The organism is Prauserella cavernicola (assembly GCF_016595675.1).
Classification (GTDB): Bacteria; Actinomycetota; Actinomycetes; order Mycobacteriales; family Pseudonocardiaceae; genus Prauserella_A; species Prauserella_A cavernicola.
In genome coordinates, this window is the sequence record NZ_JAENJH010000007.1 from 1 (window position 1) to 226911 (window position 226911).

Consider the following 226911-nt stretch of genomic DNA (forward strand, 5'->3'; position numbering starts at 1 on the left):
CACGATCGGGTCCGTGCGTGAGGCCGGGGCCACCGTCGCCGTCGCGGGCGGAGCCATCTACAACGCCACCGACCCCGGCGCCGCGGCCAAGGAACTCAAACACCGCGCCACCCGCTAACACCACACAACACACAGAGCACACAGGATCAGCGTCCTCAGCGCGCTGACCACAGCGGCGCCGGGTGCGTGGCGTCCGCGACGCCAGGCCGGATCTCCGCTCGGCGGGAACTCGCGAAAACCGACATCATCAGGAGTGCGCGTACATGGCAGCAAACGAATCGAACTCCCGTCACAGCACGATCGAGTCAGCTGACGAGGTTGTTCGCTTGACGACCAAGCGGCTCCCGGACGACTGGACCGAGCTGGACGAGCGAGCGGTGGACACCGCCCGCGTGCTGGCCGCGGACGCGGTCGAGCACTGCGGGAGCGGGCACCCTGGCACGGCCATGAGTCTCGCGCCCGTCGCCTACGCGTTGTTCCAGCGGGTCATGCGGCACGACCCCAACGATGCGCAGTGGATCGGACGGGACCGGTTCGTGCTCTCCGCCGGGCATTCCAGCCTCACGCTGTACATCCAGCTGTTCCTGTCCGGCTACGGCCTGGAACTCGACGACCTGAAGGCCCTGCGCACGTGGGACTCGCTGACTCCGGGCCATCCCGAGTACGGGCACACCACGGGCGTGGAGACCACCACGGGTCCGCTTGGCCAGGGCCTGGCCAACGCGGTCGGGATGGCCATGGCCGCCCGCCGGGAGCGAGGCCTGTTCGACCCGGAGGCCGAGCAGGGCGGGAGCGTGTTCGATCACCAGGTCTACGTGATCGCCTCGGACGGCGACATCGAGGAGGGCGTCACGTCCGAGGCGTCGTCGCTGGCCGGAACCCAGCAGCTCGGCAACCTCACGGTGATCTACGACAGCAACGAGATCTCGATCGAGGACGACACCCGCATCGCGTTGTCCGAGGACACCGCCAAGCGCTATGAATCGTATGGCTGGCACGTCCTCACAGTCCACGGCGGTGAGGACGTGTCGGGGTTCCTGGACGCGATCGAGCAGGCCAAGGCAGAGACCTCGCGCCCGACGCTGATCGTGCTGCGCACCGTGATCGGCTACCCCGCACCGACCAAGATGAACACCGGCACGGTGCACGGCGCCGCGCTGGGAGCCGAGGAGCTGGCCGGGGTCAAGCGCGCCCTCACCTTCGACCCCGAGCAGAGTTTCCAGGTGGACGAGGAGGTTCTGCGCCATGCCCGCGAGGTGGCCGCGCGCGGCAGGGCCGACCACGAGAAGTGGCAGGTCGAGTTCGACGCGTGGGCGCAGCGCAACCCGGAGCGCAAGGCGCTGCTGGACCGGCTCGCCAGCCGCGCGCTGCCTGCCGGCTGGGCCGACGATCTGCCCACCTGGGAGGCCGACGGCCAGGGAGTCGCCACGCGCAAGGCGTCGGCCGCGGTACTGGCCAAGCTCGGCGAGGTGCTGCCCGAGCTCTGGGGCGGGTCGGCGGACCTGGCCGAGAGCAACAACACCACGATCAAGGGTGCGGACTCCTTCGGCCCTGCCGAGATCTCCACGAACGCCTGGACGGCCCAGCCCTACGGTCGCACGCTGCACTTCGGTATCCGCGAGCACGCGATGGGCTCGATCCTCAACGGCATCGCGCTGCACGGCGGAACCCGTCCGTACGGCGGCACGTTCCTCATCTTCAGCGACTACATGCGCCCGGCGGTACGACTGGCCGCGCTGATGCGGCTGCCGGTCGTCTACGTGTGGACGCACGACTCGATCGGACTCGGTGAGGACGGCCCGACCCACCAGCCCGTCGAGCAACTGGCCTCGCTGCGCGCCATTCCCGGAATGTCGGTGGTACGCCCGGCCGACGCGAACGAGACCGCGCACGCGTGGAAGGCGGTGCTGGAGGACACCGGCGGCCCGGCGGGGCTGGCGCTCACCCGGCAGAACGTGCCGTCTCTCGAGGGCACTTCGGCCGAGGGAGTGGCCCGCGGCGGCTACGTACTCGCCGAGGCGTCCTCGGGCAGCCCCGAGGTGGTGCTCGTCGGTACCGGTTCCGAGGTCCAGCTGGCAGTGGAGGCCAGGAAGGTTCTCGAGGCCGACGGGATCGCCACGCGGGTGGTGTCGATGCCGTGTGTGGAGTGGTTCGACCGGCAGGAGCGGTCCTACCGGGAACGGGTGCTGCCACCGTCGGTGCGCGCCAGGGTCGCCGTCGAGGCGGGTACGGCGCTGACGTGGCACCGCTTCGTCGGCGACGCGGGCGAGATCGTGTCGCTGGAGCATTTCGGTGCCTCTGCGGACTTCAAGACCCTGTTCACCCAGTTCGGCATCACCACCGAGGCCGTGGTCGACGCGGCACGCCGGAGCCTGAGCAGGTCGAAACCCGTCGACGAGGACTGACGGGAATATCCCGAACTACTGTGTACAGAGGCGGCCCCGGCGACGAGCCGGGGCCGCGTCGCGTGAATACCATTTTTTTCGCCGACACGTAAGATCGAATACCCACACCGATGTCGATCATTATTCGTAATCCTGATTACGGGATAGCGATTCCCAATGTCGAAAGTCTTGCTGGTCAGGGCACGGGTGAACAATCATCTTGGTCTAAGTAGTTGTCCGTGCTCCAGTTCCCGGATCCCTGTGGAAGCAAGGAATCCGGGCACGGCGAAGGTGCTCGGTGTGGGCTACGACGACCGGCGCGATGGCTGTCCTGGCCGCTACGGGTTGAAGGTTTCTGACCGAGGAACGGTCCCGTAGCGGCGCAAGTCCGGCGAACGCCATCCGCCCCGTGAGTGGAGGAAGATCTCGTTGACGCAGTCGACTTCGAACAAGCTTGATCCCGGTCACTTCCTGGATGCGACGCGTGCTGTTGTCGGAGAGGTGGACAAGGTGCGCGCGGGGGTGCATTCGCCGGCCTGGATTCGTGCAGGCGCGTTGTTGCTCAAGGCGCCGAAGGTGTTCACCATCGGCACCGGGCGCAGCGGGCTCGCCTTGCAGATGGCCGCGATGCGGTTCATGCACCTCGGGCTCCCCACCCACGTTGTCGGTGAGACGACCGCTCCGGCGATCGGCTCGCGCGACGTACTGGTGGCGGCATCGGGCTCGGGGTCGACGGCCCGGGTGGTGCGGGCGGCGCAGACCGCTCGTGACCAGGGCGCGGATGTGATCGCGCTGACCACGGCGGCCGACTCGGCACTGGCCAAGATCGCGACCGAGGTACTCATCGTCCCGGCCGCGGACAAGCAGGACTTCGACGGGAACGCGTCCGTCCAGTACGCCGGCAGCCTGTTCGAACAGTCCGTCCTGCTGATCACCGACGCGCTGTTTCACACGCTGTGGAAGACCGGCGGGACCAAGGCTCGCGAGCTCTGGCGCCTGCACGCCAATCTCGAGTAGCCGCTACGCACCCATCGCGCCTGTGCCGCGATCTCTGTCCTGATGCTACAGACCAGATAGGAGCTCGTGATGGAGCGCCAGAGTGAGGTCGCACCGCGAACGTGCGCCGATATCCATACTTTGGAGGCGGTGGCACTGGCCGCCACCCGCACCGCCGCGGTGGCCAGCTACGCCTGGGTGGGCCGGCACGACCAGAAATCCGCCGACGCGGCGGCGACCACGGCCATGCGTGCGGCCTTGGCCGACGCGCCGGGGCGAGGAACCGTGGTCATCGGGGAGGGAGAAAAGGACGACGCCCCGATGTTGTTCAACGGTGAGATCGTGGGCAACGGTCACGGACCGGACTTCGACATCGCCGTCGATCCCCTCGAGGGAACGTCGTTCTGTGCGAAGGATCTGCCCGGGTCCCTGGCTACGATCGCTTTCGGCGAACCAGGAACCTTCTGGTCACCCGGACCCGGGTTCTACATGGACAAGATCGTGGTTCCCCCGCAGGCGAAGGACGTCATCGATCTCGACGACCCTCCCGAGCGCACCCTGGCCAAGGTCGCCCAGGCGCTGGGCAAGCAGGTCAGCGAGCTCCGTGTCGTCATCATGGACAAGCCACGGCACCAGGAGCTGATCGCGCGGGTGGTGCGGGCGGGCGCGGCCGTGCAGACACCGGCGGGAGGCGATGTCGGGGGGAGCCTGGCGGTGCTCCTGCCGACACTGGACGTCGATCTGCTCATCGGCGTCGGCGGTACGCCGGAGGGAGTGATGACCGCCGCGGCGGTCCGTGCCCTGGGCGGCGGCATGCTGGGCCGCCTGGCTCCTCAGCGGAGCGAGGAGGCGGACGCCATCCGTGCGGCCGGCATGTCCCTCGACCGCGTCTACGACTGTGACGCGCTCGTGGCGGGAGATGCCTTCTTCGTCGCCACCGGCGTGAGTGGAGGGCCGCTCGTCGGGCGGCCACGGGAACTTGACGGCAGGACGATGTCCGAGTCGCTCCTGATCTCCAGCGGTCAGGTTCGCCACATCACGCACACCACGTTCGAGAAAACCACCGGCTAGCGGAATTCCTCCCCGAGCGGGCAAGGCACACCATCACGATCAAGGAGATTCGGTGACGTTGCACCTGGACAACCTACGCGTTCGCCGCCTCGGCGAGTGTCGTTACGACTCGCCGTTCTCTGAGATGCTCTCGACCAAGCAGACGTCTCCGCACTACGTCGCGGAAGGCGACCGCGTCCTGCTCGAGGACACCGTTTCCATGCTCGCCGAGCACAGCCTCCCCTCCGGTGAGGCCCCGAGCTTCGAGGCCGCCGGACCCCGTCGGAAGATCTATTTCGACCCGGCACAGGTGACCGCCGGTATCGTCACGTGTGGCGGGTTGTGCCCCGGGCTCAACAACGTCATTCGCGGTCTCGTCAAAGAACTCTCCGTCCACTACAAGGTCAAGCGGGTTCTGGGTTTCCGGAATGGTCTCCAGGGGCTGACGGCCGAACACCGCCACGACACGATCGAACTGACACCTGAGCGTGTCCGCGACATCCACAGCGCGGGCGGCACCATTCTGGGCAGCTCGCGTGGCGGCCAGGACGCCGACGAGATGGTCGACAGCCTGGTCCTGCGAGGCGTCGACGTCATGTTCGTCATCGGTGGCGACGGCGGGATGCGCGCCGCGACGTTGCTCAGCGAGGCGATCAGGGCGCGCGGCCTCGACATCGCCGTCATCGGGGTGCCGAAGACGATCGACAACGATTTGCCCTTCACCGACCAGTCGTTCGGGTTTCAGAGCGCGTTCGCGCGCGCCACCGACTTCATCTCGGCGGTCTCGGTCGAAGCCGCGGCCAGCCCGAACGGCGTCGGGATCGTGAAGCTGATGGGGCGGCACTCCGGGTTCATCGCCAGCTACGCCACGTTGGCCGCCAACTCCGCGGACATCGTGCTGATCCCCGAGATCCCCTTCGCGCTCGGGGGAGCGGACGGCCTGTTGGCCCACGTCGAGCAGCACGTGCGAGCCAAGGGCTTCGTGGTGATCGTCCTCGCCGAGGGGGCAGGCCAGGACCTGCTCGACGAACGGGGCCTGCCTCAGCAGAACGGTCGCGGCACCGATGCCTCGGGCAACATCAAACTCGGCAACATCGGAGAGTTGCTGAAGGAGCGCATCACCGCCCATCTGACCGCGGTCGGCCTTGCCCCCACGATGCGCTACATCGACCCGAGTTACGCGGTCCGCAGCATCGCCGCCAACGCCTATGACAGCGTCTACTGCCTGCGCCTGGCCCATGCCGCGGTGCACGCCGCGATGGCGGGTCGTACTGAGGCCGCTGTCGCACGGTGGCGGCGACGCTTCGTGCACGTCCCGCTGCCGCTGATGACCAGCCGCCGCAATCAGGTCGACCCCGACGGCGACCTGTGGATGTCGGTGCTGGAAACCACCTGCCAACCGGCTGAATTCGGTTCGGCGCCTGCTCGAGAGAGGGTTCGTACGGGTTTTTGCTGATACTTTGGGTCGGTCACGGTGACGACCGAACTCCGGGTTCAGGGGATCGCGGCAGCGATGTCGACCAAAGGAGGGCGACATGGACGGCACCTGTGGTGAGCCGCTCGGCTCGGCGCTGGGCGGATGACGTGCGCGTGCGACGCGAGCGGGACGTCGGCGACCCGGATCTTCCCGGGTTCCGGCGGCTGACCGTGCGCGAATGGGTACTCGGGCGGCTGGTGGACCTCCGGCGTTCGAGTGCCGCCCGCAACGCCCTCTGCGAACACGACGAGCGGACCGCGCCGTGCTCGCGATGCTGGGTGCGTTACTGGTAGGAATCAGCCGCTCGCCGCACTGATGTCCACTATCCATAGTGGACATCAGTGTCCTTGCCGGTCGACGTGTCGTCACCGGGAGCGGTTGCGCACGCTACCCGTGCTCGCGGGTTCGAGGCCGCTGCCGATCGTTCGCGGTCGCCGCGTGGGGTGGTCAGTGAAGTAGGGTGAGCAGTCCCTCGACGCCGCGGCGGAACGCGTCGCCGACGCTGTCGACGCCGTCGAGGTGGGCGCCGCTCATGGCACCGTCGCGCATCATGACGAAGTGCCGGGCGGCGTGTTCTGGCTTGCCGCGCCGCGGTGAGTTCCCGAAGACCTGCGCGAAGAGTTCGGTGAGTGTGGTCGTGTACCAGGCTCGGTGGTCGAGGATCACCCGGCGCACCTGGTCGTCGGGATCGGGGTACTCGGCGGCGGCCTTGAGAAACGCGCAGCCGCGGAACTCCGGCGAGGTCAGGCTGTCGGCGACGGCGGCGCCGATCGCGCGCAGCGCGTCTTCGGGTGCTGGTGCGGTCTCGATGGCGGCCCGCACACCGGCCCGCATGTCGGCGTCGACGCCGTGCAGATAGGCGACCACGAGGTCTTCCTTCGAGGGGAAGTGCCGGTAGAACGTCGCCCGTGTGGCCGGTGCCTCGGCGAGGATCCGCTCGACCCCGACCGCCCGGATGCCCTCGCGGTAGAACAGCCGACTGGCCGTGGAGAGCAGCCGCTCTCGCGCTTCGGAACGGCCCTGCTTTCCCGATGAGCCGTTGTTCGGGCTGTCGGGTGCGGGTCGTGTCCGGGGGGCCATGACCTCACCGTAGCAGAAAGAACGATCGGTCTTGCACTTGGCGAGGAATCGTGCCAGGCTGCCTGCAGCAAGAGAGAACGGTCTTTCTGCTTGGCGGTCTGCTGGCGGCGATTCGCGCACGCCGCGCGGAGCCTTTCCTTCGCGAGCACGCTCCACGTCAGCAGGCACCAGGCTCTACGGCTTTGTCTGGAAAGGAACTGTCATGACCGCGACTACTGCCCCTGTCGCTGCCACCGTCGCGCCCGCGCTTCGCCGGCTCTACGTCGTTCGCTTCGGGTTCGCGCTGATCTGGGCCGTCGTGCTCTTCGCGACCGCGTCGAGCATCGGGCCGGTGAGCGCGACCCTGCTCGTGATCTACCCGTTGTTCGACGTGGGCGCCGCCATCGTCGATGCTCGCTCCTCTCGAACGAGCCGGTCCGTTCCGGGTCTCTACGTCAACATCGTGATCAGTGTGATCGCCGCAGCCGGACTGGTCTTCGCGGTCACCTCCGGCATTCCGGCGGTCCTGGGGGTGTGGGGGGTCTGGGCCATCGCGGCGGGTCTCGTCCAGCTCGTCGTCGCGGTGCGGCGACGCGACCTCGGAGGTCAGTGGGCGATGATCGCCAGCGGTGCCATCTCCACGCTCGCGGGGATCTCGTTCCTCCTGCAGGCGACTGTCGCTGACGCGTCGCTTCGCAATCTGGCCGGCTACGCCGTGCTCGGCGGCATCTTCTTCCTCGTCTCCGCGCTGCGCCTCGGCCGGGGCGCAGCGCGGAGCAACTGAGCTGACCGACCGCGCCGCTGGCAGCGTGCTCCACGCTCTCGCCAGCGGCGCCGGTCCGAGCGGGTGCACGCCGCTCGATCAGCCGTACGGCAGGCCGCGTGCTTCGGAAACGGCGCTCAGGGCACGGACCGCGGTCACGGGCCTCTGGCTCCGTTCGGTGGCTGATCGTGGCTGAGGGGCGTGCGATCGTGATCTCCGTGCCCAATCGCACGTGGTCGAAGCATGTCTTCTGGGGTCTGTTCACGCCGTGCGTGGCGGCGGCAACCGCCGTGGTGTGGTTGATCCCGCGCGGAGAAGACGACAACTTTCCGGTTGTACTGTGGGTGTTCACCGCCGCGATCTGGGTGGGTGTGTCGGTGGTCCACCTGCGGAGGTGGTTGCGAGATCGACGTGACTCGGAGGAGCAACATGACCAGCCTCCGGGTGGCTAGGCGATCCGCCTCGGCCGGTTGGCCCCGGCTCGCAGACCAGAGGTGATGGTGAGGGCGATGTGCGACGCCAGCAGCACTCCGGCCTCGGTGAACGCCTTCCTGACCGCGATGCCGGCGTGCGAGTGGTGGTAGGTCCGGCGTTCGCGACCTCCCCAGGTGTACTCCTGGTCAGGCTCGGTCCGATGGGCCGTCCGGCACAACGTCCGTGAGTCGTTCGAAAGCTGGTAGCGCCTCTCGGATCAGGTCCTGATCGGCTTGGCTGAGCAGTTCCAGTCGCTCGGAGAGCCACAGGTTCCGGTGGTGCCGGATGCGTGCGCCCATCTCGTATCCGGCTTTGGTGAGTTCGACCCAGGTGAGCCGCCGGTCGGACGGTTCCCGTTCGCGAACGATCAGTCCCTTGGCTTGCAGGGTGTCCAGTGAGCGGGTCAAGGTCGACGGTTTGACGCCTTCGCCTGTCGCGAGCTCACCGGGACTGGCGCGCCCGAGACGCTCGATGCGGAACAGCAGTGAGATCACCGGGAAGGTCAGATCCTCGAACGGCTGCTGGCGGATCACACGCCCGAGCCAGCCCATCATCATCTGAAGCCGGGTGAGGTAGGCGGGCGTGGTCACGCCCGCCGTGGCCATCCGGTTCTCGACGTCGCCCGGCCAGTCGCCCCGATATCGCCCCATGCCCGCAGTCTACCGACGCGGGAGCGGCACGATGAAGCTGTTCGCCTTGCGAACATGGTCGCCACCAGTAAACAGTTCGTCTTGCGAAACAAGATAACAGTTCGCCTTGCGAAAGGCTTGTTTTCTCGAAGTCTCGCGTCTAGCCTTCTCGGCGAGGCTTTCGAAGCATCCAGGCGCCCGATAAGGCGCGGGTGGGTCCTGGTAGACGATGCATCGAGGCTTTTGAACAGCACGTTTCGTGCATCGCGCAATGAGTGGAGTGGTGTCAATGGCGACCGAGAACAAACCTGTCGTTGTCATGAACGGTCCGAACCTGAATCTTCTCGGTCTGCGGGAGCCTGCGATTTACGGTTCGTCAACAATGGCGGATGTCGAGGATCTCTGCCGTAAGAAGGCCGCTGAGCACGGCCTTTCCGTCGAGTTCTTCCAGAGCAACAGCGAGGGTGCTCTCGTCGACCGGATCCATGTCGCCCGGGAGGCGGCCTCGGCCATAGTCATCAACGCCGGGGCCTACGGGCACACCTCGGTCGCCCTGCACGACGCTCTCCGCGCCTCGGAGTTGCCGGTCATCGAAGTGCACATCTCCAACGGGACCCGGCGAGAGAGCTTCCGCCACCACTCCTACGTCACCTCGGTGGCGGTCGGCTTGATCAAGGGGCTGGGCATTTTCGGGTACGGCGCTGCCCTTGACTTCCTTGCCCAGCGCGACTGACCGGCCTTCGCAGGAGACGACCATGGAGCACACGTTGCGCGCAGGGATCATCGGCTGCGGCAAGATCGCTATCAACCACGCGGACACGCTGCGGGACTTCCCGGGAGCCTCGCTCGTGGCGGTCTGCGACAGCGATGTCGACCGCGCGAAGGAGTTCGCCCGCGAGTACGGAACCGAGCGGGTGTTCTCGGACGCGGAGCGGATGCTCGCCGAGTGCGGACTCGACGTCGTGCATATCTGCACACCCCATCCCAGTCATGAGGGGCTGGTGCTCGCCGCCGCCCGGGCGGGTGTGCATGCGCTGTGCGAGAAGCCCTTGGCCGTGGACGTCGCCGCCGCCGATCGCATGATCGCGGCGGCGGAGGACGCGGGAATCAAGCTGGGCACCGTGTTCCAGCGTCGCTACTGGCCCGCCGCCCGCCGGATCCGGGCCGCGATCGACGACGGCACGCTCGGCACCCCCATCCTCGGCGACTGCACGGTCCTGATCACCAAGGACCGCGCGTACTTCGAGGAGGACGAGTGGCGCGGCCGGTGGAGCACCGATGGCGGCGGGGTCCTGATGAACCAGGCCATCCACTACCTCGATCTGCTGCAGTGGTACCTCGGGACCGCCGTGAGGGTGAGCGGTCGCATCGCGACTCTCCGGCACGCCGGGTACATCGAGGTGGAGGACACCGCGGTGGCCACTGTGGAGTTCGAAGGCGGTGCCCTGGCGACGATCCGGGCGAGCACGGCTGCAGTGCCGAGCCTCGGCTACCGGGTCTCCGTGACCGGTGACGCGGGCGGGACCGTCAGCCTGATCGAGTCCCCGATCGGCGGGCCGGGAGTCGCGGACGTGTGGGCTGTCGCGGGTGCCGAGGAGTACCACATGCCCTGGGGCGCGGAGATCGAGTCGCACCCGCCTCAGCCCGAGGTGCACCGCTCGCTGAAGCCGTATCACGCACTCCAGGTGCGGGACTTCCTCGACGCTGTGGTCGAGGACCGGCGCCCGGAGATCGACGGCATCGAGGGCCGCAAGTCACTCGCCCTCGTCCAGGCCGTCTACGAGTCCTCGCGCACCGGCCGCACGGTGACGCTCTAGCCCCTTGTCCCGAGGAAGGACCTGCAGTGTTGCTGGCACCTCCGCACAAGCGCCCGACCGGAGCGCGACGCACGTTGCGGTCGTACATCCGGATCAACGATCCCTGGGTCTTCGTCCTGCCCTATCTCGCCGGGGCGGCCTTCTTGATCGTCTACCCGGTCGGGTACGGCTTCTGGATCGGCCGGGACCCGCTGAACTACCTGCAACTGTTCGGTGATCCGACCTACTGGGCGGCGGCGGTGAACACGCTGCTGTTCCTCGGCGTCGGGGTCAACGCCACCCTGCTGCTGGCCCTGGTGTTGTCCGGCTTTTTCGCGCTGCGCCGGTGGTGGGTCAAGGCATTGCTGCCGGTGTTCATCCTGCCCTGGGCCGTTCCGGTGGTCTCGGCGTATCTGTCCATCCACTGGATGCTGAACTCCGAGATCGGAATGATCAACACGATCCTGCGCGGGATCGGCGTGTCGAGCCCGCCGGAGTGGCTCAACTCCTACGGGTGGGCGATCGTCGCGGCGCTCGTCTCCTACATCTGGCACTGGCTTCCGTTCTGGACGCTGATCCTGCTCGCCGCCCGGATGGCGATCCCGAACGACGTCTACGAGGCGGCCGACGTCGACGGGGCCACTGGCATCCGGCGGCTCGTGCACATCACGTTCCCGTTGTTGCGGGGCACGTATCTGACCAGCACGCTGCTCGCCGCGATCTGGACTCTCAGTGACTACAACACGGTCCACTTCATCACCGGCGGGGCGCCGGGGGACACGACCCACGTGCTGGCCACGCTGGGCGTGGACTACGCGTTCGACATCGGGTTCATCGAACTCGGTGTCAGCGTGGGACTCACCGCACTGCCGCTCATCATCATCCTGATCGTGTTGCTCGTGCGCAGGCTCAAGGCCGACGACGGGGGGCTCGCGTGAAGACCCGACGTTCCGCACTGAGTACCACGGCCCTGGTCGCCGTCGGCGTCCTGCTCGCCGTCTGGACCCTGCTTCCCGTCTACCACATGCTGGTCGTCAGCCTGAGTCCTTCCGATGAGCTCTTCGCGGGCAGGCTCTGGCCCGAGGACCCGACTCTCACCGCCTTCTCGACGGTACTGACCGAGGGTGACTTCACCGTCGAGCGTTTCTGGCTCCAGCTCTGGAACAGCCTGTTCGTCGCCGTCGTATCCGCGGTCGGCGTGCTGGCCATCGCCACCCTGGCCGCCTTCGCGGTCGCGCGGTTGCGCCCCCGCTGGGCTGGGCTGCTCACCACCTCGGCGCTGGCGACCTACGTGATCCCGCTGTCGTTCCTCGCCATCCCGCTGTACAAGGCGATGGCGAACTACAACCTGCTCGGCAGCCAGTGGGCACTGATTCTCGCGACGATCACCTTCGGCTCGCCGTACGCGCTCTGGGTGCTCTCGCAGTACGCGCGGGCCAGCATCCCCTCCGAGCTCGATGAGGCAGCCACGATCGACGGCGCCGGAGCGTGGCGGATCTACTTCCAGATCTTCCTGCCGCTCATGCGTCCACCCATGGTCGTGGTCGGGATCTACGCCTTCCTCTTGGCCTGGAACGAGTACCTGATGGCCTTCCTGTTCCTTAGCGAGGAGGATTCGATGACGCTGCCGGTCACCCTGGGCAACTTCCTGAACTCCGATCAGATCCAGTGGAACGTCATGATGGCGACCGCGTTGTTCTACGCGCTGCCCCCGGTCCTCATCTACTACGCCTTCCAGCGCAACGTCTCGAGTGGATCGACCGCGGGCGGGGTGAAGAACTGATGCGCCCGGCGAACAATGACCAGGTATCTGCCTTCGCCCGACGCGAGTTCCTGCGCCGGGGTGGCCTCGTGGCCGCGGGACTGGCGCTGGGGCCCGCGCTGCTCACCGCCTGCGGTGGCCCTGGCCGTGCGGGGGAGTCGCTCACCGTGTGGTGGTCCAAGGGCTACTACGAGGAGGAGGACGCGGCGGCGGCTCGGATCATCGGCGCCTGGTCGCGGGCGACCGGTCGGGCCGTGAACCTGCAGTTCTATTCGACGCCTGCGATGGGCAGCAAGCTGACCAGCGCGGTCGAGGCCGGTCGGCCGCCGGACATCGCCTACCACCAGAACGCGCGGGCCTCGCTCTTCGCCCACCAGGGCCAGCTGGCCGACGTCTCCGACGTGGTCGACACCCTCGCGCTGACCCCGATCGCCCGTTCGGCGTCCCGGTTCTACGACAACCAACGTCAGGTGACCAGCACCTTCGCCACGCCACTGCTCACGTGGACCATCCCGATCTTCCACTGGAAGAGCATGCTCACCGAGATCGGTCTCGACCTGCGGGAGGCGCCCCGGAACTGGGACGGCTACTGGGAGTTCTGGCGCGAGGCGCAGCGGAGAGCGGACCGCGCGGGGGCGGAGCGTCCGCCGACCGCCGTCGGGTGGTCGCTCAGCTCGGCGATGGAGGACACTCCGGAGCACTTCCAGTACGTCCTGCGCGCGGCGGGAACCGCGCTGCTGGACGAGAACAACGCCATTGACGTCTCGGGTCCCGGCGTCCGGGACGGCCTCGAATACACGCTGCGGTGGATCAGCGACCTTTACAGCGAGGGCTACACACCGCGGGACTCGATCAGCTGGCAGAGCGGGGGCAACAACCAGGTCTTCCTCAATCAGCAGGTTTTCATGACCCCGAACGGCACGCTGTCGATACCGGGCTCGGTGAAGGAGAACGATCCCGCGGCCTGGGCCGACATCGGCACGTCCGGCTGGCCCGAGGCGGTCGGGGGCGGAGCGCCGACCGCACTGGCCAAGTTCGGCCGCATCATGCTCTTCGAGGATGCCGGACGGGTCTCGGAGGCCAAAGACCTGCTGCGTCACCTCATGGACCCGGCGAACGTGCAGCAGTACCTCGAGGACGGCCGGGGTCGCTGGTACCCGACATTGACCCCGCTCACCGAGCAGCCCTACTGGACCGACAACCCCGACCCGAACGTGCGCGCCGTCCACGAGATATTCGGCAGTGAGGGGCTCGCCCCGGACTGGCGTGAGCTCAGCCTCGCCTACTCCCGGGTCGAAGACCTCAACATCTGGGCGAAGTCGCTGACCCGGATTCTGATCGATGGGCAGGACGTCGCCAAGGCCACGGACGATGCGCTGCGTCAGGTCGAGCTGCTCGGTCGTCAGTTCGGAGCGCAGGCGTGAACCGGCCCTTGTCCCTCCATCACCTGACGATGAGCGCCGCGCACCCGCTCGAGCTGGTCGAGGCGGCCGCGGCCGCGGGGTTCGAACACTGCGGCATCCGTGTCGCCGCGCCGACGGCCGCCGAATTGGTGGCCGAGATCGCCGGGGACGAGCGGTTGCTGCGGGAGCTGCGGCGGCGGCTGGCCGACACCGGGGTCGAGGTCCTGGACGTCGAGACGTTTCGGCTGATCTCCAGCCCCGACCTCGATGCGATGGCCGCGTCGCTGGAGGCCGGACGCAGGCTGGGTGCCCGGTACGCGGTCGCGTCCGGGCCCGACCCGGAGCCGGAACGCCTGTCGGACCACCTCGCGCAGCTGTGCGAACGGGCTGCGGAGCTGGAGATGATGGTCGCCTTCGAGTTCCACTCCTGCTACGCCGTCGACACCTTGGATCGCGCTCTCGTGCTGATCGGCCGATGTGGCGCGCCGAACCTGGTTCTGCTGGTGGATCTGCTGCACCTCGTGCGCACCGGCGGCGGGCCCCCTGACCTCGCTCGCGTCGATCCGCGACTGATCCCGTACGTCCAGGTCTGCGACGCGGTCCGGGATGGCCCGGTCGGCATCGAGGCACGCCGGGTGGAGGCCCGGACCGACCGGCGGCTGCTCGGCGAAGGGGAGCTCGACCTGGCGGGGTTGCTGGGCGCCCTCCCCGTGGGGATCCCGTTCAGTGTCGAGACCCCGACCATGCGGCTGCGCGATCTCCCGTTCATCGACCAGGCCCGGGTCGTGGCCGAGACGACACGCGCGTTCCTCGACAGCCTGCCGACCGACTCGCGGACAGGAGACCGATGACCACGCCACCCGACGACCGCCCGCTGGTGCTCGTGACCGGCCCGGTGACTGTCGACCAGGTCCACCAGATCGCCCGTGCCGCACCCTCACGACAGATCCGGAGGGTCACCACGCGTGCGGAACTCGCCGAGCACCTCGCCGCCGCAGAGGTGCTGGCGACGCCGGCCGAGGAGGTGCCGACCGCACTGCTGCGGCACGCACGGCGGCTTCGCTGGGTCCACTTGTGGGCGGCGGGTGCCGACGCCGCGCTGTCCCCGGAGTTGGTCGAGCATTCCGCCACGCTCACGTCGTCCAAGGGACACGGTGCCGTGCCGCTGGCCGAACATGCGCTGATGTTGATGCTGATGCTCAGCCGGGACGCTCCACGGTGGCTGCGGGCCCAGCGGCTCCGTCGGTGGGAGCCGTTCGCGCACGGGGAGCTCAACGGCCTCACCGTCGGGATCATCGGACTGGGTAACTCGGGAAGCGATCTGGCTCGCAAGGCGAAGGCCTTCCACATGACCGTGCTCGGGATGCGCCGGGGGACCGTCCGCCCCGACGGCGTGGACGAGCTCTTCCCTGTGTCCCGCCTCGGCGAGATGCTCAGCCTGTCCGATTTCGTCGTTGTCACGGCGCCGCGCACCCCGGAGACGGTCGGCCTGCTCGGCGAGCCGGAGTTCCGCCGGATGCGCCGCACGGCGCATTTCGTGTGCATCTCCCGCGGCGGGGTCGCGGACGACGCGGCGCTGCTGAGGGCGCTGCGCGAGGGCTGGATCGCCGGGGCGGGCATCGATGCCCACGGCGTGGAACCTCTCCCGCCCGACAGTCCTTTTTGGGACCTGCCCAACGTCATTCTCACTCCGCACAACGGCACCAGCAGGTCCGAGACCCGTCAGCGCGGCGTCGACGTCTTCTGCCAGAACCTGGGCAGGCACGTCGAAGGCCATCCTCTCGTGAACCTGATCGACAAGCAGACCGGCTACTGACCCGGTCGACAGACGTTCCTCGACAGCCGGCACGTCACCCGATGCCGGTGACGGCACCGACCACAGGAGGTCGAAAGCATGGCCGAAGTCCAGTACGACAGTGCGTCCCGCATCTTCTCCGGGGGAAGCGAAGTCAGGGCGGTCGACGCACTCGACCTGCGGGTCGCCGACGGCGAGTTCCTCGTCCTGGTGGGCCCGTCGGGGTCGGGCAAGTCCACCGCGCTGCGCATGCTCGCGGGCCTGGAGGGTTGCGACGAGGGCCGGATCCTGATCGGCGGTGACGACGTCACCGCCGTACACCCCAAGGACCGCGACATCGCGATGGTGTTCCAGAACTACGCTCTCTACCCGCACATGACCGTCGGGGAGAACATGGGCTTCGCCCTGCGACTGCGGCGGACCGGCAAGGACGAGATCCAGCGACGGGTCGCCGACGCGGCCGCCATGCTCGACCTGACCACATATCTCGACCGCAAGCCGAAGGCCCTTTCCGGCGGACAGCGTCAAAGGGTGGCGATGGGGCGGGCGATCGTCCGTGAGCCGTCGGTGTTCCTCATGGACGAGCCGTTGTCCAATTTGGATGCCAAGCTCAGGGTGGAGACCCGTGCGAACATCGCGGCGCTGCAGCGCAGGCTCGCGACCACGACCGTGTACGTCACTCACGACCAGGTCGAGGCCATGACGATGGGCGACCGGGTTGCGGTGCTGCGCGATGGCATCCTGCAACAGTGCGCGGCGCCCCGTGAGCTCTACGACCGGCCGGTGAACTCCTTCGTCGCCGGTTTCATCGGCTCGCCCGCGATGAACCTCGTCGCGGCGACGGTGACCGACGGCATCGAGATCGCCGGGACGACCCTCCGGATTCCCGCGTCGGCACTGGGGTCCGTCACCCAGGCCGGGACCCCGGTACTGGCCGGGATCCGTCCCGAGGCGCTGCGACTGGTCGGCGACGCGGACGAGGGCATCGACATGAGGGTCGTCCTGTGCGAGGAACTCGGGTCCGACACCTACGTGATCGGTGATGTCGGTGCGGACGGCGCATCCCACCGAATCACCGCACGTGTTCCAGCGGGCGTTCGGGCTGAGCCTGGCCGAACCCTCCGGTTGGGACTCTCCGAGTCTGCCGCGGTGCACCTGTTCGACCCGGACACCGGAGATCGTCTGAACTGACGAGTGCGACCACGTGGCCGGACGCGCGACGAGGATCTTCAGTCCGGCAGGGAGATTCCCTTGGTCTCGGGACCGACGAGGAACGTGACCACCACGCCGAGCAGGTAGATCGAGCCGATGGTCAGCGCGGCGACCTGGATCCCGCCGAACGCGCCGACCAGGTACCCCGACAGCAGTGCGCCCGCCGCGGCGAGGAAGCGGGTGGAGTTGAAGACGATGGTGATCGCCGTGCCGCGGACGTGGGTCGGGAACAGCTCCATCGGGTAGGTCGCCATCCAGCCCATCTGCCCGAGCGTGAAGAAGCCGTTGACGAACACGAACGCCGCGAGCATCCCGATCGTGCCGTAGGGCACCGCGAACAGCAGCCACACCGCCGCGAGCGCGAAGACGTAGTAACCCCAGATCGTCCACCGCCTGCCGATGCGATCGGCGAGCGCACCGAACGCGAGCCAGCCGAGCACGCCCGCGAAGTTGTAGCCCAGCACGATCCAGGTGATCGCCGACTCCGCCGCGCCCTCCGCGGCGGTGGCCTCGCCGACGAACCGGGGGATCCACGTGGACACGGCCCACCAGCCCACAAGGCTCGCGGCCGACATCACCAACAGGCCCGCCGTCCTGCGCCGCAGCGTCCGGTCGGTGACGATGCTCGCCACCGTGAACCGGGTCAATGAGGTGTCGGCCGCGTCGAGCTGCTCACCCGCGCTGGCCCGCTGCCGGGCGCGGCGCCTGCGCCGGTCGGTGCGCTCCCACTGGTCGGATTCCTTGACGTAGCGTCGGATGAACAGCGCGAGCAGCGCGGGCAGAGCGCCGACCACCAGCATCCACCGCCACTGGTCGTCGCCGGTGCCGGACAACAGCCAGAACGTGCCGGTGGCGAGTAGGAACCCCACACCGAAGCCGGACTGCAGCAGCGCGATTCCCTTGCCCCTGCTGCGGTTGGGCCAGATCTCCGACACCAGAGCACTGCCCGGTCCCCATTCGGCGCCCATGCCGAGCCCGGTGATGATGCGCAGCCCCAGAAAGACCCAGTAGTCCGTGGCGAGCGCGCTCAGCCCCGTGAAGAGGCCGTACACGAGCACGGAGTACATGAGCACGCGTTTGCGCCCGAAGTAGTCGGTGAGCACCCCGGCGAGCAGGCCACCGATAGCCCACGCGACGAGCTGCGCGGCGAGCAGGCCGCTGAAGTAGAGCGGGGAGGCGCCGGGGCCGATCAGCTCGGCGATCAGCTGGCTGCCGATCAGCACCAGTGCGTAGGTCTCGTAACCGTCCAGTACCCAGCCCAGGTAGGCCGCGGAGAAGGCGAGCCCGCGTCCCTGGGCTCGTGGTGTGGACGTGCTGCCGGGCAGTGCCTGCGTTCCGGCCATGACTGCTCCTTGATGGTCGGGGTGCGACCGGCGACGCTGTCGGCACGCGGGGGAGTGGGGTCAGCGGTTCTCGAGCCAGCCGGCCAGCCGGTCGACGGCGCGTTCGCCGAGTCCGGGCGGTTCGTCGCGGATCTCGGTGTGGAAGTCCTTGATCAGCCGCAGAACTCCAGGGTCGTGCTCACCGAGCTGGTCGAGTAGAGCCTGCGTGGCGTCGGCCAGGGTTCCCTTGGGCACCACGCGGTTGACGATGCCGAGCGCCGCGGCTTCGGTGGCGCCGACCCTGCGGCCGGTGAGCACCAGCTCGCGGGCGATCTTGGCTGGTACGAACCGGGACAGGTACGCGACGACCACCAGGGGCGCGAGCCCGTGTTCGATCTCGTCGAAGCCGAACACGGCGTCGTCCTCGACGACGGTGAGATCGGTGTGCAGGGCCAGCCCCGTTCCGAAACCGAGGGCATGTCCGGAGATTGCACTGATCGTCACCGCGGGCGAGGTCGAGAGCAGCTCGTTGGCGACGAGGATCTTGCGCAGGTTGTCCCGCCGCGACAGCCCGGGCACGCGCTCCCGCTGGTCCCTGCCGAGGGTGAAGTCGGGGCCGGAGGACTCCAGCACGAGCACCGCGACGTTCGCGCTCTCGACCCGGCGCAGCGCGTCGGCGAGACCGTCCATCATGGCCGCGGTGAACCGGTTTCCGTTGCGGGGGTTGTGGATTCTCAGGCGGGCGAGGTGCTCGTCGAGTAGCAGCCTGATGGCTGGTTCGGCGCTCATGGGTTCTCCGGGGTGTCTGGGGGCGGCCGCAGGCCGAGGTTCTCGCGCAGCGTGCGGCCGGTGTAGTCGTGCTGGAACAGGCCGCGTTCGCGCAGCAGCGGGACGACGCCGTCGGTGAACCGGCACAGCCCCGACGGCAGTTCGTCGATCATCAGGTTGAAGCCGTCGGCCGCACCCGAGGTGAACCACGTGGCCAGCTCGTCGGCCACGTCCTCGGCGGTGCCGACCACCTGCAGGTGCCCGCCGCCGTTGCGGTACAGCAGCTCGCGCACGGTCAGCCCCTCCTCCTCGGTGAGCCGTACCGCGGCGTCGCGGAAGCCGTGCGAGGCGTTGAACTCCGTGTTGGCTCTGATCAGCTCCACTGGCAGGGGCTTGTCCAGGTCGAGCGCGGAGACGGGCACGCCCACCCTGACCGCCAGTTTCACCAGCTCGGCGTCGCCGGCGAACCGGTCGAGCTCGGCCTTGCGGTGCTGGGCCTCGGCGCGGGTGGACCCGACGATCGGCACGATCCCTGGCAGGACTTTGAGGTCGTCCGGATCGCGGCCCAGCGCCTGAGCCCTGGCCTTGAGATCGCGGGAGAACTCCCACGCGGCGGCGAGGGTGTTCTGTGCGGTGAACACGATCTCGGCGCTGCGAGCCGCGAGCGCGCGTCCTCGCTCCGAGGATCCCGCCTGAACGAGCACCGGATGACCCTGCGGCGAGCGCGGCAGGGTCAGCGGCCCACGTACGGTGAACCGGTCTCCGGCGTGGTTGATCGGATGTACCCGAGCGGGGTCGGCGAAGACACCGCCCGCCTTGTCGCCGACCAGCGCGCCGTCCAGCCAGCTCCGCCACAGCGCCACCACGACGTCGACGAACTCCTCCGCCTGCTCGTAGCGCCGGTCGTGCTCGGCGAGAGCGGCCGTCCCGAAGTTGGCCGCGACGTCGGGCACGAACGTCGTCACCGCGTTCCAGCCCGCGCGTCCCCGGCTCAGCTGGTCGAGGCTCGCCAGCCTGCGTGCCAGGTTGTAGGGCTCGTTGAACGTGGTCGACGACGTCGCGATCAGTCCGATGCGGCTGGTGGAGGCGGCCAGTGCCGAGAGCACGACGACCGGGTCGAGCGCGCCGAGGTTCGGCCGCTGCAGGTTCTCCTCGCTCAGCGCGAGCGTGTCGGAGAGGAAGACGGCGTGCAGCTTGGCGTCCTCGGCGACCTTGGCGATCTCGGTGTAGTAGTCCAGGTCGAGGTAGTCGGTGGCGGCGCCCTCGCGGTGCCGCCACGCCCCGAGGTGCATCCCGAGCCCCATGACGGTGACGTTGAGGACGAGCCCGGTCACGGCGCCGCTCCGGTCGGCAGCCGCAGGCCGGCTTCGGCCAGCAGCGGCATCACGCGTTCGCCGAAGTAATGCAACTCGGGGAGGTAGTCGTAGAAGCCGATCTGGATGCCGTCGAGCCCCGCGTCGTGCAGGCGCCTGATCTGCTCGGCGACCTCCTCGGCCGAACCGACGAGCTGGAGGTGACCGCCGAGGATCCGGTCGGCCGTCACGTGGTTGCGCCAGCCCTGCGCGTCACCGCCCGCGTGCCTCGCGGCGTAGGCCTCCAGCGACGGCGTGTCGGGCGCGGCCACGATGGCGTCCCGGTAGGCGAGCGCGTCGGCCCGCGTGTCCTTCGCGATCACCAGCGGGAAGATGATCACCTTGACGTCGCGTCCCTGTGCTCGTGCCGTGGCCTTGATCCGATCGACGTGTGCGGGCAGGGCCTCGATCGCCGCGTCGAAGTCCGCGCCGGCCGGGCTGGAGGTGAACACGATGTCGGAATGCCTTGCGGCGTAGTCGAAACCTGCCTGCGAACCACTCGCCGACACCAGGATCGGTCTGCTGTGGACGGGGCGGGGCGAGACGTAGGCGTCGCGCAGCCGGTAGTGCTCGCCCTCGTGGGTGAGGTTGTCGTCGCCCAGCCAGAGGTCCTCCATGATCGCGGTGAACTCGTCGGCGATCTCGTACCTGCGGTCGTGGTCGACGCGGTCCATGCCGAACATCGGCGGCTCGTTGGCGGCGTACCCGGTGACGATGTTGAGCCCGAACCGGCCGTGCGCGATGTGATCGGCGGTGGCGGCGAAGCGGGCCAGGTGCAGCGGGTGCCAGTTGCCGTAGAGGATGTGCACCGTCGAGATCGTGAGGATCCGCGATGTCGTGGCCGAGAGCGCGACGGTGGTGATGAACGGGTCGAGGAAGTTCTCGCGATAGCGCGTCTCGCCGCCGAACCCACCCTTGGGGACCCATTGCTGCAGGCCGAAGACGAACTCGAACCCGTAGGACTCGGCGACCTCGGTGAGGTGCCGGTTGTAGGCGAAGTCCCAGCGGGTTCCGCGCGGGTGTGTCGACTGCGAGAACGCGCCGGTCTGCGACGGCAGGAAGAGCCCCAGCATCATCGGCTGCCGGGCGGCCTCGCTCAGCGGGCTGGCCGGCAGGTCCAGCGGAGACGGCGCCCGCCGCAGCGACCGTGCGGCCGAGGTGCCGGTGTCATCGGGAAGTGCCATGGGAACTCGCTTTCCGGTGCTGGTCAGACGTCGGCGACGATGCGGGAGGGACCCGCGTCGCCGCGGTGCACGGCGAGCGGCAGTGCGTGGACGTGGACCCGTCGGCCCGCCACCGCACCGAGGTTGCGCAGGTTCTCGCCGATCAGGACGTCGTTGCCGAGCAGCGTGCGGTGGACGGGAAAGGTGAAGCCGGTGTCGCGGCGGGAGACCGGGAGGTCGGGCGTCAGCGTGTCGGAGCCGACCAGGCTCACCCCCTCGCGCACGGCCCAGTCGGCCGCGTCCGGGCTGAGGCTGGGGAAGTCGTCGTAGCCGGCGGAGCCGAACTTCTCGCCCCAGCCCGTGTGCAGCAACAGGAAGTCACCGGGTTGTGGCGCGGGGCCGCCGTCGAGGATGTCGGCGACCGTGATCTCCTCGCCGGGTCCTCGACGCACCGACGTCACCACGGCGTGCCGGTCGAAGCGGTCCAGTGGCAGCTCGTCGATGGACGCGCCGCCGTCGACGACGTGGGACGGCGCGTCGATGTGGGTCCCGACGTGCAAGGCCAGGCGCAGCGCGGAGATGTTCATGGGAGCTCCCGCGCTGATGCGGCTGACGGCGTCGAGCTCGACATCGGGCAGGACCGGGATCTTGGGCATGCCCGGCCAGATGGGGTGGGAGAGGTCGACGAGAGTCACGATGCGCTCCTCGAATCGATCGGCTGGGTGCTGAAGACATCGAGCAGGCCCCACGCGTTCAGGTACTCGCGGAGTTCGGCGAGTGCGGTGCCCTCGATCGCGTGGTGCGGCCAGAGCGGGTCGCCCACCGGGAGCCCCATGAGCACCGACGCGGCCTTGACGGCGGGCAGGAAGCCCAGCGCGCTCCAGCGGCCCGGGAAGTCGGCGAAGAAACCGCTGAGGCGGGCCAGTTCGGTGCGCTTGCCGCCACGGGCGGCGCGCAGCACGCGGTTGGCGACGGGCAGGCCCGAGGGCGGCAGCATCGCCCCGTGCCCGCCGAGCAGCAGCGTCGGTGCGAGCAGTTCCATGTTGGTGAAGACGGCCAGCTCCGGCGCGGCGTGGGTGAGCAGGCCCAGTAGCTTGCCGCCGTCGCGGGAGGTCTCCTTCATCGCGACGACGTTCGGGTGGCGGCCGATCTCGGCGATGGTGCGCACGGCGAGGTCGACGCCGAGCCGCGGGTTGTTGTAGAGCACCACTGGCAGTGGGCTGCCTTCGGCGAGCGTGTGGAACCACTCGACCGCCTCGTCGTGCGTTGGGGCCGATCCCCACGGCTTGCCGTTCGCGACGGCGAGCACCGCCGTGGCTCCTCGCTGTCCGGCCTCGGTGGCCAGCGCGATCGACTCGCGCAGGGACGCGTGCGAGACACCCGCGATCACCGGCACGCCCGCCGCCTCCTCGACGGCGAGCTCCACCAGCTTCAGCCGGGCGCCGCGGCCGAGTACCTGGAACTCCTGGCTCTCCACGCCGGCCACACCGATCGCGGCGGGAGCGTGCACGGCGATCGCGGCGACCTGCTCGCTGAACCGGCGGTGGTCGACCCGGGTCGACTGGCGCACGAAGGGCGTCAACGCCGCCACGATGACGCCTCGCTCCACTACGGGATCACTCATCGATACCCCTGACATCCCTGCTCGAGGTGCTGAGTCGGTCAGAGCGCAACGATAGGGACCGTGTCGACACGTGTCGACACGCGTCATCGCGTGTGTCACGATGTGGGAGTACACCGTGAAATTAAGTCGGTACGGTTTGACGAGTACTACGATTCACCGGTTGCTCCGCGCCGTACTCGCGCGCTGACATCCGGTTACGGAGGTTGATGTGCCACGAACGCGCGCGGGGTCCGGCGCGGAGCCGACGGGGGCGAGCTCGGCGCAGCAGCAGTACCGCACGCTTCGCGAGGAGATCCTCGCCGGCAGGCTCGTGCCGGGCACGGTGTTGCTGGAGACCGCCGTCAGCGCGCGGCTCGGCGCGGGCAGAGCGCCCGTGCGCGAGGCGATCCTGCGGCTGGAGGCCGAGGGACTGCTGAGCCGCGGTCCGCAGGGTGTGCAGGTGCGGGTGCGCTCCACCGACGAGATCTTCGACATCTACCAGGCACGCATCGCGCTCGAGGCCGAGGCGGCGGCCACCGCGGCCCGGCGCGCCTCGGAGCTGGACCTGACGCGCCTGCGCCATGTGCAGCAGCAGTCGCGGGACGCGGCCGATCCGGCTCAGGCCAGGGCTCTGCACGCGCGCTGGCACTCGGTGCTCGCGGCGGCGAGCCACAACGCCACCGTCACGGAACTGCTGGAGCGACTGGCTTTCCAGCTCGCTCCCTACGAGACCGGCTCACTCGCCGATCCCGGCAACCTGACCACCAGCCACGACGAGCACGACCAGCTCATCGAGGCGATCGCGGCGGGTGATCACCAGATCGCGAGGGAACTGATCGCGACACACCTGCGCCGCACCAGGGACGTCAGGGTGGCCGCATTGGTGAGCGCGGAGACCATCTGACTCGCGCCTGTGCGCGGACACTGATTCTTTCTTTCTGATATTCGCAAACCCGTTCTTCGTTTCTCTTGGAACAGAAGAACGGGAGGTGTCCCAGTATCTGGAGTTGCTGGATCAGGCTGTGCTCCGGCGCGATGCTTTCGCGCATGACACGGCACTTCTCCCCGCGGAGCGGGGTATGAACGCGGGCACCCGCGTGGTCGGCGCTCTCATTGGAATCACCGCATTCGTCGTCTCCGGCTGCGGCGGTGGCGCCTCGTCGGCGGATTCCGCTCAGGGCGGGGAATTCACGCTGAGAATCGGCGCGACATCGGTGACCGGAACTCCTGCGGGCTCGCTCGGCTGGGGGGACAAGGAGGAGATCCTCGCGGACGAGCTCGCTTCCGCCGGGGTCACCGACATCGAGTACTCGTTCTTCCAGTCCGGAAAGGACGTGGTCGCCGCACTGCTCAGCGGTGCCGTGGACGTGGCGGCCGTCGGCGACAACCCCGCGCTGACCGCGAAGGGTAACGGCGCCGACCTCACCTTGCTGGCACTCGACAGCGTCAACGGCGACACCTGGCTCATCGGAGCCAAGGCCGGGCCCACGACCATCGAGGGGCTGGCAGGCAAGGACGTCACCGCGCCGCAGGGCACGATCCGCGACCGCGCGGCCAGGCAGCTGATCGACCTCGCCGGGCTCACCGGGCGGATCGAGGTCAAGGACGTGCCGACGCCCGAGTCGATCGCGGGACTGAGCTCCGGTTCCGTCGACGCCACGCTCGTCGGCGACACCGGCGCGGTCGACCTGGCCAACCGAGGGTTCCCCGTGATCGACAAGACGTCGAACCACCGCGGGATCGGCAGCACCGGTGCCACCGTGGCGCTCACCGAGTTCGTCGACGCGCACCCGGGCTTCACCGAGGCCTGGCAGGACGCCGTCACCGCGACCAACAGTGACATCGCCGCGAACCTCGGCGCCTACACGGAGTGGGTCGCCCAGATCGACGGCGTGGAGGTCGAGCTGGTGCGCGAGGCCACGAAGGCCGACACGTTCAACACCGAGCCGTTCCCGGACGTTGGCGTGGAACAGCTGCAGTCGGCGCACGACTTCCTCCATGACAGCGGCGCGTTCGAGACCCCGTTCGACGTGCGGCAGTGGATCGGGCTGTCATGACCGCGGTGACGTCGCACCATCGGCCGGTCACCGCCGCGGAGCCGGGCCCGCTGGTCGACGTGGTGGCCGAGCCGCTGACGCGAGGTGCACGCCGTTCCCGCGTTCCGCGCTGGCTGCGGCGGCTGTCGGGCCCGTTCGTGTTGTTGCTGGCATGGGCGGTCTCCGCGGAGGCGGGCTGGCTCAACAGGGATCTGTTCCCGCCGCCGGGCGAGGTCTTCGGCGCGGCCTGGGACCTGCTCGCCAGCGGGCAACTGCAGGCGCACGTGGGCCAGTCGATGCTGCGGGTGCTCACCGGCACCGTGCTGGGCGTGCTCGCAGGAGTGGTGATCGCCGTCGTCGCGGGGCTCACCCGGATCGGCGAGGACCTGCTCGACTCCACGATGCAGGTGTTCAAGGCGGTGCCGAACTTCGCGCTCACCCCGCTGCTGGTGATCTGGATGGGCATCGGTGAGGGCCCGAAGATCCTGCTCATCACGTTGGGCGTCGCGATCGCGATCTACATCAACACCTACAGCGGCATCCGTTCGGTGGACGCCCAGCTCGTCGAGGTGGCGCAGACGGTCGGCGCGAAGCGTTCGACGCTCATCCGCCACATCGTGCTTCCTGGTGCCACGCCCGGATTCCTCGTCGGGCTGCGGCTGGGCCTGAGCAGCGCGTGGCTGAGCCTCATCTTCGCCGAGACGATCAACACCACGGAGGGGATCGGGTTCCTGATGTCGCGGGCGCAGACTCTGCTCCAGTTCGACGTCTCGGTGCTGATCATCCTCATCTACGCCGTCGCAGGGCTGGCCAGCTACGCGCTGGTCCGGTTACTCGAGCGCAGGCTTCTGGCCTGGCGTAACGGTTTCCAGGGAGTGTGAGGCGATGACGACCGATGCGGCGGTGCGAATCCGCTCGGCGCGACGGGCTTTCGGGACCCAGCAGGTGTTGTCGGGGCTCGACCTGGACATCGTGGAGGGCGAGTTCGTCGCGATGCTCGGCCACAGCGGCTCCGGCAAGAGCACGCTGCTGCGTGCGATGGCGGGGCTCGATCCGGAGGTGACCGGATCTGTACTGGTGCCCCGCGAGCGCGCGGTGGTGTTCCAGAACCCCCGGTTGCTGCCGTGGCGGCGGGTGCTGCCCAACGTTACGTTCGCGCTCGCCGCCGGAGACGCGCGGCAGCGGGGACGCGCGGCACTCGCCGAGGTGGGGCTCGCGGCGAAGGAACAGGCATGGCCCGCGACGCTCTCCGGTGGAGAGGCACAGCGCGTGTCACTGGCCAGGGCTCTGGTGCGGGAGCCGAAACTGCTGTTGCTGGACGAGCCGTTCGGCGCGCTCGACGCGCTGACCCGCCTGAAGATGTACGAGCTGCTGCGCGCGCTGTGCGACCGGCACCGGCCCGCCGTACTCCACGTGACGCACGACGTCGACGAGGCGATCCTGCTCGCCGACCGGGTCACCGTGCTGCGGGACGGCCTGGTGCGCCTGGATCTTCCGGTCGGCCTGCCCGCTCCGCGCTCGCGCACCAGTCCTGACTTCGCAGGCCTCCGGCAGCGGCTGCTCGGCGAGCTCGGCGTCACCGAGAGCATCGGAACAGGGAGCCACTCATGAGTACCGGCGACGCCCTCGAGGCCGATGTCCTGGTGCTCGGTGGCGGGCCCGCGGGTGCGTGGGCCGCGCTGTCCGCCGCCGAGTCCGGAGCCCGCGTGGTGCTGGCCGACAAGGGGTACTGCGGCACGAGTGGCGCCACCGCCTCGGGCGGCAACAACCTGTGGCACCTCCCGCCGGGGCCGCGCCGCGACGAGGCCATCCTCGCCAGGCAGCACAAGGGCGCTCACCTCACCGACGCCGGCTGGATGGACCGGGTCCTCGACACGACCTACCGGCGCGTCGGCGAGCTCGCCGACTGGGGCTATCCGTTTCCTCACCACGACGGAGTCCAGCGCAGGAGTAGCGTGCAGGGGCCCGAGTACATGCGCAGGATGCGTCGCCGGGTCCACCGCGCGGGGGTGCGGATCCTCGACCACCACCCGGCGCTCGAACTGCTCGCCGACTCCGACGGTGTGGTCTCCGGAGCCGCGGGCCTGGCCCGGCAGCGCGAGCACAGGCCCTGGCGGGTCAGTGCCCGCGCGGTCGTGATCGCCACCGGCGGCTGCGCGTTCCTGTCCGGTGGTTTCGGGACCAATGTGGACACTGGAGACGGCCTGCTGATCGCTGCCGAGGCGGGCGCGGAGCTCTCGGGCATGGAGTTCTCCACCGCCTACGCCCTGTCGCCGAAGTGGGGCGTCCACACCAAGGGCCTCATGCTCCAGTTCGCGTCGTACTACGACGAGCGCGGCACACTCCTCGACCTCCCGGCCGGCGTCCCGCCGAGGCAGGCCGCCGCGCTGCTGCTGGCGCGCGGGCAGCGGGTGTTCGCCAGGCTCGACCGAGCGCCGCGGCACCTGCGGGCCGCGATGCGCGAGGCCCAGCCGAACTACTTCCTGCCACTGGAGAAGGCGGGCGTCGACGTGTTCACCCAGACCTATCCGCTGCGGCTGGTCTACGAGGGAACCGTGCGCGGCAGCGGCGGACTTCGCGTGCTCACCGAGGACTGCGCCACCACGGTGCCCGGCCTGTTCGCCGCGGGCGACGCCGCGACGCGCGAGCTCGTCACCGGCGCGATCAGCGGGGGCGGCAGCCACAACGGGGCGTGGGCGATCTCGTCCGGAACGTTCGCGGGACGGGGCGCGGCCGGGTTCGCGCGGCGCCGCGGCCGGCCCGAGCGCGGTCTGGCACCGCTGGGCCGGGCGGGCCTGCGTCCCACCGGCCCCCACACGCTGACCCCGAAGGAGGTCGTCGCCGCCGCTCAGGAGCACATCCTGCCGCCGCACAGGAGCTACCTGCGCGCCGGTGTCGCGCTGCGTGCGTCGCGGGTGAGTCTGGAAGGGCTGTGGCGGGAGACGACCACGGGCCTGTCGGGCACCGGCCGCGACCGGCTGCGCGCTCGCCAGGCCGCCTCGCTGGTCGCGCACGCGCGCTGGATCACCGCCGCGGCGCTCGCACGAGCCGAGTCGCGCGGCATGCACCGGAGAACCGATCTGCCGCAGCGCAATCCCGCGCTGGACCACCGGATTCTCACCGGCGGCCTCGACGAGGTCTGGACCCGGCCCGACCCGGTGCTGCCCGTGCTTCTGCCCGCCCGTGACGAGGAGCGTGCCTCGTGATCGAGATCGTCAGCTCCGCGCGGTGCGTCGCGTGCGACCTCTGCATCAAGGTCTGTCCCACCGACGTTTTCGAACGCGGTGCAGACGGGATTCCGGTGATCGCCCGTCAGGACGACTGTCAGACCTGTTTCATGTGCGAGGTGTACTGCCCGACGGACGCGCTCTACGTCGCCCCGTTGGGCGATCCCGCACCACCGGACTCGCCGCACACCGATGAGGACGCGCTCGTACAGCGGGGAGAGCTCGGGGCCTACCGGGCGGCGGTGGGCTGGGGCAGGGGCCGGGCTCCGGGCGCCAGCCTCGACAAGAACTATCTGTTCACCCAGGATGCTCCCGCGCGCGAGCAGCGGTGAACTCGCCTGTATCCGGCGAGGAACTTTTATTTTCAGGAATATCAAAAACAATCTGAAACAAATTGACGCGTTTCCGGATCGCGAGACGTTATTGACGGTCACGTTCGATGACGGAAGCATCGGTTCCCCTAACACGAACGGTTTCCTGTTCACGGTCGGTCGGGAGAATTCGTGACCATTTCCATTGCGGGCGATGTCGTGCGCGCGCCGGACGGGCAGGGCGAGTCACCGCCACCCGGCCGGGGCAGGCGCAGGCGGCGGCCTGACCTGCGTCGGTGGATCAGTCCACTGGCTCTCGTGGTGCTGTGGCAGGTCGTCAGCGCCACGGGGCTGCTTCCGCCGGACAAGCTGAGTTCGCCGTGGACGGTCCTGCAGGCAGGCGTCGACACGGCGCGCACGGGGGAGCTCGGTGACGCCTTCGCCGTCTCGGTGGGCCGCGTCGGCATCGGGTTCGTGCTCGGTGCCTCGGTCGCCCTGGTGCTCGGGGTCGTCGCAGGACTGTCCCGCTGGGGAAACTACCTGATCGATCCGCCGGTGCAGATGTTGCGCACGCTGCCTTTCCTCGGGCTGATCCCGTTGTTCATCCTCTGGTTCGGCATCGGGGAACAGCCCAAGGTTATGCTCGTGGCGCTCGGTGTCGCGTTCCCGCTGTACCTCAACATCCATTCCGGCATCCGCAACGTCGACGACCAGCTGATCGAGGCCACCACGGCGCTCGGCTACACCCGCTGGGAGCGGCTGGTGCACGTGGTGCTCCCGGCCGCGGTGCCGCAGACCCTCGTGGGGCTGCGCCAGTCGCTCGGCATCGCGTGGCTCGCGCTGATCGTGGGCGAGACCGTGAACGCCGACGCCGGCCTCGGCTACCTGATCAACAACGCGCGGGAGTTCCTGCGCACCGACGTGATCGTGGTGGGACTCGTGGTCTATGCGGTGCTGGGCCTGGCGACCGACGCCGTCGTCCGGCTCATCGAGAGGAGGGCCCTGCGATGGCGGGGGAACTGATCGTCCAGGTGGAGGGCCTCACGAAGCGGTTCGGGCAGCGGTCCGTGCTGTCGTCGCTCGACGTGCGGATCGGCCATGGCGAGTTCGTCGCGCTGCTCGGGCGCAGCGGTTCCGGCAAGTCGACCCTGCTGCGGGTCCTCGCCGGGCTCGACACCGAGGTGGAGGGTTCCGTGCGGGTGGAGGGCACCGTGTCGGTGGCGTTCCAGCAGCCGAGGATCCTGCCGTGGCGGCGGGTGTGGCGCAACGTCGTGCTCGGTCTCCGGGACCAGGGCCGTGACCGGTCACTGGCGGAGCGTGCGCTGGCCGAGGTGCGTCTTGACGGGCACGCCGACGCCTGGCCACGCACACTCTCCGGCGGCGAGGCTCAGCGCGTGTCGCTCGCCAGGGCGCTGGTGCGCGAGCCGGACCTGCTGCTGCTCGACGAGCCGTTCGGCGCACTCGACGCGCTCACGCGGCTCGCGATGCACCGGCTGGTCGAGCAGCTGTGGCGGGAGCACCGGCCGGGGGTGCTGCTCGTGACGCACGACGTGGACGAGGCGTTGCAGCTGGCCGACCGGGTGCTGGTACTCGGCCAGGAGGGCCGCATCGTCAGCGAGTACCCGCTCGCCCTGGCGCGGCCGAGGCGAATCGACGACCAGCTCGGCGTGCGTGCCGAGATCCTCAACGACCTGGGAGTGACCGAGTATGCGAGCACGTAGGGCTCTGTCCGCCGTCCTGCTCCTGATGGCGGGCGCGGGGCTGGCCGGCTGCGGTGGTGGAGAACAGGAACGCTCCGCGGAGGAACCCGCGCCGGTGAGCGAGTCCGAGCTGGCGAACGTGACCGTGCGGATCGGTGATCAGAAGGGCGGGTCGCAGGCGCTGCTGCGCGCAGCGGGCACGCTCGACGACCTGCCGTACAAGATCGAGTGGTCGACGTTCACCTCGGGCCCGCCCCTGCTGGAGGCGGCTTCGGCCGGTGCGGTGGACATCGGCAGGGTCGGCAACACGCCGCCGATCTTCTCGGCCGCGGCGAACGCGAACATCTCCGTCGTCTCGGCCGCCCAGCGCGATGTCGCGGGCGACGCGCTGCTCGTGCGCGAGGACTCGCCGCTGCGCGAGGTCGGTGAGCTGCGCGGCAAGAGGGTGGGCGTCGCCAAGGGCAGCTCCGCGCACGGCCAGCTGCTGTACCTGCTGCAGAAGGCCGGGTTATCCACACAGGACGTCGAACTGTCCTATTTGCAGCCTGCCGACGCCTACGGTGCCTTCACCCAGGGGCAGGTCGATGCATGGGCGGTGTGGGAACCGTACTCGTCGCAGGCGCGGCTCGAGGCCGGTGCGCGAGTGCTGGCCGATGGGGTGGGCACCGCGAACGGCTACACGTTCCAGGTCGCCGGCGTCGGCGCGCTCGCCGACGCGGGGACGAACTCCGCGATCCGGGACTACGTGGTGCGGCTCGCCGAGGCGCAGCAGTGGGCCGACACCCACCGCGACGAGTGGGCGCGGGCATGGTCGGCCGACACGGGGCTGGACCCCGAGGTGGCGCGCGCCGCGGCGCAGACCTTCCTCGACCTGCCCGTGCCTCTCGACGACGCGGTGGTGGAATCCGAGCAGAAGCTCGCCGATGCGTTCACCGAGGAGGGCGTACTGCCCGGTGCGGTCGCCTTCGGCGATTTCGTCGACCGCCGGTTCGCGGCCGACCTGGCCCCGCTCCTCGAGCCGTGATGAGTCGTGGGTTCTCTGTGTCGTGGCAGGAGAAAGGGCGGGTGACATGACCGATACGGATGCCGGTGCCGGTTCGGAGGACGACGGGCAGCGGTCTCGGCGCTGGCGGATCAACGAGGACTGGGCCGCCACCGTCGTGGGGCTGATGCTGCTGGCGCTGGTGCTGGCAGGCGTCGTCCCGGAAGGGCTGGTGCCGTGATGAGCACACCGGCGACTCCCGAGGGTTCCGCGCCCGCGGGCACGGAACCCTCCGACACCTCGCGCGCCACGGTGGCGTGGACGCTGGCCGGCCTGGTGGTGGTGCTCGGGCTGGCGGCATTGACCCGGTTCCTGGAACAGAACGTCCCCGACTGGTCGGAGGGCACGGCCCTGGGCGAGTTCGCGGCCGGGGTGGAATTCCCGGTGTACGCGATCATCCTGGGATTGCTCGGCAACCTGGTGCTGTCCCGCGCGGGGGTGCGTGACCGCCTGGCGGCGGCGTTTCGCACCGAGTTCTTCATCAAGACGGGTCTGGTGTTACTGGGCGCCTCGATCAATCTCGCGGTGCTGGTCGAGGCCGCGGGTCCGGCGATCGCGCAGGCGTTCTTGCTGATCGTGCTGGTGTTCGGCTTCACGTGGTGGCTCGGTGGCAGGCTCGGCCTCAACGACAAGCTCAGGGCGCTGCTCGCGTCCGCGGTGTCGATCTGTGGCGTCAGCGCTGCCATCGCGGCCGCGGGCGCGGTGCAGGCGAAGAAGGAACAGCTCGCGTACACGGCGAGCCTCGTCATCCTGTTCGCGTTGCCGTCGATCTTCCTGCTGCCCGCGCTGGCTGAAGGGTTCGGGCTCGCTCCGCAGGTGGCCGGTGCGTGGATCGGCGGCAACATCGACACGACGGCGGCCGTGACCGCCGCGGGGTCTCTCGTGGGGGAGGAGGCCCTGCAGGTTGCGGCGATCGTCAAGACGACCCAGAACGCGCTGATGGGCGTGGTGGCCGTCGCGTTGACGGCCTACTTCGCACTGCGCGTCGAGCGCGCTCCCTCGGCGAAGGGACACGCGTTGCGGTCGCTGTGGTCGCGCTTCCCGAAGTTCGTCCTGGGATTCATCGCCGCGTCGATCATCGCGTCGGTGTATCTGAACAGCGTCGGCGCGGACCAGGGTGAGGCGGCGATCGACGTGGTCAACGACCTCCGGACGTGGTTCCTCATCCTGGCGTTCGTCTCCATCGGACTGGAGTTCCGCGTGGCACCGTTGAAGGAGGCGGGCTGGCGGCCGATCGGACTGTTCGCCTCGGCCACCGTGTTCAACCTGCTGGCGGGCCTCGGCCTGGCGAGCTGGCTCTTCGCGAACGTCAGCATCACCTGACGAGGGCGCCCGCCCCACGCTCCCAGCGTGGCGCAGATCCAACATCGCACGGCCGGCTGCTACCGGCTGCCGCGAACGGAAGGAGCACCGGTATGAGCACCGAATTCCTCTGGTACGTCCCGAACCAGGCCGAGCACGGTCATCGCGGAGACGACGTCGTCGAGAACCACAACGCTCTCGCGACGCTCGCCGGTCACGCCAGGGCTCTCGAGGAGCACGGGTGGGGCGGCGCGCTCATCGGCACGGGCTGGGGGCGGCCGGACACTGTCACGATCGCCACCGCGCTGGCCGCCCAGACGACGACCTTCCAGCCGCTGATCGCCGTGCGGCCCGGCTACTGGCGGCCCGCCCATTTCGCCTCCGCTGCCGCGACCCTCGATCACCTCACCCAGGGCAGGGTTCTGGTGAACATCGTGTCCGGAAAGGACAATGCCGCGGCCTACGGCGACAGCGACGACGGCGACCAGGCCGACCGCTACGCCCGCACCAGGGATTTCCTGCGGATCGTACGGAAGCTGTGGACCGAGGAGGACGTCACCTACCGCGGTGAGCACTTCGCCGTCGCGGGATCCACCGTGACACCGAGGCCGGTCGTGCGGGGTGACCGCAGGCATCCACGCCTGTACTTCGGCGGCGCTTCGCCTGCCGCCGAAGAGGTCGCCGCGACCGATGCCGACGTCCAGCTCTTCTGGGGTGAGCCGCTCGACGGTATCGCCGAGCGGATCCAGCGGCTCACCGAGCTCAGCGGGAAGCTGGAGCGGGAGCACGCTCCGCTGGAGTTCGGCCTGCGCGTCACCACGGTGGTGCGCGACACGACCGACGCGGCGTGGGCGGCCGCCGAGGCGAAGGTGGCCGAGATGGCGAGGGGAAACGTGCCGCGCGATCCGCGCCGCCAGGCCGCCGCGGGCCAGCAGCGGTTGCTCGACCTCGCCGCGCGAGGTGACGTGCTCGACGACAACCTCTACACCGCGCCAGGCCGGTTCGGCGGTGGTGGAGCGGGCACCACCTGGCTCGTCGGCTCCGCGCAGGACGTGGCGACGTCGCTGCGCAAGTACCAGGCGCTCGGGATCACCCACTTCGTGCTGTCGGACACTCCGTATCTGCCGGAAATCGAACGCCAGGGCGAACAGCTCCTTCCGCTGCTGCGGAACTGAATTCGCCGCCGCGCCGAGGTGGTGACGGCGTTGCGGGCGGCGGGACAGCACGCGGCGCTCGGCTCCGCTGCCACGACGGAGGTGACCGGCCGGTGAGCGACGGGTCCGGCGACCTGTTCGGCGACCCGGCGGTCAGCGACCGGCTGCCCGAGGCGGTCGCCGAGACGCTGTTGATGGTGTGCGCGTCGGCGGTGCTGGCCGCTCGGTGAGGTACTTCCCGCGTTCTGATCTGTCGACAGCCGGTGCGGATCAACGGGTCCGGTAGCGCGCGTAGATCAGTCCGCTGGCGAACGCACGTTGTTCGACCAGGTCGAGGTCGAGGCGCACGCCGTCGGGGAAGAACCGCTTGCCGCCGCCGACCACGCTCGTGGTGATGAACAAGTGGTACTCGTCGACCAGGCCTGCCGCGATCGCCTGCGCCGCGAGGTTCGGGCCGTCGACGGTGAGGTCGTGCTCGGCCTCCTTCTTGAGCTTGCGTACCGCGTCCGGGTCGAAGGTTCGCTCGATCCTGGTCTTCTCGCTGGACACCGACTCCAGCGTCGTGGAGTACACGACCTTCTCCGCCGCCTGCCAGTCGCGGGCGTACTGCAGGATGTGCGGCGGCGCGTCGGGCAGGGTGTGCGCGGTTTCCCAGAAGACCATCGTCTCGTACATCCGCCGGCCGTAAAGGTACGTGCCGACGTGGCGGAAGACGTCGCCGACGAAGGTGTGCACCTCCTGGTCCTCGGCCCCGGCGCCGAGGTCGCCCTCCGCCGCCTCGGCGTAGCCGTCGAGCGAGGTGATCATCGAGTAGATGAGCTTGGCCATGAGTCTCCTTCGGTGGTCTTGCGGACTCTGACCTCCACCGGGCCCGAAACTCATCGGTCGGCCACGACGACGCCGCCGGCCCCTGCTGTCGTGCGGGGACCGGCGGCTCGTGAGGGTGTTCAGGGTGCGGGCGTGAGCGCCTTCAGTCGTTTGTTCGAGCGGCGCGCCGCCCAGAGGATCACCAGGAAGGCGAGGCCGAAGAGCGGGTAGCCCATCGCGATCTTGGCGAAGGCGAGCCACCCGGTGCTGTTCTCGTCGTAGAGCCACTGCTGCACCACGAACCGGGCTGCGAACACCGACGTCAACGCCAGGGTGGCGATGTCGTACGCGCGCAGCGACGGCTTGTCGGCGCGCCAGGTGTTGCCCTTGCCGGTGACCGCGTTGAGCACGAGACCCACCAGGGGCCAGCGCACCAGCACCGAGAGGAGCAGCACCACGCCGATGACCAGGCTCGTCCAGATCCCGATGAGGAAGAAGCCCTTGGCCGAGCCGGTCTGGTTGGCGACGAAGCCGGCGACGGCGACACCGAAGACCCCGGAGAAGGCCTGCGCGGCGGGCTCCTTGCGCGACAGCCGCCAGACGCCGAGCACCAGTGCGAAGCCGATGGCGGCGATGATGGCGGGCGTCAGCCCGACTATCGAGTTGGCCACCACGAAGACGATCACCGGCAGCCCGCCGTACACCAGGCCGGACGGGCCGCCCACCTGGTCGAGCAGGGCGGGCGCGGGTTTCCGCTGCTCGCCGGTGTTCCTCGGTTCGCGTGCCTCGTCGCCCAGGTCGCCCTGGATCCGACCGCCACCGCTCGTCATCATGCGCTCCTCTCGCGTGTTGATCCGTACGTGGGTGGTCATGACCGCTGCCTCGGGGAGCCGAGGTGCGTGGCGAGGAACCGCTCGGTCGCGCGCATCATCGTGACCAGGTTCTCCGGGTTCGCGAACAGGTGGCCCTCGTCCTCGAAGACGATGTACTCGACCTCGACACCGCGGTCACGCAGCGCCGCGACGAGGTTGTCCGACTCCGCCTGCACCACGCGGACGTCGTTGGCGCCCTGCAGCACCAGCAGCGGGGTGCGGATGTCGTCGACCCTGCTGATCGGGGAGCGCGCGACCATCTCCTCGCGCTGCTCGGGGATGCCGGGGTCGCCGACGTAGGCGTGAAAGTTGTTGACGAGCGAGTCCCGCACGAACGGCGGCAGCGACTCCATGAACGTCGCGAGGTTCGAGATGCCGACGTAGTCGACGGCCGCGGCGAACACGTCGGGAGTGAACGAGATGCCGACGAGCGACGCGTAGCCCCCGTAGGAGCCGCCGAAGATCGCCACCCGCTCGCGGTCCGCGTAGCCCTGTTGCCCGGCCCACTCCACGGCGTCCACGAGGTCGTCGTTCATCCGGCCCGCGAACTCGCCGATCGCCGCCTTCATGTGAGCCTTGCCGAAGCCCGTCGAACCGCGGAAGTTCACCTGAAGCACGGCGTAACCGAGGTTGGCCAGCGACTGGACGATCTTGTTGAAGCCCCACGCGTCACGGGTCCACGGGCCGCCGTGGGGCATGAGCACCATCGGCAGCCCCGACGGCTCGACGCCCACCGGCAGCGTCAGGTACGAGGGCAGCGGCAGCCCGTCGCGCGCCGTGATGGTCACCGGCGTCATCGGGGCCATGTCCTCGGGGTCCAGGTGCGGATACGGCCGGAACAGGATCCTGGCCTCGCCCGTGGCGTGGTCGTAGAACCACGTGACGTCGGGGTCGCGGTCGTGGGTGAAGCTGACGACCCACCGCCGCCCTGACTCGTCGGAGGAGACGCCGGCGAGGTCGCCGTCGGACAGTGTCTCCAGCTTCTCGAGCACCTCGGCGAACTGGGCGTCGAGCGGCCGGATCACCTGCCGCTCGCCGAGGTAGCGCACGCCCAGCAGCGCGCCCGTGCCCCCACGGCGGATGAGCGACGACGGGAGCGCGGGGAAGATCTGGGGGCGGGGGTCGATGTCGAGTACCGGGTGGCTGTCGACCTCGGTCTCCTCGCCGGTGGTCAGGTCGATCCTGGCCAGCCGGGTGCGGTCGGTGCCCGTGGTGGAGCCCACCCACACGCCGGTGCCGTCGTCGGTGAGCTCGAACGGATAGACGCCCGTCGGGTAGTCGTCGCCGTCCATTGTCGCGACCGTGCTCAGTTCGCCGCGTTCACTGTCCCAACGCGACAGTTCGAGAGTTCCGTCGGGTGTCATCCGCTGCGTGTACAACCGATTCTCGTCGACGTAGAGCCAGGCGTTCACGCGCCCGGGGTTCTCGGCCAGTAGCGTCAGCTCGCCCGTCGCGATGTCGAGCTCGAGGAGATCGATCTCGTCGAGCCTGCGGTTGTTGAAGTGGATGATCGCCGTGCCGGGTCTGGATGCGGGTAGCGTGACGTCGAAGACCCTGGCTCCCGCGACCGGCGTGAGGTCAACGATCTCCGCGTCCGGGTCCTCCAGGTCGACGCGGAACAGGTGCCAGTTCTCGTCGCCGTCGTTGTCCTGGATGTAGAGCAGCCACCGGGGGTCGTCGGTCCAGTGGTAGCCGCCGACGCCGCGGTGGTCGTCCGCGGTCACGCAGCGCGCGTCGGAGTCGGAGTCGACGCTGCGCACCCACACGTTGAGCCGGTTCTTCCACGGCGCCAGGTAGGCGATCGTGGTGCCGTCCGGCGAGATCGTCGCTCTGGTGCGCTGGGCCGGAGCGAAGAAGTCCTCGATGTCGATGGCCTTCGGCAGTGCCATGTCGGTCCTTTCGCTGGGGTCTGGTGGGACGTCGGCGACTTCGCTCGGGTCTGCGTCCAGGACACAGGTGGCCGCTACGGCATGCTCAACAGCTGTGTGACTCGGGTCACTTCTCTGTGGCATGGCGTCCACAGTGAAGTGGAGCGCGGTCAGTCTGCTGCCGGGATCGGCGGCGGGACCAGTGACACTGCGTCATGCATTCGCCTTAGAGATGTCACGGGCACGTCGTGACATGGCCGCACTGGGCGCTGTACCCGGTGGCCGGTGGAATCGGTGGCATGAGTGCGCGCGTCACCGGCGCCGAGTCGGGTCCGTTGTGGACAGACAGAATGTTCCGCGGACGTCCCGGCCGCCGAGCGCCGACCCGGACAAGCGCCGCGGGCTCGGCTTCCCCGTCAACCTGCGGGACGACTTCGAGGCGCCGCGGAGCCTGCTGCGCGATCCTGGTCGGCGATCTCCACGACGACCGCAACTTCCCGAAACCGGCGGAGATCCTGCGGGCGCTCGACACGGGCGACCCGGTGCCGGTGCGCGACACCGGCTTCCTCGACGGGACGATGCCGGAGCGGGACCTCGCCCGCGAGGCGCAACCGGCCTGACCCGGGCAGGCTGGGGGAGTCACCGCTCCGGGGACCCGCGCACGTCGCGGGCCCCGGGCCGATCGACGGTCAGCGAGGACGGCGTTTGAGCAGCACGCGCGCCAGTACCGCTGCCCCCGCCACGCCGCCCACGAGCAGCGCGGTCCCGCCGGCGATTCTCGGCATGGAGCTGTAGTCGGTGCTGTAGGCGGCGGGCCGTTCCGCGTCGTCGTGCAGGCGCACGTTGTCGATCCTCGCCGGCATGGGTGTGGTGCGACGGACGTCGTCGGACTGGTGCAACTCGACCCCGGTTCGGGTGATCGAGGCGTCCTCGCTGACGAAGTCGCCGATCCACCAGCAGTCCGACTTGCCGCACCCGCGCTCCGTCGGTGTGAGCGATCCGACGGGTCCGTCCGCCAGCGCGCCGCGACCGGCGAACCCCTCGGCCATCACGGCACCGCCACCAAGCAAGCCCACCAGGGCCATGAGCACGATCAGGAACCAGCCGAACACCTTGCCGCGCGTGGTCAGCGGTTTCTGCGGCTTTGCCGTGGTCATGCCGTGTGAAGCCCCGTCGGCACGCCAAGACGCTGGAGTTGCCGGGTGGCGTCCTCGTCGATGCTGATCCTGCGGAGCGAGCCGGCAACGCCCACCGCGCTGCCGAGTGCGACAACGGCGATCAGCAGCGGAAACAGGATCGTGCGCACGAGCATGGCCCACCAGGCCGTGAGGCCGATCCGGCTGCCGTCCTTCAGCCGGACGAGCCGGGTCCCGGTGAGCATCGCTGCGAGCACGCGACCGTTGCCGAAGAACACGCCGTACAGCGGTGGCACGACGACGAGCAGACCGAGCACGGTCAGCCCGATGGTCTCGCCGGACGCGTCAGGGCTGGCGACCACCAACGCGACCAGGCCGACGGCCACGAGCACGAGATAGACGACGATGTCCACGAACCAGGACAGCAGTCGCGCCCAGCTGCCCGCCGAGATGAAGTAGGTGCCGTCCTCGAAGGTGTCGAGTCGCTTCGCGATCTTCGGACCGAGGGCGCGTTCGACGTGTTCCCTGGTGGACCCCGTCCGGGGCAGCGGAGGGCCGGGAATGCCGACGGCGGTCATGCCGTGCTCCAGTTCTGCGGTGTCGCCGGGCTCAGTGACGCGTCTTCACCAGGAACTGGTAGCCGACGAACTGCCCCTTGCCATTGACGATCCGGAAGCACTGCTGCGGGGAGGTCCACGACGAGACGTAGGTCTTGCGGGCCTCCTTGCACTTCGCCAGCGTCGAGTAGATCGGGCTGTTGAAGTCCGCGTGGGCCGCCGGGGCCAGTCCCAGCATCAGGCCACCGGCCAGCGCTGTGGTGACCACGAGGCCACGGACGCGAGATCGGCGCAGGATGTTGACCATGTGAATCCGATTCCTTTCAGAGTTGCGGGTTTCGAGTCGGCCGTTCGGTCACTTCTCGAAGAGACGTGCGCCGAACCAGTCGCGAGGCGGGCGCCAGCCGTTGTCGCGCAGGACGGTGAACACCGGTGTCTTGGCGTCGGCGGGCTTGATCATGACGGCGCCCTCCCACGAGGTGCGGGTTCCGCCAGGGCCGGTCACGCTGACCTGACCGTCGGCGCCCTCGACGAACGTCGCCGACGTGCCGCCCGAGGTCTTGCCCCTCTTCCACGTCCAGTTGCCATAGGCCACGGCACCCGTGGGGCCGACCGCCGCGCGCACCGACGCCTGCCCGGAGTGCTCGACGAACTTGTACCGTGCGGTGGCCGGGTCGAGGTCGAGCTCCATGCGCCACGCATAGGCCGTCGACCCCCGCACGAAGAGTGTCTGCCAGCGCATCTCCTCGTCCTTCCACCGCACGTCGACGCGTACGCCGTCGGCGCCCCGCGAGGCGTCGATCCGGTAAGGCAGCCCGTCGCTGTTCATCGCCAGCAGCGCCGCGACCACCTCGTCCACCGGTGCCGGGGCGTCAGTGCCACGGACCGGCCCGCTGGGAACCTGGGCGCGCTCCCGGTCCGCGAGCGCGCGCCTGCCACGCTGGACCGTCATCAGACCGCGCCACCCCACCGCGAGGAAGACGATGACCATGAGCACGATGCCGAGCAGCACCTGGTCGGTGAGGAACGCGACGACGGCGCCGGCGAAGAGGATGCTTCCTCCGACGAAGATGATGCGACGGCTGATCACCGCGAATCGTTGAGCCTGGGAGGGACCGTGCTCCGCGTTCATCGGTGACCGACCTCGTTCTGTGTGTTCCCGGCGTCGTTCCGGGCTCCCGTGTCCGGCCGGGACCGTCCGATCAGGAACGCGCTCACCCGGACAGCCCGCTGTTCTGTCCGGTCGGTCCGCGCAGGACCTCGTCGTCGACCTGAATGTCGAGCTTGGCCTGGTCGCTGCCCGGTTCGCTCGACTCGACGGTGATGGTGAACCCGATCTCGCTGCCGTCGTCGGCGGTGAGGACGCAGCGAATGCTCTGGCCGATCTGTGCGGCGAGCGGTCCAGGGCACTCGACCTTGGCCGGCCGCTGACCAGCCGTCTGCGTCAGCGCCTCGGTGGATCGCTGCTCCAGCTCCGCTGCGGACAGCGACGGTCCGGAAGGTGCGGAGCTGGAGGCGGAGCCAGCGGTGGAGGCCGGGCTGGAGCTGGAGTCAGAGTCTCCGGTCGGCGTCACCGTGACGCTGCATCCGCCCGACAAGGCCAGGGCCGCGACGGCCATCGGGACGACGATGGCCGTCTTGCGCAGACGTGTGACCGAAACGTGCACTGCTCGTCCTAATTCTGTTGAGAATGAAACCACCGCGCGCGAATGCCCCTCGAAGGCAGGTTTCTGCTGGTGAATGTCCGACTCCATGTGGAGGCGAGGGCATCGTAGCCCTACGTGATCACCGCGTGTGCCGGTCGTTCGACCCACACATTCCAGCGGGGGTTCTTCGCGGCGGTCACTCGTCGACCGGGCCGGTGGGCTTGGTAGACATTCGCATCGACGACGAGTGGGCCGCGTGGGCGGCCCGGTGGATGGGGGCGGCATGAGCGGCTTGGGAAAGTGGAGTCTCGGCATCGGCCTGGGCCTGCTGGCGGTGGCCGTGGTGTGCAGGGCACTGGACCAGATCCCGGCAACGGTGATCGTCGGCATTTTCGGCCTGATCGGGATCGGCATGGCGGGCTACGACGCGCTCTACTACTGGTTGGAGCGGGTCCAGTTGCGCCGTCGGGCGGCCAGGGCCCAACGAGACGCCGAAGGACGGCGGGCGAGCTGACCGACCTCGGCGCGCCGATACGTCAGTCCTGAGATGTGAGCCTGTCCCGCTGCGGGCGATTCGTGAGCCACGCTGAGCAGCACACCTCGGCGGTACCCTGGCGACATGCGACCCCTGCGGTACTCGATCAACATCACCGTGGACGGGTGCTGCGACCACCGTGGTGTCCCCGCGGACGACGAGTTGCATCGTCACCACGCCGCGAACATCCAGCAGGCCGATGCCCTGCTCTTCGGCCGGGTGACGTACGAGATGATGGAAGCGGCGTGGCGGCCGCCGACGGCCGAGATGCCTGACTGGATGCGGCCCTTCGCCCAGACGATCGACGCGGCCAGGAAGTACGTCGTGTCGAGCACACTGGAGCAGGTCGACTGGAACTCGGAACTCGTGCGCGAGGATCTGGCCGGGACGGTTGCCCGGCTCAAGCGGGAGCCGGGCAACGGCCTGTTGACCGGAGGTGTGCGGCTTCCACTGGCGCTGGCGGAGCTGGACTTGATCGACGAGTACGAGTTCGTGGTGCAGCCCAGGATCGCGGGCCACGGGCCGACGTTGTTCGCGGGGCTGTCGAGGCATGTCGACCTGACGCTCGTGGGCCGGGTGGAGTTCGACTCGGGGGCAGTGGCGATGCGGTACGAGCCGAAGCGGTAGACAGGCGCTGCTCGCCGGTGAGCGCGGGTACGGAGTGTGATCGTTCGCTCCTTCGATCGACTTGCGAGATGACCGATTTGTCTGGAAACTGGCGGGCGAGGGGAGTACTTCCTAAAGGGCCTCGCCGGTCAGTACGAACACGACAGGGTGTTCTCGGTAGGCCGCCCGCGCGGGTGAAGGAGACCTCGAACGAAAGACGTTCGTGGAGGTCTGTGTGCTCGTTTCATCCGCAGGTTCCGGCGCGCTTCTCGCTGCCGAACCCGCCACCGAGTCGATGGGCTCGCCGTGGTTGTGGGGCATCAGCATCGCCGTGTTGCTGGGCTTGTTGATCACCGACTTCGTGATCACTCGCAAGCCGCACGAGGTCTCGATGAAGGAAGCCGTCGGCTGGTCGGTGTTCTATCTGGCGTTGCCGTTCGTGTTCGGTCTGTGGTTGTGGCTGGCGTTCAGCGGCACGCAGGCGACGGAGTTCGTCACGGGCTTCGTCGTGGAGAAGTCGCTGTCGGTGGACAACCTCTTCGTGTTCATGTTGATCCTGGCCGGCTTCGCCGTTCCACCCGCCGTGCAGCAACGTGTGCTGCTGTACGGGATCGTGGGCGCCCTGGTGTTGCGCGGCATCTTCATCGCGGCCGGTGCGGCGATGCTGCAGGCGGGAACGTGGGCGTTCCTCGTGTTCGGCCTGGTGCTGTTCGTCTCGGCGGTGAAGATCCTGCTCGAGGCCACCAAGGGTGATCATGGCGAGAAGGACGTCTCCGACATGCGGTCCGTGCGCCTGCTGCGCAAGGTGATGCCGGTGACCGACGACTACCACGGCACGAAGATGGTCGTCCGCCAAGCCGGACGGCGGGCCCTGACGCCCTTGACGGTCGTGGTGGTGGCGGTGTTCGCGACGGACATCGTGTTCGCCGTCGACTCCGTGCCCGCCGTGTACGGCATCACCGAGGATCCGTATCTGGTCTTCGCGACCAACGCCTTCGCTCTGCTCGGGCTGCGTGCGCTGTACTTCGTGCTGCGGGCGGTGCTGGCGAAACTCGTGTACCTCAACCACGGTCTGGCGATCATTCTCGCGTTCATCGGCGTGAAGCTGGTGCTGCACTGGGCGCACACCGTCTGGCCGTCCGTGCCCACGATCCCGACGCCGATCTCGCTGGCGACGATCATCGTCGTGCTCGCCGTGGTGACGGTCGCGAGCCTGCGGCGAGTCCGCAAGGACGCCGAAGCGGAGGAAAGGGCAGACCTGACGAGTTAGGAGCTGACGATGATGGACTCCCTCATCGAACTGTTGCTCACCATTCTGGTTCTCGTGGCGGCGGCGATCACCTGTGGTTCCCTGGTGAACTTCCGCGGTCCTCGCTGAGGCGACGAACCACGTTCACGACAAGGCCCGGCCGTCGTTCCCGGCGGCCGGGCCTTGTCCATGCCGGTCGGTGACCGTCACCGTCCGGTCTCCTCGGCGGAGATGTCCCACAGTGCTGCGGCCGCCTCGGGATCGAGAGCCCATTCCTTGACGCCGTGCGGGTGGTCGGCGAGGTCGGCGTCGTTGGGCACGGTGTAGGCCTCTCGCGCGTCGTCGAGGTAGTGCCCGCCGGTGTGGGCGAACTCGGGTGCCACCGCCGCCACCACGCTGGTGGCGGCTCCCTGGGCGAGTGTCTTGTACCTGAAGACGCCGGCGGCCTCGGCCGCGGCGAGCGAGTTCCGCTGCGCCGGAGTGAAGTGTCGTTGCAGTCCGGTGGCGACGCCGCCGGGGTTCACGGCGTTGGTGAAGAGTCCCTCGGATGCCCAGCGCCGGGTCGCCTCGACCGCGAACAGCGAGTTCGCGGTCTTCGACTGGGCGTAGGCGAGCTGGGGATCGTAGTCCCGGCGCAGGAAATGGAGATCGTCGAAGTCGACGTTCGAGCGCATGTGCGCGGTCGAACTGACCGAGACGATCCGCGCCTCACCGCGGCTCTCGGCTCCACGGGCGAGTGCGTTCTTCAGGCCGGCGGCCAGCGCGAAGTGGCCGAGGTGGTTTGTCGCGAATTGCAGTTCCCAGCCCTGCGACGTATGGGCAGGCCCTCCGGTGACCAGCCCCGCGTTGTTGACGAGCACGTGCAGTGGACCGTCCCAGACGTCGACGAAGCGACTGATGGTGGCAGGGGAGGCGAGGTCCAGCGGTCGCACGCGGGGGCGCCGCGCCGCCCCGCCTTCCGCGATGCCGGCGGCGACGGCCTCGCCCGCGCGAGTGTCCCTGACGGCCAGGGTCACCTCGGCACCGGCAGCGGCCAGCGCTCGGGCCGTGTCGGCCCCGATACCCGACGACGCGCCGGTCACGATCGCACGGACGCCGGAGAGATCGACGCCGTCCAGTACGTCGTCGGCTGTGCTGGAGGCATTGAAGGCCGTGGTGATGAGCTCGCGCCTGGTCATGCTTCGACTATACAAACTAGGCGAAACTTGTAAAGTCAGTTCGTGGCCGTAGGGTTGCCGGATGACCGACTCCGGAGGTGCTCGCGAGGAATCGAGCGTCGCTGGCACATCCCGCCGGGACGCGGTGCTCGAGTCCGCGCTCGGTGTGTTCGCCCGGTACGGCTACCGGCGGACCTCGATGGAGGAGGTCGCGCGCACAGCTCGGATCTCCCGGCCGGGCCTGTACTTCTTGTTCGAGTCCAAGGAATCGCTGTTCCGGGCCGCCGTCACCCAGGCCCTGGAGCGAGACCTGGCTGCGGCCGAGCGGCTCCTCGCCGACCAGGGCACGCCACTGCGCGAGCGCGTGCTCGGCGCGTTCGATCGCTGGGCGGGACGCTATGTCGGACCGTTGAGCAACGACGTCTCCGGAGTGATCGAGCAGAACCCGGACCTGCTCGGCGCGATCGTGGTCACCGCCCCCGACCGGTTCGAAGCGCTGGTGACGAAGGCGGTGGAGGACGGGCCCTTCCCGGAGACCGCGACCAGTGTCGTGCGGACTCTGATCAGCGTGTCCGTCGGGTTGAAGCATCAGGTCGAGACACGCCAGGAGTACCGCGACCGCCTCGCCGTCGCGATCGACCTGCTCGTCGGATGACGACGACGCCAGGGCCCGGCGATCGGCTCAGCCCGGCACCCGGCCCGCCGCACGGGCTTCCGCGGCCGGACGCTGCCCGGCGATCTCGGCCTCGAACCGCGTCGCCAGCGCACTGAGGTTTTCCAGGACGCCGGGATGACGGTCCTTCAGGTCGTAGGACTCGGCCGGGTCGAGTTCGAGATCGAACAGTTGGGGCAACTCCTTGCCCTGCGCCCGATTCGGGTCCCGTGGGTGCCGGTCGAGGTGCAGCTTCCACCGTCCCGAACGGACGGCGTTGAGCGTCCACCAGTGGAAGAAGTACAACGTTCGCTGTCGCGGCGCCGAACCTCCGAAGAGGACGGACGAGATGTCCATGCCGTCGACCGGCCGGTCCCGCGGCACCGCGCCGCCCGCCAGCGCGGCCAGTGTCGGCAGCAGGTCGAACAGGCACGCGGGCTCGTCGGAGACCGTGCCCGCCGGGATCCGCCCCGGCCAGCGCGCGACGAACGGAACCCGGATTCCCCCGTCGTAGGTGTGCAGCTTGTTGCCCCGCAACCCACCGGTACTGCCTTCGAACCACGGTCCGTTGTCACTCGTCACCAGCACGAGCGTGTCGTCGGCGAGGCCGAGGTCGGCGAGGGTGTCGAGCAGCCGGCCGACGTGGTGGTCGAGGCTCTCGACGACGTCGCCGTACCTGCCGCCGGCCGACCGGCCCGTGAACTCGTCCTCCACGTGCAGCGGAATGTGCGGCATCGTGTGCGCGAGGTAGACGAAGAACGGCTCGTCCGCGTGCCGCTGGATGAAGTCGATGGCGTGATCGGTGTACGCGGCGGTCAGTGTCGCCTGGTCGACGTCGGCGGTCGAGATCCCCTCTCCCTCGAACAGCTCGACCGGATGCATGTCGTTGCTGTAGAGCAGTCCCGCGTACTCGTCGAAACCGTGCCGCGTCGGGTAGTGCTCCGGCCTGCACCCGAGATGCCACTTGCCGAACATCGCCGTCCGGTACCCGACGTCGCGCAGCATCCGAGGCAGGGTGTACTCGAAGGACGACAGTCCGGTGCCGTGTTCGGGCGAGAGCACCTTCGGCAGCCCGACGCGTTGCGGGTACCGCCCGGTCAGCAACGCGGCACGCGACGGCGTGCACACCGCCGAGGTCGCGTACATGTGGCGCATCGTGATCCCGTCGCCGGCGAGTGCGTCGATGCGCGGGGTGCGCAGAATCGTGTTCCCCATGCAGCTCAGGTCGCCGTACCCGAGGTCGTCCATCACCACCAGGACGATGTTCGGCGTGGTGCGCTGCTCACTCATGCGATCAGCGTCCGAGTTCCAGCCAGACCGCGCCGTCCGCCGGGAGCTCACCCTCGACCGCGCCGGGGTCGCTGGACAGCAGCACGCTGCCGCGCAGCGGGAGCGGCGCGGGGGAGGAGCCGAAGTTGACGACGCAGGCGAAGCCGGGCTCGCGGGTGAACACCAGCACGTCGTCGCCCGGCGCGTCGCCCCAGTGCAGCTCGCCCGTACCGCCCAGCGCCGGGTGGGAACGCCGCAGCGCCAGCGCTGTCCGGTACAGCTCCAGAAACGACGAGTCGTCGCCGTCCTGGACCGACACCGCACGGGCGCCCCACCCCGCGGGCTGCGGGAGCCAGGAACCGTTGTCGCCGAACCCGAACGAGCTGCCGTCCTCGGTCCAGGGCAACGGAACCCGGGCGCCGTCCCGGCCGGGGCGGCGGCCCTCGGATCGGATCCAGATCGGGTCCTGCCGTGCGTGTTCCGGCACGTCGGCGTCGGTCAGGCCGAGTTCGTCGCCCTGGTAGAGGTACACGCTGCCGGGCAGCGCGAGCGTCAGCAGCGCCGCGGCCCTGGCGCGGCGGCGGCCGAGCCGTTCGTCCACCGGACCGAGTTCCGTGCCCGACACACCGGGCCTGCGGCGCGTGTCGGCGCGGCCGTAGCGCGTGGCGACGCGTTCGACGTCGTGGTTCGACAGGCCCCAGGTGGTGGGCGCCCCAACCGACGACGTGGCCGCGACCGACGCGTCGATGGCGCGGCGCATGCTCTGCGCCGTCCACGCCGACTTCAGGTAGTACAGGTTCAGCGCGGTGTGCAGTTCGTCGGGCCGGACGTAGCGCGACAGCCGCTCCGCGTCGTCGAGCCACGCCTCCGCCGCGAACGTCCGCGGCGGATCGTACGAATCAGCGAGCTTTCGCCAGCTGCGATAGATGTCGTGGACCTCGTCGCGATCCCGGTGCGGGTGGTTCGGACGGGTCAGGTCGGCGAGGAACGCGCCGTCGGGATAGCCGAGATCCGGCAGCCCCGGCGCCTTGACCAGTGCCGTCGCCACGTCGATGCGGAAGCCGTCGACGCCAAGGTCGAACCAGAACCGCAGGATGTCCTCGAACTCCGAGCGCACGACCTCGTTGTCCCAGTTGAGATCGGGCTGCGTGGAGTCGAACAGGTGCAGGTACCACTCGCCGTCCTCGACGCGGGTCCACGCCGGACCGCCGAACACACTGAGCCAGTCGTTGGGAGGGCTCTGCCCGTCGTCGCGACCCGGTTGGAAGTGGTACCGGGCCCGGGCAGCGGATCCGGGGGGCGAGCTCAGCGCCTCGACGAACCACGCGTGCTCCGACGAGGTGTGGTTGGGGACGATGTCGAGCACGACGCGGATCCCGGCCGCGTGACAGTCTCCGATCAGGTCCCTCGCCTCGGCCACGGACCCGTAGCGGGGATGGATGTCGCGGTAGTCGGCGACGTCGTAGCCCGCGTCGTGCAGTGGCGAACGGAACCACGGCGTGATCCAGATGGCGTCGATGCCGAGTGCCGACAGGTACGGGATCCTGTCGCGCAGCCCGGCGATGTCGCCGATGCCGTCGGCGTCGCCGTCGGCGAACGACTGGATGTAGAGCTGGTAGATCACGGCGTCCCGCCACCACGGCGTCGAGGTCACATCGTCACCCATTGTCTGAAAGATCCATCTCGTGTCGTCGGGTTCGGTGCCGGGGTGCGGACGAGCGCGACGGCTCGTCCGCACCCCGGACGGGGCTAGGAGATCGCGTCTCCCAGGGGCACGCGCCGCCACGCCGTGCCGTCGGACACGGCCAGGCAGGGCTGGCCGCCGTCACCGTCGGCGACGTGGATGAGCGCACCTGCCGCGTCGGCGGCGGGAGGCAGGTCCGCGGCGGAGTAGGGACGCAGCCGGGTGGCCCTGGTGAACACGGTCCGGATGTTCGCGCCCGCGCTGCCGATGTCCCTGGCGTTGTCCGTCGGCGGGACGAGGCCCGCGACGCTGGCCTGGAACGACACCACGTCGTTCGTGGAGTTGGTGGCACACAGGAGGTTGGTCGCCGCCGAGCCGGACGTGTTCACCGCGACCACCTCGACACCGCCCTTGATGCCGGGTCCCGATCCGGCATCGAACCGGCTCTCGACGAGGTAGCCGCCGTAGGTGTCGGCCGCGGCGATGTCGGCCGAGGCCGTGCTGCGGACGCGCATCGCCGCGTTCTTGGCCGCGGTCAGTTCGAGCCGGGTGAACCGGCCCGGTACGGACTCGACGAACGAGTCGGCGGCGATCGATCCGGCGGTGACCACACCGGACTGCGTGGTCGCGTTGCCGACCACGTTGGACGCGACCAGTTCGCCGGTCACGCGGACCGGTAGTGCGCCCGTCCTCGGGTTGGCCGAGAAGACGTTGCCGAGAATCGCGACGTTGGTGGCGTCGGCGTCCATGAGCACGGCGCCATGCACCGCCGAGTTGCTCAGGTTCCAGTTGTCGAACGAGTTGCCCGTGATGCTGACCTTCTCGGCGGGCTCGTCGAACCGGATGCCCGAGCCGTTGATCCAGTTGAACGAGTTCGCCGAGATCGTGACGTTCTTCGCCGCCACCCCGCCGCTGAAGTGGATCGCGTGGGTGGGCGGGTTCCACGCCCCCGGCGTCGTGTCGAACCCGCCGATCACGTTGCCGGTGATGGTGATGTTGTGGCCACCGTGGTCGACCTCGATGACCGCGTTGCCGGTGCCGTTCTCCACCACGTTGCCGCTGATGGTCGAGTTGGTGAGGCTGCCCTTGAACAGTCTGCGGCCGATGTCGAGCAGGTTGTTGCTGATCACCGCGCCCCGGAACTCGGCGTCAGGGGGACCGTTGAACACGATCGCGTCGAAGTTCGAGTGGAAGTGGTTGTCGGTGATCAGCCACTTGCGCAGACCGTAGGGCGGCAGGTGGACGACGCCGCCTTCGAGCTCCTCACCGGTCGGCCAGGAGATGTCGATGCCCGTCGTGCAGACGGCGATCTTGTTCGCCGTGAACAGGAAGCCACGTCCGACGCTCCTCACCGCGCAGTTGAAGCGCAGGAACGAGGTCTCGTCGATCGTCATGTCGGTGTCATCGATGTTCACCTTCCTGACGACGTGGATGCCGACGTTGGAGTCCGTCTTCACCGGGGCGTCGAAGGCCATGCCGTGGATGCCGCCGAGCGAGGCCTCCCAGCGAATGCCGATGCCGTCGTGGTGGAACCGGATCTTCGACGGTTCCTCGCCGAACATGCCGTAGCCGCGCATCACGAACCGGTTGAGGTTGTCGTCGGATTCCTCCTCGTGGTCACCGACCACGAGCGTCGACGTGACCTTGTACAGCCCCGGTGGGAAGACCAGGACCTTGGTCAGCTGCGAGCGGACCGCGTTGATGGCGGCCTGGATGGCGGCGGTGTCGTCGGCTTCCCCGTCCGCGACCGCGCCGAACTGCTGGGGGGTGAGCACCGGAGTGCCGTCGTCGTTGACCAGGCTCGGTGCGGCATGTGCTGTTCCGCCGAGGGCGAGCCCGCCGACGCCGGCGGCCCCGACGCCGGCGGCGGAACGGATCATCGCGCGTCTGTTGAGTCGATCGGTCATGTGTCCTTCTCCCTCTGGTGGTCTACTTCGGACGAGGACGTGCCGTGACGTGGCCGTGCGAAAGTCAGCCGCTCACATCGAGATCGACGGCCGCGTCGAGAAGTTCCCTGGTGTAGTCGTGCTGGGGTGCGGAGAACAGCGTCGTCACGTCGGCGCTCTCGACGAGCTCGCCGCGGCGCATGACCGCGACCCGGTCGGCCACCTGGCGGACGACCCCGAGGTCGTGCGTGATGAAGAGCATCGAGAGCGAACGCGCCTCGCGCACGCTCACCAGCAGCTGCAGCACCTGGGCCTGGACGGAGACGTCGAGCGCCGACACCGCCTCGTCGCAGATGAGCAACCGTGGGCGCAGCGCCAGCGCGCGGGCGATGCTCACTCGCTGGCACTGCCCGCCGGATAACGCCGTCGGACGTTTCTCCGCGACGTCGGGATCGAGGCCGACCTGGGCGAGCAGATCGACCACGGCCTCACGTCGTCGCCGGGCGTCCTTGCGCACACCGTCGGGTGCCGCGTCGGGATGTGCCTCCCAGGCCTCGCTGATCGACGCCGCCGCCGACATGCGCGGGTTCAACGCGGAGCGGGGGTCCTGGAAGATCATCGCGATGTTCCTGCGCGCCCGCCGGTCCCGCTGGTTCGTCAGCGACGTTGCGTCGAACTCGATGCCGCCCGCCGCCGGAGCGACGAGGCCCACGACCGCGCGGGCGATCGTGGACTTCCCGGATCCCGACTCGCCCACGAGCGCGACGGTCTCGTGCGGCGCGACGCCGAGGCTCACGGAGTCGACGGCCGTGATCGACGACCGTCGCCCGAAGCCACTGGCGCGCGGCCCGGGATAGGTCACCGTGAGATCGGTGATCCGCAGACCGGCCGACGCCGTCATGACAGTTCCTCCGCGAAGTGACAGGCACTGAGGCGTCCCGGCGCGATCTCCCGCAACGCGGGCACCTCCGTGCGGCAGCGGTCCTCCGCGCGCGGGCAGCGCGGGTTGAACGGGCAGCCGGGCGGCCGGTCGAACGGGTTGGCCGGGCTGCCCGGCAGCGGGTCGGCGATCGCCGAGCCGACCCGCACGGAGGGAACGCTGCGCACCAGCGCGCCGGTGTAGGGATGGAGCGGCGTGCGCAGCACCGTTCTCGCCGCACCGCGTTCGCAGACCCGGCCCGCGTACATCACGACGAGGTCGTCGGCGACGTGTGACATCACCCGCAGGTCGTGGCTGACCAGCAGCATGGACAGGTTGTCCTCGTCGCGCAGACGGCCGAGCAGGTCGAGGATCCTGGCCTGCACGGTGACGTCCAGTGCGGTCGTCGGTTCGTCGGCCAGGATGAACCTCGGCTCGCCCGCGAGCGCCAGTGCGATCATCGCGCGTTGCCGCATCCCGCCGGAGAACTCGTGCGGGTAGGCGCCGACGCGGTGCGCCGCATCGGGAATCCCGACGTGCTCGAGCAGTTCCACGGCGCGCTCCCGCGCCTGGGCGCGGGACACACCCCGGCCCCACAGGATCTCGCCGACCTGGTCACCGATGGTCATGGTGGGGTTGAGCGCGGTCGACGGATCCTGGAACACGACCGAGATCTCCGCGCCCCGGACCTGCCGGATCCGCGCCCGCCCGGCCGTGAGCAGGTTCTCCTCACCCAGGAGCACCTGCCCGCTCACCACCGCGGTGTCGGGGACCAGACCGACCAGCGCCATCGCCGTGAGCGACTTCCCGCTGCCGGACTCGCCGATCAGGCCGGTCGTGCGCCCCTCGGCCATGTCGAAGGAGACACCGTCGACGACCTCGGCCATGCCCCGCGGCCCGGGCAGTGCGATCGTCAGCTCTCTGACCCGGAGGGACCCGGCGGACGCCCGCCGGGACCCCTCCGGCGCCTGGTCCGAGATCACCGCCGTGCCGGCCGGTGCGGGGCGCTTGTCACTCATCGATCGACACCGTGTCGAAGCGCGGCAGTCCCTCACCATCGGGTTCGAAGCCGGACACCGCCGACGAGGTGGCGTACAGGTTCTTGACGAACATCGGGTACATGCCGACGGCCTCGTTCCAGATCAGCTCGGTCGCGTCGGCGTAGGCCGCCTCCCGCTCGGCGGGATCGACGGCGGTCCCGGCGCGCTGCAGCATCTCGTCCAGCTCCGGGTTGCAGTACCCGGTCCGCTCCGCCTCGCAGGTGTAGAGCCTGCCGAGGTTGTACGAGGCGTCCAGGCCCAGCGTGCCGACCTGCTGGATGTTGATGTCCCACTTCAGGGCCAGCAGGTCCTCGGTGTAGACGGCCTGTTCCTTCTCCAGCGCCTCGGCCTTGACCCCGATGGCGGCGAGATCGGACACGACCGAGTCCACCCACTGCCGGAACTGCGCCTGCGAGTAGTGGAAGCGCAACGTCGTGTCGAAGTCGAATCCCGCGTCCTCGAGCGCCTTCTTCGCCGCGTCGGGGTCGTAGGACACGGGTTCCTGCGGTGCGTAGCCGAACACCGTGGGCCCGACGACCGAGTCGGCGGGTTCACCGCTCTCCGGGAAGAGCGCCGTGATCTTCTTGTCGAAGTCGACCGCCTGCCACAGCGCCCGCCGCACCTCGGCCGTGCCCAGCGCGGGTGTCGAGGCGTTCATCCACATGGTGATGACCGCCGAACCGCTCGCGGACACGATCTGGACCTCGGGGTTGCTCGTCAACTGCGTCAGCTGGTCGTCGGAGATGCCCCACACCGCGTCGAGTTCGCCGGTCTCCAGTGCCGTGACCCGTGCGGCGACCTCGGGGATAGACCGGATGGTGAGCCGGTCGAGCTTCGGTTTGTCGCCCCAGTACCGGTCGTTGGGGACCATGACGAGGTCTCCGCCGGGCGTGAACGACTCCACCTTGAACGGCCCGGACGTGACCGGCGTGCCGAGGTAGCTGTCCTCGGCGGCGTCGGCCGGCGTGATCATGACCCCGGTCAGCTTGGCGGGCAGCGCCGGGTCGGGGGTCTCCGCGGTGAACGTCACCGAGTCGTCGGCCGCCTCGACGCCGATGCCGACGAAGTTCGCCGAGAACGGGCTGTCCGAGGCCACCGTGCGCTCGAACGACGCGGCCACGTCCTGGCCCGTGATCGGAGAGCCGTCGGAGAAGGTGATCCCCTCACGCAATGGGAACGTGAATTCCGTCGCGGAGTCGTTGATCTCCCAGTTCTGCGCGGCGTTGGGCTCGAACTCGCCGGGGCCGATCGTGTCCAGCAACGGGCTGTACAACTGCATCGCCGCGACGCGGGTGCCGCCGTCGATGGCCAGCGGCCCGTTCGGGTCGATGGACTCGGTGGGGAACGCACTGGCGACGGCCATCTCCCCTCCGCTGCCGTCCCCCGCGGAATCGGCGCCACATGCCGTGGTCGCCACCAGCCCCAGGACCATGGTCGCCGCGAACGCGGCGTGCCGTCGAGATCTCATTGCATCGCTCCTCACTGAGCCGTGCTCGGCTGATGTAGACGTGGTGCGGCGTGCCCGCGATCGGTCGGTTCGTCATTGCCTGCGACCGAAATGGCGGGTGAGCCGGTCCCCGGTGAAGCCGACGCAGATCACGAGCACCGCGAGGGCTATGCCGGGAATGGCGGAGATCCACCAGGCGCTGGCGAGATACTCCTTGCCGGAGGCGATCGTCTGTCCCCAGGACACGGACGCCGCCGGGAGGCCGAGTCCGAGGAAGCTCAGGGCGGCCTCGGCCAGAATGGCGCCCGCGAACTCGATGGTCGCCAGTGCCAGCGTCGGCCCGGCGATGAACGGCAGGATGTGCCGCGTGACGACGCGTCGGCGCCGGATCCCCATCACCGTCGCCGACTTGACCCACTCGCGTTCCCGCAGCGACATGGTCATCGAACGCGAGAGGCGGGCGAAGCCGATCCAGTTGGTGACGCTGAGCGCGATGACCACGATCGCCAGACTCCGGTCGAACACCCCGGCGATGACGATGGCGAGCAGGATGCCGGGAAACGCGAGCAACACGTCGATGACCCGCGACACCACCACATCGGTCGTGCCGCGCAGATAACCGGCCGCGGAGCCGACCGCGATGCCGACCAGGCCGCTGAAGAGCACGACGAGCGCACCGATGATCACCGATGTCCTTGCTCCATAGAGGACCTGGCCGAAGAGGTCCCTGCCGAGCGCGTCGGTGCCGAACAGGGCCGTGCTGCCGTCGGTGAGCACCGAGCCGGGGGAGAGGAGGCGGTCGTCGAGGTCGCCCTCCACCGGGGTGTAGTCGACGACCAGCGGACCGAACAACCCGGCCACGACGTACAGGCCGAACACCACGATCGGGATGGCCCCGAGGACTCGCCGCAGTGTGCCCCGTCCGGTCCGCACCGGCAGTGCGGTGTCGTGCACCAGCCCCATCGCCGTCATGACGTGACCCCCGCCCGAATTCGTGGATCCAGCCGGGCGTTGACGAGGTCCGCGAGCAGGTTCATCGTCACCACGATGATGGCGATCAGCACCGTGGCGCCCTGGACGATGGCGTAGTCGCGGTTGCCGACCGCGCTGACCAGCAACGACCCGACGCCTTCCCACGCGAAGACCTGCTCGACGATCACGGCGCCGCCCATCAGGGTGCCGATGTGCAGCGACACCATCGTCACGACCGGGATCACCGAGTTGCGCACGGCGTGGCGTGTCAGCACCGCGCGCTCGGACAGGCCTTTCGACCGTGCCGTCTGGATGTAGGGCTCGGACGTGACCTCGGCGACGCTGCTGCGGGTGATCCGCGCGACCAGTGCGGTGAACGGGATCGCGAGGGTGACCGCGGGCAGCACGAGGTGCTCCAGGTCGCCCGAGCCCGCACTCGGCAGCAGCCGCAGGGTCAGCGCCATGAGCAGGATCAGCATGATGCCCGACCAGAACGGCGGAATGGCCTGCATCACCAGCGTGCAGCCGGAGATCACGCGGTCGGTGAGCCGTCCCGGCGAGCGGCCGGCCAGCACGCCCAGGAGCAGGCCGACCGTCAGCGCCAGCACCGTCGCGCTCAGCGCGAGCACGACCGTGGCGGGGAACCGGTCGAGGATCACCGTCATCGCCGAGTCGTGGAACCGGTAGGACTCACCGAAGTCACCGGTGACCGCTGAGCCGAGGTAGTCCAGGTACTGCAGGAACACCGGCCGGTCGAGACCGAGCTCCGTGCGCAGCGCCGCCACGTCGGCGGCAGTGGCCTCCGGTCCCAGTTGGACGGTGGCCTGATCCCCCGGCGCGATACGGAGGATCACGAAGGTGAGACTGAGCGCGCCCCACACGGTGAACACCATGAGGCCGAGGCGACGCGCGAGTTGGGGCAGCACCAGGCCGTCCTCCTCTCGATCGCGGTGAACCCGAAGCGACGTCGCTTCCGGGTCAGCCCTTCAGGGCGAGGTGAACCAGGACGGTCGCGGGTTCCTGTTCGGTCGCACCGGTGATGGCCAGCCGCAGCCAGCCGCCGAAGTTCGCGAGGTCGATGGCGGTGATCTCCTCCTGCTCCAGCAACTTCCGGGGCTCTCCCCGGTCGACCCAGTGCAGTCCGTCCGGGGAGATCTGGGCCTGGATGGACAGTGCCGGGTGCGTTCCCTCGACCTGGACGAAGAAGACCGCCTCGCCGGCCCAGCCCGCTTCGAACGGGTGCGTGGAGTGCGCCGCTGTGATCGGGAGCCGGCGTTCGATTACCGAGGTAGCAAATGTGAGCACGGAAACGAGTCCCTCTCGGATGGCGTGGACAGTGGCGGACGGACTCACTCCGTCGAGTACACGACGGAGTCGAGGAAGAGGTTCACGCTTCGGTTCGTGTCCGTCTCGACGAAGAAGATGGGGTTGATCAGGTTGTTGATGCTCTTGTACGGCTCGGACATCGTCGGCGACAGGCCGCGCAGGTCGAAGGTCTTGTCCATGCTCTGCAACTCGACGTACTCGCGCCGCTGGTAGTCGATCAGCAGCCGGAAGTACAACCAGTTGATCTTGTCGGGGCTCTCGTTGTAGAGCAGGTCCTGGGCGCCGTCGGGCACCCACTGGAAGGCATCCGCGGAGCCGTCGGGAAAGCGGCGCCCGTACCAGAGGTTGTCGATCCCTGGCCGCTGCCAGCCGTCCTCGCGGCCGTAGCACCACTCCTTCTTCGTGACCCCGTCCGCGACCTTCCAGTACTGCCACTTCTTGGTGAGCTCGCCGTTGACCGAGTTCACGTAGCGCACACCCGGCATCCAGCGGTACTCGGGATCCTGCAGGTCGAAGTAGAACCCGAACGCGCGCATGTCCTCTTCGCCGAACCCCAGCCGGTCCTGTTGCGGCGTGTAGGCGTACCACGCCTCCATCTGCACGTAGCGCAGGTTGGGGTCGAAGTTGGAGAGCCGCTTGAGGACGACGCCCATGCTGCCGTTCGCCGGCTTCTCCTCGTAGCGGTTGGCGACCGGCTTGGTGTTGAGCTTGAGCGAGTACGTCCCTTCCATCGATCCGTGCGTGGCGGCGAACCGCATCGGCGCGGCACTGATCATGCTCGGCGCCCAGCTCGCCAGGTCCACTTCGGACGGATGGTGCCGGTAGTCGGCGTTCACGAAGTTCGGCGTCAGGTCCAGCCAGCCGTTGAATCCGAGATCGAAGTCGTCGTAGGTCACGACGTTGCGTAGTGGGTTGAACTTCTCCAGGCCGCGCTCATAGGAAATGACGCGTTGCATCGTGCCTCCGTCGGGGTGGTGATTGCCTGTTCGGACTAACCGGGAATCTCTGCCACGGAGTCGCCGGGTACCTGGGTGCAGTCCAGGTACACCTGTCGCGGACTCGTGTTGTCGTCGATCAGCTCGAGCAGAGTCCGCACGGCGTCGCGGCCCATCTGCTCGCGGGGGATGGTGAACCTGGTCCAGTCGCGGGCGCTCGCCTCGCGCAGCTCCGGGTCGCCGAGCACGGCGACCGAGAGGTCGTCCGGGATCCGCACCCCGGCCTCGGCGGCCGCGCGCTCCAGCGCGACGATCGCGCTGTCGTCGTCGGTGGGCTCCACCAGCACCGCGGTGGTCCCCGCCGCGAGCCACTCCCGAAGCTGAACCGCGGTGAGGGCGGCCCATTCCGTCATAGCGAGGACGCGGACCTGGTCCTCCGGGATCCCGGACTCCGCGAGGCCCTGCCAGAGACCGACTTCGCGATCGTGGGTCCACTCCCTGTCGTCGGTCACCTTCAGGTAGGCGATGCGCCGGTGCCCGAGCCGGATCAGGCGCCGCACCACGTCGCTCGTGGCCCCCACGTAGTCGGCCGCGACGTACGACAGCTCCACGCCCGGCACCTCGCGTCGCCCGACGAACACGAACGGGAAATCCTCTGTGGCCAGCTCGACCAGGTCGTCGCGATGCAGGTGCCTGCCGAGCAGTACGCATCCGTCGGCGACCTTCAACCTGTTGACCCCGCCGGCGTATATCCGCCGGTCGCCACCCGCGCCCGCCGAGCTGAACAGCAACAGGTCGTACGCGTACGCGGCGGTCGCCTCTTCCACTCCGAGCAGGAACGGAAAGTAGAAGTCACGCTGGTCGACCGGAAAGACGGGTTCGAATGTGTACAGCCCGAGCATGCGGTTGCGGCCGCTCTTGAGGCTGCGCGCCACGGCGTTGACCGTGTAGCCGAGCTCCTCGGCGGCGCGGAGCACCGCCTCCCGGGTGCTCTCCGCCACCTGGTCGCCCAAGGCGCCACCACTGACGACCAGCGAGACCGTCGCCTGGGACACGCCGGCGCGACGGGCTACGTCGACTTGCGTGGGTGATCGTCGTTGACCTGCCATCGGCGTCCTTAATACGTATCGATCGCTGGTGTGGCGGAAGATTACGGACACGCGTCACCTGCCGTCAAGAGCCTCTTGGCAGCCTCGCGGACGTCGAGCGGGGGGAGGTCGCGGGTGGGAACGCGGCGGCCGTTGTGCCCGCGCCCGCGGGCGAGGAAACAGCCGAACAGACTTGGTGACGGAGGTGTTCCCGTCACATCATCGCGATGTGCGCTCAAGCATTGTTCGCTACCATTCGACGGACGAAACGTTCCATTTCCTGGGTGGTCCGCTCGAAATACTCGTCGTCCGGGTTTCCGGGTTGACGAGGTTCGGTACTCCGCGGGTTGAAGAACCCGTGCCGCTGGTCGTCGTACAGAACGAGCTCGGCCTGCCCGCCGCTGCGATTGACCTTCTCGACGAATTCCACCGAGCTCTGGTGATGCACGGCGGAATCCGCTGTGCCATGTAGGACCAGCGTCGGCGGGGTGTTCTCGTCGACGTGCTGCAGCGGCGAGTAACGCAGGGCATGATCGTCGTCGTTGAAATGATTCCTGCCGAATCCCACGGGGAATTCTCCGGCGGTGTTGGTGACGGGATTCAACAGGACGAGCGCCGCGGGCCGATGGTCCGGATTCGTGTTCGGCAGCTTGAGCACGGCTGTCGCCAGCGCCAGCTGACCGCCCGCCGACCCACCGATGGCGACGATGCGCGACGGGTCGCACCCCAGCTCGGGAGATCGCTCGACGACCGCGTTCATGGCTGCCACCGCGTCCTCGTTCGCCGCCACGGGGCCCTCCGTGCGGTACTCGACCAAGACGGTGAGCACGCCCAGCGCGTTGAGGCGAGCGGCCTGCGGCTCGAACTGCGTCCAGTGCCCCTTCACCCAGCCGCCACCGTGGTAGAAGACGGCCGCCGGCGCCGGCGAGCCGGCCGCTTCCCACGGTGGCGATACGCGCAGGAGCAGCGTCCGGTTCCCGATGGTCCGGTAGGGGATCTCGCGCATGACCGATCATGCTCGACCTCGTCGCGCCGGTCGGTCAAGCGAGCCCCGATCGTCCACACTCACCTCGGGCTCCGAAGGACCGGCACCGTTCGCCCTGTGGTCCGCCGCGGGCCCCGGCGTGGATGATGGGCCGTATGAGCTTTGATCTCGTGGTGCTGGCGGCGGACGCGGTGGCCGACGACGCCGCGGTCCGGGAGATGGCCGGTCGATGCCGGGCCGCCGACCACATCGACGGCGAGCTGGACGAGCGGGTCGTCGGGTTCTACGAGCGGCTGCGTGGCCGCTTCCCCGACCACGGCGCGGGCGGCCCGGACTCGCCGTGGATGTCGACGCCGCTGGCGGTCGGGATCGACCACGTGTTCCTGACCATGAGCTTCTCCGAGCGCAGCTCGCCGGCGATCGAGACGGTGTTCGCACTGGCCACGGAGTTCGGTCTCGTGGTGTTCGACCCGCAGTCCGACGATGTGGTGCGGCCGTGAGCCGCCGACGACGGTCGATGTCTGAGGGAGCATGATGAGGTTCGGGATACTGGGCCCGCTGACGGTGTGGCGGGACGACGGGCAGCTGCTCGAGCTCGGCACTCCCAAGGCGCGCGTGCTGTTGGCGGTGCTGCTGTGCCGGGCGGGCCACCTCGCGTCGGAGGATCAGCTGGCTTCCGCGCTGTGGGGCGACACCCCGCCGAAGAGCGCCACCAAGAACGTCCAGACCTACGTGCACCGGCTCCGGCGGCAGCTGGGCGATCCGGCTCGCGTGGTGCGGCAGGGCACCGGCTATCTGGTGCCGGTGGAGCGGAACGAGCTCGACGCGGCCACCTTCGAACACCTGGCCGACGCGGGGCGGGCGGCCGAGACCGCTGGTGCGCCGGAGGAGGCATCCCGTCGCCTGCACGAGGCGCTGGCGCTCTGGCGCGGGCCCGCGTTCGGCGATCTGACCGACGTGCCGATGCTGGCCGCGGAGGCAGTGCGGCTGGACGAGGTCCGCCTGTCCGCTCTGCAGTCGCGGATCGCCGTGGATCTGGTGCTGGGCCGGCATACCGAGCTGCTGGGCGAGCTGACCGCGCTCACCCGCGAACATCCCCTGCGAGAGCGGCTTCGCGCACAGCTGATGCTGGCGCTGTACCGCTGCGGCCGCCGGGCGGACGCGCTCGCCGAGTACACGCGTGCCCGCGAGACCCTGATCGAGGAGACCGGTCTGGACCCTTCCGGCGAGCTGCACGACCTGCAGGAACGAATCCTCGCCCAGGACCCCTCCCTCGACCTCTCTTCCCGTGTCGCCACGACGCTCACGAACGCGCCCGCGGTTCCGGCTCCCGCTGAGCTGCCGCCGGACATCGCGGACTTCACGGGCAGGGACGACGAGGTGGACGGCCTCACCGAGGTCCTCACCACGCCGCGGCCAGGGGCCGTCGCGATGGCCGGCATCGCAGGTCTGGGCGGCCTGGGCAAGACCACGCTCGCCGTGCACGTCGCGCACCGGGTCGCGGGTCACTTCCAGGACGGGCAGCTCTACGCGGACCTGCGCGGCGCCTCCGCCGACCCGGCCCGCCCTGAGGACGTGCTCAGCCGGTTCCTGTTCGCGCTGGGTATCAGCGCCGCCGCGATTCCCGACCAGCTGGACGAACGCGTCGCGTTGTTCCGGAGCTGCCTCGCGAGCCGCAGGGTCCTCGTGCTGCTCGACAACGTGGCGGGGGAGGAGCAGGTGCGGCCGCTCCTGCCCGGAGGCCCCGGAACGGCCGTGCTGCTCACCGGACGGGTGCGACTGGTCGGCATCGAGGGCGCCAGCCTGCTGGAACTCGACGTCCTGCCGTCGGCCAAGGCGATCGAACTGCTGAGCGCCATCGTCGGCGAGGATCGCATCCAGGACGACCCGGATGCGGCGCGGGAGATCACCCGGCTGTGCGGCCGCGTCCCCCTGGCGGTGCGCATCTCGGCGGCGAGGCTCCTCAGCAGACGGCAGTGGACGCTGTCCCGTCTCGCCGAGGTCCTCGGGGAGGAACGGCACCGGCTGGACGAGCTCGTCGCGGGTGACCTCGACGTCCGCGCGGGATTCGAGCTGAGCTACCGGATGCTGCCGGGTGGCGCGCAGCGAGCCTTCCGGCTGGCCGGGCTGCTCGACGCACCGGACTTCGCGTCGTGGGCGGTGGCGGCCCTGCTGGACGTCCCGGTGCGGGAGGCCGAGCACGAGATCGAAACCCTGGTCGACGCGCATCTGCTGAACCTCACCCGGACCGACGAGACGGGAGCCCTCCGGTACCGGTTCCACGATCTGATCCGGTTGTACGCGCGCGAACGGTCGCGGCGTGAGGACGCCGACGCCGAGCGCCGGGCCGCGCTCGCGCGGGCACTGGGCGCGTGGCTGGCGCTGGCGGAGTCCGCGGCCGAGCACGTTCCCGGTCCCTGCTACGCGCCCATGCACAGCGGGGCGTCGCGCTGGCGGCTGCCCGCGGCGGCCTCCGGCCGGCTGCTGGCCGATCCGATGGCCTGGTTCGGCGCCGAACACGCCGCACTGATGGCGGGTGTCGCGCAGGCCTGCGAGGCGGGCATGACCCAGCTCGCGTGGGACCTCGCGGGATCCACCGAGACCTATCTCAACGTGCGCGGCCTGTACGACGGCTGGCAACGCATGCACGAGCAGGCGCTCGCGCTCTGCCGGGAGACCGGCGACACCCGCGGCGAGGCCGTGTTGATGCGAGGCCTGCTGGAGGTCACGACGTGGCGCTCGCCGGCGGGCCCCGGCCCGGCGATGGCCCAGTTGCGGGCGGGCGCGTCCCAGCTGCTCGACCTGTTCACCCAGCTCGACGACCCGGTCGGCAGGGCCGACGCACTGGCCACCGTGGCGTGGGGCATGACCGCCGACGGCGACGGTGCGGCCGCGCTCGCGCTGGCCGAGCGCGCCCTGCGCACGGCCGTGGACGCCGGCTACCTCGGCGGACAGGCGCGGGCCTATCACGTGATGGCGATCGTCCACGGCGAGGACGACCCTCACGGAGCGGTCGAGGTCCTGGAGCGGGCCACGCCGGTCGTCGAGGCGCTCGGCAATGCCCACTACACGGCGACGATCACCCAGTTCCTCGGTGCGGCGAAAACGTTCTGCGGCGATGTCGCGGCGGGCCAGGAACTGCTGGAACGGTCCCTGGCGATGGCACGGCGGTTGAACGACCGCTACCTGGAGACGTTCTCGCTGCTCTACCTCTCGAAGCTGTTCGTCGCGGTCGGGGACGAGCGCGCGAGGGCGACCGTCGAGCTGACGCTGACCCACAGCGAGAACGGCAACTTCGGCCATCACCTCGCCGACGCACTCGGTGTGCTCGGCCGGTTGCACCTGGCCGAGGGAGACGCGCGGGCCGCCGTCGCCGCTCTCGAACGGTCGGTGCGGATGTGGCGGACCCGCGGCTGGATTCCCTACCTCGCCCGCACGCTGCGCTCCCTCGGTGACGCCCTCGACGCCGCGGGCGACCCGCCGAGAGCTCGCGCCGTGTGGGACGAGTCCCGCGAGCTGTTCCGCGGGATCTCGGACGAGGACGGCACGAGAACCCTGGACGCCCGGCTGGCGTGAGTTCTCGCCGGACGGCACGGTCAGCGGTTCCGAGGAGAGGGCGGGCACTCCCGCGCGGTCTCGCGCACGCGGGTCGTCGCCAGCGCGAGCAGGCCCGTCCTCTCGTCGACGCGGACGACGAGATCCTCGGCCCGTGACCGGGTGTGCGCCGCCCTGAGGCGCACACCGGGCCTGTCGGGGATGGTCATACGACCGCCTCCTCGCCGGCGAGCTCGGCGAAGACCCTGTTGGAGAGGTCGCGCAGCCGCGACTCCCCGGTCAGGCTCACGCCGAGGCGATTGCAGGTCAGCCGGGCACACCGGTCGAGGACGTCCCGCGGGGCGTCGGGCGCCTCGATCCGGCCGGCCAGTGTCGTGGCGGACGCCGCGAGGGCACCGGCCAATTCGGACGGTTCCGATGGCGGATTCGCGGCCAGCGCTCGCATCCGTGCCGAGATGGCGAGCAGGGTGTCCCGCCGGTTTTCGTACCGGGCCGCAGCCGCGGCCTCTCCGCCGGGCGTCCACATCACCGACGCGGACTGCGGCCGGCCGGTGCCGTGCGAGGCGATCCACCGGTTCACGGCGAGCGCGGCGAACGCCGCCGCGCCGCGTTGCTCGTTCGAGGGCCGGGTCTCCAGGAACCGCCGCACCGCCGCGCTGCACCGGACGAAGTGGTCCTCGGCGGCGCGCAGGGACGCGCCCGTACCGTACTTGTGGGTCTCCGGCCGGTACGGGCTGAACGCGAAGGAGTTGTTGGGGCGGCGGCGAAGCTCGTAGGACCGCACCTGTTCGCGGGTCGCCTTCGAGGGCGCGTAGCGGTCGTAGTCCGCCTGGCTCCCGCGGGCCGGTGCGGGGGCGCGACGCAGGAAGTCCACGATGGCCCCGGACACGATCCGCCGGACGTCGTCCGTGTGGAGCCGAGTGGCGAGCACCCGGATGCGAACGTGTGGTCCGCCGTTCCAGTACCGCAGGAAGAACAGTTCCGCCCCGGCGGCCACCTCGTCGAGCCGGCTCTGCACCGTGGCCAGCAGATCGGTGATGACGAGGTCGAGCTCGCCGTCGTAGAAGACGTGGGCGCTGACCCACGATCGCGTAGCGGCCACCCGCACGGCCCCCTTCCGCACTCGCCCCGCCTCCGACCAGCGGGCCGACGAACACCGTAGGGACCGCCGGAATATCTCTGGTACACGCTTCGTGCACGCGCCCGGTGCGTGACCGCTGGAACCCCGCGATCTCGGCCAGCGGCCGTATTCCCGGCGAATACCAGGCGTGTAGTCGCTGTGGCTAACCTCCAGCGAGAACTGCCGCTGGGACGTCCGCCGGCCTCGCGTCGGCAAGGCCGGCGTCTTCTCTTTTCGACCACAGTGTCGGCGGTTGCGGGGGCAGCGTCGGATGCCTGTCCCTGTCGAAAGGACGGGTGACGGGGATGGCGACTGCTCCGCTCCGTCGCCGGTGGGCGGAACCCGGTCACGCCGAGTCGGACTTCCTGCTCGTGGTGCGCCGGTTCGCAGGACCCGTCCGCGGGGTCCTGCTCGTGCTGGTCAGTGTTTTCGGGACTCTGGCGGCTCCGGCGGCGCAGGTCCCGCTCGCGTTCGCGTTGCTGGGGCTCGCCGTCGTGTGCGGGGCGGCGGACGTCGTCGCCGGTTGGACGGATCGGGGCACGCGCGCGGCCCTGGTGCTGACGGTGGTGCGGGCGGCGGCGATCTGCCTGGCGCAGGACGCGACCGCACCCGTGCCCGGAGGTGTGAACCAGTGGGCGTTCAACACGCTGACGATCACCGCGATCACCATGCAGTGGCAGTGGCCGCCCCGGGTGACCGTGCCCGCGCTGGCGGCCGTGCTGGCGGTGTCTCTGCCCTCGTCCGGGGCCGACGACACGCTCATGACGGTGCTCAGAGTGCTGATCGAGAGCGTGCTCGCGCGACTGGCACTGATGCTGCTGCTCCGGTCGGCGCGGGAGGTCGACAGCGCGCGCGAGCGCCAGGTGGAGTCGGAGCGCGCGGAGTCCGTCGCACTGGCGCGGCGTCGCGAGGAGCGGGAGTACCTGGCGCTGCTGCACGACACCGCGTCGGCGACGTTCCTGATGGTCGCCTCGCGGGGCGCCGACTCCGATCCCGACGAAGTCGCGAGGTACGCGCGACGGGACCTCGACGTCCTGACCGGCTTCTCCGACGACTCGCAGGCCTACGACGGGCTCGTCGCCCTCGAGCCCTCGTTGCGGCCGGTTCTGGAGCACAGTCCGCTCGACGTGAACGACCGGTGGGACCAGTCGCCGATGGTCCCGGTGCCGGTCGCCCTCGCGCTGGTGCGCGCGTTGCGGGAAGCGCTGCTCAACGTCGAACGGCACGCGGGCGTGGCGGAGGTGGACGTGCACGTCGCGGCCGAGGGCGGTGGTGTGGCGGTGACGGTGACCGACACCGGCCGCGGGTTCGACCCCGCGGCGGTGCCCGCGGACCGGCACGGCGTGCGCGGCTCGCTGGTCGAGCGGATGCGGGCCGCGGGGGGCAGCGCGGTCGTCAGCTCGTCGCCGGGCTCGGGGACCACCGTGCGTTTGGCGTGGTCCGATGACTGAGCCGACGAGCGGCACGCGCTCGTACCTGTTCGCCGACCAGGTGTTCCCGGTGCTGCGGATCATCCTGCTGGCCATCGTGACGCTCGTGCAGACGGTGCTGTGCGGGGTGCCGTTGCTGGCCAACCACGACGTCTACGACCCCGCGTGGGTCGCCGACGCCGCGTTCGTGGTGCTGGCGCTGGTGGGTGCGGCGTGCGCGCCCTGGGTGCTGCGTGGCAGGCCACTGCCCGCCGCGGTGGCGTTGCCGGGAACCGCGGTGTCGCTGCTCGCCGCGGCAGCCGCCACCTGGACGGTGCCGCCCGATCTGCACTTCAGCGAGGTGGACTGGTCGTTCGGACTGGTCGGCTGGCACCTGTTCCTGTTGCTCGCCGAACGCGTGGCCGTGCTCATCGCGGCCCTGTGCCTGCACGTCGTGATCAGTCTCGGGCTGTTCGTCGTGCCCGGACCGCCGGATCGGGGCGCGGTCGGGTCCGGGATGATCTTCCTGGTCAGCATCATCGCGTTCCAGTTCGCCGTCGTCGTGGTCGTCTGGGTGTTGCACCGCAGGGCCGAGCGGGTCGGCGAGCTGGCCGCCGAACGCGACCGGCTCAGGACCGGTCAGGCTCTCGCCGAACAGCGCAGGCTCGATCACCGGCAGCGGTTCGCGGGGCAGCTCGGTGCCACGTTGCCGCTGCTCGCGGGCATGGCCGACGGAACACTGGATCTGCGCGCGCCCGGCACCCTGCAGCGCGTCACGCTCGCCGCCACCCAGTTGCGCAGACTGTTCGCCGAGAACGACGACGTGCCCGACCCGCTGGTGCACGAACTGTCGGCGTGCGTCGACGTCGCCGAGCGCCGGGGCCTGGACGTGTCACTCGGCGTCAGCGGCGAGACGGTACCGGTGCCGACGGCGATTCGCCGCGAGCTGACCGGTCCGGTGATCACCGCCCTGTCGCTGGCACGGTCGCGGGCCAAGGTCACGCTGCTGCGCGCCGCCGACGACGTTCGGGTCGCCGTCGTCGCCGACTCCGGGACAATCGACTCCGCCACGTCGGGCTCTCACGGAACCGTCGTGGCCTGGTATTCACACGGTCAGCACACTCGCATGGAGGCCAGATGGCGCCCAGAACCGATCCGGCTGACCTGACCGCCGTGGTGGTCGACGACCATCCGGCCGTGCGCGCGGGCGTCGCCTACTGGCTCTCCGCGGGAGTTCCGCCGGTCACGATGGTCGCCGAGGGAGAGGACGTGCGCGTGGCCTGGCTGGGCGAGGGTGCCGAGGCCGACGTGGTCGTCCTCGACCTGAATCTGGGCGGCCCGGTGCCGGCGCTCGGCGACCTGCGCAGGCTCGTGGAAGCGGGCAGGCGAGTTGTGGTCTATTCCATGCGGGCCGACGACGGTATCGCGTTGCAGTGCCTTGACCTCGGGGCGCTGTCGTACCTGACGAAGGCCGAGAGCGCGAGTCACCTCGTCGAGGCCGTGCACGCTGCGGCCTGGGACAAGCCCTACACGCCGCCGTCGCTGGCGGGTGCCCTCGCGGGGGACCGCTCCGAGCGGCGGCCGACGTTGTCCTCCCGCGAGACCGAGGTGCTCGTCGAGTGGTTCCAGTCGGAGTCGAAGGAGTTCGTCGCCCACCGGCTCGGAATCGCCGCGAGCACGGTCAACTCCCACCTCGAGCGCATCCGGATCAAGTACGCCCAGACCGGCAGGGAGGCGTCGACCAAGGCCGCCCTCGTCGCCAGGGCCATCCAGGACGGCCTCATCGGCGTCGACGACCTCTGACGAGGCGACCGGCGCTTACACGGCATCGGCATTCATGTCAATCGGTTGTTCGACCCACACCGCCGCGCCGCGAGGGCGGATACCGTCGGCTCGCCTGGCTGCGGACCCGGATGCGGCGGTCGTCTTCCTGTCGATTTCCGGTGATCGCGCTGTCGTCGGACCCTGCGCTGGGGGTGCAGGGTCCGTTGCGGCGCGCGTGCCGTCGACGTGGGCACGCCGGTACCGCGGATACCCTGACAGCGGCGCCGACCAGGCGGCCAGCCGGCGCACGCGTCCCGGTACGTCCGTCGGCTCCGAACTCACCGATGGGCCGCAGTGATCTCCGAAACCCCCGACACCTCTGAGCTCGACGACGAACGGTATCGGCTGGCCGCGCTCCGCAGGTTGTGCCGCATCCCGTCCGCGGTGCCACTCGGACCGGACACGCTCATCGGCCCCGACGACCCGATCATCACCGAGTACCTGCGCCGTGGGCCACGTCGTGAGTTCGCCGAGCTCGGCGTGACCGGTCTGGTCGAGCTGCCGATGAACCAGTTCGCCGTGCGCTTCGGCGACGGTGACGGGCCCGGCTTGGCCGTCATGGCGTACACGCCGACCCAGCACAACAACCTGATGGCCGATCCGTGGTCGGGTGACGTGCGGACTCCGCACGCGCACGGCGTGGACGAACCGTGCGTCTTCGGGCAGGGCGTGTCGCAGAACAAGGCTCCCCAGGTCGCGCTGCTCGACCTCGCCCGCTGGATCCTGGAACACCGGCCGCGGATTCGCGGCACCCTGTGGCTCATGATCAACAACGAGGGTCGCAGCAGCCACGCGTGCAGCACGGCGGCGCTCGAGGCGTTGCCCGAGCTCCCGGACAACGTCCTGCAGCTGTTCCCCACCGGTTTCCAGAGCTCGGTCGGCAACCGCGGGCGCGTGGATGTCACCGTCCACATCCGGGGCCGGGCCGTGCATTCCTCGCGCGCTCCCCGCGACGGCCGGGTGATCGACACCGCGGCCGAGTTCGTCACGCGCCTGCGGGCGCTCGACCTCGAACTGCGGACGAACGTGCACCACCGGCTCGGCGGCGAGCAGGCCGTGGTCTACCAGCAGACGTTCGACCCGGTCGCTCCGCACACCCTGCCCGCGTCGGCGACGCTCGTCGTGGACCGGCGGCTGCTTCCCGGCACGGCGGTCGACGCGGCGGTCGACCAGATCCGCCGCATCGCCGCCACCCTCGACGGTCCGGACTGCGAGCTGGTCGTGGAGCCAGGGGTGGTGATGGATCCGGTGCTGCTCGAGGGACGGCCTCCGGTGCTCGACGCGCTGCGCGAGGCGGGGGAGGAGCATCTGGGACAGGCGCCGCCCGAGACCGTGTACGGCGGCAGTTTCGACGCTGGGGGACCGGTGCGGCTGGGGATCCCCACGGTGATGTTCGGGCTCCCGGCGGAGGGCGATCTGCTCGGCGACGACTTCGTGCGCGTCTCGGCGGTGCACCGGCAGTCGCGGGTGCTGCGCTCGGCGGTCCGGCGGTACTTCGCATGAGCACGATCGCGCTGATCGGCTGCGGGAGCATGGGCGTGCGCCACGCGCGAGCCCTGCTCGCGGCCCGCGACCTCGCCCCGCGGCTGACCCACGTGTGCGACCGCGACCCCGTCCGGGCCGGGGACGTGGCCTCGCTGGTCGCCGAGGCGGGATTCGAACGTCCCCGGGTGTGCGCGGATGTCGAGGAGCTGTTCGCCGACCCCGGCCTGGACGCGGTGATCGTCGTCCTGCCGACCTCGGCCCACCACGATGTCTGCCTGAGCGCCCTGCGGTCCGGCAAGCACGTGCTCGTGGAGAAGCCACTGGCGCTGACACCCGCTCAGGCCATCGCACTGGCCGAGGCGGCCGACCGGCACCAGCGTGTGCTGTCGGTGGCCGAGAACTATCGCCGGCTGCCGGCCAATCGTGCGCTGCGCGGACTGCTCGACGACGCGGGCGGCGCGATCTCCATGACGACGGACATCGTGTGCTCTCCCCGCCTCGAGCGACAGCTCAACGGAGCCGACTGGTACGGCGACCCCGCCATCGCCGGGTCCTACCTCGCGCACGAGATGGGCGCCCACGAGATCGACCTCACCCGCTATCTGCTCGGCGAGATCGAGTCGGTGTCCTGCGTCGCGCGCTGCGCGGGCCCGGACGGCGACCCGAGACGGGCCGAGGAGCTCGTCGCCACCCTGCGCTGCGCGTCCGGAGCGGTCGCGCAGCTGAACCTGCGGTCCTCCGAGCACGAACAGCCCGGAGGTGACCGCCGGATCGTGCTGGAGAACGGATCCGTGGACAGTGCCGCGTGGGAGGTCTGGGACGGCAGGCACGTCGATCGCGCGGGGCGGCCGACCACGACCGATGAAGTGCTGCGCCACCGCTACGCGGAATCGGGCCTCGTGGAGCCGGTCCGGCCGTTGTTCGACCGCTCCGATGTCACGCGCAGCGGCACAGTGTCGGTCCTGCGGGAGTTCCTGGACTCTGTCGCGGGGCACGCCGAGCCCGAGATCGACGGCTGGGACGGCGCTCGCACACTGGCGGCCTGCGAGGCGCTGATCGCCTCCGCGAGCACCGGGCAGGCCGTGCGGCCCGCCGACCTCGTGACTGGCCTGCGATGACGCTCTGATCGTCCGGCCTCCGGCCCGGATGAGAGGGTGTAGCCGGTATCGGTGGTGATCACAGGGAAGAGGTGCGTGATGGGCGATCGGCGATCGTGGCTCCTGCGCGACGCGGACGTGCTGGACGTGCTCACCGGTGAGGTGGCGACGGGGCAGCGGATCCTGGTGGTCGGCGGGACGATCCGCGAGATCGGCGGTGCCGACGTCGGTTTCGCCGGTGCCGAGACCATCGACCTGGGCGGCCTCACGGTCATGCCCGGCATGATCGACGGACACGTCCACGTCACCGCGCCGACCCACGACCTGGCGTCGATGCGCACACTGTCGCCGTCCTACACCGCCATCTACGCGGCCAACCAGCTCAGGGCCATGCTCGGCCGGGGTTTCACGACGGTCCGCGACTGCGGTGGTGCCGACCACGGGCTCGCCAGAGCGCTCGACGACGGGATGATCGTCGGGTCGCGGCTGTACTACGGGGGCAAGGCGATCTCGCAGACCGGCGGCCACGGCGACATGCGCGCGGCCGGTGAGCACGTGCGGGACGACTCGTACTGCTGCCCGGACTGGGGCCGCGTCTGTGATGGCGTGCCCGAGATGCGCAGGGCGGTCCGCGACGAGATCCGCAAGGGCGCGCACCACGTGAAGCTCATGCTGTCGGGAGGAGTGGCCTCGCCCACCGACCGTGTCGACTCCACGCAGTTCGCGCTCGACGAGATCCGAGCCGCCGTCGAGGAGACGACCGCCGCCAACCGCTATGTCGCGGGGCACGCCTACACCGCCGAGGCGGTCCGGCGCGGTCTCGTCAACGGTGTCCGGACGATCGAGCACGGCAACTTCATCGACGAGCAGACCGCCGCACTGTTCCCTGAGCACGGCGCGTTTCTCGTTCCGACGCTGACGAACCTGCGGGCGGTCGCCAAGCGGGGCACGGAGATCGGCTCGGCCCCGGAGACGATGGCGAAGGTGTCCACTGCGCTCGAGGCCGGGCTGAGCGGCCTGGAGGTCGCCTACCGCGCCGGCGTCGACATCGTCTACGGAACGGACCTGTGCGGGCTCCCGCTGCAGGAGCTCCAGCCCCAGGAACTGCTCGCCCGCGCGGAGGTGCAGAAGCCGATCGACGTCATCCGGTCCTGCACGTCGGTCGCGGCGCGGATGCTCGGCGAGGAGGGCAGGCTCGGAATCGTCGCCCCGGGCGCGCACGCCGACCTGCTGGCGGTTCGCGGCAACCCCGTCGACGACCTCCACCGGCTGACGCGGGGCGAGCACTTGGGCCTGATCATGCGGGGTGGCGCGCTCATCCGGGACCCCCACTAGCGCGGCCACTCAGGCGTGGACGGCCACGCGGGCGCGTGCGTCGGCGCCGGGGTCCGCGGCGCGGCGGGGTGGTACTCCACCGGTCTCGGGCCGGTGTTCGAAGTGCCACCATTCGTTGTCGTAGGTGCGGTAGAGGTTGTGGCCTGCGCCGTGTTCCTCGAGCCACCGGGCGCCCTCGCGCGGGCGGACGTCGAGTGCGATTCCCTTGACGTGGCGCGATTGCTCGGGCGGCAGCACCAGCAGCCTCGCCGCGGCCTCCGATCCGGACCGGCGCACCTCCTCGTCGAAGAGGTGCCGCTGGGTCCCGGGGTCGCGGTGTCCCGACGTGAGCCCGATGAGCTGGCCGTGCTGCCAGAACGCCTCGGTGCGGGCGGCGGTGAACGCGGCGCGCGCACCGTCGGCCAGCCCGCCGAGGTCCTCCCTGGGGAACCGCAGGCCCAGCGCCCAGCCGCAGGCCAGCTCGCGAGCCCGACGGGGCCGCCAGGCCAGAGCGGGCAGCAGCAGGAGCACGGCGAGCAGCTTCGTGACGGCGGCGAAGACCCGGTCCCGGGCGGCGCGCGGGCCGTCCACGGTCGGAGTCGGCGCGGGCCTGTCGCCACGGGTGTCACCGGCGCTCATCTTGCCTCATCCCCTCTGGTGCACGATGCGTTGTTCCCTCAAGGGTGTCCCGGCCGCGAGTTCTGGACATCGGCTCTCCGGACGGGCCTGGAGGCGTCCGCATCGGCCGTCTGGCCGATGCCGGATGGCCGATCGCGAGCCCGCGCCTCGGGACAACCGCCTGATGGTCCACTGAGGACAGAGAAACGGGGCTCGCGGTGACCCGCGAGCCCCGTTCTCACGCTGTCATGGTGTGGTGATCAGGGCAGACCCAGGACGTAGGAGCCCGGGTGCGTGGCGCCGTCCTGGCGCAGGACCGGCAAGTCCTCGGGCCACGCGAAGGTCACCGGGGTGTCGAGGCCCGGAGGCGTGACGCTGATGGTCTCGGGCGTCCAGTCGTCCTCGGGCAGGCTCGGGGTCAGCGTCCGCAGCGTCGCCACCTCGCTGCCCTCACCGGGTGTGAGGGCGACGAAGTCCTTGTCGTGACCAGGTTCCTGCGGCAGGCGGAACGTGTCGCCGTAGGGCGCGTGCTCGGGGCCGGTGAGGTCCACAGTGGGCAGTCCTTCGACGCCGCAGGTGGTCTCGGAGATGTTCTTGAGGATGAGCGTGCGGTCGAATTGTCCCTGCACGCCCTCGGTGGGTTGCGGCTCACCCGCGATGACCTTCAGCTGCCCGGAGGCGCACGGCGGAACCTCGGCGCCCTCCGTGGCTCCCGGCGAGTCGGCCGTCGACGCCGAGGCGGTGGTCATTCCGACGATCCCGACGACGAGGGCGCCGCTCGCGGCGACGACACCGGTGGTCACACGCTTGGCAATGGACTTGGACATCGAACTTTCCTCCCTTGATCGGGTGATTGCTCGTCATTTCTGAATGACGACTACCCGTTCTCCGGTTCGCTCACTCTGTTCTTTCGGTCAGTGAATTCTGACTCCTCGACTCTTTCTCATGACCGGTAGACGCACGTCGAGAGCGCGAAGTTGACCGGAAGTGAACTCAGTCACAAAATTCTGAAATGGTGAACCCTGTGCAATTCGCGACGACGGTGAGCTTTATTAGCGGCGAATTAGCTGCCCGGATTTACGTGTTTATCGAGGTACGGCCACGCGGCGTCGTCCCGGGTGTGAGCGCGCCGCTGCTTCCGCGGACTGAGGCGACAGCGGGCGTTGTCGACCCCGCCGGCCTGTCCTCCGGTGACGCGTGGGCCAACAGCCGCCAGCCCCGCACGATGGCCGGAGCGGACGCCAGGGGCAGGCTCCTTCTGACCACAGTGGATGGTCGCTGATCCGGTGGCAGCGAGGGCTTCACGCTCGAGGAGGCCGCCCGCTTCATGCGCTCGATCGTGAACGCGATCAACCTCGACGGCGGCTCGACCACCAGGGCCGTCACCGGAGTTCTCGTCAACACACCCTCGGATGCCGCGGGGGAGCGGGCGGTCGGCGACACGATCCAGGTGCTGCCCGGCCGACTCGGCCGTGACGTGTCCAGAAGTTCACGGTTTGGTCGCATGGAGCTAGCCACGCCGCACCTTGTGGTTGGACTTCGCGGATAACCTCGGCGTCCCCCGAACCGACTTGCAAGGGACGACGATGGACGAGCGGGCCGACCTTTCCGCAGCACCCGAATCGACCGAGGCCGGCGTCGGCAGGCGCCAGTTCATGGCGCTGGGCGGACTCGGCGCCGCCACCGTTGCGCTCGGCGGCACCGCACCCGCGGCGTCGGCGGCGCCCGCGCCGGCCTCGCGAACGGCGAAGCTGCGCTTTCGCAAGGACGGCACGTACAAGATCGTGCAGTTCAACGACACGCAGGACGACGAGCGCATCGACCGGCGCACCCTCGAGCTGATGAACGCCGTGCTGGACGACGAGCGACCCGACCTGGTGATCCTCAACGGCGACAACATCACCGGCGGCTGCGACACCGAGCTGGAGATGCGGCAGGCGATGAACAACGTCGTGCAGCCGATGGAGGAACGGAAGATCCCGTGGGCCATCACCTACGGCAACCACGACGAGGACTCCACTGAGACGGCCGGTCTCGACGAGTCCGAGATGCTGGAGTTCTACCGGTCCTACGACCACAACGTGAACGAGCGCGGCCCGCGCGGCGTCACCGGCACCGGCAACATGAACCTGTTCGTCCGCGCCTCCCGCGGGAACAAGCCGAAGTTCAACCTCTGGCTGCTGGACAGCGGCCGTTACGCGCCGGAGACCCTCGCCGGCCAGGACTTCGAGGGCTACCCGACCTGGGACTGGCTGCGGATGGACCAGGTCGCCTGGTACTACCAGCGGTCGACGGAGATCGAGCGGCAGGCCGGCCGGAAGGTGCCGGGCCTGATGTTCATCCACATCCCGCTCTGGGAGTACCGCTTCATGTGGTTCGGCAGCGTCGACGGCCGCACCGACGCCGACCACGCGCGTGGCGTGGCCCGGCACGGCATCGTCGGTGAGCGCAACGAGGCCGAGTGCCCCGGGCCGTTCAACAGCGGCATGTTCAACGCGATCCAGACCCGCGGCGACGTCAAGGGCGTGTTCTGCGGGCACGACCACATCAACACCTACCACGGCGACTACTACGGCGTGCTGCTCGGCTACGCGGGCAACACCGGCTTCGGTACCTACGGGCTGTCCGGTGCCGAGCGCAACCGGCTGCGTGGCGCGCGGGTCTACACCCTCGACGAGAACACCGAGGACGTGCTGGAGAGCACCTACATGGTCTTCGCCAAGGACTACGGCATCGACCTGACCGCGAACGACCAGAGCATCGACCCGGGGCCGTTGCCGTCCTGATCGGACACTCCGGGCCGCCGGACGTCGTGTCCGGCGGGCCGGGATCACGCCAGCCAGGGTGCGCGCACGAACGAGCGGTCCAGATCGCCGATCCTGGCCGCGCCCATGAGCTGCATACCGACGCGGACCTCGTTGGTGAGCAGGTCGAGAGCCCTGGTCACGCCCTGCCGTCCGCCCGCCATCAGCCCGTACAGGTAGGCCCGTCCCAGCAGGACGAAGTCGGCGCCACAGCACAGGGCGGCGATGACGTCCGCCCCGCTCATGACACCCGAGTCGAGCACGATCGGGATGTCAGGGCCGAGCTCACGGCGCACTTCGGGCAGTGCCGTGAGCGACGCGGGCACGTGGTCGAGCTGGCGTCCACCGTGGTTCGAGACCACCACGCCGTCGGCGCCCGTGTCGACGGACCTGCGGGCGTCCTTGCCGGTGAGCACTCCCTTGACGAAGAGCTGCCCCGGCCACACCGAGCGGATCCACGCCAGGTCCGAGAAGTCCAGGGACGGGTCGAACATCGAGTTGATCAGTGTCGGCAGGTCGGTGCTCGACGGCGAGAGCGAGGCGAAACTCAAGGGATCGGTGGTGAGGAAGTTGAACCACCACTCGGGCCGGTACGACGCGTCGGCCAGTGTGCGCAGCCGGATCCGGGGCGGGATGGTCATCCCGTTGCGAACGTCGCGCAGGCGCTGGCCCGCGACCGGGGTGTCGACAGTGACCAGCAGGGTGTCGAACCCGCTCGCCCACGCCCGGTCGAGCAGCTCCTGCGACCGGGCGCGGTCCTTCCACAGATACAGCTGGAACCACCGCCGGGCCTGCGGCGCCACGGCGGCGACGTCCTCGATGGACCGAGTGCCCATCGTGGACAGTGAGAACGGAATCCCCGCCCGTTGCGCCGCCACGGCGCCCGCCTCCTCGCCCTCGGCGTGCATGAAGCGAGTGAAGCCCGTCGGGCCGATGCCGAAGGGCAGGGCGGAGTGCCCTCCGGCGATCGTCACCGACAGGTCCACCTCGGCGGTGCCGTGGAGGACGGGCGGGAGCAGTTCGACGTCGTCGAACGCCGCCCGGTTGCGCGCCAGTGTCCGCTCGCGGCCCGCGCCGCCGTCCACGTAGTCGAACGCGGGCTTGGGCGTGCGGCGTTTGGCGATCGTCCGCAGGTCCCAGACGTCGGCCGCTCGGGCGAGCCGCGCGGCGCGACGGTCGGGGTTGAACCGCTCGAAGCGCATCAGCGCGGCGAGCTCGGAGAGCTGGGGTCGGCGTCGCATCATCGTTCCGTCGTCGTGGCTTCGGTGGTCAGGGGCGCGACGGCGGGCCTGCGGCGGGACCACACGAGAAGTGCCGCCACCGAGCTCACGCAGCACAGGGTGAGGAACGACGCCGCCGGCCAGGTCGCACCGTCGAACGCGGCGATCAGCGCGGTCGCCACCAGCGGCGTGGTGCCGGCCACGAGCACGCCGTTGAACTCGCGTACCAGCGCGATACCGCTGAATCGTTGTTCGGCGGGAAACAGGTCGGCCAGGAACGCGCCCTGAGCACCCGAGGTGCAGGCGATGACCACGCCGTAGCCGATGGCGAGCGCCACCGTCGCCACGACGGTGTCGCCGGTCGTCAGCGCCGAGAAGAGCGGGAACGCGAACAACGCGCCGGCCGCCGACCCGAACAGCAGAACTCTGCGCGCCCCGAACCGGTCCGCGGCCCAGCCGCCGACCGGGGTGCCGATGATGCCGAAGACGGTTCCGATGGTGACCGCGGCCAGCGCCTCACTGCGCTCCATGCCCACCGCCGACGACGTCATGTACGCCAGCGAGAAGGTGGCCATGATGTAGTTCAGTGCGTTGTGGCCGGTGATCGAGAAGAAGCCCACCGCCACCGCTGCCCGGTGCCTGCGGAGCAGTTCGACGAGCGGGAGCTTGGTGTCCTGCTGATCGGCCGCGCGGCGCTGCGCCTCGACGTACTCCGGGGTCTCCTCCAGCCGCTGCCGGATGAACACGGCGAGCCCGAAGAGCACGGCGGAGGCCAGGAACGGCACTCGCCACGCCCAGTCCAGCAGTACGGCGTCGTCCAACGCCGACACACCCAGGAACGCGCCGGTGGCCAGCACGATGCCGGCGGGAACGGTGGCGAGCACGAGTGAGGTCAGGTAGCCGCGGCTGCGGCTCGGCGCGAACTCGGCCACGAGGGTCACGGCCCCGGCCAGCTCGGCTCCGGCGCCCATGCCCTGCAACAGGCGTAGCACCACGAGCAGTACCGGAGCCAGTACGCCGAGCGTGGCGGGTGTGGGCAACAGTCCGATGCCGACCGTGGCGACGCCCATCAGCACGATCGTCAGCAGCAGTGCGGGTTTGCGCCCGACGCGGTCTCCGATGTGGCCGATCAGGATGCCGCCCAGTGGCCGGGCGAGGAATCCGACGGCGAACGTGGCGAAGGCGGCCAGGGTGGCGGCGGTCTCGGTGCCTTCGAAGAACAGCGGCCCGATCACGACGGCGGCCGCCGCGCCGTACAAGGCGTAGTCGTACCACTCGATGAGGGTGCCGGTCATCGCCGCGATGAGTGCTCTGCGAGTGCCCTTGCTCAGCTTCGCCGACGCAGGGGGTGGGACGTCGTTGTCCATGCCCGAATCTCCAGTGGGGGAGGTGAGATATTTCTGAAAGATATTTCTATCATGGGTGTGTGGCGCTATGGAAGTATCCGCGTGGAGGTGTGCATGGCCCAGGAGTCGATGGCTGATCGCTTGGTGCGTCAGTTGCGCGAGATGGTGCTCACGGGAGGGCTGGCTCCCGGGTCGGTCATCGTCGAGCCGCAGTTGGCCGAGCAGTTCGGTGTCTCCAAGACGCCGGTGCGGGAGGCGCTACGGCTGCTGGCGACCGAGGGGCTGGTCGCGGTGGTGCCCAAGAAGGGCTATCTGGTCAGGACCCTTGGCCCGCAGGACGTCAGCGAGGTGCTCGACCTGCGCATGCTGCTGGAGCCCCATGCGGCAGGTGCGGCGGCGATGTTCGCCGACGCGTCCCTGGCGAGCGAGCTGCGCGCCATCCTCGACCGGCAGGCGGAGGTGGCCGGTGCCGATCCGCTGGCCGGAATGTACGAGGCGCGGCTGTTCCACCAGGGAATCGCGCGCGCGGCTCGCAATCGCCGCCTGGCCGAGACACTCCAGCGCTGCTTCGACGAGTCGGCCCGCGCGCACCACGTCCTGCCGGGACTCCAGTTGCACATGACCAGGAAGCAGGAGCTCGAGGAACACGAGGCCGTCTTCGAGGCCATCGCCGCCGGAGACCCGAACCGGGCGGGCGAGGCCATGCGTGCCCACCTACGGACGATCCACGACACGGTCATGCGTCAGGTCGCCCACGGCTCCGGGCTGTGGGACTAGCACCGCACGCGGCTGTCGCTACGTGGTCAGGTGCTCACGGTAGAAGGGAACGAGCCGGGACATGGCCTGCTCGATGTACTCGGGCACGTCGTACATCTCGTAGTGGCCCGCTCCCTCGACGATGTGGAGGTCGACCGGGTTCGGCGCTCGCTTCCACAGCTCCATTCCCGCCTCGTAGGAGCCGGTGTTGCCCCGGCGTCCGGCGACGACGACGGCCAGCGGCTGCGTGAGCAGTTCCTCGATGTGGGCGAACGCGTCGTAGCCGAGCAGGAGGGAGTCGCTGCGCGCGAGCCGACGGTTGGTGGAGTGCTCGCTGTGTCCACGCGGGGTGCGGTAGTACGTGATCGCCTGTGTGGTGTCGATGTCGGTGAGTCCGATGGCCTCGGCGTCCTCGAGGGTGTCGGGCAGCCAGTTGACGCGGCCGAGCCGTCCATTCAGGACTTCCCGCGTGCGTGCCGCCGCGAGGTCGTCCAGTGCCGCGGCGGCGCCGTGCGGAGCGAAACTCCGGAACGACGAGCCCATGTTGCCGCCGACGACGGTGCCGACCGCCCGGATGCGGTGGTCGGTGCGGGCTGTGTGCACGGCATATCCGCCACCGGCGCAGATTCCGAGGACTCCGAGGCGCTCCGGGGTGACACCGGGAAGGAGGGTCAGGGCGTCGATGGCGTAGGAGATGTCCTCGCCGCGGCGATAGGGATCCTCCACGTCCCGTGGTTCGCCACCGCTTCGACCCTGGTGGGCGGGATCGAAGACGAGTGCGACGAACCCGTTGTCCGCCAGCCGCGATGCGTAGTTCGCGCCGATCTGCTCCTTGACACTGCTGCCGGGTGTGGAGAGCACGACCGCGGCGTGGGACTGCCCGGGGTCGAACCCGTCCGGCAGGTACAGGTCGGCCGCGAGGTCGAACGGGTCTCGCGGGATGGAGATGTGCTGCAGTGGCATGGGCCGAGCCCCTTTCGCCTACGCTGTACGATCGTAGTCTTGTTCAGAGTTCGTGTTTGTTCAGTATCGAACTAACATGGGACTGTATCACTGCGGGGAGGAGTGTGCGATGTCCTCGGACGACGCGGCGCAGCTCTGGAAGTTGAACCAGCGCCTGCTGACGGTGGTGATGAACTCCTGTGCGGACACGTTCGACGAGCTCGGCCTGGAGACCAAGGAGTTCTTCGTCCTGGACGAGGTCGACACCTGTCAGTACCCCGCAGCGCTCGCCGCGAAGCTGATGATCCCGAAGGCGAGCGTGACCATGTATCTGAGGAGCCTGGTCGCGAAGGGGCTCGTGCGCAGGGAGATCGACGACCAGGATCTGCGCCGTCATCGGCTGGCGACCACGGACAGAGGTCGAGAGGTGCGCCAGCGCGCGCTCGACGCGCTCGCCGCGGAGTTCGCGATCATCATGGGCCGGCTCGACCAACGCGACCGCGACGAACTACGGCGACTGCTGCACGCGCTGCTCGACCCGAGCTAGCGGTGACCGATCCCTGTCCCGTGGCCGTCGACCAGGACGGCGGTGTGGACGACGCGTTCGCGCTGGCCCTGCTGGCCGCTGATCCGCGAGCCGCGCTCGTCGCGGTGGGCTCGGTCCACGGCAACGTCGAGGCCGAGCGCGCGGCCCGCAGCGCGGCGCGCGTGCTCGACCTGGCCGGCGAGCACTCCACCCCGGTCGCGTGCGGGGCAGCTCGGCCGCTCGTGCAGCCGCTGCGGCTGGCGCATCCCCGGGACCCGCTGGGCGCGCTGATCGGCTCCTCCTCGGCCCGCGTCCCGGCCGATGTCGATGCGGTGGGCCAGTTGCTCGCCGCCGCGCGCACCCACTCAGGCCGGCTGTCGGTGCTGACACTCGGGCCGTTGACCAACCTGGCCATGGCCCTCCAGCGAGCTCCTCGGCTTCCTCATCTGGTGCACCGGGTCGTCGTGATGGGCGGCGCCCACCGCATCAGCGGCAACGCCACTGCCACGGCCGAGAGCAACATCTGGCACGACCCGGATGCGGCCGAGATCGTGCTCGGCGCCGGATTCGCGAACCTGACGCTGGTCCCGCTCGACCTCACCCGTGAGGGCACCGCCGTGCGTCTGGGACTCCACCACCTCGCGGCATCCGGGGGCCTGCGCGGCCGAGTCGGGCGGTCGCTGCTGGCCCACCGGAGTCGGCTGCCCGCTTTCGCGATCCACGACGCCCTGGCCGCCGCCATCCTGCTCGACCCGCACCTCGCCACGTACGAGCACCGCGGGCTGCGCGTACTGCTCGAGGGCGAGCACCGCGGCCGGATCGTGCCCGCCGACCCCGTCTCGCGGCTCCCGGTCGCAATCGCGCGGGACGCGGACTTGAGCGGACTCGGCATTCGGCTGTGCCGTGCGCTCCGGGGGCCGGTGGCGGCGCGGTGGCGTGAACGGGGGAGTGGCGCGGCCGGGAAGTCGGTGCGGTGACGGCTGTCGGGAACGGATTGGGGCACTCGCGGTCCCGAGTGCAGAACTCGCGGTTGGGAGCGCAGGACTCGCGGGCTGGAGTGCAGGACTCGCGCGTTAGGCGTCTCGTCGTGGTCACAGAATGGGTCAGTGGGACGGGATGTCGCGGATCGCCCGCACCACGGCGTCGGGCCGGCGCCAGGCGATGCCCGAGTGCCCGGCGTCGTCCACCCGGCGCACTGTGGTCCGGGGGAGTGTCGCGGCCAGGTCGGTGTAGAGCCGGTGCTTGGTCTGCGCGGACTCGGCCAGCGAGGCCCGCGCCTCCGGCGGCACCAGTTCCTCGGCGACGGTGTCGGTACCCATCGCGGACACGATGATCGTCGGCACGTCGGGGTCGGGTCCCGCGTCGCGGACCTCGCCGAACAGCCGGGGCAGGTTCATCGGCTCCCGCAGCGACCGCCGGTAGGTCTCGCGGCTGAATCCCTGGTCCAGCACCGGTTCGCGGATCTCGGCGGGCCAGTCGGCGAGTGCCCGGCCGAACGTGGCCCGGTACGCGGTCCGCATCGCGTCCAGCTGCTCGGGCGAGAACCGCTCGTCGGTACCGGTGTCCCGCAGCAGCCGTGCCCGCTCCTCCGGCAGGTAGCCGACGATGTCCTCGTGGGTCGGGTCGAGCAGGACCAGACCGGCGATCTCGCCGGGGAACCGCTTGGCGTAGAGCCGCGCGTACAGGCCGCCGAGTGAGTGCCCGACCAGCACGTACGGGTCCGGCACAGCCGCGGCGCGCAGAAGTTCGCGCAGGTCGTCGGTCACCCGCGTGCCGCTGCGCGGCAGATCCACCGGGTCGCTCCAGCCCGTGCCCAGCCGGTCGTAGACCACGCTCGTGGTGAACTCCGCGACCAGGGTGTGCACGTTCCAGTAGTAGAGACCGAACATGCCGCCGCCCGCCAGGAACACCACGGGTGGCCCGCCGGTTCCGCAACGATGGAGCAGCATCGCCGCACCCGAGACGTCGTAGTGCTCACCCAGCGGAGCCCGCGCGGTGTCGTCGGCCGATGACCGTCCACTGTGCGGTGTCGTCACCGGGGCGTCCGCGCGACCGGGGGCACGGGGCGCCGCGCGACCTCGGCGGCGTCGTCGGGCCGCAGGCCGAGCATCCGCAGCACCAGTTCGGCCATGCCGATCGCGGTGGCGTCGCCGTCCAGCTCTGGGCGGCTGAACCGCAGCTCGATCAGCGACAGCAGCGAGCCGCCGAGTACCGAGACCGCCAGTACCGGGTCGGCGACGTCGAAGCGGCCCGTGGCGATGCCCTGCTCGATGTCCCGTCGCGCGCGGGGTGCCAGCCCGAGGTCGGAGTGCGCGAGGCCGAGCGCGCGGCGCCGCAGCACCTGCATCACCTCCGGGTGCGTGTCCGACATGCGCGCGGCGAGCCGGAAGCCGCCCGACACGAGCTCGGCCGGGTCCTCGACGTCGCCGAGTCCGTCGTCGAAGGTGCGGCCTATCTCCTCGAGCGCGTCGGTCACGGCGGCGTCGAAGAGCTCGCTCTTGGACTCGAAGTGGTTGTAGAAGGAGCCGAAGCCCACGTCGGCCCGGTGCGCGATGTGCTGGATGCTCGCGCCGTTCTCCCCGCCCTCGGCCAGGATCTGCCGGGCCGCGTGCACGAGTGCCTGCCGGGTGGCGGCACGACGTCGCTCGTTGCGGGTTCCCGGCGGGGCGGAGGTCGGCATGCGGCGAGCCTAACAACGCCGGTGAGCCGATCAGCAGAAATGACGGGTCGATCAAAACTGATAGAGTCATCAGTATGGTCGAGAACGCGGTGCCGTTGACCGGGGCGATCGACGTGCACGCCCACTACGTCACTCCGTCCCTGCGCACGGCGATGGAGGCCGCCGGTCACGGCAGACCGGACGGGATGCCCTCGATCCCGGACTGGGACCCGGACGCCGCGCTCGCCGTCATGGACCGCACCGGCATCGCCGCCATGCTGCTCTCGGTGTCCTCTCCCGGTGTGCACTTCGGCGACGACGAGGCGGCGCGGCGGCTGGCGCGCTCGGTGAACGACGAGGGCGCGGCGCTGGTGGCGCAGAGTCCGCACCGGTTCGGCCTCCTGGCGTCGCTGCCGCTGCCCGACCCGCCGGGTGCGCTGGCCGAGCTCCGGCACGCGTTCGATGTCCTCGGGGCCGACGGCATCACCCTGCTCACCCACTACGAGGGCCGCCACCTCGGCCATCCCTGCTACGAACCGCTCCTGGCCGAACTCGACGAGCGTGCGGCGGTGGTGTTGCTGCATCCGACCTCGCCGCGGTGCCCGGAGCAGGCGGGTTTTCCCGCGCCGATGCTCGAGTTCCCGTTCGAGACCACGCGAGCCGTGGCATCGCTCGTGCTGTCGGGGGTGCCCGAGCGCTACCCGGCGATCCGGTTCATCGTCGCGCACGCGGGTGCCGCGCTGTCCGCGCTGGCCGACCGCGTCACGGCGTTCTCGTTCACGATCGGCGAGCGGCCGGTGGACGTGGCGGGCGCGCTCGGCGGGCTGTACTACGACGTGGCCGGGTTCGCGCTCCCGCGGTTGCTGCCCGCGCTGCTGTCGCTCACCACCGCCGACCGCCTGCTCTACGGCAGTGACTACCCGTTCACGCCGGACGGGGTCGTGCACGGTCTCGCGAGCGCACTGGCGACCACCGACGTCCTGAACGCGGACGAGCACCGCGCGCTGCAGTGTCGGACGGCGACGCGGCTCTTCCCGAGGTTGTCCTCCTCGGGCTCCGCCCGGTGACCGGGAGAAAACCAGGTCAGGTCGCACGCTGAGCCGCCGTGCTGTCGGGGGAGCGGCCTCGCAAGCGGGTGCACCGGCGCTGCCGCCGGTGCACCCGTCGTGTCAGGACGCGGCCGAGCTCGCCGCCGACCGGCGGGCCTCGTAGGTGAAGATGCCCTTCGCCATCAACGAGGTCTCGGTCTCGCCGCGGGCGGTGTAGAGGGCGGCCCTGGCCCGGTGGACCTCCCTGTTGTCCGGGTCGGCGTCGGCGGCCCACTCCACGAGCTGGCACGCGAGCCGGAAGTCGCCCGTCGCGGCCAGCTCCTCGGCGCGGCGGACGAGTTCCCCGCCGCCCCCGGCCAGCGCGGCGACCTCGGTGGCGACGGCGGTGTCGGTCGCGGGCTTGAGGCGCGCCGGGTTTCCGTCGTACCAGCCGCCGTAGAGCCTCCAGATGTTGCGCACGACGAACTCGGGCTCGTCGTAGAGCGGCCGCAGGTAGGGCTTCGCGAGCGTCGCCTCCGGCACCGTCACCGTGTGCAGGATCGTGTTCAGCGACGCGCCCTGGTTCATCAGCGTCACGGTCTCGCGCACGAGGTACTCGAGCACCTCGGCCACCTCGGTGAGCACGGTCCGGATGCGCTCGCGGCCCGCGATCGGCAGACCGTGCGCGGGCAGCACGAGCTCGGGCTCCTTCTCGAGCATCGCGCGCAGCGCCTGTGCCCACTCGCAGGGGTAGCGCTGGACCTTCTGCGGGTTGCCCGCGTTCGGGAAGTTCCAGATCAGCAGGTCGCCGGTGCAGATCGCGCGCTTGCCGGGGATCCAGGCCCACAGGTGGTCGTCGGTCTCGCCCTTGGCGTGGTTGAGCTCGATGTCGAGCCCGCCCACCGACAGCGTGTGCGAGTCGCCCACGAGCACGTCCGGGCGCACGAGGTCTTTCGGCAGCCAGCCCCGCTCGAGGGGGTTGGCGGACGGCCGCAGTTCGCCCGCGCCGGTGCCGTCCGTCGCGGGTTTCTCCACGAGCCAGCCGAACTGCCGCAGGTTGATGAGCACGTTGTAGGGGTCGGTCTCGGCGTAGCGGTCGAAGCGCTTCGGGGCGTTCTCGTGCGCGATGACCCTCGGGGCCTGTTCGCCCCGGCGCTCCGCGTCGGCCCGTACCGCCGCGCCGCCGCCGACGTGGTCGAGGTGGCCGTGGGTGTAGACCACGGTGTGAACGGGGTCGTCGCTCCACTCGCGCAGGGCCGCGACGACCTCGGTGCCGCTGGAGGAGCTGCTGGCGTCGAACAGCACCAGACCCTCGTCGGTGCGCAGCGCCACGCAGTGCGAGAACGACTCGACCATCGCGACGTCCTCGACGATCTCGGTCAGCTTCTGGGTGACCCGGTTGACCGGTTCGTCGCGGTCGCCGGTGTCGATGATCCGGGCGGACAGCTCGAGGAGCTCGGACACGGTTTCTCCTTCGTTGTGTTACTGGCGAAAGAAATGAGGCCGTCTGTTTCCTCCACTGTGGAGGGACCTCGGCCGCGAGGTGATCACTTTCGCGACCCGTGGTCATCACGATACTCACGGGTATTCGATGCTTGCAAGTATTCAATACCTATGAGTATCGTACCGGCATGACTTCATCACAGGAGGCTCGAGAGGAGTCGCGGCCGCAGAGCCGGGACGCACGGCGTCACGTGGCGGACGCCGTGGTGCCGAACGTCGCGTTCCTCGTCGCCTACGAGACGGTCGGTGTCACGGCCGGGGTGATCTCGGCGATCGTGGCGGGAGCCGTGCTGGTCGTCATCCGGCTGCTGAACAAACAGAAGCTCACGATGGTGTTCGCGGCGTTCGGCGTGGTCCTGCTGCACGCGGGCACCGTGGTGGCCACCGGCGACGGGCGCGACTACTTCCTGCCGTGGCTGCTCTTCAACGTCGGCCTGACGGTGGTGCTCGCCGGCTCGCTGCTGCTGGGCAGACCGATCTCGGCCCGCATGACGCGCTCGGCCGCGCTGTCCCGCGACATCTCGAAGCACAAGAAGGTCACCGCGCTCTGGACCCTGCTGGGTGCACTGCACCTGCTCGTGGGTCTGCCGCTGTACTCCGCCGATCTCGTCGTGGCGCTCGGCGTGGCCAAGTTCGCGCTCGGGCCGCCCGCGATCCTGCTGCTCGGCGTGCTGTCGTGGCGGATCCTGCGCACCCCGGACCAGGACGACGAGAGCGGCGAGAGCGGCGAGGGCGGCGAGGGCGGCGAGGGTGAGGAGTCCAGAACGGAGAACCAGGCGTCATGACGACCCCGGTTCCCCGCGTCCGGCGCGAGGAGGTGCGCCGCCGGTTGCTCGACGCCGCGGCGGAGGTCTTCGCCGAGCGCGGCTACGAGGCCGCGAGGCTCGACGAGATCGCTCACGCCGCCGGGTTCACCAAGGGCGCGGTGTATTCCAACTTCGCGGGCAAGCCGGCACTGCTCGCCGCACTGATCGAGCAGCAGGCCAGAAAGCAGCTGCTGGTGGGCGCTGTCGAAGTGCGCGCCCAGAACCGACCCGGCGCGGTGCTGGACCACCTCGCCGAGGTCGTCGCCAGGGAGATCGTCGAGCAGAGCACGTGGAGCAGGCTCCACGTCGAGATCGCCCAGCGGGCCGCGCACGACCCCGAGGTCCGCGAGACCTACGTCGACGTCCGCCGGAGTCTGCGCGACCAGCTGGCCACGACGCTCGCGGCGGGGTGTGCCCGGCTCGGCGTGGAGCTGACCGTGCCGGCCGAACAGCTCGCCCTGACCCTGCAGGCGCTGCGGCTCGGGCTCGCGCTCGAGCACGGCACCGACCCCGAGCAGGTGGACCGCGCCACCGTCACGTCCGTCGTCGCCAGCACGTTGCGTGGCGTGCTGCGCGGCCATACACAGTCCACTGTAGACCCATGGAGGGATTCCGCATGACCACGACCAGTTCTCCCGAACGCGCGCCGTTGACGTCGGACGCGCGCACCAGGCTCGCGTTGCTCGGCACCGCGGGCGGGCCCAACTGGTGGCTCGACAGCCCCCGGTGCGGCATCTCGTCGGCCGTCGTGGTGGGCGACAAGTACTACCTCGTCGACGCGGGTGCCGGGGTCGGCCCGCAGATCCGCAGGGCCCGGCTCGGCAACTGGGAGTCGCGGCTGTGGGGCCCGCTCGACGGGCTGCGCTCGGTGTTCCTGACGCACCTGCACTCCGATCACGTCTGCGACCTCAACAACATCCTCAACAACGGCCTCGCGAACGGGCTCGGGCTCGGCGGCCCCGTCTCGGTGTGGGGCCCCGGGGATCGCGGCGCGCTGCCACCCGCCCGGCCCGGCAGCTCGCCGACGCCCGTCGCGCCGGACAGTCCCACGCCGGGCACCCGCGAGCTGGTGGAGTCGATCGCGCGCACCTTCGCCACCGACTACAACGACCGGATCTTCGAGAACGGCATCGAGGGCACCGACGGCTTCATCACGGGTCACGACGTGCCGATCCCGAAGGAGTACCTGGCCGACCCGAACGGCGACCCGCACCCGCGGATGAGCCCGGTGCCGTTCTACGAGGACGACCGCGTGCGCGTGTCGGCCACGCTCGTGCGGCACGCACCCGTGTTCCCCGCGCTGGCCTTCCGCTTCGACACCGACGACGGCTCCATCGTCTTCTCCGGCGACACCGGACCGAGCGAGAACCTGGTCGAGCTCGCGACCGGCGCGGACGTCCTCGTGCACGAGGTGATCGCGGGGGAGTGGGTGGCCGCCGACTTCCCGTCGCCGCGCGATCCCGTCAACGAGGCGATCTATCAGCACCTCATCGGCAGGCACACGCTCATCGAGGACGTCGGCCCGCTGGCCGAGCGCGCGGGCGTGCCGACGCTGGTGCTCAACCACCTGGTGCCCGCCACCTGGCCCGTCGAGCGCTGGGAGGAGGCACAGAAGGGCTACTCCGGCCGGCTCGTCGTCGGCATGGACCTCGACCAGATCGGCATCGGCGCGGCGTGACCCGCCCGGCCCACATCCGAGACGTTTGGAGGAACTCGTGACCATCGAGATACCCGCACCACCCGACCTGCCCGGCGCCGCGCACAGCGACCTGCACAGCGAGCACGGCAGGCGCCGGGGCGAGCACCCCGGCCGCTCGCGCGACCCGATCATCAAGGTCCGCGACCTCGCGTGGCTGCAGTTCGAGAAGCCGGACCTGGACCGCACCGAGATCTTCGCCCGCGACTTCGGTTTCGTCGTCGCGTCGCGGACGCCGGACGAGCTGCGGCTGCGCGGCACGTTCGCCGGTACCGACTCGATCGTCGTCCGGCGCGGACCGTCGTCGCGGTTCGTCGGCCCCGTCTTCCGGGCCGCGGCCGTCGAGGACGTCGACCGGCTGGCCCGCCACACCGGCACCCGTGCCCGGCCGGTGGCACCCGGCAGGCCGGGGCGCATCGTGGAGGTCCGCGATCCCTCCGGCATCCCGGTGGGGGTGGTCGGCGGCGCCGAGGAACACGACGACCTGCCCGGTCAGCTCGCGCTGCCGCTGAACACCGGGCTCACGTCGCAGCGCCGGTTCACCCGCGTCAACGCCACGCAACGGCCTGCCCGCGAACCCGCGAGGGTGCAGCGGCTCGGGCACGTCGTGCTCGAGACACCGAGGTTCCAGGCCTCGCTGGACTGGTACCTGGACACGCTCGGCATGATCGTCAGCGACTTCCTCTTCCTGCCTGGCGACCGGGACTTCGGGCCCACGATGGCGTTCATCCGGTGCGACCGCGGCGGCGAGCCCGCCGACCACCACACGCTGGCCATGCACCTCGGCCCGGCGAGCGGCTACGTGCACTCCGCCTTCCAGGTCACCGACCTCGACGCGATCGCCGCGGGCGGCGAGTACCTGACCGAGCGCGGGTACAAGCGGGCGTGGGGCATCGGCCGCCACATCCAGGGCAGCCAGCTCTTCGACTACTGGCGGGACCCGGACGGCCTGATGGTGGAGCACTTCGCCGACGGCGACGTGTTCGACGCGACCGTCGAGCCGGGCTGGGCCGCCATGTCGTCCTCCGGGCTCGCCCAGTGGGGACCGCCCGTGACCCGCGACTTCCTCGGCACCTCCCCGGCGCGCCTCGTCGAGGCGCTGCACGCGCTGCGCGCCGACGACAACGACCTGACCCCCGCCCGCCTGCGGGCCCTGATGAAAGCGATGAACTCATGAGCATCTCCGTGCTGCGCACCGCCGACGCCTGGTACGTCGAGGTTCCGGGCACCGGCAAGGCCGTCGAGGTCACCACGAAGGCCACCACCACGGCGGACCTGCTCGCCGACCGCGCGGCGGTGGACAAGGCCGCCGCGACAGCCTCCGAGGCGACCGAGGCGACCGAGGCGACGGGCGCGGTGGACGTCGCCTCGCTGGACACCGTCTCCCCGGTGACCACGCCCTGTCGCGTGGTGGCGCAGATGGTCAACTTCCGTTCGCATGCCAAGGATTCCGGTTTCGACCCGGACACGGTGCTGCCCACGTTCTTCCGCAAGGCGTCGGGCTCGGTGAGCGGTCCGGGCGTGACGATCGTGCGGCCCGCCCACGTCCGGCTGCTCGACTACGAGGTGGAGCTCGGCCTCGTGCTCGGCGCCCCGCTGCCGGTCGGCACCACCGTCACCGAGCGCGACCTGCCCCGCTACGTGGCGGGGCTCGTGGTCACCAACGACGTCAGCGCCCGCGACATCCAGCTGCCCAAGGGCCAGTTCTACGAGTCGAAGTCGTACCCGACGTTCACGCCCGTCGGGCCGAGGCTCGTGCTGCTGGAGACAGGCGACGTAGCGCGGCTCGAGCGGCTGCGGCTGCGGTTGTGGGTCAACGACGTGCTCCGGCAGGACCGCACGCTCGCCGACATGATCGTGCGCCCCGCCGAGGCGCTGACCCTGCTGGCCCGCTTCCAGGCGCTCGACGCGGGCGATCTGCTGCTGACCGGCACGCCGGGCGGCACGGCGCTCAAGGCGCCCGCCAAGATCGCCGAGATCATCGGCGGGCTGCTGCCGCCAGCCGTGAAGTGGAAGGCGTTCTTCTCGCGCGCGGAGTCCAATCCGGACTACCTGCAGCACGGCGACGTCGTCACCGCCACCATCGCCACCGACGACGGCGCACTCGACCTCGGCACCCAGCGCACCCCCGTCGAACACAGCTGACTCCTGGAGTGAGGCCATGACCGAACGAGTCTCCGTGGTGGTGATCGGCGGCGGACCGACCGGCGTCACCGCGGCATCACTGCTGGCCCGCGAGGGGGTGGATTGCCTGGTGCTCGACCGCTGGGCCGACGTCTACCCCCAGCCGAGGGCGGTCCACCTTGACGACGAGATCTACCGGATCCTGAGCAGGCTCGGACTGCGGCGCGAGTTCGCGGCCATCTCCCGGCCCTCCCGCGGCCTGCGCCTGCTCGATCCCGATCACGACGTGCTGGCCGAGTTCACCCGCTCCGGCCACGACGGCGTCCACGGGTTCCCGCAGGCGAGCATGTTCGACCAGCCCGACCTCGAGCGCGTGCTGCGGGCCGGGCTCGCCCGGCTGCCCTCGGCCCGCTTCCGCGGCGACGTCGAGGTGACCGGGATCGTCCGCAACGAGCTCGGCGGCGACGGCGCCGTCACCGTCGAGCTGAGAGACCGCGAGACCGGCGAGCCCGACGCGGTGTTCGCCGACTACGTGCTCGGCTGCGACGGCGCGAACAGCGTGGTGCGCGACTCCATCGGAGCGACGCTGACCGATCTGGGATTCGCGCAACGCTGGCTGGTGGTCGACATCGCGACCGGGACCGACCTCGGGCAGTGGGAGGGCGTGCACCAGGTGTGCTCGTCCGAGCGGGCCGCGACCTTCATGCGGATCGGCGACGATCGCTACCGCTGGGAGTTCCAGCTGCTCGAGGGCGAGTCCGCCGCCGACTTCGGGTCGGTGGAAGCGTTGCGCCCGCTGCTGCGGCCGTGGATCGGCACCATCCCGACCGGGGACCTGACCCTGGTGCGCACCACGGACTACACCTTCCACGCGCGCATCGCGGACACGTGGCGGGCCGGGCGGGTCTTCCTGCTCGGCGACGCCGCGCACCTCACGCCCCCGTTCATCGGCCAGGGCATGGGTGCCGGACTGCGGGACGCGGACAACCTGACGTGGAAGCTGTCCGGCGTGCTGCGCGGTGCACTACCGGAGTCCGATTTGGACTCCTATCAGCGGGAGCGCAAGCCGCACGCGGCCGCCATGATCCGCCAGGCGGTGTCTGTGGGCCGGATCATGACCGGCGGAGGCCGGGCCGGCACCCTGCTGCGCCGGGCGATCGCGCCGGCGCTGCACCGGATCCCGGGGGTGAACAGCCTGGTGCTCGACAGCGCGACGCCGGCGCTGCACCGCTCGACGCTCGTGCGTCCCGGCGGGATCCGGTCCGGGCTCGCGGGCCGCGTCTGTCCGAACGCGCCGGTGGGCGGCACGAGCCGGTTCGACGACCACGTCGGCCGCCGGTTCGCGCTCGTGTGCGACCACCTGGCGCAGACGTCGGAACGCAGGGCCGCGCGCGAGGCGGGTGTCGTGCTGGTCGAGGTGAGTCCGGCCGACCCGCTCGGGCGGTGGCTCGCCGAGGGCGGCGTGCACAGCGCGCTGGTCCGCCCGGACCGCACCGTCCTGGCGACCGGGGCGACGGCGAGGCGCGCCCTGCGCTCCGGACTGCTCACGAGAGGAGAACGACAGTGACGACCCGATGGACCGGTCCCGCGGCGAGCCTGCGGTACTCGACCCTGCGCGCCGAGCAGGACGGCCGCGTGCTGACGGTGTCGGTGACGGACCCGCCCTACAACTACATGACCGCCGCGATGCAGGACGACGTCATCCGGCTGGTCGATGCCGTCGAGACGGATCCGGGCGTCGGCGCGGTCGTCGTCACCGGGGGAGTGCCGGGCCGCTTCGTCACCCACTACGACATCACCGACCTGCTCGGCGCGGCGGAGCGCTCGCCGAACCTGCCGTCCGCGGTCACCTCCGCGCTCGTGCGGGCGACGACGCTGCTGGCGCGTGCGGGCGGCGACCGGGTGGGCGCGGCGATCCGCCGCACCTCGCTGGGGGACCTGTACCGGCTCGCGCGGTTCCACCACGCGCTCGAACGGATCCTGCGCTCACCTGCCGTGTGGATCGGCGCGATCGACGGTCCGTGCGGCGGCGGGGGACTCGAGATGTCGGCGTTCTTCGACCTCCGGTTCTGCTCCGAGACCGCGACGTTTCTGTTGCCGGAGCTCAGTATCGGGCTGTCGACGACGTTCGGCGGTCAGCGGCTGGCGCGGCTGGTCGGCCCGTCGCGAGCGCTGGAGGTGATGCTCGAGTCCCGGGCCTACAGCGCGAGCGAGGCGCGGGAGTACGGACTGGCCGACGGTGTGGTGCCGGGCGGCGAGCTGACAGAGCACGTCCACGAGCGCGCCACCCGTTACGCCCGCCGGCCCCGCGAGGTGGTCGCCGTGCAGAAGCGGATCTTCCACGACGTCGACCGCGACACGGCGGCGCGCGGTCTGCTGCGCGAGTCGATCGCGCAGAGCATCGGACTCGGCAGGATGCGCACGCGCGCGGCGCTGCGCCGGTGGCTGCGGCTGCAGGACGCCTCGGGCGACTCGACGTTCCTGACCGACCCGCGGCCCTGGGCCGAGGGCACCGCCGCCGACCTCGTGGGCAGCTGAGCGGGCCCGGTCAGCGCAGCGCGCCGCGCAGGGTGTCGGCGAAGACGGCCGTGATGGCCGCCTGGTCGACCTGCTCCGGGTCGGTGCCGTACTCGAGGGCGAGTCCGAGCCGCAGCGACTGCAGCGTCAGCGCCAGCTGCTCGGCGGGCACGACGAGGTCGAGGTCGAGGTCGCCGCAGGCCCTGGTGATGACGGCGGCGAGCTCGTCGCGCAGGGTCCTGCGGACCCCGACGTAGACCTCGCGGACGTCGGGATCGTGGCTCGCCAGCTGGCCGATCTCCACGAGCAGCCGGGTCCACGTGGTCTGTTCGGCGATGCCCGTGGCGAAGACCGCGGCGACGTCGTCGATCACGCGCTCCGGCCGGTTCTTCGCGCGGATCTCGAACGTGCTGACCGTGAACTGCGTGCGGACGTGCTGCTCGATCAGCTCGGCGAGTAGCGCGTGCTTGCCGTCGAAGTTGGAGTAGACCGCGCCCTTGGTGAAACCCGCGGCGTGGGCGATCTCGTCCAGGCGGGCGGCCTGGTAGCCGCGCTGGGCGAAGACCTCCGCCGCGGCGTCGAGCAGCCGGCGGCGCACCTCGTCGCGGCGGACGCGGGGGACCGGTCCGCTCGTGCCGGGGTCCTCGGAGACGGGAGCGATCATGCCCGCACGATACCGCCGGTATCGAACGCCGCGGCCCGAGGACCGGGCACGGGCTTTGCCGGGTGTCGTCGTGGCGCGTTAACTTCGGAGGGGTGAGTACCCGAGCCCGCACGCCACGGCCGCGCCGCACCGCGGCCCCGGCGATCGACGAAGGCCAGTGCAGGACCTACGTGCCGATCCTCGAGTTCATCGGGCGCCGGTGGATGGCGGCCATCCTGCTCGCCGGGGCGCACGGAGCGGTCCGCTTCGCCGACTACCGGGAGTCGGTGGTGGGGATCTCCGACCGGTTGCTGACCGTGCGACTGCGCGAACTCCAGGAGCGAGAACTGTTGCGGCGCGAGGTGATCCCGACCACTCCCGTGCAGATTCGCTACCGCCCCACCGAGGAGGGACTGGAGCTGGTGCGGGCGATCCAGCCACTGCTGCAGTGGAGCAGACGTCCTGCTCAGGAGCAGGAGCGCTCGGAGGACTAGGCGCCGCGACGACGATGCACTTACTTCGGGTAAGTGACTTACCGTCTCGTTGCCGCCCGTGGCGATCACCGGCTGACTCGGTGGCATGACCACGGAATCAGCTTTCAGTCCCCTGACCATCGGCCGCACGCACCTGCGCAACCGCCTGGTGATGTCCGCGATGACCCGCAGCCGCGCCACCGGTGACGGCCGGGCCACCGCCGACATCGCCGAGTACTACCGGCAGCGCACCGGTGCCGGGCTCCTCGTCACCGAGACCACCCAGATCAGCACCCGGGCGCGGTCGTACCCGACCACGCCCGGCATCCACTCCACCGAGCAGGCCGCGTCGTGGGAGCGGGTCGCCGAGGTCGTGCACGACGCGGGTTCGGCCGTGTACCTGCAGCTCTTCCACGGCGGGCGCGTCGGCGACGACTCCATGCGGGGCGGACTCGCGGCGCACGCACCGTCGGCGGTGGCCGCGCCGGGCAAGTCCTTCACGCCAGCCGGGCTCGTGGACCACCCGGTGCCCACCGCGATGACCGACGCGGAGATCCGGGCGACGATCCGGGAGTTCGCCGGCGCCGCACGGCTCGCGGTCGGCGCCGGCTTCGACGGGGTGCAGCTGCACGGCGCGAACGGCTACCTGCCGCACCAGTTCCTGGGCCGCTCCAGCAACCTGCGCACCGACGACTGGGGTGGCAGCGCCGCCAATCGGGTGCGCTTCACCGTCGAGACGATCAGGGCGATGGCCGACGCGGTGGGCCCGGACCGGGTGTCGCTGCGGATCTCGCCCGCCGCCGACGTCCTCGGCGTCGACGAGGAGGGCACCGAGGAGCTCTACGGCGAGATGCTGTCCGCTGTGGACGGTGTCGGGCTCGCGTTCCTCGATGTGGTCGAAGCTGTCGGACAGCGCGAGCTGACCCAGCGGCTGCGCAAGTCCTGGAGCGGTGTGCTCGCACTCAACCCGCACCGCGACGCCGAGCCCGCACCGCCGCACGAGGTGGTGCCGGACGCGCTGGACTCGGGTGCGGACCTGGTGGTGCTGGGCAAGCCGTGGCTGGCCAACCCCGACCTGGACCGGCGGATCGCGAGCGGCGGCCCGTACAACGAGCCGGATCACACCACGTTCTACGGCGGCACCGCCGCCGGTTTCCTCGACTACCCGGCGCTGGCGGGCTGATCCGGTGGTGCAATCGAGACTGGCGGGCAGGACCGCGGTGGTGACCGGCGGCAGCGGGGGCATCGGACTGGCGACCGCGCACCGGCTCGTCGCCGAGGGCGCGCACGTGCTCGTGACCGGCAGACGTGCGGGCGCGGTGCGCGCGGCGGCCGAGGAGCTGGGGCCGTCGGCGACCGCGGTGCCGGGCGACGCCTCCGATCCGGACGACCTGCGGCGACTGTGTCAGGTGGTGCGGGAGCGCGGCGCGGGACTGGACGTGCTGTTCGCCAACGCGGGCACCGGGACGGCGCAGCCGATCGGCGAGGTCGCGGTCGAGGACTTCGACAAAGCGGTCGGGGCGAACCTGCGCTCCACCTGGTTCACCGTGCAGACCCTGCTGCCGGAGCTGAACCGGGGCGCGTCGGTCGTGCTCATGTCGTCGATCGCCGCCACGGCGGGGCTGCCGGGTCTCGGCCCGTACGGCGCTGCCAAGGCCGGGATCCGGTCGCTGACGCGCACGCTGGCCGTGGAGCTGGCGCAGCGGGGCGTGCGGGTCAACGCGGTCAGCCCCGGCTACATCGCCACCCACCCCGACGACTCCGGTCAGGCCGAGTTCCAGTCGGCGGGCGTGCCGCGGGTGCCGCTCGGCCGGGTGGGGCGGCCCGACGAGGTCGCCGCCGTCGTGGCGTTCCTCGCCTCCGACGACGCCTCCTACGTCACCGGCAGCGACCTGGGCGTCGACGGCGGACGCAACCAGGTCTGACGACGCGCCGAGCCCGGGCGGAAATCTGTTCGCCCGGGCTCGGTTCCTCGGCTACGGTCGCGGAGTCGTTGCCGCTGGGAGTCCGGGAGAGCAGGGTTCGTCATGGCGTGTCGCATCAGTGAGATCGTGCTCGGCTGCCGCGAACCCGAGGTGCTGGCGCGATTCTGGTGCGAGGTCCTGGACTTCGTGGTGCTCGATCGTGAGCACGACGGCACGCTGGAGATCGGCCCGCGCGAGGGGTTCGGCGGCGCGCAGCCGACGATCATCCTCAGCCGCAGGGACGAGCCGGAACCGGGCAAGTCCCGGCTGCACCTCGACGTCAACGCCACCGACCGCGATCAGGACGCCGAGCTCGAACGCCTGCTGGCGCTGGGCGCGCGGCGAGCCGACATCGGCCAGACCGGGCAGGAGCAGTGGCACGTCCTGGCCGATCCGGAGGGCAACGAGTTCTGCCTGCTCAAGGCCCGGCTCGACCCGCTCTGACGGCGTCGCGGGTGACGGGTCAGCGGGTGCGTTCGTAGTGGCGGCGCGCCTTCTCGCGGTTACCGCAGACTGCCATCGAGCACCAGCGGGCCCGGTTCGCCCGGCTGCGGTCGAGCAGGAACAGCCGGCACTCGCTGTTGGCGCACGGGCGTAGCCTGCCGGGCAGGCGTTCCTCGGTGTCGGCCCAGGCGAGGACAGCCTCGACGGCTAGCCGGGCGTGCGGGGGAGTCGTGACCGTCCACCGCAGACCGTCCGAGGTGAACTCCGGGACCTTGCGGACCCCATCGAGCAGCGGGCGGGGTGCCGTTGGCGAGCGCGTTCCGCTCACCACCTGCTGCAGGATCTCGCGCGCCTCGCGCAGCAGCTCCAGCTCCGCGAGACTGCCGTCGCCACCGTGCTCCCGCGCCCAGTCCCTGCCCTGAGCCGGGTCCCCGAGCGCGTCCTGTTCCTCGCCGTTGATCAATGGCCTGCTGTTGAGCAGGTCCAGCAGCACGTCCATCGGCACCGCTCACCTCTAACCAGATTGACTCCTTTGACAGGTTAGCCGACTCGTGCTTGCATGGCGAGCAGCTAACCGGATCAAACCATGTGAAGGGGTTAGAAATGAGCCCGGTGCACCATCGGACCGCCCTCATCGACGGCCAGGAGATCTTCTACCGCGAAGCGGGGTCCGCCGACGCGCCCGCGATCGTGCTGCTGCACGGCTACCCGACCAGCTCGTTCATGTTCCGCGAGCTCATCCCGCTGCTGGCGGACCGCTACCACGTCATCGCGCCCGACCACCTCGGGTTCGGCCACTCCGCAGCCCCGAGCGCGGCGGAGTTCACCTACACCTTCGACGCACTGGCCGGGCTCACCTCCGGGCTGCTCGACCAGCTGGGCCTGCAGCGGTACGCCCTGTACGTCCAGGACTACGGCGCCCCCATCGGCTGGCGCCTCGCGCTCGCGCACCCCGAACGGATCTCGGCGCTGGTCACCCAGAACGGCAACGGCTACGAGGACGGGTTCGTCGAGTCGTTCTGGACCGACGTCTGGGCCTACGGGGAGAACCCCGGGCCGGACACCGAACCCGCCGTCCGCGCCGCACTGAGCCGCGAGGCCATCCGCTGGCAGTACCTGCACGGCGTGCCTGACCCGAGCCTGGTCAGCCCGGACACCTGGGAACACGACCACGCGCTGGTCTCCCGCGAGGGCAACGACGAGATCCAGCTGGCGCTGTTCCGCGACTACCGCACCAACCGCCCGCTCTACCCGCTGGTGCACGAGTTCCTGCGCACCAGCGGGGTCCCGGTGCTCGCCGTGTGGGGCCGCAACGACGAGATCTTCGGCCCCGCCGGTGCGCTGGCGTTCGCCCGCGACGCCAAGGACGCCGAGGTGCACCTGATCAACGGTGGTCACTTCCTGGTGGAGAGTCACCTGGACGTCGTCGCGGGGTACGTGCGGGGCTTTCTCGGGAGGGTGCTGCGCTGAACGAGAACGGGGGCCGGAATCGTTGCGGATCCTGGCCGGTTCGCTAGATTGGATGAGCCGGACAGTGCGATGGAGGCGACGTCGGATGCAGCTGCCTCGCGGAGGCGCAGGGGACGACGAGTCGGATCCCCGGGCGAGTTGCTCGGTCACCCGGATCCGGGAGGGCGACCGCTGTGACGTCGCCTTCGTCGTCGGCGAGATCGACGGGGGCAACGCCTACGACCTCGCGGCCTCACTCGGCGAGCTCCCCACCTGGTCGACGCGGTCGCTGATCATCGACCTGCGTGGCGTGGAGTTCTGCTCGGTGGCCGGGGCCAGGGTCCTGTGCGAACTCGACGCGCGCGCCAGGACCGGGGGTGTGCCGTTGGCGCTGGTGCCGTCCCCGGTCGTGCTCCTCGCGCTGCACCTGCTCGAGGTGCTGGACGACTTCACGATCTACCCCGAGCTCGACGAGGCCTTCGCCGCGCTGCCGGGCGCCCGTTCCTAGCGCGCGGGTCGTGCGGACGCCGGGAACAGGTCACCGGCAGGGATTCCGGCGGACAGGCCGAACAGTGTGCGCAGGCGCGCTTTCGGCGCGGAGAGCATGCCGGCGAAGTGGAGTCCGGCCCGGCGCAGCTCCGTCTCGGATCCCGCGCCGCCATAGGTGTGGCTCAGCAGAGCGCCGTCGGGACACCGGCTGGTGATCACGACGGGCTTGCCCGCGTCCGCGATCCGTACCAGCGCCTCGCCGAGCGACGGCGAGACGTGCCCGGCGCCGAGCGCCGCCACCACCAGTGCGTCCACATCGGACGCGATGGTGCCGGCGGCGGAACCGTCGATCCCGGTGGCCGCATGCAGGAGCCCGACCCGCGTCCTCGGCGGGCCGGTGCGGGCGAGCAGGTCGGTGCCCGGTGGAGGACCGAGCAGCAGTTCGAGCCGGTCCTCGGCGACGAACCCGACCGGTCCCGCTGCCGGGGAACCGAACGCCGCGACGCGCGTGCTGTGCAGCTTGGTGACCAGGCGCGCGACGTGCACCTCGTCCTGGAACACGACGGTCGGACCGTAGCGCGCCAGTGCCGGGTCGGCCGCGGCGACGAGCGCGGCCCGGACGTTGGCCGGTCCGTCGGGTCCCGCCAGGTGGGGCGAGCGCATGGCACCGGTGAGCACCACCGGCACGCGGGTGTCGACGAGCAGCCCGAGCGCGTAGACGGTCTCCTCGAGCGTGTCCGTGCCATGAGTGACGACGACGCCGTCGCGGCCGTGCGCGATCTCCTCGGTGACGGCGGTGGCGAGCGTCCACAGGTCACCGGGTGTCATGCGCCGGGACGAGCTGCTCAGCGCGTCGCGGGGGACGACGTCGATGCCCTCGGGGCTCGCGTCGGCGTGTGGCGTCAGCGCTCCGGCGCCGTCGTGCCGTTGCGCGTCGGCGGTGGGCGGGGCGACGGAGATGGTGCCGCCCGTGGCGATCAGGGCGATCGACCGTCGCGACGACATCAGGACACGGCCTCGGGGTTGCCGAGCTCGGCCGACAGTCGCCCGGCGGCGCGCCGGGCCGCGTCGGTGATCCGCGTGCGGACCTCGGCGTCGGCGACCCGCGAACCAGGTGCGGTGATGGTGAGACTGGACAGGACCTGGTCGTCGCCGTCGCGGATCGGGACCGACACGGCCCACGCGTCCGGGTCGAGTTCGTTGTCACAGACCGCGTAGCCCTTCTCGCGGACCTCCTTGAGCACGTGCATGACGTCGTCGACGTGGTGCGGCGTGCCCGCGGTGTACTCGGTCAGCTCGACGCCCTCGAGCAGGGTTCGCACGACCTGTTCGTCGAGGTGGGCCAGAATCGCGCGGCTCGACGCCGCGGCGTGCAACGGCATCTCCTGTCCGATCCGGACGAACAGCCGTAGCGCGTGCTCGGCCTCCACAATGGACACGCAGACGGGAACGTCGCCGATGAACTCGGTGAGGAACACGGTCTCGCCGGTCTCGTCGGCGGCGTCGACGAGAGCGGCGGGCGGTGTCACCAGCCGGGCGCTGTGCGAACCGGTGGCGCCGGTGAGCGTGCGCGCGGCCCGTCCGACGAAGTAGCGCTTCGTCACGGGGGACCGCCGGAGGTAGTCGACCTGGCCGAGCGTGGTGAGGATGCGGTGCAGGCTGCCGAGGGGGATGTCGAGCTCGTCGTGCAGCTCCTGCAGCGTGAGTCCGGAGCGCGCGGCGCCGACCGCGTTGAGGACCTCCACGGTGCGAACGACGACCTCGAGGGGTCGTGCGGCGCTCATCGGCTGACCCTCCTCTCGTGACGAGTGTGCTCGTGTGCGCGCGGCAGTGTGCCGCCGTTGTCGCCGGTCACCGGCATCTCGGCCGCGATCCTATAGGACCTTGACAACGTCGCGAACCCTCGTCCAAGCTGCAGCCTATCGAAGTGGAAAGACGTTTCCAATATGAGCTCGCCGCTGGAAAGGACGACATGCCGCGGATCCTGGACGATCAGCACGTCGACGGCCTGCTGCCGCCCTCGGCCGCGCTCGCCGACGTGCGCACGGCGTTCGGGCTGCTCGCGGCGGGCGAGGCGACCGACGAGCCGAGGCGGCGCAGCGCCGCGGGAACCGTGACGCTCAACGTCATGTCGGCGATCGCGCCGACACTCGACGCGGCACTGGTCAAGTCCTATCCGGTGGTGCGCGCGGGGACCAACCGCGGCAGCGTCATCACCGTTCTCGTCTACTCCTGCGCGTCCGGCGAACTGCGCGGACTGCTCAGAGCGGATCTGCTCGGCAGGCGGCGGACGGCGGCGGCCTCGGCGCTCGCGACCTCGGTGCTCGCCAGACCCGAGAGCGGCACCGTGTGCTTGCTGGGCACGGGGTTCCAGGCACCGGCGCAGGTCAGTGCGCTGACCGAGGTGCTGCCGCAGCTGCGGACGGTGCTGGTCGTCGGCCGCGACGCGGACAGGGCGGCGAGCACCGCGAACATCCTGCGAGCCGCGCATCCGGGGCTGGACGTCGAGTCCGGCACCAGCCCGGAGCACGCGGTGCCGCGAGCCGACGTCGTCGTCACCGCGACGGGGTCGGCCGAACCGCTGTTCGACGGACGGCTCCTGCGCCCTGGCACGCACGTCAACGCCGTCGGCAGCAACCACGCGGCGCGCCGGGAGCTCGACCGCGCGACGTTCCAGCGGGCCGCGCACGTCAGCGTCGACTCCGCCGCCGTCGCCCGGCTGGAGTGCGGCGACCTGCTCGCGAACGGCCTCGACCCGGCGGAGGCGAGCGAGTTCGCCGACGTGCTCGCCGGACGAGCGGCGGGCCGCACCGACGGCGACGAGATCACCGTCTTCGAGTCGCACGGGCTCGCCATCCAGGACCTGGTCTGCGCCGTCAGGGTGCTCGGCGCGGCGGCCGAGGCAGGCGTCGGCACGGTCACCTAGCTCATCCGGTCCACCAGCACATCACCACCGATCCACGTCAGAGGAGAAACATGAGGTTGCACATCGTCAACGGCCGGCTCGTCACCCCGGCGGGCATTCTCGACAGCGACCTGCTCTGCACGGACGGGACCATCACGGCGATCCTGGACCGCGGCGCGCCGGTCGAGGCCGACGAACGCTACGACGCCGCGGGCAACCTGGTGTTTCCCGGGTTCATCGATCCGCACGTGCACTCCCGCGACCCCGGTCTGAGCCACAAGGAGGACTTCGACCACTCGACGCGGGGCGCCCTCGTCGGCGGTGTCACCACGGTGCTGGAGATGCCCAACGCGATCCCGCCGGTCGACTCGGCCGAGGTCTTCGAGCAGCGTCGCCGGCAGCACGAACAGTCGGCGTGGACCGACTTCGGCCTGTGGGGGCTGGCCCTCGGCGACGCCAACATCGACCAGATCGGCCCGCTGTTCGACGCGGGCGCCGTCGCCGTGAAGCTGTTCTGGGGCTACGCGCTGCATCGCGAGACCCGCTCGCTGGTCTACAACCTCGGTGACGAGAAGCCCGAGGACCTGCTGATGCCGCCGCCGAACGGTCAGGTGCTGCAGCTCTTCGCCGAGGTCGCCAAGCACGGCGGCGTGCTCGCGGCGCACTGCGAGGACAAGGACGTGCTGGCCACGAGCCAGGAAGCGCTCGGCCACGCCATCGAGACCTACGAGGACCTGCTCGCCGCGCGGCCCGCGGTCGCGGAGGCCACCACCATCTCGATCGCCGCGCAGTTCGCGAAGGCCACCGGGTGCCGTTTCCACGTGGTGCACCTGGCCTCGGAGATGGGGCTCGACGCCGTCCGCACGGCGCAGCGCAACGGGATCTCCGTCAGCGCGGAGACCTGCCCGCAGTACCTGACGCTGACCGACGCGGACTATCCCCGCGTCGGCCCGGTCATGAAGGTGTACCCGCCGGTGCGCGAGCAGAGCGACCAGGACGCGCTGTGGGCCGGGTTCAACGACGACGCGATCTCGTCGGTCGGCTCGGACCACGCGCCGCACACCGTCGAGGAGAAGTCGCGCGGGTTCGAGACCCAGCCCGCGGGCGCGGTCGGGTGCGAGACCTTCGGCCCGGTCCTGCTGGACGCGCTCGCGCGCGGGAAGACGACGGCGATGCGGCTCGCGGAGGTCGCCTCGACGCAGACCGCGAAGTTCTACGGCCTCTACCCCCGCAAGGGCGTGATCCGTCCCGGCAGCGACGCCGACCTGGTCATCGTCGACCCGGAGCAGACCCGGACCGTCCGCAATGACGAGCTGATCGCCAAGCAGCCGGTCAGCCCGTGGAACGGTGTCGAGCTGCGCGGTGGTCCGGTCGCGACGGTGCTGCGCGGCGAGGTCGTGGTGCGCGATCGCGAGATCGTCGCCGAGCGCCGGGGCCGGTTCGTCCCGGCCGACCACTCCGCGAATCAGACCGACGGGCGCGGCGAGTGAGCTCCGCCGACGAGCTGACCTCGGGCGTGCGCGAGGCGGTCCGGCAGGCGTGCGCGCTCGCGGCCGAACCACTCGACGCCGCGGTGCGCCGCCACGCGGCACACGTTGTCGCTGACACCATCGGCGTGAGCATCGCGGGCGGGCGGACCGCCGAGATGACGAGTCTGCGCGCTGCCGACGACATCGACGCCGCGCTGGGCGCCGCGCCCGGTGAGGGCCGCTCGACGGTCCTCGCCGCGGGCGCGGCACTGGCGCCCGCGGAGCACGCCGCGTTCCACAACGCGTCGGCGGGCGGTTTCCTCGAGCTCGACGAGGGAACGCGCCCGACCGGTCATCCGGGCATGCACATCGTGCCAGCGGCACTCGCCGTGGCCGAGGCCGCGCGCCGGTCCGGCCCCGAGCTGCTGAGCGCGGTCGTCGCCGGGTACGAGGTCAGCGCCCGGCTCTTCACCGCGTTCCGGTTGCGGCCACCGACGCACCCGCACGGCCACCTCGCCGGGGTCGGGTCGGCGGTGAGCGTGGCGTTGCTGCTCGGCGAGGACCCCGAGGCGGCGGCCGCGATCGCGGCGACGACGCCCGTGGTGCCCGTGTGGAACGCCTGCTACGTGGGGGCGACCGCGCGCAACACCGCGATGGGGCTGGCCGCGCAGGCGGCCGTGCGGGCGAACCGCCTGCTGCGCGCGGGGTTCACCGGGTCGCTCGAGTCGATCCCGGCGCTGTTCGGCGAGCTGACCGGGGAATCCGCCGACCTCGACGCGTTGCGGGAACCGTTCGATCCCGCGCGCCCGCGGATCATGCGGAACTACTTCAAGCGCCACAGTTCCTGCGCCCTGACCCACGGCGCCATCGACGCGGTGCTGTCCCTGCCCGCGGTCGACGTCACCGACATCAGCGCGATCGAGGTGCGCACCGTCGCCAACAACCTCAAGCTCGACCGCGTTCCGTTCGCCAACGACCTGTCCTCGCGGTTCTCGCTGCCCTACGCGGTGGCGGCGGCGCTGACGCGGCGCCGGTCGACGGTCGCCACCTTCGACTACGACCCGGAGGTGGCGCGGCTCGCCGGGAAGGTCAGCGTCGGCGTCACACCGGAGTTCGAACGACGGTGGCCGGAGCACGCGCCCACCGAGGTCGTCGTCCACACCACGGACTCGACGTGCTCGGCCGTCGTCGACGACCCGCGCGGGCATCACCACGACCCGCTGTCGGCCGGCGAACTGCGCGACAAGTTCGCCGGTCTCGTGGGCGACGGCGCCGGTGCGCTGTGGGACCGGCTCCTCGCCCTGCCGCAGGTCGACGACTGCGCCGACCTGCTCGCCCCACTGCGGACCACCTCGCTCGGGTAAGCAGGCTCGCCTCCTCCAGCGTGAAAAGAGGTTCCCACCGTGACCACCCGCATCGTCGACGCGCCCCGGGGGCGTGAGCCCGCCACACCGTCCCGTCCACCGGCCGACCTCAGGGTGGAGCTCGGCGGCCTCGCACTGGCCAACCCGGTGATGCCCGCCTCCGGCTGCTTCGGCCCCGAGCTCGCCGACCTCATGCCCGTCGACGTGCTCGGCGCCGTCGTGACCAAGACGGTGTTCGCCACCGCCCGGCCGGGAAACCGGACGCACCGCATCACCGAGGTGTCGCACGGGATGCTCAACAGCGTCGGGATTCCCAGCCAGGGAGCGGCGGAGTTCCGCCGATCCGGGCTGGGCGGCTATGCCGCGCTCGGCGCTCCCGTCGTGGTCAGCATCGGCGGACTGTCCACAGCGGAGTACTGGCGGGTCGCCGACGAACTGGCCGGGGCCGGGCACGCCGCGCTCGAGGTGAACGTGTCGTGCCCCAACCTCGAACGTGGCGGCGCGACGCTCGACACCGATCCACGGGCGATGAGCGAGGTCGTGGCCGGAGTGGTCGCCCGCAGCTCCACGCCCGTGCTGGTCAAGCTGAGCCCGCAGCTCCAGACGATCGGGGACGCGGCGAAGGCCGCGGCCGACGCGGGTGCCAGTGCGGTCACGGTCTGCAACAGCTTTCCCGGCCTGGCCGTGAATCCCGCGCGGCGCGAGCCCGAACTGGGCAACGGCACCGGCGGAGTGTCCGGGCCCGCCGTCAAACCGCTCGCGCTGCGCCTCGTCTGGCTGGCCGCACAGGCCGTCGACATTCCCGTCGTCGGCTGTGGCGGCATCCGTTCGGCCGCAGACGTCGCGGAGTTCCTCGTCGCGGGTGCCACGGCGGTCCAGGTCGGCACCGCCACCTTCGCCCAGCCCGCCCTGATGGCTCGCATCGTCGCGGAACTGCCCGCACTGGCAGCGCGGCTCGGCGTGGACAGACTCGCGGACCTCATCGCCACACTCACCACCCGACCAAAGGAACAGCCATGAGCAACGACAACGACGACGTTGACGCGACCGCGACCCGGGCGGCGGGGGACACCTCGCACTCCGACGACGGTCAGCCGCAGGAGGTCACCCCGTACGGGCGGAAAGCGGTTCTCGGAGCCACGGTCGGCTACGCGATGGACGGTTACGACCTCCAGATCCTGGGCTTCGCGCTGCCCGCGATCACGCTGAGCCTCGGCCTGTCCGACACCCAGGGCGGCCTGCTCGCCACGATCACCCTGATCGGCACCGTCACCGGCGCGATGTTCTTCGGGGCGCTTGCCGACCGCTACGGGCGCGTGCGCATCCTGACGTACTCGATCCTGCTGTTCGCGATCTTCACCGGTTTGACGGCGTTGTCGCAGGGCTTCACCGAGATGGCGGTGTTCCGCTTCATCGCGGGCATGGGCATCGGTGGTGAGTTCGGCATCGGCATGGCGCTGGCGGCCGAGGCGTTCCCCGCGATCAAACGGGCCAGGGCGACGTCCCTGGTCGGCGTGGGGTTCCAGCTCGGGGTCCTGCTGGCGGCGTTCATCTCGGCGCCGGTGATCGCACTGTGGGGCTGGCAGGGACTGTTCGTCATCGGCATCTTCCCGGCGCTGGTCGCCATCGCGCTGCGGATGCGGCTGGCCGAGCCCGAGGCGTTCGTCCGGCACCGCGCCCGGGTCGAGGCCGGGCAGAAGCAGAAGAACCCGTACCACCTGCTCGTCGCCGACGCCAAGACCGTGCGCATCAGCATCGGCATCGTCATCATCTGCTCGATCCAGAACTTCGGCTACTACGGGATTCTCACGTGGCTGCCGACGTATCTGACCAAACAGCTGGGGTTGAGCACGACCAACTCCGGGATCTGGACCGCGGTCACCGTGCTCGGCATGATCGCCGGGATCATGATCTTCGGCCAGCTCGCCGACCGGCTCGGGCGCCGCCGTGCCTTCTGGATCTTCCAGGCGGGCGCGTTCGTCTCGCTGCTGGTGTACAGCCAGCTGACCTCGCCCGCCGCGGTCCTCATCGGTGGCGCGGTCATGGGCGTCTTCGCCAACGGCATGCTCGGTGGTTACGGGGCGATCATCGCGGAGAACTACCCGACGGCGGCCAGGGCCACGGCACAGAACGTCCTGTTCGGAATCGGGCGCGGCGTGGGCGGGTTCGCACCGCTCGTCGTCGCGCTGATCGCCGGCTGGCAGGGATTCGGTGTGGCGCTGGGCTTCCTCGCGCTGATCTACATCATCGACATGGCGGCCATGCTGCTCATCCCGGACCGGCGGGGTGAGCGGCTCGACAACGCCGTGGCCTGACGGTTTTCGGTCGAACTGCGAAAGGGAGGCATCGTGTCGAACACACCCAGCCCAGCGGTGGCGGTGCGGACGCTCGGCGTCGCGCAGGACACCTACGGGCCGACGGTCAACACAGGCCGGTCGCCGCGGGATGTCGAGGTGCTCGGGCGGGCTCTCGCGGAGTCGTTGCGCCCGCGGAACCCGGAGACGCTGGTGGTGTGGAACACCTCGGACGAGGCCGTGCTGGCGCACGCCGTGGCCAGGGAGCTCGGCGTGATCGTCCGGCGCGCGTCGGAGGTGGAGGGAATTCTCGCCCTCGACGAGCCGATGGCACCGGGGACGCGCGTCGCGCTGGTGGCGACGACGTGGGACGGGCGCTGGCTGGAGACGTTGCGACGCCTGGTGCTCGGCAGCGGCGGTGAGCTCGTCGTGGCCGCTGCCGTGCTCGGGTCGGATGTGCTCGATGCCGTCTCCGGCCTGCCCACGACGTCGTTGGTGTCTGCCAACGAGGTGACGGAGTCCGCCCCGTGAGCGGGCTCGTCGCCGATCCGGCGCGCCTGCGGGAACTGCTCGACACGTTCGCCGGAATGTCCGAACGGGACAGTGGACCCGGTGTCACGCGCCTGGCCTACACGCCACTCGAGCGGGCCGCGCACGAGTTGTTCGCCCAGTCGATGACCGCGCTGGGGCTGACGGTGTGGACCGACGCGGCGGGCAACACGATCGCGCAGCGGCCGGGGTCCGATCCCGGGCTGCCCGCGATCGGCACGGGCTCGCATCTGGACAGTGTGCCGAACGCCGGTTCCTTCGACGGGATCGTCGGTGTGTGCGCCGCGATGGAGACGGCGCGGGCGCTCGCCGAGCACGAGGTGACGCACCGGCATCCCATGCGGTTCGTGGTGTTCGCGGCGGAGGAGGGAGCGCGCTTCGGCCAGGCCTGCACCGGCAGCCGGATCGCGGCGGGCCTCACCGGTCCCGCCGACCTGCCGGCGAAACAGGACGCGGACGGCGTGAGCCTCGCCGACGCCATGAACGCCGTCGGGCTCGATCCCGACGCCGTGGCCGAGGCCGGCTGGCGGCCCGCCGACTGGGCCGCGTTCGTCGAGCTCCACATCGAGCAGGGCAGCGTGCTCGAGACGGACGGGGTGCGGCTGGGCGTCGTCGACTCGATCTCGGGCAGCACGCGGCTGCTCCTCGAACTCAGTGGCCGCGCGTCGCACAGCGGTGGGACACCGATGCACCTGCGTGCGGACGCGATGGCCGCCGCCGCGGAGGTGGTGCTGGCCGTCGAGTCGGCGGCGGGCGGCGAGGACAACGCGGGCACGCGCACGACCGTCGGCAAGATCGACGTGGCGCCGGGCTCGATCACGACCATCGCGGGCCGGGCGACGATGTGGGTCGACGTGCGGGGCACCGATGCCGGGCGGCAGCGCGACACCGCCGAGGAGATCGTGCGGCGTGCCGAGGCGATCTGCGCGCGCCGCGGGATCGCCTTCCGGCACGACCTGCTCGCCGACACTCCGCCGGTCCGGTTGCCCGATATCGTCCGCGACGAGCTCGCGGCGGCCTGCCGCTCCGTCGGCGTCGAGCCGCGCGTGCTCACCAGCGGCGCCAGCCACGACGCCCAGCAGATCAACACGATCACACCGAGCGGGATGCTGTTCGTGCCGAGCAAAGAGGGGATCAGCCACGATCCGGCGGAGTGGACGAGCATCGACGACATCGCGCTGGGTACGACCGCGCTGACGGCGAGCCTGCTCCGGCTGGACGAGGGCCTGTCGTGAGCGGGCCGGCGGCGCTCGGCGTCCTGGAGGGTGAGCGGCCGGTACCGGCGTGCGAACGGGCGGAGGTGCTCGTCAGCCGGCCCCTGTCGGATCGCTACCGGCTGCTGCGGTTTCGCTCGCCTGTCATCGCCGAGCGCGCCAGGGCGGGACAGTTCGTGATGCTCGCCCCGGTGACGGAGTCCGGGCCGGTCCTGCCGCGGCCGATGGCCATCTACACCCGCGATGCCGCCGCGGGCGTCGTGGACATCGTCTACGGCGTCGTCGGTGCCGGGACCACGGCGCTGTCGGCCGTCGCGGCGGGTGAGACCGTCGTGGTCACCGGGCCACTGGGGCGAGGGTTCGCGATCCACGACGACACCGAGCGCGTGCTCCTGCTCGGGCGGGGAGTGGGTATCTGCGCCATGACCACCGTCGCCCAGGACCTGGCGGACACGCCGGTGCGCGTGGCCGCGGTGCTGAGCGGCCGCCACGACGCGTCGATCATCGGCGCGGACGTCCTGCGCGCCTGCCGCGCCGACGTGCGCCGCGTGACCGACGCCGACGGCACCAGCGGCGTGCCCGCGGTGCGGGAGCGCCTGCACCGTGCCTTCGACGTCGACCCGCCGCAGCAGATCCTGACCAGCGGCTCCGAGCGGCTGACGCGGCTGGCCGCGCAACTCGCCGCGCGCTGGCGCGCGACCGCGCAGGTGTCCATCGAGGCGCACATGGCCTGCGGCCTCGGCTACTGCCACGGCTGCGCCGCGGGTGACGGCGACGGAACGCGCGAGGCGCCGCTCGTCTGCCGGGACGGACCGGTTTTCCGGCTGCGGACGTGACCGAGTGACAAGACTCTCGTCAGCACGTCGCACCCGCGACGCTGCGGGCGCACGCGTGCTCGGGCCGGTGGCCGATCCGCTGGTGGACGGTACTGAATCGACGGAACGGGCCGTGAGCACCGTGTCCGTTTTGCCTGTGAAGAGCCTTGCACTTTCGCTCAACCGCAGGGGCCAGGCCGTGCGATGTGGTTGCCGTGCTCTGGCGCCGCTACCTATCGTTCTCATAATGATCATCAGGATCGACGCCGCGAGGACGGTGTCATGAAGGCCGCGCAATCCACCCTCCGGGTGGGATTCGGCGCGGTCGCGATCACTACCTCGACCGTGCTTCCGGTCTTTCTCACCGGGGCCATGACGGTGCAGATCTCGGCCGAGCTCGCCTTCGATCCCGCCGGGCTCGGTCTCGTGGTGGCGTTGTACTTCGCCGTGTCGGCACTGGTGTCGCTCCCGATCGGAAAGCTCGTCGAGCGCCTGGGATCCGGCCGCACCAGCCGGATCGCCGTGCTCGGCTCCGCCGCGTGCATGCTGCTGATCGCGGGATTCGCCCAGAACTACGCCACATTGCTCACGTTCCTGTTGTGCTCGGCGTGGTGCAATGTGATGGGCCAGCTGTCCTCCAACCTCACACTGGCGCGCCTGATGCCCGCCAACCGCATGGGACTGTCCTTCGGGGCCAAGCAGGCCTCGGTGCCCTTCGCCACCCTGCTGTCCGGGATCGCGGTTCCCGCCATCGGACTCACCATCGGCTGGCGGTGGGCCTACGTGATCGCCGCGGTGGTCGCGCTGAGCGCACTGTTCCTGGCCCCGCGCGGCGCCGGGCCCGCCCCACGGGAGAAGGCCGTTCCCGAGGACAGGGCCACCGCGGCACTGTCGGTGATCGGCGCGGCCGCGGGACTCGGTGCGGCCTCGGCGAACGCGCTCGGCATCTTCCTCGTGGCGTCGGCGGTCGAACGCGGTGTGAGCCCGGGACTGGCCGGGCTGGTGCTGACCCTGGGCAGCGTGGTCGGGCTGCTGATGAGGCTGCTGCACGGCTGGCTCGCCGACCGGCGCTCGGGCGGGCACGTCGCCGTGGTCGCGGGCTGTCTGCTGCTGGGCGCGATCGGGCTGGTGCTGCTCGCCGTGCCCGGCCCGGTCTGGCTGATCGTCGGCACGGTGCTGGGCTTCGGGCTCGGCTGGTCATGGCCGGGGCTGCTGCAGTTCGCCGTCGTGCGGTTGAACCCGTCGGCGCCCGCTGCGGCGACGTCGATCGTGCAGGCGGGCGTCTACGCGGGCGGGTTCATCGGGCCGATCGGGTTCGGGTTCCTCGCGACCCACGCCTCGTTCACCGTGGCGTGGGCGGTGTCGGCGGCGGCGATGCTGGTCGCGGGCGGCGCCGTGTTGCTGGGCCGCCGGATGCTGGTGGCGCACGTACGGCGACCGGCCGTGCAGCCCGCTGTCTCCTGAGCAGGATGCGGGCCGGCGTCCCTGTCGCGACGTCGTGCGGTGGGGGAGCCGGCTCACGGCCGTGCGGTGGTCAGACGAGCGCTCCGCCGCCGTCGTCGGCGTCGTAGCGCCGGACGTCGATGTGCTTGGGCTTGTTCATGCGTGGCCCGTCGCCACGTGTTCAGCGTCTCGGCGTCTCGCCACACCTCGACCGTGTTGACCTGTTCGGGGTTGACCGAGTCGGCCGTGATGGCGACATGGACGCACCCGACCGTCTCGTCCGGCAGCTCGTGGCGCTGGGCCACGCGACCCCGGAGCGCGGTGCCGAGCAACTGCACCTGCTGATCGAAGGGACCCTGGTGATGGGAGCGACCCAGGACGGCAGCCACCCGGCGCGGGCCGCGCGCGAGCTCGCCGCCGTCGTCCTCGGGTGAGCCCGCCGACCGGCGCACTGAGTCCTCGCCGATCGGCCGTCAGGGGGACCGCGACCCGTGGGCCCGATCCCCCTGACGGCTTCCCCCGGCGGGGTCGTTACCTACTGGCCTTCGCCCACAGGAGATGGTGGTCGGAGACGCTGACGGGAACGACCTGCGCACTGAGCTTGCTGTAGCCCTTGGAGAAGAACAGGTAGTCGATCTTGCCCTCACCTCCGGTGCCACCGCCGTCGACCGTCGCCGCACCGGTGCGCCGGCCGCAGCGTTCGCTGTCCGCTTCGTAGAAAAGGCCGGAGCCCTTCGGGCTGTGGCAGCGCGCGTACATCGGATCGATGACACCGGCGCGCGGCTCGGTGTTGAAGTCGCCGCCGACGATCACCCGGTACCCCTTCTTCTCGAATTCCCCCACCTTGGTGGCGATGAAGCCGACTTGCCGGGCGCGTTCCTCCTTGTACCTTCCTTGGGACAGGTGGGTGACACACGCCATGGACTTGTGCGCGGTGGCCTTCACGCACAGCATTTTCCGCGTTTCCGTCTCTTCCTCCGTCCGCGGCAGCTTGTAATTCTGGTACTCCTTCACCGAGTTATGCACGAAGATCGCGTTCCCGAATCCTTTGCCCTTGCATTTCGGCCCAGTGGGCCCGAAAGTCGCGTGGTAGCCCGATTTTTCGAGCTCTGCTTCCAGCTCGTCGTACTGTGTTTTACAGACTTCATTGAGTGTGACCACCGACGGCATCCGGTCCTTGACGCTTTTCGCCACGGCGTCGGCGACTGCCGGGTCACCGTTGTTCAACTTCTTGCCCGCCATGTTGAACTGCAGGTAGGTCCGCTCGGTGGCGGCTTCCGCGGTCGCCGGCGCCAGTAGAGTGGTCGCGGCCATCAGCCCCGCGACACACGCGCTGATCCATTTCACTGTCAACCCCCTTGAACCACTGTCGGTATCCCGGTGCACCAGCGTGATCGTCGCGGCCCTGCGGCGGTACCTGAGTTGTCCGAGGTTGCGCGGTCAGCAGCGCTCGACCCACCGGTGGGACGCGGGCGCGTAGGTCCCGTGCAGGTTCCCCTGCTGGTTCACGCTGGTGCATCCCGCTCGTTTGCTGGGGCGGGTGGTGTCGTGGCCCGCGGGGACGAAGCCGGTGCCCCGGTAGTACGCCACGTCATGACGCTCGGAGCGCTCCTGGTTGTTGTTGAAGATCGACCGCACCGGCTGGTTCCTCGTCCACCCGCACACCCGCGCACCGGCGAGCCAGTCGGGGTCGTCGCCGGACCAGCTGCACATCTCCCCGGTTCCGTTGGGGCCGTTGAAAAAACACACCGAACCCGCCGGGCAGCGGTGGTAGCCGTAGCTCGGCTCCTCGTCCCATAGCGCGTACATCCCCGTGGCGCCCAATACCGCCGCCACGAGCGCCGTGGTCAGTGCCGGGCGGCGCCAGCGGAGGGGACGCAACCGCGGCAGCCGGGGGGCGGGAGTCCCGCCCGTGATCGCCTCGATCCGCCGCAGCAGCGAGGCCGCGTCGTGTGCCGCGCGGTCCTCGTGCGTGCGGGCGAGGCAGTCGGTGACGATCGGCCGCCAAGCCTCCGGCAGGTCGGGGGAGAGCCGCAACGGCTCCGCCCCGCGTCCGTAGCGCACGGTCGCGTCCCGGCGTGCGGCGGCCGTGCCGCCGGGCAGCGGCAGGGTTCCAGTCAGCACCAGGTGGGCGAGCACGCCGAAAGCCCACACGTCGGTGCTCGGCCGGATTGTGCGGCCGTGTTCGCCGACCTCGGACCACACCAGCTCGGGCGGCGTGTAGTCCAGCGTGGCGAAGGCGGGGCCGTAGGCGTGTGTCCCGGACAGTTCGGCGGCGAGGTTGAAGTCCGCGAGCCGTGCTGTGCCGTCCTTCATCAGCAGCACGTTGGCGGGCTTGAGATCGCCATGCACCCATCCCGCGTGGTGCAGGTGCCGCAGGCCGTCGCAGACCTGCGCCAGCAGGGCGGGCCCGGCCACCGGTCGCACCGTGTGCGCCAACAGGGTGTCCAGCGATCCCTCCGCCAGCTCCAGCACGACGGCGGTGGCGCCGTCCAGTTCGGCGCAGTCGGGCGAGTCGACGGTCACCACCTCGTACATCCGGATCAGGCGATTACCGCGGAGCCTGCTCAGCAGTTCCACCTCGCCCGCCACGAGCTCGCGCAGATGCTGCGCCTGGCGCGGTGTATGAGTGCCCCCGGGAAGGATCTTCAGCGCCGCGACCGAGGGGAACTCCGGGTCCTCGGTCACCCGCCGAGCCGCGTAGACGCTGCTGAACGAGCCTCGGGCCAGTACGTCGCAGACCTCCCAGCGTCCGATCCGCAGGCCTGTGACCGCGTTGCTCATCACGGATCCAGCCGCGTGAGGTCGCGCTCCGCGACGAGGTCGAAACGCAGAGCCAGCGACACCAGAGTGGCCTTCTTGCCGTTGACCCGAGGACCGGGATCGGCGGAATCAGGGCTCGGTTTGAGGCGCAGCTTCACCGCGAGGTAGTCGATGTTCCATTGCACGGTGGCCCGGGTGACACCCGGCCACATCGGACGCAACCGCTCGACGACCCTGTCGACGGTGGGCAGTGGAGCATGGGGAACGCCACGCAGCCGGGGTTCGCAGAGGGCGGCGAGCACCAGGAAGTATCGCTTGCTCCGGTCGAGCGGAAACGCCGCCGCGGTGGGGTCGCCGGTGAGCTCGGCGAGCTCGTCCAGGTACTCGTGCCGGGGCGCCCACACGTCGAAGGTGAGCAGGTCTCCGGCGGCGGGCAGCACGACCCGCGAGAACTCGAACGGCACTGGCGCCCCGACTCGTCCCGGTCCGACCTTGAGGTGCTCGCCCGCTCCCTCGGGATTCTCGACGACGTAGGTCTGATGTCTGCTGCGATTGGTCAGGGCCCAGTGCGTCTCGGTCGCCGAGATCGTGCCGGCGTGGCGGGACACCCCCGCGTGCGCGATCCGCATGCCGATGGCGGGCTCGCGCCCGAACTCCAGCGACTCGCTCGGGGCGAGCCGGAGGTGCTCCTCCGCGGGATCGTCGGCCGCCGGAACGACGATGATGCTGAACATGCCAGTACAGGAGGGTCGACCCGCGATTCAGATACGCCCGGCTGTCAGAGCCACTGCCTGGCCAGGCGGGTCGAGGTGGCGTAGTTTCGTCCCGAGTGGATCGGTGCGTGAGCGACCGGCTCCGACGAACCAGTTCAGGAATCTTGGGCATGGCCGACGAATTCCACCGACACAGCGGGTTGCGTGACGACACGAGTGCCCACCCGGTCACCCGCGTCGCCGGGTTCTACCCCGGGCGGGCGGCCTGCGAGTCCCCAGCGTGCACCGATTCCGGCGAGGACCATCCGGTCGCGGGTGAGGCGAGGGCTACTCACCGTGCCCCTGGTGGCGTTACCGTTATCGAAGCGGACTTCTGTGATGTGCACGCCTGCTCCTCCGGTCGGTGGTAGGCGCGGAACCGACGACGAGGCAACGGGAGCGGGTGCGGTTCATGCGATCACCAGACACCCCTTCGGGCGAGGGCGTCGCTCTCGCCGACGAGGTCCGGCGACGCTTCGGTGTCCTGCCGAACATCTTCCGCCCCGTGCCCGGCCTCGACGACCCGGTGGCGGGGCTGTGGGCGTTCGCCAGATCCGCCTATCTGGACAATCCGCTGCCGTCGCTGTTCAAGGAGCGGCTCGTCGTGCACCTCTCGCGGTTCTGCGAGGTGCGCTACTGCGTCCTCCGGCACACGTGCTTCCTGCTCGGGCACGGACATCCGGCCGGAGATCCCCGGTCCCCGGCGGATTCGGTGGGCAGCGTCCTGCGGCTCCTGCGCCGTCCGGTGCCCGATCCGGTCGCGCTGGGGGAGTCCCTGGACCGCCTCGAGGCGGTGCGGAGCCCGGTGGTGCCCGGGATCGGCACCGAGCTCGAAGGGGACCTGTTCGACGCGTGCACCGTGCTGTTCCTGGACGGGCACGAGTCCGGCCGCGCCCGGACGGCGGCGAGCGCCGCGCTGGGCCCGCGCGGCCGCGACCAGGTCATGACCCTGCTCGCCTTCGTCCGGGCCGCGCACCACTGGACGGAGCTGCACCCGGACCTGGAACGGGAGCCCGACGTGGCCGCCGTGCTCGCCGAGCACGCCGAGCTGGCCCGAGTGTTGTGCGACAGGGCCGACGCGCTCGCCGTGAACCCGCGCGTCGCGTACCGGCACACGGCGGATGAACTGCGCCGGACGCGGACGTCGCTGGCCGTGGTCGAGCAGCGCTACCGGTGGCTGTTCGCGTCGATGGACACCGGGTTCTCGCTGGTGGAACGAGGCTCCTCGTGCGAGCAGGACTACCGGATCGTCGTCGTCAACCCCGCTCAGGCGCTGCTGACCGGGCTCACCCCGATGGTCGGCGGCCCGGCTCGTGACCTCCTGCCCGGTGCGGGCGACGAGCTGGCCGTGCGACTGACGCGCGTGGCCGAGAGCGGCCTGCCGGAGCAGTTCGAGGTCGAGCTCCCGGCGTCGGGCCGGTGGCTGGACGTCCAGGTCGCCGCAGCAGCGGCGGAGCAGGGACGCACGTTCGTCGTGGCGGTGCGCGACGTCAGCGAGCGCGTGCGCGCCGCAGCGCTGCAATCTCGTCGGGAGCAGGCCCAGCGGGAGTTCGTGGCGAACGCCGCGCACGAGTTCCGCACGCCGTTGACCACCATGATCACCGCGATCGACACGCTCGAGGGCGGAGCCGTCGACGACCCTGTCTCCCGGGGCAGGTTCCTCGGCCACCTCCGCCGGGAGGCGGACCGGCTGGCGCGGCTCAGTGACAGCCTCCTGGTGCTGGCCGACGTGGAGGCCGGACCGGAACCGCAGTGGCACAAGATCCGGCTGGGGCCGATTCTGGACGAGATCGCCGGGGAGCTCGCCCCCGCGGCCGGTGTGGTCGTCACGGTGGACGCCCCGGCCGGCATCGCCGCCGTCACCAACCGCGGCCTGGTGGAGATCGTGGTGGCCAACCTCGCCGCCAACGCCGCGAGGCACACCGATCGCGGGCGCATCACGCTCAGCGCCGCCGAGTGCGACGCGGGAGTGCTGGTGGAGGTGCGGGACACCGGCGAGGGTCTCGGCATCTCCGCCGAGCAGGCCGTCCGCCGGTTCGCCAGGGGCGGCGCCCGCACCGCGGACGGCTTCGGCCTCGGCCTGTCGATCGCGCAGCAGGCCGCGCTCGCTCTGGGCGCCGAGCTCGGGCTGGCCGACGGTCCCGATGGCGGGGTGCACGCCCGGCTCCTGCTGCCCAGGCTGCCGCACGAGACCACACGGGTCCTGCTCATCGATGGCGACGACGCCGCCCGCGAGAGCCTCGCTCATGCGCTGACCGAGCACGGGTGCGCGGTGCTGGAGGCCGCCGACGGCGAACGGGGTCTCGCCCTCGCCCGCGAGAACGACCTCGATCTGATCGTCGTCGCCGAGCTGCTGGCCGACGGCAGGGGCAGCGACGCGATCCGCCTGCTGCGCGCGGCCGGTGACGGCGGTCAGCGCCTGCTCGCGCTGGACGGCTCGTCAGCGCACACGGACGCGCTGGCGGCCGGAGCGGACGAGGTGGTCGCCAGGGACGATGCGCCGGCGCGGCTGGTGGAGCTCGCCCGGACGCTGGCTGATGCCGAGCGGGCGGTACCGGACGCGGACAGCGAGACCGGCGACGGGGTCGCCGTCGGCCGTGCGGTGGTGGCACTCGGACGGCACGGCGCCACGCGGGTGCTGCACGTGTCCGGCGACATCGATGCCGTCAACGCCGCCGACTGGCGGCGGGCGCTCATCGCGATGATCGAAGACAGCCCGTCTGATGTGGACGGTGTGGTCATCGACCTCTCTGGCGTCACCCTGCTCAGCGCCAGCGGGATCCGCGCGCTCGCCGCGGCCAACGACCATCTGCGCGACGTCCCCCTCGCGATCGTCGCGACGGGACTGACCCGGCGGATGCTCGCCGTCATCGACGTCGACGGCAGACTGCCGCTGACAGGCGACCTCGAGTCCGCGCTGGTGTCCCTGCCGCTGCGCCGCCGCTGATGCCGGTGTTCCCGCACGGGGCCGACGAGAGCTCCCGGGGCGAACGGCCGACGCGAGTGGGTACGTCGACTCTGACTCCGGACCGGGGACGGTGGCTAGCGTCCACGCCATGAGGCCGCGACAGCCGTGGCCCCGTCCGCGGCGGTGACCGGATGTCATGACGTCGTCGTCCTCAGCGCTCGTGCTCGCATCGCCCGCGGCCGCGCCGCCCGAGCTGCCCGGCGTCCTCGCGGGGCTGGCGCCGATCCTGGACACCTACGGCTACGTCGCGGTCGCCGGACTGATCCTGATCGAGGACTTCGGCGTTCCCTCACCGGGGGAGACGGTGCTGATCCTCGGCGCGATCTACGCGGGCACGGGGCGGCTGAACGTCGTGCTGGTGGCGTTGCTGGGCTTTCTCGGTGCGGTGATCGGCGACAACATCGGTTACCTCATCGGCAGGTTCGGCGGGCGCCGGCTGGTGGAGCACTACGGCCGTTACGTCCGGCTCACCCCCGAGCGGATCGACCGGGCCGAGCGGTTCTTCAACCGCTACGGCGGGGGCATCGTCGTCGTGGCCCGTTTCGTCGAGGGCCTGCGCCAGTTCAACGGGATCGTCGCGGGGATGACCGCGATGCCCTGGCAGCGGTTCTTGGCCTACAACGTTCTCGGCGCCGCGCTGTGGGTCGGGCTCTGGGCGTCGCTGGGCGACCTCGCGGGAGGACACATCGACACGATCTACCCAGTGATCGTGCGGTACGAGCTCTACCTGGGCATCGCCATCGGGGTGGTGCTCCTGGCGGTGCTCGCGCGCGCAGTACTGAAACGCCGTAGACCCAAGCACACCCGCTAGGTCTTTCGGCTCTTTCCCGGGCCCTGCGGACGAGCACATTCTGGGTGCCGGGAGCGCTGATGACCATCGAGGTGTGCTGCGGCGGGCCGACATGAGGGTGGTGCGTCGCGTTCCGTTCACGATCACCTTCCTGGCGATCCTGGTGGTGGCGGGCCTCGCCACGGGCTCGCTGTGGACGGCCGTCGAGGACCGGTCGTGGTTCGCCGACGTCGCGTTCGGCCTGCCCTCCTTCGAGGACGGCCACTGGTGGACGCCCGTCACGGGGGTGGCCCTGGCGCTGACGCCGGTGTACTACGTCCCGGTCCTGCTCAGCTTCGCGCTGTTCGTCGGCGTCGCCGAGACCAGGCTGGGCACGAAGCGCACCATCGCCACCTTCGCCGGCGGGCACCTCGTCGGCGTGTTCGGTGCCGCGGCCGTGCTGTTCGCCCTGCGTGCGGTCTCCAGCTGGGCGGACGCCGTCGGCGCGGTCCGCGACGTCGGACCGTCGGCGGGGGCGTTCGCCGCGCTGACCGCCGCCACCGCGACGCTGCGCTCGCCGTGGCGGCTACGGCTGCGGATCGCGCTGGTCGCCTACTCCGGGATCGCCCTGCTCTACGGCGGCACACTCGCCGACGTCGAGCACGCCGTCGCGGTGGCCGTCGTCCTGCCGTTGTCGGCGTGGATCGCGGGGCCGTACCGGGTGACCAGCCGCGGACGGCCGAGTCGTCGAGAGTGGCGGCTGCTCGCCGCCGCCGGGCTGCTGGTCGTGGCCGCGGTGCGCATCGTGACGTGGTTCTTCCCCGCCGACGGCCCGCTCGGTCCCACGGGGACGGACAGCTCGTCGCTGGCCGAGGTAGTCGTGGTGACGGTGCTGGCGCTGCTCGTGGTGCGCGGCCTGAGCCGGGGGCGTCGCGTGGCGTGGTGGGCCGCCGTCGTCGTGGCCTCGGTGGACATCCTGCTGACCGTCCTCACCGGAATCGTCCTCGTGGTCGTCTACAGCGTCGCCGGGGCCGAGGCGATCAGCGACGTCCCGCTGGTGGTCTCCGACAGCGTGTTCTGGCTCGGCTACCTGGTGCTGCTGCTCGCGGGCCGCGGCGCGTTCCAGGTTCCGTGGCGGCCCCGCACGGACGGCAGCGACCGCGACCGTGCCGTCGAGCTGCTCCGGCGCAACGGCGGCGGCACCCTGTCGTGGATGACCACGTGGCCGGAGAACCGCTATCTCCCGGTCGCCGACGACACCGGCTACATCGCCTACCGCAGGCACGCCGGTGTCGCGATCGCCCTCGGCGACCCGGTCAGCACCCGCGCCGAGGGCGACGACCCGATCGCCGAGTTCGCCGAGCACTGCGACCGCGCAGGACTGGTGCCGTGCCTGTTCTCCGCGACCACGCCGTCGGTCCTCGGCGCCGACCGGCTCGGGTGGCGGCACGTGCGGATCGCCGAGGACACCCTGATCGACCTACCGGGCCTGGAGTTCCGGGGCAGGCACTGGCAGCAGGCGCGGACCGCGCTGCATCGCGCCGCCAGGGAGGGCGTGTCGTTCCGGCTCGTCCACCTTGCCGACGAGCCGCGCGCGATCCTGCAGCAGGTCCGCGCGATCTCGGAGGAGTGGGTCGGCGACAAGGGCCTGCCCGAGATGGGTTTCACGCTCGGCGGGGTCGACGAGGCGCTCGACCGGCACGTCCGGGCCGGGCTCGCCGTCGACGACCACGACCGCGTGCACGGCGTCACCTCGTGGATGCCCGTCTACGCGGGCGAGGGCCGGATCGAGGGCTGGACGCTGGACGTGATGCGACGCCGCACCGGCGGGTTCACCCGCGTCGTGGAGTTCCTGATCGTCTCGGCGTGCCAGGCCTTCCGCGACGAGGGAGCCCGCTACCTGTCGCTGTCCGGGGCGCCGCTCGCGCGCGCCGACGCGGCCGGGGACACCCGCGCGCTCGACGCCCTGCTCGACAAGCTCGGTGCCGCGCTGGAGCCGTACTACGGCTTCCGGTCACTGCACGCGTTCAAGGCCAAGTTCCGGCCCCGGTACGCGCCGATGTACTTGATCTATCGCGACGAGGGCGATCTGCCGCGGATCGGGCTGGCGATCGCGCGGGCGTATTTGCCCGAGGCGACGTTGCGCGACCTGCCGAGGCTGGTGCGGCCGTGACTCACGTCGGGTCTCCTGGCTGCAGACGCGGCGACCGCGGTGTCCGTGGAGCCGGTGGCGTCACCGGGCCCGGCGTGCCGTCTCCTTCCGTGCGCAGCACCTCGAGCACGAGGTCGCCGCCCACCGTCTCCAGCTCGAGCAGCTTGGCGGCGAGGCGCTCCAGCGCGAGCTGGTGGTGCGAGAGCAGGCCGACGGCGCGTTCCTCGGCGTCGCGCAGCAGCCTGGCGACCTCCTCGTCCACCAGGCGCTGGGTCTGCTCGGAGTACGGTCTGCGCAGCTGCTCTCCTGGACCGGGCAGGAACAGGGGCTGTCCCGACTCGTAGCCCACCGGCCCGAGCACGGGGGAGAGCCCGAACTCGGTGACCATGCGCGTGGCCAGCTGGGTGGCGCCGGCCAGGTCGTTGACCGCCCCCGTCGAACCCTGTCCGAACATCACGAGCTCGGCGGCGCGCCCGCCGAGCCGCACGGTGAGCTGGTCGGTCAGGTAGCTCTGGCTGTACAGGTGGCGCTCGGCCTCGGGGAGCTGCTCGGTCGCGCCCAGCGCCATCCCGGCGGGCAGGATGGTCACCTTCTCCACGGGGTCGGCGTGGTCGCACAGCGCGGCGAGCAGGGCGTGCCCGGACTCGTGGATCGCCACCGACGTCCGCTCCTCGGGCAGCAGCGCGTTGGACGTCTCGCGCCTGCCCAGCAGCACCCGGTCGCGGGCGGTGCCGATGTCGGTCTGGCTGAGGACGGTCCGCCCTGCGCGCACGGCGTTGATCGCCGCCTCGTTGACGAGGTTGGCGAGGTCGGCGCCGGAGAAGCCAGGTGTGGCGCGGGCGATGCGGGAGAGATCCACGGTGGAATTCAGGTGTTTGCCGCGCACGTGGACGGCGAGGATCGCGGCGCGTTCGACCTGGTTGGGCAGCGGCACGGTGACCTGGCGGTCGAAGCGGCCCGGCCGCAACAGGGCGCGGTCGAGCGACTCCGGCCGGTTGGTGGCCGCCAGCACCACGACGCCGCTGCTCTGGTCGAAGCCGTCCATCTCGGAGAGCAGCTGGTTCAGCGTCTGCTCGTGCTCCTCGTGCCCGCCGGCCACTCCCGGGCCGCGCCTGCTGCCCAGCGCGTCGAGCTCGTCGATGAAGATGATCGCCGGTGCGCGCTGACGGGCCTCCTCGAACAGGTCCCGCACCCGCGAGGCGCCGACACCCACGAACATCTCGACGAACGCCGAGCCGCTGACGGCGAGGAACGGCACCGCGGCCTCACCGGCCACGGCCCTGCCCAGCAGCGTCTTGCCGGTGCCGGGAGGACCGACCATGATGACGCCGCGCGGACCGGTGGCGCCCGCGGCCGCGTACTTGCCCGGGGCGCGCAGGAAGTCCACGACCTCACCGATCTCCTGTTTGACGCCCTCGTAACCGGCCACGTCGGCGAACCGCGTGGTGGGCCGCTCGGCCTCGATGATCTTGGCCTTGGACCGGCCGAACCCGCCGATCCCGCCACCGGCGAAGACGCGCTGGGTCTGGCGTCCCGTCCAGACGAAGAACGCGACGATCAGCACCAGCGGCAGGAAGCTCAGCAGGACACCGCCCCACGAGGTCCCCGCCTTGCTGGCGGTCACGTCGACGTGGGAGGCGCGCAGCTGGGACTGCAACCGGCCGGGGCCGAGCGCGGTGGGCAGCTGGCTGGTGAAGGAGGTGCCGTCGCGCAGCGTTCCGGTGACCGCGCCCTCGTTGTCGATGTTCACCGACGAGACCCGGTTCTGGTTCACGCTCGACACGAAGCCGGAGTAGGACAGCGACGTCGACGGCTTCGACCAGACGTCGGGCACGAGCAGCAGCGCCACGGTGAGGATCAGGCCGAGCGGCAGCAGCCAGTACCGCCAGCGAGGGGGGCTGGGCGGCGGTTGTTGCGGGCCCGGTTCGGTCGGCGGACCGGGCTTCGCCGTGCGTGACATCGGTACCTCCTCGCCCAGGCAGGCCCCTCCCCGCCAGCTTCACCGCGTCACCCGGTTTCGTCATGGGGTCGAAAGTCCCTATCGGGGCGCCGACGTACCTCGGTACCTGCCGTCCTCAGCGGCTCCAGCGGCGCAGGACGCGCTGGAGCAGTGGCAGCGTGCCCAAGACGACGATCGGCACCAGCAGGAGCGTGAGCAGCAGGGTGCGCACGATCCCGGGCCAGGCGTCGAGGTGGGGCATCAGCGTGGCGTTGACGACGGCGGCGGGAGGAAACAGCGCGGCCCAGATGAGCACAGCCGAGCGCACGCGCGAGGGGGGCGGGCCGCTCGTCGCCGCGGGAACGAGCTCGGTGATGCCCAGTGCGACCGGCTCGCCGTGGGTGAGCGCGTCACCCTCCGCGAGCCGCCGGGCGCGAATGCCGCTGCGTTCCCAGCGCAGCAGCTCCGCGGCGCCAGCGAAGGTGACTCCGATGTGGACGGTGGTGTCGCCGTTCTCGATCCGGGTGTCGACGTGCGCGCCGAGGTGGCCGGGAAAACCCGCGGCGTCGCGGCACAGCTCGTGCGCCCAGCGCGTGAGCGCGGCACCGCCGGGCCCGCACGCCGTGCGGGACACGACCACGGTGACCGGCAGCGCCGTGCTCATCAGCGCGCCCGGGGCGGGGTGAGCCCGGTGGGCAGGCCTTCCATCCGGTCCTGCACGACGTCCACGATGCAGGGCCCCGGCGTGGCGAGGGCCTTCTCCAGCGCGGGCCGCAGCTCCGCGTCGGAGGTGACCCGGATGCCGTGCCCGCCCAGCAACCGGGCGTACTCCGCGAAGTCGGGGTTGCCGAGGAACACGCCCTGGTAGCGCCCGTCGTGGGCGAAGCGCTGCCGGTCCCGTGTGTTGCCGTAGGAGAAGTTGTTGACCACCACGGTGACGACGTCGATGTCCTCGCGCACGCACGTCTCGAGGTCCTGGGCCACCATCCAGAAGCTGCCGTCGCCGCTGAGCGTCACGATCCGCTCGCCCGGCCGCGCCAGCGCCATGCCCATCGCGGCGGGAAAGCCCCACGCCATCGCCCCGCCTGCGGAGCCGTAGTAGCTGCGCGGCCGCTCGACGGGAACGTGCCGCGCCACCCAGGGGCCGAACGTGTGCACGTCCTGGACCAGCACCACGCCCTCGCGTTCGGCCAGCTCCCGCACGACTGTGGTGAGCGCGGCGGAACTCACCGCGTTCTCGCCTGGTTCGGGCGCCGGAACCGGGGCCGACACCTCGTCGAACTCCGCGCGCAGCTGCGCCCTGCGCGCGCCGCGCTGCTCGGACTGTGCTGCGTCGGCCAGCGGTCCCAGCGCGTCGGCGAGCGCGCGGGCGGCGGCCGCGGCGTCGGAGACCAGCCCGACCGTGGGCGGGTACACGCGGCCCAGCTCCGCGGGGTCGACGTCGACGTGCACGAGTCGCGCCGACGGCGGTAGCAGGGTCCACCGCTTGGTGGTGAACTCCGAGAACCGGCAGCCGAGCGCCACGATCACGTCGGCCTCCCGCACCGCCCGGTCGCTCACGTCGTGGGCGCCGTAGCCCAGCGCGCCGAGGAACGCGGGATGACTGTTGGGCACCGCGTTCTTGCGCAGCCACGTGCTGAGCACGGGCGCCTGCGCCGCCTCGGCCAGTGCCAGCACGGCTTCCGGGTCGCCGGTGGCCCCGCCGCCGACGACGAGCGCGGGCCGCTGTGCCTCGGCGAGCAGTGCGGCGGCCTCGGCCACGCCCCGTGGGTCCGGCGCGGGCGGGTGCACGCGGAAGCGCGGTCCCGGCGCGGCTTCGGCCGGTGCCTGGAGCACGTCCAGCGGCAGCGACACCACGACCGGCCCCGGCCTGCCGGTCACGGCCGCCCGCACGGCCCGCTGTAGCAGCTCGGGGATGCGCTCGGCCTCGGTGATCTCCACGGCCCACTTGCACAGGGGCGCGAAGACCGACACCACGTCCATCTCCTCGAAGGAGCGGCGGTGGTTGATCGACTGCGGCACCTGACCGACGAGGGCGAGCATCGGGATCGACTCGTCGTGGGCGTTCTGCACCGCGATCGCGAGGTTGGCCGCGCCGGGGCCGCGCGAGGCCAGGCACACGCCGAGCGGCCCGCCCGCGCGGGACAATCCGTCGGCCATGAACCCGGCGACCTGTTCGTGCCGGGTGGACAGATAGCGCACGTCGGCGTGCCTGCCGAGCGCGTCGATGAGTTCCATGATCGTGGTGCCGGGCAGGCCGAAGACGTGGGTGACGCCCTCGGCGGCCAGGGTGTCGACGACCAGATCGGCGCCGAGCGCGACGTCAGACGACAACGTTCACCGCCTTGAGCTCGGTGTAGCTCAACAGCTCCTCCACGCTCTCCTCCCGCCCGACGCCCGAGGACTTGGTGCCGCCGAAGGGAACGCCCCAGAAGTGCCGGGACGAGCCGTTGACCCAGACGTAGCCCGCCTCGACCCGCTCGGCGAGATCGAGCGCGGTGGAGACGTCGCGGGTCCAGATGCTCGCGGTGAGGCCGTAGTCGACGCCGTTGGCGATCCGCACGGCTTCGTCGAGGTCGGTGAAGGAGAGCACCGACATGACGGGGCCGAAGACCTCTTCCCGCGCGATGCGCATGTCCGGCTCGACGCCGGTGAAGATCGTCGGCTCGACGTAGTAGCCGCGATCGTGGCCCTCGGGCCTGCCGCCGCCGTGCAGCAGCGTCGCGCCCTCGGCCGAGGCGACGTCGATGTAGCCGCGGGCCTTCTCGTACTGGGCGCGCGAGGCGAGCGGACCCATCTGCGTGCCGGGGTCGAGAGGCGAGCCGATCCTGATCGCGGCGACGCGCTCGCGGACCAGTGCCAGCACCTCGTCGGCGATCGCGGCGTGCAGCAGCACCCGCGACGTCGAGCCGCAGGACTGGCCCGCGGACCAGGCGAAGTTCATGCCACCGACGATGCCGTCCGCGGCGGCCTCCAGGTCGGCGTCGGGGCAGACGATGAGCGCGTTCTTGCCGCCGAGTTCGAGGCTGATGTCCTTGACGCCGGACTCGGCGGCGTCGCGCTGGATGATCCGGCCGACGCGCTCGCTGCCGATGAAGCCGATCCGGCGGACCAGCGGGTGCCGCACGAGCGCCTGGCTGGGTGCCGGGCCGCTGCTGGTGAGCACCGACAGGGTGCCCTCGGGCAGGATCCCGGTCGCGATCTCGGCGATGCGCAGCGCGGACAGCGGCGTGATCTCCGAGGGCTTGAGCACCACGGAGTTGCCGGCCAGCAGAGGCGCCGCGATCTTGGCCGCGGCGAACATCGCGGGGTGGTTGAACGGCACGATCCGCGCGACCACGCCGAACGGCGCGCGGCGGGTGAAGTGGAGGTTCTCGGCGCTGGCGGGAATCGTCTCGCCGCCGAGGTGTGTGGCGTAGTCGGCGAAGAGTTCGAGGACGTCGGCTCCCCAGCCGACGTCCGTGCGCATCGCCGTGACGGGGTTGCCGGAGTCGAGTGCGTCGAGCGTCGCCAGTTCGTCGGTGTGGGCCCGGATCGCGGTGGCCAGCTCGCGCAGCCTGCCCGCCCGTTCGCGGGGCTGCACCGCCCGCCAGGCGGTGGCGGCGTCGGCGGCCGATCGCACGGCCTCGTCGACGTCGTCGATCGTGGCGTCCGGCGCCTCGGCCAACGGTTGTTCGGTGGCGGGACACTCCACTGTGTACGTCGCGCCGACGCGTGCCCGCCCGCCCACGGCGAGTCGCCACTCGCGATCGGCGACCGCCGACGCGGCCGCGATCGGGTCGTCCACCACTGACATGTGGGCCTCCATTCTGGGGAACGCGCCTCTGCTGGGCAGAACGTAGTCGGCGATCGCGGTGGTTGACAACAGCCGAGGGGGCCGTTCATCCTCAGATTCTGCTGAAAAGACTATTGCTCTGTAGAGCAGAAAACGGAGTCAGTGATGACCGATCAGTCGTCGCTCCTCGAGGACGTGCGGCGGGGCATGATCCCGGCCCACATCTACAACGACGAGGAGGTGTTCCGGCTCGAGAGCGAGCGCGTCTTCGGCCGGGCGTGGGTGTTCGTGGGGCACGAGTCGGAGATCCCGCAGCCAGGCGACTACGTGGTGCGCAGGGTGCAGGAGGACTCGTTCATCGTGAGCAGGGGCGAGGACCACCGGATCCGCGCGCTGTTCAACATGTGCCTGCACCGCGGAATGCAGGTCTGCCGCGCGGAGATGGGCAACGCCTCGCACTTCCGCTGCCCCTACCACGGCTGGTCCTACCGCAACGACGGACGGCTCGTCGGGCTCCCGTTCCACAAGGAGGCCTACGGCGGTGAGGCCGGTTTCCGGCGCAAGTCCCAGACCCTGCTGCCCGCCCCGGCGCTGGACACCTACAACGGACTGATCTTCATCAGCATGGACCCGGACGCGCCGCCGCTGCGGGAGTACCTCGGCGACTTCGCGTTCTACCTGGACTACTACACCAAGCAGTCGCCCTCCGGGATCGAGCTGCGCGGACCCCAGCGCTGGCGGATCAAGGCGAACTGGAAGATCGGCGCCGAGAACTTCGCCGGCGACATGTACCACACGCCGCAGACGCACACGAGCGTCGTGGAGATCGGCCTGTTCCGCGAACCCAAGGCCGAGAAGCGCAAGGACGGCTGCACCTACTGGGCCGGCAACGGCGGCGGCACGACCTACAAGCTGCCGCCCGGCACGCTCGAGGAGCGGCTGCGCTACGTCGGCTATCCCGACGAGATGATCGAGCGGATGACGCGGGTCTGGACGCAGGAGCAGCTCGACGTCGTGGGCCGCGACGGGTTCATGGTCTCGGCGGCCTCGGTGTTTCCGAATATGAGCTTCGTGCACAACTGGCCGAGGGTCGAGGACTCCGACGACGTGCTGCCGTTCATCTCGATCCGCACCTGGCAGCCGGTGGGACCCGACGAGACCGAGGTGCTGTCGTGGTTCGCGGTGGACGCCGAGGCGCCGGAGGAGTTCAAGGCGCTGTCCTACAAGGCGTATCTGATGTGCTTCGGCAGCACCGGTATGTTCGAGCAGGACGACGTGGAGAACTGGGTCTCGCTGACCAACACGGCGGGTGGCTCGATGGCGAGGCGGCTGCTGCTCAACAGCAGGATGGGCCTGCTGGAGGACGACGCCACCGTGGTGCCGCCGCTGCCGTCCGAGCAGTTCTCGGGTCCGGGCGAGGCCTACGTCGGCTACGGCGAGTACAACCAGCGGCACCTGTTGCGCCGCTGGGCCGACCACATGGAACGACCGCCGGGGACCGCGGAGCAGATCCGTGTCGGCGGCGACGGCTCGGCGGTGACGGCATGACCTCGGCCCGCGCCCAGTGGCGCCCGACCGGCAACGGCGGACCCTACTCGGCCGAGTCCGCGCTCGGTGGCCACGCGCCGAGGCTGCAGCGCACCGGCCGTTCGCTGCCGTTCTCGGACGAGCGGCACCTGAGCGCCCACCACTGGCTGGTGGAGGAGTCCTACGTGCTCGACGCCCAGCACTACGACGAGTGGCTGGACCTGCTGGCCGAGGACATCCACTACCTGATGCCGGTGCGGGTCAGCACCGCGCTCGGGGCGGGCTACGACTCCGCGCCCGGCATGGCCCACTTCGACGAGAACAAGTACTCGCTGTCGCGGCGGGTCGCGCGCTTCGCCACCGAGCACGCGTGGACGGAGGACCCGCCGTCGCGGCTGCGGCACTACGTCACCAACGTGCGCACGTTCGCCACCGACGACCCCGGGCATATCGTCGTGGACTCGGCGGTGCTGCTGTACCGCAGCAGGGGAGACGTGCGCGAGGCCGCGGTCATCTCCGCGGGCAGGGAGGACCTGCTGCGGCGCACGCCCGACGGCGAGGGCTGGCTGCTCGCGCGGCGCACGATCCTCGTCGACGACTCGGTGCTGCGCACCCAGAACCTGGCGATCTTCCTGTGACCCCGCAGACCCCGCAGTGGCCGGGGGAACAGGACGACGCCGAGGCCGCCGCCCGCGCCGCCGACGAGCTGCGCGCGCTGCGGGCGGGCTCGCACGGTCAGGAGATCGTGCTGGGCAACGAGTTCGCCGAGATCCGGGTGAGCAGAGTGGAGACCCGCAACGGCTCCCGGCTGCTGATCGAGGCGCCCAAGTCGGGCCAGTGGGTGGCGTTGTGCCCGCTGGAGCTGGAGGCGCTGACGTGGCAGAACGCCGCGACGTTCTCGGCGATGATCGGCACCCCGTTCGGCCCGTTGCTCGGCCACGACGAGGAGGACGCGTGACGGGCTGGCTGGAGGGCCGCAGGGCGCTGGTCGTCGGCGCCGGGTCGGGCATCGGCAGGGCCGTGCTCGACGCGTTCCGGCGCGAGGGTGCGCGCGTCGCCGTGCTGGAACGTGACCCGGCCAAGTGCGAGGCACTCACCACCGAGCTGCCCGGCGTGCCGGTGGTCACGGGCGACGCGAGTACGAGGGCGGCCAACGACGAGGCGGTGGCGCGGGCGGCCGAGGAGTTCGGCGGGCTCGACGTCCTGGTCAACTGCGTCGGCGTGTTCGACTTCTACCAGGGCATCGCCGAGCTCGACGCCGAGCACATCGACGACGCCTTCGCCGAGATGTTCGCGGTGAACGTCAAGAGTCACCTGCACGCGGTGAAGGCGGCGCTGCCCGCCCTGCGCGCCAGCGGGTCCGGCGCGAGCGTGGTGCTCACGGAGTCGACCTCGGCGTACTACCCGGGCCGCGGTGGTGTGCTCTACGTGGGGTCGAAGTTCGCGGTGCGCGGACTGGTGACCGCGCTCGCGCACGAGCTGGCCCCGGACATCCGGGTCAACGGGGTGGCCCCGGGCGGCACCGTCGGTACCGACCTGCGCGGCCTCGACAGCCTCGGGCTCGGCGAGCGCAGCCTCGGTGCCACCGCGGGCAGGGAGGCCGAGCTGGCCGGCCGGGTGCCGTTGCGCGTCGCGCTGTCGGGAGCCGACCACGCCTGGAGCTACGTCTTCCTGGCCTCGTCCCGCTCCCGCGGCATCACCGGTGACGTGATCCATCCCGACGGCGGTATCGCCGTGAAGGCGTGAGAAGGAGGAACGACATGGCGATCGTCAAGGCCGATCTGGAGCTGTGCCAGGGCTACGCCAACTGTGTCGTCGCGGCCGACGACGTGTTCGACCTCGACGACGACGGCGTGGTGGTGCTGCTGAGGGCGGAGGTTCCCGAGTCCGACGTGGACCGGGTCACCGACGCCGCCCGCAGCTGCCCCGTCTCGGCGTTGCTGGTCGAGACGCCGTGAGCCCGGTGACGGTGGTCGTGGGTTCCTCGGTCGGCGGGGTGCGCACGGCACAGGCGTTGCGCGCGGCAGGCTACGACGGCGACGTGGTGCTCGTCGGCGAGGAAACCGTGGCGCCCTACGACAAACCACCGCTGTCCAAGGGGTTGCTCGCCGGCACCTCGACGACGGCCGACATCACGCTGCTGACCGAGCAGGCCGCGCGCGAGGCCGGGATCGAGCTGCTGCTCGGCCGCGCCGCGAGCGGGCTCGACGTCGCGGGGCGCCGCGTCGAGCTCGACGACGGCGAGCGGCTGGCCTACGACGACGTCGTGCTCGCCACGGGCGCGCGGGCCAGGCCCTCGCCGTGGGGCGCGCTGCCGGGCGTGCACGTGCTGCGCTCCCTCGCCGACGCGACCGCGCTGGCCGACGACCTGCGCCAGGGCGGTCCACTGGTGGTGATCGGCGCGGGCTTCATCGGCGCCGAGGTCGCCGCGACCGCACGCGGGATGGGCGTCGCGGACGTGACGCTCGTCGACCCGGCGCCCGTGCCGTTGAGCCGGGCGCTCGATGTGGAGGTGGCGGGAATCCTCGCGCGGCTGCACGCCGAGAACGGCGTTCACACCCGGTTCGGCGTCGGTGTCGAGGGCATCGAGCGGGTCGCCGGCGGGCTGCTCGTGCGCCTGGCCGACGAGACCGTCCTGCCCGCGGCCACCGTGGTCGTCGGCATCGGCGCGGTGCCCAACGACGACTGGCTGCGCGACTCCGGCCTCCGGCTCGACGACGGCGTGGTGTGCGACGCCTACAGCCGGGCGGCCGAGCACGTCTACGCCGTCGGCGACGTGGCGCGGCTGCCGCATCCCCGGCGGGGCGGGCTGGTGCGCGCCGAGCACTGGACCAACGCCGTGGAGCAGGCTCGCACCGTGGCCCGCACCATCGCCCTGCCCGAGTCACCACTCGCCCATGTGCCGGTCGACTACGTGTGGAGCGACCAGTACGACCGCACCATCCAGCTCACCGGCCGCACCGGCGGCACGCTCGCGCACGTCCTCGTGCCGGGTCCCGACCCGGACCGCGCGTTCGCCGCGCTCTACGCCGACGCCGACGGCACGTTCGCCGGCGCGGTCACCGTCGGCTGGCCGCGCGCGCTCGTCACCTGCCGCAAGGCCGCGGGTCAGGACACCGGGACGAGCCTGGAGGAGATCCGGCAGGCGCTGTCCGCTCCACGGCCTGGCGTGAGGAAGGAGGCGGCCCGATGAGCGAGGAACTCGCCCCGCTGCGCGAGCACATCGCGCAGGCCTGCCGGGTACTGGCCGCCCGCGGTCTCGCCGACGGGATCCTGGGCCACATCAGCCTGCGCGTCGACCCGCGGCGGCTGCTCGTGCGCTGCCGGGGACCCGAGGAACGGGGACTCGCGTTCACCGCCGACGCCGACATCCGGCTCGTGGACCTCGACGGAGAGCCCGGCGCGGCGGGCGAGCTCGACGGCGGTTACGCGGTGCCGAACGAGCTGCCCCTGCACACCGAGGTCCTGCGCCGCAGGCCCGACGTCGAGGCCGTGGTGCACGCCCACCCACCGTCGGTGGTCGCGGCGGATCTCGCCGGTCTCGCCATCCGGCCCATCGTGGGGGCGTTCGACATCCCCGGCACCCGGCTGGCGGCCGGGGGAGTGCCCGTCTACCCGCGCGGTGTGTTGGTGCGCAGCCGGACACTGGCGGCGGAGATGGTCCAGGCGCTGGGCGACCGGCCCGTCGTGTTACTGCGCGGCCACGGGCTGACCAGCGCCGCCACGAGCGTCGAGCAGGCCGTGCTCCAGTCGGTGAGCGTGGATGTACTCGCGGCGCTGTCGCTGCGCGTCGTCGCCGCGGGTGGCACGCTCGTGGACCTGCCCGAGCACGACCTGGCCGAGCTGCCCGACCTCGGCGGAGCGTTCAACACGGCGACGGCGTGGCGCCACGAGGTGGCACGGTTGCCGTGAGTGGCCGAAATTCTGCAGAGCGATCGTCCTTTGTGTTCACTGCGAAGCTGTTGACACCAACGAGTGAATGAAAGAAAGTAATTCTGCATCGCAGAGGTTGATTTTCCCCGGTTGACGCGATGCCCCACTCGGTGGGCGCGCCCAACGAAGCGCGCGGAGAGGAATAACTGTGTCCATCCACGTCATCGGAGTCGTGGCGCTGGTGCTGGTGTTCGTCGTCGGCACGCTCAGACCCGTCAGCATCGGAGCGCTCTCGCTCGTCGCGACCTTCCTCATCGGAACCCTCGTGGCACACGAGACCGTCGACGAGCTGCTCGCCGGCTTCCCCGCGGATCTCTTCGTCCTGCTCGTCGGGGTGACCTACCTGTTCGGCCTCGCGGCGGTGAACGGCACGATCGAATGGATCATCGACCGGGCCGTGCGGTTGTTCGGCGACCGGCCCGCGCTCGTGCCCTGGCTCATCTTCGTGTTCTCGGCGGTGCCGACCACGGCCGGCGCCCTCGGCCCGGCCGGTGTCGCGATGCTCGCGCCGTTGTGCCTGCGGCTGGGTGAGCGCTACGCGATCGACCGGCGCATGACGGCGCTGATGGTCATGCACGGATCGTGCGTGGGCAACTTCTCTCCGCTCAACGGACTCGCCATCATCGTGCAGAAGGCGGCGGGCGCGGGCGGCGTGCAGGTCTCGTCCTCCGCGCTGTTCTTCGGCAACGCCGCCTACAACATCGTGCTCGGCGTGGTCATCTACCTGTGCTTCGGCGGCCGGACGCTGCTGCGCGAGCGGCACACCCGCGTCGCGACGGCGGCCGCCACGGTCACGGCGAGCGTCGGTGCCGCCGCGGACGGTGGCCGGGTCTCCACCACGACCGCGGGCGACCCGCCGCGGGCAAGCGGCGGTGTGGACTCCGACGCCGAGGGCGGCTCGCCGCGGCCCACGGCGCTGCGCGGTGACCAGGCGATCACGTTGCTGGTCATGCTGGGGGTCGGCGTCGGGGCGCTCGTCTTCGACGTCGAGATCGGCTTCCTCGCGCTCGTCGCCGCGGTGGCGCTGCACGCGGTGTTCCCGAAGCGCTTCGAGGCAGCCGAGAAGAAGATCGTGTGGTCGGTGGTGCTGCTGATCTGCGGTGTCACCACGCTCGTCGGGGCCATGGAGCGCTACGGCACGATCGACGCCGTCGGCAACGGCATCGCCGCCATCGGCGTGCCGCTGCTCATCGCCTTCCTGCTGTGCCTCGTCGGCGCGGTCACCTCCGCCTTCGGCTCCAGCGCCGGACTGCTCGGCGTGCTCATCCCGCTCGCGGTGCCGTTCCTCGTGCAGGGCGAGATCGGGGCCACCGCGATGATCGTCGCGCTGGCGATCTCGGCGACGGTGGTGGACTCCACGCCGTTCTCGTCCGTCGGAGCGCTGACCCTGGCCAACGCTCCCGAACCGGCCCGCCCCGCGTTGTTCCGCACGATGATCCGCTGGGGCATCGCGATGGCGGTGACCGCTCCCGTACTGACGTGGCTCGTCTTCATCCTGCCGAGCTCGTCCTGACCCAAAACTGTCCACTGAGGATCGGAGAACCAAGCAGATGTGCGCTGATGTCCGGGAGATCGTGGCGACCTCGTCGCGGGTGCTCGCCGCCGCGGGACACGGAGACCTGATCTGGGGCCACGTGTCCGCCCGCGATCCAGGCGGGCACGGCGTGTGGCTGAAGTCGGCGGAGTGGGGACTCGACGAGGTGAGCCCGGAGCGGGTGCACCTCGTCGACGAAGACGGCGCCGTGCTCAGCGGCGAGGGCACCCGGCACAGCGAGTTCCCCATCCACACCGAGATCATGGCCGCCCGGCCCGATGTCGGCGCCGTCGTCCACACGCACCCGCCGCACGCCGTGGCGCTGGCCGCCACCGGCCAGCCGTTGCGCCCGGTCAGCCATGCCGCCAACTACTTCGTGCCGCCCGCGGTGCCGCGCTTCACCGACACCGCGGACCTCGTGCTGACCCGCGAGCTGGGCCGCTCGCTCGCGACCACGCTCGGCGACGCCCGCGCCGTGTTCCTCGTCAACCACGGCATCGTCGCCGTCGGCAAGGACGTCGAGGAGGCCACCGTGGCGGCGATCCTGCTGGAGCGCGCGTGCGCCCAGCAGCTGCTCACCCACACCGGCGGCGGCTGGCCCACCTGGTCGCCGCAGGACGAGTCACTGGCCAAGCGCGAGCACATCTACCACGAGCGCGCCGTGTCGGCGGTGTGGGACTACCTCGTGCGCCGACTGCCCGCCGAGTCCTGAAAGGAGCGACGGCCGTGTCCCCGGTGTTCACCATGGCCTGCCAGGCCTACGACCGGATGTGGCCGCTGCGCACGGGCGAGGTCCGCGTGGCGGGAGCCGAGCTGAACTTCCTCGACCTTCCGGTGGAGGAGACGTTCTTCCGGATGCTGAAGTTCGGAGAGTTCGACATCGCTGAGCTGTCGCTGTCGAGCTACGTGCTCACGCTGGCGCAGGGCTCGCCGTTCGTGGCCGTGCCGGTGTTCCCGTCGCGCGCGTTCCGGCACAGCGCGGTGTACGTGCGGAGGGACTCGCCCGTCACCGACCCGGCCGAGCTCGCGGGCGGCACCGTGGGTGTGCCCGAGTACCAGATCACCGCCGCGGTGTGGGTGCGCGGCATCCTCGCCGAGCACCACGGTCTGCCCGTGGAGTCCGTGCGCTACCGCACCGGCGGGCTCGACACCCCGGGCCGGGAGGAGAAGCTCGCACTCGACCTGCCGCCCGGGGTCGACGTGCGGCCGATCGGTGAGGGGCGGACGCTGTCGCGGTTGCTGCTCGACGGAGAGCTGGACGCCGTCTACAGCGCCCGCAACCCGGGTCCGTTCAACACCGAGGCCCAGGGCGGGTTGCGGCGGCTGTTCGGTGACCCCGAGCGGACGGAACGCGACTACCACCGGCGCACCGGCATCTTCCCGGTCATGCACACGCTCGTGCTGCGGCGCGAGGTCTACGAGCGCAACCGGTGGCTCGCGCGCGAGCTCGTCAAGGCGTGCGTGCGGGCGAAATCCGTCGCGCTGGCCGGGCTCGGCGAGACGGCCGCGCTGCCGTACGCGCTGCCGTGGCTGTGGGCCGAGGTGGAGCGGACCCGCGCCGCGCTGGGAGACGACTGGTGGCCCTACGGCGTCGAGGCGAACCACACGACGCTGGAGACGTTCCTGCGCTACTCCCACGAGCAGGGTCTGGCGGCGCGCCGGTACGAACCGGCCGAGCTGTTCGCCCCCGAGACACTCGCCGAGGTGGTCGTGTGAGCGGGGGAGAACCGTGGCCGGGCGTCGGCTAGGATTTCTGCTGTGAAGAATGCTTCTGCGCTGGGCGCGGGCGGGGTGGGGCCCCGGCCGCAGTACCCGATCGAATCCGTCGACAACGCGCTGCGGATTCTGCTGCTCCTGGGCGAGCGCAGCGAACTGCGGCTCACGGAGGTCGCCGACTACCTCGGCGTGGCCTCGTCCACGGCCCACCGCCTGCTGGCGATGCTGCACTACCGCGGCTTCATCCGGCAGGACGGCAGGTCCAAGACCTACGGGCCGGGCACGGCGCTGACCGGCGTCGCGTTCTCGATCATGCACAACTTCGACGTGCGGCAGACCCTGCGGCCGTTCCTCGAGGAGCTCAACGGCGAGACCGGCGAGACCGTCCACATCGCCATCCTCGACGGCACCACCGTGCGGTTCATCGACGCCATCGAGAGCCCGCGCGCCGTGCGCGTCGCCTCCAGGCTGGGCCGGTCCATGCCCGCCAACTGCACCTCGACGGGCAAGGCGATGCTCGCGGCCTTCTCGACCGAGCGGCTGCACCAGCTCTACCCCGACGAGGAGCTGCCAGGGCTCACCGAGAACTCGATCCGCAGCAGGACCGCGCTCGAGCGCGAGCTCGTGGGCATCCGGCGCCGCGGCTACGCGACCTCGTCGGAGGAGAGCGAGGAGGGCGTGTCCTCGGTGTCGGTGGCGTTTCCCGCCGAGCACTCGGCCATGCGGCTGTCGTTCAACATCGCGATGCCGGTCGGCCGGGTCAAGCGCCCCGAGCTCAAGCGCATCGCCGAGCTGATGCGCGGTGCCGTGGACCGCGCGGCGGCGCTGCTGCACTGACGGGCGCGGCCCGGCCTCCTAGCCCGCGAGCCCCGCGTTCAGGTGCAGGTCGCGGGAGATCGCGGCGGCCGTCGCGGTGATCGAGCGGGTCCACTCGCCCACGCGGTCCCTGCGGTAGCGCGCCGTCGGCATCGCCAGGGAGAGACCGACACGCAACGCGCCGGAGCCGGTGTCGACCGCGCACCCGATGGCCGTCAGTCCGGTCTCGGTGAGCTGCTGGTTGAGCGCGTATCCCTGCCGCCGCACCCGCCCGAGGTCGCGCAGGAGCTGGTCGAGGTCGACGTCGGCGGGCGCCGGCTCGCCGTAGCGCGCCCGGACCGCGTCGGGCTCGAGCGTCGCGAGTGCCGCGCGGCCCAGCGAGGCCAGGTGCGCGGGCAGCACTCGCCCCTCCCGGTCGCCGACCCGCAGCACCTGATCGCATTCCACGCTGGCGACGAACCGGACCCGGTCGGCCACGAGCACACCCAGGTGGCTCGTCTCGGCGGTGCGCTCGGTGAGGTCGTGCAGATGCGGCAGCGCGACCTGGCGGAGCTCCGCGACGGGTTCGGGCACGGCCGGGGTGTGCAGCACCGGGCCCGCGACGTAGCGGCGCTGGGCGTCGCGCGCGGCGAAGTCCCGGTACACCAGCATCGTCAGCAGCCGGTGCGCCGTGGACCGCGCCACGCCCAGCCGCTCGGCCGCCTCCGACACCCGCAGCGGCCCCTCCTGCTGCAGGATCGTCGCCAGGCGCAGGGCGTGGTCGACCGAGTTGATGCCGTAGACAGGTCTGTTCTCCACGATCGGACGCTACGCCGGTGCCGGGTTCGTCGCCGTCCGGCGCGAGGGCTGCTCACACAGGACTCCGGACAGGAAACCGGCGAGCTCGTCGGAGGCGTCCAGGGGCAGGACGTGGGCCACGTACTGGTCGGGCCGCACGAGAACCGCGGCTCCGCGGGCGCGATCGAGGCCGCGCACGTCGAACACGTCGGCACCCGGGTCGGGGCAGAACGCCTTCTCGTAGTCGACGAGGCCGAACGGGCCCTTGCGGGGCAGCAGCACGGGCGGCAGGTCGGCCACCGACACGCCGCGATGCTCCTGCTGGAGCACGGCGAGCACGTCGATGATCGCGTCGGGTTCGGCGCCCTCGGGGCCGAACCGCGCCAGCGGAGATCCGGGAGAGCCCAGGATCTCGCACAGCGCTCGCAGGCGCGACGCGGGATCGGCGGGGTGCAGCGGGTCGGCGAAGAGGTAGAGCCGCCACGCGCCGTCGGCCCTGGCCGCGTGTCCGAGGTGGACTCGCTTGGCGTCGGCCAGCCGGATCACCGGCGCGGAGTGGAACCGCATCCCGATCTCCAAGCCCGTCGCGAGGTCCTGGTGCTGCGGGGGCGCGGTGATCATCGAGGGCTCGTAGCGCACCGCGACACCCGCGGTGAAGCGGCCCTGCTCGCGGAAGTAGCGCTGGAACTCCGCCGGGTCGGTGTCGTCGTCCCTGGCGCTGAAGCGGGTGGTGAACTCGCGGTCGAAGTCGATGAGCCGCTGGGCGACCGCCTGGCGCTCGGCGGAGTAGGTGCGCAACAGCTCGGGCCGGGAGATTCCACGGAGCACCGCGCCGAGCTTCCAGCCGAGGTTCCAGGCGTCGGCCATGGACACGTTCATGCCCTGGCCCGCCTTCGCGCTGTGCGTGTGGCAGGCGTCCCCGGCGATGAACACCCGGGGCGAGGCGGTCTCGTCGCTGGTCTCGTCCAGGTCGTCGAACCGGGAGCAGAGCCGCTGGCCGATCTCGTAGACGGCCCACCAGCCGACGTGGCGCACGTCGATCGTGTACGGGTGCAGGATGCGGTTGGCGACGGCCGCGAGCTTGTCCGGCGTCACCGTGCCCTCGCGCAGCATCTCGGCGTCGCGCGCGTTGTCGAGTTCGATGTAGAGCCGGACCAGGTGGCCGCCCTCGCGGGGGATGAGCAGGAGGCTGCCGTGCTCGGAGCTGATGGCGGACTTGAGCCGGATGTCGGGAAAGTCGGTGACGGCGAGGACGTCCAGCACACCCCACGAGTGGTCGGTGGCGTCGCCGTGGAGTTCGCGGCCGATCGCCGCCCGGGTGGCACTGCGGGATCCGTCGCAGCCCACCACGTACTTGGCCCGGATCCGGGAGGTCTCGCCGGTGGGCTCGGACTCGCGCAGGTGCCGCAGCGTGACCGAGACGGGGAACTCGGCGTCGCGATCCGCGTCGACGGTCACGTTCTCGGCGTGCAGGCCGTAGTACGGCTCCGCGCGGGCGGCCGACCGTCGCATGTGGTCGCGAAGGTAGGCCAGCATCCGCGCCTGGTTGACGATCATGTGGGGCATCTCCGACAGGCCCTCTTCGACGTCCTCGATGCGGCCGGTCCGCACGATCGACGACGGCTCGGCGGGATCGGGGCGCCAGAAGGTCACCTCGTTGACCTGGTAGCCCTCGCGGATCACCTGGTCGGCCAGCCCGAAGGCCTCGAACATCTCGATGGTCCGGCACGCCACGCCGTCGGCCTGGCCGACCGCGAGCGGGCCGTCGCGCCGGTCGACGACGACGGTGCGCAATTCGGGGAACGCGGCGAGCTGCGCGGCCAGCACCAGCCCAGCCGGGCCGCTGCCGACGATCACCACGTCCGCCGTCTCCGGCAGCCTGTCCGGCCGGTCGGCCACGCTCGGGTGCGGCTGTTCGACGAACGGGTCACCCGGCCGGTAGCCGTCGAGATAGAACTGCATGGATCGGGCTCCTCCGGTGTCGGGTCACCGAAGGTTAGGCACCGCCGAAGTCTTCTGTCGAGACTTGGTGTTCTTCCAGGAAGAATCCTCCTGCCGGCTCCGCGACCCGGTCGCGAAGCCGGTCCGCTGTGGACGGAGTGCTGTTCCCGGTCGGTTTGTGCTGTGGCCGCTGCCGGTCACGACCGGGTGCGCGTGGCTCGCAGGTCGGCGAGCACCCGCTCGGCGTGGTCGGCGTGGACCCGCTTGTCCGCGACGAGCCTGGCCACGACGGCCGGGACCTCCTCGGCGGTGGCGCCTGCGGTGGTGGCGATGTTGCGGGCGTGCAGCGACATGTGCCCGCGCTGGATGCCCTCGGTGGCCAGTGCGCGCACCGCGGCGAAGTTCTGTGCGAGCCCCACCGCGGTGATGATCTCGGCCAGCTCCGCGGCGGCGCGAACCCCGAGCAGCGTGATCGCCGCCTGCGCGACAGGGTGCACCTTCGTGGCGCCGCCGACCAGACCGACGGGCATGGGTAGTTCGAGCGTGGCGGCCACGTTGCCGTCGAGGTCCTTCTCGAAGCGGGACAACGAGGTGTAGCGGCCCGCCGGGGACACGGCGTGGGAGTGGGCACCCGCTTCGACGGCACGCGTGTCGTTGCCGGTGGCGAGCACGACGGCGCTGATGCCGTTCATGATCCCCTTGTTGTGGGTGGCGGCGCGGTACGGGTCGGACTCGGCCAGCGCGGCGGCGTGGATGATGTTGTCCACCACCTCGGCGCCGCCGAGCGCCCCGGCGTCGAACACCGCGCGAGCACGGGAGAGCCGGAGGTCGGCCTTGTTGGTGAGGATGCGCAGCAGGCTGGTGCCACCCGCGATCTCGGCCGCGCGCGCGGCGACGGCCTCGGCCATCGTGTTGACGGCGTTGGCTCCCATGGCGTCGCGCACGTCGACCTGCAGGTGCGCGACCACATAGGTGCCCGCGCGCGAGGGGACGATCCGCACGGCGAGGTCACGCACGCCGCCGCCGAACTCCACGAGTTTCGGGTCCTGGGCGTTCGCGAGCGCGATCAGCTCGTCGCGGGCCTCCAGCAGTCGCACCCGCCCTGCCTCGGGGTCGGCGACCCCGACGATCTGGATCTGCGCCTGCATGATCGGCTCGGTCGAGGACGTGGTGAACCCGCCGTGCGCACGGGCGATCTTGGCCGCGTTGCTCGCGGCGGCGACGACGGAGGCCTCCTCGGTCGCCATCGGTACCAGTACCCCGGCGCCGTTGACGACGAAGTTGGTCGCGACGCCGAGCGGCACGCCCAGGATGCCGGTGACGTTCTCGATCATGTGATCGGCCTGGACGGTGCCGAGGCCGTGTGCGGGGTCGAAGGCGGCGACCGCCCCGGGGTCGACGCCCGCGGCCTCGGCGACGGCCGTGCGCCGGGCCTCGACGGAAAGGTCACGGAGACCCTGGATACGACCGGTGCGCGACATGGCGCTCCTCCCACCTCGCTGTGGCTCTCGGTTCGAGGGAGGACGCTAGTTCGTGGACCACCGGCCCGGAACGGACCGACCGTCCAATTCTGGGGGCGGCGCTATGGACTTCTGGTCAGGTGTGCGAGGCGGACGGCCACGGTGATCCGGAAGAGCCGGTCGGGCTCCTGCCAGTCCTCGCCGAGCAGTTCGGTCGCGCGTTCCAGCCGTTGGAGCACGGTGTTCTTGTGCAGGCGCAGCGCTCGGGCGGTGGCGACCGGGCTCATCTTGTTGCCGAGGTAGGCGGCGAGGGTGGGCAGGAGCTTGCCCGACCGCCCGGCGTCCCACTCCAGTACGGGCCCGATGACGTGGTCCACATAGCTGTGCACGCGGGCTTCGCCCGGACCGAACAGTGCCGTGTAGGGCAGGTACGCGTCGGCGGTGACCGCGGCGTCGGTCAGGTCGAGCGCCGGGAGAATGCGCACGCACGCCGACGCGGCGTCGACCTGCGACCGGAGGTCGGCGACACCCTGGAAACCCGCGCCCACGGCCAGGACGGGTGCCCGGACCGCGCGGCTCACCGTGGCGTGGATGGCCGCGGCCGCGGCGTCCGGGGCGGGATCCGGGGTGAGCGCCACGATCCGGTCGGCGTGCTCGCCGACGAGCCCGCCCGTGCGCCGCAGCGCGCGCACCGCCTCCCTGCGCAGGTCGGCCGAGACCGACACCACGACCACGGACCGCCGGTCGTGGAGCCGGATCCCGCGCGCGCGAGCACGCGTGGTGATGTCGGTGTGCCGGTCCGGATCGTCGGAGAGCAGGTCGGCCAGCAGGTCGCTGCGCACGCGCTGCTCGGCCTCGACGAGGGAGTCCTGCTTCAGGTTGAGCAGCGCGGTGATCTGGGCGGCCCGCTCGGCGGTGCGGCGTTCCACGGGACCGAACCGGACCTCGCCCTCCTCCAGCAACAGCGCGCCCAGCAGGGTGGGCCCCGCGAGGACGGCGACGGCGTAGGCGCCCTCGCCCGCGGGCGAGCACCGGCCGCTGCGCCTGCTCTGGTCGACCGCGTCGGCGACCTGGCCGTCGAGCTGTTCGGGATCGAGCAGCGTCACCCGGCAGCGCAGCGCGCGTCCGAGCGCGGTCGCGACGTCGGGCGCCTCGCCGCCCTCCAGTACGAGGCTGGTGAGGTCGCTGTGCACCTCGCTGGAGCGTTCCATCGCCTCGACGTGCCGGGCGAGCTCTCCATAGGCGCGCTGGGTCTCGTCGGCCAGGTCCTGGGTGCGCGAGAGCAGGCGGGCCGTCTGCAGGACCACCGCGGCGTGGTCGGCGAACGCCGAGAGCAGGGAGATCTCCTCGGGGGAGAAGGCGTGCTCGACGCGGTTGGCGGCGAAGAGCACCCCGATGACCTCCTCGCCGGCGAGCAGGGGGACACCGAGCAGCGACACCAGGCCTTCCGCGGCGACGGCGGCGTCGATGGCCGAATCGTGCGGCGCCTCGGTCATCGCGGCGTACTTCGACGTCCAGTGGGGACGGCGGCCTTCGACCACCTGGCTGGCCAGTCCCATGCCGGGAGGAACCCGCAGCCCGAGAAACGACGGCGCGATCGTGCCGAGCGTGGTGCGCACCCGCAGCTCACGGCTGGCCGCGTCGAACTCCGACAGATACGTGACGTCGGTGCCTACCAGGTCGTGCGCCCGCTCCACGAGCCTGCCGAGCAGCTCGTCGACGTCGCGGAGCTGGACGAGCTCGCGCGCGGAGGAGAACAACGCGGCCAGCTCCTGACCACGGCGCCGCCACCGGTCCGCCCTCGCCCGCAGCCTGCGCACCTCGTAGGCGATCCGCGTCGCGTCGCTCTCGGGCAGTTCCACGTCCGTGAGCAGGCCGCCCACGTCGATCTCCTGCTCGGCCGACGCCGCCTGGAGCAGGTCGACGACGACCGCGACCGGGATCGCGTCCGCCACGGCATCCACCTCGCTTTCCTATGCCGATCGTCCAGCGCGGGGCAGGTCAACTTGGACGGAGAATACATAGCCTGAATTCTCGTGCGCTCGTACCGTCCACACCGCGGGCGAGGCGGACCTGGAACGGAAGCGGACCGGATTTCTCGTGCTTACCATCCGTGCGCCCGGCACGATCCGCACCGACGCAGTCAAGGGAGACAGCGAGCATGACGCTTCACGTGGGCATCGACGTCGGTGGCACGTTCACCGACGCCGTGGCGATCGTCGACGGGCGCGCGATCCGGGGCAAGGCGTTCTCGACCAAGGACGTCACCACCGGCATCCTCGGCGCACTGGGCGTGCTGCAGGAGCGCGCGGGACTGACCGAGGCCGACTTCTTCGCCGCGGTGGACCGTTTCGTCCTCGGCAACACCATCGTCACCAACGCGGTCGACGAGCAGAAGTACGCCGCCGTGGGGCTGCTGACCACCCAGGGTTTCCGCGACACCTTGCGCATCGCCCGGTCGGCGCGCACCGACGAGCGCGATCCGCACGACATGGCGGCTCCGCCGGACATCGTGGAGCGCCGCCGCATCGTCGAGGTGGCCGAGCGGGTCGACGCGCACGGCACCGTTCTGGTGCCGCTCAGCGACGACGCGATCGCCGGGGCCGTGGACTCCGTGCTGGCGGCCGGTGCCGAGGCGATCGCGGTGTGCCTGCTGTGGTCGTTCCGCAACGCCGCCCACGAGAAGGCGATCGGGCAGTATCTCGACAAGCACCACCCGGACCTGCCGTACACGCTCTCCAGCGAGCTCACGCCGGTGTACCGCGAGTACGAGCGCATGGTGACCACCGCACTGGACGCCGCCGTGAAGCCGCTCGTGGCCTCGCACTTCGACCAGCTCGCCGCCGAACTGCGCAGCAGGGGACTGCGGGCCCGGGTGCAGATCATGCAGGTGCACGGCGGGTTCCTGTCCGTGGAGGAGACGGGCAAGGCCCCGATCTCCATGTTCAACTCCGGCCCGGTCGGTGGCGTCACCGGCGCGCGGCTGCTGGGCCAGCAGCTCGGCCGCAACCGGGTGCTGACCGCGGACATGGGCGGCACCAGCCTGGACGCGGCCGCCATCATCGACGACGAGTTCCGGTTGCTGCCCCGTGCCGAGATCGGCGGCCTGCCCACGAGCCTGACGGCGGTGGACATCGAGACCATTGGCGCCGGTGGCGGCAGTCTCGCCTGGGTCGACGGCCGGAACCTGCTGCGCGTGGGACCGCACAGCGCGGGCTCCACGCCTGGTCCCGCCTGCTACGGCAAGGGCGGCACGCGGCCCGCGGTCACCGACGCGGCGCTGGTGCTCGGCCTCATCAACGCCGACTACTACCTCGGCGGCACCGTCCCGCTGTACGAGGACCAGGCCAGGGCCGCGTTGCGCAAGCACGTGGCCGAGCCGCTGGGCACCACCGAGGACGCGGCGGCCGAGGGTGTCTACCGGCTCGCGTCGTCGCAGATGTCCAACGCGCTGCGCAAGATCACCGTGAACCGGGGCCACGACCCTCGCGAGTTCACGCTCGTCGGTTTCGGCGGCGCGTGCGGGTTGTTCGCGGCCAGCATCGCCGCCGAGGCGGGGGTCCGCGAGGTCGTGATCCCGCGCAACGCCGCGGTGTTCTCGGCGCACGGCCTGATGCACGCCGACTCGGTGTTCTCCGCGGTGCAGACGAGCCCGTGGACGATGGACCAGCCCGCCGCCGTGCTGGACAAGGAGTTCGCCACGCTCGAACAGCGTGCGCGGGCGTGGTTCGACGCCGAGGAGATCCCCGAGGACCGGCGCGAGCTGTACCGCGAGGCGGACATGAAGTTCGTCGGCCAGATCTTCGAGGTGACCACCCGCCTGCCTGCCGAGACGTTCGGCGAAGCGGACAAGGAGGCGCTGCGCAGGCGGTTCGTGGCCGACTACGAGGAGGAGTTCGGCGCGGGCACGGCGTGGACCGAGGCCGAGATCCTGCTGGTCAACTCGCGGGTCCGGGCCATCGGGCGCAGCGAGGTGCAGGCGGTCGAGCAGGTCGCGGGCGTCGGCGAGGAGACCCACGAGCTGACGCGCAGGGTGGTGACCGAGCCCCACACCGGCGAGCGCGTCGAGATCGACGTGCACCGCGGCTTCGGAGCGCTCGGCCGGGCGAGCGGGCCGTGCCTGCTGGAGGAGCCCGACACCACCGTCTACGTGCCCACCGGCGCCACCGTCGAGCTCACCGGCAGCGGTGACTTCCTGCTGCGCCTCGCCGACCGCTGAGACCCCGCCCGTCAAAGGAGACGACCATGACCAGCACCCCGCAGACCCTGCCCGAGGGATACGACCCGGTCACCCTCGAGGTGATCCGCATGCGCCTGGACTCCATCGTGGAGGAGATGGGCATCGCGATGATCCGCTCCTCGGGCTCGCCGGTGATCACCGAGGCCGGCGACTTCAACACCGCGCTGTTCGACCCGACGGGCCGCATCTACGCCTACTCCGACTACGTCCAGTTCCACATCGGATCGGGCAGCGTGGCCGTGCAGAACCTGGTCGAGGTCATCGAGGGCGAGCCGCTGGCGCCCGGTGACGCCTTCATCTGCAACGACCCGCACACCGCCGGTGCGAGCCATCCGCCGGACACGAACGTGATCTCGCCGATCTTCCACGGCGACGAGCTCATCGGCTGGGCGCAGTCGCAGGCGCACCTGGTCGACGTCGGCGGCATGACGCCCGGCGGGTTCGCGCCCGGCGCGCACGACTGCTACGCCGAGGCCCTGCGGCTGCCGCCGGGGGTGAAGATCTTCGACCGGGGTGAGCCCGTCGAGTGGGTGCGCAGGCTGCTGCTCAACAACGTCCGTGTGCCCGCGTTGTTCTGGAACGACGTGCGCAGCCTGGTGGCGAGCAACAACACCGGCATCAGGCGGCTGCTGGGCACGATCGAGGAGTTCGGGCTGCCGCAGTTCCGCGACTACACCAACCTGTCGTTCCAGCTGGCCGAGCAGGTGGTTCGCGACCGCATCGCCCAGATCCCCGACGGCACCTACGCCGCGGAGGAGTGGACCGAGCACAACGGGCACGTCGACGAGCTCTACCGCGTCGCGTGCACCATGACCAAGCACGGCGACCAGATCAGCTTCGACTTCACCGGCTCCAGCGAGCAGACCGACGGCTTCGTCAACTGCAGCTACGGTGCGCTGGTGGGCAGTGTCGCGTCCGCGGTCGTGCCGATCCTCGCGTGGGACGTCCCGTTCAACGAGGGCGTCATGACCGCGTTCGACATCGTGGCCGAGCCCGGCTCCATCGTGAACCCGCGCCCGCCCGCGCCGATCAGCAACGGGCACCTCACCACCGGGGCACGTGTCAGCCGGGTGGTCACCAAGCTCATGAACCAGGCGTGCCGCGGCAGCGACGACGGCACCGTCCGCGACCGGACGCAGGGCGTGTGGGGCGACTCGTGGACCGGCGGGATCTCGGCGGGCACGAGCGACGACGGCGAGTACTTCGTGTTGTTCAACATGGACGGTGGCGGGATGGGCTCCGGCGCCCAGCCTGAGCTCGACGGCCTCGACTGCGCCGGGATGATGACGCAGGTCAACAACATGCTGCCGGACGTCGAGATGAACGAGATGCTGTACCCGGTGCTCTACCTGTGGAAGCAGCTCAACACCGAGAGCGCAGGCCACGGCGCCCACCGCGGCGGGCTGGGCCTGCGCTTCGCCTGGACGCTGCACGGCGCGCGGGAGGTGACGCAGACGGTCTTCGCCCCGAGTGCCCAGGTCGTGGCAGACGGCTTCGGCGGCGGACTGCCGGGCGGCGGCAGCGGGCACGAGGTGTGGCGGCGGACCGACGTCGCCGGGCTGCTGGCCGAGGGCAGGGTGCCGACCAGGGACACGCTCGGCGCCGAGGAGAAGCACCTGCTCGCCATCAACCAGCAGTCGGTGACGATCGGCTCCGGCGACGTGCTGGTGCAGTGGATCGCGGGCGGTGGCGGCTACGGCGACCCGCTCCTGCGCGATCCGCGGCTCGTCGCCGCCGACGTTCGCGACGGCTACGTCACCGCCGAGACCGCGCGAGGGACCTACGGCGTCGTCGTCGACACCGCCGCCGACGGTGCCGCCGACGAGCACGCCACGGGCGAGGCCAGGGCCGCCCTCAGGAAGGACCGGCTCGGCGGTGCTCCCTCGGCACAGGTTCCCCCGGCGTCCCCCGCCGGTTCCTCGGCGCCGCGCCGCGACGCCGAGGGCTGGTACGTGCCCGCGAGCGGTGCGCGGCTCGGCACCGGTGACGACTGGCACGACGGCGCGCGCAAGGTCACCCACGTGGCCTCCGACCGGCTCGCCGAGCACGGAGTCCGGGTGCGTCCGCGCGCCGAGGGCCGCCGGGTGCTCATTGACGAGTTCTACAGTCCCTCGTGCGGCACCCTCCTGGAGGCCCGCATCCGGGTGGACGCCGCGAACTGACGACAGCACTGCGAAGAGCACTGCGAAGAGCACTGGGAAGTAGGGGCGAACATGACTATCGACGACGGCGGCCTGCTCGCCGGAATGCTGCCGGGCGGGCTGTCCGAAGGAGCGCTGCGCGGCATCGTCGTCCTGGACATCACCCGGGTCGTGGCGGGGCCGTTCTGCTCGATGCTGCTGGCCGACCTCGGTGCCACGGTGATCAAGATCGAGAACCCCAGGGACCCGGACTACGCCAGGGACTTCCCGCCGAAGCTCACGTCCGGTGAGGGCGAGGAGTTCAGCGGGTTCTTCGCGCAGTACAACCGCAACAAGTTCGGGCTGACCATCGATCTGTCCACATCGGATGGCAAGGAGCTGCTCACCAAGCTGGTGCGGCGTGCCGACGTCCTGGTCGAGAACTTCCGGCCGGGCACCATGGACAAGCTCGGCGTCGGTTACGACGTGCTGCGGGCCGAGAACCCGGGGCTGGTCTACACGGCGATCTCCGGGTACGGGCAGACCGGTCCGTACCGGCGCCGTCCCGCCTACGACAACAGCGCACAGGCCACCGGCGGGCTGTGGTCGATGAACGGGTTCGGAGACCGGCCGCCCGCGAGGGTGGGCACCATCATCGGTGACCTGTCGGCGACGCTGTACGCCGTCATCGGCACGCTGGCCGCGTTGCGGCACGCGGAGAAGACCGGGCAGGGCCAGCTGGTCGACGTGTCGCAACAGGACTCGGTGCTCAGCCTGACCGAGAACGCCGTCGTGTCCCACACGGTCGAGGGCACGGTGCCCGGCCCGCTGGGCAACGAGCACCCGTTCGTCAAGCCCTACGAGCTCTATCCGTGCCAGGACGGGTTCGTGTTCTTCGGTGGCTACACGGACAAGTTCTGGCGCCTGTCCTGCCACCTGTTCGGACAGCCGGAGCTCGCGGACGACCCCGAGATCGACACCATGGCGAAACGGTTCGACCCCGAGGTCTACGAACGCCGGGTCCGGCCGGTGCTGCACACGTGGTTCGAGGACAAGACGAAGGCCGAGCTGGAGGAGATCGTCGGCGACGCCGTGCCGTTGAGCGCGATCAAGAACATCGGCGAGGTCGTGGCGGATCCGCAGATCGCGGCCAGGGACATGATCGTCGACGTCGAGTACCCCGAGTTCGGAGAGCTGCGGATGTTCGGCTCGCCCATCAAGCTCGGCGGCACCCCCACCGAGCCGCGCGGGCTCGCGCCGAAGGTCGGCGAGCACGCCGACTCGGTCCTGCGGGCGCTCGCCGACCTCGACGACCAGGAGATCGCGCGGCTGCGCGAGAACGGGGCCATCTGATGGCGGGGGTCACCCTCGAGCGGGACGGTGCGGTGGCGCTCATCCGGTTCGACCGGGCGGACAAGCTCAACGCGCTCACCCTCGCGATGTACGAGGAGCTCGGTGCGGCGTTCGCCGAGGTCCGCGACGACGACTCGCTCGCCGTCGCGATCCTGACCGGCAGCGGGGACCGGGCCTTCTGCGTCGGTGCCGACCTCACCGAGTCCATCCCCGCGCTCGCGGAGGGGCGGTTCGACATCTCGGAGTGGGATGGCGCGCACCAGAAGCACACGACGCTGTTCAAGCCGGTGATCGCCGCGATCAACGGTCTGTGCCTCGGCGGTGGCTTCGAGATCATGCTGTCCACCGACCTCCGGATCGCCGCCGACACCGCGGAGTTCGGCCTGCCGGAGAGCGGCGTCGGGGTGGTGCCCGCGGGCGGCACGCTCACCAGGCTCACGCGCCAGATCCCATACGTGTGGGCGATGGAGCTGATGCTCACCGGTGAGCGGATCCCGGCGGAGCGGGCGCTGCGCTACGGCCTGCTCAACCAGGTCGTGCCCGCGTCGCAACTGCTGGAGACCGCCCACGCGCACGCCCAGCGACTGGTGCGCAAGAGCGGGACCGCGCTCGCGACGATCAAGGAAGCGGTGCTGCGGCTCGGCGACCTCCCGCAGGACCAGGCCTTCCACAGCGAGGCCCTGTACGGGCAGAAGGCCTTCACCTCACCCGATGCCCGCGAGGGTCTCGGGGCTTTCGCGCAGCGCCGCGAGCCGGACTTCCCGTCGCGGCGGCCCGGGAGCTGAGCCGCCCAGCGGGGTGAACCCCGCCGACCGGAACGTGACGGCTCCCGTTCCGGTCGGCGGCTGGTCCGGCAGCGCCTGATGTGCATACTGGCCCCGGTGGAAGGCCGCTCGCGCGCCAGAAAGGGACGAACGCGGTCCGGTCGATGAGGACCCGATCGGGAACCCGGCGATAGTGGGTGGCATGGTGCTGTAGCCCCTCATCTGGACCGGGGCGCGACGAGATTCGAGCACCCGCTCATCCGCTGCTGATGACCGTGCTCACCGAGGATGGCCCGGGCCCGGGCCCGGGCCCGGGCAACGACGCAGCGGTCCCCGGTCGCCCCACTCACGTTGCCGTCTCCAGCCACGCGGGCTGGTTACGCGGTCGCGCCCGCTCCGGCACGCGGAACGTGTGTCGCCAGGACTTTCCCTCCCGGAGTGTTTCCGTCCTCCCCGAGTTAATTTCAAATATTGACATGCGGTTCCAACATATCTAGCTTGGGTGACCGAAACCACAGTCCCGAACGCAGGGGCGAGACGCCGCGACGCCGCGGCGAGGGGGAGCACTGTCACCGCGTGGACGGCGCGGTGAGAAACCCGACCGGTCAATGAGGACGGAGTCGTGGAATCGTGAACGTGCAAGTTCTCTCCTTGCTGGTACTCGTGTGCATGTTCGTACTGGCCTCGTTCCTGTCCATCAACCTGGGCATCCTGGCGCTGGTCGCCGCGTTCGTGGTGGGCGCCGGGTTCGGCGGCCTGGACGTGGACGCGATCATCGGCGGCTTTCCCGGCAGTCTGTTCATCCTCATCGTGGGCGTCACGTATCTCTTCGCGCTCGCGCAGGAGAACGGCACGCTGCAACGCATCATCGACGGTTCGATGAAGCTGGTGGGCAATCGCGTCGCGGCGATTCCCTGGCTGATGTTCCTGCTCGCGGCGTTCGTCGCTGCCGCGGGCGCGCTCAGCGCGGCAGCGGTGGCCATCGTCGCGCCGATCGCGTTGCGCTTCGCCGCGCAGCACAAGGTGAACCCGTTGCTGATGGGACTCATGGTCGTGCAAGGCGCCACGGCGGGCGCGTTCTCGCCGCTGAGCCCGTTCGGCGCCATCGCCAACGGCCTGCTCAGCGACAACGGACTTCCGCGGGATCCCATGGGGCTGTTCCTCAACAGCATGCTGTTCAACGTCGTGGTGGCGGGCATCGTGTTCGTGGTCTTCGGCGGCGTGCGGCTGGTGCGCCAGCGTCAGCGCGAGGCGGTCACCGCGAGCACGGGCGGCCCGGGCGCGATGGCCGCGCCCTCGGGCGGGGTCACCACCGGCGACACCGGCGACACCGGCGACAACGAGGCCACCGGCGACGAGCCGCCCGCGCCGCCGAGCCGGCGCGACACGCTGCACCAGCTCGCGACGATCGTCGCCATCATCGGACTGGTGCTCAGCACCATGCTGTTCGGGCTCGACGTCGGCTTCGTCGCGCTCACCCTGGGCGTGGCGCTGACTCTGTTGTCGCCCGACCGCTACAGCGAGTGCATCAAGAACCTGCCGTGGGGCGCGGTGCTGCTCGTGTGCGGCGTGCTCACCTATGTCGGCGTGCTGTCGGAACTCGGCACGATCGACTTCCTCAGCGACCTGCTCACCTCGGGTGGAAACCCGCTGCTGACGGCGCTGGCCGCGTGCTACATCGGCGGGGTGATCTCCGCGTTCGCCTCGACGGCCGGTGTGCTGGGCGCCTCGATCCCGCTGGCCGTGCCGCTGCTGGATCAGGGCATGCTGCCGATGCTGGGCACGATCAGTGCCATCGGCATCGCCTCCAGCGTCGTCGACGTCAGTCCACTGTCGACCAACGGCGCGCTCCTGGTCGCCAACCAGCGCAGCATGGATCCGAAGAAGTTCTTCCGGAGCCTGCTGTTGTGGTCCGTGGTCGTGATCGCGCTGGCGCCGCTGCTGAGCTGGCTGATCTTCGTGGTGCTCTGAGCGCCCGTGGACACGGCCGGTTCAGGCGGGCCCTCGGTGCGTCTCGCGCGCGCCGAGGGCCTGGACCCCGCTGATCATCGCCATGATCTCGATGTCGCGGCTGCTGCAGCCGCGCGAGAGGTCGTTGAGCGGCGCGCGCAGGCCCTGCACGATCGGGCCGAGCGCGGTCGCGCCGCCCAGCCGCTCGGCGATCTTGTATCCGATGTTGCCCGCGTCGAGGTTGGGGAACACGAGGACGTTGGCCTGGCCCGCCACCGCCGACCGCGGCGCCTTGGCCTGGGCCACTGTGGACACGAGCGCGGCGTCGAGTTGCAGCTCACCGTCCACGGGGACGCCGGGCAGCCGCTCGCGCACGAGGCTCGTGGCCGCGCGCACCTTGTCGACCGAATGGTGGCTGGCGCTGCCCTGCGTGCTGAACGACAGCATCGCGACCACGGGCGGTTGCGCGGTCAGGTCGTGGAACGTGCGCGCGGCGGCCACGGCGATGTCGGCGAGCTGGTGGGTGTCGGGGTCGGGCAGCACGGCGCAGTCGGCGAAGGCGAGTACCCGGCCGTCGGGCAGCAGCATCAGGAAGGTGCTGCTGACGTAGCGCACGCCGGGGGCGGGTCCGAGCACGCGCATGCCGGCGCGCAGCACGTCGGAGGTGGGGCGCGCGGCTCCGGCGACGCAGGCGTCCAGTACCCCGGCGCGCAGTCCCGCGACCGCGAGGTGGAGCGGGTCGCCGGCCGCGGCCGCGAGGCGTTCCGGCGGCTGTCCGGCGAACGCCGCGCGCAGGGCGCCGTCGACGCGCGCGTCGACGGCCAGGTCGGCGGGGTCGAGCAGCAGCTCACCGGGCACCGCGACGCCGGTGGCACCGACCCGGTCGGGGTCGCCGAGCAGGCGCACGCCGTGCACGCCCTGCTCGTGCAGCCGCAGAGCCGCCTCGATCGCGCGCAGGTCCTCGCCATCGGCCAGCACGACACGCGTCGCGCTGCCGGCCAGCAGGCTCCGCCAGCGCGCGACGAGCTCGCCCTCCGGTTCGGTGCCGGGCGGAGCCGGCCGGGTCGCGTGCGCACCACTCATCGGCCCCCGCCCTCCCGGCTTATTTCACAATGTGGCAAGACATTCCAAAGTCGGACGCTAAGGGAGGTTGGCGCCGACTGTCAACGCGGAGGAGTACGCTGATTCCAACATGTGACAGGAGGTGTCATGTCCGCCGAAGATCGTGACGCGCGGCCCGGGGGCGGCTCCGTGGTCGGTGCGCAGACCATCTCGCGCGCGTTCGCCGTGCTGCACCTGTTCCGGGAGCACCGCGGCGATCTCGGGGTCGGAGTCATCTCCAAGGAGCTCGGCCTCAACGTGAGCACCACGCACCGCATCGTGCGCGCTCTGGTCAGCGAGGGGTACCTGGCCCAGAACGAGGACAGCGAGCGGTACTACCTCGGCACCGGCGCGCTGCTGCTCGGCCAGGCCGCGCACCGCAACTTCGGTCTCGACGTGGTGTACCCGGTGTTGCAGCACGTGGCCGCGAGCACCGGCGAGTCGGTGAACCTCGGCGTGCTGTCGGGGGCGACCGCCGTGGTCGTGGAGCGCATCGAGTCGGCGGAGCCGCTGCGGTTCACCCAGCCGCCCGGCACCCGGGTGCCGCTGCACGCCTCGTCGATGGGCAAGGTGCTGCTCGCCTTCAACGGCGAGACCGAGCAGCGCGTGCTGCGCGGTGTGAAGCGGATGGAACGGTTGACTCCCAACACGTTCGCGACCCCGAAGGAGCTGCGCTCCGAGCTGGAGCACACGCGCGCCCGGGGGTGGAGCATCGACAATGAGGAGCTCACGCTGGGCGTGCGCTGCGTCGGCGCTCCCATCTGTGACGGCGGCGGGATCGCGCGCGCCGCGATCGCCATCCAGGCTCCCGCCGTGCGCGTGCCGGACGAACGGTTCGACGAGCTCGGGCCGGTCGCGATGCGCGCGGCCAAGGAGATCTCCGCCCTGTTGCCTCCCGGTCACACCTTCTGAGCCGGCCCCTTCTCGCGTGACCTAACGCACATCGGCGCCCGTGTGACCGGGCGTTGACTCGGCTCGTGGTCCCTCGTAGTTTTGTGAAATCACCTACCAATATGTGAAACAACAACTGGTAGGGCTACGCCGGGAACCCGCCGGTCATGTGTGAGTCAGTCGCAGCGTCGCGACGACGCGCGGCCACGTCAGAAGGGACGCCAGGCCATGCAGACACAGGACGATTCCGCTGCGGATACCGTCGCGGCGCTGGTGGCGAGAGCCAGCTCGGCGCAACAGGTCTTCGCGGACTACGACCAGCAACGGGTGGACGACGTCGTGGCGGGTATCGCCTGGGCGATCTACCGGCCGGACCGGGCCCGCGAGCTGGCCGAGCTGGCCGTGCGCGACACCGGGCTCGGCAACGTCGACGACAAGATCGCCAAGAACCAGCGCAAGACGCTCGGCACGCTGCGCGATCTGACCGGCGCGAAGTCGGTGGGCGTCATCGCCGAGAACCCCGGCGACGGCATCACCGAGTTCGCGAAACCGGTCGGCGTGGTCGCCGCCGTGTGCCCGTCCACCAACCCCGCCGCGACCCCGGCGAACAAGACCATGATGGCGCTCAAGGGCGGCAACGCCGTGATCCTCTCGCCCTCGCCCAAGGGCGCGTCCACGTGCGCGCTGCTCGTGGAGTACTTCCACGCCGAGCTCGACAAGATCGGCGCGCCGCGGGACCTGGTGCAGTACCTGGCGGAGCCGAGCAAGGCGCTCACCCACGAACTGATGCGCCAGGCCGATCTGGTGGTGGTCACCGGATCGCAGCGCAACGTCCGCCAGGCCTACAGCAGCGGCACCCCGGCCATCGGCGTCGGCGCGGGCAACGCGCCGGTGATCGTCGACGCTGACGCCGACGTACCCGCCGCGGCCGAGAAGATCAGGCGCAGCAAGACGTTCGACAACGCCACGAGCTGTTCGTCGGAGAACTCCGTGCACGTCCACACGGCCGTCTACGACGAGACCTTGCGCGAGCTGGCGGAGCAGGGCGGGTACCTGCTGACGGCGCAGGAGAAGGACCGCCTCGCCGCGGTGATGTGGCCGGAAGGCAAGCTCAGCGGCGCCATCACCGCGCAGTCGCCAGGCAAGATCGCCGCGCTGGCCGGACTGGACTCCGTCGAGGCGCGCTCGGCGCGGTTCTTCCTCGTCGAGGAGGACGGCGTCGGCCCGGAGTTCCCGTTCAGCGGCGAGAAACTCTCGGTCGTGCTCACCGTGTACCGCTTCGACGACCTCGACGGTGCGCTGGAGCGCATCCAGCGGCTGCTGGACTTCCAGGGCGCCGGTCACTCGTGCGGTATCCACACCGCCACCGAGGCACACGCCCGCACGGTGGCGGAGCGGCTGAGGGTGGCGCGTGTGCTGGTCAACCAGGCGCACTGTTTCGGCACGGGCGGCGGGTTCGACAACGGACTCGGGTTCACGCTCACGATGGGTGCCGGGACGTGGGCGGGCAACAGCATCAGCGACAACCTCTCGTACCGGCACTTCCTCAACATCACCCGGCTCGCCCGGGTCATCCCGCCCCGCGTTCCCACCGAGGACGCGCTGTGGGGCCACTACCACGAGACCTACGGGCGGTGACCATGAATCTCTTGGAACACCAGGGAAAGCAGTTGCTCGCACAGGCCGGGCTGCCGGTTCCGCGAGGCCGCGTCGCGACCACGCCGGAGGCCGCCGAACAGGCCGCCGCGGTGCTGGGCTGCCGGGTCGCGCTCAAGGCGCAGGTGCCCGCCGGTAAACGCGGCAAGGCAGGCGGCATCGTCTTCGCCGACGATCCCGCGCAAGCGCGCGAGGCCGCCGCGGGACTGCTCGGCAGTGAGCTGGGTGGCAACGCCGTCGACGCGGTGCTCGTGGAGCAGAGCGCCGACATCGCCAGGGAGCTCTACGCGTCGGTGCTCAACGACCCCGCCACCAAGGGCCCGCTGGTGCTGTTCTGCCCGTCGGGCGGCATGGACATCGAGGAGATCGGCGCGCGCGATCCGGAGCTGATCCGCAGGCTGGCGGTGGACATCCGCACCGGGCTCACCGCCGCGTCGGCACGGGCGCTGGTGGAGGGCCTCGGCCTCGGCGAGCGCGTGGAGGAGCAGGCGAGCGCGGCGCTGCTGACGATGTACCGCCTCTACCGCACCGTCGAGGCCGAACTGGTCGAGGTGAACCCGCTGGTGGTCACGTCGGCCGACGACGTCGTGGCGCTCGACGCCAAGATCTCGCTCGACCCCGGCGCGCTCGGCAGGCACGCGGAGCTGGTCGCCGACCTGGTGCCGGACCAGGACGCCACGGGCACCGAGCTCGAACGGCGGGGGCGTGACCTCGGTCTGCAGTTCCTGGAGCTCGACGGCGAGGTCGGCGTGCTGGCCAACGGCGCGGGCCTGACGATGACGACGCTGGACGCGGTGACCCACTACGGCGGCACGCCGGCCAACTTCCTCGAGATCGGCGGGGACGCCTACACCAAGGCCACCCCTGCGCTGCGGCTCGTGCTCGACAACCCGCGGGTGCGCAGCCTCGTGGTGAACTTCTGCGGCGCGTTCGCGCGCACCGACGTGATGACCGAGGGTGTGCTCACCGCGATCGAGGAGCTGCGCCCGGAGCTGCCGATCTTCTTCTCGATCCACGGCACGGGCGAGGAGAAGGCGATCCGGCTCGTGCGCGAGCGGCTCGGCGTGGATCCCTACGACACGATGGACGACGCGGTGCGGGCCGCGATCGCGGCGGCGGCGCCCGCCGGAAAGGTGGCGGGCTGATGCTGGTTTCCGAGCGGGACAACGTGGTCGTGCAGGGGCTCACCGGCAGGCAGGGCTCGTTCTGGGCCGAGCGCATGGCCGAGTGCGGCACGCGAATCGTGGCGGGCGCGAGCCCGGGCAAGGGCGGACGCGAGGTCGGCGGCGTGCCGGTCTACGACTCGGTGGCCGAGGCCGCGCGGCAGCACCGGCTCGACGTGTCCGTGCTGTTCGTGCCGCCGCTGGCGGTGCGCAAGGCCGCCTGCGACGCCATCTCGGCGGGCGTGCGCAAGATCGTGCTGCTGACCGAGCACGTGCCGTACCAGGACGTGATGCACGTGCTCGGCGAGGCGCGTGACAGTGACGCGCAGGTGCTCGGCCCCAACACGGCCGGGCTGGTGGTGCCGGGCGTGGCCTCGGTGGGCATCATGCCCGGCTTCGCGGGCAACATCTTCCGGCCGGGATCGATCGGGGTGATCTCGCGCAGCGGCAGCCTCGGCACGCTCGTGGCGCTCAACCTCGTGAGCGCGGGCTACGGGCAGTCGGCGTTCATCGGCATCGGCGGCGACCCCATCCTGGGCACCACGACGCTCGACGCCGTGCGCGAGCTCGACGCCGACGAGCGCACCGAGGCGGTGGTGCTAGTGGGCGAGATCGGTGGCTCGATGGAGGAGGACGCGGCCGACTACATCGCCACGATGCGCAAGCCGGTGGTGGCCTTCATCGCGGGACGCTCCGCTCCGCCGGATCGCCGGATGGGGCACGCGGGCGCGATCGTCAGCGCGGGCAAGGGCAGCGGTACCTCCAAAGTGGACGCGCTGACGTCGGCGGGCGCCGCGGTGGTGGACCTGCCCAGCGGAATTGGCGACGCTCTGAAGGCCGCGGGAGTCCTGCCGGGCGTCGCGGTCTGACGGCCGTCGGGACGGGCCCGCGTCAGTCCAGCGGGCTCGTCCCCGGCGTCACGATCCGGTCGGTCAGCTGCCGGGACTGGGGCGGGATGCCGCGCAGCTCGACCTCCAGCCCGGCTGTGCGGGCCTGGTCCGCGATCGAGCGCAGCACCAGCGCGCCCGTGGTGTCGATACGCCCGAGCCGGGTGAGGTCCAGCCGCAGTGTCACCAGGTCCGAGCGGGTGCCCAGCAGATCGAGCAGCATCGCTTCGAGCCGTTGCGCGGTGCCGAACCACAGCACGCCGCGCGGTGCGAGGGTCAGCAGGCCCTCGTGCACGGCGACGTCGACCTCCAGCTGCATCAGCCGCCACAGGAACACCGCCAGCGACAGCGCGACGCCGATGAGCACCGCGAGGTCGAGGCGGGGCGCGAGCACGAGCGTCGCCACGAACGTCGTCCACGCGATCGCGGCCTGCGGCGGGGAGATCGACCACAGCCGGATCAGCGGCCGGAACTTGAGCAGCCCCGTCACCGCGACGATCACGATCGCGCCGAGCACCGCCAGCGGCAGTGGCTCCAGCACGGCGGCGAAGGGCAGGAACGCCAGCACGGTGAGGCCCGTGACGGCACCCGAGACGCGTGTGCGCGCACCCGACATGCGGTTCACCGAACTGCGGGAGAACGAGCCCCCGCACGGCATCCCGCCCACCGCGGCGGCGGTCAGGTTGGCGACGCCCTGGCTGATGAACTCGCGGTTGGAGTTCCAGCGGCTGCCGTCCTCGGCCGCGAACCGCCGGGAGATCGACGCGGCCTCGGTGAAGCCGATCAGCGCGATGATCACCCCGGGAAATATGAGCGAGGGCAGGCGGTCCCACGGGATGTCGCCGAGCGTGAACGGCAGCAGCCCCGACGGCACCTCGGCCACCACGGACCCGCCGTAGAGGCCCGCCGCCGAGAGCGCGATGCCGAGCACGGTCGCCACGAGTACGCCCGGGAACAGGGCGTGCAGTCGTCTGCCGCCGAGGATCACGAGCACCGTGCCCGCGGTGACCGCCAGCGCGGCGGGGCTCCACAGCGCGGGATGCGCGAGGCTCCACACCGCGGCCACGAGGTCGTTGGCCTCGTCGGGCGGGGTGACGTCCAGCGCCTTCGGCAGCTGGGACGCGGAGATGAGCACCGCGGCGGCGGGCACGAACCCGAGCAGCATCGGCTGCGACATCAAGTAGGCGAGCCAGCCGCCGCGCAGCAACCCGAGCAGCACCCTCACCACGCCGATCACCAGGGCCAGTGCCAGCCCGAGGCCGAGGTACTCGGGGCTGCCCGGGGTGGCGACGGTGCTCAGTGCGCCGAACGTGAGCAGCGCGGTGATCGCCACCGGGCCGGTCTGCAGGTAGGGCGAGGACGCGAACAGCGCCGCGAGCACGGGCGGCAGCGCGCCGGCGTAGAGGCCGGCGACGGGCGGCATCCCGGCGAGCTCGGCATAGGCCAGCGACTGCGGGAGCCCGACCATCGCCACGCTGATGCCCGCGATGACGTCGTAGGGCAGGGTCCTGGCACCGGATCGGCCGGAGCGCCGCGACGGTCGGGGAAATCGCACGGTTCAGCGCACGACCGACAGCGGCAGCGCGAGCCCGGACAGGCTCCGGCGCACCACGGGCAGCCGCGCCGCGAGGTCGGTGAGCGCCAGCGCCGACGGCGCGTCCGGCGCACCCGCCACCACCGGCACCCCGTCGTCGCCCGCACGCCGCAACGCCGTGTCGAGCGGGACGCGGGCCAGCAGCTCGGTGCCGAGCTCGTCGGCGAGCCGTTGCCCGCCCCCGGAACCGAACAGCGCGGTCGACTCGCCGCAGCCGTCGCACACGAGCTCCGACATGTTCTCGACGACCCCGGCCAGCGGCATGCGCAGGTCGGCGGCCATGCGCCCGGCGCGAGAGGCCACGGCCTGCGCGCTCACCTGGGGCGTGGTGACCGCCAGCAGCGCGGCCTGGGGGAGCAGCTCCAGCAGCGACAGCGTGACATCGCCCGTGCCCGGTGGCAGGTCGAGCAGCAGCACGTCGAGCTCGCCCCAGTGCACGTCGGTGAGGAACTGCTCGAGCGCCTTGTGCAGCATGGGTCCCCGCCACACCACGGGTTCGCCGTCGCCGACGAGGAACCCGACCGACATCAGCCGCACGCCGTGCGCGTCGACCGGGAGCATCAGTCCCTTGAGCGCGACGGGGCTGCGGCGGATGCCGAACAGCTGCGGCACCGAGTAGCCCCACACGTCGGCGTCGAGCAGCCCGACGCGTTTGCCCTCACGGGCCAGTGCCACGGCCAGGTTCGCCGCGACCGACGACTTGCCGACACCGCCCTTGCCGCTGGCGACCGCGTAGACGCGGGTGTCGTCGCCCAGCCGCGCCGGTTGCTGCTCGCGCAGGCGCCGGGCCAGCGCGAGGCGTTCGCCCTCGGACAGCGTCGTGAAGCTCACCTCGACACCGGAGACGCCCGGCACCGCCGAGGCCGCGGCGGTGACGTCGGCCCGCAGCCGGTCGGTGAGCGGGCACGACGGCGTCGTCAGCGCCACCGCGATGCGCGCGGTGCCCCGTCGGTCGGTGGTGACGTCGCGGAGCATGCCCAGTTCGGCGAGTCCACGGTGGATCTCCGGGTCCCGCACGGCGCCCACGGCCTCGCGCAGCGCGTCCTGGTCGACCGCCGCGCGCCGCGTCAGCATTCCGGCACCCGGTAGCCGCGCAGCGTCGGCGCGAGCGGCCGCATCATGAACTCGGGCCGCCGTCGCCCCTCTGGACCGAGGTCGGGGCGGGCCCGCGCGAGCCAGTCGCGGTAGACCTCACTGGAGCGGCGGGTGTCCACGTAGACGTCGCCGTACCGGTCACCGGGGTGTGCGTACTCCAGCGTGATCTTCTGCAGCCAGCAGTGCATGCCCGACTCCGGGTCGGGGTGCACCGCGAACGCGAGGTTCTGGTGCACGCCCGGGTCCTCCCAGCTGATGCGGCTCGAGTCCGGGTCGGCCGAGTCGAACGGCGCGACACCGCCGCGGTGGCGCAGCAGCCACGTGTGCTCACCGTCCGGATGGGACAGTTCGACCATGCCGGAGCTCCACCGGCTGCCCTCTCCGGGATGCAGGCGCCAGCGGCCCATGTGGTGCGACAGCGCGCAGACGCCCGGGCGGATGCCCTCGGTGACCCACACCCTGGCGACGAAGTAGCCGATCTCGGTGCTGATGCGCACCAGGTCGTCGGTGACCACACCGTGCCGGGCGGCGTCGAGCGTGCTGAGCCACAGCGGATGGGTGTTGGAGATCTCGTTGAGGTACTTGGCGTTGCCGGAGCGAGTGTGGATCAGCGTCGGCAGCCGGAACGTCGGGACCAGCACGAGCTCACCCGACTCGATGTCGATCTCGCTCCTGGCCACGTGCGAGCGCAGGTAGCCGGGCGTGGCCCGCTCCGGGCGGCCCCAGTCGCGCATCGCCGTGGAGTACACCTCCAGCTTGCGCGACGGCGTCGGCCAGCCCACGGTGGCGCTGCCGTCCTCGTGCCGGAGCCCGACCGCGCCCGCCTCGCCCACGACCGGGGCCACCGAGTCCGGCGTCACCGGCGTGCGCAGCACACCGGCCTCGTCGGCGGTCGCCGTGTCCAGCTGGTCGCCGGGCACCGGGCGCTCGTCGACGCGGTACACCTCGTCGTCGAGCGCGACCACGCCGTAGCGGCGCATGTACTCCAGCGGCTCCATGCCCTCGTCGGCCGCTTTCTTCGCCAGCCCGGGGACCTGGTTCTCGAAGACCCACCGGTAGTACTCGTCCACGGTGATCTTCTCGCCGGGCCGGTACGGCGACTCGAAGTAGCGGCGGATGCCGAGCGAGCCGTCGGGGTCGATGCGCCACGACAGCTCGAACCAGAACTCGTTCTCCTCCCACACCTCGCCGGGGTTGACGTCGCGGGTGTCGGTGTAGGGCAGGCCGAGCTTGTCCATGGCCACGCGGCGCACCGGCTGCCGGAAACCGAGCCACCGGCCGGCGTGCGTCTCGTAGGAGTGCGTGTCGTGCCGCTCGCTCGCGTGGCCCATCGGCAGCACGTAGTCGGCGAACTCGGCGGTCTCCGACCATGTCGGCGTCAGTGCCACGTGCAGGCCGACCTTGTCCGGATCGGACAGTTGCTCGATCCAGGTGAAGCCGTCGGGGTTGGTCCAGATCGGGTTGTAGACGCGCGAGAAGTAGACCTCGAGCCTGCCCCGGTCTTCGGCCAGGAAGTGCGGCAGCAGGAACGACATCTCGTTGGTGGACAACGGGTAGTCGCGCGGCCAGATCAGCTCGTTCCACCGTTCGTGCGCCTGCGGCTTGTCGGGGCCGTGCGGGATGAACTTGTGCCAGCCGTTGGGGCTCGTGCCGCCCCTGGCGCCGATGCTGCCGGTGAGGCCGAGTACGAACCACAGCGCGCGGGCCACCTGCCAGCCGCCGAGGTTGCCCGCGGCCGCGGCGCGCCAGATGTGCGCGGAGAGCCGCCCGTCGCAGTCGGCCACCAGCTCCGCGATCTCGGCGATCCGGTCGGCCGGGATCTGGGCCTCCTCGGCGGCGAACTCGAAGGTGTAGCCCGCGTAGTCCTCGGTGAGGCGGTCGAGAAAGGTCTCGAAGTCGTTGGGGGAGTCGGGATGCAGCTCGGTGAGGTAGGTGCTCCAGTTGAACCAGCGGCGCACGAAGTCCTCGTCGAGGCGGCGAGTGCGCAGCAGGAACGACGCGACGGACAGCAGGATCGCCGCCTCGCTGCCGGGCCACGGCGTGAGCCAGACGTCGGCGTGCGAGGCCGTGTTGGACAGGCGCGGGTCGAGCACCACGAGCTTGGCGCCGGACTGCTTGCCCTCCATGATCCGCTGTGCGTGCGGGTTGAAGTAGTGCCCGGTCTCCAGGTGGCTCGACAGCAGCAGGATCACCTTGGCGTTGGCGTGGTCGGCCGAGGGCCGGTCGTAGCCGGTCCACAGCGACATCCCGAACCGTGCTCCCGAGGAGCAGATGTTGGTGTGGGTGTTGTGGCCGTCGATGCCCCAGGCGGTGAGGAACCGTTCGGCGAAGCCGTCCTCGCCCGGCCTGCCGACGTGGTACATGACCTCGTCGTGGCGGTCCTCGACGATCGCCGTGCGGATGCGCGCCGCGATGTCGTCGAGCGCCTGGTCCCAGCTCACCTGTTCCCAGCCGCCCCCGCCGCGTTCACCGGTGCGGCGCAGCGGGTACAGGATCCGCTCGGGGTCGTTGATCTGGTTGATGGTGGCCGGTCCCTTGGCGCAGTTGCGGCCGCGCGAGCCGGGGTGGGCGGGGTTGCCCTCGAGCTTCTTGACGGAGAGGTCGTCCTTGTCGACGTAGGCCAGCAGGCCGCAGGCGCTCTCGCAGTTGAAGCACGTGGTGGGCACGAGCAGGTAGGAGTGCGGGACCTTGCGCGGGTGCGCCTTCGCGTCGTACTCGACGTGGTGATCCCAGTCGGATACCGGGGGGAAGTTGCGCAGATGCTCGTGGTGGCGGGAGCCGGGCAGTACGGGTTCGGTCGCGCTCATGGTCGTCGCGCTCCTCTCGACGGTGGTGGGTCAGGACAACGGGACGTCTTGCCCTGCGCGGACGAACACGCTTTCGTAGGCGAGCAGCGCGGCCTGCACCACGAGCCCGCCCGCCGCCGCGAGCACCAGGGGGCCACCGGCCCAGCCCGCCGTGGCGAGCACGCCGCCCAGCGCGGCGAGACCGATTCCGCCGCCCCAGAACAGGCGGGCGTAGCGGCCCGAGGTGACCATGTGCGCGGCGGCGGCCGCGTGCGCGGTGGTGTGCCGACCGAGGTACTCGAGCAGCGTCATCACCAGGTGGCAGCCCGCGCCGAGTGTCAGCGACGCGAGCAGTAGCGTGCGGGCGGCGGGAACGGGGTCGGCCGCGAGCGCGGCGATGGTGAGCGCGCCGCCGCCGGTCATGACGGCCTGCACGACGAGGTGCCAGAACAGCAGCGGCGACTGCCACAGGTCGCGGCCCTCGGCCTGGCCGAAGAGGAATCCGGTGTAGCCGGCGGTCAGCACCCCGGAGACCAGCGCGGGCACGGCCAGTCCGGTCAGGATCGCGTCCGCCGTCGCACCGCCCAGTACGCCCGTCGCGGCGAGGACGCCGGTGGCGAGCCACGCGGTGAACACCGCCGCGGCGACGGCGAGCACCACCGAGCCCCAGAACATCCACGAGCGCGGATTGGGTTTGAGGAAGATGTAGAGGAACCGTTCCGGTCGCTTGAGGTCCCACACGAGCAGCACGCCGGTGATGGCGAGCCCGGCGACGCCGAGCGCGGGGGCCACGACGTCGCCGAGCCCACCGAGTTCGACACCGAGCAGGTGGGCTAGCGCGGCGATCAGCATCGCGCCCGCGCCCGCGGCCTTGGTCCAGAGATACGTCGTCACGCGCCAGCCCCACGGCCGGGGGTGCGCGGTGTTGAGCGTGGTGCGCGCCTGGGTCACCGGGTCGGTGCGCAGGTCGGTCGACGCGCTCCGGCGGTGCTCGTCGGGCCGCGCCCACAGGTACGTGTCCCCGGTGGGGGCCGCGAGCGGGTCCAGCACCGCGCGGTCGGCGCCGAGGTAGAAGACGTTCGGGCGCGTGTTCTGCTCGGGAGCCCTGACCTGGGTGGGATTCTCGTTGACCAGCTTGGCGATGCCACTGTCCGGGTCGTCGAGGTCGCCGACCCAGATCGAGTGCGTCGGGCACACCACGACGCACGCCGGTTCGAGGTTCTCGTCCACGCGGTGGGCGCAGAAGTTGCACTTGGCCGCGGTGTGGGTGTCCTCGTCGAGGTAGATGGCGTCGTAGGGGCAGGCCTGCATGCACGCCTTGCAGCCGATGCAGCGCTCGTTGTCGAAGTCGACGATGCCATCGTCCCTTGTGAACAGTGCCTGGGTGGGACAGATCGTCACGCAGGGTGCGTCGGTGCAGTGGTTGCACCGCATGACGCCGAAGTCGCGGGTGGTCGCGGGGAACTCCCCGGACTCGACGTACTTCACCCAGGTGCGGAACTGACCGACGGGCACGTCGTGCTCGGTCTTGCACGCCACGGTGCAGGCGTGACAACCGATGCACGTACTCTGGTCGATCGCGAAGCCGTAGCGCATGGCACCTCCGAAGTGATGACGCACAGTGACGTTAGTTCTGGTTGCGAGCACCCGGTACCAACGTCGATTCTGGGTACTCCCAAGTCAGACTTTGCAGTACCGTGTGGGCGTGCCACTGCCGCCGCGCGTGCCCGAGATCGGTGCACTGGACCTCCTGCTGAGCGTCGCGCGGTTGGGCAGTCTCGGTAAGGCCGCGCGCGAGCACGGGATCTCGCAGCCCGCGGCGGCGTCGCGGATCCGGAACATGGAACGGTTGACGGGAGTCGCGCTGATCGTGCGCTCGGCCGCCGGATCGCGGCTGACCGACGAGGGCGCCGTGATCGCGGACTGGGCGGGCCGGGTCATCGACGCGGCGGCCGCGCTCGACGCCGGCATCACCGCGTTGCGCGACCAGCAGGAGAGCCGGATCCAGCTCGCCTGCAGCATGACCATCGCGGAGTACCTCCTGCCCGGCTGGCTCACCGAACTGCGCAGGCGCAGGCCCGACACGGGAATCGGCCTGCAGGTGGTGAACTCCGCCAAGGTCGCGGAGCTGGTGCTCGGTGGTGCGGTGGACCTCGGCTTCGTCGAGGGCGCCGAACCCGCCGAGGAACTGGACTCCGAGGTGGTGGCCTCCGACCAGCTGCTGCTCGTCGTGCACCCCGAACACCACTGGGCCCGCCGCGGCGCGCCCGTGTGCGCCGCCGAACTCGCGGCGACCGCGCTGATCTGCCGCGAGCCGGGGTCGGGCACGCGCTACGTGCTCGAGCACGAGCTCGACCGCCTCGGCCACCCCGCCGGACCCGCTCCCGTGCTGGAACTGTCGTCCACCACGGCGATCAAGGCCGCGGTGGAGGCGGGACTCGGCCCCGCCGTGCTCAGTTCGCTCGCCCTGGCCGAGGACGTGGCCAGAGGCAAGCTCGTGGTGGTGCCGACGTCGGGTCTGGACCTGCACCGCTCGCTGCGCCTCGTGTTGCGTGCGGGGGAGCAGCTCTCGCCCGCGTTGCGCGATGTCGTCGCGGCCGCGGGCGCGGGGCCCGCCCGGTGAGTCCACACCGGACGGTTCCCCGGCCAGGGTGTTACACGTAGTCCTGGTACTTCGGCAGGTGGCGCACCGGCTTGGAGAGCGCGTCGCGCCGGAACGGGTCGCCCAGCTCCCTGGTGCACATCACCTCGATCACCGTGGTGCGGCCCTCGTTCAGCTGGGCGTCGACGGCCTTGGTCAGCGCGGGGCCGACGTCCTCGATCTTGTCCACGATGATCCCGTCGGCACCCATCGCCCTGGCGATGCCGGCGAAGCTCTCGTTGTCGAGCTCGCCCGCCACGAACCGCCGGTCGTAGAAGTCGACCTGGTTCTTCTTCTCCGCGCCCCACTGGCGGTTGTGGAACACCACGGCCGTCACGGGGATGTCGTGGCGCACCGAGGTCATGATCTCGCCCATGCTCATGCCCCACGCGCCGTCGCCCGCGTAGGCGATGGCGGGCCGGTCGGGTGCCGCCGCCTTGGCACCGATGACGGTGGGCAGCGCGTACCCGCAGTTGCCGAAGCTCATCGGGGCCAGGAAGCTGCGCGGTTCCTCGAACCGCAGATAGCTGTTGGCGACCGAGTTGATGTTGCCGATGTCGGTGGACACCATGGCGTGCGCGGGCATGGCCTTCTCCAGCTCGCGCAGCACCTCTCGCGGGTGCAGCCAGTTGCCGTCCTCCTGGCCCTGTTCCTCGATCATGTCGAGGCTGAACGGGTCGGTCTCGTGGGTCCAGGCGGTGAGCTCGGCCTCCCACGCGTCCTTCTCCGCCGTCATCGTGGCGGCCCGCTGCTGCCTGGTGGCGTCGCAGTCCAGCGTGCGGTGGGCCAGCCGTTCGGTGAGCGCGAGTGCGGCGGCCTTCGCGTCGCCGCAGATGCCGACGGTGATCTTCTTGACCAGGCCCAGCATCCGGTGGTCGGCGTCGATCTGGATGATCTTGGCGTTGGTGGGCCAGTAGTCCAGTCCGTGCTGCGGCAGCGTGCCGAACGGCCCGAGCCGCGAGCCGAGCGCCACCACCACGTCGGCCTGGGAGATCAGCTTCATGGCGGCCTTGGACCCCTGGTAGCCCAGCGGTCCGCACCACTGCGGGTGGCTGGCGGGGAACGAGTCGTTGTGCAGGTAGCTGTTCACCACCGGAGCGCCGAGCCGTTCGGCGAGCGCCGTGCACTCCTCGACGCCGTCGGCCATCACCACGCCGCCGCCGGAGATGATCACCGGGAACTCGGCGGAGGCCAGCAGTTCCGCGGCCTCGTTGAGGCTCTGGTCGCCGCCGGGGCCGCGGTCGAGCCGCTGCGGGTCGGGGATCTCGGCCTCGATCTCGCCGTAGAAGTAGTCGCGCGGGATGTTGAGCTGGGTCGGGCCGATCTCCGCCATCGCGCGATCGAAGGCGCGCCCGGTGAGCTCGGCCATGCGGCGCGGGTTGTTGACGTGCGCCTGGTACTTGGTGAACTCCTGGAACATCGGCAGCTGGTTGGCCTCCTGGAAGCCGCCGAGGCCCATGCCCATCGTGCCGGCCTCCGGGGTCACCATGACCACGGGACTGTGCGCCCAGTACGCCGCGGCGATGGCCGTGACGCAGTTGCTGATGCCCGGCCCGTTCTGCCCGATCACGACGCCGTGCCTGCCGCTGATGCGGGCGTAGCCGTCGGCCATGTGCGCGGCGCCCTGCTCGTGCACGACGGGGACCAGCCGGATGCCCGCGGGCGCGAAGATGTCCATGGCGTCCATGAACGCGGAGCCCATGATGCCGAAGATGTCGGTGACCCCGTTGGCGACGAGGGTCTCCACGAACGCCTCGGAGGGGGTCATGGTCGCCCGGCCGTCGACCACGGTCCGGCCGTCGCCGGTCTTACGCTGCGCCATTGCGGCTCCTCCAAAAATCGAGACGGTTTGTTCCTGAAACCGAGATCCAATTGACCATAAGTCAGCTACGAGGGTCGGTCAACGTCATCTTCGGGAAAACGAGACGGAGTGTGTTAGTTTCTGGAACCACGTGACGTTAGGAGGTGCCGTGGAGCTCATCCGCGAGCCCGACCCCGCGGCCCTGAACGGCGAGACCCCGACCCTGCGCCTGTTCTCGCTGCTCGAGCTGATCGCGAGCAAGGACGAGCTCGTGACCCTGCAGGGCCTGGTCGCGGAGACGGGCATGCCGAAACCGACGCTGCACAGGATGCTGCAACAGCTCGAGAGCGCGGGGCTGCTCATCAGGCAGGCCGACGGCAGGCACTACGGCACCGGCGTGCGGCTGCGCAGACTGGCCGAGAACCTGTTGCTCAACGCCACCCACTACGGGGCGCGGCACGCGGTGCTCAAGAACCTCGTCGAGGAGCTGGGCGAGAGCTGCAACATCACCACGCTCTCCGGCAACGAGATCGTCTACCTCGACCGTGTCGAGACGCCCGAGCCGCTGCGGTTCTACCTGCGGCCCGGTTCGCGCGTGCCGGTGCACTGTTCCGCGAGCGGCAAGATGATCCTGTCGCAGCTGAGCCCGAGCCAGCGCGCCAAGCTGCTCGCGCACGCGCCGCTCAAGCCCTACACGTCCAAGACCGTCACCGGCCTCGACGCGCTCGAGGAGGAGTTCACCCGCGTGCGCAAGGACGGCTTCGCGCTCGACGACGAGGAGTTCCTGCCGGGCCTGGTCTGCGTCGCCGTGCTGGTGCCCGCGCCGTCGGGCCGCTCCAACCTCGCCGTCGCCGTGCAGGCTCCGGTCATGCGGCTGACCGCCGACAAGGCACTGCACACGCTGCCCGCGCTGCAACGCGCGGCCGAGGCCATCAGCAGGATCGAGGCCGAGGGCGCCGCCGAGAACACCCAGACCGCCACGTCCTGAAGGGGGCACTCCGGAGATGGACACCGACCTGCCCGGTGAGCGGATCAGCGTCCGGGACGCCTTCGGGATCGACTCGCCGCTGGTGGTGGACGGCTTCCGGGAGCGAACCGAGCACGTGCCGGACGTCGACGAGGCCTACCGGTTCAACCCCGACGTCACGCTCGCGGTGCTCGCCGGCTTCGCGCACAACCGCAGGGTGCTCGTGCAGGGCCTGCACGGCACCGGCAAGTCCAGTCACGTCGAGCAGGTGGCCGCGCGGCTGAACTGGCCGTGCGTGCGGGTGAACCTCGACGGTCACCTCGGCAGGCTCGACCTCGTCGGCAGGGACGCGGTGGTGCTGCGCGAGGGCAAGCAGGTCACCGAGTTCCGCGAGGGCATCGTGCCGTGGGCGCTGCGTGGCCCGGTCGCGCTGGTGCTCGACGAGTACGACGCGGGCAGGCCCGACGTGCTGTTCGTGTTGCAGCGCCTGCTCGAACGCGAGGGCCGGTTCACGCTGCTGGACCGGAATCTGGTGCTGCGGGCGCATCCGTCGTTCCGGCTCTTCGCCACGGCCAACACCGTGGGGCTGGGCAACCTCACCGGGCTCTACCACGGCACGCAGCGGCTCAACCAGGGTCAGCTCGACCGGTGGGACGTTGTCGCGTCGCTGAACTACCTGCCCGCCGCCGACGAGATCGCGATCGTGCTGGCCCGCGTCCCGGCACTCGACGACGACGCGGGCCGCGCGCTGGTGTCGGCGATGGTCGCCGTCGCCGCGCTCACCAGGGCGGGCTTTCGCGCGGGCGATGTGTCCACCGTGATGTCGCCGCGCACGGTGATCACGTGGGCCGAGAACACCGGCATCTTCGGCGATCCCGCCACGGCATTTCGACTGTCCTTTGTGAACAAGTGCGACGAGGCGGAGCATCCGCTGCTTGCCGAGTACTTCCAGCGCTGCTTCGGCCGCGAGCTCCACCCGGCCACGCTCGCGGCCACGGCGTGAGCGCGCGGCGCGCGGAGGAGCTGGGCGCCGCGACGATCAGGGCGCTCAGCGGCGAGCCCGACGTGCACCTGCGCGGCGGCAGGCCACACCGCGGCCGCCGTCCCGTGCCCGCCGCCGCGCCGCACCTGCGCGCGCCCGCCACCGACGCTACCGACGCCGCCTCGTCGTGGCGGGGCGTGGCCGACGGGGTCGCGCTGCACCTGCTGCGCACCGACGGCGACCTGCACCGCCGGCTGCGCCCGGAGCCCGGGGTGCGGCGGTGGGTGTTCGACGTGCTGGAGCAGTTCCGGGCGGAGTCGCTCGTGCCCACGACGTTTCCCGGCGTGCGGCGCAACCTCCGGCACCGGCACGAGTCGTGGTCCCGGGCCTGCCACGACGACGGCCTCACCGGCACCGCGCGCGGTCTGCTGCTCTACACCGTCGCGCAGGTCTGCCGCGCCCGGCTGACCGGAGAGCCGGTGGTGGCCGAGACCGAGGACCTGATCGAGCCGACCAGGGCGGCGCTGGCTCCGCTGCTGGGCACGGACCTGGCGGGGCTGCGCCGGACCCTGGCCGACCAGACCGCGTTCGCCGAGCACTCGCGCGCGCTCGCCGAGCGGGTCGCCGCCCTGCTGGAGCGGGACGATCCCGGAGCGGCGGACGAGGAGACCGGTGACGAGCCGGACTCGCTGCTGGCGTCGCTGACCGAACCCGGCCAGCCGCCCGGTGACGGCGACGGGGGAGTGGCGGCGCGGGCGGGTGCTCCGGAAGCGGCGTCCAGCGAGCGGCGCTACCGCGTGTTCACCACCGCCTACGACCGCGAGACACGCGTCGCCGCACTCGTGCGGCCCGTGGCGCTGGCCGAGTATCGCGCCCGCCTGGACCGGCGCATCGAGCGCCAGGGTGTGGCCGTGGCGAGGCTCGCGCGCGAGCTGACGGCGCTGCTCGCCGCACCGTCGCGCGACGGCTGGGACGACGCCAGGGAAGAGGGACACGTCGACGGCAGGGCGCTCGCGCGGCTGATCAGCTCGCCGACCGAGCGCAGGCTGTTCCGCGTCGAACGCGACCAGCCGGTGGCCGACGTGCTCGTGAGCTTCCTGATCGACTGCTCGGGCTCGATGAAGCAACACGCCGAACCGGTCGCGATGCTCGTCGACGTCCTCGCCCGCGCACTCGACCTCATCGGCGCCGAGAGCGAGGTCCTTGGCTTCACCACCGCCGCGTGGCACGGCGGTCGGGCGCGCCGGGACTGGCTGCGGGCGGGACGCCCCGCGCGGCCCGGCAGGCTCACCGAGCGCGCGCACCTCGTGTTCAAGGACGCCGGCACGCCGTGGCGGCGAGCCCGCCCCGCCATCGCGGGTCTGCTCAAGTCCGACCTCTTCCGTGAGGGCGTCGATGGCGAGGCCGTGGCGTGGGCCGCCGAGCGCGCGAGAGCCCGGGACGTGGCTCGCAGGCTGGTGTTCGTGGTGTCGGACGGCAGCCCGCACGACGGCGCCACCGCGCTGGCCAACGGGCAGCGCTACCTCGACGACCATCTGAGCGAGGTGGTCGGTGCGCTCGAACAGGAGGGCGCGGTGGAGGTCTACGGACTCGGCGTGGGGCTGGACCTGAGCTCGTACTACCGCCGGTGCGTGGTGCTCGATCCGGCCGAGCGCACCGGGTACCGGCCGTTTCGCGACGTCCTCGGTCTGGTCGCGAGACCCACCGCTGACCCGGCACCAGTACCATCCGGCGCATGGAGCACGCGAAGGCGCCGGCGGGAACTCAGGCCATCGGGCGCGCGCTCGCCGTGCTGAAGCTGCTCGCCGAACGCTCCGGCGAACTGGGCATCACCCGGATCGCCGAGCATCTCGGGCTCTCGCCCGGCACCGCGCACCGGATCGTGCGCGCGCTCGTGGCCGACGGCCTGGTGGCGCACAACCCCCGGACGGACGCCTACTACCTCGGCGCCGGGACCATCCTGCTCGGCCAGGCGGCGCAACGCGGCTTCGGTCTGGACCGGGCGCTGCCGGTGCTCGAGCAGATCAACGCCGAGACGCAGGAGTCGGTGAACCTCGTGGTGCGCGAGGGCGGCGAGTCGGTGGTGATGCTGCGCGTGCAGTCGACGCTGCCGCTGCGGTTCGAACAGCACCCCGGCGCCCGGTTCCCGCTGTACACGACGGCGTCCGGCAAGGCGATCCTGGCGTACTCGGACGACGTGGAGGACTACGTCGCCGCGCTGCCGCGGCACCTGCGGAAGATCACCGCGCGCACGCTGGGCACGCCCGCGCAGCTCGCCACGCAGCTCGAGGAGATCCGCGAGCGCGGCTACAGCATCGACGAGGAGGAGAACGTCGCCGGTGTGCGCTGCGTCGGCGCTCCGATCCTCGATGCCGACGGCAGAGCGCACGCGGCACTCGTGATCCAGGTACCCGCGGTGCGGATGCCCGCACGCAGAGTCAGAGAGCTCGGTGCTCGCACGGTCACGGCCTCAAAGGAGATCGCGCAGTTCGTGCCGGTGGACCGCATGATGTCCCGCTGAGTACAGGGCTGTTAGCGGTCTCGAAGATCCACTGTGGACTGACGGTGGCCGGATTTCGGTGGTCGCCGACCCCTTCTCAATTCGCTCCGTCGCCCCTATCGTATTTCACATAGTGGTGTTAGCCCCCACATAGTGTCAACGATGGGAGCCCGTCAATGTTGCCGGAGAACCAGCCCAACGAACAGGTGTTCACCTGGGCCGCGCCGCCGCTGAAGTTCGGGCCGGGCGCGGTCGACGAGATCGGCGCGGAGGTGGCGGCGACCGGCGCCTCCTCCGCGCTGGTGATCACCGACGCCGGAGTGCGGGAGACGGGTTTTCCCGACCGCATCAGGGAAAGCCTGGTGCTGGCCGGGGTCAAGGCCGAGGTCTTCGACGGCGTCGCGATCGAGCCGACCGACCACAGCATCGCCGCGGCGGTGGACTTCGCGCGGGAACAGCAGTGGGACTGCTTCGTCGCCGTGGGCGGAGGTTCCGCGATGGACACCGCCAAGGCGGTCAACCTGCTCACCACGCACCCCGGTGAGCTGCTCGACTTCGTGACGCCGCCGATCGGCGCGGGCACGGCGCCGTGGCTGCCGCTCAAACCGCTGATCGCGGTGCCGACCACCGCCGGAACCGGGTCCGAGTCCACCACGATCTGCGTGGTGGACCTGCTCGACCTGCACCTCAAGGCCGGGGTGAGCCACCCTCGACTGCGGCCCTCGCTGGCGGTGGTGGACCCGCTCGCCACGGTCAGCCTCCCGGCGCAGGTGACGGCGGCCAGCGGCATGGACGTGCTCTCCCACGCGCTGGAGAGCTACACGAGCATCCGCTACGACGCCAAACCCGCGCCGCAGGACCCGATGCGCAGGCCCGCGTTCTGCGGTTCCAACCCGATCAGCGACGTGTGGTGCGAGATGGCGCTGCGGCTCGTCGGCCGGAGCCTGCGCAAGGCGGTGTGCAACGGCAGGGACCTCTCCGCCCGCACCGACATGGCGCTCGCCTCCACCTACGCGGGAACGGGATTCGGCAACGCCGGGACGCATCTGCCGCACGCCAACGCCTATCCCGTCGCGGGTGCGGTGCGCGACTACCGCGCCGAGGGCTACCCGGAGATGCCGATGGTCCCGCACGGCCAGGCCGTGTCGGCGACGGCGGCGGCGGTGTTCCGCTGGACCTACCCGTCCGACCCGCAACGGCACCTGGAGGCCGCGACCCTGTTGTCGGGGCGGACGTTCACCGCCACCGACGGCGCGGAGGCGCTGCCGCACGTGCTCACGGAACTGATGAGCGACATCGGCATGCCGTCCGGGCTGCGTAGCTTCGGCTACACCGAGGACGACCTGGACACGCTCACCGACGGCACGCTGAAGCAGACGAGGCAGCTCGCCGTGGTGCCCAGGCCGCTCGACCGTGGCGCGGTGACCGAGATCTTCGAGCGGTCGCTCTGAAGCCGGGGGAGCAGCCATGAGTGACTCTGTGAGCGCGGGACAGACCGCGCCCGACCGCCGCGAGGTGCGCCTCGTCGTGGCGTCGAGTGTCGTCGGCACCACCGTGGAGTGGTACGACTTCTTCCTCTACGGCACCGCCGCGGGCATCATCTTCAACCGGTTCTACTTTCCCAGCGACGACCCGCTCGTGGGCACGCTGCTGGCGTTCGCGACGTTCGCGCTGGGGTTCGTGGCGAGGCCGGTGGGTGGACTGATCTTCGGCCACATCGGCGATCGTATCGGTCGCAAGAAGACACTCGTCGCGACGATGCTGATCATGGGTGTGGCCACGTGTGCCATCGGGTTGATCCCCACCTACGACAGTATCGGCACCGCAGCGCCGATCCTGCTCGTGCTGATGCGGCTCGCGCAGGGTGTCGCGATCGGTGGCGAGTGGGGCGGTGCCGTGCTGATGTCGGTGGAGTACGCGCCCAAGGGCAGGCGCGGGCTCTACGGCAGCTTCCCGCAGCTGGGCCTGGCGCTGGGACTCGTGCTCGGCACGGGTGTCTTCGCCGGGCTGGGCGCCATGATGGACGAGGCCGCGTTCCTGTCGTGGGGCTGGCGGATCGCGTTCCTGCTGTCCGCGGTGCTGGTGATCGCGGGCATGGTGATCCGGCTCAAGGTGATGGAGACCCCGGCGTTCCGTCAGCTCGAGCAGACCGAGGCCAAGGCGACCGTGCCCGCGCTGGAACTCGTGCGCAACAAGCTCTCGCGCAGGCACGTCCTGCTGGGCATGGGCAGCAGGTGGATCGAGGGCGTCGCGTTCAACACGTGGGCGGTCTTCTCGATCTCCTTCGGTGCGGGAACGCTGGAGATGCCGCAGCAGACCCTGTTGATCTCGGTCATGATCGCGGCGTTGATGATGGTCGTGTTCATCCCGCTGTTCGGCAGACTGTCCGACACGGTGGGCCGTCGAGCGCTGTTCGGCTGGGGCGCCCTGATCGCGGGTGTGGTGGCTTACCCGGCGCTCGCGCTGCTCGGCACCGGTACGCCGGTGCTGGCGGGGGTCGGCCTGGTGCTGGCGCTGGGTGTGCTCTATCCGATGATGTACGGCCCGCAGGCGGCGTTCTACTCGGAGATGTTCCCCGTCAACGTCCGCTGCACGGGAATCTCGTTCGTCTACCAGTTCTCCGGCATCTTCGCGTCGGGCCTCACGCCGCTGGTGCTGTCCTACCTCGTCGGCCTCGACAACGACGGCTACTCGCTGGTGGCGATCTACCTGGTGGTGGCGGCGGTGATCAGCGCGGTGTGCACGTTCGCGGTGCGCAAGCAGGATCTCCTGCGGATCGCGGAGGCGGAACAGTCCGATCTGGACGCTCGAGCGGCCACCACGCCGACGAGCGCGTGACGACCGAGCGCCGGCGAACCCGACCATCCGTGTCGGGTTCGCCGGCCTGGGCGGCCGCCGATCCGGCGCGCTGGTACTCCACGCCGGTCAGCCCAGGTCCCGGTAGCGGGCCGCGACGGCATGGAACGCCTCCTTGTGCCGGATGGTTCCGTCGTCGTGGTGCAGCAGTAGTCCGAAGCCCGCCTTGTCGAGATCGCGGGCGGGGTCGGAGTCGGCCGGGTACCCGGGCATGGCGAAGGTGAACACGAAACAGCCGTGGACGTCCTCGGCGTCGTAGAGGTCGATCAGCTCGGTCAGATATCGCGCCTGGACGGACTCGTCCCGGGGGTGGTCGCCGCGAATGCGGGGCGGGTCGGCGAACCAGTTGACGATCGTGAAGGAGCCCGCGCCGCGCGCGTCCGCTCCGGTGAAGGCCCCGCACCCGAACTCGGTGATGACCACCGGCTTGGTCGTGGAGTCCACCAGCTCGCGCAGGCGCTCGGGGTATCCGGCCCGGTTGCGGCCGGAGCGGTACAAGCTGACGCCGACGACATCGACCAGCGAGTGGTCGATGTTCTCCCAGGCGGCGGCCGAGTACGTGATCGGGCCGGAGAAGTGGTTCCGCGCCGTCCCGGCCGCGCGGGTGAGCAACCGGTGCAGCTCGCGGTCGATGCGCCTGCGAAGAAGCCGGTGATACCGGATCACCAGTTTCAGGCGCAGGAACGACCGCGGCCCCGGGACGATGCCCGGCACGGTGTGGGAGAACTCGCTCCCGACCACGAGCGTGACCCGGCCGGGACGATCCCGCCGCAGCGTTTCGGCGCCCTCGGCGACCGTGGCGAGCTGCTCGAGTACGCGCGCCTGCGGCAGGTCGGTGCAGTCGGGCCGCAGGTAGACGTCCAGTCCGAGGTCCAGCGCCTGCCCGGCCGCGCCGAGAAGCGCGCCCGCGTCGTCGGCGATGAGCATGACCGTGGTGCAGTGCAGGTCGCGGGCGATGATCTCGAGGTCACGGCGCACCCCGTCCGGGTCGCCGACGAGATACGAGACCCCACGAACCGCGAGCATCGCTCACCTCTCCTCTCGCGTCTGCCCGGACGACCTTGCCGTAGCCCGGCCCTCGGCCACAACGGACACGCCGGGCAGGTCGGAGTCGCGACCCCTCGCCTAAGCTCGGTCCGTGAACGCGCGCGGGAACCCTCGGATCGCCGGGACATCGTCGTGCGCGTGATCGCCAGGGACGGTGAGCACGAGATCGAGATCCAGCGGTCCCGATTCCGGTGCGTCGTGGCTCGCGTCGCCGACGTCGAGGCCGCGTCCGCGGTGATCGCCCGCGTCCGCAAGGCCGGGCCCGACGCCGGCCACCACTGCACCGCGCTGCGGATCGGCGACCCCGCGACCGGGCAGCTGACGGCACGGAGCAACGACGATGGCGAGCCGGGCGGCACCGCGGGTGTGCCCATGCTCGAGGTGCTGACCCGGCGGGAGCTGACCGACGTCGTCGCCGTCGTGTCGCGGTGGTTCGGCGGCATCAAGCTCGGCGCGGGCGGGCTGGTCCGCGCCTACTCCGGAGCACTGGCCGAGACGCTGGACCTGCTCGGCGAGCTGCGGCGCGTCCGGCACCGCGAACTGCTCGTCGCCGTGCCCCATGACCGCGCGGGCAGGCTCGAGCACGACCTGCGCCACTCGCCGTTCCTGCTGCGCGACGTGGACTACGGCGCGGACGTCACGATCACCGTCGCCGTCACCGACGTGCCGGCCTTCCAGGCGTGGCTCGCGGAGCACTCCGGCGGTGAGGTCGAGGCGGTGGACGCGGGGCCGCGGGATCTCTACCTGCCCTGAGAAGGGTCCACAGTGGAGCTAGGCAGGCAGCGCCGGGTCCTGTCGCAGCTCGGCCTTCGCGATCGAGTTCAGGTGGACCTCGTCGGGTCCGTCGAACAGGCGCATCGCGCGGTGCCAGGCGTACATCGCCGCCAGGGGAGTGACATCGGTGACGCCGGCGCCGCCGTGGACCTGGATGGCGCGATCGATCACACGGGTCGCCGCGCGGGGGACGGCCACCTTCGCCATCGCGACCAGGTCCCGTGCCGCCTTGTTGCCGTCGGCGTCGATGACCCGCGACGCGCGGTGGCACAGCAGCCGCGCCTGCTCGATCTCCAGCCGGGACTCGGCGATCTGCTGCCGGACGACTCCCTGGTCGGCCAGTGGCGCGCCGAAGGCCACCCGGTCCTTGGCCCGCCGGACGAGCAGGGCCAGTGCACGCTCCGCCGCTCCCAGCGCGCGCATGCAGTGGTGGATCCGGCCCGGACCCAGCCTGGCCTGTGCGGCGGCGAACCCGCCGCCCTCCTCGCCGACGACGTTGCCGGCCGGGATCCGGACGTCGTCGAACCGCACCTCGGCGTGGCCGTGCTGGTCGTGGTGGCCGAGCACCGGGTAGTCGCGCACCACCGTCACTCCCGGAGTGTCGCGGGGGATCAGCACCATCGTCTGCTGCCGGTGGATCGCGGCACTCGGGTCGGTCTTGCCCATCAGGATGAACACCGCGCAGCGGGGATCCATGGCGCCGCTGGTCCACCACTTGCGGCCGTTCACGACGTAGGTGTCGCCGTCGCGCTCGATCCGGGTGGCGATGTTGGTGGCGTCGCTGCTGGCCACCTCCGGCTCGGTCATCGCGAACGCCGACCGGATCTCTCCGGCCAGCAGCGGTTCGAGCCACTCCCGTTGTTGCTCGGCGGTGCCGAGCAGGTGCAGCAGTTCCATGTTGCCGGTGTCGGGCGCCTGGCAGTTGATCGCCTCGGGGGCGAGGTCGAGGCTCCAGCCGGACAGCTCGGCGATCGGGGCGTACTCCAGTTGCGTGAGCCCCGACTCGGCAGGCAGGAACAGGTTCCACAGGCCTTCCGCGCGCGCCTGCCGCTTCAGTCGCTCGACGACCGGCGGCACCGTGTGGTCGCCGGGGCCCGCGGCCGCCCGGTGCGCGAGGTACTGCGCTTCGGCGGGCAGCACCTGCTCGCGCATGAACCGCGTCATCGCCTCGCGCAGTTCGACGGCGCGGGGCGAGGGCGCGGGAAGGTCGTGGCCGACCATGAACGCCTCCTGAACAAGACCGATCGAATGTTCGGCTGAACCTAACGACAGAGGGGCGCCCGCGTCAATCGGCGAGGCGAACGAGATCCAGGGCGAACCCGACGTACTGCCGCGCCACGACCTCGGGGGAGAACCCGCCCTTCGGGGACCACCACTGCGGCAGCGCGGTGCACATGGTGACGACGGCGCGGGCCGCCTCGCGGGGAAGCGGTGTGCTCATCAGTCCGCGCCGGCAGCCCTCGAGCACCTCGTCGTCGACCATGCGCTGCACCTCCCGCCTGGCTTCGGTGATCCGCGTGCGGTGGGGCTGTTCGATGCTGCGCATCTCGCTCGCCCCGATGAACCCGAACTCGTGGCGGTGGGTGTGGAAGAGCGTGAGGCATTCGACCAGCCCGGTGAAGCGCTCGACCGGGCCGTCGCCCTCGGCTCGCGCGGCCCGGCACCGCTCGCGCAGGTCGTCCATCGTGAGGTCCAGCAGCGCGACGAGCAGGTGCTGCTTGGTCGGCCAGTGGTGGTAGACCCCGGCCACCGACAGTCCGGCGCGCTGGGCGACGTCGCGGATGGTGGCACCGTGGTAGCCCAGCTCGACGAAGGCGGCGAGCGCGCCGGCCAGTGGCGCCGCGAGCCGCGGCGGCGGGAAGTCCCGCCAGTCACCGCGCGGTGACCGGGGCGGCGTGCCGCGGAGCGCGTCGGCCGTGGTCCCGAGCAGGTGGGCCGCGGCGTCGAGCCGGTCCTCGGTGATGCGGGTGCGGCCGTTCTCCACCGCACTCCAGGTGCCGGTGCTCGCGCCGAGTGCCCGCGCGACCTCCCGCAGGGTCAGTCCCGCGTCGCGGCGGGCGTCGCGCAGGCGCTCGCCGAGCATCGCGCGATCGTCGCTGTGTGGTCCCGGCACCTCGGTGGCTCCTTTCCGGCTGGATCGACTGTAGCCGCCCTTGACACTCGGCCGATCGCTCCGTCAGAGTACCGCTGACTTGTTCAGTTCTACCGTGCGATCGCTCGGTTTCGGAGGTGGAAGATGTCCGGGGTGACCTCGCCTCCCGGCGTGGAGGTGTCCTCGCTCGAGTCGTTCCTGCGAGCCGAGTGTCCGGGGCTGCTCACCGGGCCGTTGCGCGCCGGCCTGCTGTCGGGTGGCCGGTCCAACCTGACCTACCTGCTCACCGACGGGCACGAGCGCTGGGTACTGCGCCGCCCACCGCTCGGGCACGTCCTGGCCACCGCTCACGACATGGGCCGCGAGTTCCGTGTGCTCGGCGCCCTGCACCCGACGGACGTGCCCGTGCCCCGTCCGATCGTGAGCGCGGGCCCCGACGTGCTCGGCGCCCCCTTCTACGTGATGGAGTTCGCCGACGGCGACGTCCTGCGCGAGCGTGCCCAGCTCGAGGCCGCCGCGGCGCCCGCACTCGCCGGGGAGCTCGTGGACGTGCTCGCCCGCCTGCACCGGCTCGACCCGGCCGCCGTGGGCCTGGCCGATCTCGGCCGCCCGGCCGGGTACCTGGAGCGGCAGGTCCGCCGCTGGGGAACGCAACTGGCCGCGTCCGGCTCCCGCGAGGTACCGGGCATCGCCGAGCTCGGAACGCGGCTCGGGCAGCGCCTGCCCGCACACCAGCGGGCGGGCATCGTCCACGGCGACTACCGCCTGGACAACGTGGTCACCGGCCGGGACGACGGCAGGGTGCTGGGCGTCCTGGACTGGGAGATGGCGACCCTGGGCGACCCGCTGACCGACGTCGCGTCGATGGTCGTGTGGTGGGACGGCATCCGTGGCCTCGACAGCCCGGTCGCCGCGGTGCCCGGCGACGTCCCCGGCTTCCCCTCCGGCGACACGCTGGTCGAGCACTACGCGAGGGCCACCGGCTGGGATCTGGCCGGGTTCGCCTGGTACCTCGCGTTCGCCTACTACAAGATCGCCGTGATCTTCGAGGGCATCCACTACCGCGCCGAGCAGGGGCTCACCGTCGGCGAGGGCTTCGACCGGCTCGGCGCACTGGTCCCCGCTCTGGTCGAGCGTGGCCACGACGCACTCGGCACCGGGCTCTCCGGCTGACCCCGCCCAGATCCGAGGAGACACAGACATGAGCACACTGGCAGGCAGGACCCTGGTGATGTCAGGGGGAAGCCGCGGGATCGGACGGGCCATCGCCCTGCGCGCGGCGCGCGACGGCGCCAACGTGGTGCTGCTGGCGAAGACGAGCGAGCCGCACCCGCGGCTGCCGGGCACCGTGCACACCGCGGCGGCCGAGATCGAGCGGGCCGGGGGAGCGGCACTCGCGGTGGTCGGCGACGTCCGCGCCGACGACGACGTCCAGCGCGCCGTCGACGCGGCGGTGGAGCGCTTCGGCGGCATCGACATCGTCGTCAACAACGCCAGCGCACTCGACCTGCGCCCCACCCGCGACGTCCCGATGAAGAGCTACGACCTGATGCAGGACGTCAACGCGCGCGGCACCTTCCTGCTCAGCAAGCTCGCGATCCCGCACCTGGAGCGCAGCGACCGAGCCCACATCCTCACGCTGTCGCCGCCACTGGACCTGCGGCCGCGGTGGGCCGGCGGCTACCTCGCCTACACGATGGCCAAGTACGGCATGAGCCTGGTGACGCTCGGCCTGGCCGAGGAACTCCGCGAGGCCGGCATCGCCGCGAACTCCCTGTGGCCGCGCACGACGATCGCCACGGCGGCGATCGCCAACCTGCTCGGCGGCGACGCGGCGACCGAACGGGCCCGCGTGCCCGCGATCGTGGCCGACGCCGCGCACGCCGTGCTGGTCCGCGACAGCCGCTGCACGGGCAACTTCTTCCTGGACGAGCAGGTGCTGGCCGAGGAGGGCGTCACGGACCTGGACCACTACCGCGCCGGTGACGGGCGGCGACCGCTGGAGGCCGACCTGTTCCTCGAACCGCTGGAGGAGTCCCGGTGAGCCTCGTCGACTACCACTGCACCGACCGGGTCGCGCGCATCACGCTGTCGAACGGGCGGCGGGGAAACCCTGTGCACCCGCAGCTGGTCGACGCGCTCGCCGAGGCGGTGCGCCGGGCGCGCGCCGACGACGCGCACGTGGTCGTGCTCTCCCACGAGGGCACGGCGTTCAGCGTCGGCGGGGACGTCGCCGCGTTCGCGGCCGCGGACGACACCGAGCGCCTGGTCGACGACCTGGCGGAGGACCTGCACCGCGTGGTCGGTGAGTTGCACCGGATGAACGCCGTGGTGGTGTCGGTGGTCGCCGGGACCGCGGCGGGCGCCGGGGTGGCGCTGGCCGCCGCGGCCGACCTCGTGCTGGCGGGTGCGTCGGCGCGGTTCACGCTGGCCTACACCAAGATCGGCTTCTCGCCGGACGGCGGGACCTCGCTACTCACGGCCTCGCTCGGGCTGCACCGGGTGCTGCGCCTGGCGTTGCTGAACCCGGTGGTGACGGCCGACGAGGCGCTGGCGATGGGCCTGGTCGCGCACGTGTTCCCCGACGCCGGGCTCGGCGCCGGGGTGGAGGAGGTCGTGCGGCGGCTGCGGGCTGGTTCGCGCGCGGCGCAGGTCGCCGCGAAGCGGCTGCTGCGCGAGACCGCCACCCCGGGGGAGGAGTCGGCCCTGCGCAGGGAGTCCGTCTCGATCAGGGCCCGTGCGGCCAGCCCCGACGGCCGGGAGGGCGTGGCGGCCTTCCTGGCCAAGCGCACTCCCTCGTTCCCCGGCGACTGAGCGGGCAATTCATCCACTGTGGATGGTGTGGAGCACCCGGTCCCGCGGAAACTGTCCCCCTGAGTGGACTGTGCTCGCGCGCAACGCCTTCGTAACGTCCCGGTCAGCGGTGCCGGTTCGAACCGAGGAGGAAGGCACATCATGCGTGTGAGCGAGTCGCTGGTCATCAAGGCGGATCCGACGGCCGTGTGGCGGATCGGCGGGGACACGGCCAACATCGCGGACTGGGTGCCCGCGATCGAGAAGTCGCACCAGGTGGACGATCTGCGCTACGCCACGTTCGCGGGTGGCGGCGGGGAGGCGGTCGAGCGGATCGTCGAGCACGACGACGCGGGCCGCAGCTACGTGTACGAGTACGTCTCCGGGCCGCTGGCCCTGCGCGTCTACCGCTCGCGGTTCGCCGTCCGGGACCACGCCGAGGGCGCAGAGGTGCTGTGGGACGCCGAGTTCGAGGCCTCGGCCGCCGACGAGGAACCCGCGCTCGCGGAGGCGATCCGCGACATCTACCGGTCCTCGTTGCTGGCGCTGGCCGAGCGCGTGTAGCCGGGGCGCGGGTGGTGCGGACGGGCTCCGCGCCACCCGCCCGCCTCAGTGCGCCCCGGTGTCGCGCAGGGCGATGGCGAGCTCGGTCCGGTTGCGCAGTCCGGTGATCGCCAGGATCCGGGTGACGTACTTCTTCACGCTCGCGGGGTGCAGCTGCAGCATCGCGCCGATCGTGGCGTTGGACAGCCCGTCACCGACCAGGCGCGCGACGTCGGCCTGACGCGGCGACAGCCGGGACAGCACGGCGTCGTCGCCCGCCGCGCTCTCGGGCAGCCCGCGGGCGATCTGGGCCAGCGGCCCCGCCAGCAGGCGCAGCGAGGCGGCCTCGTGCGTGCCGATCCGGCCGGGGTCGCGGTCGAACAGACCGACCAGCGCCTTGCGCCCCCGGCACACGTCGAGGTACATCGCGGTCGCGGACTCGATGCCGTGCCGCTGCAGGTAGTCGGTGACGTACAACCGGTTCTCCTGGGTGCCGCCGTTGATCTCGCCCAGTGTCGACACCCGCGTGTCGATCATCGACCGCAACGCGCGCGGGGTGGAGAAGATGTCGTGCTGGAACCACAGGTCCTGGTACTCCGGCAGCATGTGCCGGGTGATGCCGACGATCGTGGGGCTGGGGTCCGCGCACGCGAGCTGCGCGGTGCGTCCCACGAAGAACGTGGCCGACCGGACCCGGTAGACGTCCGCGAGCGCGCCCGTCAACGCCGCCTTGAACGCCGCCAGGTCGGTCACGCCGTCGACCCGTTCCAGCACCCGGAAAGCGAGCTCGTAGCGGCGCAGGTCGCCGTGTGGCTCACGCGCGAGAGTCGGCATCGTCGCCTCACCCGTTCGATGGTCTCGAGAAACCTGCCACCGCCAGTATCACCGATGACGGCCGGTGTGTCCGGCTGGGAAAGGACGTCACCCTACGCCCGCGCGAGCGGGCCGCCCAGTCACCCACGGGGGACAGCTCCCTAACGCGCCACTGTCACCTTTGGAGGACTCGCCGCGGCGGGGGCCCGGTTCCTAGCGTCGGTGACACCCCTCACCGCCGAGGGGAACCCGAACGACTGCAGGAGCTCAGCATGCTCAACGGCAAGTACGTGATCGACGCGGTGGTGCACTCCTACAACCTCGATCCCGGTAACCACGCCGTGCCCCGCAACGCGCAGGGCATCACCGACATGATCTTCGGTGTGGTCGCCGGTTCCGGGCCGGACTACGAGCTCTCCCGCGAGCAGTACGTGCGCGACTGGGACGTCGACGAGACCGTGTCGACCCTGTTCCTGGAGAGCGACACCGACTTCGCGATCTACCACCCGGTGCCCATCGGCGCCTACCACGACGGCCTGGTGTCGGTGGACAAGGCCGCCGAGGTGCTGGCCAAGTACCCGACCCGGTTCCTCAGCTACGCCACCGTCGACCCGATGGCGGGGCAGGCCGCGCTCGACGAGCTGGAGCGGCAGGCCGAGCTGCTCTCGCCGATCGGGCTCAAGCTCTACCCGTCGTCGTGGACCGCCGAGGGCAAGCACCGGCACTTCCGCATGGACGACGAGGAGATCGTCTACCCCGTCTACGAGAAGGCCAAGCAGCTGGGCATCTCGACGGTGGCCGTGCACAAGGCGGTGCCGCTCGGGCCGGTCCCGATGGACCCCTACCGCGTCGGCGACCTCGACGGCGCCGCCGCCGAGCACCCCGACCTGAACTTCGAGATCGTCCACGGCGGTGTGGCCTTCGTCGAGGAGACGGCGTGGATGCTGGCGCGCTTCCCCAATGTCTTCGTCAACCTGGAGACCCTCAACATCATCTGTGCCAAGCGGCCCGACCAGTTCGCCGCCGCCGTGCTCGGGATGGCCGCCGCGGTGGGTGACCACGTCTACGACCGGTTGTGGTGGGGCACCGGGCACATGGCCTACCACGCCAGGCCCTGTCTGGAGGCGTTCGAGGCGTTCGAGTTCACCGAGCAGGATCTGGCGCGCGCGGGCCAGTTCGCGCCGGTCTCGCAGATCACCGACGAGCACAAGGCCAAGATCCTGGCCGGAAACTACGCGGCCACCCTGGGGCTCGACCTCGGCACGATCTCGGCCGGCACCGCCTCCGACGAGCTGGCAGCCCAGCGCGCCGAGGGGCTGCGGGCGCCGTGGTCGACCAGCCGCACGCCGATCAAGGCCGGGGCGTGAGTCATGACCATCACCGAGATCGCCGTGCCCGAGCAGGTCGGCGAGCGGGTGCTGACCGCTCTGCGTGAGGTCGTGGACCCGTGCAGCGTCGCCGCCGCGACGCCGATCGACATCGTGGAGATGGGCCTGGTCGACCGCATCGAACCGGACGGTGAGGACGGCGTCGCGATCCGCCTGTCGCTCACCACGCCCTCGTGCATGATGCTCGGGCAGCTGCTCGACCAGATCGACCGGCACGTCAGTCCAGTGCTGGGCCGCCGCCCTGAGGTGACCCTCGACGACGGGATGACCTGGACGCCGGAGCGGATGACCGGCAACGCCAGGGCGATCCGTGAGGCCAGGCGCGAGGTCCTGCTGTCGCTGTTGCCCGCCCGCCGCGGCGACGACTGAGGCCATCGACACCACCGGCCGGCCGGAGCCGCACCGGCCGGCCCCAGAACAGGAGAGCGATGTCCGGCTACGACGACAAACCCTGGCAGGCCCGGTACGCCCCCGGGCTGCCCCGGCACGCCGAGCCGGGGCAGCCCGACGCGGTGAGCATGTTCCGCGCCACCGTGGCGCGCGACCCCGGCGGGGACGCCATTCGCTACTTCGGCAGACACCTCACCTTCGCCGAGCTCAACGAGCTGAGTGACGCCTTCGCCGCGGGCCTCGCCGCCGACGGGTTCCGGCCCGGTGACCGGGTGGCGCTGTATGTCCAGAACATCCCGCAGTTCGTGATCGCCCAGCTCGGCACGTGGAAGGCGGGCGGGATCGCGGTATCGGTCAACCCGATGTACAAGCGGCGCGAGCTGGCCGGGCTGCTGCGCGACTCCGGCGCGACCGTGCTGGTGTGCCTGGAGTCCCTGTACCGCGACGTGGCGGCCGCCGTGCTGCCCGGTACGGACGTGCGCCGGGTGCTCACGACCTCCGAACTGGAGCTGAGGGTCCGCGACGAGCCGAGGGTGTTCGCCGGTGTCGAGCGCGTCGCCTGCCAGGGAACGACCGACCTGCTGCGGTTCCTGGCGCGACACCGCGGTCAGGCCGCACCCTCGGTGACTCCGCGCCCCGACGACGTCGCGTTGCTGACCTACACGTCCGGGACGACCGGTCCGCCGAAGGGTGCGATGACCACGCACCGCAACGTCGTCTTCAACGCCACCACCTACCGTGACTGGGCCGGGCTCGGCCCGGACGACGTCGTGCTGGGCGTCGCGCCGCTGTTCCACATCACCGGACTGGTCGCCTGCATCGCGGTCACCCTGCTCACGGGTGCGCCGCTGGTGCTGATGTACCGGCTCGACCCCGACCTGACGCTGGAGACCGTCGAGGCGGAGGGCGCGACGTTCACCGTCGGCTCGGTCACGGTGTTCATCGCGCTGACCACCGCCGCCGCGGCGGGGCCTGGGAAACTGGCGTCGCTGACGAAGATCTTCTCCGGCGGGGCCCCGATCCCGCCGGGCACCGTGCAGCGCTTCGAGAGCGTCTTCGGCCACTACATCCACAACATCTACGGCCTGACGGAGACGACCTCGCCCTCGCACGCCGTGCCGCTCGGTACCCGCGCGCCGGTGGATCCGGTGTCGGGTGCGCTGTCGGTCGGGGTTCCGGTACCGGGCACCAGCGTGCGGATCGTGGGGGAGGACGGCCGCGACCTGCCGGTGGGGGAGCTCGGCGAGATCGTGACCGCGGGGCCTCAGGTGAGTCCGGGGTACTGGAACAAGCCGGACGAGACCGCGCGGGCATTGCGCGACGGCGCGTTGCGCACCGGCGACGTCGGCCACATGGACGCCGAGGGCTGGTTCTACGTGGTGGACCGGATGAAGGACCAGATCAACGCCGGCGGGTACAAGGTGTGGCCGCGGGAGGTCGAGGACGTGCTCTACGAGCACCCGGCGGTCCGCGAGGCCGCGGTGGTGGGCGTGCCCGACGAGTACCGCGGCGAGACGGTCAAGGCGGTGGTCTCGCTGCGGCCAGGGGCCGGGGTGACGCCGGATGAGCTGACCGAGTTCACGCGCGAGCGGCTGGCGGCCTACAAGTACCCGCGCGCCGTGGAGATCGTGGACGAGCTCCCGAAGACCGCGAGCGGCAAGATCCTCCGGCGGCAGCTGCGGCCCCCCGCGAGTCCGATGTAGCGCGGGAAGCGGTCAGGATCGTTCGACCACAGTGGACTCGATGTCTTCCAGGCTGAGCTTGCTCGTCTCGGGCACGAAGAACGTCGCGAGCAGGAAGGCCAGCAAACCCATCACCGCGAATCCGAAGAACACCGGGCCCCTGCCGATCTCGATCAGCACGGGGAAGAGCAGGCTCACCACCACGCTGGTCGCCTCGGTCATGAACGTCGCGACGCCCATGGCCGTTCCCCTGATCCGCAGCGGGAACATCTCGCCGAGCAGGACCCACACGATGCCACCCCAGCTCAGCGCGAAGCCCACCTGGAACATCGCGAGCCCCGCGACGGCGACGTAGCCGCCGGCCCCACCGGAGCTCAGGCCGCCGGAGGCGACCCCGACCGTCGCCATGCTCGCGGCCATCAGCAGCGCACCGAACATCAGTGGCTTGCGCCTGCCCAGCCGGTCGACCACGAAGAACACCATGACGGCGGTGGCGAGCAGGCCGAGGATCGAGAAGCCGAGGTTGGCGACGATCGCCCCCGAGTCGCCGAACCCGAGGTTCTTCAGGATCGTCGGCGCGTAGTAGGTCACCGTGTTGATGCCGATGAGCTGCTGGAACACCCCGAGCCCGATCCCGGTCAGCACCAGCCTGCGGGCTCGCGGAGTGCGCCAGAGCGTGCGCAGGCTGATCCGCGTGCGCGACTCGGTGGCCCGCCGGATCTCGGCGAGCTCGGCGTCGACCTCGGACGGGTCGCGGTTGCTCGCCAGCACGAGCCTGGCCTCGTCCTCGCGCCCGCGCTTGACCAGCCACCGGGGACTTTCCGGCAGGAAGAAGACCCCGGCCAGCATCAGGATCGCGGGGAACGCGCCGATGACGAACATCCAGCGCCAGGCCTCCAGTGGTCGCAGGAGCACACTGACCACACTGGACGACAGCACGCCGATGGTGATCATCAGCTGGAACAGGCCGGACAGCGAGCCCCGCGACCTGGCCGGCGCGATCTCGGAGATGTAGACGGGGATCGTCGCCGTGGCGATGCCCACCGCGACCCCGAGCACCAGGCGCGCGGTCACCAGCACCCCGGTGGCCGGAGCGATTCCCGCGCCCAGTGCGCCGAGTCCGAACAGGACGGCCGCCAGAGCGAGCATCGCGCGGCGGCCGTACCGTTCGGACAGCGGGCCCACGACCAGCGCGCCGAGCATCGCCCCGGCGAGGGCGGCGCTCACGACCAGTCCGACGAGCACCGGACTCAGTCCGAGCTCCGGCCCCGCGAACAGCAGGGCGCTGGCCACGATGCCGAGCTCGTAGCCGCGGATGGCCCCGCCGAGTGCGCCGATGGAGTATCCGAGCGCGCCGAGGCCGCGTGGGGCTCGCCGCCTGCTCGTGATGGTCATGGTCGTCTCCCGCTGCCGTGGACGGATCGGGTCAGGGACGGAGCCTGGTCACCGCGTCGTTCGCCGCGCGCACCCTGGCGGCGTCGGGCTTGAGCACCCGCCGGTCGTAGGTGTAGAGCCCGTTCACCTGCACCTCGGCGTCCTCGAACAGGTTGTAGTTGGCCGCGGCCAGTCCTTCGGACCTGGCGAACTCCGCGATCTGCCCCATCGCCGTCACGTAGGAGTCGGTCAGTGCGGCGAGGTCGGGCACGTCGACGTTCGGCTCCGAGGCGCCCGGGCTCCACTCATGGCCGGGGACCGCGATCCCGAACGCGCCGAACTCGCCGATCATGGCGGCGCGGCCGTCGGTGGGCCGCGGCACCGGACCCGGGTACGGCACACCGAGGTTGTGCCGGTCGAGAACGTCGCCACCCTCGTAGCCGCACTCGCACACGTTGACGCCGCTCATGGCGTTGACGATGCGGGTCGGGTCCCACTGCTTCGTCTGCTCGGCGACCGCGGCGATGTCGAACACGCCCCAGCCCTCGTTGAACGGGATCCACATGATGATCGACGGATGGCTGCGATGGGTGTCGATCATGCGGTGGAGCTCGTGCAGCAGCACCCGGCGGCCCGCCTCCGACGGCGGTGGCACGGGGACCTCCGGTTCCGGTGGCTGCCTGCCGGTGCCGGTGTTGGGCATGTCCTGCAGGACGAGCACGCCGAGGCGGTCGGCCCAGTAGTACCAGCGGTCAGGTGCCACCTTGACGTGCATGCGGACGGTGTTGAACCCCAGCTCCTTGGCGCCCTCCAGGTCGAACCGCAGCGCCTCGTCGGTGGCGCCGGTGTAGCAGCCGTCCGGCCAGAACCCTTGCTGCAGCGTGCTGAGCGGGAAGATGTACTCGCCGTTGAGCAGGAACCGCTGGTGCCCGCTCACCTCGCCGAGCGCGATCGACCGGATGCCGGTGTAGGCCTCGACCCGGTCGACGGCCGCGTCGTGGTCGTGCTCAGGGACCATCGCGGCCACGACGTCGTAGAGGAAGGGGTCGGCCGGTGACCACGTCCGGGGCGACTCGACGGGGATCGTCAGCGTGGTGTTCGGGGCGCCGGTCACCGAGCCGACGACGGTGCCGCCCTCGCGCAGCTCGACCCGCACGAGGTGACCGTCCGGGTTGGCCACCCTCGCCGAGACCGTCACGGCCGTGTTGTCCTGAGTGGAGCCCAGATCGAGTTGGCCGATGTGGACACTCGGTACCGGCTCCAGCCAGACGGTCTGCCAGATCCCGGACGACGCGGTGTAGAACAGCCCCTCGGGCACGTTGTGCTGTTTGCCGATGGGCTGGATGCCGTCCTCGGTCGGGTCCTGCACGGCGACCACGAGCTCCTGCTCCCCCTCCGGCGCACCCGAGCGCCCGGTGCGCAGCGCGCCGGTGACGTCCAGGCTGAACCGGTCGTAGCCCCCGGCGTGGGTGCCCACCTCCGTGCCGTTGACCCACACGGTGGCGTGGTAGTCGACGGCGTCGACGTGCAGTAGCAGCCGCTCACCCCGCGTGGCGCCCACCCGCCAGGCGTGCGGGACGACGAACCGGCGCCGGTAGAACATCCGGTGCTCGTTGCGCATGATCCCGGACAACGCGGACTCGACCGGGTACGGCACGAGGATCCGCTCGGGCAGGTCGCGTCCGGTGGGTGCGGCCTCGCCGATCCCGGCCGCGCCGAACTGCCAGACGCCGTTGAGGTTCAGCCAGCGCGGGCGCCGGAGCTGGGGGCGCGGGTACTCCGGCAGCGCGTTGTGCGGGGAGACCTCCGCCGTCCACGGGGTGGTCAGGCGCGGTCGCTTCGGGCGCCAGCCGGTCTCGGTCGGCTGCGCGGTCGCGGTCGCCGGTGCGCTCGCGTGGGCGCCGCCGCCCGGCGCGAGCAACGCGGCCGCGGTGAGCGCGCCGGTGGCGCCCGCGTTCCGCAGGAAGGCGCGCCTGCTGGCGCCACGGGATCGGTCGGCACTGGAGGTGTCAGACATGCTGGTGCACCCTCTCTCGGCGGGGATCGGTTCGTGGGGCGGCGCTCACCAGAAGGCGTCGCGCGGCTGGCTGCGGTCCTCGGTGGCGACGAGGACGTCGATGAGCATCTCCTGGAGAGCGACGCGGTCGCGCAGGAACGCCGTGTCGTCCCAGCGGTTCACGAGCTCGTCGGGGTCGGTGTCGAGGTCGTAGAGCTCGCCGGTGCGGTCTCTGCCGGTCGCCGGATCACCGTGGTGGACCACGATCTTCCAGCGGCCCGTGCGCAGCATCGTGGTGTGCACGGCAGGGTCGTAGGGATGCCCGCTGTTGCGGTACTCGCACAGCGCCCAGCCTCGCCGTGGTGCGTCCTGCTCGCCCGTGGCCAGCGGGAGCAGGCTCTGCCCCTGTGCGGCGGGAAGTCCGTCCACAGTGGCCGCGTCGAGCAGTGTCGACGGCAGGTCGAGCCACTGCACGAGGTCATCGCGCCGCGCGCCCTCCGGCAGGTGTCCCGGCCAGCGCAGCACGAGCGGCACCCGTACGGCGGGCTCGTACATCATCGGGCCCTTGAGCATCAGCTGGTGGTCACCGAGCATCTCGCCGTGGTCGCTGGTGAAGACCACCAGTGTGGTGTCGGCGAGCCCCTGCTCCTCCAGGGTGTCCAGCACCCGGCCCACCTCGTCGTCGACGAAACTCACCATCGCGTAGTAGGCCGCGCGGGTCTGCCGCAGCTCGTCGGCGGTGTAGTCGGTGTAGCCCCGTTCGTGCCCCGCGTAGGACTCACGTGAGGCCTCCCGCAGGATGGCGGGCTTGACGTCCAGCTCGCCCTCACACGTGACCGGCGGGGCCAGCTCCTCGGGGCGGTAGCGGTCGAGGTACTCCTGGGGTGCCCCGAAACCGTGGTGCGGGTCGAAGAAGTTCGCGATGAAACAGAACGGCTTGCCGTCCTCCCTCCCGCTGGTGAGGAACTCGACCGTCTCGTCCCCGATCCACCTGGTGTAGTGCGCCTCGGTGGGCAGCTCGTCGAAACCGAGCGGATCGGCGGGATCCAGTGCCCTGGCGTGGAGTTGCGGCCACGCCGCACTGAGCCACCGGTGGTACTGGTTCTCCGACGAGCCTGGGTAGGGATCGTGCGCCCAGCGGAACACGCGGAAGCCGTCGTCGAGTCTGGGTTCGGTGCGGCCCGCGAAACAGGCCGACAGATGGAACTTCCCGGCCAGGCCGGTGTCGTATCCGGCGTCGGCGAGGTCGCGGGTGAACAGGCGGGCGTGCGGGGACAGGCCGACGCCGTTGGCCCACAGGCCGTGCGAGTGGACGTACTGGCCGGTCATCAAGCTGGCGCGAGAGGGCGCGCAGACCGGGCTCTGGACGTAGCAGTTCTCGAACAGCACGCCCTGTGCGGCCAGCCGGTCGATCGCGGGTGTCTCGATCTCGGCGTTGCCCGCCGCGCGCAGGGCGTTGAACCGCTGCTGGTCGGTGCACAGGATCAGGATGTTGGGACGATCCCGGGCCGCGGCATCGTCGGTGGTGTCGGGCATGATCAGTCCTCCTCGAACGTCACGCCGCCGGCCGTGACTCTCGGACCGGACGGGCCGTGATCATCGATGCGAGGCAATTTACAACGTTGTAGAAGACGCGTAAAGCCCTCGCCGCGAGACGGAGCCGGTGGGGATGTGCCCTAGCGGCGGGTGCTCTCGCGGGCGACGACGGTGAACTCCGCCGAGACCGCGAGCGGTGGACCTGCCTCGAGACCGTCGGCCGCTGCGTCGATGCGCCTGGTCAGCGCCGCCACGGCGGAACGCGCGATGCCTTCCTTGTCCGGGGCGACGGTCGACAGCGTCGGTGTGGTCACGCGGCTGGCGGCGATGTCGTCGATGCCGATGACGGCGACGTCCTCCGGCACCCGGTATCCCCGGGCTCGTGCGGCGCGCATGGCCGCGAGGCCGAGGTCGTCGTTGAAGCAGAACAGCCCGTCGACCCCGGCGGCGAGCAGGTGCTCCACCGCGGCGGCGACGTCAGCGGGCCCGTCGGTCGGCGGGAAGGCGATGAGTTCGGGCGTGAACGAGTGGCCCGCGGCCTCGATCGCCTCGCGGTAGCCGTCGCGCCGCAGGTCCATCACGACGGCGCTCACCGAGTCCCGTGGCGGCATCACCAGGCCGATCCGGGCGCATCGGCGTTCCAGCAGGTGCTCGGTCGCCGCCCGCGCCGCCGCGCGGCTGTCGATGCCCACGCTGTCGGCGGTCTCGTGCAGGCGTTCGCCGAGCAGTACCAGCGGCGTGCGGTCCCTGCGCGTGGTCAGATCCGTACTGGTCAGGCGCCACGGGCACAGGATCACGCCGTCGACGAAGTCGGCGTGGAAGCCCTCGGTCAGCCGGTGCTCGCGGTCCGCGACGCCGTCCGTGCAGTCGATGAGCACGGTCAGCGACCGCGACTCGGCCTCCTTGACCAGCAGCTGTGCGAGTTCGGCGAAGTAGGCGTTGCGGATCGAGGGCAGGCCCACCGCGATCATCCCGGACCGGCCGCGCCGCAGATTGCGCGCCGACACGTTGGGCCGGTAGTCGAGCTCGCGCAGCGCGGCCTCGACCTTGGACCGCGTCGCGGCCGACACGAACTGGTAGCCGTTTACGACGTTGGAAACGGTCTTCACCGACACGCCCGCGAGTTGCGCGACGTCCCGCAACCGACTGCCCACAACGCCAACCTTCGATCCGTGACCTCGATATCTGCGGCAACTCTACAAGCCCCGCGCGATCGGGCCGGCCGTCCGCGTGCCGCCCGGGGTTCACTGGTCGCACCAATCGTGATCGAGTTTCAGCTCACAGTTCGAAAACCTTTCATGATCCATCCGCCTTGGTTACCTTAGGCAAGGCTAAGCACACTCGTGGGTGAATTCCCTGTGCCGCCGACCGGCCGACCGAGTGTTCGGTCGGGCCGATGTCGGTGTTCGTCTTCGAAGAAAGAGGTCTATCCGGTGCGCTCACGTCGCCTGCGGGCGGGAGTCGTTGCCACTGCCGCCGCACTGGTTCTCAGTGCCTGTTCGTCCACGGACGGGGGTGACGACACCGACTCGGGTTCGGGCGGGTCCTCCGGGGACTCCTTCCCGGTGATCATCGACCACGCCTTCGGCTCGACGACGATCGAGGAGCAGCCCGAGCGCGTCGCCGCCGTGGCGTGGAGCAACCAGGAAGTCCCGCTCGAGCTCGGCATCGTGCCCGTGGGCATGGCGAAGGCGAACTTTGGCGACGACGACGGCGATGGCGTGCTGCCGTGGGTCGAGGCGAAGCTCGAGGAGCTGGGCGCCGAGACCCCGGCGCTGTTCGACGAGACCGACGGCATCGACTTCGAGGCCGTGTCCGACACGCAGCCCGACGTCATCCTCGCGCCGTACTCCGGGCTCACGGAGGAGGAGTACACGACGCTGAGCGAGATCGCCCCCGTGGTCGCCTACCCCGAGACGGCGTGGGGAACCTCGTGGCGCGACAGCATCACGATGAGCAGCAAGGCGCTCGGCCGGGCCTCGGACGGCGAGGCGATGATCGCCGGCATCGAGGGCCAGATCGAGGAGATCACGGCGAAGTACCCGCAGCTCGAGGGTAAGTCCGCCATGTTCATCACCCACTTCGACACCACGGACCTGAGCCAGATCGGCTTCTACACCACGCACGACACGCGCACCGAGTTCTTCACCGACCTGGGCATGACCATGCCGGACAGCATCGCCTCGGCGTCGGAGGGCACGGACAAGTTCACGTTGCGGCAGAGCGCCGAGCAGATCGACACCTTCAACGACGTGGACGTCATCGTCGGCTACGGCGACGACGAGGTGGCCGCCGCACTGGCCGCCGACCCGCTGATGTCGAAGATGCGGGCGGTGGCCAACGACTCGGTGGTCATGCTCTCGGGCGACTCGCCGGCGGGGACCGCGGCCAACCCGACGCCGATGTCGGTGTCGTGGGTGCTGGAGGAGTACGCCGGGCACCTCGCCGAGGCCGCCGACAAGGTCAAGTGAGCACCTCGATCGAACCGAACACCCCGGGCGCCGCCGTCGTGCGGCGCTCGGGCCGTGTTCGGGCTTTCTGGTTGCTCGTCGTCCTCGCGGCACTGTTCGCCGCGATGGTGGCGTCGGTGGTGGCCGGGGTCCGCGTCGTGTCGATCGACGAGGTCCTCGCCGGGGTCGGCGGTGCGGCCGACACGCTCGCCGAGGCCGCCGTCGCGCAGCGCGTGCCGCGCACGGTGCTGGCGGTGCTCGTCGGTGCGGCCCTCGGGCTCGCGGGTGCCGTGATGCAGGGCGTGACCCGGAACCCGTTGGCGGATCCCGGAATCCTCGGCGTGAACATGGGCGCCTCGCTGGCCATCGCGACCGGCATGGTCTCGTTCGGACTCGTCAGCGCGGCGTCGCACATCTGGGTCGCGATCCTGGGCGCGGCGGTGGCCGCGGTGTTCGTCTACGCCGTCGGCTCGCTCGGCAGGGGCGGCCCGACCCCGCTCAAACTGGCGCTGGCCGGTGCGGTCACCTCGGCCGCGCTGGCCTCACTGATCAGCGCCGTCATCCTGGCGCGCAACGACATCGCGGCGACCTTCCGCTCCTGGCAGATCGGCGGCGTGGGGGGCGCGTCGTTCGACCGCATCTCGCAGGTGCTGCCCTTTCTCGCCGTGGGCGCGGTGGTGTGCCTGCTCGCCGCGCGCGGCCTGAACTCACTGGCACTGGGCGACGACCTGGCCGCCGGGCTCGGCGAACGGGTCGCGCTCATCCGGCTCGGCGCGTCGTTCGGCGCGGTGGTGCTGTGCGGCGCGGCGACCGCCGCGGCGGGCCCGATCGCGTTCGTCGGCCTCGTGGTGCCACATCTGTGCCGGTTGCTGATCGGGGTGGACCATCGGTGGCTGCTGCCGTTCTCGGCGCTGGGCGGCGCCGTGCTGCTGACCGTGGCCGACGTCGTCGGACGGCTGGTGGCCAGACCGGAGGAGCTCGACGTCGGCATCATCACCGCGTTCGTCGGCGCCCCATTCTTCATCTGGATCGTCCGCAGGCAGAAAGTGCGTGCACTGTGACTCTCACCGCCACCGTCGACCTCGTCGTCAGGGCCAGGGCGCGGCGATCCCTGCGCAGGCGCGTCGTGATCGGGACGCTGTCGGTCCTCGTCCTCGTGGCCATCGCCGTGTCGCTCATGGTGGGGCAGCGGTTCTACCCGCCGGGCGACGTGCTCGCCGTGATCTTCGGCGAGCGGGTCCCCGGAGCGTCGTTCACCGTCGGCCGGCTGCGGTTGCCACGCGCCGTGCTGGCGCTGCTCGTCGGTCTCAGCTTCGGGCTCGGCGGCGTGACGTTCCAGACCATGCTGCGCAACCCGCTCGCGAGCCCGGACCTGATCGGCATCAGCGCGGGCGCCAGTGCCGCCGCGGCGTTCGCGATCGTCACGTTCTCGCTGTCCGGGGTGGCCGTCGAGGTCTTCGCGGTCACGGCGGGACTCGGCGTCGCGCTGCTGATCTATGTGCTGTCCTACCGGGGCGGTGTGGCGGGCACCCGGCTGATCCTGGTGGGCATCGCCATCGCCGCGATGCTGGACAGCGCGATCAACTGGGTGCTCAGCAGGGCGGGGGAGTGGGACCTGCAGCAGGTGCTGCGGTGGCTCACCGGCAGCCTCAACGGCGTCGGCTGGTCCGACGTGGTGTCGGTGCTGTGCGCCGTCGTGGTGCTCGGCCCGCTGTTGCTCGCGCAGACCCGCCGCCTGGCCACCATGCAGCTCGGCGACGACGCGGCGTCGGCTCTGGGCGTGCGCCTCGACGTCACCAGGGTCCTCGTGATCGTCAGCGCCGTCGGGCTGATCTCGTTCGCGACCGCGGCGACCGGGCCGATCGCGTTCGTCGCGTTCCTGTCGGGTCCGATCGCGGCCAGGCTCGTCGGGCCGAGCGGCTCGCTGATGATCCCCGCCGCACTCGTCGGTGCGCTACTCGTGCTCGTGGGCGACTTCACCGGGCAGTTCCTGCTGGGCGAGCGGTATCCCGTCGGCATCGTCACCGGGGTGCTCGGGGCGCCGTACCTGATCTATCTCATCATCCGCACCAACCGTGCCGGAGGCTCACTGTGACCACCACCCACACGCTCGCGGTGGAGAAGCTGACCATCGGCTACGGCGAGCGCACCGTCATCACCAACCTCGACCTGGCCATCCCTCCCGGCGAGATCACCGTGATCGTCGGTGCGAACGCCTGCGGCAAGTCGACCCTGCTCCGCTCGATGTCGCGGCTGCTCGCGCCTCAGTCGGGCCGGGTGCTGCTCGACGGCAAGCTCGTGCACCGCACGTCGGCCAAGGAACTGGCCCGCGTGATGGGGCTGCTCCCGCAGTCGCCGCTGGCGCCGGAGGGCATCACGGTCTCCGAGCTCGTCGGCCGCGGCAGGCACCCGCACCAGGGAATCCTGTCGCGCTGGAAGACCGAGGACGACGTCGCCGTGGCCGCCGCGCTGGAGGCGACCTCGACCGTCGAGCTGACCGACCGCGCCGTCGACGAGCTCTCCGGCGGGCAGCGCCAGCGCGTCTGGATCGCGATGGCACTGGCCCAGCAGACCGACCTGCTGCTGTTGGACGAGCCGACGACCTTTCTGGACGTGAGCCACCAGATCGAGGTCCTGGACCTGCTCACCGACCTGAACCGCGATCGCGGCACCACCATCGTGATGGTGCTGCACGACCTGAACCTGGCGGCCCGCTACGCCGACTACCTCATCGCGCTGGCCGACGGCGGCCTGCACGCCGCGGGCAGCGCCGAGGACGTGCTGACGGCCGACACCGTGCGCACGGTCTTCGGGCTCGACTGCCAGGTGATCGAGGACCCGGTCTCGGGACGGCCGCTCATGCTGCCGATCGGCAAGCACCGGGTCCGGGCCGCCCAGCACGACGGCTGAGCACCCGAGAGGCTGGGCGGACCACCGGCCCGCCCAGCCTCTCGGCTCACCGGCTCAGCGCCGTTCGATCCAGATGTTGCGGAACCTCGGGTTCTCACCGGGATCCCCGTGGTCCTGCAACCGGATCGCGCCCGGCGCGGGGCCCTCTGCCTGGCCCGCGCCGGTCTTGCCGTCGATGGCCACGTCGTCGTGCACCACCCTGCCGTTCCACTTCAGGGTCACCCGCGCGTCCTCGACCTTGGCGCCGTCACTGTCGAAGCGTGCCGCCGTGAACTCGATGTCGTAGGTCTGCCACTGGCCCGGCGGCCTCGCCGCGTCCACGTCCGCGGCCTTCTTCGTGTAGATCGCGCCCGCCGAGTCGAGCTCCGGCGCTTCGATCCCGAACGACTCCAGCACCTGGATCTCGTAGCGTTCCTGGATGTAGACACCGCTGTTGCCGCGTGCCTGCCCGGTGATCTCCGGCGGGTAGTGCGGCTGGTACCACTCGACGTGCATCCTGAAGTCGTTGAACTTCTCCTTCGTGCGGATGTCACCGCCGAAGGACTCCACCGACCCGTTCTCGACCGGCCAGGTGGCCGGGCCGCCGTCGACCGACTCGAAGGCGTCGAGATCGTCGCCGTCGAACAGGGTGATGCGTTCGGTCGGTGTGACGGTGATCTTGTCGAGGTTCACGTGGCCCTCGTCGTCCGGCTCGTGGACCCAGGCGATGGTGTTGGCGCCGCGCTTCAGTGGCACCGACTCGACGTGGGTCGCCCAGTTGTTCCAGGCGCCCGTGCTCGCCAGCCACACCTGCTTGACCTTGGTGCCGTTGACGTAGAGGCTCATCGACTTGCTCATGGGCTCGGGGTGGTCGGGGTTGGTCCCGTTCGCGTACCGCAGCGCGATGTCGTGGCGTCCCTTGCGACCGGCCTCGACGGCGAACGTCGTGCTGGCGCCCGGATCCCAGTTGCGGTCGACGAATCCGGCTCCGGAGAACCCGGTGTGGTTGGTGTTGAACCCGGTGCCGCCCGCCAGCTGGGCCGACTCGGCCTCGTACTCGGCGGGCGCCTCGGTGCCGTCCGCGAGGCGGTTGAGCGTGTACCAGGCCTCGGTGCTCCACAGCTCTTCGCCGGACTCCGCGGCGAACGGGCGAGGGGAGTGCACGTACACGACCCGGCCGGGGCGCAGGCCGTCGAGCTTCAGCGTGACGGTCTTGCGGTCCTGGGACAGCGTCGCCGAGTTCACCGTGAGGGTCTGTTCGTCGACCTTCGGCCCGCCGTACTGCGGTGTGGCCACGTACCGCCACTGTTCGGCCTCGTACTTCTGCGCCAGGTCCCGCGCGGTCTCCTCGGACAGCGGCTGGGTGTACTCGAGCTCGAAGCCGCCGTCGATCGCCCGCATGCCGCGGATGTCGAACGCGTTGTTCTCACCGGGGGTGAGCTTCTGGAGGCCGAACTTGAGCTTGCCCTCCTGACCCCAGTTGCCGGTTGAGCCGATGCCGCCGGTGTAGATCGCGCCGTCGGGGCCGAGTGAGATTCTGCTGACCCCGGCCTCGAGGCCCTGCGTCATGCGGAAGACCGCGCCCTGGTATTCGCCGCCGATCTTCTCGAGGTCGGCCCGTTGCAGCCCGCCGTAGGTGACGTCGCCGAACACCATCTGGCCCTTGAACTGGCCCTTGGGCAGCACCAGCGGGTTGGTCGGGGAGTTGGAGATCTCGCCGTGCGGCAGCCAGAGCACGGGCTCGGTCACCGGCTTGCTGTCGTAAGGGCCGTCGGGATTGGTGTAGTGGTTGAAGAAGCGGTCCTGCTTGATGTGCATCAGCTTCGACGTCGGCAGATAGGCGCCCTGGTTGTCGGTGACGAACACGTCGCCCTCCGGACCCCAGCCGAGACCGTTCGGCGTGCGCAGTCCACCGGCCACATAGGACACGTCGCCGGTGTTCTTGTTGATCTTGAGGGTGGAGCCGCGGTTGGGCACCGGCTGCGGGTCGGCCGTCTGGCCGCCGGGGATCATCGCGATGCCCGTGCTGACGTAGAAGTGTCCCGCGCGGTAGAGCAGCCCGAACGCGAACTCGTGGTAGTTGCCGCCGAACGGCCAGGTCGCGATCTCGCGGTACTCGTCGGTGACCTCGTCGCCGTCCTCGTCGACGAGCGCGGTGAGCTGGTGCTTCTCCGACACGTACAGGGTGCCGTCGACGTACTTGATGCCCATCGGCTCCCGCAGGTCCTGCGCGACCCGCTTGAGGGTCACCTGCGAGGCGTCGGTGGTGCCGGTGACGTTGTCGAGCAGGTACACCTCACCCTTCACGCTCTCGCGCTCGCCGCCCCACGTGGAGATGGCCATCCGGCCGTCCGGTAGCCAGTCCATGCCGGTGACCTGGGGCTCGAAGCCGTCGGGGCGCAGGTTCGTCAGCGTGAAGTCGGGGTGCACGTCGACGAGCGGCAGCCCGTCGCCGGGCGATTCGGCGACGTCCTCGCACGACTTGCGGCCGGGGGAGGTCACGCGGGTGACGTCGGCGTCGGTGCTCAGCGCCGTGGTGGGCACGACCGTGAAGCCGTCGGTGCCGGGCGGCTGCCACTCCAGCGTCAGCTGCTGGTCGAAGTCGCCGTCGAAGTGGTCGATGCGCAGCGGGTGGGCGCCCGGCTCCAGGTCGATGAAGCCGTCCTTCGGCGTCGCTCCGTGGCGTCCGGGGTGGTCGATCACCTCGGTGTCGCCGAGGAACAAGCGGGCGCCGTCGTCGCTGGTGAGCCGGAAGTCGTACCGGCCGGCGGTCTCGACGTTGAGGTAGCCGGTGACCTCGGTGACGAACCGGTCGGCGATGCCGAAGTCCTCGGTGCTCCGCCAGTCGATCGTCGGCATCAGCTTGTCGATGTTGGGGGTCTGGCCGGGCTTGAGTGTGCAGTAGTCGGTCAGGGGGACCTGAACGTCGAACACCCGCATCGTCACGCCCGGTTCCTGGGGTGGGATGTCGGACTGCGCCGTAGCGGGCGCTGGAGCTGTGACCAGCATGAAAGCGCTTACCGCAGTGAGTAGGGCGACGAACTGCCGCATGGACGTTCCTCCTCGGGGCAGAACGAGGCGCGCGCTCCGGTGCGCGACGACCGCGTGGTGTCACAGTGAACGGTCGATTTCGCACGAAAGTCAACGAAACCGGACTGGATTGCACGAAAGTCCCACCGCTGAGCGCAACGCCGCTCGTACTTTCGGCCTACCACGCGGATCGCGCCGTCGGGGCTCAGTGCACGAGCGTGATCCAGTAGTCCCAGAACGCCTGCAGCACGAGCGCCGCGATCACCACATACCACGCGACGACGAGGGCGACATCGACGCGGGCCAGCGCCGCCGCCGCGCGCCGGGTCCGGTCGTGGCGGCGGAGCGTCTCGACCGTGGTGAGGACGAAGAGCGGGACCACGGCGATCCAGACGGCGAGGCAGTACGGGCACAGGGCGTGGATGTCGTACAGACTCGCCCCGATCAGCCAGTGCACGAACCCGGCCCCGAACGTGGTGCCCGCCTGCAGGCCCCACTGGAACCACCGCGGCAGCCGGGCTCCGGCGAGCAGAACGACGCCGACCGTGCTCACCACGGCGAACCCGGCGATGCCGAGCAGCGGATTGGGAAAGCCGAACGCCGACGCCTGCGGGCTCGCCATCACCGTGCCGCACGAGATCACGGGGTTCAGCGAGCACGACGGCACGTGGTCGGGGTCGGCCAAAGTCGCGAGCTTCTCCAGGGTCAGTGCCACCGCAGCGACGAGGCCGAGGGTGCCGCCGAGCAGGTAGGTCAACCCGAGGCGGCGAGTCGGGTGTCGACCATCCACAAAGGTCACGGGTTCAACCGATCGTCCAGTAGAGAGCGAAGTTCCGCGGCGACATCGGCGTAGCTGCTGCCGGCCGGCTCGAACCTGGTGCCGTCGACGAAGATCGTCGGCGTGCCGGTGACGCCCGCCTCGCGCCCCGCGGCGAGGTCGGCCTCGATGCGGCTCCGGACCTCGTCGGAGGTGATGTCGCGTCGGAAGCGTTCGACATCGAGGCCCGCCGTACGGGCGTAGTCGTCGAACAGCGCGGCCGCCCGGCCGGTGTCGTCGCTGACGCTCTGCCCGCCGGGCGCCAGCGCCCACCCGGTGAAGTTGTCGTACAGCGCGCGGTACATCTCCGCGAAGCGGCCTTGCAGCGCCGCAGCCTCGGCGGCGGCCGCCGCCTGTCTCGCCAGCGGGTGCGCCTGCAACGGGAAGTTGCGGACCACGAAGGTGATCCGGCCCGCGTAGTCCTCTTCGAGTTGCCGGGTGATGCCGGAGTAGTACCCGGCGCAGGCGGGGCACTGGTAGTCGAGGAACTCGACGATGGTCACCGCCTCGTCTCCCGCGTCGAGCACGGTGTTGGCGTCGGGGCCGCGCAGCGAGTCCGGGGTGACGTCGTCATCGCCGCGCTGCGTGAGCAGCACGCCGCCGAACACGAGCGCGGCGACCACGAGCACCACGAGGGTGATGAGCACGTTGGGGGACAGCCTGGATCGGGCCGTGACGGGGTTGCGCGTCGTCCGGGTCATCGTCGGGGTTCCTCTTTCTCGGGTGGGTGCGTCATCCCGCGAGCATCGCCAGGAACATCACGCCCATGCCGAAGCTCATCGCGCCGTGGCAGGCGCAGTCGGCGACCTCGCGGCCGGGCGCGGGCGAACGCGGGTCCGGCAGGTGCCTGCCGAGGGCGAAGGCGCGGGCGAGCCAGGGCAGGCACAGCGCGACGAAGCCGAGCCCGAGCGCCACGTGGCCAGCTATCAACGCCGTGGGGGAGCTCGCCGGGGACTGGGACAGCGATACCGCGTCACCCAGTGCGTGGTGGTGCCCGCCGCCGGAGTCCGGATCGGACCCGGCCATCAGTTCCGGCATGGTCGCGACCATCCAGGCCATCGCGGCCATCATCATCGCGTGGTGCGCACCGGCCCCACGCGGTGCCGTGTGACCGCCGGAGTGTGAGTGGCCCGCGGCCGTACGGCTCAGGAACCAGAGACAGCCGAGAGCGAAGAGGACCACCTGCGGGGCGAGTGGTATCGCCATGCCCCAGTGCCAGATCATGGCGATCATCGCCGCGCCCATGAGCGCGTGCCAGCCCGCGTCGACCCGCGCCCACGCGCCGAGCGACGGCAGCACCCGCAGGCACCACGCGGTCGTGGCCGCGAACAGCGCCGTCAGCAGCCAGGCGAGCACCGGAGAGCCGATCACGTTCCGTCCCGCCACTCGCGCAGCGGTGGTCCTCCGGTCTCGCCGACCCGCATGGCAGTCCCTCCCCGGCCCTCGCGCGGGTCCTGCTCCCACGCGGTTCACACCAGTGGTCGGGCCGGGGCGCGCCTGAGTTCGCGGCCGGGCCGCGATTTGACCCAGGTCACAGAACCGTTGACGGCCGGTGCCTCGCGGGAACTCGGGAGGGCGGTTGTTCGACCACTGAGGACATGAACGCCAGAACCGAGAGCGCCGGTCGCCGCGCTCGACTCTCCGCGGGTCTGTTGCTGGGTGCCGCGGCGGGGCTCGTCGTCGTGCTCGCGACCGTCGCGCTGGGCGGAGACGTGTACGGCCCGCTGGGCGACACCGAGCCGGGACCGCTGACGTCGTACACCTTCGCCGTCGTGCGGTTGCTCGCCGAGGGTGCGGGCGTGGTGTGCGTGGGCGCGCTCGCCTTCGCCGCATTCGTCGTACCGTCGCGCGGCACCGGTGCGCTCGTGGCCGACGCCTGGGCCGCGGCGCGGCTGGCCGGCCTCGCCGGTCTGGTGTGGACGGTCGCCGCCGTGCTGGCGGTGCCGTTGTCGGCCGCGGACGCCGCAGGGCAGCCGATCGGCACGCTGCTGTCGGTGCCCGCGTTGTTCGGCACCATCGACGCGGTCGAGGAAGCCAAGGCATGGCTGGTCGTAGCGGTGTTCGCCGCCGCGGTCAGCGCGGTGTGCCGGGTCGCGCTGCGCTGGCGCAGCACCGTCGGCGCGTGTGCCCTGGCGGTGGTGGGACTGCTGCCGCCGGTGGTCGTCGGGCACGCGGCGGTGGGGTCCTGGCACGACGTCATGACCAACGCGCTGGTCTGGCACGTGCCCGCGGCGAGTGTCTGGGTCGGGGCGCTGGTCGCGCTGCTGGCGCAGCAACGCCGCGGGGGCCCGGGCGGCACCATCGATTCGCGCGTGCTCGCCCGCTACGACCGGCTCGTCCTGCCGTGTGCGGTGGTGGTGGGGGTGTCGGGCGCGGTGGCCGGGTTCACCGGTGCGCGGCCGCAGAACCTGGGCTCCACCGGCTACGGGTCGCTGCTCGTGGTCCACGTCGCGGTGTTCGCGGCTCTGCTCGGGGTGCTGCTGGTCGTACGGAGGCGCCGGGGTGGTTCGGCGGTCTCACGCCGCAGGTTGCTGCTGGCCGAGGCGCTGCTGCTCGGAACCTCGCTGGGCGCGTCGCTGGGGCTGACGCACCTGGTGCTGCCGTCGTTTCTGTCCGCCCCGCCGAGCGTGCACGAGACCATCCTCGGCTACGACCTCGACGTCGCGCCGTCGCTGGCCGCGCTGGTCGCCGGGTGGCGGTTCGACCTGGTGCTGGGCACCATCGCCGTGGCAGCGACCGTGGCCTACGTGCTCGGCGCGCGCCGGTTGCGGCGCCGCGGCGATGTCTGGCCCGCCGGCCGCGTCGTCGCGTGGTGCGCGGGCTGGGCGGCCGTGCTGGTGGTGACGTCGTCGGGACTGGGCCGCTACGCGCCGGGCACGTTCAGCCTGCACATGGTGGCGCACATGACGTTGAACATGCTGGCGCCGGTGCTGCTCGTGCTCGGCGGGCCGATCACACTCGCGCTGCGTGTCCTGCCCGCCTCCGGCCGGAGCGGGGTCTCCGGTCCACGCGAGTGGCTGGTGGCTGTCGTCCACTCGCGCGCCGCCCGGCTGTTCGGCCATCCCGCCATCGCCGCGGTGCTGTTCGTCGGCTCCTTCTACGTCCTGTACTTCTCCGGCCTGTTCGGCGAGGCGATGCAGTACCACTGGGGGCACCAGCTGATGAACGTCCACTTCCTCGTCACGGGCTACCTCTTCTACTGGCTCGTGATCGGGGTGGACCGCCCGCCGCGGCCGCTGCCGCACCTGGTGCGGTTGGGGATGCTGTTCGCGGTCATGCCGTTCCACGCGTTCTTCGGGGTCATCGTGATGAACTCGCAGACCGTCATCGCCGAGACCTTCTACCGCTACCTGTCGCTGCCGTGGGTCGGCGACCTGCTCGCCGACCAGCGGCTCGGGGGCGCGATCGCCTGGGCGAGCGGCGAGGTGCCCATGGTGATCGTGATGGTGGCGCTGCTGCTGCAGTGGTCCCGGGCGGACGACCGCGAGGCCAAGCGCAAGGACCGTGCGGGCGACGACGAGTTCGCTGCCTACAACGCCATGCTCGCCGAGCTCGCCGCGCAGCGCCGCTGAAGGCCGGTGACCGCTCAGGCGGCGTCGCGCCGCGCCAGCGGCCCGCGGGCGGGGCGGTGCCGTGGCGAGGTGGGCAGGATCCGGGCGAGGCCGTCGCGCCCCGCTGTCCGCCAGGCACTCGCACCGCCGGGCTCCGCGCCGTCGGCCACCGGAGCGGGTCCCTCGCCGGAGCGGCTCTGCCGGTGGACGAAGAACAGCAGCACCACGCCGGCCAGCATGATGCCGTGGGAGAGCACGCGTCCCTCGGTGACAGCGCCGCCGACCAGGTCGGAGACCGACACCACCCCGAGCACCACGGCGAACCCGGTGAGCGCGGGCAGCAGACCACCCGCCGACTTCGGCCGCAGCGCGGCCCACAGCAGCCCGATGCCGATGGCGAGGTTCCACGCGGCACTCTCGTTGCCGAGGTGCCCGGCACCGGTCGCGTGCCCGGCGTGCGCGCCGCCCATGCCGAGCAGCTGCCCGAACCCGAGCCCGGCCTGGGCGAGCGCGATGACGGCCAGCGCCATGCGCAGTCCCCAGCGTTCGCGGGAGGGCGGCGTGGCGACGGCGACGATGCGGCTGGTCAGGTCCGGCACCTGCGGCGCCTCCGCCACCCGGAACGCCCGGTGCAGCGGCGCGGCCTGCTCCCACCAGAGGCGGCAGGACGCGCAGGAACCCAGGTGCTGGTCCACCATCCGGGGATCCAGGTTCTCGTCTTCGTTGTCCAGGCGCGCCGACAAGGCCTCCCGGTAGCTCGAACAGTCCACGTTGTAATGGTCGCGCGGACGGGCGGCGGAGTTCCCGGGCCCCTCGGCTAGGGTGCCTGACCGTGAGCCTCAGTGGACACCGCGACGACGACCGGACCACCGAACTGGCCCTGGCGGCCGGACGTGGTGACCGGGTCGCGTTCGAGGCGTGGGTCAGGGCGACCCAGGCCGACGTCTGGCGTTTCCTGGTCCACCTCAACGGGCGCGACACCGCCGATGACCTGACCCAGGAGACCTATCTGCGCGCGGTGAGCTCGTTGCCGCGCTTCGCAGGGCGGTCGTCGTCGCGCACCTGGCTGCTCTCCATCGCGCGCCGTGTGGTGGTCGACACCATCCGGCGCGAGACGGCGCGGCCGCGACTGGCCGAACAGGACTGGGAGAGCGTCGCCGAGCAGGCGCCGTCCGGCCGCCGGGGCGGCGTCACCGGCTTCGAGGCCGCTGTGGACACTCAGCTGCTGCTCGACGCGCTCGACCCCGAGCGCAGGGAGGCGCTGGTGCTGACCCAGGTGCTCGGCTACTCCTACGCCGAGGCGGCCGAGATCTGCGGATGCCCCGTCGGCACCATCCGCTCCCGAGTCGCGCGGGCGCGCGACGAACTGCTGCTGGTGCTGCGGGAACAGGGTCACGCGAGCTGACCCGGCTCCGCCACACACCGGACGAACCACCGGCCAGGTAGTCGCACGGCGCGCCGCCGGAGTTCCCGGGACCCGGGAACCTGTCGGCGAACGGGTCGAGTAGCGTGCGGTCAGTTCCTCGCCACACACCGGACGGCCACCACTGTCGATGCAGTGGACGAGGACGTGATGGCGATGACCGCGACGACCGCGGCGGGGCCGGTTTCCGCCGGCGACCAGCAGGACGAGCAGACCACGCGCACGGTCGAGCTCACCGTGACGGGCATGACCTGTGCGGCGTGCTCGGCGCGGGTCCAGCGTGGACTCAACAAACTTCCCGGCGTGAGCGCGTCGGTCAACTACGCGACCGAGCGCGCGATCGTCGAGCTCACCGGCGAGAGCGGCACCACCGCGGTGCTGGACCGGGTCGCCAAGCTCGGCTACTCGGCCTCGGTGCGCGGTGGCGAGGACGACGACACCGGTGCCGAGCGGGTCCGTGATCTGCGCCGCCGGCTGGTGGTCGCCGCCCTGCTCGCGCTGCCGCTCGGGAACCTGTCGATCAGCCTCGCCCTCGTGCCGTCGCTGCGGTTTCCCGGCTGGCAGGCGTTGTGCGTACTGCTCGCCGTGCCGGTGGTGTTCTGGTCGGCGCTGCCGTTCCACCGCGCCGCGTGGCGCGGGCTGCGGCACGGCTCGGCGAGCATGGACACGCTGGTCTCGCTCGGGGTGCTCGCGTCGTTCTGCTGGTCGGTGGCCGCGATGGTGGCCGGGGGCACCGAGCCGGGGTACTGGTTGGGGTTCGGCCCGACCCCGCCCGGTGCGGACGCGATCTACCTCGACGTCGCCGCGGGGGTGACCACGTTCCTGCTCGCGGGCCGGTACTTCGAGAGCCGGTCGCGGCGCGGTGCCACCGCGTTGCTGCGCGAGCTCGACGACCTGGCCGCCAAGGACGCGCGCGTGCTGCGCGACGGTGAGCAGCGGCTGGTTCCCGTCGGGGCGCTGGTGGTGGGCGACGTCCTGGTCGTGCTGCCCGGCGAGGCCGTTCCCGCCGACGGCGTGGTGGAGCACGGCCGGTCCAGTGTGGACGTCAGCGCGCTGACCGGCGAGCCGGTGCCCGCCGACCTCGCGAAGGGCGACCGCGTGATCGGCGCGAGCATCAACCAGACCGGGCGGCTGCTGGTGCGCGCCACGGAGGTGGGCGCGCACACCCAGCTGGCGCAGATGACCGCGCTCGCCGAACGGGCACAGCTGCGCAAGGCCGCCGTGCAGCGGCTGGTGGACCGGATCTGCGCGGTCTTCGTCCCCGTCGTGGTGGCGGTGTCGGTGGCGACGCTGGCCGGCTGGTTGCTGGCGGGGCAGGACCTGCGCCTTGCCGTGCAGGCCGCCGTCGCGGTGCTGATCATCGCCTGTCCGTGCGCGCTCGGCCTGGCCACGCCCACGGCCCTCATGGTCGGGGTGGGCCGCAGCGCGCAGCTCGGCATCCTCATCAAAGGCCCCGAGGCGCTGGAGGCGAGCCGCGCCGTGGACACCGTCGTGCTCGACAAGACCGGCACCCTGACGACCGGCACGATGACGGTCGTCGAGACTCACGCGGCGGACGAGGTCGGGACCGGCGAGGTGCTCCGGCTCGCCGGAGCGGTCGAGACCGGTTCCGAACACCCCATCGGGAAGGCCATCGCCGAGCGGGCGCGCGACGAACTCGGCGACCTGCCCTCGCCTGAGGACTTCACCGCGGTGCCCGGTTTCGGCGCGCACGCGGACGTGGACGGCGTGCGCGTGGTCGTCGGCAACGAGCGGCTGCTCGCCGAGCGGGACATCCCGGTGCCGCCCGAGCTGGCCGAGCGTCTCCGGCGGGCGCAGAGCCGGGCCGCGACGGCCGTCGTCGTCGCCGTGGACGGCAGGGCGATCGGCGTGCTCGTGCTGCGCGACCAGCTCAAGCCCTCGGCGTCCGCCGCCGTCGCAACCCTGCGGGAGATGGGGTTGCGCACGGTGCTGCTGACCGGCGACACCGAGGCCGCCGCGCGCACGGTCGCCGGCGAGCTCGGCATCGACGAGGTGCTCGCCGGAGTCCTGCCCGCGGACAAGGCGCGGACCATCGACCGGTTGCGTGAGAACGGGGCCAGGGTCGCGATGGTCGGCGACGGCATCAACGACGGTCCCGCGTTGGCCGGGGCGGATCTGGGCATGGCCATCGCCAGGGGCAGCGACATCGCGGTGCGCTCGGCGGACATGGTGCTGGTGCGGGAGGACCTGCGGGTCGTGCCCGACGCGATCCGGCTCGCGAACCGCACCCTCACCACGATCCGCGGCAACCTGGCCTGGGCGTTCGGCTACAACGTCGCCGCCATCCCGCTGGCCGCGGCGGGCGCGCTCAATCCGCTCATCGCCGGCGCCGCCATGTCGTTGTCATCGGTGCTGGTCGTCTCCAACAGCCTGCGGCTGCGTTCCTACGAACCGGGGGAGCCCGCGCGCCGCTGAGGGCTACACTCGCCGCTCTGCTGCTCGACCGTACTGACACCGGGAGGGTGAGCCGTGGGGGACCGATGGTTGACCGTGGCGAGACTGACCAACGCGCAGTGGTTCGCCGTGAGTGTGTTCGAAGCGGTCATCGACCTGCCCGGCCGGATCTCCCGTGAGCCAGGTTCAGGGGCGTTCGGTGAGGGCAGCCCCGCTCGCTACCACGTGCCGACGGCTCCGCTCATCCTCGGCGCGGCGGTCGGCGCCGCGGTCACGGCGCCGGCGAGCGAGCGGACGCCGCTCGTGGTGAGCGCGGCCTGCACGGGGGTGTCGGCAGCGGTGACGGTGCACCTCGTGCGCACGGTCAACGTCCCGTTGCTGACGGGCGCCGCGCCCGAGCGCTCCCGCCAGGGCCTGATCGACCGGTGGCACGCGCTCAACAAGGTGCGCCTGGTGCTGCTGGCCGGAGCCGGAGTGGCACTCGAGGTCGCTGCCCGCCGGAGGCGCTGACCCGCTCTTTCTGCCTCGCTGACCAGCAGTTTCCTGCTGTCAGTCGATCAGGTGACTTGCGAGTCTTGCTTGACCAAGCTACGTTTTGCTCATGCAAGCAAAAACCTTCACGGAGTCGGCTCGCCGGGCGCAGATCGTCGCGGCGGCTATCGAGACGATCGCGGAGGAGGGCTACGCCAAGGCCTCGTTCACCAAGATCGCCGCACGCGCCGGGCTGTCGAGCACGGGGCTGATCTCCTATCACTTCGCCAACAAGCGCGAGCTCGTCGAGCAGGTCGTGACCGCGGTGTACTCCGAGCTCGGGCGGGCCCTGACCGAGCGGGTGGACGCGCAGTCGAGTGCCTCCGCCGCGTTGCGCGCCTACATCGAGAGCAACGTCGAGTTCGCCTCGGCGCACGCGCTCCAGATGCGGGCACTGCTGAACATCTTCATCAGCGGTGACCTCGACTACGACGAGGACTCCGAGCGCGACGTCGTGTCGCCCGTGGAACGGATCCTGCGCTGGGGCCAGGACACCGGCGAGTTCCGCGACTTCAACGTCCGGGTCATGGCCACCACCATCCAGCGTTCCGTGGAAGGTCCGACGTTCCTGCTCGCCCGCGATCCCGACCTCGACACGACGGAGTACGCGGCGGAGCTGGTGCGCCTGTTCGAGCTCGCCACCGGGAGCACGTCGTGAGCGCCCGCGCCACCGGGACGGGTGGCCACCTGGGCATGCTGCTGTTCGATCTCGTCGTGCCGATCGTGGGGTTCTACGTGCTGCGGGCGCTCGGCGTCGAGCCGGTGCTCGCGCTGATCCTCGCCGGGGTTCCGACCATCGTCCACTTCGGATACCGCGCGATCGCGAAACGCAAGCTCGACGCGCTCGGGATCTTCGTGCTCGTGGTGCTGGCCGGCAGCGTCGCGCTGTCGTTCGTCACCGGCAGCGCGCGGTTCCTGCTCGCGAGGGAGGGCTGGTTCACCGGCGTCATCGGCATCGGTTTCCTCGCCACTCTGTGGACGGCGCGGCCGCTGGCGTTCCGCATGGCGCGCGGGATGCTGGAGCACTCGACGCTCGCGGCCACGCTGCGGCCCGACACGTGGGACGCCCGCTGGGAGGGTTCGGCCCGGTTCCGCCGTACGTGGCGCGTGGCCACCGTGCTCTGGGGCGTCGGGCTGCTCGCCGACGCGGTGGCCAGGGTCGTGATGGCCTACACGCTGCCGACCGACACGGTCCCCGCGCTCGGGGGAGTGCTGTGGGCGGTCACGTTCGTCCTGTTGCAGGTCGTCCAGCACCTGTACTTCACCAAGGTCGGTCTCTGGCGCTCGCTGCGGGAGGACCCGGAGTTCGCCGCGGGCGGCCTCCCCGCGACGCGATCCGGAGGTGCGCACTCATGACCCGACGCGACTCCGGTACGTCGTGGCCAGACATCGCGGCCCAGGAGGCGGGCGACCCGCTGGTGGTGGAACTCTGCACCGGCCCGGTCCGCGGAGCCGACACCGGCACCGCGCACACCTTCACCGGCATCCCCTACGCCGCGCCGCCGGTCGGCCCGCTGCGCTGGCGGGACCCGCAGCCCGTCGCACCGTGGGACGACGTCGTCGAGGCGACCACGCCAGGCAGCCTGTGCCCGCAGCTGGGTCCCTTCGGGGAAGGCGCTTCGGAGGACTGCCTGTTCCTCAACGTCACCGCGCCGCGCGAGCGCACCGGCGCGCTGCCGGTGCTGGTGTGGCTGCACGGAGGCGGCTACACGGTCGACGGCGGTAGCCTCTACGACGCCCAGCGGCTGGCCGCACAGGGTGACGTCATCGTGGTGACGGTCAACTACCGCCTCGGCATCTTCGGCTACTTCGGACACCCGGGCCTGCCCGGCTCCGGCAACTTCGGGCTGGCCGACCAGCTCGCGAGCCTGCGCTGGGTGCGGCGCAACGCGGCCGCGTTCGGCGGCGATCCCGGCAACGTCACGCTGTTCGGCCAGTCCGCGGGAGCGATGAGCGCTTCGGCACTGCTGACCAGCCCCGCGGCGGCAGGCCTGTTCCACAAGGTCATCCTGCAGTCCGGTCCCGGGCTGCTCCACTGGGGTGAGGGCGTGATGTTCCCGAACTCGCCCGCCCACACGCCCTACGCCTCGCGCGCGACCGTCGACGCCACGGGTGTGCGCGTCGCGGCCGCGCTCGGGTGCCGGGGTTCCGATGCCGTCGAGCTCCTGCGGCACATACCGGTGAGCGACCTGCTCGAGCACACCGGCGAGTTCGCCAACCACCTCGCCTACGGCACCCCGCTGCTGCCACGCGACCCGGCGGAGGCGCTGCGCCGTCGCGAGTTCCACCGGGTGCCGGTGATCTCCGGCGGCACGCGCGACGAGATGCGCCCGTTCATCGGCGGCGCGAGCCTGCTGGAGCCGATCACTGGCGCCCGCTACCCCGAACTGCTGCGCCACTCCTTCGGTGACGACGCCGACCGGGTGGCCACGCGCTATCCCCTGGAGGACTACGAGTCCGCCGCGATGGCCTGGGCGACGGTCACCACCGACGCCTCGTGGGCGCGGGACACGGCGGCGGCCAACCGGCTGCTGGCCAGGCACTGCCCGGTCTACGCCTACGAGTTCGCCGATCGCACCGCCCCGAACGTCAACGGCATGGAGATCGCCGGGCTGCCGATGGGTGCCGCCCACGCCTCCGAGCTGCCGTACCTGTTCGACCTGCTCGGCCACGACTTACTGACACCGCAACAGCACCAGCTCGGCGACACGATGATCGCCCACTGGACGACCTTCGCCCGCACCGGCGACCCCAACGGGCCGGGCAACCCGGACTGGCCCCGGTTCGACCACACCGGTCGGGTGCTGCAGTTCGCCCCCGGGGCGGTCCACCCGGTCGACCACCGCGCCCGGCACCAGTGCGACTTCTGGGACCGGCTTCGGTGAGCTAGCGACCGCTCGTGGCGGGTAGCCGGATGTCCACGAGGCTCCACCAGGTGACGCAGCGCCACGCCCACTCCAGCGGCCCGTAACGGAAGCGCGCCAGCCACCAGCGGCTCCAGATCGCCTGCACCACCAGGATCGCCGCGGCGAGCCCGAGCAGCCTCGGCCATGCCGTCGACTCCGGCAGCCCCAGCAGCGGACCGAAGGAGATGACCAGCAGTGTCGCCGTGAGGTAGTTGGTGAGGGCCATCCGGCCGAGCGCCTCCAGCGTCGGCGCACACCACCGGCCGACCCTGGTCCGTAGGAACAGCAGCAGTCCCGTGGCGTAGGCGAGTGCCATGACCAGACCGGCGACGCCGGAGGAGACGGTGAAGCCCGCGTTGAGCGGATCTTGCTCCTGCCACAGCAGAGCGGCGACCGAACCCGCGACCGCGAGCAGGAACACGCCCAGCAGGTGCGGGCCGATCCGGTGCAGGGACTCGGGGATCTCGAACAGGGCCAGTGCGAACCCGGTGATCAGCAGGCCGGGCAAGGCCGCGCCGCTGCCGGCCAGCGCGATCGGCACCACGGTCGTCACCAGCCCGACGGTCAGGGTGATCCAGCGGGGCGCCCAGCTGAGCGGCAACAGCGCCACGATGCCGATGATCGCGTACGGCAGCAACGCCTCACCCGGTTGCAGCAGGTGGTGCGCGGCCCCCAGCGCCGCGAGCGCGACCAGTCTGCGCAGCAACAACAGCCGCGGGTGGTCCGCCTTCGCCTGCGCACGGCGGAGGAAGATGCCGAAGCCCACGCCGAACAGCAGCGAGAACAACGGGAAGAACCGCTGCTGCGCGGTCAGGTCGAGGATGTGGGGAATGAGCAGCTTCTCCTGGTCCTCGGTGCTGCGCATCAGCATCAGCTGCTGGATGTTGACCAGCAGGATCCCGCCCAGTGCGAATCCACGCAGCGCGTCGAGCTGGCCGATGCGCGGACCCGAACTCGACGTCGGAGCCCCGGGCCTCTCTGCCACCGCGGCAGCGGTCATGTGGTGTCATTCCCTTCGGGTGCAACGATGTAGTGATCACTAAGGATGTCCGGGGAACGCGGCCCCGGCATCGGCCTGCCGGGCGGGACAACGAGCGACACATCGGCCGTCCGGCCGATCTGGGGCGGCCGTGTGGCCGAGGGAGCACGATCGGTCCTGCGGAGAACCGGACGAACCGTCTAGAATGGTCGTTCGCCGCACGGTCGACTCGCTGGGGAGGTCGCCGATGAGTTCTGTCGTCTGGATCGCGCTCGCAGCCGCGGCGGGTGTTCTGCTGCTGTCGTTCCTGTTCGATCTTCGCGCACGCAGGCGGGGGCACCGGTTTCGTGACTCCGGGTCCATGTGGCGCGATGTCAGGGAGGTCCGCAGGGACACCAGGGCAGGCAAGACCGGTGGCTGGTTCCGCAAGGACATCGGGTGGACGCACAACAGCCGTCGCGACGACGGCGACCACCGGGGTTTCCGGTAGTCCACTGAGGACGAAAACGGGGCCCGCGGACGATCCGCGGGCCCCGTTTCTCGTCCGGCTAGTTCGCGCCCGGCGCGGGCGCGACCGGGCAGTCGACGTCGGCCGAGGGGAGCTCACCCGTGCGGAGGTACTCCAGCACCGGCGTGTCGATGCAGTCGTTGGTCTCGAACAGGAACTGGCCGTGGTTGCCGCCCTCGGCCAGTACCAGCCGCGAGCCGGGCAGGGTCTCCTGCATCCGGTGCGCGCCGATGGCCGGGGTGGCCGGGTCGTCCTGTGCCTGTACCAGCATGACCGGCGGCACGTCGCCCTCGCCGATCTCGACGCGCTCCTGTGGCGGGGCGCCCCAGAACGCGCACGACGCCGAGTACCAGGTGTTCAGCCACGCGAACAGCGGGGCCGTCCCGGCCGAGCGGGCGGTGTCGTCGTGCCAGGTCTGCCACTCGGTCGGCCACACACCGTCGACGCAGTTGTAGGCGAGCTGGGAGCCGTTGACGGTGTCGAGCCCGAGCTCCTCGGTGGCGCTGACCAGGCCGCTGGCATCGCCGTCGCGGTACTTCGACACGGCGCCCGCCAGCGTGGGCCAGGAGGTGTCCGAGTACATGGTGGAGGCCAGCATCTCGCCCAGCGCGGCGCTGCCGACCTTGCCCTCGGCGGGTTGTGCCTCCAGCTTGTCGGCCATCTCGTCCCACGCGCGCTGGACACGGCTGCCGGTGACGCCGAGGTGGTACTGGTCGTCGCGCTCGGCGATCCAGTCGAAGAACTGCTCCGCCCGCTTCTGCATGGCGTTGTTCTGCTGGAAGCCCGACTCGTAGACGCTGACCGTCGGGTCCACGACGCTGTCGAGCACCATCCGGCCGGTGGTGTCGGGGAACAGCGTCGCGTAGGTCGCGCCGAGCTTCGTGCCGTAGGAATAGCCCAGGTAGTCGAGCTTGTCCTGGGCCAGCGCGGACCTGATGCGGTCCAGGTCGCGGGCCGCGTTGGCCGTGGTGATGTGCGGCAGCAGGTCGCCGGAGTTCTCGGCGCACGCCTCGGCGGCCTGGCGGGCGATGTCCACCCGCTGCTGCTCCTGGTCCGCGTCGGCGGGCTCGTGCGGCGGCAGCGGGGTCGGGAAGATGCCCGAGGTGTCGCCGCAGTCCACGGGCGAGCTGGCGCCGACCCCGCGCGGGTCGAACCCGACGACCAGGTACTGGCTCGAGACCTCCGGCGGCAGCGACGACCAGATCTGCTTGGGCGTGCCGATGCCGGACTCACCGGGTCCGCCCGGGTTGACCACGAGGGCCTCGGGCGCGTCCAGAGACCCGGCGGCGGAGAGCGTCAGGGTGATCTGCTCGCCGGAGGAGTCCTCGTAGTCCAGCGGCACGTCGATCGTGGCGCACCCGGTGCCGCGGGGTGCGTTGAGCTCGGGAGCGCACTCCGACCACTCGAGGTCCGGCGCGGCGGCGGCCGGTGTCACGGCCAGCCCCGCGGCGGCCATCCCGGCCACGACGGCCAGGACTGTTGCTCGGGCTCTCATCAGTTGTCTTCCCCTCCACCGGTGATCCCGCGCGCGGCCCCTCGCCACGCGGCCACAGTGGACGGTACTCGCGGCCGGTCGGAGCCGCTTGGTCTGAACCAGAGGTGAGCCGGTCGGTCAGCACGTCGGGTGACCACCGTGCGGGGTGCTCAGGGCAGGTGGTCGCGCGGCGGCGGGTTCTCCAGTGGGACACCGGTGTCGGACAGCTCCGGAGGTGGGAGCTCGGCGCTCGACGCCAGCGGCGCCGCACCGGCGAGGGGAGAGCCCGCGGACTCGGTGAGGAACAGGGTGGCGAGCAGGCCGATCACCCCGGCACCGATCAGGTAGTAGCCGGGCCAGTCGAGGTTGCCGGTGGCCGTCACCGCCACCCCGACGACGGTCGGCGCGGTACCGGCGAACGCCGAGACGACCACGTTGAAGATGATCGCCAGGCTGCCGTAGCGGATGAACGTGGGAAATAGCGCGGGCAGCGTCGACGGGGTGACGGCGGCGAAGCACACCAGTGTGAAGCCCAGGATGAGCAGTCCGGCGATCTGGCCTCCCAGTCCGCTCTGGAGCAGCCACACCGCGGGCAGTCCGAGCAGGATGAGCGACATGCTGCCGGTGATCAGGATGGGTTTGCGGCCGATCCGGTCGCTGAGCCTGCCGAGGAACACCACGACGCAGAGCATCACGACCATGACGGCGACCTGCAGCGTGGTGGAGACGGCCTCGCTCGTGCCGCTGCGGCCGTGGTCGGGAAGGGTGCCGGTGAGGTAGGTCGGCACGTAGTTGGTGAGCACGTAGTTGGTGACGTTCCAGGCGATCACGAGCCCGCCCGCGATCAGCGCGGCGGAGCGGTAGTGGGTCAGCAGTATCTGGAACACGCGGCGCAGCGCCATGGTGGCCATCGCGGGGGAGCGATCCATCAGCTGCGTGAACGCCGGGGTCTCCTCCAGCCGGATGCGCAGGTAGATCCCGACGATGCCGAGGGGCAGCGCGAGCATGAACGGGATCCGCCAGCCCCAGGACAGCAGGTCGTCATCGGGCAGCACGGCGATGAGGATCGCGCAGACGCCGGCCCCGAGGGTGTAGCCGAGCAGGGTGCCGAACTCCAGCCAGCTGCCGAAGTAGCCGCGTCTGCGGTCGGGCGCGTACTCGGCGACGAGCGTGAGCGCGCCGGTGTACTCGCCGCCCGCGGAGAACCCCTGCAGCATTCGGATGACCAGGACGATGAGCGGAGCCGCGATGCCGATGCTGCCGTAGCTCGGCACCAGTCCGAGCAGCACGGTGGCCACCGCCATCAGCAGCACCGTCGCTGCCAGCACCTTGGTGCGGCCGATCCGGTCTCCCAGCGGTCCGAGGATCACTCCGCCGAACGGGCGGGCGAGGAACGCGGCGGCGAAGGCGCCGAGCGTGAGGACCGCCGACCACTCGCCGGCCTCGGGAAAGAAGACCCGGTCCAGCACGACCGCGGCGAGATAGGAGTAGACGCCGAAGTCGTACCATTCGGCGACATTTCCGAGAGTGGCCGCCGTGGTGGCGCGGCGGATCGTCCGTCTGTCCTGGACGAAGGCCCGGCGGGAGGCCGGCCGCTCGCCCGCCGGGCTCACCCGGCCGGCTCGGCTCGCGGAACGTCCGCGAGTGCCCTCGAGTGAGGTGGATCCATGATCACCTTCCGCGTACCGTACAACTGATATATCTGGCGAACGTAATCGCTGTGCCTGGGTGGGTCAAGCAATGGCTGCTACGGGATCACCAGCAGCCGCAGCCGCGTGAGGATCTCGTCGGCGGCCTGGGTGAGCACGCGGGCGATGTCCTTGAAGTCGTCGGGGCCGAGGTGTTCCTCGGGTGCGGAGACGCTCAGCGCCCCGGCGATGCGCCCGCCGGGCGCGCGCACGGGCACGGCCACGGAGTTGAGCCCGGTCTCCAGTTCGCCGATCGTCGCGGCCCAGCCCCGATCGCGAACACGGTTCAGGTCTGCCAGCAGCGCGCCGCTCGCCGTGACGGTCTTGGCGGTGAACCGCTGCCGGGGGCGTTCCAGCGTCCCGCTCAGTTCCTCGAATCCGAGGCTCGCCAGGAGCACCTTGCCGGTGGCGGTCGCGTGCAGCGGCATCCGGAGCCCGATCCAGTTCCGCTCCGTGCTGGGTTCCTGCGCCACGGCCGTCGCGCCGCCGCCCTCGAGCACGCTCAGGCTGATCGTGCCCTGGAGTTCGGCCGCCAGCCGGGCGCACACCGGCCGCCCTTCGCGGGCGATGTCCAGCTGTGCGGCGGTGGCGCCCGCGAGCCGCACGATGCCGAAGCCGAGCCGGAACTTCCCACGATTGCCGTCCTGCTCGACAAAGCGGAACTTCTCCAGCGCCGACAGCAGTCGCGTGGTGGTCGACTTGTGGACGCCGAGTTCGCGCGCCAGTTCGGTGACGCTCGACGGTCCGCGCTGGGCCAACAGGGTGAGGATCGAGAGGGCGCGATCGACGGTTTGACTGGGGGGCCTGGGATCGGGCGAACCGTTGGCGGCTGTGGTGGGGTCGCCAGTGTTGTGCATGTTGCAACTCCGGGGCTGCGTGGGCGTCTTCTGCGTTCGGGCGATTGACGGGCCCCGGAAACCTAGCCGATCCTCTGTTGCGTATAGCACGGCGTGTTCCGCGATAAGCAACAGGAGCGAGAATGATTCTAGTTGGCGCGGTGTCCGAGATTCCCGTCGGAGAGTCTGTACGTGTGCAGGGCCAGGTCGCAATCGCGGTCTTCAACGTGGACGGCGAGTTCTACGCGATCGACGACACCTGCACCCACCAGGACGCGTCGCTGTCCGACGGCTGGCTCGAAGGATGCGCGGTGGAGTGCCCGCTGCACGCCGCGTGTTTCGACCTCCGGACCGGCCGTCCGAGCGGCCCGCCCGCGAGGAAGCCGGTGCGGACACACGAGGTGGTGCTCGTGGACGACCAGGTCTACGTGCACGAGACCATCGGTACCGGCGTCCCGGCGGAGGTCGTCGGCGCGGGGTCCGGAGAGATCCGTTGATGAGGGCGGTCACCGTGGTCGGCGCGTCGCTCGCCGGCCTGACCGCCGTACGTGCACTGCGGGACCAAGGTTTCGACGGTCGCATCACCGTGGTGGGCGAGGAGCCCCACGCCCCCTACGACCGGCCCCCGTTGTCGAAGGAGTTCCTGGCGGGCACCGTGTCCGAGGCCGACCTCGCGCTCGAGACCCCCGAGGACACCTCGCTGGGCGCAGACTGGCGGCTCGGCCGCACCGCCGCGTCGCTCGACACCGCCGGGCGCGCGGTCGTGCTCGACGACGGTGAACGGATCGTCTCCGACGGCGTGGTGCTGGCGACCGGAGCCCGCGCCCGGTGCCTGCCGGGGCAGGCGCTCGACGGGGTCCACACCCTCCGCACGCTCGACGACGCGATCGCGCTGCGCAAGGTGCTCGTTCCCGGCTCGCGCCTCGTGGTGATCGGCGCGGGGTTCATCGGTTCCGAGATCGCCTCGACCGCCGCGGGCATGGGCCTGCGGGCCGATGTCGTCGAGACCGAGCCGGTGCCGCTGCGCAAACCGCTCGGCCTGGAGATGGGCAGGCTGTGTTCTCGCCTGCACGCCACGAAGAACGTCCGGCTGCACACCGGAGCCGGGCTCGCCGGGCTCGTCGGCACGACGCGGGTCACCGGGGTGAAGCTGACCGACGGCCGCGAACTGCCCGCCGACGTCGTGGTGCTGGGCATCGGCGCCTCGCCGTGTGTCGACTGGCTGATCGGCTCCGGCGTCGAGCTCGTCAACGGCGTGCGCACCGACGCGCGCGGCCTCACCACCGTGCCCGGAGTGGTCGCGGTCGGCGACTGCGCCAACTCCGACCGGGCCCACGCGAGCGAGCCGGTGCGCCTCGAACACTGGACCAACGCCGTCCAGCAGCCGATCGCCGCCGTCGCCGCATTGCTGGACCGCGAGCACAACCCGCCGGCCCACCACGCGCTGCCCTACTTCTGGTCCGACCAGTACGGCCACCGCATCCAGTTCGCCGGTCACCGCACCGAGGGCTCCACGGTGGAGGTGCTCGAGGGCGACGTCGACTCCTTCGACTTCCTCGCCCTCTACCGCGACCGCGACGGCAACCCGGAGGCGGTGCTCGCGGTGGACCGCGCCCGCTCGTTCGGGCGCTGGCGCCGTCAGCTCGCCGGGCTGTTGTCGCCCGCGCACTGACCGACCCACGTTTCCTGGCGTAGCCCGAGAAAGGACCACCGTGAGTTCCGTCGAACTTCCGCACCAGCAGCCGGAGCCCGCAACCAGCCTCATCCCGACTCTTCCCGGCGCCCACTACACCGATCCGGCCCTCTTCGAGCGCGAGCAGCGGCGGATCTTCCAGGCCCACTGGTTCGCCGCGGCCCGCAGCAGCGACCTGCCGGACCCCGGCGCCTTCCGCACGGTCGACGTCGGCGGAGAGAGCGTCCTGATCGTGCGCGGCCGCGACCGTTCGCTGCGCGCGTTCCTCAACGTGTGCAGGCACCGCGGCGCGCGGCTGTGCGTGGAGGACTCCGGCGCCGTGCGCCGGTCCCTGCAGTGCCCGTACCACGCGTGGACCTATGGACTCGACGGCTCGCTGATCGCCGCGCCCAACCTCAACTCGATGCACGACGTCGACCGTGGCGAGTACGGGCTGATCACGGTCGCGCTGCGCGAGTGGCTCGGCACGGTGTGGGTGTGCCTGGCCGACGAGCCGCCGTCGTTCGCCGACTCCGTGCAGTCCGCCGTCACCGGCAGGCTCGGCGACGACGAGGCCATCGAGGAGTGGGGGATCGACGAGCTCGTGGTGGGCCGCCGGATCACCTACGACGTCAAGGCGAACTGGAAGCTGATCGTCGAGAACTTCATGGAGTGCTACCACTGCGCGACGATCCACCCCGAGCTCACCGAGGTGCTGCCCGAGTTCGCCGACGGCTACGCGGCCCAGTACTTCGTGGGCCACGGCGCCGAGTTCGGCGAGGACGTCGGCGGCTTCACCGTGGACGGGCAGTCGTCGGGCTTCGACAAGCTCTCCGGGGTCGGCGCCGACCACGACCGCCGCTACTACGCGATCACCGTCAACCCCCAGGTGTTCATCAACCTGGTGCCCGACCATGTCATCTTCCACCGCATGTACCCGATGGCGGTGGACCGCACCGTCGTCGAGTGCGACTGGCTCTACCCGCGGTCCGTGATCGACAGCGGCGCCGACCTGAGCAAGTCGGTGGAGCTGTTCCACCGCGTCAACCAGCAGGACTTCGACGCGTGTGAACGGTGTCAGCCCGCGATGTCCTCGAAGGCCTACGCCGCGGGCGGGGTGCTGGTGCCCAGCGAGCACCACATCGGAGAGTTCCGCGACTGGGTCGCCGACGCCATTTCGGACTGACCGCCACGAACAGGAGGCACCCAGCATGGCGCAGAAAGCCGGCGGAGTCGTCTCGCCCGAGAAGGGCGCGCCCGTCTCGGGCGAGACCGTCGTGCGCGCCGGGCACGGCGAGCAGACCCCGACCGGGGCGGAGGCGCCTGGCTTGTCCGAGTGGATCAGCCGGGGCTTCTAGCCCTCCGGTTCCGGGCCGGTTTCGGTATTGACCCGGAACGGGCACGCGTCCTACCTTGGCAAATAATTGATATATCAGTTCTCCGATAAAGATATGACGGGAGTGGCACCGCATGTCGGTAACCGTTGATCGCCAGGAGACACCGGCTCCCGAACGGGTGCTCGGACTGCCGCTGGCGCACGTCGATCCGGAGGTCCACCGGGTGATCAACCTGGAGGTGGCCCGTCAGCGCGGCACGCTGGAGATGATCGCCAGCGAGAACTTCGCCCCGCTGAGCGTGCTCGAGGCACAGGGCTCGGTGCTGACCAACAAGTACGCCGAGGGTTACCCCGGCCGTCGCTACTACGGCGGCTGCGAGCACGTCGACACGCTGGAGCAGCTGGCGATCGACAGGGCGAGGTCGTTGTTCGGTGCCGAGTTCGCCAACGTGCAGCCGCATTCGGGTGCGCAGGCGAACTCCGCGGTCATGGCGGCGCTGCTGCGGCCCGGCGACACGTTCCTCGGCCTCGACCTCGCGCACGGCGGGCATCTCACCCACGGCATGCGCCTCACCTTCTCGGGCAGGTACTTCGACGCCGTGCCCTACCACGTGCGCGAGGACGACCACCTCGTCGACATGGCCGAGGTCGAGCGCCTGGCCCGTGAGCACCGGCCGAGGCTGATCGTGGCCGGCTGGTCGGCCTACCCGCGCCAGCTCGACTTCGCGGAGTTCCGGCGCATCGCCGACGAGGTCGGCGCGTACCTGATGGTCGACATGGCGCACTTCGCCGGTCTGGTGGCCGCCGGGCTGCACCCGTCGCCGGTGCCCTACGCCGACGTGGTCACCTCCACCACCCACAAGACGCTCGGCGGCCCGCGCGGCGGCGTGATCCTGGCGCGGGCGGAGCTGGCGAAGAAGCTCAACTCCGGCGTGTTCCCCGGGTTGCAGGGCGGGCCTCTGGAGCACGTGATCGCGGCCAAGGCGGTGGCGTTCAAGCTCGCCGCCGAGCCCGGGTTCCGGCTGCGGCAGGAGCGCACTCTCTCCGGGGCGAGGATCCTCGCCCGGCGGCTGCTGGCCGAGGACGGCGTCGGCGTGGTCTCCGGCGGCACCGACGTGCACCTGGTGCTGGTGGACCTGCGCCACTCCGAACTGGACGGCAAGCAGGCGGAGGACCGGCTGCACCGCGTGGGAATCACGGTGAACCGCAACGCCGTCCCCTTCGACCACCGGCCGCCGATGGTCGCCTCGGGCGTGCGCATCGGCACAGCCGCGCTGGCCGCCCGCGGCTTCGGCGATGCCGACTTCACCGAGGTCGCCGACATCATCGCGGTGGCACTGCGTCCCGGGACCGATGAGGCCGCTCTGGACGAGCTGGCCACCAGGGTCGCGGCACTGGCCGACCGGCACCCCCTCTACCCGGAGCTGCGGACATGAACGACGTGACGACCGCGCCGGGTGCGGACCTGCCCGAGCACCCCGACTTCCTCTGGCGCAACCCGGAACCGAAGAAGAATTACGACGTCGTGATCATCGGCGGCGGCGGGCACGGCCTGGCGACGGCGCACTACCTGGCGAAGAACCACGGGATCACCAACGTGGCCGTGCTGGAGAAGGGCTGGCTCGCGGGCGGCAACATGGCCCGCAACACCACGCTGATCCGGTCGAACTACCTCTGGGACGAGTCGGCCGCGATCTACGAGCACGCGCTGAAGCTGTGGGAGGGGCTGGAGGACGACCTCGGCTACCCGATCCTGTTCTCCCAGCGCGGGGTGCTGAACCTCGCGCACACCGAGCAGGACATCCGCGACTCGGTGCGCCGGGTGGAGGCCAACAAGCTCAACGGCATCGACGCGGAGTGGCTCGGCCCGGACGAGGTCAAGCGGATCTGCCCGATCATCAACACCTCGGGCGACATCCGCTACCCGGTGCGGGGGGCGACCTACCAGCCGCGGGCGGGCATCGCCAAGCACGACTACGTGGCGTGGGGTTTCGCGCGCCGCGTCGACGAGGCCGGGGTGGACCTGATCCAGGACTGCGAGGTCACCGGGTTCACTGTGGACGGTGACAGGGTGACCGGCGTGCGCACCAGCCGCGGCGACATCGGCTGCGGCACGGTGGCGCTGTGCGCCGCGGGGCACACGTCGGTGCTGCTGGACGAGCTGGGCGTGCGCACACCGTTGCAGTCGCATCCGTTGCAGGCGCTGGTCTCCGAGCTGCTGGAGCCGGTGCACCCGACGATCGTGATGTCCAACGCCGTGCACGTGTACGTCTCGCAGGCACACAAGGGCGAGCTCGTGATGGGTGCGGGCGTGGACTCCTACAACGGGTACGGACAGCGGGGCGCGTTCCACATCATCGAGCGGCAGATGGCCGCCGCGGTGGAGCTGTTCCCCGTGTTCGCCCGCGCGCACCTGCTGCGGTCGTGGGCGGGCATCGTCGACGTCACGCCCGACGCGAGCCCGATCGTGGGGCACACGCCGTACGAGAACGTGTTCGTCAACGCGGGGTGGGGGACCGGCGGGTTCAAGGCGACGCCGGGACTGGGCTGGTGCTTCGCGCACACCATCGCGCACGGGCAGCCGCATCCCTACGTCGCCCCGTTCAGCCTCGACCGGTTCACCACCGGCGCACTCGTCGACGAACACGGCGCCGCCGCCGTCGCCCACTAGGAGGACCGCCATGCAACTCATCCACTGCCCGTGGTGCGGCCCCCGCGAGGAGGTCGAGTTCCACTACGGCGGCCAGGCCGAGCTCGCCTACCCGGAGCGGCCCGCCGAACTGTCCGATCAGGACTGGGCCGAGTACGTCTTCTACCGGGACAACCCGAAGGGCCCGTTCGCGGAGCGCTGGAGCCACAACGCGGGGTGCCGCCGCTGGTTCACCGCCGTGCGCGACACCCGCACCTACCGGTTCCTGGGCACCGCCAAGCCAGGGGAGCCGTTGCCGGTCACGCAGCAGCGGGAGGCGCGGGTATGAGCAGGGTCCACGGTTACGGGCGCGTCGAGACCGGCCGCACACTCACCTTCACCTTCGACGGCCGCACCTACACCGGCCACCCCGGTGACACGCTCGCCTCGGCGCTGCTCGCCAACGGCGTGCATCTGGTCGGCTCCAGCGTCAAGCTCGGCCGCCCGCACGGCATCAGCGCCGCGTGGACCGAGGACGCGACCGCGCTGGTGCAGATCGAGCGGCCGTTTCCCGAGCCGATGCTGCAGGCCACCACGGTGGAGCTCGTCGACGGTCTGGTCGCGCGGGGCCTGCGCGGGCAGGGGCGGCTCGCCAGCCTCGCCGATCCCGCGCGCTACGACCGGCAGCACACCCACACCGACACGCTGGTGATCGGCGCCGGCCCGGCCGGGCTGCTCGCGGCGCTCGCGGCCGCGCGGGCAGGCGAGGACGTGGTGCTGGTCGACGACCGGTCCTGTGCCGGCGGCGCACTCACCGGCACGGAGGTGGTCGACGGCCGTCCCGCGCTGGAGTTCGTCGCCGACGTCGTGGAGGAACTGGCCCGGCTCGGCGTGCGGCACCTGCAGCGCACCACGGCGTTCGGCCAGTACGACGACGGGTTCGTGCTCGCACTCCAGCGGCGGACCGATCACCTCGGCGCCGCCGCGCCCGCGCACCGCGGCAGGCAGCGCGTGCACCGGATCCGAGCGCTCAAGGTCGTGGTCGCCACCGGCGCGCAGGAGCGGCCGATCGTGTTCGCCGACAACGACCGGCCCGGCATCATGCTGGCCGCCTCGGCGCGGGACTACCTGCACCGCTACGGCGTGCTCGCGGGCCGCGAGGTCGTGGTGTTCACCTCCGACGACGCCGCCTACGCCGCCGCGCTCGACCTGGCCGGTGCCGGGTCGGAGGTCACGCTGCTCGACGTCCGCGACGCGCCTCCGCGCGAGTGGGCGGCCCGCGCCGCCGACGCGGGCGTCGCGGTGCACGCCTCGGCCGTGGTCACCGGAACCGAGGGCGAGCAGCGGGTGCGGGCCGTGCTCGCGCGCACCGTCGACGGCGGGATCCGCCTGCCCGCCGACCTGCTGCTGGTCTCGGGCGGCTGGAACCCGGTGGTGCACTTGTTCAGCCACGCGCGCGGCGCGCTGGCCTACGATCCGGAGCTCGGCTCGTTCCGGCCCACGTCCTCGCTGCCCGGCGTCACCGCGATCGGTGCCGCCAACGGAACCCTCGACCTCGCCGGGGTGCTGCGCGACGGCGCGGGACCCGACGCGCCGGTGGCGGGTCCGGAACCGGCGCGCACGCCGACCGGGATCGTATGGCGCACCGAGGGCGATCCGGACCGGCAGTTCGTCGACATCCAGCGCGACGCCACCGTCACCGACATCGGTCGCGCCGTGGGCGCCGGGCTGCGCTCGGTGGAGCACGTCAAGCGCTACACCACCATCGGCACGGCGCACGACCAGGGCAAGACCTCCGGTGTGCTCGCCTCGGGCATCACCGCCGAACTGCTCGGCGCGCGCATCGAGGACCTCGGCACCACCACCTACCGGCCGCCGTACACGCCGGTCGCGTTCGCCGCACTCGCCGGGCGTTCGCGGGGCGAGCTGTTCGATCCCGTGCGCACCACGCCGCTGCACGAGTGGCACGTGGCGGCCGGCGCGGTGTTCGAGGACGTCGGCCAGTGGAAGCGGCCCCGCTACTACCCGCGGCCGGGCGAGGACATGGACACCGCGGTGCTGCGCGAGTGCGCGGCCACGCGCTCGGGTGTCGGCATCCTCGACGGGTCCACGCTCGGCAAGATCGACGTGCAGGGCCCGGACGCCGGAGTGCTGCTCGATCGCTTGTACACCAACATGATGAGCACGCTCAAGGTCGGCAGGGTGCGCTACGGCGTGCTGTGCGGCAACGACGGCATGGTGCTCGACGACGGGACCGTGCTGCGCATCGACGAGCACCGCTACCTGCTCACCACGACCACCGGTGGCGCGGCGACCGTGCTCGACTGGATGGAGGAGTGGCTGCAGACCGAGTGGCCGGAGCTGCGCGTGCACCTGACCTCGGTGACCGAGCAGTGGTCGGTGTTCCCCGTCGTCGGACCCCGCTCGCGCGAGGTCGTCGGCGAGGTCTTCGCCGACCTCGACGTCGGCAACGACGCGTTCCCGTTCATGGCGTGGCGCGACACCACGCTCGACGGCGTGCCGGTGCGGGTCGCGCGGATCTCGTTCTCGGGCGAACTGGCCTACGAGGTCAACGTCTGCTCCTGGTACGCGCCCGCGCTGTGGACGAGGCTGCTCGCGGCGGGACAGCGGCACGGGATCACGCCGTACGGCACCGAGACCATGCACGTCCTGCGCGCCGAGAAGGGCTACCCGATCATCGGGCAGGACACCGACGGCACGGTCAGCCCCCAGGACCTCGGCATGAGCTGGGTGGTGTCGAAGAAGAAGGACGACTTCGTCGGCAAGCGCTCGTTCTCGCGGCCGGAGAACCACAACCCGCTGCGCAAGCAGTTCGTGTCCCTGCTGCCCGTCGACGGCCGCACGAGGCTGCCCGAGGGCTCGCAGATCGTGGAGCTGTGCGACGACGGGCTGCCCGAGCCGCCCGTGCCGATGCTCGGGCACGTCACGTCGAGCTACCACAGCGCGGAGCTGGCGCGGCCGTTCGCGCTGGCCCTGGTGAAGAACGGCCGCGCCCGCATCGGCGAGCTGGTCGACGTTCCCGTGGACGGCGCGCTCGTGCGGGCACTCATCGGCGACACCGTGCTGGTCGATCCGGAAGGAGCACGCCGCGATGGCTGACACCCTGTTCCGCACCCACCCGCTGGCGCACCGCCGCGCGGCACTGGCCGAGCTCTCCGCGGCGGTGGGCGGGCTGAGCGTGTACCCCGAGGACGAGGTCGCCGCCGTGGACCTGCGGGTCGGCCCGGTGGGTCCGGGCGGCGACGCACTCGGCCGCGCGCTCGGCACGGCACTGCCCGCCGAGCCCAACACCTGGACCCACACCGCCGATGGCCAGCTGATCTGGCTCGGCCCCGACGAGTGGCTGCTCACCAGCGCGGGCGGCGACCCGGCCGAGCTCGAGCGCGAGCTGGGCTGGGTGGTCTCCGCCTTCGACGGCGCCGCCGTCGACGTCTCCGCCCAGCGCACGAGCCTGCGCCTGCGCGGGGAGCTGGCCAGGGAGCTGCTGTCGCTGGGCTGCTCCCTTGATCTGCGCCCGACGGCGTTTCCGGCCGGTACCTGCGCGCAGACCCACGTCGGCCAGACCGTGGTGCTGCTGCTCGCGCTCGGCGCCGACGACTTCCGGCTGTTCGTCCGGCAGTCCTTCGCGGGCTACCTCGCCGACTGGGTGCTCGACACCGCCGAGGAACTCCGCGCCGCTCCCTGCCATCCCGCAGCTCTCGCGAACCTCAGTGAGGAGTGATCCTTTCATGAGCACGACCCCCCGCGTTGTCATCATCGGAGCAGGGATCGTCGGCGCGAACCTCGCCGACGAGCTCACCGAGCGCGGCTGGACTCAGGTCACCGTCGTCGACCAGGGCCCGCTGCCACTCACCGGAGGCTCCACCTCGCACGCCCCTGGCCTCGTCTTCCAGACCAACGGGTCCAAGACGATGACCGAGTTCGCCACCTACACGATGGAGAAACTGCGCGGTCTCGACACCGAGGCGGCCGGCGGCTGGTCCTTCAACCAGGTCGGTGGCCTGGAGATCGCGACCACCCCGGAGCGGCTGGCCGACCTGCACCGCAAGCACGGCTGGGCGCTGTCGTGGGGCGTGCCCGCCGAGGTGGTCGACCCCGCGCGCTGCGCGCAGCTGCATCCGTTGCTGGACCAGGACACGGTGCTCGGTGGCCTGCACACGCCCACCGACGGCCTGGCCAAGGCATCCCGCGCCGTGGTCGCGCTGGCCCGGCGCGCCGAGTCGCGCGGCGCCGTGTTCCGTGGTTCCACCCAGATCACCGCCGTGCTGCAGCACGGCGGCCGGGTGAGCGGGGTGCGCACCGACGCGGGCGACGAGATCGCCGCCGACATCGTCGTCTCGTGCGCCGGGTTCTGGGGCCGCGCCGTCGGTGAGCTGGTGGGCATGCGCGTGCCGCTGCTGCCACTGGCTCACCAGTACGCCCGCACCGGGCAGCTCGCCGAGCTCGTCGGCCGCAACGACGAGCGGATCGAGGCGCGGCTGCCGATCCTGCGGCACCAGGACCACGACCTGTACTACCGCGAGCACAACGACTGTCTCGGCATCGGCACCTACGCCCACCGCCCCATGCCGGCGCGGCTGGGCGACCTGCCCGAGGTCGACGACCGCGGCATGGGCGAGCACGCGATGCCGTCGATGCTGCCGTTCACCGAGGAGGACTTCGCGCCGTCCTGGGAACACAGCAGGGACCTGCTGCCCGCGCTGCGCGAGGCCAAAGTGGAGTCCGGCTTCAACGGGGTGTTCTCGTTCACCCCGGACAACGGCCCGCTGATCGGGGAGTCGCCCGAGGTCGCCGGGTTCTGGGTCGCCGAGGCGGTGTGGGTGACGCACTCGTCGGGTGTGGCGAAGGCGGTCGCGCAGCTGCTCGTCGACGGCCGCAGCGAGGTGGAGCTGCACGGCTGCGACGTCAACCGGTTCGACGAGCTCCAGACCACCGACGCGTACGTGGACGAGACGGCGCAGCGCAACTTCGTGGAGATCTACGACGTGCTGCACCCGTTGCAGCCCAAGCTCTCCCCGCGCGAGGTGAAGGTCAGCCCGTTCTACGCGCAGCAGAAGGAGCTCGGCGCGTTCTTCCTCGAGGCGCACACGTGGGAGCGGCCGCACTGGTACGAGTCCAACGCGCGGCTGGTGAAGGACCTGCCGCCGGAGTGGCAGCCGCCCTCGCGCGACGCGTGGTCGGCCATGTTCCACTCGCCGATCGCGGCGGTGGAGGCGTGGAAGACGCGCACCGCGGTGGCGCTCTACGACATGACCCCGCTCAAGCGGCTCGAGGTCTCCGGGCCGGGCGCCACGGAGTTCTTGCAGCGCCTCGCCACCGGCAAGATGGACAAGTCCGTCGGCTCGGTGACCTACACGCTGCTGCTCGACCACGCGGGCGGCGTCCGCTCCGACGTGACCGTGGCCCGCCTGGACGAGAGCACCTACCAGGTCGGCGTGAACAGCAACCTGGACCTGGACTACTTCCTGCGCCAGGCGCCGGACGACCACAGCGTGCAGATCCGCGACATCACCGGCGCCACCTGCTGCGTCGGGGTGTGGGGACCGCTGGCCCGCGACCTGGTGCAGCCGCTGTCCGGCGACGACTTCTCGCACGAGGCGCTGAAGTACTTCCGGCTCGCCCACGCCCACATCGCGGGCATTCCCGTGACCGCGATGCGACTGTCCTATGTGGGCGAACTCGGCTGGGAGATCTACACGAGCGCCGAGTACGGCCACAAGCTGTGGTCTGTGCTGTGGGAGGCCGGGCAGCCCCTCGGCGTCGTCGCGGCGGGACGCGCGGCGTTCAACAGCCTGCGCCTCGAGAAGGGCTACCGGGCGTGGGGTTCGGACATGACCACCGAGCACGACCCGTACGAGGCCGGGCTCGGCTTCGCGGTGAACAAGAAGAAGACCGGCTACGTCGGACACGACGCGATCGCCGGGCGGGAGCAGCGGACCCCGGCGCGGCGGCTGGCCTGCCTCACCGTCGACGACGGGCGCAGCGTGGTGCTCGGCCACGAACCGGTGTTGCTGGACGGCGAGGCGGCCGGCTACGTCACCTCGGCCGCGTTCGGCCACACCATCGGCAGGCCGATCGCCTACGCCTGGCTGCCGTCCTCCGCGGTCGAGGGCACGTCGGTGGAGATCCAGTACTTCGACCGGTTGGTCCGGGCCACCGTCACCGCCGAGCCGCTGGTCGACCCCGACATGACGCGCATCCGCCGCTGAAGGGGGCCGAAGGTCATGCGCATGGACGCCATCGAGACCTGTCCGGAAGACCCCGCCGCCCGGACTCCCGTACCGGGCGGCGGGGCGCCCCGCGGCTCCGCTCTCGCGCCGCATCCTCGACCCCGCCAGGAGGTCACCGTGACCGCCCCGCTCGCGGGTGTCCTGCCGGTCCGTGTCACCGCGGCAAGGCCCCTGGTGTGCGGGATCGTCAACGTCACGCCGGACTCGTTCTCCGACGGCGGTGCGTTCGGCGGACACGAGGCGGCCGCCGGGCACGCGCTGCGGCTGATCGACGAGGGTGCCGACCTCGTCGACATCGGGGGAGAGTCGACCCGGCCGGGAGCTCATCCGCCGTCGGTCGCCGAGGAACTGCGCCGCGTGGTGCCGGTGCTCGAGCGGCTGGCGCGCAGGACGACCGTTCCGCTGTCCGTCGACACCTCACGGCCGGAGGTGATGCGCGCCGCGGTGGCCGCAGGGGCGCGGCTGGTCAACGACGTGCGGGCGTTGCGCTATCCCGGCGCGCTCGACGCGGCCGCGGAGCTGGGGGTGCCGGTGGTGCTGACGCACATGCTGCGGCCGCCCCACCTGATGCAGCGGGGTCCCGCCTACACCGACGTGGTGGTCGAGGTCATGCGGTTCCTGCGGGAACGGATCGAGGTGTGCGCCGCCGCGGGTATCGACCGCGAGCACGTGATCGTCGATCCGGGATTCGGCTTCGGCAAGACCTTGGAGCACAATCTGGAGCTCCTGCGCTCGCTGCCGGTGTTCACCGGGCTGGGCGTGCCGGTGCTGGTGGGCCTGTCGCGCAAGGCGATGCTCGGTCAGCTCACCGGGCGGCCGGTGGAGCAGCGGGGGAGCGCGTCGGTGACGGCCGCGGTGCTCGCCGCGCAGCGGGGTGCGCGGGTCGTGCGGGTGCACGACGTGGCGGCGACGAGGGACGCTCTCGATGTGCTCGCGGCCGTGGGGTGGTGACGTGCGGCGCGGGCGCTCAGATGATCGCGCGGATCGCCGTCTCGAAGCCCGTGACGTGCTCGCGGGCGAGCTGTGCGGCCTCGTCGCCGTCGCCGTCCGCGATCGCCCGCAGCAGTCCGATGTGCTCGCCGATGTGCCGGTCGAAGTGCGTGATCCGGTCGAGGAACAGGCAGAAGATCCTGGTGGCGAGGTTGTTGTAGCGCACGAGGGTGTCCTCGAGATGCGGGTTGCCCGCGGCGCGGTAGATCGCGCGGTGCACCCGCAGGTCCCAGTGCATCAGGTCGGTGCGGTTCAGGGTGTGCACGTCGGTGTGCTGGATTCGCTCGGCGAGCTCGGCCAGACCAGCGCGCACGGCGTCGCCCGAGGTCTCGGCCGCGCGGCGGGCCGCGAGCGGCTCCAGCTGCACGCGGATCTCGGAGACGTAAGCCAGGTCGGTGATGTCCACGCCGGTGGCGAAGGTGCCGCGACGCGGATAGGAGATCACCAGGCGGTCGATCTCGAGGCGCTTGAGTGCTTCCCGGACGGGCGTGCGGCCCATGTCGAGCGACTCCGCCACCGCGAGGTCGTCGATCGGGGCCATGGGCGGGATGTCGAGCATGATCAGCCGGTCCTGGATGGCGGCGTAGGCGCGGTCGGCCAGCGAGGCCGGCGGCTGCTCGAGCTCGTGGGATGCGACGGTCACCCGCCCATCCTACGTCCTGAAATCCGGAGCGACAGACACTGTCGCCGATTGATATATTAGGCGGGCGTCTCATGACCATCTCCGTGTTCGACCTGTTCAAGGTGGGGATCGGACCGTCGAGTTCGCACACGGTCGGCCCGATGCGCGCGGCGTACGAGTTCGTCGGCAGGCTCACCGACAGCGGCCGGCTCGTGCGGACGGCGCGACTGCGCTGTGAGCTGTTCGGCTCGCTCGGCGCCACCGGTCACGGCCACGGCAGCGTCAAGGCCGTCGTGCTCGGGCTCTCCGGCGAGCAGCCGTACCTGCTCGACCCGGTGGCCGCCGATCCCGCGATGGCCGCGGTGCGGGAGACGGGACGACTGAGTCTCGGCGGCAAGCACGAGATCGGCTTCTCCGTCGACGACGACGTCGTGCTGCACCGGCGCAAGCGGCTCGACTTCCACAGCAACGGCATGCTCTTCACCGCCGTCGATGCCGAGGGCTTCCCGGTGGATCGCCGCGAGTACTACTCGGTGGGCGGCGGCTTCGTGCTCGACGAGGACGACGCGGGCCGTCCCGTGCTGGTCGAGGACCCGACCCCGGTCCGCCACCCGTTCACCACCGGCGACGAACTGCTGGCGCTGACCGCCGGCACGGGGCTGCGGATCAGCGACATCATGCTCGCCAACGAGCTGGCATGGCGCGCGGAGCCGGAGATCCGAGCCGGACTGCTGCACATCTGGTCGGTCATGCGCGAGTGCGTCGAGCGCGGCACCCGCACCGGCGGGACGCTGCCCGGCGGGCTCAGGGTGCGCCGCAGGGCAGCCGCGCTGCGCGAACGGCTGGAGTCCGGAATGGATGATCAGGATCCGTTGCACGCCATGGAATGGGTGACCCTGTTCGCGCTCGCGGTGAACGAGGAGAACGCGGCGGGCGGGCGCGTGGTGACAGCGCCGACCAACGGGGCGGCCGGCATCGTGCCCGCCGTGCTGCACTACGCCGCCCGGTTCCTGCCGGGGTTCGGCGACGACCACGTG

The 226911-nt window shown here is 70.8% G+C and carries 206 protein-coding genes and 2 pseudogenes (1 of these 208 only partly in view); 130 read left to right on the top strand and 78 right to left on the bottom strand.

From position 1 onward, the window contains the following. The first annotated feature begins 263 nt into the window (after positions 1 to 263). From tkt to JHE00_RS24340, 5 genes are all read left to right on the top strand, one after another. A complete protein-coding gene (gene tkt / locus JHE00_RS24320; protein WP_230424918.1) occupies positions 264 to 2405 on the top strand; it encodes a transketolase in 2142 nt (713 codons plus the stop codon). A 408-nt stretch (positions 2406 to 2813) separates the two neighbouring features. Continuing rightward, positions 2814 to 3401: a 6-phospho-3-hexuloisomerase gene (hxlB, locus tag JHE00_RS24325; RefSeq protein WP_200322126.1), complete on the top strand. Its 588-nt coding sequence runs from the start codon at positions 2814 to 2816 to the stop codon at positions 3399 to 3401. A gap of 129 nt (positions 3402 to 3530) precedes the next feature. Continuing rightward, a complete protein-coding gene (locus tag JHE00_RS24330) occupies positions 3531 to 4451 on the top strand; it encodes a fructose-bisphosphatase class II family protein (RefSeq protein ID WP_307832085.1) in 921 nt (306 codons plus the stop codon). 52 nt (positions 4452 to 4503) lie between these two features. Further along, on the top strand, positions 4504 to 5886 hold the full coding sequence (locus tag JHE00_RS24335; RefSeq protein WP_200322130.1) for an ATP-dependent 6-phosphofructokinase: 1383 nt from the start codon (positions 4504 to 4506) through the stop codon (positions 5884 to 5886). A 95-nt stretch (positions 5887 to 5981) separates the two neighbouring features. Beyond that, on the top strand, positions 5982 to 6200 hold the full coding sequence (locus tag JHE00_RS24340; protein WP_200322132.1) for a hypothetical protein: 219 nt from the start codon (positions 5982 to 5984) through the stop codon (positions 6198 to 6200). A 154-nt stretch (positions 6201 to 6354) separates the two neighbouring features. On the opposite strand, the gene JHE00_RS24345 is transcribed toward JHE00_RS24340, so the two are convergent. Continuing rightward, positions 6355 to 6987 (bottom strand): TetR/AcrR family transcriptional regulator, encoded by a 633-nt coding sequence (locus JHE00_RS24345; RefSeq protein WP_200322134.1) that lies wholly within the window; start codon positions 6985 to 6987, stop codon positions 6355 to 6357. 202 nt (positions 6988 to 7189) lie between these two features. Here JHE00_RS24345 and JHE00_RS24350 point away from each other — a divergent pair, with 202 nt between their 5' ends. Next, a complete protein-coding gene (locus JHE00_RS24350; RefSeq protein WP_200322136.1) occupies positions 7190 to 7750 on the top strand; it encodes a hypothetical protein in 561 nt (186 codons plus the stop codon). A gap of 599 nt (positions 7751 to 8349) precedes the next feature. On the opposite strand, the gene JHE00_RS24355 is transcribed toward JHE00_RS24350, so the two are convergent. Next, complete coding sequence (locus JHE00_RS24355) at positions 8350 to 8808, bottom strand: MarR family winged helix-turn-helix transcriptional regulator (RefSeq protein ID WP_200322138.1); 459 nt, start codon at positions 8806 to 8808, stop codon at positions 8350 to 8352. A gap of 313 nt (positions 8809 to 9121) precedes the next feature. Between JHE00_RS24355 and aroQ the strand changes: the two genes are divergently transcribed. The 8 genes from aroQ (at position 9122) to JHE00_RS24395 (ending at position 16779) form a co-directional block, all read left to right on the top strand. Next, complete coding sequence (gene aroQ, locus JHE00_RS24360; protein WP_200322140.1) at positions 9122 to 9565, top strand: type II 3-dehydroquinate dehydratase; 444 nt, start codon at positions 9122 to 9124, stop codon at positions 9563 to 9565. A gap of 22 nt (positions 9566 to 9587) precedes the next feature. After that, a complete protein-coding gene (locus tag JHE00_RS24365; protein WP_200322142.1) occupies positions 9588 to 10649 on the top strand; it encodes a Gfo/Idh/MocA family protein in 1062 nt (353 codons plus the stop codon). 26 nt (positions 10650 to 10675) lie between these two features. Continuing rightward, positions 10676 to 11566: a carbohydrate ABC transporter permease gene (locus JHE00_RS24370; protein ID WP_200322144.1), complete on the top strand. Its 891-nt coding sequence runs from the start codon at positions 10676 to 10678 to the stop codon at positions 11564 to 11566. After that, a complete protein-coding gene (locus JHE00_RS24375; RefSeq protein WP_200322146.1) occupies positions 11563 to 12411 on the top strand; it encodes a carbohydrate ABC transporter permease in 849 nt (282 codons plus the stop codon). The genes JHE00_RS24370 and JHE00_RS24375 overlap by 4 nt, the downstream gene beginning before the upstream one ends. Continuing rightward, complete coding sequence (locus JHE00_RS24380) at positions 12411 to 13814, top strand: ABC transporter substrate-binding protein (protein WP_200322148.1); 1404 nt, start codon at positions 12411 to 12413, stop codon at positions 13812 to 13814. Before JHE00_RS24375 ends, JHE00_RS24380 begins: the two co-directional genes overlap by 1 nt. Before the next feature lie 29 nt (positions 13815 to 13843). Continuing rightward, positions 13844 to 14644 (top strand): sugar phosphate isomerase/epimerase family protein, encoded by an 801-nt coding sequence (locus tag JHE00_RS24385; protein ID WP_200322149.1) that lies wholly within the window; start codon positions 13844 to 13846, stop codon positions 14642 to 14644. Further along, entirely contained in the window at positions 14641 to 15609 is a 969-nt protein-coding gene (locus tag JHE00_RS24390) for a D-2-hydroxyacid dehydrogenase (RefSeq protein WP_200322150.1), read from the top strand. The genes JHE00_RS24385 and JHE00_RS24390 overlap by 4 nt, the downstream gene beginning before the upstream one ends. Before the next feature lie 78 nt (positions 15610 to 15687). Beyond that, positions 15688 to 16779, top strand: a complete 1092-nt coding sequence (locus JHE00_RS24395; RefSeq protein WP_200322151.1) for an ABC transporter ATP-binding protein — start codon at positions 15688 to 15690, stop codon at positions 16777 to 16779. A gap of 38 nt (positions 16780 to 16817) precedes the next feature. Here the strand turns inward: JHE00_RS24395 and JHE00_RS24400 are convergent, their stop codons facing one another. Genes JHE00_RS24400 through JHE00_RS24425 form a run of 6 tightly spaced genes read right to left on the bottom strand, consistent with a single transcriptional unit; the run spans position 16818 to position 23029 of the window. Beyond that, a complete protein-coding gene (locus tag JHE00_RS24400; protein WP_200322152.1) occupies positions 16818 to 18143 on the bottom strand; it encodes an MFS transporter in 1326 nt (441 codons plus the stop codon). Positions 18144 to 18203: 60 nt separating this feature from the next. Then, positions 18204 to 18911 (bottom strand): enoyl-CoA hydratase/isomerase family protein, encoded by a 708-nt coding sequence (locus JHE00_RS24405; protein WP_200322153.1) that lies wholly within the window; start codon positions 18909 to 18911, stop codon positions 18204 to 18206. Next, complete coding sequence (locus JHE00_RS24410) at positions 18908 to 20224, bottom strand: LLM class flavin-dependent oxidoreductase (protein WP_307832086.1); 1317 nt, start codon at positions 20222 to 20224, stop codon at positions 18908 to 18910. Before JHE00_RS24410 ends, JHE00_RS24405 begins: the two co-directional genes overlap by 4 nt. Then, positions 20221 to 21426: an LLM class flavin-dependent oxidoreductase gene (locus JHE00_RS24415; RefSeq protein ID WP_200322154.1), complete on the bottom strand. Its 1206-nt coding sequence runs from the start codon at positions 21424 to 21426 to the stop codon at positions 20221 to 20223. Before JHE00_RS24415 ends, JHE00_RS24410 begins: the two co-directional genes overlap by 4 nt. A 23-nt stretch (positions 21427 to 21449) precedes the next feature. Then, positions 21450 to 22100: a cyclase family protein gene (locus JHE00_RS24420; protein WP_200322156.1), complete on the bottom strand. Its 651-nt coding sequence runs from the start codon at positions 22098 to 22100 to the stop codon at positions 21450 to 21452. Next, a complete protein-coding gene (locus JHE00_RS24425; RefSeq protein WP_200322158.1) occupies positions 22097 to 23029 on the bottom strand; it encodes a dihydrodipicolinate synthase family protein in 933 nt (310 codons plus the stop codon). The genes JHE00_RS24420 and JHE00_RS24425 overlap by 4 nt, the downstream gene beginning before the upstream one ends. A 208-nt stretch (positions 23030 to 23237) precedes the next feature. Between JHE00_RS24425 and JHE00_RS24430 the strand changes: the two genes are divergently transcribed. The 12 genes from JHE00_RS24430 (at position 23238) to JHE00_RS24485 (ending at position 33801) form a co-directional block, all read left to right on the top strand. Next, complete coding sequence (locus tag JHE00_RS24430) at positions 23238 to 23912, top strand: GntR family transcriptional regulator (RefSeq protein ID WP_200322159.1); 675 nt, start codon at positions 23238 to 23240, stop codon at positions 23910 to 23912. A gap of 175 nt (positions 23913 to 24087) precedes the next feature. Beyond that, on the top strand, positions 24088 to 25065 hold the full coding sequence (locus JHE00_RS24435; RefSeq protein WP_200322161.1) for an ABC transporter substrate-binding protein: 978 nt from the start codon (positions 24088 to 24090) through the stop codon (positions 25063 to 25065). Next, positions 25062 to 25925, top strand: a complete 864-nt coding sequence (locus JHE00_RS24440) for an ABC transporter permease (protein WP_200322163.1) — start codon at positions 25062 to 25064, stop codon at positions 25923 to 25925. The genes JHE00_RS24435 and JHE00_RS24440 overlap by 4 nt, the downstream gene beginning before the upstream one ends. A gap of 4 nt (positions 25926 to 25929) precedes the next feature. Next, positions 25930 to 26655, top strand: coding sequence for an ABC transporter ATP-binding protein (locus tag JHE00_RS24445; RefSeq protein WP_200322165.1), 726 nt, complete (start codon positions 25930 to 25932; stop codon positions 26653 to 26655). Next, the gene (locus JHE00_RS24450) at positions 26652 to 28250 is read left to right on the top strand and encodes an FAD-binding protein (protein WP_200322167.1); all 1599 of its coding nucleotides are present in this window, start codon (positions 26652 to 26654) and stop codon (positions 28248 to 28250) included. The genes JHE00_RS24445 and JHE00_RS24450 overlap by 4 nt, the downstream gene beginning before the upstream one ends. Then, positions 28247 to 28603, top strand: a complete 357-nt coding sequence (locus JHE00_RS24455; protein ID WP_200322169.1) for a 4Fe-4S dicluster domain-containing protein — start codon at positions 28247 to 28249, stop codon at positions 28601 to 28603. Before JHE00_RS24450 ends, JHE00_RS24455 begins: the two co-directional genes overlap by 4 nt. A 171-nt stretch (positions 28604 to 28774) precedes the next feature. Continuing rightward, positions 28775 to 29605 carry an ABC transporter permease gene (locus tag JHE00_RS24460; RefSeq protein WP_200322171.1) on the top strand — a complete coding sequence of 277 codons (831 nt, stop codon included), beginning with the start codon at positions 28775 to 28777 and terminating at the stop codon, positions 29603 to 29605. Beyond that, entirely contained in the window at positions 29590 to 30303 is a 714-nt protein-coding gene (locus tag JHE00_RS24465) for an ABC transporter ATP-binding protein (RefSeq protein WP_200322173.1), read from the top strand. Before JHE00_RS24460 ends, JHE00_RS24465 begins: the two co-directional genes overlap by 16 nt. Further along, positions 30290 to 31306: an ABC transporter substrate-binding protein gene (locus JHE00_RS24470; RefSeq protein ID WP_200322175.1), complete on the top strand. Its 1017-nt coding sequence runs from the start codon at positions 30290 to 30292 to the stop codon at positions 31304 to 31306. The genes JHE00_RS24465 and JHE00_RS24470 overlap by 14 nt, the downstream gene beginning before the upstream one ends. A 46-nt stretch (positions 31307 to 31352) precedes the next feature. Continuing rightward, the gene (locus JHE00_RS24475) at positions 31353 to 31505 is read left to right on the top strand and encodes a hypothetical protein (protein ID WP_200322177.1); all 153 of its coding nucleotides are present in this window, start codon (positions 31353 to 31355) and stop codon (positions 31503 to 31505) included. Then, positions 31505 to 32647: a YeiH family protein gene (locus JHE00_RS24480; RefSeq protein ID WP_200322179.1), complete on the top strand. Its 1143-nt coding sequence runs from the start codon at positions 31505 to 31507 to the stop codon at positions 32645 to 32647. Before JHE00_RS24475 ends, JHE00_RS24480 begins: the two co-directional genes overlap by 1 nt. A gap of 92 nt (positions 32648 to 32739) precedes the next feature. Next, positions 32740 to 33801: an LLM class flavin-dependent oxidoreductase gene (locus tag JHE00_RS24485; RefSeq protein WP_200322181.1), complete on the top strand. Its 1062-nt coding sequence runs from the start codon at positions 32740 to 32742 to the stop codon at positions 33799 to 33801. 249 nt (positions 33802 to 34050) lie between these two features. Here JHE00_RS24485 and JHE00_RS24490 read toward each other — a convergent pair whose 3' ends face one another. The 3 genes from JHE00_RS24490 to JHE00_RS24500 form a co-directional block, all read right to left on the bottom strand. Beyond that, positions 34051 to 34608: a dihydrofolate reductase family protein gene (locus JHE00_RS24490; RefSeq protein ID WP_200322183.1), complete on the bottom strand. Its 558-nt coding sequence runs from the start codon at positions 34606 to 34608 to the stop codon at positions 34051 to 34053. Between the two features lie 119 nt (positions 34609 to 34727). Continuing rightward, positions 34728 to 35420, bottom strand: a complete 693-nt coding sequence (locus tag JHE00_RS24495) for a DUF3159 domain-containing protein (protein WP_443678462.1) — start codon at positions 35418 to 35420, stop codon at positions 34728 to 34730. A gap of 35 nt (positions 35421 to 35455) precedes the next feature. After that, complete coding sequence (locus JHE00_RS24500) at positions 35456 to 37348, bottom strand: S9 family peptidase (protein WP_200322185.1); 1893 nt, start codon at positions 37346 to 37348, stop codon at positions 35456 to 35458. A 227-nt stretch (positions 37349 to 37575) separates the two neighbouring features. Between JHE00_RS24500 and JHE00_RS24505 the strand changes: the two genes are divergently transcribed. Continuing rightward, positions 37576 to 37947, top strand: a complete 372-nt coding sequence (locus JHE00_RS24505) for a hypothetical protein (RefSeq protein WP_200322187.1) — start codon at positions 37576 to 37578, stop codon at positions 37945 to 37947. A 69-nt stretch (positions 37948 to 38016) separates the two neighbouring features. Here JHE00_RS24505 and JHE00_RS24510 read toward each other — a convergent pair whose 3' ends face one another. The 5 genes from JHE00_RS24510 to JHE00_RS24530 all read right to left on the bottom strand — a co-directional run bounded on the left by JHE00_RS24510 (position 38017) and on the right by JHE00_RS24530 (position 40774). After that, positions 38017 to 38484, bottom strand: coding sequence for a hypothetical protein (locus JHE00_RS24510; protein ID WP_200322189.1), 468 nt, complete (start codon positions 38482 to 38484; stop codon positions 38017 to 38019). Continuing rightward, on the bottom strand, positions 38481 to 39041 hold the full coding sequence (locus tag JHE00_RS24515; protein ID WP_200322190.1) for an RDD family protein: 561 nt from the start codon (positions 39039 to 39041) through the stop codon (positions 38481 to 38483). Before JHE00_RS24515 ends, JHE00_RS24510 begins: the two co-directional genes overlap by 4 nt. Before the next feature lie 31 nt (positions 39042 to 39072). Further along, the gene (locus tag JHE00_RS24520; RefSeq protein WP_200322192.1) at positions 39073 to 39327 is read right to left on the bottom strand and encodes a hypothetical protein; all 255 of its coding nucleotides are present in this window, start codon (positions 39325 to 39327) and stop codon (positions 39073 to 39075) included. A gap of 48 nt (positions 39328 to 39375) precedes the next feature. After that, complete coding sequence (locus tag JHE00_RS24525; protein WP_200322194.1) at positions 39376 to 40152, bottom strand: hypothetical protein; 777 nt, start codon at positions 40150 to 40152, stop codon at positions 39376 to 39378. Between the two features lie 82 nt (positions 40153 to 40234). Next, positions 40235 to 40774: a DUF4333 domain-containing protein gene (locus JHE00_RS24530; RefSeq protein ID WP_230424920.1), complete on the bottom strand. Its 540-nt coding sequence runs from the start codon at positions 40772 to 40774 to the stop codon at positions 40235 to 40237. Positions 40775 to 40949: 175 nt separating this feature from the next. Here JHE00_RS24530 and JHE00_RS24535 point away from each other — a divergent pair, with 175 nt between their 5' ends. From JHE00_RS24535 to JHE00_RS24545, 3 genes are all read left to right on the top strand, one after another. Beyond that, positions 40950 to 41180, top strand: a complete 231-nt coding sequence (locus tag JHE00_RS24535; RefSeq protein WP_200322196.1) for a hypothetical protein — start codon at positions 40950 to 40952, stop codon at positions 41178 to 41180. Between the two features lie 105 nt (positions 41181 to 41285). Beyond that, positions 41286 to 41828 carry a dihydrofolate reductase family protein gene (locus tag JHE00_RS24540; protein ID WP_200322198.1) on the top strand — a complete coding sequence of 181 codons (543 nt, stop codon included), beginning with the start codon at positions 41286 to 41288 and terminating at the stop codon, positions 41826 to 41828. Positions 41829 to 42102: 274 nt separating this feature from the next. Further along, on the top strand, positions 42103 to 43077 hold the full coding sequence (locus JHE00_RS24545) for a TerC/Alx family metal homeostasis membrane protein (RefSeq protein WP_200322768.1): 975 nt from the start codon (positions 42103 to 42105) through the stop codon (positions 43075 to 43077). 185 nt (positions 43078 to 43262) lie between these two features. Here JHE00_RS24545 and JHE00_RS24550 read toward each other — a convergent pair whose 3' ends face one another. Beyond that, the gene (locus JHE00_RS24550; RefSeq protein WP_200322200.1) at positions 43263 to 44234 is read right to left on the bottom strand and encodes an SDR family NAD(P)-dependent oxidoreductase; all 972 of its coding nucleotides are present in this window, start codon (positions 44232 to 44234) and stop codon (positions 43263 to 43265) included. Between the two features lie 61 nt (positions 44235 to 44295). Between JHE00_RS24550 and JHE00_RS24555 the strand changes: the two genes are divergently transcribed. Then, entirely contained in the window at positions 44296 to 44868 is a 573-nt protein-coding gene (locus JHE00_RS24555) for a TetR/AcrR family transcriptional regulator (RefSeq protein WP_200322202.1), read from the top strand. A 27-nt stretch (positions 44869 to 44895) separates the two neighbouring features. On the opposite strand, the gene JHE00_RS24560 is transcribed toward JHE00_RS24555, so the two are convergent. The 12 genes from JHE00_RS24560 to JHE00_RS24615 form a co-directional block, all read right to left on the bottom strand. Further along, positions 44896 to 46155 (bottom strand): sulfatase family protein, encoded by a 1260-nt coding sequence (locus JHE00_RS24560; RefSeq protein ID WP_200322204.1) that lies wholly within the window; start codon positions 46153 to 46155, stop codon positions 44896 to 44898. 4 nt (positions 46156 to 46159) lie between these two features. Beyond that, positions 46160 to 47800, bottom strand: a complete 1641-nt coding sequence (locus JHE00_RS24565) for a glycoside hydrolase family 13 protein (protein WP_200322206.1) — start codon at positions 47798 to 47800, stop codon at positions 46160 to 46162. An 83-nt stretch (positions 47801 to 47883) separates the two neighbouring features. Then, positions 47884 to 49725, bottom strand: coding sequence for a glycosyl hydrolase family 28-related protein (locus JHE00_RS24570; protein WP_200322209.1), 1842 nt, complete (start codon positions 49723 to 49725; stop codon positions 47884 to 47886). Between the two features lie 64 nt (positions 49726 to 49789). Continuing rightward, positions 49790 to 50605 (bottom strand): ATP-binding cassette domain-containing protein, encoded by an 816-nt coding sequence (locus tag JHE00_RS24575; RefSeq protein WP_200322212.1) that lies wholly within the window; start codon positions 50603 to 50605, stop codon positions 49790 to 49792. Further along, the gene (locus JHE00_RS24580; protein ID WP_230424921.1) at positions 50602 to 51642 is read right to left on the bottom strand and encodes an ABC transporter ATP-binding protein; all 1041 of its coding nucleotides are present in this window, start codon (positions 51640 to 51642) and stop codon (positions 50602 to 50604) included. The genes JHE00_RS24575 and JHE00_RS24580 overlap by 4 nt, the downstream gene beginning before the upstream one ends. After that, a complete protein-coding gene (locus JHE00_RS24585) occupies positions 51635 to 53131 on the bottom strand; it encodes an ABC transporter substrate-binding protein (RefSeq protein ID WP_200322214.1) in 1497 nt (498 codons plus the stop codon). The genes JHE00_RS24580 and JHE00_RS24585 overlap by 8 nt, the downstream gene beginning before the upstream one ends. A gap of 72 nt (positions 53132 to 53203) precedes the next feature. Continuing rightward, positions 53204 to 54082: an ABC transporter permease gene (locus tag JHE00_RS24590; protein ID WP_200322216.1), complete on the bottom strand. Its 879-nt coding sequence runs from the start codon at positions 54080 to 54082 to the stop codon at positions 53204 to 53206. Then, entirely contained in the window at positions 54079 to 55008 is a 930-nt protein-coding gene (locus JHE00_RS24595; RefSeq protein ID WP_200322218.1) for an ABC transporter permease, read from the bottom strand. The genes JHE00_RS24590 and JHE00_RS24595 overlap by 4 nt, the downstream gene beginning before the upstream one ends. 52 nt (positions 55009 to 55060) lie before the next feature. Further along, positions 55061 to 55387, bottom strand: coding sequence for a DUF6385 domain-containing protein (locus JHE00_RS35250; RefSeq protein ID WP_200322220.1), 327 nt, complete (start codon positions 55385 to 55387; stop codon positions 55061 to 55063). A 44-nt stretch (positions 55388 to 55431) separates the two neighbouring features. Next, the gene (locus tag JHE00_RS24605) at positions 55432 to 56364 is read right to left on the bottom strand and encodes a DUF6772 family protein (protein WP_200322222.1); all 933 of its coding nucleotides are present in this window, start codon (positions 56362 to 56364) and stop codon (positions 55432 to 55434) included. 35 nt (positions 56365 to 56399) lie between these two features. After that, positions 56400 to 57452, bottom strand: coding sequence for a LacI family DNA-binding transcriptional regulator (locus JHE00_RS24610; protein ID WP_230424922.1), 1053 nt, complete (start codon positions 57450 to 57452; stop codon positions 56400 to 56402). A gap of 214 nt (positions 57453 to 57666) precedes the next feature. Beyond that, positions 57667 to 58437, bottom strand: coding sequence for an alpha/beta hydrolase (locus JHE00_RS24615; protein ID WP_200322226.1), 771 nt, complete (start codon positions 58435 to 58437; stop codon positions 57667 to 57669). Between the two features lie 134 nt (positions 58438 to 58571). Between JHE00_RS24615 and JHE00_RS24620 the strand changes: the two genes are divergently transcribed. Together JHE00_RS24620 and JHE00_RS24625 are read left to right on the top strand one after the other, a co-directional pair. Beyond that, positions 58572 to 58916 carry a hypothetical protein gene (locus JHE00_RS24620; protein WP_200322228.1) on the top strand — a complete coding sequence of 115 codons (345 nt, stop codon included), beginning with the start codon at positions 58572 to 58574 and terminating at the stop codon, positions 58914 to 58916. A 34-nt stretch (positions 58917 to 58950) separates the two neighbouring features. Beyond that, positions 58951 to 61992 carry an AfsR/SARP family transcriptional regulator gene (locus JHE00_RS24625; RefSeq protein WP_200322230.1) on the top strand — a complete coding sequence of 1014 codons (3042 nt, stop codon included), beginning with the start codon at positions 58951 to 58953 and terminating at the stop codon, positions 61990 to 61992. A gap of 20 nt (positions 61993 to 62012) precedes the next feature. On the opposite strand, the gene JHE00_RS24630 is transcribed toward JHE00_RS24625, so the two are convergent. Continuing rightward, positions 62013 to 62180: a hypothetical protein gene (locus JHE00_RS24630; RefSeq protein WP_200322233.1), complete on the bottom strand. Its 168-nt coding sequence runs from the start codon at positions 62178 to 62180 to the stop codon at positions 62013 to 62015. Next, positions 62177 to 63073, bottom strand: a complete 897-nt coding sequence (locus JHE00_RS24635; RefSeq protein ID WP_200322235.1) for a lantibiotic dehydratase C-terminal domain-containing protein — start codon at positions 63071 to 63073, stop codon at positions 62177 to 62179. The genes JHE00_RS24630 and JHE00_RS24635 overlap by 4 nt, the downstream gene beginning before the upstream one ends. A gap of 323 nt (positions 63074 to 63396) precedes the next feature. Between JHE00_RS24635 and JHE00_RS24640 the strand changes: the two genes are divergently transcribed. The 6 genes from JHE00_RS24640 to JHE00_RS24665 all read left to right on the top strand — a co-directional run bounded on the left by JHE00_RS24640 (position 63397) and on the right by JHE00_RS24665 (position 70241). Next, positions 63397 to 64542, top strand: coding sequence for a sensor histidine kinase (locus JHE00_RS24640; RefSeq protein WP_200322237.1), 1146 nt, complete (start codon positions 63397 to 63399; stop codon positions 64540 to 64542). Next, on the top strand, positions 64535 to 65668 hold the full coding sequence (locus JHE00_RS24645; RefSeq protein WP_200322239.1) for a hypothetical protein: 1134 nt from the start codon (positions 64535 to 64537) through the stop codon (positions 65666 to 65668). Before JHE00_RS24640 ends, JHE00_RS24645 begins: the two co-directional genes overlap by 8 nt. Continuing rightward, complete coding sequence (locus JHE00_RS24650; RefSeq protein ID WP_200322241.1) at positions 65638 to 66303, top strand: response regulator transcription factor; 666 nt, start codon at positions 65638 to 65640, stop codon at positions 66301 to 66303. The genes JHE00_RS24645 and JHE00_RS24650 overlap by 31 nt, the downstream gene beginning before the upstream one ends. A 315-nt stretch (positions 66304 to 66618) precedes the next feature. Next, positions 66619 to 67827 (top strand): M20 family metallopeptidase, encoded by a 1209-nt coding sequence (locus tag JHE00_RS35955; protein ID WP_200322243.1) that lies wholly within the window; start codon positions 66619 to 66621, stop codon positions 67825 to 67827. Then, on the top strand, positions 67824 to 68927 hold the full coding sequence (locus JHE00_RS24660; protein ID WP_200322245.1) for a Gfo/Idh/MocA family protein: 1104 nt from the start codon (positions 67824 to 67826) through the stop codon (positions 68925 to 68927). Before JHE00_RS35955 ends, JHE00_RS24660 begins: the two co-directional genes overlap by 4 nt. A 78-nt stretch (positions 68928 to 69005) precedes the next feature. Then, complete coding sequence (locus JHE00_RS24665) at positions 69006 to 70241, top strand: metal-dependent hydrolase family protein (RefSeq protein WP_200322247.1); 1236 nt, start codon at positions 69006 to 69008, stop codon at positions 70239 to 70241. A 9-nt stretch (positions 70242 to 70250) separates the two neighbouring features. Here the strand turns inward: JHE00_RS24665 and vanY-N are convergent, their stop codons facing one another. Both vanY-N and JHE00_RS24675 read right to left on the bottom strand, forming a co-directional pair. Then, positions 70251 to 70859: a D,D-peptidase/D,D-carboxypeptidase VanY-N gene (gene vanY-N, locus JHE00_RS24670; RefSeq protein WP_200322249.1), complete on the bottom strand. Its 609-nt coding sequence runs from the start codon at positions 70857 to 70859 to the stop codon at positions 70251 to 70253. Between the two features lie 239 nt (positions 70860 to 71098). After that, positions 71099 to 71665 carry a DUF4232 domain-containing protein gene (locus tag JHE00_RS24675; RefSeq protein WP_200322257.1) on the bottom strand — a complete coding sequence of 189 codons (567 nt, stop codon included), beginning with the start codon at positions 71663 to 71665 and terminating at the stop codon, positions 71099 to 71101. A 476-nt stretch (positions 71666 to 72141) separates the two neighbouring features. Between JHE00_RS24675 and JHE00_RS35260 the strand changes: the two are divergent. Both JHE00_RS35260 and JHE00_RS24685 read left to right on the top strand, forming a co-directional pair. After that, positions 72142 to 72387, top strand: a pseudogene (locus JHE00_RS35260) (phosphodiester glycosidase family protein); the annotation flags it as partial. A 37-nt stretch (positions 72388 to 72424) separates the two neighbouring features. Beyond that, positions 72425 to 73624, top strand: a complete 1200-nt coding sequence (locus tag JHE00_RS24685; RefSeq protein ID WP_200322260.1) for a metallophosphoesterase family protein — start codon at positions 72425 to 72427, stop codon at positions 73622 to 73624. Between the two features lie 44 nt (positions 73625 to 73668). On the opposite strand, the gene JHE00_RS24690 is transcribed toward JHE00_RS24685, so the two are convergent. Then, a complete protein-coding gene (locus tag JHE00_RS24690) occupies positions 73669 to 74886 on the bottom strand; it encodes an alpha-hydroxy acid oxidase (protein ID WP_200322262.1) in 1218 nt (405 codons plus the stop codon). Then, positions 74883 to 76229 carry an MFS transporter gene (locus JHE00_RS24695; RefSeq protein ID WP_200322264.1) on the bottom strand — a complete coding sequence of 449 codons (1347 nt, stop codon included), beginning with the start codon at positions 76227 to 76229 and terminating at the stop codon, positions 74883 to 74885. The genes JHE00_RS24690 and JHE00_RS24695 overlap by 4 nt, the downstream gene beginning before the upstream one ends. 108 nt (positions 76230 to 76337) lie before the next feature. On the opposite strand from JHE00_RS24695, the gene JHE00_RS24700 reads away from it, so the two are divergent. Further along, positions 76338 to 76985, top strand: a complete 648-nt coding sequence (locus JHE00_RS24700; protein ID WP_200322266.1) for a GntR family transcriptional regulator — start codon at positions 76338 to 76340, stop codon at positions 76983 to 76985. An 18-nt stretch (positions 76986 to 77003) separates the two neighbouring features. Here the strand turns inward: JHE00_RS24700 and JHE00_RS24705 are convergent, their stop codons facing one another. Continuing rightward, positions 77004 to 77927 carry an alpha/beta hydrolase gene (locus tag JHE00_RS24705; RefSeq protein ID WP_200322268.1) on the bottom strand — a complete coding sequence of 308 codons (924 nt, stop codon included), beginning with the start codon at positions 77925 to 77927 and terminating at the stop codon, positions 77004 to 77006. 109 nt (positions 77928 to 78036) lie between these two features. Here JHE00_RS24705 and JHE00_RS24710 point away from each other — a divergent pair, with 109 nt between their 5' ends. Together JHE00_RS24710 and JHE00_RS24715 are read left to right on the top strand one after the other, a co-directional pair. Continuing rightward, the gene (locus tag JHE00_RS24710; RefSeq protein WP_200322270.1) at positions 78037 to 78453 is read left to right on the top strand and encodes a MarR family winged helix-turn-helix transcriptional regulator; all 417 of its coding nucleotides are present in this window, start codon (positions 78037 to 78039) and stop codon (positions 78451 to 78453) included. Between the two features lie 20 nt (positions 78454 to 78473). Beyond that, positions 78474 to 79409, top strand: a complete 936-nt coding sequence (locus tag JHE00_RS24715) for a nucleoside hydrolase (protein WP_307832087.1) — start codon at positions 78474 to 78476, stop codon at positions 79407 to 79409. A 126-nt stretch (positions 79410 to 79535) separates the two neighbouring features. Here the strand turns inward: JHE00_RS24715 and JHE00_RS24720 are convergent, their stop codons facing one another. Beyond that, complete coding sequence (locus tag JHE00_RS24720; protein ID WP_200322274.1) at positions 79536 to 80468, bottom strand: alpha/beta fold hydrolase; 933 nt, start codon at positions 80466 to 80468, stop codon at positions 79536 to 79538. Continuing rightward, positions 80465 to 81112 carry a TetR/AcrR family transcriptional regulator gene (locus tag JHE00_RS24725; protein ID WP_200322277.1) on the bottom strand — a complete coding sequence of 216 codons (648 nt, stop codon included), beginning with the start codon at positions 81110 to 81112 and terminating at the stop codon, positions 80465 to 80467. Before JHE00_RS24725 ends, JHE00_RS24720 begins: the two co-directional genes overlap by 4 nt. A gap of 74 nt (positions 81113 to 81186) precedes the next feature. On the opposite strand from JHE00_RS24725, the gene JHE00_RS24730 reads away from it, so the two are divergent. Next, complete coding sequence (locus JHE00_RS24730; protein ID WP_200322279.1) at positions 81187 to 82158, top strand: amidohydrolase family protein; 972 nt, start codon at positions 81187 to 81189, stop codon at positions 82156 to 82158. A gap of 102 nt (positions 82159 to 82260) precedes the next feature. On the opposite strand, the gene JHE00_RS24735 is transcribed toward JHE00_RS24730, so the two are convergent. After that, positions 82261 to 83583: an alkyl sulfatase dimerization domain-containing protein gene (locus JHE00_RS24735; protein WP_200322281.1), complete on the bottom strand. Its 1323-nt coding sequence runs from the start codon at positions 83581 to 83583 to the stop codon at positions 82261 to 82263. A 167-nt stretch (positions 83584 to 83750) separates the two neighbouring features. Between JHE00_RS24735 and JHE00_RS24740 the strand changes: the two genes are divergently transcribed. From JHE00_RS24740 to JHE00_RS24770, 7 genes are read left to right on the top strand one after another with little or no spacing between them, the layout of a single operon-like run. Continuing rightward, on the top strand, positions 83751 to 84407 hold the full coding sequence (locus JHE00_RS24740; RefSeq protein ID WP_200322283.1) for a DUF3159 domain-containing protein: 657 nt from the start codon (positions 83751 to 83753) through the stop codon (positions 84405 to 84407). Then, positions 84404 to 85048, top strand: a complete 645-nt coding sequence (locus JHE00_RS24745) for a TetR/AcrR family transcriptional regulator (RefSeq protein WP_200322284.1) — start codon at positions 84404 to 84406, stop codon at positions 85046 to 85048. The genes JHE00_RS24740 and JHE00_RS24745 overlap by 4 nt, the downstream gene beginning before the upstream one ends. Further along, positions 85045 to 86106 (top strand): MBL fold metallo-hydrolase, encoded by a 1062-nt coding sequence (locus tag JHE00_RS24750; RefSeq protein WP_200322285.1) that lies wholly within the window; start codon positions 85045 to 85047, stop codon positions 86104 to 86106. Before JHE00_RS24745 ends, JHE00_RS24750 begins: the two co-directional genes overlap by 4 nt. Before the next feature lie 37 nt (positions 86107 to 86143). After that, positions 86144 to 87301, top strand: coding sequence for a VOC family protein (locus JHE00_RS24755; protein ID WP_200322286.1), 1158 nt, complete (start codon positions 86144 to 86146; stop codon positions 87299 to 87301). Next, a complete protein-coding gene (locus tag JHE00_RS24760; RefSeq protein ID WP_200322287.1) occupies positions 87298 to 88269 on the top strand; it encodes a fumarylacetoacetate hydrolase family protein in 972 nt (323 codons plus the stop codon). Before JHE00_RS24755 ends, JHE00_RS24760 begins: the two co-directional genes overlap by 4 nt. A 16-nt stretch (positions 88270 to 88285) precedes the next feature. Beyond that, a complete protein-coding gene (gene mhpA / locus JHE00_RS24765) occupies positions 88286 to 89815 on the top strand; it encodes a bifunctional 3-(3-hydroxy-phenyl)propionate/3-hydroxycinnamic acid hydroxylase MhpA (protein ID WP_200322288.1) in 1530 nt (509 codons plus the stop codon). Beyond that, a complete protein-coding gene (locus JHE00_RS24770) occupies positions 89812 to 90786 on the top strand; it encodes an enoyl-CoA hydratase/isomerase family protein (RefSeq protein ID WP_200322289.1) in 975 nt (324 codons plus the stop codon). Before mhpA ends, JHE00_RS24770 begins: the two co-directional genes overlap by 4 nt. 10 nt (positions 90787 to 90796) lie before the next feature. Here JHE00_RS24770 and JHE00_RS24775 read toward each other — a convergent pair whose 3' ends face one another. Next, complete coding sequence (locus JHE00_RS24775; RefSeq protein ID WP_200322291.1) at positions 90797 to 91429, bottom strand: TetR/AcrR family transcriptional regulator; 633 nt, start codon at positions 91427 to 91429, stop codon at positions 90797 to 90799. 92 nt (positions 91430 to 91521) lie between these two features. Here JHE00_RS24775 and JHE00_RS24780 point away from each other — a divergent pair, with 92 nt between their 5' ends. The 4 genes from JHE00_RS24780 (at position 91522) to JHE00_RS24795 (ending at position 94289) form a co-directional block, all read left to right on the top strand. Continuing rightward, the gene (locus JHE00_RS24780) at positions 91522 to 91902 is read left to right on the top strand and encodes a winged helix-turn-helix transcriptional regulator (protein WP_200322293.1); all 381 of its coding nucleotides are present in this window, start codon (positions 91522 to 91524) and stop codon (positions 91900 to 91902) included. A gap of 85 nt (positions 91903 to 91987) precedes the next feature. Further along, positions 91988 to 93064 (top strand): oxidoreductase, encoded by a 1077-nt coding sequence (locus JHE00_RS24785; protein WP_200322295.1) that lies wholly within the window; start codon positions 91988 to 91990, stop codon positions 93062 to 93064. A gap of 4 nt (positions 93065 to 93068) precedes the next feature. Continuing rightward, entirely contained in the window at positions 93069 to 93806 is a 738-nt protein-coding gene (locus JHE00_RS24790) for an SDR family NAD(P)-dependent oxidoreductase (RefSeq protein WP_307832088.1), read from the top strand. A 102-nt stretch (positions 93807 to 93908) separates the two neighbouring features. Further along, positions 93909 to 94289: a VOC family protein gene (locus JHE00_RS24795; protein ID WP_200322297.1), complete on the top strand. Its 381-nt coding sequence runs from the start codon at positions 93909 to 93911 to the stop codon at positions 94287 to 94289. Positions 94290 to 94308: 19 nt separating this feature from the next. On the opposite strand, the gene JHE00_RS24800 is transcribed toward JHE00_RS24795, so the two are convergent. Next, positions 94309 to 94788, bottom strand: coding sequence for a CGNR zinc finger domain-containing protein (locus JHE00_RS24800; protein WP_200322299.1), 480 nt, complete (start codon positions 94786 to 94788; stop codon positions 94309 to 94311). Between the two features lie 104 nt (positions 94789 to 94892). Between JHE00_RS24800 and JHE00_RS24805 the strand changes: the two genes are divergently transcribed. Beyond that, positions 94893 to 95759: an alpha/beta fold hydrolase gene (locus tag JHE00_RS24805; RefSeq protein WP_200322301.1), complete on the top strand. Its 867-nt coding sequence runs from the start codon at positions 94893 to 94895 to the stop codon at positions 95757 to 95759. Between the two features lie 85 nt (positions 95760 to 95844). Beyond that, positions 95845 to 96246, top strand: coding sequence for an STAS domain-containing protein (locus tag JHE00_RS24810; RefSeq protein WP_200322303.1), 402 nt, complete (start codon positions 95845 to 95847; stop codon positions 96244 to 96246). On the opposite strand, the gene JHE00_RS24815 is transcribed toward JHE00_RS24810, so the two are convergent. Together JHE00_RS24815 and JHE00_RS24820 are read right to left on the bottom strand one after the other, a co-directional pair. Further along, positions 96243 to 97232, bottom strand: coding sequence for an asparaginase (locus JHE00_RS24815; RefSeq protein WP_200322305.1), 990 nt, complete (start codon positions 97230 to 97232; stop codon positions 96243 to 96245). The genes JHE00_RS24810 and JHE00_RS24815 overlap by 4 nt on opposite strands. After that, the gene (locus JHE00_RS24820) at positions 97232 to 98011 is read right to left on the bottom strand and encodes an IclR family transcriptional regulator (RefSeq protein ID WP_200322307.1); all 780 of its coding nucleotides are present in this window, start codon (positions 98009 to 98011) and stop codon (positions 97232 to 97234) included. Before JHE00_RS24820 ends, JHE00_RS24815 begins: the two co-directional genes overlap by 1 nt. Before the next feature lie 188 nt (positions 98012 to 98199). Between JHE00_RS24820 and JHE00_RS24825 the strand changes: the two genes are divergently transcribed. The 10 genes from JHE00_RS24825 to JHE00_RS24870 all read left to right on the top strand — a co-directional run bounded on the left by JHE00_RS24825 (position 98200) and on the right by JHE00_RS24870 (position 108714). Beyond that, the gene (locus JHE00_RS24825; protein ID WP_200322309.1) at positions 98200 to 99153 is read left to right on the top strand and encodes an ornithine cyclodeaminase family protein; all 954 of its coding nucleotides are present in this window, start codon (positions 98200 to 98202) and stop codon (positions 99151 to 99153) included. Positions 99154 to 99203: 50 nt separating this feature from the next. Next, a complete protein-coding gene (locus tag JHE00_RS24830) occupies positions 99204 to 100622 on the top strand; it encodes a dihydroorotase (RefSeq protein ID WP_200322311.1) in 1419 nt (472 codons plus the stop codon). Then, positions 100619 to 101965, top strand: a complete 1347-nt coding sequence (locus JHE00_RS24835; RefSeq protein WP_200322313.1) for an MmgE/PrpD family protein — start codon at positions 100619 to 100621, stop codon at positions 101963 to 101965. Before JHE00_RS24830 ends, JHE00_RS24835 begins: the two co-directional genes overlap by 4 nt. A 39-nt stretch (positions 101966 to 102004) precedes the next feature. Further along, positions 102005 to 102985 (top strand): dihydroorotate dehydrogenase, encoded by a 981-nt coding sequence (locus JHE00_RS24840; protein WP_200322323.1) that lies wholly within the window; start codon positions 102005 to 102007, stop codon positions 102983 to 102985. Continuing rightward, positions 102982 to 104280 carry an MFS transporter gene (locus JHE00_RS24845; protein ID WP_200322325.1) on the top strand — a complete coding sequence of 433 codons (1299 nt, stop codon included), beginning with the start codon at positions 102982 to 102984 and terminating at the stop codon, positions 104278 to 104280. Before JHE00_RS24840 ends, JHE00_RS24845 begins: the two co-directional genes overlap by 4 nt. A gap of 33 nt (positions 104281 to 104313) precedes the next feature. Further along, positions 104314 to 104790, top strand: coding sequence for a type I phosphoribosyltransferase (locus JHE00_RS24850; protein ID WP_200322327.1), 477 nt, complete (start codon positions 104314 to 104316; stop codon positions 104788 to 104790). Beyond that, on the top strand, positions 104787 to 106043 hold the full coding sequence (locus JHE00_RS24855; RefSeq protein ID WP_200322329.1) for a Zn-dependent hydrolase: 1257 nt from the start codon (positions 104787 to 104789) through the stop codon (positions 106041 to 106043). The genes JHE00_RS24850 and JHE00_RS24855 overlap by 4 nt, the downstream gene beginning before the upstream one ends. Next, positions 106040 to 106858: an iron-sulfur cluster-binding protein gene (locus JHE00_RS24860; protein WP_200322331.1), complete on the top strand. Its 819-nt coding sequence runs from the start codon at positions 106040 to 106042 to the stop codon at positions 106856 to 106858. The genes JHE00_RS24855 and JHE00_RS24860 overlap by 4 nt, the downstream gene beginning before the upstream one ends. A gap of 261 nt (positions 106859 to 107119) precedes the next feature. Then, positions 107120 to 108301: an MFS transporter gene (locus tag JHE00_RS24865; RefSeq protein WP_200322333.1), complete on the top strand. Its 1182-nt coding sequence runs from the start codon at positions 107120 to 107122 to the stop codon at positions 108299 to 108301. Positions 108302 to 108537: 236 nt separating this feature from the next. Beyond that, on the top strand, positions 108538 to 108714 hold the full coding sequence (locus JHE00_RS24870) for a hypothetical protein (protein ID WP_200322335.1): 177 nt from the start codon (positions 108538 to 108540) through the stop codon (positions 108712 to 108714). 97 nt (positions 108715 to 108811) lie between these two features. Here the strand turns inward: JHE00_RS24870 and JHE00_RS24875 are convergent, their stop codons facing one another. The 3 genes from JHE00_RS24875 to JHE00_RS24885 all read right to left on the bottom strand — a co-directional run bounded on the left by JHE00_RS24875 (position 108812) and on the right by JHE00_RS24885 (position 111777). Next, complete coding sequence (locus JHE00_RS24875) at positions 108812 to 109627, bottom strand: endonuclease/exonuclease/phosphatase family protein (RefSeq protein ID WP_200322337.1); 816 nt, start codon at positions 109625 to 109627, stop codon at positions 108812 to 108814. Positions 109628 to 109720: 93 nt separating this feature from the next. Further along, positions 109721 to 111064: a serine/threonine-protein kinase gene (locus JHE00_RS24880; RefSeq protein ID WP_200322339.1), complete on the bottom strand. Its 1344-nt coding sequence runs from the start codon at positions 111062 to 111064 to the stop codon at positions 109721 to 109723. Further along, entirely contained in the window at positions 111064 to 111777 is a 714-nt protein-coding gene (locus JHE00_RS24885; RefSeq protein WP_200322341.1) for an FHA domain-containing protein, read from the bottom strand. Before JHE00_RS24885 ends, JHE00_RS24880 begins: the two co-directional genes overlap by 1 nt. 430 nt (positions 111778 to 112207) lie before the next feature. On the opposite strand from JHE00_RS24885, the gene JHE00_RS24890 reads away from it, so the two are divergent. The 3 genes from JHE00_RS24890 (at position 112208) to JHE00_RS24900 (ending at position 117705) form a co-directional block, all read left to right on the top strand. After that, the gene (locus tag JHE00_RS24890; protein WP_200322349.1) at positions 112208 to 114742 is read left to right on the top strand and encodes a histidine kinase dimerization/phospho-acceptor domain-containing protein; all 2535 of its coding nucleotides are present in this window, start codon (positions 112208 to 112210) and stop codon (positions 114740 to 114742) included. Between the two features lie 157 nt (positions 114743 to 114899). Continuing rightward, complete coding sequence (locus tag JHE00_RS24895; RefSeq protein WP_200322351.1) at positions 114900 to 115574, top strand: DedA family protein; 675 nt, start codon at positions 114900 to 114902, stop codon at positions 115572 to 115574. A gap of 91 nt (positions 115575 to 115665) precedes the next feature. Then, positions 115666 to 117705, top strand: coding sequence for a bifunctional lysylphosphatidylglycerol flippase/synthetase MprF (locus tag JHE00_RS24900; protein WP_200322353.1), 2040 nt, complete (start codon positions 115666 to 115668; stop codon positions 117703 to 117705). 1 nt (position 117706) lies between these two features. Here JHE00_RS24900 and ftsH read toward each other — a convergent pair whose 3' ends face one another. The 4 genes from ftsH to JHE00_RS24920 all read right to left on the bottom strand — a co-directional run bounded on the left by ftsH (position 117707) and on the right by JHE00_RS24920 (position 123419). Then, positions 117707 to 119644, bottom strand: a complete 1938-nt coding sequence (gene ftsH / locus JHE00_RS24905; RefSeq protein WP_200322354.1) for an ATP-dependent zinc metalloprotease FtsH — start codon at positions 119642 to 119644, stop codon at positions 117707 to 117709. 115 nt (positions 119645 to 119759) lie between these two features. After that, positions 119760 to 120287: a putative antibiotic biosynthesis monooxygenase gene (locus JHE00_RS24910; protein WP_200322356.1), complete on the bottom strand. Its 528-nt coding sequence runs from the start codon at positions 120285 to 120287 to the stop codon at positions 119760 to 119762. After that, positions 120287 to 121957 (bottom strand): thiamine pyrophosphate-binding protein, encoded by a 1671-nt coding sequence (locus JHE00_RS24915; RefSeq protein WP_200322358.1) that lies wholly within the window; start codon positions 121955 to 121957, stop codon positions 120287 to 120289. The genes JHE00_RS24910 and JHE00_RS24915 overlap by 1 nt, the downstream gene beginning before the upstream one ends. Further along, the gene (locus tag JHE00_RS24920) at positions 121947 to 123419 is read right to left on the bottom strand and encodes an aldehyde dehydrogenase family protein (protein ID WP_200322361.1); all 1473 of its coding nucleotides are present in this window, start codon (positions 123417 to 123419) and stop codon (positions 121947 to 121949) included. The genes JHE00_RS24915 and JHE00_RS24920 overlap by 11 nt, the downstream gene beginning before the upstream one ends. A gap of 144 nt (positions 123420 to 123563) precedes the next feature. On the opposite strand from JHE00_RS24920, the gene JHE00_RS24925 reads away from it, so the two are divergent. The 11 genes from JHE00_RS24925 to JHE00_RS24975 all read left to right on the top strand — a co-directional run bounded on the left by JHE00_RS24925 (position 123564) and on the right by JHE00_RS24975 (position 132945). Beyond that, on the top strand, positions 123564 to 124946 hold the full coding sequence (locus JHE00_RS24925) for a Rieske 2Fe-2S domain-containing protein (RefSeq protein WP_200322366.1): 1383 nt from the start codon (positions 123564 to 123566) through the stop codon (positions 124944 to 124946). Next, complete coding sequence (locus tag JHE00_RS24930) at positions 124943 to 125563, top strand: 3-phenylpropionate/cinnamic acid dioxygenase subunit beta (RefSeq protein WP_200322368.1); 621 nt, start codon at positions 124943 to 124945, stop codon at positions 125561 to 125563. The genes JHE00_RS24925 and JHE00_RS24930 overlap by 4 nt, the downstream gene beginning before the upstream one ends. Beyond that, positions 125560 to 125883: a hypothetical protein gene (locus JHE00_RS24935; protein WP_200322370.1), complete on the top strand. Its 324-nt coding sequence runs from the start codon at positions 125560 to 125562 to the stop codon at positions 125881 to 125883. Before JHE00_RS24930 ends, JHE00_RS24935 begins: the two co-directional genes overlap by 4 nt. Beyond that, complete coding sequence (hcaB, locus tag JHE00_RS24940; RefSeq protein WP_200322372.1) at positions 125880 to 126671, top strand: 3-(cis-5,6-dihydroxycyclohexa-1,3-dien-1-yl)propanoate dehydrogenase; 792 nt, start codon at positions 125880 to 125882, stop codon at positions 126669 to 126671. Before JHE00_RS24935 ends, hcaB begins: the two co-directional genes overlap by 4 nt. Before the next feature lie 14 nt (positions 126672 to 126685). Further along, positions 126686 to 126883, top strand: coding sequence for a ferredoxin (locus tag JHE00_RS24945; RefSeq protein WP_200322375.1), 198 nt, complete (start codon positions 126686 to 126688; stop codon positions 126881 to 126883). Beyond that, complete coding sequence (locus JHE00_RS24950; RefSeq protein ID WP_307832089.1) at positions 126880 to 128118, top strand: NAD(P)/FAD-dependent oxidoreductase; 1239 nt, start codon at positions 126880 to 126882, stop codon at positions 128116 to 128118. Before JHE00_RS24945 ends, JHE00_RS24950 begins: the two co-directional genes overlap by 4 nt. Then, on the top strand, positions 128115 to 128837 hold the full coding sequence (gene phtC, locus JHE00_RS24955; RefSeq protein ID WP_200322378.1) for a 3,4-dihydroxyphthalate decarboxylase: 723 nt from the start codon (positions 128115 to 128117) through the stop codon (positions 128835 to 128837). The genes JHE00_RS24950 and phtC overlap by 4 nt, the downstream gene beginning before the upstream one ends. A gap of 169 nt (positions 128838 to 129006) precedes the next feature. Beyond that, positions 129007 to 130371, top strand: a complete 1365-nt coding sequence (locus JHE00_RS24960; protein WP_200322380.1) for an SLC13 family permease — start codon at positions 129007 to 129009, stop codon at positions 130369 to 130371. Positions 130372 to 130408: 37 nt separating this feature from the next. Beyond that, on the top strand, positions 130409 to 131104 hold the full coding sequence (locus tag JHE00_RS24965; protein WP_200322382.1) for a class II aldolase/adducin family protein: 696 nt from the start codon (positions 130409 to 130411) through the stop codon (positions 131102 to 131104). Positions 131105 to 131118: 14 nt separating this feature from the next. Continuing rightward, a complete protein-coding gene (locus tag JHE00_RS24970; RefSeq protein ID WP_200322384.1) occupies positions 131119 to 132108 on the top strand; it encodes a substrate-binding domain-containing protein in 990 nt (329 codons plus the stop codon). Between the two features lie 42 nt (positions 132109 to 132150). Next, positions 132151 to 132945 (top strand): IclR family transcriptional regulator, encoded by a 795-nt coding sequence (locus tag JHE00_RS24975; RefSeq protein WP_307832090.1) that lies wholly within the window; start codon positions 132151 to 132153, stop codon positions 132943 to 132945. 18 nt (positions 132946 to 132963) lie between these two features. Here JHE00_RS24975 and JHE00_RS24980 read toward each other — a convergent pair whose 3' ends face one another. The 4 genes and pseudogenes from JHE00_RS24980 to JHE00_RS24995 form a co-directional block, all read right to left on the bottom strand. After that, positions 132964 to 133722, bottom strand: a complete 759-nt coding sequence (locus tag JHE00_RS24980; protein WP_200322386.1) for an IclR family transcriptional regulator — start codon at positions 133720 to 133722, stop codon at positions 132964 to 132966. Between the two features lie 9 nt (positions 133723 to 133731). Next, the gene (locus JHE00_RS24985) at positions 133732 to 135663 is read right to left on the bottom strand and encodes an FAD-dependent monooxygenase (protein ID WP_200322388.1); all 1932 of its coding nucleotides are present in this window, start codon (positions 135661 to 135663) and stop codon (positions 133732 to 133734) included. A gap of 176 nt (positions 135664 to 135839) precedes the next feature. Then, positions 135840 to 137132 (bottom strand): annotated as a pseudogene (locus JHE00_RS24990) (hydroxymethylglutaryl-CoA reductase, degradative); the annotation flags it as partial. A 92-nt stretch (positions 137133 to 137224) separates the two neighbouring features. After that, positions 137225 to 139057, bottom strand: a complete 1833-nt coding sequence (locus JHE00_RS24995) for a helix-turn-helix domain-containing protein (protein WP_200322392.1) — start codon at positions 139055 to 139057, stop codon at positions 137225 to 137227. 206 nt (positions 139058 to 139263) lie between these two features. Between JHE00_RS24995 and JHE00_RS25000 the strand changes: the two genes are divergently transcribed. The 5 genes from JHE00_RS25000 (at position 139264) to JHE00_RS25020 (ending at position 147550) form a co-directional block, all read left to right on the top strand. After that, positions 139264 to 141321, top strand: a complete 2058-nt coding sequence (locus JHE00_RS25000; protein WP_200322394.1) for a hydantoinase/oxoprolinase family protein — start codon at positions 139264 to 139266, stop codon at positions 141319 to 141321. 26 nt (positions 141322 to 141347) lie between these two features. After that, positions 141348 to 143504, top strand: coding sequence for a hydantoinase B/oxoprolinase family protein (locus JHE00_RS25005; RefSeq protein ID WP_200322396.1), 2157 nt, complete (start codon positions 141348 to 141350; stop codon positions 143502 to 143504). A 51-nt stretch (positions 143505 to 143555) separates the two neighbouring features. Then, the gene (locus tag JHE00_RS25010) at positions 143556 to 144815 is read left to right on the top strand and encodes a CaiB/BaiF CoA transferase family protein (protein ID WP_200322398.1); all 1260 of its coding nucleotides are present in this window, start codon (positions 143556 to 143558) and stop codon (positions 144813 to 144815) included. After that, positions 144815 to 145600, top strand: coding sequence for an enoyl-CoA hydratase/isomerase family protein (locus tag JHE00_RS25015; protein WP_200322400.1), 786 nt, complete (start codon positions 144815 to 144817; stop codon positions 145598 to 145600). Before JHE00_RS25010 ends, JHE00_RS25015 begins: the two co-directional genes overlap by 1 nt. A gap of 609 nt (positions 145601 to 146209) precedes the next feature. After that, the gene (locus JHE00_RS25020) at positions 146210 to 147550 is read left to right on the top strand and encodes an SLC13 family permease (protein WP_200322402.1); all 1341 of its coding nucleotides are present in this window, start codon (positions 146210 to 146212) and stop codon (positions 147548 to 147550) included. Positions 147551 to 147571: 21 nt separating this feature from the next. On the opposite strand, the gene JHE00_RS25025 is transcribed toward JHE00_RS25020, so the two are convergent. Continuing rightward, positions 147572 to 148612 (bottom strand): phosphotransacetylase, encoded by a 1041-nt coding sequence (locus JHE00_RS25025; RefSeq protein WP_200322409.1) that lies wholly within the window; start codon positions 148610 to 148612, stop codon positions 147572 to 147574. A 126-nt stretch (positions 148613 to 148738) separates the two neighbouring features. Between JHE00_RS25025 and JHE00_RS25030 the strand changes: the two genes are divergently transcribed. The 4 genes from JHE00_RS25030 (at position 148739) to JHE00_RS25045 (ending at position 153209) form a co-directional block, all read left to right on the top strand. Continuing rightward, on the top strand, positions 148739 to 149542 hold the full coding sequence (locus JHE00_RS25030; RefSeq protein ID WP_200322411.1) for an IclR family transcriptional regulator: 804 nt from the start codon (positions 148739 to 148741) through the stop codon (positions 149540 to 149542). A gap of 150 nt (positions 149543 to 149692) precedes the next feature. Beyond that, positions 149693 to 151159, top strand: a complete 1467-nt coding sequence (gene sauS / locus JHE00_RS25035) for an acylating sulfoacetaldehyde dehydrogenase (protein WP_307832091.1) — start codon at positions 149693 to 149695, stop codon at positions 151157 to 151159. Between the two features lie 2 nt (positions 151160 to 151161). After that, the gene (locus tag JHE00_RS25040; protein WP_200322415.1) at positions 151162 to 152322 is read left to right on the top strand and encodes a succinate--CoA ligase subunit beta; all 1161 of its coding nucleotides are present in this window, start codon (positions 151162 to 151164) and stop codon (positions 152320 to 152322) included. Beyond that, positions 152322 to 153209 carry a succinate--CoA ligase subunit alpha gene (locus JHE00_RS25045; protein WP_200322417.1) on the top strand — a complete coding sequence of 296 codons (888 nt, stop codon included), beginning with the start codon at positions 152322 to 152324 and terminating at the stop codon, positions 153207 to 153209. Before JHE00_RS25040 ends, JHE00_RS25045 begins: the two co-directional genes overlap by 1 nt. 22 nt (positions 153210 to 153231) lie before the next feature. Here JHE00_RS25045 and JHE00_RS25050 read toward each other — a convergent pair whose 3' ends face one another. The 4 genes from JHE00_RS25050 to JHE00_RS25065 are packed head-to-tail and all read right to left on the bottom strand — an operon-like array spanning position 153232 to position 160298. Next, entirely contained in the window at positions 153232 to 154782 is a 1551-nt protein-coding gene (locus tag JHE00_RS25050; protein ID WP_200322419.1) for a SulP family inorganic anion transporter, read from the bottom strand. 3 nt (positions 154783 to 154785) lie between these two features. After that, positions 154786 to 155895 (bottom strand): Mrp/NBP35 family ATP-binding protein, encoded by a 1110-nt coding sequence (locus JHE00_RS25055; RefSeq protein ID WP_200322421.1) that lies wholly within the window; start codon positions 155893 to 155895, stop codon positions 154786 to 154788. Beyond that, entirely contained in the window at positions 155889 to 158723 is a 2835-nt protein-coding gene (locus JHE00_RS25060) for a molybdopterin-dependent oxidoreductase (protein WP_200322423.1), read from the bottom strand. The genes JHE00_RS25055 and JHE00_RS25060 overlap by 7 nt, the downstream gene beginning before the upstream one ends. 30 nt (positions 158724 to 158753) lie before the next feature. Further along, positions 158754 to 160298 carry a 4Fe-4S dicluster domain-containing protein gene (locus JHE00_RS25065; RefSeq protein ID WP_200322425.1) on the bottom strand — a complete coding sequence of 515 codons (1545 nt, stop codon included), beginning with the start codon at positions 160296 to 160298 and terminating at the stop codon, positions 158754 to 158756. Between the two features lie 109 nt (positions 160299 to 160407). On the opposite strand from JHE00_RS25065, the gene JHE00_RS25070 reads away from it, so the two are divergent. Next, positions 160408 to 161325: a LysR family transcriptional regulator gene (locus JHE00_RS25070; protein ID WP_200322427.1), complete on the top strand. Its 918-nt coding sequence runs from the start codon at positions 160408 to 160410 to the stop codon at positions 161323 to 161325. Positions 161326 to 161356: 31 nt separating this feature from the next. Here JHE00_RS25070 and xsc read toward each other — a convergent pair whose 3' ends face one another. Continuing rightward, positions 161357 to 163165, bottom strand: a complete 1809-nt coding sequence (xsc, locus tag JHE00_RS25075; RefSeq protein WP_200322429.1) for a sulfoacetaldehyde acetyltransferase — start codon at positions 163163 to 163165, stop codon at positions 161357 to 161359. A gap of 148 nt (positions 163166 to 163313) precedes the next feature. Between xsc and JHE00_RS25080 the strand changes: the two genes are divergently transcribed. The 6 genes from JHE00_RS25080 (at position 163314) to JHE00_RS25105 (ending at position 170431) form a co-directional block, all read left to right on the top strand. Next, the gene (locus tag JHE00_RS25080) at positions 163314 to 164132 is read left to right on the top strand and encodes an IclR family transcriptional regulator (protein WP_200322431.1); all 819 of its coding nucleotides are present in this window, start codon (positions 163314 to 163316) and stop codon (positions 164130 to 164132) included. Positions 164133 to 164148: 16 nt separating this feature from the next. After that, positions 164149 to 165114, top strand: coding sequence for an AAA family ATPase (locus JHE00_RS25085; protein WP_200322433.1), 966 nt, complete (start codon positions 164149 to 164151; stop codon positions 165112 to 165114). After that, positions 165111 to 166889, top strand: coding sequence for a cobaltochelatase CobT-related protein (locus tag JHE00_RS25090; protein ID WP_200322435.1), 1779 nt, complete (start codon positions 165111 to 165113; stop codon positions 166887 to 166889). Before JHE00_RS25085 ends, JHE00_RS25090 begins: the two co-directional genes overlap by 4 nt. Then, complete coding sequence (locus tag JHE00_RS25095) at positions 166829 to 167614, top strand: IclR family transcriptional regulator (RefSeq protein WP_200322437.1); 786 nt, start codon at positions 166829 to 166831, stop codon at positions 167612 to 167614. The genes JHE00_RS25090 and JHE00_RS25095 overlap by 61 nt, the downstream gene beginning before the upstream one ends. 155 nt (positions 167615 to 167769) lie before the next feature. Next, positions 167770 to 169044, top strand: coding sequence for a hydroxyacid-oxoacid transhydrogenase (locus JHE00_RS25100; RefSeq protein ID WP_200322439.1), 1275 nt, complete (start codon positions 167770 to 167772; stop codon positions 169042 to 169044). Between the two features lie 16 nt (positions 169045 to 169060). Beyond that, on the top strand, positions 169061 to 170431 hold the full coding sequence (locus JHE00_RS25105; RefSeq protein WP_200322441.1) for an MFS transporter: 1371 nt from the start codon (positions 169061 to 169063) through the stop codon (positions 170429 to 170431). Positions 170432 to 170518: 87 nt separating this feature from the next. On the opposite strand, the gene JHE00_RS25110 is transcribed toward JHE00_RS25105, so the two are convergent. Then, entirely contained in the window at positions 170519 to 171475 is a 957-nt protein-coding gene (locus JHE00_RS25110; protein ID WP_200322443.1) for a glycoside hydrolase family 113 protein, read from the bottom strand. A 153-nt stretch (positions 171476 to 171628) separates the two neighbouring features. Between JHE00_RS25110 and JHE00_RS25115 the strand changes: the two genes are divergently transcribed. Further along, entirely contained in the window at positions 171629 to 172249 is a 621-nt protein-coding gene (locus JHE00_RS25115; RefSeq protein ID WP_200322445.1) for an IMPACT family protein, read from the top strand. Between the two features lie 18 nt (positions 172250 to 172267). Here the strand turns inward: JHE00_RS25115 and JHE00_RS25120 are convergent, their stop codons facing one another. Both JHE00_RS25120 and JHE00_RS25125 read right to left on the bottom strand, forming a co-directional pair. Continuing rightward, positions 172268 to 173491, bottom strand: coding sequence for an acyl-CoA dehydrogenase family protein (locus tag JHE00_RS25120; protein ID WP_200322447.1), 1224 nt, complete (start codon positions 173489 to 173491; stop codon positions 172268 to 172270). 64 nt (positions 173492 to 173555) lie between these two features. Further along, positions 173556 to 174383 carry a TetR-type transcription factor C-terminal domain-containing protein gene (locus JHE00_RS25125; RefSeq protein WP_307832092.1) on the bottom strand — a complete coding sequence of 276 codons (828 nt, stop codon included), beginning with the start codon at positions 174381 to 174383 and terminating at the stop codon, positions 173556 to 173558. 123 nt (positions 174384 to 174506) lie between these two features. On the opposite strand from JHE00_RS25125, the gene JHE00_RS25130 reads away from it, so the two are divergent. The 4 genes from JHE00_RS25130 to JHE00_RS25145 all read left to right on the top strand — a co-directional run bounded on the left by JHE00_RS25130 (position 174507) and on the right by JHE00_RS25145 (position 177719). Further along, on the top strand, positions 174507 to 175535 hold the full coding sequence (locus JHE00_RS25130; protein WP_200322449.1) for a phosphotransferase family protein: 1029 nt from the start codon (positions 174507 to 174509) through the stop codon (positions 175533 to 175535). A gap of 28 nt (positions 175536 to 175563) precedes the next feature. After that, positions 175564 to 176406 (top strand): SDR family oxidoreductase, encoded by an 843-nt coding sequence (locus JHE00_RS25135; protein WP_200322451.1) that lies wholly within the window; start codon positions 175564 to 175566, stop codon positions 176404 to 176406. Then, on the top strand, positions 176403 to 177176 hold the full coding sequence (locus JHE00_RS25140; RefSeq protein ID WP_200322453.1) for an enoyl-CoA hydratase/isomerase family protein: 774 nt from the start codon (positions 176403 to 176405) through the stop codon (positions 177174 to 177176). The genes JHE00_RS25135 and JHE00_RS25140 overlap by 4 nt, the downstream gene beginning before the upstream one ends. A 141-nt stretch (positions 177177 to 177317) precedes the next feature. Next, entirely contained in the window at positions 177318 to 177719 is a 402-nt protein-coding gene (locus JHE00_RS25145) for an SRPBCC family protein (RefSeq protein WP_200322455.1), read from the top strand. A 45-nt stretch (positions 177720 to 177764) separates the two neighbouring features. Here JHE00_RS25145 and JHE00_RS25150 read toward each other — a convergent pair whose 3' ends face one another. Next, entirely contained in the window at positions 177765 to 178532 is a 768-nt protein-coding gene (locus JHE00_RS25150; protein ID WP_200322457.1) for a response regulator transcription factor, read from the bottom strand. A 251-nt stretch (positions 178533 to 178783) separates the two neighbouring features. Between JHE00_RS25150 and JHE00_RS25155 the strand changes: the two genes are divergently transcribed. The 3 genes from JHE00_RS25155 to JHE00_RS25165 are packed head-to-tail and all read left to right on the top strand — an operon-like array spanning position 178784 to position 181992. Next, positions 178784 to 179878 carry an amidohydrolase family protein gene (locus JHE00_RS25155; RefSeq protein WP_200322459.1) on the top strand — a complete coding sequence of 365 codons (1095 nt, stop codon included), beginning with the start codon at positions 178784 to 178786 and terminating at the stop codon, positions 179876 to 179878. 3 nt (positions 179879 to 179881) lie between these two features. Continuing rightward, a complete protein-coding gene (locus JHE00_RS25160; RefSeq protein WP_200322466.1) occupies positions 179882 to 180268 on the top strand; it encodes a metal-sulfur cluster assembly factor in 387 nt (128 codons plus the stop codon). 59 nt (positions 180269 to 180327) lie between these two features. Further along, the gene (locus JHE00_RS25165; RefSeq protein ID WP_200322468.1) at positions 180328 to 181992 is read left to right on the top strand and encodes a class I adenylate-forming enzyme family protein; all 1665 of its coding nucleotides are present in this window, start codon (positions 180328 to 180330) and stop codon (positions 181990 to 181992) included. A 12-nt stretch (positions 181993 to 182004) separates the two neighbouring features. Here the strand turns inward: JHE00_RS25165 and JHE00_RS25170 are convergent, their stop codons facing one another. The 4 genes from JHE00_RS25170 to JHE00_RS25185 all read right to left on the bottom strand — a co-directional run bounded on the left by JHE00_RS25170 (position 182005) and on the right by JHE00_RS25185 (position 188031). Then, a complete protein-coding gene (locus tag JHE00_RS25170; RefSeq protein ID WP_200322470.1) occupies positions 182005 to 183366 on the bottom strand; it encodes a sugar porter family MFS transporter in 1362 nt (453 codons plus the stop codon). Between the two features lie 31 nt (positions 183367 to 183397). After that, positions 183398 to 185362: a glycoside hydrolase family 2 protein gene (locus JHE00_RS25175; protein WP_200322472.1), complete on the bottom strand. Its 1965-nt coding sequence runs from the start codon at positions 185360 to 185362 to the stop codon at positions 183398 to 183400. 45 nt (positions 185363 to 185407) lie between these two features. Next, positions 185408 to 186877, bottom strand: a complete 1470-nt coding sequence (locus tag JHE00_RS25180) for a sulfatase-like hydrolase/transferase (protein WP_200322474.1) — start codon at positions 186875 to 186877, stop codon at positions 185408 to 185410. A gap of 140 nt (positions 186878 to 187017) precedes the next feature. Beyond that, positions 187018 to 188031, bottom strand: a complete 1014-nt coding sequence (locus JHE00_RS25185; RefSeq protein WP_200322476.1) for a LacI family DNA-binding transcriptional regulator — start codon at positions 188029 to 188031, stop codon at positions 187018 to 187020. Positions 188032 to 188442: 411 nt separating this feature from the next. Here JHE00_RS25185 and JHE00_RS25190 point away from each other — a divergent pair, with 411 nt between their 5' ends. From JHE00_RS25190 to JHE00_RS25205, 4 genes are read left to right on the top strand one after another with little or no spacing between them, the layout of a single operon-like run. Next, the gene (locus JHE00_RS25190) at positions 188443 to 189348 is read left to right on the top strand and encodes an iron-siderophore ABC transporter substrate-binding protein (protein WP_307832093.1); all 906 of its coding nucleotides are present in this window, start codon (positions 188443 to 188445) and stop codon (positions 189346 to 189348) included. After that, a complete protein-coding gene (locus JHE00_RS25195; protein WP_307832094.1) occupies positions 189345 to 190388 on the top strand; it encodes a FecCD family ABC transporter permease in 1044 nt (347 codons plus the stop codon). The genes JHE00_RS25190 and JHE00_RS25195 overlap by 4 nt, the downstream gene beginning before the upstream one ends. Further along, positions 190385 to 191422: a FecCD family ABC transporter permease gene (locus JHE00_RS25200; RefSeq protein WP_307832095.1), complete on the top strand. Its 1038-nt coding sequence runs from the start codon at positions 190385 to 190387 to the stop codon at positions 191420 to 191422. The genes JHE00_RS25195 and JHE00_RS25200 overlap by 4 nt, the downstream gene beginning before the upstream one ends. Next, positions 191419 to 192237 carry an ABC transporter ATP-binding protein gene (locus tag JHE00_RS25205; RefSeq protein ID WP_200322480.1) on the top strand — a complete coding sequence of 273 codons (819 nt, stop codon included), beginning with the start codon at positions 191419 to 191421 and terminating at the stop codon, positions 192235 to 192237. Before JHE00_RS25200 ends, JHE00_RS25205 begins: the two co-directional genes overlap by 4 nt. A gap of 54 nt (positions 192238 to 192291) precedes the next feature. Here JHE00_RS25205 and JHE00_RS25210 read toward each other — a convergent pair whose 3' ends face one another. The 4 genes from JHE00_RS25210 to JHE00_RS25225 form a co-directional block, all read right to left on the bottom strand. Next, positions 192292 to 195267: a 3-keto-alpha-glucoside-1,2-lyase-like domain-containing protein gene (locus tag JHE00_RS25210; protein ID WP_200322482.1), complete on the bottom strand. Its 2976-nt coding sequence runs from the start codon at positions 195265 to 195267 to the stop codon at positions 192292 to 192294. A gap of 184 nt (positions 195268 to 195451) precedes the next feature. Further along, positions 195452 to 196045 carry a vitamin K epoxide reductase family protein gene (locus tag JHE00_RS25215; RefSeq protein WP_307832096.1) on the bottom strand — a complete coding sequence of 198 codons (594 nt, stop codon included), beginning with the start codon at positions 196043 to 196045 and terminating at the stop codon, positions 195452 to 195454. Further along, complete coding sequence (locus tag JHE00_RS25220; protein ID WP_200322484.1) at positions 196042 to 196764, bottom strand: DsbA family protein; 723 nt, start codon at positions 196762 to 196764, stop codon at positions 196042 to 196044. Before JHE00_RS25220 ends, JHE00_RS25215 begins: the two co-directional genes overlap by 4 nt. A 31-nt stretch (positions 196765 to 196795) precedes the next feature. Then, on the bottom strand, positions 196796 to 197434 hold the full coding sequence (locus JHE00_RS25225) for a DUF5134 domain-containing protein (protein WP_200322486.1): 639 nt from the start codon (positions 197432 to 197434) through the stop codon (positions 196796 to 196798). A 227-nt stretch (positions 197435 to 197661) separates the two neighbouring features. Between JHE00_RS25225 and JHE00_RS25230 the strand changes: the two genes are divergently transcribed. Beyond that, positions 197662 to 199635, top strand: a complete 1974-nt coding sequence (locus JHE00_RS25230) for a cytochrome c oxidase assembly protein (RefSeq protein ID WP_200322488.1) — start codon at positions 197662 to 197664, stop codon at positions 199633 to 199635. A gap of 14 nt (positions 199636 to 199649) precedes the next feature. On the opposite strand, the gene JHE00_RS25235 is transcribed toward JHE00_RS25230, so the two are convergent. Beyond that, positions 199650 to 200384, bottom strand: coding sequence for a zf-HC2 domain-containing protein (locus tag JHE00_RS25235; protein WP_200322490.1), 735 nt, complete (start codon positions 200382 to 200384; stop codon positions 199650 to 199652). A gap of 62 nt (positions 200385 to 200446) precedes the next feature. Between JHE00_RS25235 and JHE00_RS25240 the strand changes: the two genes are divergently transcribed. The 6 genes from JHE00_RS25240 to JHE00_RS25265 all read left to right on the top strand — a co-directional run bounded on the left by JHE00_RS25240 (position 200447) and on the right by JHE00_RS25265 (position 206868). Then, on the top strand, positions 200447 to 201019 hold the full coding sequence (locus JHE00_RS25240) for a sigma-70 family RNA polymerase sigma factor (protein ID WP_200322492.1): 573 nt from the start codon (positions 200447 to 200449) through the stop codon (positions 201017 to 201019). 174 nt (positions 201020 to 201193) lie between these two features. Continuing rightward, positions 201194 to 203473: a heavy metal translocating P-type ATPase gene (locus JHE00_RS25245; protein ID WP_200322786.1), complete on the top strand. Its 2280-nt coding sequence runs from the start codon at positions 201194 to 201196 to the stop codon at positions 203471 to 203473. Between the two features lie 69 nt (positions 203474 to 203542). After that, a complete protein-coding gene (locus JHE00_RS25250) occupies positions 203543 to 203962 on the top strand; it encodes an anthrone oxygenase family protein (RefSeq protein ID WP_200322494.1) in 420 nt (139 codons plus the stop codon). Between the two features lie 91 nt (positions 203963 to 204053). Continuing rightward, complete coding sequence (locus JHE00_RS25255; protein WP_200322496.1) at positions 204054 to 204641, top strand: TetR/AcrR family transcriptional regulator; 588 nt, start codon at positions 204054 to 204056, stop codon at positions 204639 to 204641. Further along, positions 204638 to 205339, top strand: a complete 702-nt coding sequence (locus JHE00_RS25260) for a VC0807 family protein (protein WP_307832097.1) — start codon at positions 204638 to 204640, stop codon at positions 205337 to 205339. Before JHE00_RS25255 ends, JHE00_RS25260 begins: the two co-directional genes overlap by 4 nt. Beyond that, positions 205336 to 206868 carry a carboxylesterase/lipase family protein gene (locus JHE00_RS25265; RefSeq protein WP_200322498.1) on the top strand — a complete coding sequence of 511 codons (1533 nt, stop codon included), beginning with the start codon at positions 205336 to 205338 and terminating at the stop codon, positions 206866 to 206868. The genes JHE00_RS25260 and JHE00_RS25265 overlap by 4 nt, the downstream gene beginning before the upstream one ends. Before the next feature lies 1 nt (position 206869). On the opposite strand, the gene JHE00_RS25270 is transcribed toward JHE00_RS25265, so the two are convergent. Continuing rightward, complete coding sequence (locus tag JHE00_RS25270; protein WP_200322500.1) at positions 206870 to 207889, bottom strand: DUF418 domain-containing protein; 1020 nt, start codon at positions 207887 to 207889, stop codon at positions 206870 to 206872. A 226-nt stretch (positions 207890 to 208115) separates the two neighbouring features. On the opposite strand from JHE00_RS25270, the gene JHE00_RS25275 reads away from it, so the two are divergent. Beyond that, positions 208116 to 208358 (top strand): hypothetical protein, encoded by a 243-nt coding sequence (locus JHE00_RS25275; RefSeq protein WP_200322502.1) that lies wholly within the window; start codon positions 208116 to 208118, stop codon positions 208356 to 208358. A gap of 58 nt (positions 208359 to 208416) precedes the next feature. Here JHE00_RS25275 and JHE00_RS25280 read toward each other — a convergent pair whose 3' ends face one another. From JHE00_RS25280 to JHE00_RS25290, 3 genes are all read right to left on the bottom strand, one after another. Beyond that, positions 208417 to 209871 (bottom strand): alpha/beta hydrolase, encoded by a 1455-nt coding sequence (locus JHE00_RS25280; RefSeq protein WP_200322504.1) that lies wholly within the window; start codon positions 209869 to 209871, stop codon positions 208417 to 208419. 149 nt (positions 209872 to 210020) lie between these two features. Beyond that, entirely contained in the window at positions 210021 to 211463 is a 1443-nt protein-coding gene (locus JHE00_RS25285) for an MFS transporter (protein WP_200322506.1), read from the bottom strand. Positions 211464 to 211597: 134 nt separating this feature from the next. Beyond that, positions 211598 to 212395, bottom strand: coding sequence for an IclR family transcriptional regulator (locus JHE00_RS25290; RefSeq protein ID WP_200322508.1), 798 nt, complete (start codon positions 212393 to 212395; stop codon positions 211598 to 211600). 122 nt (positions 212396 to 212517) lie between these two features. Between JHE00_RS25290 and JHE00_RS25295 the strand changes: the two genes are divergently transcribed. The 11 genes from JHE00_RS25295 to folP all read left to right on the top strand — a co-directional run bounded on the left by JHE00_RS25295 (position 212518) and on the right by folP (position 225213). Further along, entirely contained in the window at positions 212518 to 212871 is a 354-nt protein-coding gene (locus JHE00_RS25295; RefSeq protein WP_200322510.1) for a bifunctional 3-phenylpropionate/cinnamic acid dioxygenase ferredoxin subunit, read from the top strand. Then, positions 212871 to 214046: an NAD(P)/FAD-dependent oxidoreductase gene (locus JHE00_RS25300; protein WP_200322512.1), complete on the top strand. Its 1176-nt coding sequence runs from the start codon at positions 212871 to 212873 to the stop codon at positions 214044 to 214046. Before JHE00_RS25295 ends, JHE00_RS25300 begins: the two co-directional genes overlap by 1 nt. 40 nt (positions 214047 to 214086) lie before the next feature. Further along, positions 214087 to 215232, top strand: a complete 1146-nt coding sequence (locus tag JHE00_RS25305; RefSeq protein WP_200322514.1) for an aromatic ring-hydroxylating oxygenase subunit alpha — start codon at positions 214087 to 214089, stop codon at positions 215230 to 215232. A 25-nt stretch (positions 215233 to 215257) separates the two neighbouring features. Continuing rightward, complete coding sequence (locus JHE00_RS25310; protein ID WP_200322516.1) at positions 215258 to 215404, top strand: hypothetical protein; 147 nt, start codon at positions 215258 to 215260, stop codon at positions 215402 to 215404. A gap of 112 nt (positions 215405 to 215516) precedes the next feature. Further along, entirely contained in the window at positions 215517 to 216818 is a 1302-nt protein-coding gene (gene glyA, locus JHE00_RS25315) for a serine hydroxymethyltransferase (RefSeq protein ID WP_200322518.1), read from the top strand. After that, positions 216815 to 218053 (top strand): sarcosine oxidase subunit beta family protein, encoded by a 1239-nt coding sequence (locus tag JHE00_RS25320; RefSeq protein ID WP_200322520.1) that lies wholly within the window; start codon positions 216815 to 216817, stop codon positions 218051 to 218053. Before glyA ends, JHE00_RS25320 begins: the two co-directional genes overlap by 4 nt. Before the next feature lie 10 nt (positions 218054 to 218063). After that, a complete protein-coding gene (locus JHE00_RS25325; RefSeq protein ID WP_200322522.1) occupies positions 218064 to 218360 on the top strand; it encodes a sarcosine oxidase subunit delta in 297 nt (98 codons plus the stop codon). Beyond that, complete coding sequence (locus JHE00_RS25330; RefSeq protein ID WP_200322524.1) at positions 218357 to 221131, top strand: 2Fe-2S iron-sulfur cluster-binding protein; 2775 nt, start codon at positions 218357 to 218359, stop codon at positions 221129 to 221131. The genes JHE00_RS25325 and JHE00_RS25330 overlap by 4 nt, the downstream gene beginning before the upstream one ends. Next, the gene (locus tag JHE00_RS25335; RefSeq protein WP_200322526.1) at positions 221124 to 221753 is read left to right on the top strand and encodes a sarcosine oxidase subunit gamma; all 630 of its coding nucleotides are present in this window, start codon (positions 221124 to 221126) and stop codon (positions 221751 to 221753) included. Before JHE00_RS25330 ends, JHE00_RS25335 begins: the two co-directional genes overlap by 8 nt. Positions 221754 to 221760: 7 nt before the next feature. Beyond that, a complete protein-coding gene (locus JHE00_RS25340; RefSeq protein WP_200322528.1) occupies positions 221761 to 224241 on the top strand; it encodes a GcvT family protein in 2481 nt (826 codons plus the stop codon). Positions 224242 to 224379: 138 nt separating this feature from the next. Then, positions 224380 to 225213 carry a dihydropteroate synthase gene (gene folP, locus JHE00_RS25345; protein WP_307832098.1) on the top strand — a complete coding sequence of 278 codons (834 nt, stop codon included), beginning with the start codon at positions 224380 to 224382 and terminating at the stop codon, positions 225211 to 225213. A 16-nt stretch (positions 225214 to 225229) separates the two neighbouring features. Here the strand turns inward: folP and JHE00_RS25350 are convergent, their stop codons facing one another. Beyond that, complete coding sequence (locus tag JHE00_RS25350) at positions 225230 to 225895, bottom strand: GntR family transcriptional regulator (RefSeq protein ID WP_200322532.1); 666 nt, start codon at positions 225893 to 225895, stop codon at positions 225230 to 225232. A 71-nt stretch (positions 225896 to 225966) separates the two neighbouring features. On the opposite strand from JHE00_RS25350, the gene JHE00_RS25355 reads away from it, so the two are divergent. Then, positions 225967 to 226911, top strand: partial view of an L-serine ammonia-lyase gene (locus JHE00_RS25355; protein WP_200322534.1) — the 5' portion only. The gene runs 429 nt beyond the window's last position; the window shows 945 of its 1374 coding nt (coding positions 1-945); its start codon is at positions 225967 to 225969; the stop codon falls past the right edge of the window.

Bases quoted from the DNA above. Each gene is read 5' to 3' on its own strand.
- tkt (WP_230424918.1), top strand. From the start codon at position 264: ATGGCAGCAAACGAATCGAACTCCCGTCACAGCACGATCGAGTCAGCT.
- JHE00_RS24345 (WP_200322134.1), bottom strand. From the start codon at position 6,987: ATGGCCCCCCGGACACGACCCGCACCCGACAGCCCGAACAACGGCTCA.
- JHE00_RS24350 (WP_200322136.1), top strand. From the start codon at position 7,190: ATGACCGCGACTACTGCCCCTGTCGCTGCCACCGTCGCGCCCGCGCTT.
- JHE00_RS24355 (WP_200322138.1), bottom strand. From the start codon at position 8,808: ATGGCCACGGCGGGCGTGACCACGCCCGCCTACCTCACCCGGCTTCAG.
- aroQ (WP_200322140.1), top strand. From the start codon at position 9,122: ATGGCGACCGAGAACAAACCTGTCGTTGTCATGAACGGTCCGAACCTG.
- JHE00_RS24365 (WP_200322142.1), top strand. From the start codon at position 9,588: ATGGAGCACACGTTGCGCGCAGGGATCATCGGCTGCGGCAAGATCGCT.
- JHE00_RS24380 (WP_200322148.1), top strand. From the start codon at position 12,411: ATGCGCCCGGCGAACAATGACCAGGTATCTGCCTTCGCCCGACGCGAG.
- JHE00_RS24385 (WP_200322149.1), top strand. From the start codon at position 13,844: ATGAGCGCCGCGCACCCGCTCGAGCTGGTCGAGGCGGCCGCGGCCGCG.
- JHE00_RS24390 (WP_200322150.1), top strand. From the start codon at position 14,641: ATGACCACGCCACCCGACGACCGCCCGCTGGTGCTCGTGACCGGCCCG.
- JHE00_RS24395 (WP_200322151.1), top strand. From the start codon at position 15,688: ATGGCCGAAGTCCAGTACGACAGTGCGTCCCGCATCTTCTCCGGGGGA.
- JHE00_RS24400 (WP_200322152.1), bottom strand. From the start codon at position 18,143: ATGGCCGGAACGCAGGCACTGCCCGGCAGCACGTCCACACCACGAGCC.
- JHE00_RS24405 (WP_200322153.1), bottom strand. From the start codon at position 18,911: ATGAGCGCCGAACCAGCCATCAGGCTGCTACTCGACGAGCACCTCGCC.
- JHE00_RS24415 (WP_200322154.1), bottom strand. From the start codon at position 21,426: ATGGCACTTCCCGATGACACCGGCACCTCGGCCGCACGGTCGCTGCGG.
- JHE00_RS24425 (WP_200322158.1), bottom strand. From the start codon at position 23,029: ATGAGTGATCCCGTAGTGGAGCGAGGCGTCATCGTGGCGGCGTTGACG.
- JHE00_RS24435 (WP_200322161.1), top strand. From the start codon at position 24,088: ATGAACGCGGGCACCCGCGTGGTCGGCGCTCTCATTGGAATCACCGCA.
- JHE00_RS24440 (WP_200322163.1), top strand. From the start codon at position 25,062: ATGACCGCGGTGACGTCGCACCATCGGCCGGTCACCGCCGCGGAGCCG.
- JHE00_RS24445 (WP_200322165.1), top strand. From the start codon at position 25,930: ATGACGACCGATGCGGCGGTGCGAATCCGCTCGGCGCGACGGGCTTTC.
- JHE00_RS24450 (WP_200322167.1), top strand. From the start codon at position 26,652: ATGAGTACCGGCGACGCCCTCGAGGCCGATGTCCTGGTGCTCGGTGGC.
- JHE00_RS24465 (WP_200322173.1), top strand. From the start codon at position 29,590: ATGGCGGGGGAACTGATCGTCCAGGTGGAGGGCCTCACGAAGCGGTTC.
- JHE00_RS24470 (WP_200322175.1), top strand. From the start codon at position 30,290: ATGCGAGCACGTAGGGCTCTGTCCGCCGTCCTGCTCCTGATGGCGGGC.
- JHE00_RS24475 (WP_200322177.1), top strand. From the start codon at position 31,353: ATGACCGATACGGATGCCGGTGCCGGTTCGGAGGACGACGGGCAGCGG.
- JHE00_RS24480 (WP_200322179.1), top strand. From the start codon at position 31,505: ATGAGCACACCGGCGACTCCCGAGGGTTCCGCGCCCGCGGGCACGGAA.
- JHE00_RS24485 (WP_200322181.1), top strand. From the start codon at position 32,740: ATGAGCACCGAATTCCTCTGGTACGTCCCGAACCAGGCCGAGCACGGT.
- JHE00_RS24490 (WP_200322183.1), bottom strand. From the start codon at position 34,608: ATGGCCAAGCTCATCTACTCGATGATCACCTCGCTCGACGGCTACGCC.
- JHE00_RS24495 (WP_443678462.1), bottom strand. From the start codon at position 35,420: ATGATGACGAGCGGTGGCGGTCGGATCCAGGGCGACCTGGGCGACGAG.
- JHE00_RS24500 (WP_200322185.1), bottom strand. From the start codon at position 37,348: ATGGCACTGCCGAAGGCCATCGACATCGAGGACTTCTTCGCTCCGGCC.
- JHE00_RS24510 (WP_200322189.1), bottom strand. From the start codon at position 38,484: ATGACCACGGCAAAGCCGCAGAAACCGCTGACCACGCGCGGCAAGGTG.
- JHE00_RS24515 (WP_200322190.1), bottom strand. From the start codon at position 39,041: ATGACCGCCGTCGGCATTCCCGGCCCTCCGCTGCCCCGGACGGGGTCC.
- JHE00_RS24520 (WP_200322192.1), bottom strand. From the start codon at position 39,327: ATGGTCAACATCCTGCGCCGATCTCGCGTCCGTGGCCTCGTGGTCACC.
- JHE00_RS24525 (WP_200322194.1), bottom strand. From the start codon at position 40,152: ATGAACGCGGAGCACGGTCCCTCCCAGGCTCAACGATTCGCGGTGATC.
- JHE00_RS24530 (WP_230424920.1), bottom strand. From the start codon at position 40,774: ATGGAGTCGGACATTCACCAGCAGAAACCTGCCTTCGAGGGGCATTCG.
- JHE00_RS24535 (WP_200322196.1), top strand. From the start codon at position 40,950: ATGAGCGGCTTGGGAAAGTGGAGTCTCGGCATCGGCCTGGGCCTGCTG.
- JHE00_RS24540 (WP_200322198.1), top strand. From the start codon at position 41,286: ATGCGACCCCTGCGGTACTCGATCAACATCACCGTGGACGGGTGCTGC.
- JHE00_RS24545 (WP_200322768.1), top strand. From the start codon at position 42,103: ATGGGCTCGCCGTGGTTGTGGGGCATCAGCATCGCCGTGTTGCTGGGC.
- JHE00_RS24550 (WP_200322200.1), bottom strand. From the start codon at position 44,234: ATGACCAGGCGCGAGCTCATCACCACGGCCTTCAATGCCTCCAGCACA.
- JHE00_RS24555 (WP_200322202.1), top strand. From the start codon at position 44,296: ATGACCGACTCCGGAGGTGCTCGCGAGGAATCGAGCGTCGCTGGCACA.
- JHE00_RS24560 (WP_200322204.1), bottom strand. From the start codon at position 46,155: ATGAGTGAGCAGCGCACCACGCCGAACATCGTCCTGGTGGTGATGGAC.
- JHE00_RS24565 (WP_200322206.1), bottom strand. From the start codon at position 47,800: ATGGGTGACGATGTGACCTCGACGCCGTGGTGGCGGGACGCCGTGATC.
- JHE00_RS24570 (WP_200322209.1), bottom strand. From the start codon at position 49,725: ATGACCGATCGACTCAACAGACGCGCGATGATCCGTTCCGCCGCCGGC.
- JHE00_RS24575 (WP_200322212.1), bottom strand. From the start codon at position 50,605: ATGACGGCGTCGGCCGGTCTGCGGATCACCGATCTCACGGTGACCTAT.
- JHE00_RS24580 (WP_230424921.1), bottom strand. From the start codon at position 51,642: ATGAGTGACAAGCGCCCCGCACCGGCCGGCACGGCGGTGATCTCGGAC.
- JHE00_RS24585 (WP_200322214.1), bottom strand. From the start codon at position 53,131: ATGAGATCTCGACGGCACGCCGCGTTCGCGGCGACCATGGTCCTGGGG.
- JHE00_RS24590 (WP_200322216.1), bottom strand. From the start codon at position 54,082: ATGACGGCGATGGGGCTGGTGCACGACACCGCACTGCCGGTGCGGACC.
- JHE00_RS24605 (WP_200322222.1), bottom strand. From the start codon at position 56,364: ATGCAACGCGTCATTTCCTATGAGCGCGGCCTGGAGAAGTTCAACCCA.
- JHE00_RS24610 (WP_230424922.1), bottom strand. From the start codon at position 57,452: ATGGCAGGTCAACGACGATCACCCACGCAAGTCGACGTAGCCCGTCGC.
- JHE00_RS24615 (WP_200322226.1), bottom strand. From the start codon at position 58,437: ATGCGCGAGATCCCCTACCGGACCATCGGGAACCGGACGCTGCTCCTG.
- JHE00_RS24620 (WP_200322228.1), top strand. From the start codon at position 58,572: ATGAGCTTTGATCTCGTGGTGCTGGCGGCGGACGCGGTGGCCGACGAC.
- JHE00_RS24625 (WP_200322230.1), top strand. From the start codon at position 58,951: ATGAGGTTCGGGATACTGGGCCCGCTGACGGTGTGGCGGGACGACGGG.
- JHE00_RS24630 (WP_200322233.1), bottom strand. From the start codon at position 62,180: ATGACCATCCCCGACAGGCCCGGTGTGCGCCTCAGGGCGGCGCACACC.
- JHE00_RS24640 (WP_200322237.1), top strand. From the start codon at position 63,397: ATGGCGACTGCTCCGCTCCGTCGCCGGTGGGCGGAACCCGGTCACGCC.
- JHE00_RS24645 (WP_200322239.1), top strand. From the start codon at position 64,535: ATGACTGAGCCGACGAGCGGCACGCGCTCGTACCTGTTCGCCGACCAG.
- JHE00_RS24650 (WP_200322241.1), top strand. From the start codon at position 65,638: ATGGCGCCCAGAACCGATCCGGCTGACCTGACCGCCGTGGTGGTCGAC.
- JHE00_RS24660 (WP_200322245.1), top strand. From the start codon at position 67,824: ATGAGCACGATCGCGCTGATCGGCTGCGGGAGCATGGGCGTGCGCCAC.
- JHE00_RS24665 (WP_200322247.1), top strand. From the start codon at position 69,006: ATGGGCGATCGGCGATCGTGGCTCCTGCGCGACGCGGACGTGCTGGAC.
- vanY-N (WP_200322249.1), bottom strand. From the start codon at position 70,859: ATGAGCGCCGGTGACACCCGTGGCGACAGGCCCGCGCCGACTCCGACC.
- JHE00_RS24675 (WP_200322257.1), bottom strand. From the start codon at position 71,665: ATGTCCAAGTCCATTGCCAAGCGTGTGACCACCGGTGTCGTCGCCGCG.
- JHE00_RS24685 (WP_200322260.1), top strand. From the start codon at position 72,425: ATGGACGAGCGGGCCGACCTTTCCGCAGCACCCGAATCGACCGAGGCC.
- JHE00_RS24690 (WP_200322262.1), bottom strand. From the start codon at position 74,886: ATGATGCGACGCCGACCCCAGCTCTCCGAGCTCGCCGCGCTGATGCGC.
- JHE00_RS24695 (WP_200322264.1), bottom strand. From the start codon at position 76,229: ATGGACAACGACGTCCCACCCCCTGCGTCGGCGAAGCTGAGCAAGGGC.
- JHE00_RS24700 (WP_200322266.1), top strand. From the start codon at position 76,338: ATGGCTGATCGCTTGGTGCGTCAGTTGCGCGAGATGGTGCTCACGGGA.
- JHE00_RS24705 (WP_200322268.1), bottom strand. From the start codon at position 77,927: ATGCCACTGCAGCACATCTCCATCCCGCGAGACCCGTTCGACCTCGCG.
- JHE00_RS24710 (WP_200322270.1), top strand. From the start codon at position 78,037: ATGTCCTCGGACGACGCGGCGCAGCTCTGGAAGTTGAACCAGCGCCTG.
- JHE00_RS24725 (WP_200322277.1), bottom strand. From the start codon at position 81,112: ATGCCGACCTCCGCCCCGCCGGGAACCCGCAACGAGCGACGTCGTGCC.
- JHE00_RS24730 (WP_200322279.1), top strand. From the start codon at position 81,187: ATGGTCGAGAACGCGGTGCCGTTGACCGGGGCGATCGACGTGCACGCC.
- JHE00_RS24740 (WP_200322283.1), top strand. From the start codon at position 83,751: ATGACTTCATCACAGGAGGCTCGAGAGGAGTCGCGGCCGCAGAGCCGG.
- JHE00_RS24745 (WP_200322284.1), top strand. From the start codon at position 84,404: ATGACGACCCCGGTTCCCCGCGTCCGGCGCGAGGAGGTGCGCCGCCGG.
- JHE00_RS24750 (WP_200322285.1), top strand. From the start codon at position 85,045: ATGACCACGACCAGTTCTCCCGAACGCGCGCCGTTGACGTCGGACGCG.
- JHE00_RS24760 (WP_200322287.1), top strand. From the start codon at position 87,298: ATGAGCATCTCCGTGCTGCGCACCGCCGACGCCTGGTACGTCGAGGTT.
- mhpA (WP_200322288.1), top strand. From the start codon at position 88,286: ATGACCGAACGAGTCTCCGTGGTGGTGATCGGCGGCGGACCGACCGGC.
- JHE00_RS24775 (WP_200322291.1), bottom strand. From the start codon at position 91,429: ATGATCGCTCCCGTCTCCGAGGACCCCGGCACGAGCGGACCGGTCCCC.
- JHE00_RS24785 (WP_200322295.1), top strand. From the start codon at position 91,988: ATGACCACGGAATCAGCTTTCAGTCCCCTGACCATCGGCCGCACGCAC.
- JHE00_RS24795 (WP_200322297.1), top strand. From the start codon at position 93,909: ATGGCGTGTCGCATCAGTGAGATCGTGCTCGGCTGCCGCGAACCCGAG.
- JHE00_RS24800 (WP_200322299.1), bottom strand. From the start codon at position 94,788: ATGGACGTGCTGCTGGACCTGCTCAACAGCAGGCCATTGATCAACGGC.
- JHE00_RS24805 (WP_200322301.1), top strand. From the start codon at position 94,893: ATGAGCCCGGTGCACCATCGGACCGCCCTCATCGACGGCCAGGAGATC.
- JHE00_RS24810 (WP_200322303.1), top strand. From the start codon at position 95,845: ATGCAGCTGCCTCGCGGAGGCGCAGGGGACGACGAGTCGGATCCCCGG.
- JHE00_RS24815 (WP_200322305.1), bottom strand. From the start codon at position 97,232: ATGTCGTCGCGACGGTCGATCGCCCTGATCGCCACGGGCGGCACCATC.
- JHE00_RS24820 (WP_200322307.1), bottom strand. From the start codon at position 98,011: ATGAGCGCCGCACGACCCCTCGAGGTCGTCGTTCGCACCGTGGAGGTC.
- JHE00_RS24825 (WP_200322309.1), top strand. From the start codon at position 98,200: ATGCCGCGGATCCTGGACGATCAGCACGTCGACGGCCTGCTGCCGCCC.
- JHE00_RS24830 (WP_200322311.1), top strand. From the start codon at position 99,204: ATGAGGTTGCACATCGTCAACGGCCGGCTCGTCACCCCGGCGGGCATT.
- JHE00_RS24845 (WP_200322325.1), top strand. From the start codon at position 102,982: ATGAGCAACGACAACGACGACGTTGACGCGACCGCGACCCGGGCGGCG.
- JHE00_RS24865 (WP_200322333.1), top strand. From the start codon at position 107,120: ATGAAGGCCGCGCAATCCACCCTCCGGGTGGGATTCGGCGCGGTCGCG.
- JHE00_RS24870 (WP_200322335.1), top strand. From the start codon at position 108,538: ATGGACGCACCCGACCGTCTCGTCCGGCAGCTCGTGGCGCTGGGCCAC.
- JHE00_RS24880 (WP_200322339.1), bottom strand. From the start codon at position 111,064: ATGAGCAACGCGGTCACAGGCCTGCGGATCGGACGCTGGGAGGTCTGC.
- JHE00_RS24885 (WP_200322341.1), bottom strand. From the start codon at position 111,777: ATGTTCAGCATCATCGTCGTTCCGGCGGCCGACGATCCCGCGGAGGAG.
- JHE00_RS24890 (WP_200322349.1), top strand. From the start codon at position 112,208: ATGCGATCACCAGACACCCCTTCGGGCGAGGGCGTCGCTCTCGCCGAC.
- JHE00_RS24895 (WP_200322351.1), top strand. From the start codon at position 114,900: ATGACGTCGTCGTCCTCAGCGCTCGTGCTCGCATCGCCCGCGGCCGCG.
- JHE00_RS24900 (WP_200322353.1), top strand. From the start codon at position 115,666: ATGAGGGTGGTGCGTCGCGTTCCGTTCACGATCACCTTCCTGGCGATC.
- ftsH (WP_200322354.1), bottom strand. From the start codon at position 119,644: ATGTCACGCACGGCGAAGCCCGGTCCGCCGACCGAACCGGGCCCGCAA.
- JHE00_RS24910 (WP_200322356.1), bottom strand. From the start codon at position 120,287: ATGAGCACGGCGCTGCCGGTCACCGTGGTCGTGTCCCGCACGGCGTGC.
- JHE00_RS24920 (WP_200322361.1), bottom strand. From the start codon at position 123,419: ATGTCAGTGGTGGACGACCCGATCGCGGCCGCGTCGGCGGTCGCCGAT.
- JHE00_RS24925 (WP_200322366.1), top strand. From the start codon at position 123,564: ATGACCGATCAGTCGTCGCTCCTCGAGGACGTGCGGCGGGGCATGATC.
- JHE00_RS24930 (WP_200322368.1), top strand. From the start codon at position 124,943: ATGACCTCGGCCCGCGCCCAGTGGCGCCCGACCGGCAACGGCGGACCC.
- JHE00_RS24945 (WP_200322375.1), top strand. From the start codon at position 126,686: ATGGCGATCGTCAAGGCCGATCTGGAGCTGTGCCAGGGCTACGCCAAC.
- phtC (WP_200322378.1), top strand. From the start codon at position 128,115: ATGAGCGAGGAACTCGCCCCGCTGCGCGAGCACATCGCGCAGGCCTGC.
- JHE00_RS24965 (WP_200322382.1), top strand. From the start codon at position 130,409: ATGTGCGCTGATGTCCGGGAGATCGTGGCGACCTCGTCGCGGGTGCTC.
- JHE00_RS24985 (WP_200322388.1), bottom strand. From the start codon at position 135,663: ATGCAGTTCTATCTCGACGGCTACCGGCCGGGTGACCCGTTCGTCGAA.
- JHE00_RS25000 (WP_200322394.1), top strand. From the start codon at position 139,264: ATGACGCTTCACGTGGGCATCGACGTCGGTGGCACGTTCACCGACGCC.
- JHE00_RS25005 (WP_200322396.1), top strand. From the start codon at position 141,348: ATGACCAGCACCCCGCAGACCCTGCCCGAGGGATACGACCCGGTCACC.
- JHE00_RS25010 (WP_200322398.1), top strand. From the start codon at position 143,556: ATGACTATCGACGACGGCGGCCTGCTCGCCGGAATGCTGCCGGGCGGG.
- JHE00_RS25015 (WP_200322400.1), top strand. From the start codon at position 144,815: ATGGCGGGGGTCACCCTCGAGCGGGACGGTGCGGTGGCGCTCATCCGG.
- JHE00_RS25025 (WP_200322409.1), bottom strand. From the start codon at position 148,612: ATGAGTGGTGCGCACGCGACCCGGCCGGCTCCGCCCGGCACCGAACCG.
- JHE00_RS25030 (WP_200322411.1), top strand. From the start codon at position 148,739: ATGTCCGCCGAAGATCGTGACGCGCGGCCCGGGGGCGGCTCCGTGGTC.
- JHE00_RS25040 (WP_200322415.1), top strand. From the start codon at position 151,162: ATGAATCTCTTGGAACACCAGGGAAAGCAGTTGCTCGCACAGGCCGGG.
- JHE00_RS25045 (WP_200322417.1), top strand. From the start codon at position 152,322: ATGCTGGTTTCCGAGCGGGACAACGTGGTCGTGCAGGGGCTCACCGGC.
- JHE00_RS25055 (WP_200322421.1), bottom strand. From the start codon at position 155,895: ATGCTGACGCGGCGCGCGGCGGTCGACCAGGACGCGCTGCGCGAGGCC.
- JHE00_RS25060 (WP_200322423.1), bottom strand. From the start codon at position 158,723: ATGAGCGCGACCGAACCCGTACTGCCCGGCTCCCGCCACCACGAGCAT.
- JHE00_RS25065 (WP_200322425.1), bottom strand. From the start codon at position 160,298: ATGCGCTACGGCTTCGCGATCGACCAGAGTACGTGCATCGGTTGTCAC.
- xsc (WP_200322429.1), bottom strand. From the start codon at position 163,165: ATGGCGCAGCGTAAGACCGGCGACGGCCGGACCGTGGTCGACGGCCGG.
- JHE00_RS25085 (WP_200322433.1), top strand. From the start codon at position 164,149: ATGGACACCGACCTGCCCGGTGAGCGGATCAGCGTCCGGGACGCCTTC.
- JHE00_RS25095 (WP_200322437.1), top strand. From the start codon at position 166,829: ATGGAGCACGCGAAGGCGCCGGCGGGAACTCAGGCCATCGGGCGCGCG.
- JHE00_RS25100 (WP_200322439.1), top strand. From the start codon at position 167,770: ATGTTGCCGGAGAACCAGCCCAACGAACAGGTGTTCACCTGGGCCGCG.
- JHE00_RS25105 (WP_200322441.1), top strand. From the start codon at position 169,061: ATGAGTGACTCTGTGAGCGCGGGACAGACCGCGCCCGACCGCCGCGAG.
- JHE00_RS25110 (WP_200322443.1), bottom strand. From the start codon at position 171,475: ATGCTCGCGGTTCGTGGGGTCTCGTATCTCGTCGGCGACCCGGACGGG.
- JHE00_RS25120 (WP_200322447.1), bottom strand. From the start codon at position 173,491: ATGGTCGGCCACGACCTTCCCGCGCCCTCGCCCCGCGCCGTCGAACTG.
- JHE00_RS25130 (WP_200322449.1), top strand. From the start codon at position 174,507: ATGTCCGGGGTGACCTCGCCTCCCGGCGTGGAGGTGTCCTCGCTCGAG.
- JHE00_RS25135 (WP_200322451.1), top strand. From the start codon at position 175,564: ATGAGCACACTGGCAGGCAGGACCCTGGTGATGTCAGGGGGAAGCCGC.
- JHE00_RS25145 (WP_200322455.1), top strand. From the start codon at position 177,318: ATGCGTGTGAGCGAGTCGCTGGTCATCAAGGCGGATCCGACGGCCGTG.
- JHE00_RS25150 (WP_200322457.1), bottom strand. From the start codon at position 178,532: ATGCCGACTCTCGCGCGTGAGCCACACGGCGACCTGCGCCGCTACGAG.
- JHE00_RS25155 (WP_200322459.1), top strand. From the start codon at position 178,784: ATGCTCAACGGCAAGTACGTGATCGACGCGGTGGTGCACTCCTACAAC.
- JHE00_RS25160 (WP_200322466.1), top strand. From the start codon at position 179,882: ATGACCATCACCGAGATCGCCGTGCCCGAGCAGGTCGGCGAGCGGGTG.
- JHE00_RS25165 (WP_200322468.1), top strand. From the start codon at position 180,328: ATGTCCGGCTACGACGACAAACCCTGGCAGGCCCGGTACGCCCCCGGG.
- JHE00_RS25170 (WP_200322470.1), bottom strand. From the start codon at position 183,366: ATGACCATCACGAGCAGGCGGCGAGCCCCACGCGGCCTCGGCGCGCTC.
- JHE00_RS25175 (WP_200322472.1), bottom strand. From the start codon at position 185,362: ATGTCTGACACCTCCAGTGCCGACCGATCCCGTGGCGCCAGCAGGCGC.
- JHE00_RS25180 (WP_200322474.1), bottom strand. From the start codon at position 186,877: ATGCCCGACACCACCGACGATGCCGCGGCCCGGGATCGTCCCAACATC.
- JHE00_RS25210 (WP_200322482.1), bottom strand. From the start codon at position 195,267: ATGCGGCAGTTCGTCGCCCTACTCACTGCGGTAAGCGCTTTCATGCTG.
- JHE00_RS25220 (WP_200322484.1), bottom strand. From the start codon at position 196,764: ATGACCCGGACGACGCGCAACCCCGTCACGGCCCGATCCAGGCTGTCC.
- JHE00_RS25230 (WP_200322488.1), top strand. From the start codon at position 197,662: ATGAACGCCAGAACCGAGAGCGCCGGTCGCCGCGCTCGACTCTCCGCG.
- JHE00_RS25245 (WP_200322786.1), top strand. From the start codon at position 201,194: ATGACCGCGACGACCGCGGCGGGGCCGGTTTCCGCCGGCGACCAGCAG.
- JHE00_RS25255 (WP_200322496.1), top strand. From the start codon at position 204,054: ATGCAAGCAAAAACCTTCACGGAGTCGGCTCGCCGGGCGCAGATCGTC.
- JHE00_RS25265 (WP_200322498.1), top strand. From the start codon at position 205,336: ATGACCCGACGCGACTCCGGTACGTCGTGGCCAGACATCGCGGCCCAG.
- JHE00_RS25270 (WP_200322500.1), bottom strand. From the start codon at position 207,889: ATGACCGCTGCCGCGGTGGCAGAGAGGCCCGGGGCTCCGACGTCGAGT.
- JHE00_RS25275 (WP_200322502.1), top strand. From the start codon at position 208,116: ATGAGTTCTGTCGTCTGGATCGCGCTCGCAGCCGCGGCGGGTGTTCTG.
- JHE00_RS25280 (WP_200322504.1), bottom strand. From the start codon at position 209,871: ATGAGAGCCCGAGCAACAGTCCTGGCCGTCGTGGCCGGGATGGCCGCC.
- JHE00_RS25290 (WP_200322508.1), bottom strand. From the start codon at position 212,395: ATGCACAACACTGGCGACCCCACCACAGCCGCCAACGGTTCGCCCGAT.
- JHE00_RS25295 (WP_200322510.1), top strand. From the start codon at position 212,518: ATGATTCTAGTTGGCGCGGTGTCCGAGATTCCCGTCGGAGAGTCTGTA.
- JHE00_RS25300 (WP_200322512.1), top strand. From the start codon at position 212,871: ATGAGGGCGGTCACCGTGGTCGGCGCGTCGCTCGCCGGCCTGACCGCC.
- JHE00_RS25310 (WP_200322516.1), top strand. From the start codon at position 215,258: ATGGCGCAGAAAGCCGGCGGAGTCGTCTCGCCCGAGAAGGGCGCGCCC.
- glyA (WP_200322518.1), top strand. From the start codon at position 215,517: ATGTCGGTAACCGTTGATCGCCAGGAGACACCGGCTCCCGAACGGGTG.
- JHE00_RS25320 (WP_200322520.1), top strand. From the start codon at position 216,815: ATGAACGACGTGACGACCGCGCCGGGTGCGGACCTGCCCGAGCACCCC.
- JHE00_RS25325 (WP_200322522.1), top strand. From the start codon at position 218,064: ATGCAACTCATCCACTGCCCGTGGTGCGGCCCCCGCGAGGAGGTCGAG.
- JHE00_RS25330 (WP_200322524.1), top strand. From the start codon at position 218,357: ATGAGCAGGGTCCACGGTTACGGGCGCGTCGAGACCGGCCGCACACTC.
- JHE00_RS25335 (WP_200322526.1), top strand. From the start codon at position 221,124: ATGGCTGACACCCTGTTCCGCACCCACCCGCTGGCGCACCGCCGCGCG.
- JHE00_RS25340 (WP_200322528.1), top strand. From the start codon at position 221,761: ATGAGCACGACCCCCCGCGTTGTCATCATCGGAGCAGGGATCGTCGGC.